The sequence below is a fragment of the Colwellia sp. MB02u-6 genome (assembly GCF_014077095.1).
Classification (GTDB): domain Bacteria; phylum Pseudomonadota; class Gammaproteobacteria; order Enterobacterales; family Alteromonadaceae; genus Cognaticolwellia.
Window position 1 is genome coordinate 519,043 of sequence record NZ_JACGVG010000027.1, and the last position, 162,112, is coordinate 681,154.

Sequence of the window (162,112 nt, forward strand, 5' to 3'; positions counted from 1 at the left end):
TCATCATTATTCGCTTGATCAGATAGAAGACGCTTATGCGCTATTTGCCAATCAAAGTGATGGCGTGCTGAAAATTGCGATAACACCCAATTGAATGTTTTAAGGACGGCACACGACTGAAATGCTAGTAATATAAAGTCAATTAAAAAGGTTATATTATTAAGGTGATATATGTCAGTTAACCCTGATATAAGCTTATTTAAATACCCTTGTGGTCTAACATTTTAATAGTGTTATAAAACGGTTTTATCACACTCTTACAATCAAAATATAAGTGGCAAGTTAATAACAGATAGGTTTTTCAGTATAACGATTTTTGTTTTTTGACTTTTGGCTTGGTATTAGGTCTTAATAAATGAGGGTAATAGTATGGATAAACCTATGTATATTGTTGGCATCGATGGCAGTGAGTGGGCAAAAAGAGCGCTAGAACGAGCTATTTTATTAGCTGAGAAAACAGGTGCTAAGGTTAAGTTGGTACAAGTTATTAACCCGATCCTATCAGAGCCATTTGTTGTTGATGGCGGTATTGTACCGATGATAAAAAATGAAGACGAAAAAAAAATCGCCTTGAACATGCTGTCGTTTTTGCGTGATCAATATAAGCAATCAAATGTTCATTTGGACAGTGAAGTGCTAAGGGGAGACCCAGCTGAAATTTTACATGATAAAACCAAAACAGAACATGCCAATATGCTTTTTGTTGGCCGACGAGGACGTTCTCCTTTGTCTGAAATTATTGTTGGCAGTGTCTCTAATAAACTGGCTCACTCTATCGGCATACCTATCGTGCTAGTACCTTGAACAAGGTTTGGTGAAATTTTTCTTATCGTATCAATAAGGTGTTTTTATTGTGATTATTGCTACTAATTCAATCCTTTTGAGGTTAGCCAGGCTTGCGTTATTTATATGTTAACTCGGCTGATATTTATCATTTTATCCTTGGAGTGCATACCGCAGACTATGATCTTTATTTATTAATTGAGCATATTATGCAAAAACGTGATTATAACCGTTTATTGGTATTAACCAAGAAAGAAGCCAACAAAAATGCAACACGACAAGAATTACAGGAACTTGAAGCGCTAGAGTATAAGGTGATTGATCAACGCCATGGAAGTGAATTAGATGACACTTATGACGCTAAACTTTTTTTAAAGTAATTACCGCCACAACTATATGATTGCTCACTTTCACCTAAGCTCGTTAATAACATTATTAATGATGAAATGATGAAATGCTGAATATCATCTATTAGCAGCATAGGCAGTGACAGCATTTAATTCCCCGTTTATTGATAGTAATACACAAAGAGATAAAAAAACTCAGGGAGGGTGATTAATATGTTCCATCAAATAACAACCGTTTTGTTAATGCCGGTACTGATACCACAAGCTATTTTTATCAATAAAATGACAGTATCACTGCCAGAGCCAACAGGGGATCGTTTAGGTGTATGTGGTGTGGGTAATGAACTGAGATTACTTATCATTGGTGATTCAGCTGCGGTAGGTGTTGGTGTCGATGGACAAGAAGATGCTTTAGCCGGACAGCTATCATCATTACTTGGCCGTTCTTATAGTGTTAATTGGAAATTACTTGCAAAGACCGGGGCCACTGCTGAAGATGTACTGGTTATGTTACATAATCAACAAGAGCAAGTGTTTGATGTGGTACTTGTATCGATTGGTGTTAATGACGTAACGCATTTTACTCATTTAAGTCGATGGGAAAAGAGTATGAATGTGATGCTCAATATCCTAGTGTCAAAATTTTCAGTAAAAAAAATACTGCTATCAAATTTACCACCCATGCAAGAATTTACCACCTTTCCTTTACCTTTGCGTTGGTGGTGGGGTCAGCGTTCTAAGCAGTTAAATAACCGGCTCAGGGTTGTTGTTGAAAATTTTAGCGAATGTACTAACTTTGATATCGATGCACCTATTGAACCAAGGTACATTGCCAAGGACGGATTTCACCCATCAAAAGTAGCCTATCAAGCTTGGGCAAATCAGGCAGCTAAAACAATTACATCATCTTTAGATGACATCAAGGCGTAATAAATTAATTTGTTGATTATCTTATATAGGATCTGAATATTTGATGATGGTGTTAATCATATTTAAGGATATTGTTACACACGTTATTTTCTGCTTAAAACTTAGTTATCTTGTGATGCTTAATGGACTTATCTCAAACTGCTTAATGTTGAATTCGTCTACTTATTGTCATTGAAAATAAGGTCAGCGATCGCTATTTATACATAATTAACTTGGGCATAAGTAAATCAGGAGAATATATATTTCTTTAGAGTTAAATAATAAACTTTATATCAGGTTTCCCCTTATTACTAATTTTTATCCTTTGAATAATGATTAATGGTAGAGATAAATACATGAGCGTAAAACCTCTTAGGGAAAACCATGAAACACCTTAAATACGCGGAAGCAAGTAAATGTGAACGTTGTATTAGATACCAAAATTGCGTTGTCGCACAGTTATTAGGTAGTACGCCTTATATTAAAACTGTTAATTCATATTTACTGAGTGCTCATGAACACTTATATCATGCGGGTGATGAGCTGAGTGCACTTTATATAATTAAATCGGGGGCAATTAAAATTTATGTTACCCATAATGATGGTGATGAACAAATTCTAAACTTTTTAATTCCAGGCGATATCCTTGGGCTTGATGGTTTAGATACACAGCAATTTGGTTCGTCGGCTATTGCCTTACAAACCTCAGCTGTTTGTGCTATTCCATTACAACAGTTTAGAAACATACTTGCTGAGTTAGTACCGAGTTGGTTAATCAAGCTTGCCACCGATAATTTGAGCAAACAGGGGCGTAATATTTCTTTGTTAAATAAGAAAAAAGCTAAAGCACGGATAGCGGCATTTTTAATGGATATGGCTGATAACTACAAATCCCTTGGCTGTTCAGATAAAAACTTTGAATTAAGTATGTCTCGTGATGACATCGGTAATTATCTGGGGTTAGCATCAGAAACAGTCAGCAGAACATTGACTCAGTTACAACAAGAAGGCTCAGTAAAGATGGAACGGAGAAATGTAACGATTATAAATGCGTCGCATTTAAGTGAAATGGCTCAGCATCGTTAAGCACAATCAGATGATTATTGTAGAATCAGATGTTGGTCTCGGTTAAATAAATGCGTTGTCGTTGTGTTTATCGAAAGGGAAGCATAAAACGCTTTTTTATGCTCAACTGATATTTTTCAGGGTCTTCATAACTGTTGTTGTGATCTTATTATTTCGTGAAGTACGTCACTCGTTATTATTATCTCTGGGTGAATTGATCACCGATAATTTAACATAACGTTTAAATAGTTGAGCAATAAGTTAGCGTATGACGTTTATGGTCAATAAAGTTACTTTACATAGAGTAATATCAATACTCGCTGTTGAAATACTGGTCACGATTAGTGGAGAGAAATAGAGCTTGTATTAATTGGCTTAACAGGAGGATTTTTTTGACCCTGTAACAAAATCTGTGTAACTGCCTATTATTAAAACTCAGTATGGCAAGTGTTGTTTTAGCTTAATAATTAAGTGCAACTCATCAAGAGATTACATCAAAATGAATACAGTTTAAGACGTTATACTTCAGTTAACCTTTCTTGACCTGATTATTATCAGTTTAAAAAATTCCCTTCTTATTTATAGTCTACATAACACGCATTATTACTGCATTGGCGCATTTTCCCTATGCCGGAAATATAGCACTGAAAATGTTTAGCGTATTACAATGAATTCCTTTCGTATTTACGTTTAGCCCTAAAAAAGAGGATCAATAATTGTGTCCTCAACTATGAAGGAGATGTATATCATGCGTGATATTTTAATTTGCCTTGATGGATCCGCTATTTCTAAGCAGGCTATTCCTTATGCATTGGCGATAGCACATGCTTTTAAGGCAAATATCACCCTACTACATGTACTAGAATATTCAGACAATAATATTAAAACACCGGTTGACCCTTTTCTTTGGGCGCTACAAAAACAAGAAATAGAAATATATCTTGATGATATTATGTCAAATTTTCCAGCAAACACTAACATAGTTACTAGCCATATTGTTGAAGGTAAAGCGGCAGAAGAAATTAGTCATTGGATAAAAAAACACCCTGTTGATCTGGTCGTACTTTGCAGTCATGGTGCCAATGGTTATTCGCAGTGGCCATTAGCCAGTAATAGTCAAAAACTACTTTTTGGCAGCAAAGTATCAACATTATTGGTGCCAGCAAAAGAGCATCAATATCATCAAGAACAGCCCCTTCACTGTAAAAAAATATTGGTCCCCCTAGACGGCTCTGTTTGGGCAGAAAGTGTACTGCCTGTTGCACTAAGCATCGCCAAAGAGCAGCAGGCAGAAATACTATTAGCCCATGTTATACCTGAGTCTGGACTGACTCATATTATGCCATTTAACAATGATGAAATAGCATTAGAAAATAGTATTCAGCGACATAATGAAAAAGTTGCAGCCAATTACCTAGAGCAGGTGAGAAAACAATTATCATCGTTAACCACTTTAGATATCAGTTCGATACTGATCCCCAAACATGGCGTGTGTGACGAATTATTACAAGTGGTAGCCCAAGATGACATCGATATGGTGATTATGAACGCGCATGGTCGTTCTGCTAGAGCCGGGCGTTACCATGGTAATATTGCTATGGATTTTTTGGCAAATACTAAGGTGCCTGTTTTGTTGGTAAGAGGTATAACACCGCAAGATGATTTGCTCAGGCCAGGCAATACTTATCAATCTGAGTTAGAAGGACGTTATCCCCAGAGGGCTTATTAATGAAACCTCAGGATGAAATATCTAATGAAGTTTTGTTAGCGATAAAGGCACAGGAGTTGGCTAAAAGTCAAACTGTGTCGTATCGCCTGCCTGCTCAAATCCCTTTACTTAATGCACTGCCCAAAATACCTAAGTGGCTTGAGCAGGCAAAACTCTTGTTTAATACCCGTGATATTAATACTGCGAAAGTCGCTGAGTGGGTCTATGACAATGGCTATGTTGTTGACCGCGCAATTACTCAAATACAAATCGATATGCCAACAAGCTATTATCGGCTGTTACCGAGTCTACAAAATACCAGTAATCAGTCATTACCGCGTGCCTATTATCTGGCTAGTGGTTTATTAGCGGCCACAGGTATCCAACTGTCCTTAAATTTTTTGGTTAAGTTTGTTAAAGGCTATCAACAAGAAACGACGCTCAATATTTCTGAATTATGGGCCTTACCGACATTATTGCGTTTGGTTTGTATCCAATTAATCGTCGAAGCGGTAGATAATATAGTGCCTGAACTCACTGTGCCTTATTCGCGTGACGATATTAGCCAGCCTTTAATAGTTTCTCGTGATGAAATTGATTATTTAAGCCGAGCTATTCATTGTCTTTCAGTGATAGAAACAATCCCATGGCGTAAGTTCTTTGAGCAAGTGAGTGTGGTTGAGGAAAAGCTTCGCCATGAGCCGGCAGATATATATGAAAGCCTTGATTTTGACAGCCGTGATAGGTATTGCAAAGTTATTGAAAACTTAGCAAGGGCAACCGCCCATGATGAAGCTCATATTGCTGAGCGAGCGGTAGCATTAGCCTGTTGTGAAAGTGCCAATGGCGAACGTTACTCACATGTAGGTTATTGGCTGGTTGATGAAGGATTAATTACCTTAGAAAATGATTTAGGTTATCAGGTGTCTTGGTGGCAGCGTTTTCAGCGTTTTTGTGGCAAATTTTCCAGCGTATTATACTTATTAGCGCTAGCACTTTCTCTGATATTGGCTGAAGTTGTGGTTGTTGTTTATCTCTATCAAAACGAGGCTCAAGCCTTAACATATTTTGCGGTTTTGGCATTAACATTAATACCCACGTCGATGTTATCGATTGCTATTATTAATTGGTTGATTACCCTAATATGGCCAAGTCGAATTTTAAACAAGCTCGACTTTGATCAGCGTATAGACCCCCAATATAAAACGGCTGTTGTTATACCTAGCATGTTAAGTAGTCATAGTGATATTGACATATTACTCCAACAAATAGAGCTTCATTATTTGTCAAATAGCGATCCTGCACTGCGTTTTGTGTTGTTAACTGATTATCTTGACGCGCAAGTGCAGAATATTGCCAGTGATGCGGATTATCTTAATCGTGTTACTCAAGGTGTCAGAGCACTCAATAGTAAATACGGTGCTAGCAATACCGAGCCATTTCACTTATTACATCGAGAGCGACGTTATAATCGTAGTGAAAATTGCTGGATGGGCTGGGAGAGAAAACGCGGTAAATTAAGCGATTTCAATCATTTTCTTAGCGATAAAAACTGTGAAGCTATGTTTGTTCATGAGGGAGAGCCGCTAGGGCTGAATGATATTCGTTATGTGATCACCCTTGATAGTGATACACAGCTTTGTCGGGGTGCTGCGGCTAAGCTAATTGGTACCTTGGCGCATCCGCTGAACCGCGCAGTTTTTGATGATAAAACAAGCAAGATTCTTGCAGGTTATACCATTATTCAACCCCGTATTGAAATCGCTCCTACCATGCACCGCCACACTTGGTTTACTCGATTGGCCTCTGGCGATCGTGTTATTGATATATATACCCATGCCGTGTCTGATGTTTATCAAGATCTTTTTAGTACGGGCATTTTTGTTGGCAAAGGTATCTATGAGGTCGCTAGTTTTGAGCGCAGCCTCAAGCAATGTATTCCGGAAAACACCATACTAAGTCATGATCTATTCGAGGGGATCTTAGGCCGAGTAGCACTGGCTTCTGACATTGTACTTTATGAAAATTTCCCTACAGGTTATTTCAGCTTTAGTCGTCGTTTACATCGGTGGATACGCGGAGATTGGCAGCTCATGCCATGGCTAGCCAATAGTGTATTTCAGGCTGATGGCACAAAGGTTAAAAACCGTTTGGGTGTGATTGAACGATGGAAAATAATCGACAATTTACGGCGCAGTCTTTTTGCGCCAACATTGCTTCTATGGCTTATGGCGGGTTGGCTATGGTTGCCAGGTAACGCCCTAGTTTGGACCGCAATGGCGCTACTTGCCCCTGTTGGACATAATTTTTGTCATTTCATGCTAGGGGTTGCACGTGCGACTAATTATAAAAGTTTGATCCATTCTTTTACCCTGCCACGTGAGGTAGCGGGTCGCTGGTTCTTGTTACTCATATTTCTGCCTTATGAAGCGATTATCGCCATAGATGCTATTGCTCGAACACTTTATAGGATGACGATTAGCCGGGGTAAAATGTTGGAATGGGTAACCGCGTCTGATACTGACAATCAGCTCAATGGTGGTGATACTCGATTGTTTTATTGGCGTGAAATGAGCACAAGTATACTGCTGACCTTATCGCTAGCTGCAGCCGTTGTTAGTGTTAATTTAGCCGTATTACCTGTTGCTGCACCCTTGTTATTTTTTTGGCTTATCGCACCAGAAATAGCCAGGGTACTAGGGCGTACACTATCGAGTGACAAAGAAAATTTAAGCGATGATGAGGTAATATTTTTACGCCGTTTGGCTCGACGAACTTGGCTATTTTTTGAGACTTTTGTTGGACCGTCTGATCATTGGTTACCGCCTGACAATTATCAAGAAGACCCGCATGGCACTGTTTCACATCGCACCTCTCCAACCAATATTGGCATGATGCTTTTGTCTAATGTCTCTGCTTGGGATTTTGGTTACCTTGGCCCAACAGATTTGGCTGCTCGTTTACTGGCCAGCATGAATACACTAACTAAACTTGAGCATTATCGTGGTCATATTTTCAACTGGTATGACACTAAAACATTAGAAGTACTCTCACCTCGTTACATTTCAATGGTCGATAGTGGTAATTTGGCAGCGGCTTTAATGACCCTTGAAAAAAGCTGCCAAGAAGTGCAAAACGCTGCCATATTTACCTCTTCACGTTGGGATGGTTTGATGGATAATATCGCCTTGATTGAAGAGTCTTTGGCGTTACTTAATACAGACAAACACTATGACTTTACCCTATTAGTAACATTAATAGCTGATATCCGTCATAAGGCTAATAAAGCCAAAAAAAATTCAGCGCTTTGGTGGTTAACCATACACGAACTTTGTCAAGATGACTGCGTTAATTTCGACCATGTTTTGGTGACAACACTGGCTAAAAAATCTTTGGTTTCAAGGGTTTCACAACTGCGAGATGTCCGTGTTTGGTTAGGGCGTTTACATCAACATCTACGTGATATGTTACGTGATATTGACCGCTTGTTACCTTGGTTGTCTGTGTTATTGCAAACCCTGCCAAAAACCTTGCACCAAGATTCAGGTAGTTACTACCAAGCAATAAGTGCTTTTAATCAAGTCTTAAAGCCAACGCTAAGCTTGGCTGAAGTACCTTTTGCTTGTGAGTCAGCACAAGCGATTATTGCCACTTTACGTGATGGCGAGCCGAGTCTTTGGCAAGAGGAACCTGCGAATGATTTTACCTTATGGCTTAATAGGCTGGCGGTTGCAGTAAGTGAATCCAAAAACAATGCTCAAACCCTACAAGTAGAATTAAATACTATTGCTACATTGGCGAGTAAAGAAGTATCGGCGATGGATTTTTGTTTACTCTATGATAAAGACGCTGCACTTTTTCATATTGGTTGGAATGCCACTACTGGAATTATGGATAACCACCATTACGACTTACTTGCATCAGAAGCGCGTTTGGGGAGTATTGTCGCGATAGGAAAGGGAGATGTGTCGATAAAACATTGGTTTGCTTTGGGGCGTTCTGTCACCAAAGTTGCTGGCCGGAGTGTTTTACTTTCTTGGGGAGGCACAATGTTTGAGTATTTGATGCCGCGGATATTACTGCGAAGTCACGCTGGAACTTTACTGGCTCAAAGTGAACAAGTTTCGGTAGATGAACAAATTAAATTAGCTAAAAAGCGCAATACCCCTTGGGGAATTTCTGAGTCTGGGTATGCTGCGGTTGATTTTCAACATAACTATCAATATCGTGCCTTTGGCGTACCCAGCTTAGGCTATAAGCGTGGTTTAGAGGAAGATACGGTTATTTCACCTTATTCTACCGCACTGGCATTAGCTATTTATCCACTTCGCGCCGTGCAAAACCTTAAAAAATTAACCAAACTCGGTATGATGAGCCTTTATGGTATGTATGAAGCGATTGATTACACCTCAGGACGAGTAGCTAAAAACCGACGTTTTTCTATTGTTCGTTCTCATATGGCGCATCATCAAGGTATGATATTAACCGCGTTAGATAATGCGATATTTCATGATCAGGTTGCCCAGCGCTTTCAGTCGTGTCCAATGGTGCAAACGGTAGAATTGCTCTTACATGAAAAAATACCGACAACCCATGCGCTTGAGTTTCCTATTGATGAAATAACCGAAGCGGAAATCAATCATGCACCCATGCATCAATTGCCACACTTACCCACTTGGAAACCTAAGCTGCATGGCGTTATTCCGCAGCTGCACACCTTAAGTAATGGTCGTTTCACTACCTTGCTGACCGACTCGGGATCAGGAGGTATATTATGGCGCCATAACGCTTTAACACGTTGGTCAGCGGATTCAACGCTCGATAATCAGGGTTTATGGATCTACATCCGTGACCTTGATAGTGGAGAAATTTGGTCTGCAGGTAGGCAACCAGTAAATAAACGTGCTGATAAATATGAAGTGGTATTCCATGCTCATATGGCAGAATTTAATCGCCGCGATAGAGGCATTAGCTTACGAATGGAAATCGGGGTTGCGGCAAATGATGATGTAGAAGTCAGACGATTAAGCTTTATAAATGAAACGGCCGCGTCAAGAAGGCTTCAAGTCAGCACCTATGCTGAGGTGGTCTTAACCCCAAGCGACGCGGATCAAAGTCATCCCGCTTTTAGCAAATTATTTGTTCACAGTGAATTAGCCAGCAACATGAATGCATTGATTTTTGAACGTCGTGCGCGCTCACCACAAGAAAAATCTCCCGCTATGATGCACCGATTACTGACTGATAGCGACGCGGTAAAGTTGGTTGGCTATGAGACTGACCGTGCTAAATTTATTGGTAGAAATGGCTCGATACAAAGTCCACAAGCGGTCACTGAGGGTGTTTCGCAAACTCTTGGTTGGACACTTGATATGGTTATGTCCCTACAGGTTAATGTTGAATTATCGCCTTATCATAGTGAATCTTTTGCCTTTGTTACTATTGCAGCCAGTTCGCGACAGGCATTGTTTGATGTTTGCCAATGTTATGAAGTTTATTCTGCCATTGATTTACTTTTTCATGATGCCTTATTTAAAGTCAGTAATGAGATGAAAACCTTTGATTATGCCGTTGCTTATTTACCCGAATTACAGCAATTATTGGCACTAATTATTTATCCAGTTGACCTATTACGCGCCAAAAATAAAGTGATCACGCATAATTTATTGGGCCAGTCAGCACTTTGGCCATTTGGTATCTCGGGTGATTTCCCCATTTTGTTATTGCGACTTGTTGATGAAACGAATGTAGCGTTATTACGACTGTTATTTTTTGCTTATCGACGTTGGCATCACCAAGGGATCAAGATTGATTTTGTGATATTACAAGCAGGTTCTTCTGGTTATGATGACAAGTTTGGTGCGCAAATACAGCAACTTATACATGAGTTAGACATTGAAACTTTAGTGGCGCAAAGGGCGGGTATTCATGTGCTTCATTCAGATCAAATCTCAGATCCGCAAACACATTTACTTGAGGCGAGTGCTCATGTCATTTTAGGAGCCCACTCTTCATTAAAAGAGCAGCTAGCGCTCGCTTATCGTCATACTGAACTCTTGCCTCCTTTTCTGGGAATGGTGGCTGCTGATGAAGTACTTCAGATACCACAACTACAGCGCCGCAAAGATTTGGCTTTTTTTAACGGCCTTGGTGGCTTTACTGACAAAGAATACATTATTTATCTTGAGGTAAATAAATCAACACCAGCACCTTGGTGTAACGTGTTAGCCAATGCTAATTTTGGCAGTATTGTCAGCGAAGTTGGTGGTGGTTATACCTGGGCTGGCAACAGTGGTGAAAATCGACTCACAACTTGGACGAATGATCCCGTTATTGACCAACCCAGTGAGGCGGTTTATTTACGTGATGAACAAACAGCACAAGTGTGGACAGTTACCCCAAAACCGGTAGGAACAGGTAACCCTTGTGAAGTCACCCATAGCTTGGGTTATAGTCGTTGGCGTAGCCATTGGCATCAATTAGAGCAAGAACTAAGCGTATTTGTCGCCCATGAAGACCCGATTAAAGTCACCCGTCTGCGCTTAAATAATACTAGCCGTGTCGCTCGACGCTTAACAGTTACTTATTATGCTGAACTCGTTAATGGGGTTAGTCGAGCCCATAGTGGTTCGCATATATTTACTGAATATTCAGCTGATGAGGGCGTGATTTTAGCTAAAAATCGTTGGAGTAGTGATTTCTCGACTAATGTAAGTTTTTTATTCGCTGATTATCCAGTGCATGCTTTCACCACAGACAGAGCTGAATTTATAGGTCGTGAAGGGCACTTCTCTAAGCCTGCCGCATTAGCTCGTTGGGGAATGAGTGGCAAAGTAGGAGCAACAGTTGACCCCTGCGCCGCTTTGCAAGTACATATTGATTTAGCTCCTGATGAAGAAGTCGATATTCACTTTATCTTTGGTCAAGGTAAAAATGATAATCATGTGCAACAACTCATCAAAAAATGGCGCTCTGCTGGTGTGATTAACCAAGATTGGACCTTAATGAAGGCACATTGGCAAAAGGTCTGTAATGCCATCAAGGTAGAAACACCGTCATTGTCTTTTAACTTAATGATGAATCAATGGCTTATCTATCAAACTTTAGCGTGTCGAATATTTGCGCGTTCAGGCTTTTATCAATCAAGCGGTGCTTATGGATTTCGCGATCAACTTCAGGACGTGATGGCGCTAGTAAGCATAGAGCCCACTTTGGCTCGAGCGTATATTCTTGAGTGCGCAGCACACCAATTTGACCGTGGTGATGTACTACATTGGTGGCATCCACCTTATAGTAGAGGTGTACGAACACATTGTTCTGATGATTTAATGTGGCTACCTTTTGTCACCTCATATTATGTTGAAACCAGTGGTGATAGTTCGATATTGCATGAGAAAGTCCCGTTTTTACTTGGAGAGCCTTTAACCACACAGGAAGCAGACCGATACAGTAAGTATGAAAGTTCAAGCGAAAGCTATTCGCTTTTTGAACATTGTCAACGGGCAATCGAACGTGGCACGGATTCATCTGGAGAGCATGGTTTGTTGCTAATCGGTACGGGTGATTGGAATGATGGCATGGACCGAGTGGGTGTTCGAGGTCGGGGTGAGAGCGTTTGGTTATGCTGGTTTGCTATTGCTGTGATTGATGCATTTACGGTTATATGCGATCAACAACAGCGAAATGATCTGTCTTTACAATGGCGTAAGAGAGCTAAAGATCTTTGCCGCGCTGTGGAAAATAATGGCTGGGATGGCGCCTGGTATCGACGAGCTTTCGATGATATGCAACTCCCTTGGGGCTCAAGTGAGTGTCAAGAATGTCGTATCGACTCTATTGCACAATCGTGGGCAACCCTCTGTGGTAAAGCTGATAAAACCCGGGCTAAGCAGGCATTGACCTCGGCTCAAAATGAATTAATTGATCAAGAGCATAAATTAGCTCGACTGCTATGGCCCCCGTTTGACGCAACCATGCGAGACCCTGGTTATATCAAGGCTTATCCTCCGGGCACTCGAGAAAATGGTGGACAATACTCGCATGCGGCTACTTGGTTAGGCTGGGCGTTGGCAAAAGACGGAGACGGAGACGGGGCAATGCAAATATTTAATATGCTCAACCCTATTGAGCGTTCTAGCACTGAACAAGCAATGACCACTTATCAAATAGAACCTTACGTAATGGCAGGAGATATAGCAACGGTTGTGCCTCATATTGGTCGCGGGGGGTGGTCTTGGTATACGGGCTCAGCGGCGTGGGCTTATCGCTTAGGAACTGAAGCCATTTTAGGGATACGTTATCGTGATAAATACCTGGTGATTGACCCTTGTATTCCTAAGTCATGGGGCAGTTATAGTGCTACGTTAACTCGAGAAAACGGCACTATTGAGCTCGCAGTGAAAGACCCTGAGGGAGTTGGCTGTGGTATCATTCAAATCAGCGTTAATGGCAAGGTAATAACCGGGCAGCAAGTCGCATTGCCGAATGATCATGAACGATTAACGGTTGAAGTACTATTGGGGAAAGAGACGAATTAAAGCAACTCATTAATTTTAAATAGACTAAGGCTGGAAGCGCATCCCTTATGGTTACTAGGTTGAAGTTACTTAGCGGGTAAACGCATAAGATACCGTCTCTTTTCTTGATGGATATTAGTCTGATTTTATTGAGATTATTTCTTACTAAACAGATAGATAAGAAAGATTGTTACTAAACTGATTAGCAAGGCTCTTAGACCACTTATTAACCAAGACACTCCGGAGACATAGCCTAGAAATATACCAAGAAAAAAAATTAACATCATCGCGACAATGCTGGCCATTAACAGAGGTGGGAAAATTAACGAAAATCCAGCGTCGGCCAACCATAACGGAGCAATAATTAATAATGATATGACCAAAGGTGCCAAACCGTTAACTAGCGCAAAAAAAATAGGTACCCAGCGTGCTGCTTGTCCATGAGCCGTATTTTCCATGTTAACTAACATAATGTTTTCAAGTTCCACTAACGTGCGTTTAAGCTATGCATGCTCACTGATATATGCGCTACTCAAACCACTAATTGCAAGCGCAATAGCAGCTCCTACACAAGCATTAATAGTGACGGTCAAACTGGTGGTAGAACCAAGACTAAAACCGACAATGATGCCAAGCATTGTTAGTGCACCATCGAAGCCGTTAACTACAAAGTACCGGCGTATAATGTCTTGCGAGTTAGTGATCTTCAACAATAACGCAACCTGTTTTAAAGTGCTAATCAAAATGCTATTCCAGATTCATCGGTTACTTTTGTTGAGTGTCGTTTTGTACTTCGACAAAATCGATACTGTGAACTGAGCCGCTTACTGAGGTAATAGCTGCACAAATTGCATCAAAATCAATATTTTTTGCCTCTATTACCACTTCAGTTGTGGCTGTTTCTTCATCCATTTCGATTACAGTTAACGTCACATGATAGTCTTCACCTACTAAAGCTAAAACTTGACAAAATTCTAGCGCATTGGGTTGGTGGGGTTTTAGAATATCGAGTATTAAACGTTTAACGCGAACCGTTAAACTAACTCCTAATGTTGACTATAATTATTCGTTATTTAATTTTTGGATGTCATCATTTATAACTATAGACTTATACATGACACTGTCAAATTATCAAACGCGCGGGTAATGCTAAGATCATAAGAATATAAAAACACTAAAATGCACGCGGTTTGTTATTAGTCAGCCTACCTGATTTGTCATTTGCTGTAGCTTTACTTTGATATTTTCTTAGTTTGATACTTTGCTATTTAGTTACGTTTATTGAAGTGATGAAAATAAATTCGAGTGTTAAAACACACAACGCACAGTTGTACCGTTACCTTTGGATGAGACAATATCTAATGTCGCTTTAATATTAGATGCCCGATATCGCATTATTTGTATACCTATACCTTGATTAAGCTTTGGATCATTGATATCAAAACCTAGTCCATCATCAGTGAACTCCAAACAGGTGTTTTCTCCTTGCGCTTGCAGTTGCAGTGCTACCTTTCGGGCTTTAGCATGTTTTAAGGTATTATTAATGGCTTCTTGGGCGATGCGGTAGACTTGAGTCGCTACGACAGAATCTACCATGGTTAGCTTTGAAGATAATTTTATTTTATTTTTAATACCTGATGAATTAAACAACTTCATTAGGGTGGTTAAGGCGTCTTGCAAGCCATGTGGAGGTAATAAAATAGGGGCTAAGATATGACTAAAATCTCTTGTATCACCAATAGCTTGACTCAATTGTTCTATTATAAGGTCCATTGCTTGATTTTTTTTTATGTCACTTTCAGGCAAAGAGCGCTTTAAATTACTCGCCAGTAAGTTGATCCCAGTTAAACGCTGGCCTAAATTATCATGAATTTCATGGCCAATTTTTTCCTGCTCATAGGTACTGATGTTAATTAAGGCTTTTTTTAATGCTTGAGGTTCGGTTAAGTCATTAATAATACCGATATAAAGTGCACTACCCTTGACCTTAGTTAAGGAGAGTGCGATGGGAAAATCAAGCTCATTTTTCCTTAACCCTATCAATTCTTTTTTCTCTAAAATCAAGGTAGACAGAGCCGATGATTCAAGGGTAAGTGCTTGGCTAGTTAACTGTTTAATATTGATTGAGGGAATTAATGCTTGAATGTTTTTGCCAATAATTTCTTTATTATTATAATTAAATACTGTTTGGGCTGAGTCATTAAATTCGGTAATCTTGCCTGATAAGTCTAAGACAATTATAGCTTCAAAAGCATAATTCATTATGGCGCTTAGCCGTGCTTCTCGTTCGTATAACGTATGCGTGCGCTCTTGCACACATTGTTCTAATATTTGTTTTTGATGATGGCGATCAGTAATGTCGACAAAAGTGATCACAACACCGTTAATATGATCATCTAAGGTGCGATAAGGCGTTATTCGACGTAAATACCAGCGTCGCTTTTGACCTTTATGATGACTCCTTATATCGGTTTCAATCGGGGTTAATGTTTCCAGCACCTGTTTTGCGTCAGTCATTAAAGCTTTATTGGATACATTGGCAGAAAAATTATTAATAGGACGACCGATATCACTTTCACGTAAGTTGAGCAATTCACCAATAGGAGGATTGAATAACATCACTTGCATGTCGCGATTAAGAAAGACAGTGGCAATATCTGTGCTGGAAAGCAAGTTACTGATATCATTATAACTGCGCTCTAATTCTTCAACTTTATATTTTAATTCGGAATTGATGGTGTTGAGCTCTTCATTCATTGATTGCATTTCTTCTTTAGAGGTCTCCAATTCCTCGTTGGCAGATTGCAACTCTTCATTCATCGACATGGTTTCTTCATTACTTACTTTTAGATCTTCATTGGAGTTTTCCAGTTCCTGAACCGTACTGTATAAATCTTCGCGAGTAGCGTTTAGTTCATACTCAAGTTGAGTGACTATATGCGAGTTTCCTGCGCTGTCACTGTTTGCTATTAAATATTGACTAGGGGGATTTTTTCTCAGAGTATATTCTACTGGAATATTTTGTGGTGAGCTATCTTGTAAAGGATGTTTGTCTTCAAAAGTGATCAGTAGCAACTCAGTTGAATGGTTTGGCTCATATACGGGGCGAACGGTAAGTGTACAAGTTACATAATGATTATTACGTTTTACTCTGGCTTGGTGATCTGCAATAGCCTGATTTTCTTTTTGCACATAATTAATCGCTGAACGCATTCGCGCTCTGAGTCCTTCACGTAATAAGACTAATAGATCATTAGAAGGGGAGCCTTTTGGAAACTCAAGAAAATTAACCGTAGGGCCTTGATAGTGGAGTATTTCAAATGAATGATTAATCAATACGGCTGCTGGCGCATAAGCGGCAAGTAAATCACGATTAACCAACTCACTATAACGAGAAGGTGAGTCAGCTCTAAAGTTATTGCTTATAGTACTTTGATCTATTGTGATATTTGGTGTTGGAATACAGCTCACTGGTATAGCGAATGGACTTGTAATTAACGGTTTAATCTTTTTAAAAATACGCCATTTTTTCGATATAGTGGCAAATTGATCTTTATTTTTACCCAGAGACTCAGACGGACCTAGCATTAAATAACTTGTCGTTTTCAGCGCGACATAAAATAAATCGAGCACGTTAGCTTGCAGTTCTGGCTCTAAATAAATAAACAGATTACGACAGCTGATTAGATCTAGTCGAGAAAATGGTGCGTCGTTTATCAAATTTTGATTAGAAAAAATAATTTTTTCGCGAATGACTTTTTTAATTTGATAATCCCCTTTATTAGTAACGTTGAAAAAACGTGCTAAGCGCTCTGCAGAGATAATTTCAGTGCTATTTTTAGCGTAGATCCCGCCGCGAGCAATATTTATTGACTTTTCATCAATATCGCTGGCGAAAACTTGCAGGTTAATTTTTTTCTTCGCTTTGTCAAAAGCCTCAAACATTAAAAAGGTGATGGTATAAACTTCTTGCCCAGTGGCGCAGGCAGGGATCCAAATACGAACAGGATTATCTACACTACTTCTCGCCACAAGCTCAGGAAAAACATCGGTTTCTAACGCTGAAAATGCCTCTTCATCACGAAAGAATGCGGTAACCCCAATCAATAAATCTTTGTTTAATGAGCTGGTTTCGGTTGGATTATTTTTCATAAACTGGTGATAATCTTGTATTGTTTCGGTATGACACACACACATGCGTCGTTGAATGCGCCTCAATAACATATTTTTCCGATAACCACTAAAATCATAACCTGTCCGGCTGTGCAGTAATGACAGTATAGGATATATGCCATTAAACACCTGTTGATCAGTTTGTTCAGCTTTACTTTGCACATAGGGGTGATTGGAAAATTCTGTTAACAAGATTGGCATGTTTTCAGGTCGGGCAATCACATCAACTAATCCGGTATTAATGGCGTTTATAGGCATTTGATTATAGGTAGTGCTAGCCGGGTCTTGAACTATGATCATACCACCTGCAAGTTTTATATCACGAAAACTTAATGTGCCATGACTTACCGTGCCAGACAAAATGATGGCAACACAATATTGACCTTGATCTAGCGCTAAGGAGCGAAAAAAATATTCAATTGCAACCCACTGGGTGCGACTTTTAACCTTTGGTGAAAGGTGCAGTTGCCCGCCACTGATAAAAAGCAGTTTACCGGGAGGCAGTATGTAGACATGATCTCCTTGCACTTGCATATTTTCTATCGCTTCACAAACCGGCATAGTTGTTGTTTTGGAGAGTAACTCTGGCATCAAGCTGTTATGTGTTGGGTCTAAATGAGGTAATAAAACAAAGGCTATATTACTGTCATTTGGCATATGAGCAAAGAAGGTACTAAAGGATTCAAGTCCGCCAGCAGAAGCGCCAATACCGACAATCAGCTTAGGTTTAGTTGTATTTATTACAGACATGTAGCACCTAGTTTCGGTGGAAAAGTGAGTGTAATCAAAAGTACTTTCTTTCATTTTAAGCGTTGTGCTAATGATAAAATATTTTTATATATAAGCTTTTATTCAGCTGAAGTTACTTCTAAACTCCAGATTATCGCTGAGCGCGTTAGTTCTAAACCAGAGCTTAAGTGGAACTTATCTTTGATATGACGCCGATGGCTTTCAATAGTTTTTACACTAACGTTGAGTAATTGGGCAATTTTTTTTGTTGTGATGCCTTGACCAATAGCTTCAAAAACCTGTAGTTCTCTGTCGGTCAGTATCTGTATGTTGATAGCATTTTTAGAGGTTATTGTTCGAGATGGGTTTTTACGTATTTTTTCAAGAATTTCTGCTTTAACAAAAATTTTATTTTTCATTACTTGTCTTATGCCAATGAGTAGTTTTTGAGCTGAGTCTTGTTTATTGATATAACCTAGCGCACCACAATTTATTGCTCTTTCTGCATACAATTCATCATTGTGCATTGATAAGACGATAATACCCATTTGTGGTCGCCAAGCATGAAGTTGTTTGATCAAATCCAGACCATTGCCGTCGGGCAATGATAAATCAACAACAGCAATGTCAGCTGTTAGGGTAGAGCGCATGTTAAGTGCGTCATAGACATTGGCGGCCTCACCAGAAATGTGCATGTCTGCTTCACCGTTAATCAACTGACGTAGTCCTTGGCGAACGAGTTCATGATCGTCAACAATAAAAATTTTTTGTACTTTTAGTCCAGACACTTGACCCGCTCCTTAACAATATTGTAATTATTGTTTTTGCCAATATCATCAAGTTGTTTTCGCCGTTTATATTAAGTTTTAGCGTCAACATTTTGTAGTTTCAATGGCTTGATTCTCATTAAAAGTAAGCAGTAGCTATAAATATCGCTAATGTACATACATTATAACTTTAAAACACTAAAACAACTTTAAACAGAATAATACGAAATTGAACTGATAAATATCAGCGTGTAAATTAATAACTGGGATTAGCATTATGCTGGTGAATTAACCCAAGCAGTAATGACCATATTACGAAAAAATAGTTACGAAAAAATAGTTACGAAAAATAAATTTATAATTTTGTAATCTTAAGGAACCCAGATGTCAGACATTAATGTGAAAGGTATTAAAGTAAAAGAGGATAATAAGCAGCAATCAGTTAATGTAAATCAGCAACCTAGAGCGTTAGTCACGATTCCTGATAATTTGCCAGTGTTGCCATTACGAAATCTAGTTTTATTCCCTTACAACGTCAACTCTATTTCTGTTGGTCAAGCGCGCTCGTTGAAATTGCTTGAGGATGTGGCCGCAGGTAATAACTTACTGGCAACTCTTGCATATAAAGATCAATACGTTGAAGAGCCAGCGCCTTTAGATCTTTATCAAGTGGGTTGTATTGCACAGATATTGCGAATTTCAAAGGGTGAAAATAATCACTCCACGGTATTGTTACAAGGGCTTGATAAATTTTCGGTTGACGCTTGGCTGAGCGAAAAACCCTATTTACAGGCAAAAATTCATCTTGTTGCTGATATTGAACCAGAAGCAGGAGATATTGAAGCACAAGCAATACGCAATAACTTGTTAAAGTCGTTTAGCGAATTAATTAATATACTTTCATATTTACCTAAATCATTAGTGAGTGCATTAAGCCAAACAGAAGATTGTCGTCAACTGGTCTATTTAGTTAGTTCGAGTATGCGAATGAACATGGCTGACGCTCAAGATATACTTAGCATGAAAGATGTTGTGGCAAAAATGCTTAAACTAACTGATCTTATCCAACACGAAATGGAGGTACTTGAGTTAGGTAAGAAAATACAAAGTTCAGCCCATGGTGAAATGGACAAGGCACAACGTGATTATGTTTTGCGCCATCAAATTAAGGCTATGCAACGCGAATTGGGTGAAGAAGATAGCCAACAAATCAAAATAGAGCAATACCTTAAGAAAATCGAAATCAGTGGCATGTCAACCGAAGCAGAAGAGCAAGCAAGGCAGGAAATTTCTCGTTTAGAGCATATCCCACAATCATCTTCAGAGTCGGGCGTGATATTAACTTATCTTGATTGGTTACTCGCGTTACCTTGGAAAAAAACCACAGAAGACATGCTTGATATTAAACAGGCTGAAAAAATTCTTAATGAAGACCATTATGGCTTGGAAAAAATAAAGCAGCGGATTTTAGAATACTTGGCGGTAAGGCAGCTGCGGCAGAAAAGATTATTAACTAAACCATTAGATAAGAGTGCATCGTCACCCCATATTCACCGAGAACGAGAAGGCGTTATTCTTTGTTTTGTTGGGCCTCCAGGTATTGGAAAAACGTCATTAGGACATTCAATAGCACATGCCTTGGGACGTAAGTTGGTCAGTATCAGTTTAGGAGGCATACGTGATGAGGCTGAAATTCGGGGCCATCGTCGTACCTATATTGGTGCGATGCCGGGTCGGTTTATTAAAGCGTTGCGCGACGTGGGGACTAATAATCCGGTTATATTGTTAGATGAAGTTGATAAAATTATTGGCGATCAGCGCGGTGATCCTGCGTCGGCGCTACTTGAAATTTTAGATCCAGAACAAAATAGCGAATTTCGTGATCATTATCTCGAAGTCGCTTTTGATTTTAGTCAGTTAATGTTTATTGCCACGGCTAATCAACTCGACAACATTCCTGGGCCGTTACGAGATAGATTAGAGGTCATAACCTTGTCGGGCTATACCGATGATGAAAAATTTCATATCGCGAAGCGTTATTTATTACCTCGACAATTACGAGAAAATAGTTTGCGGCTTAACGAGTTAACTATAAGTGACGCGGCGATGCTGACACTTATTCGTCAATACACCCGAGAAGCGGGTGTACGTAGTTTGGATCGACGTTTAGGTGCTATTTGTCGAAAATTAGTGATAAAAATTGCCACAAAAAGTGGTCAATCGCTCACTGTTGATAACACCATGTTGGAAGAATTAATGGGTAAACCGCCATTCTCTTATGATCTCGCCGAACGTACTGAACGTCCAGGCGTAGCAACGGGTTTGGCGGTAACCGCTGTTGGGGGCGATATATTATTTATTGAAGCCAGCGCTATGCCAGGTAAAAAAGGTTTGACCATTACCGGACAATTAGGCGATGTAATGCGAGAGTCAGTTGAAGCAGCGTTAAGTTACGTAAGATCCCAAGCCAAGCAATTAGGCATTGCTGAAGATTTTTTTGAGCATACTGATATTCATGTTCATGTACCCGCTGGAGCAACACCAAAGGATGGGCCGTCTGCTGGCGTGGCTATCATTACCGCGTTAGTGTCGTTATTAACGGATAGGCCTATTTTTCATCATATTGGCATGACGGGCGAAATTACCTTACGGGGTTTAGTGTTACCTGTTGGGGGGATAAAAGATAAAATTTTAGCCGCACACCGAGCCGGTTTAACCACAGTTATTTTACCCAGTAAAAATGAGAAAGACTTGACTGATTTACCCGAATCAATTCAGAAAGAAATGCGTTTTGTGTTGGCTGAACATGTCGACACTGTATTAGATGAAGCATTAACAAAGCCAATTTAATAGCGTGTTTAACGGTTGATGGACTAAAATTTGACCTACAAAAAATCGCCCAACGCCAGATGAACACCCGTAGAGTTTATGTAGGTCGTATGTAGGATGGACTTTAGTCCGTCAAGTTAAATGAAATTTAACTGTCATTGGCATAACTGCCAAGCGATAAAAATAATACCGTTGCAGATGTTGGTTAACACATCAGGTTAATTGCCTGTTTAACGGTTGACGGACTAAAGTCCGACCTACAAAAAATCACCCAACATTAGATAATCGCAATCACTTGCCTAACAAATTAAGGTAGATAAATAGCGCTTAGATAAAAATACCAATTTAACTTTTTAATAAATAATTGAATTATAAAATTAATTATTACAATTCGCCCTAGGTGTCGAATATCTGCGTTACTTTCAGGTGTTATACGACAAACGTTAGTATTATTGATTTTCGTCTTATTATCATTATTTTGGCGGCTAATTTATAATTTATAATTTTTTACGTATTTATTTTTGCTGTTACTGGTGTTTTTTCGATATCAGTATTAAGATTTTTGATATCATTTCTTGTGTTATAAAAAACTTCGCAGGCGGCTTCTTGTCCTCTGATCACCCGTTTCCCCCTCAGTGGACCATGGGTTTCGGTAACTAAGGTGTATTGGCTTTCTTGATGATGTTCGTTATAACAAAAGATTAATACCCAGTCTAAAGTTAAGTTAAGCTTATGGGCGCGCTGAGTATTAGAATACATGGCAGTAAAATGCCAATTTCCCTTATTAATATGCATTACAGGTAACCAAGGTTGATTGCTTGGATTAAAACGCTTTGGTGTAATAAGAGGCAGTTCTCTCGCTTTTGCTTTTTTACGGTATTGTGCATCAAGATTGAAAATCAGCTCAATACTGGGCTTAGCCTCAATGGGCTGCTGGTGAGTTGTTATGGGTAATTGACGAGTACCAAAACATTGAGCAAACCAGGCTTCAATAGCTTTTTTTCGTTTTACGCCTATCCCTTTAACATTATCTAATTGACCTTCAAATATCGCATTTTCAAAAGCTTCTAAGGTATCAACATGTAAGGTGTTGTGAATACGTTGAGCCATCTCCCGACCAAGGGTTGGAATAACTTGAAATAAATCGATGGGATTAGTATTTCCTCTGAGGTTATCTAATCTTGTCATATGTCCCATGGTAATATAATCATTAATTGAACGGGCGATACCCACGCCAATATTGGGTAACTGAGTTAACCCCTTTGTCCCACTGTTTTTAAAAATTTGCCTGAGGTCTTGTGGTAATGCCTCAATGGTGATCGCCGCTTTTAAATAAGCTTGACAGCGAAATGGGTTGGCATGTTGCTCTTTAAGTAAAAATGAGATTTTTCGCAGGTTTTTGGCTACCTCATGATTAAAAGATAACATGCTGTATTCCTTATCATAAAACTTAGCTTCCATAGATTTAGCACTGAGTAGCTAAAGTTTATCTGGACTGATCCCTAGTCCAGATAAATACATTTGCTGAGTGATCCCAATGCTATTAAGTTATTGCTCAGTTGTGCGGGTTAAAATAGCCCAAGACCTATTGCTCAGATGGAGCCGGGTACTTATGTTTAGTTTGAAACAATAAATAAGCCCCTTAATACGGCCCTTGAATTATTTTTTCTGTGCACAACGAGATCACAAACATAATAGAATGGGTATTAATCTACTTTGACTTCTATTCTTTTGTGCTTTTCGGCAACGAGTGTAGGCACAATAACTTCTAATACGCCGTTATGACAATGCGCTTCAATTTTTTTGGCATCTTGGGCATCAGGTAAATTGAAACTACGATAAAAGCTTCCGTATGAACGTTCGAGTCGGTAGTAATTTTCTCGTTTATCTTCCGTTTTACTTTCTCTTTTACCTTCAATCACTAAATTACCGTTGTCCATGGAGACATTAATGTTTTTAGGATCAACACCAGGGATATCGGCTCTGATTATATAGCGATTGTCTTGTCGTTCTATATCCGCAGAAGGTTGCCAAACATCAGTCAGTAAATCTGAACTCCGGCTATTCATCGGAAACCCCGGACCAAAAAATCGATCAATTTCGTTAGATAATTGCGAAAACAAGGGCAGTTGTGGTCTTGTTGTTAATGGTTGATGTTTAAATAATGTCATGATTTTTATCTCCGTACAGTGTTATAACGCCACAGCGTAGATAGTTGCTGGCGTTATAAGTTAATAAAAATTTCAATATAGCTTTTACAAGCTCATGCATTAAATAGTCGTTGTCATAATCAATAGGTACATTGAGTAAAACAGACAATACCGCTGCTATTCACCACAATATTATCACCAAGTTATATTGGTAATCCTGATAAATGTCATTTATACGAAGTTTTTTGGCGTGTTATTTTGAGTGTTAGATAGAGAGAAAAATGAGGCGTTGATTTTTATCTTTTTCTTGGCAATTTTACTAATCAAGCGATTAAGTTTACTAGGTATTGCTCTACTTTTTGATGGATAACACTGATCTTTTCATCATTAATGACCATTAACTGATCTATCTCAGCTGCTTGTTAGAAAAATTAGAGGTAAAGCAACCTGTGCATTATTACTTAGATGTTAGGTTTATAAAATATTAAACAGTTGTTCTTTTTTGAAGCTGTGTCGAGGAGTTGTTATGAAATATTTACTTTTTTGTTGCTTTACTTTAATCGCTATTAGTTTGAGCAGTTGTGACTTAGGTCCTGATTCACCCAGAGGCTTTAGTTTGCCAAAAGGTGATGTTGCTAAGGGAGCGATGGTATTAACAAAATACCAATGTTTAGCTTGTCATCATATCAATGGTGTGGAACAAGCTGAAGGTATAAACAACCCTGATTTAAATGTACGTTTAGGAGGTAAATTAACCAAAGTAACAACGTATGCGGAACTTGTGACCAGTGTTATTAATCCTTCACATAAACTTTCTAAAGGTTATGCCCTTACTGCTATTGCTATTGAAGGAAAGTCTAAAATGAGCAATTTCAATGATGTGATGACCGTAACAGAGTTGGTTGATTTAGTAACATTTTTACAACCTCATTATGAGTTGGTGCCTTATAGAAGAACGGACTATCAGTTTTATCACTATTAAAAATACAGGTGTTTAAAAAAGGTAAATAATATGCATAAACTTTTATATTTAGTCGGCGTTGACGGCAGCGAGTGGAGTAACAGAGCTGTTGAACGAGCGATTCATCTGGCACAAAAAACTGGTGCGAGTGTTAAATTAGTGTATGTGATTACTTGGCAAGAATTTCAGCCAATGATGATTGAGGGGGTTGCGCCACCTCCGCTTGATAAAAAACAAATAGAGCATGATGTGAATGAAAAAATTTTACAACCTTTGGTTGAAAAATTTAAAGCAGAAAAGGTTGATTTGAGCAATGAATATATCTGGGGTGAGCCTGTTGACGCATTACTTCAACAGGTAAATGATTATCACGTTAATATGCTCTTTGTTGGTCGGCGAGGTCGATCGCGCTTTGCTGATATATTACTGGGTAGTGTGGCGAATAAACTTGCACATTGTATTGGTGTGCCTATTGTTTTGGTTCCATAGTTCCATAGTTCCATAGTTCCATAGTTCCATAAGTCCTAATCTCTTGAGCTTTAATAAAGATAAATTTTTAGCTAATAACAACATGCAAAAAGATTAAGCTTTTAATCGTGTGTTTTTATTGTTGATAACTCAAGGTAATAAACTAATATCAAAATAGACTATCATCTTTTACTTCTCGGTATTAGGGTTTAAGTGCGCAAAATATTATCTCGACAGACGGGGTGAAATTAACCAGTCACTGCAGGTATATGTCCTGTGAGAAAAAATAATTTTAATTATAGTTACAGTTAAAATTTATTCAGCACGTAAGGCAAGTACAGGTTCAAGTTTAGCGGCTTTACTTGCCGGTTGCCAACCCGCTAAAGCGCCAATAATGATCGAAATGGCTAATGCTATTATTAACACTACTGGCTCAAAGACTACAGGCATGGTTGGCATAACTAATTGTGCAATAAACAATAAAGTCATTGAGGCGATATAACCTAAAATACCACTGGTTAATGCAATAATAATGGCTTCACCCAGAAAAAAATAACGTATGTGAGTGGATGAAAAACCTAGTGCTCGAAGCAAGCCTATTTCTTGACTACGTTCGGTAACCGTAATAGTTAAAATAGTAATAATACCAACGGCGCCAACAAGCAACTAAATTATACCTAACCCTGCTGCCGCGTATTTAACGAAGCGTAAAATGTCATCTAAGCTTTTTAGCATGTCGTCTTGGCTGACTAGGGTGAAATCTTCACTATGATGACGGGCAATTAACAATTGACTGACTTGTTGGCTAAATGTAGCTGTGGCTATATTTTCATGATAGAAAATGTCTATTTCCATCACACTATTACGATTAAATAAGCGTAAGGCCTTTGCCGTTGGAATGTAAACCATATCATCTAAATCTACACCGATAAATTCTCCTTTTTTTTTGAGCACACCTATGACTCTATAGCTGTGGCTGCCGACATGAATTTTTTCGCCAATAGCATTATTGTTAGAAAATAACTCTTGTTTTAAGGTCGCGCCTAAGACAGCAAAAGCACGTGGTGTTAATATATCATCAGGGGGTAAAAACTTGCCTTGGGCTAGCGTTAACTGCCAAGCGTTTAAAGCGGAAGCCGTAATACCGGCAACATCAGTATAGCGTCCCCGTTGATACCATTTAATTTGAGCTGTCCCCATGACTACCGGAACAACATATTTTGCGGCGGGCAAACGTTCTAGACTGATGGCATCATCAAGTGAAAGTGGCCTTACGGTATTGAGTAATCCACCGACACCAAAGGTTTCGGTTTTACCAGGGGTAACCGCAATAATATGACTACCAAACTGGGTGAATTCTTGTAAAATATATTGCCGTAAACTCTCGCCTATGGCATTGAGTAAGATCACCGCAGAAATACCGACACTAAAACCAAATATGGTTAATAATGTTCGCCTTTTTTGTGCATTTACTGCGCGATAAAGCCAAGATAAATAATCTGTTAGTCTCATTTATCTTAACCCCTCAAAGCCAATATAGGATCAACGGCTGCCGCTTTATTAGCGGGTAACCAACTAAACAATAATGCCACGATAAAAGACATAAATATTGCAGCGATTGTAGACCACCAAGGTATGGCTAGTGGTATTTTTGGGAAGTTAGTCTGGATAATAAAGACGAGACTATAAGAGAGTATCAAGCCTGCGAGCGAACCAAAGCTTGTGATAACTAAAGAAGATATAATAAAAATTTGACGTACCTCACGGGCACTGGCACCCAGTGATTTTAACAGCCCAATTTCTTCTCGTCGTTGTGAAACGCTAATATAACTGACATTCATGATTAATATACCGGCAACAATTAAACTGATTGCGGCAATAGCACCAATACTGGCGGTAACAGCAACAATAATTTTATTGAAAGCACTTAACATGGCATCTTGACTGATAATCGTAATATCGGCTTCGCCATCGTGCCGCTGAGCAATAATTTTATTAATGTTAACTCGGGTATTTATTTCAAAATCAGTTTGTTTTAATTGTAGTAAAATACGAAATAAGGCGGGTGAATCAAACAACACTTGTGCTGAGCGTACAGGAATAATAGCCATGTCTTGCAGGTCTAACCCTAATGACTCACCACGTGCTTTCAATAAACCAATAACACGGTATTTATATTCACCAATACGCAGCCATTGTCCCATTGGAGAGCTTTTTTTAAACAGTTCTTTCGCTAATTTTGCACCTAAAATACAAACGGGAGTCGCGCGAGTTTCGCTATTTTCAGGCAACATTCTACCTTGTTTAACCGTTAAATTACGCACCGTAAACATGTCTCTATTGGTGCCGAGAATAATAATGTCACGCGACAATGATTGATTCGACACGCTGGCAGTACCGGCAATAATAGGGGCAACATGGCTTATTGAAGGGATTTTTTTCAGTGCTTGGGCATCTTCGATGGTTAAATCACGAGGACTGGTGCCATAAAGTGGCGGGGCAGAGCCGGTGGTTTCTTTTTTGCCGGGCAAAACAATTAACATTTTTGACCCTAAGGCGGAAAACTCTTGTTCGATGTATAAGCGTGCACCTTCTCCTATACTAGTTAGTAATAACACTGATGATACCCCCATGCCAATGGCAAGTAATACCATTGTACTACGCAAACGATGACGAGCTAAAGCTTGGTAGCTGAACAGCCAGTGATCCGCTAAGTTCATGAGCTTGACCCAAGTTGCTGATATGGCTTAGTTGTGTTTATTGGTAATCCCGTATCAGAAACAATAACGCCATCTACCATATTAAGTTGTCGTTGTGCGCGATTACCTAAAGCAATATCGTGAGTCACGACTAACAAGGTGATGCCATTACGGTTATAACGCTCTAAAATATCGGTAACTTCTTGGCCTGAACTTTGATCTAAATTGCCAGTAGGTTCATCGGCAAGCAAGATAGTGGGTTCGGTAATTAATGCCCTAGCAATGCCAACCCGCTGTAATTGTCCGCCAGATAATTGCTTAGGTAATTGCCTAAGATGATTACCTAGGCCGAGCTCAGATAATAACTTACTGGCTCTTTCTTGACGTGATTTGGCTTTTACACCAGCTAACATCAGGGGTAATTCAACATTCTCTAATGCGGTTAATCTTGGGATTAAATGAAACGATTGAAAAACAAAACCGATATACTTTCGTCTCAGCAAGGCCCGCTGCTCTTCGGTTAGCAACTCAGTGTTTTCACCTTGTAGTTGATACTGACCACTATCGGGTCTATCGAGTAAACCGATCATATTGAGTAAGGTTGATTTGCCTGAGCCGGAAGGGCCCATCAATGATAAGTACTCGCCTTGTTTAATGTTAAGTTTAATATTTTGCAATGCGTGTAGTGGTTGTTCACCCACTTGATAGGTTTTATTCATATGACTGATGTTGATAATAGCGTTATCAGTCATGGGTTTTATGCTCTGCTGATTTATCTTGCTTGAGGTTTTTTTTTAATTCTTGTGTAGATATGGCAGGTAATCCTGCACGAATATTCGCTATATTTGCGGCATTAACGATCACTTTTTCTGATTTTGTTAAACCTTCAGTTACTTCACTAAACTGCCAGTTCGTAAGACCTAAGCTGATTTTTCTTTTCTCTATTTTGCCATTATTATTGAGAATATAAATGCTGTTGTTGTCAATAATAGCGTCGGTTGGCACGCGCAAATTTTTGCTTGCACTCGCTAAAATTATATCCACATCAACACTATAACCGGCTAACAGAGCAGGTAGGCTTTGAGTGGTATCAAAAGAAATCTCTATATCTACGGTACGGGCTTGTTTGGCGTAGTCTTGAACATAAGCCGCTATGCGTTTTACTTTACCCATAAACATTTGTCCGCGAAATGCATCTAGGGTAATTCGAACGGGCATACCTAAAGATATTTTTCCTGCGTCAACTTCATCAATGGGCGCAGTAACATAGTGGCAATCAGTGGTGAGTAAATCAATGGCAGGTGGTGTTGGTACACCCGGTGGTGACGGCGTACTAAATTCGCCCACTTCTCCTGATATTTCACCAACAGTGCCATCAAATGGGGCGACCAAATAAGTTTTTTCAATAATTGCTTGTGCTTGCGCTAACATAGCTTTTGTTTGTTGCCAGCTAGCCTTAGCTGAAGTGCAAGCCGCCTTGCTAGCGTGAGCTTTGGCTTGGGCAAGATCAAATAGTCCTTGAGATGCTAAATTTTTAGTGACTAAATTGCTCAGACGCAAAGCTTCACGTTGATCTGATTGATGGATGATACACAAACTTTGCTGGCTAAAGTCAGCGGCTGTGACACCAGCTTTGGCCGAGTCTACTTGTGCTTTTAGATCTTTATTCCACAAGTTAAGCAAAATGTCGCCGCGTGTAACTTGCTGTCCTTCCTTGACATTAATTGCCGCTATTTGTCCTCCAACAGCAAGGGCTAACTTTGAGCGTTGGCAAGCCGTTATAGCACCTGCCCGGGTATTAACAACAGTTGTTTCAGTTAAACCAATATCAACATCGGTTATTTCAACGGTGAGGATGTCAGACTTATTTAGCTGCCAAATAAGTAGGCCAGCAGCAATAAGTAACATAACTAAGCTTATTTTTTTTATCATAATGTCCTCTAAGATATTATGCCGCTAAATAAGTAAAAAGTAGATTTTCTATCTACAAATTTAATCCAATCAACTGTATCTTGATAGCGCTTGGCTGTCGGAATTAAATAATGATCAATATTAACCAGTACACAACTAGTATGATTCAAAAAACATACTGCCTGCTGTGTTTTAGATCAAGTTTATAGGCGTATAAAATAAGTTGCTTTACGAACAATATACGGCCAATTAGTTGCTGTTTAGTGGTTTTTATTAGCTGTTTAATAGACAGTTTACTGTTTCAATATTATGGTTTAGAAGCTAATGTTATTACGGAGAGTTAACCCCTTGTTATAAGAGATTAACGTTAATATTATAATAATGAGTAAAGATAATAGCCTGTGTTTTTCTATTGTCCTTTGGTTGTTTTGTCTGTTGATTTAAGAAGACCGCTGATCAACTCCATGGGTAAAGGGAAAATAATAGTAGAATTTTTCTCGCCAGCAATTTCTGTTAAGGTTTGTAAATAACGTAGCATGATCGCATCAGGCTCTTTGGCCAGTTGATTGGCAGCTTGGGTCAGGTGAGTTGACGCTTCTAATTCCCCTCTAGCATGAATAACTTTGGCTCGACGAGTTCTTTCTGCTTCCGCTTGTCTGGCAATAGCGCGGATCATAGTTTCATTTAAATCAACGTGTTTAATTTCAACATTAGATACTTTTATACCCCAACTGTCGGTTCTGACATCTAAAATGGTTTGTATATCAGCATTTAACATGTCTCGATTTGCGAGCATTTCGTCTAATTCATGTTGGCCTAACACCGAACGTAAGGTGGTTTGTGCAAGTTGAGACGTTGCCTGTAAATAGTCTTCGACATTGATAATCGCTTTTTGTGGGTCAATAACTCGAAAATAAATAACCGCATTAACTTTTACTGAGACATTATCGCGGCTGATAACGTCTTGGCTGGGTACATCCATCACCACGATACGTAAATCGACTTTTACCATTTGTTGGATAAAGGGAATAACAAGAATAAAACCAGGCCCTTTCACTTTATAAAATCGTCCAAGTAAAAAAATCACCCCACGCTCATATTCTCGTAAAATTCTAAAAGCACTGAAAAAAAAGGCAATAAGTAAAAATATAATTGAGCCGGTGAATAATTCTGAATTATTAAATAGTGAAGTCATTATCTTGCTCCTTAGTTGTTGTGTTTATTGTGGGCGCTAAAACAAGGGTTAGGCCATTAATTGCTTGCACTTTTACTTGTTGACTTTTTTTTAAGGCCAGCGGACTACTAGCCGCCCAACGCTCGCCATTAAACAGCACATAACCCTTTTCAGTGAAGTCATTTTCCACCGTAACCCAAGCATTAATTATTTCTTCTTGGCCACTGACGATTTTATTTTTTCGTGCTCGGTAGATAAAACCCAAGGCAAAGACAATAAAGAGTGCAGAGACAAAAGCAAAACTGGCAATTAATGGCAGTGAAATTTTAAATTGCTCAAGCTTAGTGTCGAATAAAAATATCGAGCCTAAAACAAATGCGCCAATACCGCCGAGGCCAAAAATACCAAAGCTTGGTATCAGTGATTCCATCACCATGAGTGTTACGCCTAACAATAGCAGGGCAACACCCGCAAAATTCAGGGGTAATAACTGCAGGGCATATAAAGCGATAAGTAATGATATACCGCCGACAATGCCGGCTATGCCTACACCAGGACTATAGAATTCTAATAACAAACCATAAATACCCAGTAGCATTAAAATATAGGCAATATTAGGGTCGGTAATGGTGGCAATAAATTGGCTACGCCAGTCTGGTTTTTTGCTTAGTATTTCAGCGCCTTGTAAGGATAACTTAATGTTTTGCTGTTTTATCGCTACCCGCTGACCCTCTAGTTTATTTAATAACACTTGTGGCGACTGAGCGATTAAGGTGATGACATTTTCTTTTAGTGCTTCTTTCGCTGTTAATGTTGCCGCTTCTGTAACGGCTTTTTCAGCCCATAGTTCATTACGAGAACGTAATTGTGCGAGTGAACGAATATAGGCAATGGCATCATTTAATACCTTGTTCTCCATCGCAGAAGGTACGTTTTTTTGTGTTTTATCTTCTGCTGGTGGCGTCATTGGCCCCGTAATATTAACTGGTGTCGCAGCGCCCAGAGTGGTGGCGGGAGCCATGGCAGCAATATGACAAGCATAAAGTATGTAAGTACCTGCACTCGCTGCGCGTGCTCCTTGTGGATAAACTAAACAGGCGATTGGAATAGTAGAATTTAAAATACTCTTATTAATGTCACGTAGGCTAGCACTTAAGCCACCTGGAGTATCGAGTGTGATAATAATTAAAGGAATGTTATTGGCCATATTAGCGCTGTTTATTTCTCGCACTAAATAGTCACTGACGGCAGGCCCGATAGCACCTTTGATGGTCAATAGCGGCACAACTAAAGTGTTTGCGTTAATACTTATCTCTTGCTGAAGGCTATTGGCTACTGGCTTTAAATACGGTGTTTCTGCTGTTCCTAAGGCATGCATTGAGAGCAAAGCACAATATAAAACCAAGAATATTCTGCACAATTTACACATAACAGATTCCATTAATCACTGAATTATGAGTTTAGTTGTACTTGGTCAATATCTCTAACTTGTGTTGGGAAATGCTGATAAAGATCAGTAGCTCTTAGTTGTTAACGAAAAATACACCTTTATTCAAAGTGTTTTAATGCTTGAGCAATAATAAATGTTGCTTCATATCTTAATGTAGACTTTAGATAATAGCTTTATAATGAAATATTAGATTAAAGTTAGTATGCTAGTTGGTACAACTACAACTCCCTGATCTAAAATGAATATGACCTCTACTTTATATTATATTTATGACCCGATGTGCAGCTGGTGTTGGGGTTATGCACCTACTTGGCATCGACTGCAACAAGAACTTACGCCACATATTGATATTAGCTATGGGCTTGGTGGTTTAGCACAAGATTGCGATGAAATTATGCCAGACGAAATGCAAAATTTTTTACAGCAAACTTGGCGAAATATTTCTGAGCAACTTGGTACAGCATTTAATTTTGATTTTTGGCGCGATTGTCAGCCAAGGCGCTCTACCTTTCCGGCTTGTCGCGCTGCACTCATTGCAAGAGCTAGCAATAAAGAACAAAGCATGCTGACAGCTATTCAGCATGCTTATTATTTACAGGCCAAAAATCCATCTGATATCGATACCTTACATAAGTTAGCGATTGAAATTGGCTTGGGTGGCAATGATTTTTTGCAACAAATGAACAGTCAACAGCTTGATAAGGCTCTGAAAAAAGAAATTATCCAGATGAGTACGATGCCGATTAACGGTTTTCCTGCGTTAGTTTTAGTTAACAACCAAACGCTTATCAATATTCCCATTGATTATAAAGATTGGCGCAATAGTTATGCGTTAATAATGGCGAAACTTTAGTTTCAAAAATTTTAAAATTAACGGTTCAACTTTATATCACTAGAACCTCCCTAAAAGGATTAAGTCTTTCCTTATTATTTGCTCATTGTTTCCTTCTTGTAAAAAATAATACAATAATTTTCAGGGAGGAAAGAAGGAGGACGGCAGGAGAGATAAAAATGCTGACTTTTTAGCAGGTATTTAATGCTAGCCTTTATCGACTGACCAAATTTTAAATCAACTTGATGTAAATACAGTAAATAGCCGTTAATATACTGTTTTTTTGTAGTATGATGTGGTCATAAAAAAAGACTATTCTTTGCTTTTTAAAAGTAAAAATAACAGCAAAATAAGGCTTCCTATGACATACGCAGCAATTACCGGTTGGGGCAAATGCTTACCGCCTGCTATTCTTACCAATGATGATTTAGCAACGTTTTTAGAAACAGATGACCAATGGATAACTTCTCGCACAGGTATGAAAGAGCGAAGAATTTCTCATGTTACCGTCAGTGAGTTAGCCCATGTTGCCTGTGCGAGAGCATTAGCTGCTGCAGGTAAAACTGCCAAAGATGTTGAATTGATTGTTTTTGGCAGCACCACCTTTGATCAGATTTGTCCTAACGCAGCCTCGAACGTCCAGCGTTTACTAGGAGCTGAGAATGCCGCTTGTATCGACGTTAGTACCGCTTGTACTGGTGGCATGTATAGCTTAAGTGTTGCAACGTCTATGATAAAAAGTGGTGTGGTTAAATCAGCGCTGGTTATTGGAGCTGAGACCATCTCGCCCATTATGGACTGGAGTAATCGTGATGTTGCTGTCTTATTTGGTGACGGTGCAGCAGCGCTTTACTTGGAAGAAAGTGCAGAAGAAACTGGTGTTATAACGCAAGCTTTAGGTTGTTATGGCGAATCTCGAGATATTCTTGCTGTTGAAGGTTGGGGCATGAAATATGCTAATAAAGGACGTTTGCTTGGGCAGTCTAATTGGGCGTTTTTAGGTCCCGATATTTTTAAAAAAGCGGTTTCAGGTATGGCGCAGGCCTGTGAAAAAGCACTAGCACAAGCGCAACTTAGTGCTGACCAAATGGCCAGTGTTGTTCCTCATCAAGCAAATTTACGTATTATTGATACCCTAGTAAAACGTCTTAAAATGGACAAAGAAAAGGTATTTATCAACATTCATAAATATGGCAACATGTCAGCGGCAACCACCTTAGTGGCCTTTGTAGAAGCGATAGAAGAAGGCTTTATTGCAAAGCAATCTTATGTGTTACTTCCAGCTTTTGGTGGTGGTTTAACATGGAGCGCTCATGTGGTGAAATGGGGTGATAGAACACACGCATTATCAACAACCGATGTTGACTTACCTGAATGTAAGCAGTCTGGCTTGGAACTAGTTCAAGACATCATTGCTGGCAAATCTTTGTAAAAAATTAATTTTGTTTACAAGCCAACATTACTTTGAGTTGGCTTGTAGCTATAAATAAGGATACCTATGCGCTTTTTATCTCGTCGGTTAATTTTGCCTAATGATTTAAATTATGCCAATTCACTCTTTGGAGGCAGGGCATTAGCTTGGATTGATGAAGAAGCTGCTATATATGCTATTTGCCAACTAGAAACAAACTGTTTGGTTACTAAGCATATTGGCGCAATAAACTTTGAATCGTCGGCACAACAAGGTGACATTGTTGAGTTTGGTTTATCAACTAAAGCGGTTGGAAGGTCGTCGATTACCATTACATGTATTATGCGTAATAAGGTGACGAAAAAAACAATATGCTTGGCGGATGATATCGTTTTTGTTCAGGTCGATCCTGAATCCAAACAGCCGATCCCACATGGTAAAACCTTGGCTTCTTTAACTGAAGATTTGGAAAGTTAATATGTTTGGTTAATCTAAAAAGCCCTTAGTAACTGCTTTATAAATCATTAGAATGTATCACATCTACTGTCAACTCTACCTCGCTATTGAAGCGCTAAAACCTACCCTTATTTAGTGGTTTTGGTGTGGTAATACTAAATTAAGCACCAAACACAATAAGTGAAGTACATTGCAATATAGTGATGCAGGCGGTGTATTTATTTATTAGGTATTTATCTGATCAGATAGTTAGTTGTAGTTGTGTTTATTCAGTTTCATCAGTGAGAAATTGCTGATAGCTATCAACAGCAAAATATCGAATAGACTTTTTTAGCGTGACTTTTTTCGCAATAAGTTGATCATTTCGATATAATTTTACGACCTGCTTTTCACCATTTACATCACTTTGATAACCATGAAGTGGATTTTTTTGTAAGTTTTCAAATTCGGTTCTCATGATTAATTTCATATTAACACTTGATCCTTTTGGTCATGACCATAATCACCACCATCATAATTACCAATAGCAAAAACTTGTAGTTTAGAGTTTGTAGCTTAGAGTTTATTAATCTCTTTTTGTACGCTATAGCCTTCATCGGTGACAATTTTTTCTAGCACTTGCATACGTTCTTCAAGTGCTTGTACTTGTTTTGTCATCGCTACAGCTTGTTCATTACTTTGGCTGTTGTGGTCTAAGGTTTTGGCTTTAAATTCTAAATGTTTTTTGTACATGTCGAATATTACCCCAAAGCCAACTGAAATAAATACAATTAACACAACCATCGCTGTACCTGACATATGTTAAGTCTCCTCTACTTTGTAATTGAAATAAATAATATTTCAATTAAGCATAGCGTATAACGATGAGAAAAATGCTTAATCAATCAGTAAAAAGTCCACTGAGCTCTTGTTTAGCTAAATAATTATCCATGGTGGAACGCAAGAGTTTATAAAGTAATATTGAACCGTCAATCTCTTCTTTACGGTTGGTTAAACTCTCAATATTAAGCCCTAAAGGTACTTTGTAGGGTAATACCGCATCAAGTATCTGAACTAGTGTATTGCTGCAAATTCTAATTGATTCGTATAACGGCCGGTCAGCATTTAAAATGCGTAAACTTGTTGCTTCAGGAACACTGACACCTAACCATTCAATAAACGCTAAGGTTTTTTTACTACCACAAGGAGAGAAAGTTAAAATAATACGTTGTGGCTTTATACCTTGTTGCTGACATTCAATGGCATAGCGCGTCAACATATCAATGGTTGCTTGGGCATTGTAAATGGCTTGCGAGATAAAGAAATTGCAACCTTGCTGGTGTTTTTCAATTAATTTTACATGTTCGTTGCCTTTATTTGCATGGCGCTCAGCAATAGTAATACCACCAATAAAAAAGTTATTTTCATTGTTTACTAAGGTTTTATAGGCTTCCCCTAAAGGCAGACTAATATTATTTTGCTGTGAAGGGCTTCCAACCAGCACAATGTCGCGAATACCATATTCATGCCAGGCTTCATTAGCCCACTGATTAAAAGCATCCCCGTTTGATTGCACGACACTCTTGTAAGTAATCACCGGCCGGTTTGACTTTTGCTGTAAAAGTGAAGAGTAAAGTCGAGGATCATGCGTCGACTTAAAAGGAAAAGGCCGTGGTTTTGAGGTCCGTGAATCCTCATTTTGAATGTCATAAACAATTAAACCGTCAAAGTCGATGTCGCTTACACGCTCAAGTAGTTTATCGGCAATGGTTGATACTTGCTTAATGGGTGTATCACTTTTAGGCGGGGTTGTGCCGATAAAGTAGACACCACGATTAACGTCGTTATATCGTGCTCTTAACTCTGAACCGTTCTTCACTATCGTTACTTCTTATTTAAGGTAAGTTAATGGTCTTTAATAACAATTATCTTACCTTGTTGCATGATAAAAATCTGCGTTAGTCTAATAATAGTTTTATCAACATTATAGCTAATGTTGATAAGGCGTGGGTTTAGTACGTTCGATTCATTTTTTATATCGATGCGGCGATATCTATTTGATGAAGAATTTCATCTTTATCTTTTAATCTTTTGATATTGTTAAATAAGGTATCTGCTTGTGGGTATTGTAACTTTAAATAACGCAACCATTGTTTTAAACGACTTGAAAAATAAAAGCTCTTATTACCTTTTAAATCGAATTCACTATTACTTATTAACAACAAGCTTAGTTCAGACCAAGGCATAGGTTTTTCATCAAACTTAATCACATTGGCTAAGTTGGGTAGGGCTAATGCGCCACGCCCTAGCATTAGGTTGGGTGTTTGGCTCTGAGTTATGCAGTTAGCAGCATCACTTTTACTCCAAATTTCACCGTTAGCAAATATCTCAAGAGCGTATTTTTGTCTTATTTGACCAATAAAGTGCCAATAAGCAGGAGGTCGGTAGCCATCTTGCTTGGTGCGAGCATGAATGGTTAATTGGTCAACTCGAGCTGACTCGATGGCACTAACAATTTCATCTAGCTTGGAAGCATCGTTAAAGCCTAACCTAATTTTCGCTGATAAAGTTGCATCAAGGCCAATCGCGGCTCTCATTTTAGCCATTATTTGGTAGATTTTTTCTGGCTCGTTCAGCAAAACAGCACCGCCTTTACTTTTGTTAACAGTTTTAGCTGGGCAACCAAAATTAACATCAATACCGTGTGAGCCCATGTCTAATGCCCTGACCGCATTTTCAGCCATCCAATTGGGCTCTTGGCCGAGTAACTGAATTCTCAAAGGTGTACCACTTTGAGTTCTGCAGCCATTCTCTAGTTCAGGACACATTCTTCTAAAAACATGCTCAGGCATTAAGGCGTCAACTATACGAATAAATTCTGTTATACAAAAGTCATAATTATTTAGGGATGTTAGTGTCTTACGCATTAACTCATCGGCAACACCTTCCATAGGTGCTAGGATTATTTTTTTTACTTTGTTTTCTATTAGGGTATGCATACGTTATTAGCTGTAATATTTGAGGCGGTAGACGTTATTCAATGGTGTTTTATTAAATACCTTATGCTAAGAGCAAGCTGTGCTCTCAACAGGCAACCCACTTTAGCTGCCATTAATGTTGATTTACCCAAGGGTAATCATCTGGCAATAATAACATTAAGCGCACCATAACAACTAAAAATAAATAGCAGGCTACTTATTTATCTTCTATTTTTTTGAGTGTTGAAAATCACTCAAATCTAATGTGTTTTTGTGATAAAAAATCAAGTGAGCTTAGTCTATGCTTACGTAATTTTTTTTGACAAAAAGAGAATGATAATCAATCATGTTAACTACATTTTGCTACCAAAAGTGATTAATGCAGCAGTTAAATAGGTGAGTCTTTTACTTGTGGTTTCATTTAGATAAAGCTAATCTTAACGGTGTTGTAGATACAAAATTTCTTTAAATTAATATAAAAAAATTACAGCGCTTGAAATTTATTCACATCCAGTATGGTCTTTGTTAATAGCTATACCTAAGAGATGTAGTATCTAAATAAAAAATTAAAAGGAAAGTATAATGAAATTAATTAAAAAATCATCAATTGCGGCTTTATTAAGCTTATTTGTATTAACTGTTGCGGCAACCATGCCAGCGCAAGCAGAAACCAACCCATTTGCTGTGCAAAATGTCATGACTATAGTATCTGCTGACGGGCACGAGAATGGTAAGTGCGGCGAAGGCAAATGTGGTGAAGGTAAAGCCAAAGCTAAAACCGAAGGTAAGTGTGGCGAAGGCAAAGCTAAAACCGAAGGCAAGTGTGGTGAAGGCAAAGCTAAAACTGAAGGCAAGTGTGGCGAAAGTAAAATGAAGGCCAAAGCCAAAGGTAAATGTGGCGAAGGCAAATGTGGTGAAGGTAAGGCTACAAAAGCTAAAGAAGGTAAGTGTGGCGAATAAGCTCACTGCTTAGTAAATAAGTCTAACGCTTAGTCAATAAGCTTGATAGCATATTAGAAACCACTTCATTGAAGTGGTTTTTTAGTTTTAATGATTTAAGACCAATTAAAATGTTTAAGTATAAGGAAAGTCAATGAACAATAATATTGTGATTACCGGTGCGAATAGAGGCATAGGTTTAGCCATGTGTATGCACTTTAAGGCACAAGGAGATCGTGTCTTTGCGCTGTGTCGAAAAACTTCAGTTGAGTTAACCGCGCTTGATGTCAATATCATAGAAGATATCGATGTAACAAGTGATTTGGGTATAGCAAACATGGTCTCTGGATTAAAGCATCTCGACATTGATGTATTGGTGTGTAACGCGGGTATTTTAAGGGATGAAAGTTTAGCCAATCTCGATCTAAACACGATACGAGAGCAGTTCGAAGTCAATGCTCTAGCACCGCTAAGAGTGGTTGCTAGTTTGCAAAAGCAGCTTAACCAAGGGGCAAAAGTAGCACTTATTACCTCAAGAATGGGCTCTATTGCCGATAATGACTCAGGTGGTCGTTATGGTTACAGAATGTCCAAGGCGGCTTTAAATGCGGCTGCCATGTCGTTGAGTCATGACCTTGCCAGTAATAAAGTAGCTGTTGGTATATATCATCCTGGTTATGTCCAAACAGAGATGGTTAATTATGGTGGTGATATTAGCGCGAGTGATGCGGCTAAAAAGCTAGTTGCATTAATTAATCAATTAACCTTGGCACAAAGTGGTATTTTTAAACACTCCAATGGTAGTGTTTTGCCTTGGTAATTAAGCACAATATAAGCTCAACTGTTGGTAAACTGGTTAGTATTAAGCATATGAAAATTTGGCAAGCTGTTCTGGCTATTCCTACGGGAAAAGTCGCCTGCTATGGCCAAGTTGCTGATTTATCCGGTTTACCTGGCAGCGCTCGGTTAGTAGGAAAAGTGTTAGCTGCTTTGCCAATTAATGGCCAGTATGGGCAAACCGTGCCTTGGTATCGGGTGATTAATGCTCAAGGTAGAATTTCATTTGCAGCCGGTAGTGAGAATTTTGCTCGACAACGTGACTTACTACAAGCTGAGCAAGTGTTGGCTATAGGGGCGCGTATCAAATTAAAAGACTTTCAATAGCAACCTGATTTAGCAGAATTGTTGTTTGTTTTAGCGCATTAGCTATTGTCTACAATTAAAAGCAACTGAGTTAACTAATGAATCTAAGCTGCCTTATCGTGGTGAGTAATAAATGGCTACGAACGAACTGCAAGTGGCTTAAGAATAAATATCACCTTTAACGGCTATTTTTAAGAATCTAACCCCTGATGAGTGTCGTTTTCAGTGCCTGAGAGTTATCCCCCAGCCTCAGTAATTTAATGATGAAAAGGACCACTAGTTCTCTTGTTTTCGCTAGTGGATTTTTTCTTTGCGTTGGTATTATTAGCATTGCCTTTGTCGAGCCTGCTTTAACCTTTACTATATTTGGTTAAATTTTTCTGGGTAACTAAGTCAGTATGGCTAACGCCAAATTCTGCTTGGGCTAATTGCCACAATTTGTCATAAACAAAGTCGGCTTGCCAATATTTTTCAATATTGGGGATTTGCATTATTTTCTGCATAATCTCTTGCTGAATATCACCCAGTGCTAAGGCCTGAGAATAAGGCAGTAAGGGTGAAAAGGTCACCATAGTATACAGCGGAGTCCAAAGTGTAGGATGGCGTTGATGAAATTCTGCTTCTATTTTTTTCTGTAATAAAAACCTTGCCTGACCTGATAATTCACTCATTTCAACAAAATTTCGTTTCGCTAACTCACTAATAGCATCAGCATTTATTTTTCTAGCCACTTGATAAGCTGGAAAAATTTTTGACCAGTCTTGCTGATATTCAGTAATTAACTCGTCTAATACTCGACAATCTTCAAAACCACAATTCATGCCTTGACCATAAAAAGGCACCATGGCATGAGCTGCATCACCAATTAACGCGACAGTATTATTGATAACCCAAGGGTCAACATTAAGCAGAAATAATGAACTGGCGGTTTTATTGAGAAAGTTATCTATTGGATTTTCCATTAAAGGTAGTACATCAGCAAAATTTTTTGTAAAAAACGCAGCCACCTCAGCGCGGTTTGTTAACGAAGAAAATGAAACCTCACCTTCAGAGTCTAGAAATAAGGTGCAAGTGAAAGAGCCGTCAGGGTTGGGTAAGGCAATCAGCATAAAGGTTTTACGGGGCCAAATATGTAAGGCGTTTTTGGCTATTTTAAATGAACCATCATCATTGGCTGGAATGTTTAATTCCATATAGCTTTGTGGCATATAAGACTGGCTATAACTGAAATGTGGCGTGTCTTGTGCTAGGCGACGCACTTTTGAGAAAGCGCCATCGGCACCAAATAAAATATCTGCTGATATTTTTTCAAGGTTATGATCATGGCTAAAGCTAGCACTTGCATCGCTAAAATCAAGATCAACTAAGCGTTGTTCAAATCTAACGTTTATTAAGGGCTCTTGCTCAGCTAAATTAAGTAGCTGCTCATTAATACCCGAACGAGAAACTGACCAAATAGCTTGGTCTTCTTGACCATATGCTTGTTCGGTAATCGTACCATCAATGGCATGCATTACACGCTTATGCATAGCAATGGCATGCTGTTTAATCTCTGCTTCAATACCAACAGCTGCTAATGCCAGCCACCCCCGATCAGACAAAGCAATGTTAATCGACTTACCCTGATAAATATTATGGTTACGCGAGTCAGGTCGCGATTCAAATAAATTAACGGCATAACCATGTCGAGCTAAAAGTATGGCAAGTAAAGTACCAACTGGGCCTGCACCGGCAATGGTTATTTTCTCTTTGACTGACATTAGATGAATTCCTTGAATATTCTGACCAAATGATAAATATCTTGAAAACTATTGTATAACGACAGGGGCGCAACACAAATAACAATAGGTGTGCGTCCATCAGTGCTATCACTCAACCGCGAAAGTGGTTAACTTGGGTATTTTCAATGTGTCTTTATTGTACAAAAAAGCCGGCCATAGCACCTGAACTGCTGTTGAGGTATTTACCCTTGTATCAGCAGGCAACATCGACTTGCCATTTATTCAATGATAACTCAATATTGTTGGCAGCATGAGTTATCATTGAATTTAACTTTCAGCACAATAAACAATTTAATATCAGCAACTTTTTTTATAAAAAAACTAGATTATTTCTTCTGGCGTTAGGTTGAGTTTTTGCAGGTTAATTAAGCTTTAATTGTTGTTAAAAAAATCTTATCCCCGAGGCTCATAAATCAAGAAGTAAACAAAGGTGTTATTAAACGCATATTCGTTAAGCGAAAGGGTGGTTAAAGACTCGATATGTCTGAGCTTTGTACAGCCAGTTGTCGCTTTAATTACCAACAATAATAAGATGATAATTAAACATAAATGGCTAGAGATTAAGGTCGCCTGTCGTCGAATCTAGGCAGATTAGCGAAAACAGCAAGACATTGATAATTAGCCTAGGTACATTAAGTTACATACCCGTTCCGTTTGTTATAACAATCAAGTCATTAATATTCTAAAGTGATTTGTTATAAAAATGGGATGATATTCGGCCAATCTATGGAGTTGAAAATGAAGCGTAAAACACTAGCAATCTTAATTGCGTCAGCACTCACAATCTCGTCTTTTGCGACGACTAACGTTTTAGCCTTTGAACAAGATATGGCTAACGATATTGCAAAAGATTATCAACAGCACTTAGCACCGTTATGGGATCATTTTCATCGTAATCCTGAATTATCATTAATGGAAACTAAAACAGCAAAACGTTTAGCGCAAGAATTGAGTGCTGTTGGTTATGAGGTTACTCAAGGTGTTGGTGGCACAGGTATTGTCGCGATAATGAAAAATGGCGAAGGCCCCATGGTCATGGTACGAGCCGATATGGACGGCTTGCCGGTAGTTGAGCAATCAGGCTTAGCTAATGCCTCAACCGTTAAAATGCAGAATTGGCATGACGAAACTGTTGGTGTTATGCACGCTTGTGGTCATGATGTTCATATGACAAGCCTAGTGGGAACTGGCCGCTATATGGCTGAAAATAAAGATAAATGGTCTGGCACTTTAATGCTTATAGGGCAACCTGCAGAAGAAAAGGGTCCAGGAGCGTCTGCGATGATGGCAGATAATTTATGGCAGCGTTTTGGTCAACCTGATTATGCTTTTGCTTTTCATGTTACCGCTAATTCAGAAGCGGGTAAGATAATTATAGATGAAGGCTCACCTTATGCTGGTGCGGATACGGTTGATATTACGGTACATGGTATTGGTGCTCATGGTGCTTCACCACATCAAGGTAAAGATCCTGTCGTGATTGGTGCTCAAATTGTCAATAACTTACAAACGATTATTAGTCGTGAGTTAGCGCCACGTTATGCGGGTGTTATCACAGTTGGTTCATTTCATGCTGGTACTAAGCATAATATTATTTCAGATAAAGCTAAGTTGCAGTTAACAGTACGCAGTTTAACACCAGAGGTACGTGAGCAGTTACTATCAGCAATTAAGCGCATTGCTATTGGTACAGCACGTACTGCAGGTGTGCCAGAAGATAAATTACCAGAAGTAGTGGTCAGTGAATTCGCTTATCCACCAACCTTTAATGATAAAAAATTGGCTAAGCGTTTGAAAAATTTATTAAATGAAAAAATGGGTGCTGACGCGCTATTAGAACCAGCAGAAACAGGGATGGGCGCAGAAGATTTTGGCTTTTTTACCACACAGCCTTATATTCCTAGTGTTTATTTTAAAGTCGGCGGCACGCCAAAAGCTGATTTTGCGCGCGCACAAGCTGGTGGCGCAGCTGTACCAAGTCATCATAGCCCGCAATTTAAAATAACCCCTGAGCCCGCAATTAAATCAGGTGTTGAAGCTACGGTACATGCGCTACTTGATGTTATGGCGAAATAACAAGCCTAGCCTTTAACTTGTCTTTATTGTGATACTGAAAAGTAAATGGTTCAGTATCACAATAAATTTAATCGTTAGCGCGGATTATATTGATATCGCTTTAGTGATAATCAAATAGCAACAACCTTTGTGCTGAGTCATGTTTGCTAACATTATGTAATACAAAGTTGACTAATTATCTGTTCATTTTTAAGGGACAAAATGAACAATACCGTGTGATAAAATTTATAAGTAGCATAACGACTGACTAAATTTGACACCTGGTATTTATCCATTTTTCTCATGAAAAAAGAGGTTAATTAAATAGCTATAAGTTGATGCTAAAAACAGCTAAAGCTGTGAATTTTGACATCTGAAATTAAACGTTTACAGAGTTTACTTGTGCCTTTCAATATCGAACAGTAGATTAATGCAGACCCTATCGGCGACTACACTATTAAAGATGTGATTAGTGTATTTAATTTCAAGAGCAAGGGGGGGGTATAGTTGAGTTATTGCTGTCTTAATTTTTATATCATTAACTTCTAATAATATAATTTTTATTTTACTCTTGTTAGTTGATGGGAGCTAATATTTTATATTGGTTCCCATCATGCTATCGCTTGAAAAGTGCTAGCCAGAATGCTCACTTGTTGTCGTTTTTATTGGTTGAACTGTTTGACTCATTGACCTTAACTTGGTTAATGCCGTGTCGTAATCTGGGTGTTGAGAAATATTGCCGACTAATTCTTTGTAAGCGATTTTTCCATCGACATCAATAATGAAAATAGCGCGTGTTAATAAGCCCATATCTTTAATAAGTAAACCATAATTATGACCGAAATTTCGCCAGACAGCATCAGATAACACTTTGATGTTTTTTACTTTTTCAGCTTTACAAAAACGTTTTTGAGCAAAAGGTAAATCATTGCTAATTGTTAACAGAACCACGTTTTCGGGTAAATTTGCTACTTCGTCATTAAAACGCTTAGTTTGAATAGAACAAACACCGGTATCTAAACTCGGTACAACTGAAATTAACACAGGTTTATGCTTAAATTCAGCTAAGGTAATGGGTGAAAAGGACTGAGTTACTACCTTAAAGTCAGGTGCTTGATCTCCTACTTTTACTTGATTGCCAAGTAAGGTAACGTACTTATTACCTGCCATGACTAAATTAGTCGTTTCTGTTAGTTCAGGTACAGAAATATCAGCGCTGGCTGAAGAGAAAAATACTGAGCTAAGTAAGGCAATTGCCGTTAATTTAAAAATATTCATAATTTCGATATTTACTTAAGGTAAACTAGAATTCAAGCTTACCTTTTTGTAAGAAAAAAGTGTATAAAGAATGCGAATTAATCGTGTTTTATTTTAAAAAAACCACTACTAAATATCATAGCATGAGTATGTACTAATCTTTTATTACTGAATATATCTTGCTGAAAATGTCACTTGAGTTATCTTTTGCTATCCCAACCTAGGGTTTTTCTGTTATGCCAACTTCTTTACTTATTTGTGATGACTCTACTATGGCGCGAAAACAAGTTGCGCGCTCACTTCCTGATGGTTGGGATGTTGATGTAACACTTGTCAGTAAAGGTGTTGAAGCCATAGCGGCAATTAAGGCAGGTAAAGGTGATATCTTATTACTTGATTTGAATATGCCAGAAATGGACGGCTATCAAGTACTAGAAACCATATTGAAACAAGACCTGCCAACCCTTACTATTGTTATATCAGGTGATATTCAACCTGATGCATATCAAAGAGTAAAGGGTTTAGGTGCATTAGGTTTTATTACAAAACCGATTGATAAAAGTAAACTTACTGAAGTATTGAGTGCTTATGGGGTTTTCAGTAAAGCAGAACTCATCATTGCTGAAAATGAAACAGCTAAACTGATAAATCAATCAACCGGACCGGTAAAAAGCGCATCAGTGAGAAAGCCTGCTGTGGCAGCAACACAGCAATCCATTACTAAAGTTGATAGTGAAATGCTTGATTGTTATCAAGAAATCACTAATGTAGCTATGGGGCAGGCAGGTAATTTACTCGCTCGTTTACTGGATGTTGTTGTTGTTTTACCCATTCCTAACGTTAATTTAATTGAAGTCAGTGAGTTAACCATGGCGCTTTCGGACGTTGAGAACAAAGATGAAACCTCAGGTATCTGTCAAGGTTTTATTGGTGCTGGCATCTCAGGCGAAGCACTTTTAATTCTTAATGACTCAAGCTTTAAAGACATTGCTTCTTTGATGAAATATGAACATAAATTAGATAAAAATATTGAGTTAGAGTTGTTAATGGACATGACTAACTTACTTATTGGTGCGTGTTTAAGTGGTATTGCAGAACAACTTGATATGTCCTTTAGTCAGGGCCATCCGGTCGTGTTAGGTCAACATAGGAAAATTTCTGAATTAATTGCGACAAATACTAATAAATGGAAGAAAACGCTCGCGATTGAAATTAGTTATAGTATCGAAAACTACCCTATTAAATTCGACCTACTGTTGCTCTTTACTGAACAATCGTTAGCCGTACTTAATCATAAAATAGCTTACTTGTTGGATTAATCATGTCATTACAAACTGAACAGTTGAACGAATTACATTGGATGATGGAAGTACTTCATACCATTGACGTTGGCCTGGTGGTACTTAATCGTGATTACACCATTCAAATTTGGAATGGTTTTATGGAAAACCACAGTGGCTTATTGCCGCGTGAAGTCAAAGGTAAGTTACTCTTTGATCTTTTTGACGAAATACCTCAAGACTGGTTTCGTCGTAAAGCGGAATCAGTTTTTTTATTAAAAAACAAAGCGTTTACCATTTGGGAGCAACGCCCTTATGTGTTCAAATTTAACAATTATCGCCCTATTACCGGTACTGCTGAGTTTATGTACCAAAATACAACTTTTATTCCTTTAAAGTCGACTAGGGGTGACGTTTCTCATTTATGTTTATTAGTTTACGACGTAACGGATAATGCCACCCAGAAAAAAGAATTGAAAAAAGCCAATGCGGATTTAGCTATCTTGAGCCAAACCGACGGCTTAACACAATTGTTTAATCGCAATCATTGGCAGCAATGTATAGCCGCGGAGTTTAAGCGCTATATGCGCAACCAACATACTAGTTGCTTAGTTATGTTAGACATAGATCACTTTAAGGATGTTAACGATAACTATGGTCATTTAGTGGGTGATGATGTGATTCGCCATTTAGCTAAATTGATCCGTGAACAAGCACGAGAAACTGATATTTCAGCGCGCTATGGCGGTGAAGAGTTTATTGTTTTATTGGCGGATACTCATGCAGAAGGTGGGCTAATATTTGCTGAGCGGCTGCGTAAAACAGTAGAAGAGTCAGTGGTTATTTATAATGACATTGAGATTCGATATACTATTAGCTTGGGGGTTGCGCAAGTTCAACCAAACTATAGTTCAGAAACACAGTGGCTTGAGCATGCCGATAATGCTTTATATCAATCTAAAGATAATGGCCGTAATAAAGCGATGATTTATCAAGAATAATGCTATAGCTAGTATTATGATGATAAAAAAAGCCCATTAGGGCTTTTTTTATCTTGGTGAAAGTACTAATGCTTTAGTTATTAAAAGCGTATTATAGTCGCTTAAAAATACCATAAGTTATATTAGGTTTTCTTTAGTGCAATTAATCTATGTAGCCCCTGCGCAATAATGATCGCTAATAGCACACCACCGGCGTTAGCCGCCATATCTAACCACTCACCATAGCGATTAACGTGTGGCTGAATCAATTCAATTAAGCCACTCCAGGTAATGAATAACAAGGCAAAGGCTAACCAATACTTAGGCCGACGTAGTGCAGCAGGTAACATTAAAGCGCAATAGGCAATAAAGTGGTGGGTTTTATCACTGCCAGGTACGCTGGGTAAATGCTGAGCAGGGTAGAGCGAAGCAACCGTTATTAGTACTAAGATCACGATGGTTATACCCAGCCAAAACTGCTTAATAAAGTTTGTTATTGTGATAATAGCCACTATTTTTGATAGACCAAATTGCCATTTACCCAAGTTTCATCCACCGATATTTGCCAGATATTTTGCTCAGGCATGGTAAATAAATTATTGTCGAGTAAAACAAAATCAGCTTTCTTGCCTTTGGTTAAGCTGCCAATGATGTTTTCTTGATGGCCAGCATAGGCAGCATCTAAGGTAAAACTTCTAAAAGCTTCTAGCGGTGTCATTTTCTGATCAGCAAACCAACCACCTTCAGGACTATTGGTATGATCTTGACGAGTAATTGAGGCATGTAGACCAAAAAATGGATTGGGTGATTCAACTGGAAAATCAGAACCAGCCGCAATCATTACCTCAGCATCGAGTAACTTTCTCCAGGCATAGGCGCCTAACATTCTGCTTGACCCAAGTCGGTTTTGTGCCATATTTTTATCACTGGTCGCGTGGGTTGCTTGCATGGCAGCAATAAGATCTAGCGCTGCAAAACGTGGTATATCTTCAAGTCGTAATACTTGTGCGTGTTCAACACGGTGACGTAATGCTTTGGTATTAGTTGTTTTGATCTGTTTTTCGTAGGTATCAAGTACCAGTTTATTCGCATTGTCACCAATGGCATGACTATTGACTTGATAGCCTTGGCGCATTGAAGTATTAACTAAATTTTCAAATTCTTTTGGGGTATTTAGCAGTAAGCCTTTATGACCTGGGTGGTCAGAATAATCTTCAATTAATGCCGCACCGCGACTGCCTAAGGCACCATCGGTTTGAATTTTAACGCTATTAAAGGTTAACATATCGTCTTTACTGCGATATTGACCGTTAGCTAAAGTTTGTTGCCACTTAGCCGACGGTAAATACAACATAGCATTAACGCGAATACTCATCGCTTGTTCTTGGCTGAGTTCTTTAAAAGCATTAAGGTTATCCGTGTCAATACCAGCGTCATGCACGCTAGTAAGGCCATAACTGGCAAGCGAGTCCATCGCCTTGACCAATACTTGTTTTTGCTGCTTGATGGTTAAAGGCGCAATACTGTCATTAATGAGTGCCATGGCATTATCGATAAAAACCCCTGTAGGTAGGCCATTCTTATCTTTAATAATCTCACCGCCTTCTGGTGATACTGTATCTTTTGTGATGCCCGCCAGCGCCATCGCTTTGGAATTTGCCCAGCCGGCATGACCATCAACACGTTCAAGCCAGACCGGTTGCTCGATAAAGTGCTTGTCTAAACTCTCTGCATTAGGGAAGGCATTGCTTGGCCATTGGGTTTGGTTCCAGCCACGACCTTGTATCCATGTCAGCCCTGCGTTGGCTTTGGCGTATGCTAAGGTCTTATTAACAGCGTCTTGCTCTGAAGCAGAGTTGACTAAATCTGCGCGTAATAGGCTTAAACCGTAGTTTAAAATGTGCCCATGTGAATCAATCAAACCTGGGATTAAGGTTTTTCCTTTACCATCAATCACGGTGAAATTTTTTGTGCTTGGTAGCGTGTCTGTTGCTGAATATATTTTATCGATTTTGTCATCAGTAAATGCAATAGCAGCGAAGCTTTCTAGCTCGCTGCCCGTTATGGTATAGCCTTGAATATTGGTAATTAACGTAGTTTTTGCCAACACTAGGGCTGGGCTCAATGTTGCGATGAGTATTGCCGATTTTATTGAGGTGGATAGTCTAATCATTGTATTCCCTTAATGTACCTTTTTATTATCACTAAATACTAACATGAAAAATAATGAAAACTTTAGCTGTTTTATCTATGGAGACCGAGCTTTTTAGGAGAAAAATGCCTAAAGGCTCTGAAAGGATAATAAGATAAAATCATAACCTTAGTTTAGGTTTTAAGTCGCTAGCACTATTGACGATTAACTTTTTTTGCTTGTGGTAGGGCTTATTAACACCTTTTTTTTGTTATAAAAGTCTGCGTCATAAGCACGGCTGTTAAGGTTTTATGATTTGGCTCTATATTGCAGACGGCGTATAACCGCTAGTAATAAAAGTAATAAAGGAATAACAAAGTCGATAACACGCGTGTAGCGCGCATAAGGTGTTAGTCCAGTTACTAAAGCTATTTGGCTGCTCAGTACGGCTTGTTCAAATTGTGGGATTTTTTTAAGAATATGACCTTGATGGTCAATAACAGCGGTAATGCCATTGTTGGTTGCCCGCAAGAAAGGTCGGCCAAACTCCAGCGCACGCATTCTAACAATTTCTAAGTGTTGGTGTGGGCCATGTGAATCACCAAACCAAGCATCATTACTCACGGTTAAGAGTAAATCAGTTTGGTTAGAAAAATTAGCGCTAAGTTGCTCTGCAAAAGCGACTTCAAAGCAGATCAGTGGCAGTAAGTAATAACCATTAGCAACCAGGTTTTTTTGCACATATTCACCACGACTAAAAGACGACATCGGCAAATTAAAAATCGCCGCTAGTGGTCTTAACCAATCAGCAAAGGGCACAAATTCACCTATGGGCAGTAAGTGATGCTTGGCATAACGATTCTGATTGTTATATTGATAACTTCCTTGACTGTCACTCTGTAATTTTTTACCCAGTACGATTAAATTATTGTAATAGTTTCTGCTATTGATGTTGTAATCAATAATACCGGAAATAATAGCGCTATTATTCAATAAGGCTGATTTTTGTGCTATCTGTAAGAAATCTTGCGCTTGGTCATTTGGCTCTATTGCGGTGATGGCTGATTCTGGCCAAATAACAATATCAGCAGGATAATTTTTCCGGGTTAGATCTAAGTAGGTTAACATGGTTGGCCAAGTTAACTCTGGCGACCATTTTACTGCTTGTTCGATATTGCCTTGTACCATCACAGTGTTAACAGACTGACCCGTTGCTGACACCCAAACTTTATTCTGTAAGGCTAAGCTTGCAACACTAATGGCGATAAGTAAGGCAAGATGTCGCCAAGGTTTACGCTGTTTAACAATATAAACTATGGCAATGCCGAGGGTAATCACTAGGGCGCTGATACCTTTCTCACCAATGATAGGGGCAAACACAGCCAAAGGACTGTCAATCTGACTATAACCTAAAGTTAACCAAGGGAAGCCAGTGAGTAATACGCCACGTAAGAACTCGGCAAGTAGCCAAAAGGGTAATAAAAGCCAAAGATTAAGTTTTTGTTGATAGGAAAAGCGGGCAGCTAAATAGCAGGCAAGGGCGAGAAATAGCGCTAAATATACACACAGCGCCACCATTAATAATATCGACACAATTAGCGGTAAACCACCAAACTGGTCGATACTGACATGTACCCAACTGATGCCAGCAGAAAACCAACCAAAGGCAAAAATAAAACCTTGTTTGGCTGCCGATCTAGCAGATTTGCCTTGTAGCGAATATAGCCAAGTGGGTAATAGTATCGCCATTAGCCAATAATAAGAAAATGGTGCATAGCACAAGACTAATGCAAGCCCCAGCAAAAAACTGAGGCTATTGTCTTTATTAATGATTTTGTTGTGAATTCGTCTAAAGAATTTATTTAGCATAAAGTGTTAATCAGCTACTTTACCTGCAACTACATGCTCTTTTGGTACGGTAATTTGCAAGGTTTGAATACGACGGTTGTCGGCAGCCGTGACTTTAAATATAACTTTATTGATAGTGGTTTTTTCACCTTTTTTCGGCATATGACCAAAGTGTTGTGTGACAATACCCCCTATGGTATCGGCATCACGTTCATTAAATTGAAAATTAAAGTAATTATTAAAGTCGTTAAGATCGGTAAGTGACTTTACTTGATAAACTTGGCCAGCAAGATATTTAATATCTTCTTCCATGGCATCATCGGTTTCGTCTTCAATTTCACCGACGATCAACTCTAGAATATCTTCAATAGTCACCACACCTGAAACACCACCGTATTCATCAACGACAATCGCCATATGATAACGCTGTTGGCGAAACTCTTTTAATAGTGGATCAACTTTTTTACTCTCAGGAACAATAATGGCTGGACGAATAATTTGTGCAATCGTGAATGCTTCATCGAATTGGCTAAAGCCGTAAGCGAGTAAATCCTTCGCTAATAAGATGCCTTCAACGTCGTCAATATCATCATTAATCACGGGAAATCTTGAATGTCCAGAATCCACTATAATGGCGAGTGATTTCTCTAGCGGATCATTAATATCTAAAGTGATCATTTGTGAGCGAGGGATCATAATATCACGTACTCGCATATCAGATACTTCGAGTACGCCTTCGATCATTTGCTTGATTTCAGGGTTGATGAATTCATGGTTTTCAGCATCATTTAATGCATTGACTAGTTGCTCTTTGCTTCTCGGTTCTCCAGTAAATATTTGCATAATTTTAGTCAAAATTGACTTATTTGAAGAACCGTTACTAGAGTGGGGTTGGTCGTCGCTCATAGAGCCTTTTTAATTCCTTGTTAGTTGAATTTAGTACTATTTAACTGTCCGACTAGTCTGTAACCGATCGTAGTTAATTTCAAGTACTAAATTGTTGCTTATTCTCTTCAGTAACTATTTTATTGAGAGAGATCAAATAATGCTTTGATATTTATACTAAGCGAATTCATCAATGAGCCCGCTACTGTATTTCATAAGGTGCAGCAATGCCCAAACCGGTAATTATTTTTGTTTCAAGTGCTTCCATTTCTTCTGCTTCATCATCGTCAATATGATCAAAGCCTAATAAATGTAAGCAGCCATGTACAACCATATGCGCCCAATGGGCATTGATAGATTTGTTTTGTTCTGCGGCTTCTTGCTCAACAACATCAACGCAAATAATAAGATCACCTAATAAATCCAGTTCAATGCCATCAGGTACTTCAAATGGAAATGATAAAACATTGGTGGCTTTGTCTTTGCCTCGATATTGATGATTAAGCTGACGGCCTTCATCACTATTGACCAATCTAATGGTAAGTTCAAATGATTTTTCATATGGCGCTAGCGCGGCCTCAGTCCAACATTGAAAGTCACTGAGTTTAGGTACCGCCTTATCACCACAAGCCAATTGTAAATCGACGATAATATTCGCCGTGTTATTCGCCATGTTTGCTTTCGCTTTTAGCGGCTAAGGCTTCTGATTTTTGCTGTTGTTCGCGCGCTTGTTGTTTTTCTGCTTTTAAGCGTTGCTCTTTTTGTTCAAACGCTTCATAAGCTTCAACTATATGACCGACAACAGGGTGGCGTACCACATCTTTTGCTTGAAAGAAGTTAAAACTAACTCCAGGTATATCCACTAATACTTCAATAGCATGACGTAAGCCAGATTTTTGTCCGCGTGGTAAATCTACTTGAGTTATGTCACCTGTGATCACGGCGCGTGAGTTAAAGCCGATACGGGTTAAGAACATTTTCATTTGTTCTACGGTAGTATTTTGACTTTCATCAAGAATAATAAAGGCATCATTTAATGTTCTACCGCGCATGTAGGCCAATGGAGCCACTTCGATAACATTACGCTCAATCAGCTTTTCAACTTTCTCAAAACCAAGCATTTCAAATAGCGCATCGTATAACGGACGTAGATATGGGTCGACTTTTTGCGATAAATCACCGGGTAAAAACCCGAGCTTTTCACCCGCTTCTACGGCTGGGCGAGTCAGTAATATGCGTCTGACTTCTTGACGCTCTAAAGCATCAACAGCACAGGCCACCGCTAGGTACGTTTTACCTGTACCGGCAACACCAACACCAAAGCTGATATCATTGGTAATAACATTTTGGACATAACTTTGCTGGCTTTCGTTACGTGGCTTGACCATGCCACGTTTGGTTTTTATGGTCACCATATCGTCGTATTTAGCATCAAGCTTGCTTGGTGTGGCTTCTAACACTCCGGCTTCTACAATGGCTAAGTGCAGAATTTTAGCGGTAATTGCCTTTGATTTACCTTTAACGGTTTCAGTTTCAAGGTAAAGATTGATCAAAACTTGCTTCACAGCTTCTGCATTGACACTTTTACCGGTAACTTTAAACTCATGGCTTCTGTAGCTGATCTCAACGCCCATTCGACGTTCTATTGTCTTAAGGTTGTCGTCTATAGCGCCACACAAATTGGCCAGACGATTATTATCGGCTGGAGATAGTTCAAAAGTTATACTGGTGTTTTTACTCAATTGCTGCTCCCAAGTTTTTGAAGTAAGATGTTAAAAGGGCAAATAATGATTTGCCCTTAATATTTACTTTTATGAATAATAATGGCTTAAGGCGTAAAGGTGGCTACCCCTAACTCATTCACTAGATTTTTTTCTGCTTGGTGATGGTTGTTAGCCAAAATGTCAGCGGGCGAATGGGCGATACGTAAACCCATCTCACTTTCTTGGCGAATCAATTCACCACGTAACGAGTTGGCATAAACATCCGTAATTTTGACATCAACAAATTGGCCAATAACGGTATGTGGAGCAACAAAGTTCACGATACGATTGTTTTCTGTTCGGCCACGCAATTCCATTGGATTTTTCTTTGACGGACCTTCAACTAGAATACGTTGCTCGGTATCAAGCATATGACGTGCAATTTGAAGTGCTTGTTGACTAATACGGTCTTGCAATATTTGCAAACGTTGCTTTTTAGTTTCATCACTAATGTCATCAACCATATCGGCCGCAGGCGTACCTGGGCGAGCACTGTAAATAAAGCTGAAACTTAAATCAAAATCTACTGCTTTAATTAAGTTCATAGTAGCTTCAAAATCAGCATCAGTTTCACCTGGAAAACCAATAATAAAGTCAGATGACATGCAAATATCAGGTCGAACTTTTTTCAATTTACGGATTTGAGACTTGTACTCTAAAGCGGTATGGCCACGCTTCATTTGCGTTAATATGCGGTCTGAACCACTTTGCACGGGTAAATGTAAATGACTAACAAGCTCAGGCACATCAGCGTAAACATCAATAATGTCATCAGTAAATTCGATTGGATGTGATGTGGTATAGCGAATACGGTCAATACCGTCAATGGTAGCGACTAGACGTAACAGTTCAGAAAAACGACAAATACTACCATCATGCGAATCGCCGCGATAACCGTTAACATTCTGGCCAAGTAAATTGACTTCGCGTACACCTTGTTCGGCAAGTTGAGCAATTTCATATAAGACATCATCAAGCGGACGACTGACTTCTTCACCACGGGTATAAGGTACTACACAGAAGGTACAATATTTACTACAACCTTCCATAATAGAAACAAAGGCAGTAGCGCCATCAGCTTTTGGCTCAGGTAAACGGTCAAATTTTTCAATCTCTGGAAAGCTCACATCAACAACATGACCTTTGTTACCGGTAACTTTTTGGATCATTTCAGGTAAACGGTGCAAGGTTTGTGGACCAAAGACCATATCAACATATGGGGCACGTTGACGAATAGCATCGCCTTCTTGTGAAGCAACACAACCACCAACACCTATGATTAAATCAGGATTTTTTACTTTGAGATTTTTCCAGCGACCTAACTGATGAAACACTTTTTCTTGTGCTTTTTCACGGATAGAGCAGGTGTTAAGTAATATAACATCAGCATCTTCTGCTGCTTCGGCTAATTCAAAGCCATGGGTAGAGTCTAAAAGTTCAGCCATTTTCTGCGAGTCATACTCGTTCATTTGACAGCCCCAAGTTTTGATATATAGCTTTTTACTCATTGATTCGCGCCTAATCTTTTCTATGAATTGATTCTAGTTTTTGCTAGAGAATTTAAGGAGGCACATTTTACTCTTTCTTTGCCTATGATGCTAGCTTAGAAATATCTTGGTTAAAAATAGTTTTAATTTTTTAGTTTAGCGATGTTAATCATCTAAATTTTAAAGCGCTTAGTTTGACCTTTAAGCACGTGTTTGTGCGTTTTTTGCTAGTGTTTACTTGAGTTTTACCCGTTTCACTCATCTGAGGGTCTACTTTATCTGCGGGTAAAACGACCAAATAAATAATCGAGTCGTGAGTTACGAATACAAGCTTAAATAATTAGAAAATGAGTGATATAGGTATTGTTGCATCATCGGGCACATAAACATCGAATTAATATATCAGGTTGGGTAGAATAACCTAACGTTCATAAAGTTGTAAAAATCATGATGAATCAGTTTGATTGTGTTGTTGTTGGTGGTGGCATGGTAGGTGCGGCAAGTGCTTTATCACTGGCTGAGTTAGGATTAAGTGTGGCCATTATTGAAAAAAGTGTGCCAGAAAATTTTTCTTTTGAACAAGCCTTTGACTTGAGGGTTTCAGCGATTTCCTTAGCCTCAGAGCAATTGTTAAAGCAATTAAGTGCTTGGCAGCAATTGGAAAAATGGCGAGTGTGCCCCTATAAACGCCTTGGCGTATGGGAGATTGAGCGCAGCTACACCGAGTTTAATGCCAAAGATATTGAGCAAACGCATTTAGGCCACATTGTTGAAAATAGGTTAATACAACTTTCTTTATGGCAACAAATGCAGCAACACAGCAATATTACTTTGTTGTGTCCTGAAACCTTAATTAAACTTGAGCAAAGCCCAACAGACGTTGAGCTAACTTTATCGTCAGGCACGATAAAGGCTAAAGTAGTTATTGGTGCCGATGGTCCGAGTTCTTATGTCCGTAAACTGGTGAATATTGGCACCACAGGTTGGGACTATGCCCAATCTGCTCTGTTAATCAATGTCGAGACAGAAAAGCCACAACAAGATATAACTTGGCAACAGTTTTTTCAAACAGGCCCCATTGCCATGCTCCCTATGTCAGGGAACTGTGCCTCATTGGTTTGGTATCATAATAAAGATGAAATAAAGCGCTTATCAGCATTATCCCATGACACTCTAGCGCAAGAGATAATGCAGCACTTTCCAAAGTGTTTAGGAAAAGTAGCTATCATTAATAAAGCGTCATTTCCCCTGACACGGCGACATGCGAATCAATATCAGAAAGGCCGAGTGCTGTTAATAGGCGACGCGGCACACACGATTAATCCTATGGCAGGACAAGGGGTTAATTTAGGCTTTAAAGATGTTAAAGCCTTACAGCATGTTATTGCAAAAGCTATCGGTAACGGCGAGTTATGGCATCAACCAGAAGTTTTATCGCGTTATCAACAAAAAAGAAGAACGGACAATTTATTAATGATGACTACGATGGATGCATTGTATTTGTCATTTGGCCATGTATCCCCTTTAGTCAAGCTTGCCCGAAATGCTGGCTTAATGATGGTAAATAAAGTGCCAAACTTGAAAAATAAAGCCTTAGCTTATGCTTGTGGTTTATAGCGTTAATTTAATATCTTGTATCCGTTTCTTTAGTTACCTGCTCTACTTTATTCACAGGGAAAACGGCCAAAGACAAGGCATTTCTTTTAATAATGCCTTGTTCAGGACAATAGGCGCCTGCAAGGTTTAATAAACGAATTCATGCAGCGATAGTGATTAAATAAATAACACAGTAGTGCATTTTTTAATGAGGAGAAATGAGCAGTATATTAGCAAGCGTATATATTTTGAAAGTGAGCCAAAAGTGAAAAATCAGCTTAGATGTAAAGTTAAAGCGTATTTTTTATGCGGAACAATAACAGGTGTATAGGTAGTGTTATAGGCGTGATTTTAATTGTGACTACTGTAGAGAAGAGGATATAAAAATTGACAGGTAGAATTGGTGCGGAAGGAGAGACTCGAACTCTCACATCTTGCGATACTGGAACCTAAATCCAGCGCGTCTACCAATTCCGCCACTCCCGCATATTCAGGTAGTAATCTCAATAAATTGAAATTATAAAACAGTTAACATAAAAGAAAGTGGCTGGGGTATGAGGATTTGAACCTCAGAATGACGGGATCAAAACCCGCTGCCTTACCGCTTGGCTATACCCCAACTGGATACTTTTAGATTTAAGTGAGAAACATTGACGAACTTTCAAATAACGTAAAAGAAAGTGGCTGGGGTATGAGGATTTGAACCTCAGAATGACGGGATCAAAACCCGCTGCCTTACCGCTTGGCTATACCCCAACAATGTTACTTACTTCCTAATAACTATCATGATGATACTTATTAGTAGAATGGTACGGGTCAAGAGACTTGAACTCTCACATCTTTCGATACTGGAACCTAAATCCAGCGCGTCTACCAATTCCGCCAAACCCGCATTTCTTCTGTTTCTTACTAAGAGTGGAAAGTGGTGGCTACACCGGGATTTGAACCTGGGACCCCATCATTATGAGTGATGTGCTCTAACCAGCTGAGCTATGTAGCCTTTCCATCTCGCCTCTAAGCAAGTGGCGCGTATTATGCAAATCTGATCGCCTTACGTCAACCGTTTTTTATCAAAAAATAAGACTTTTTTCTTGTTTGGCTAATCGCTGTGCAATTTGTCGGATATCTGCACAGAAATAGCCCAAAAAGATAAAGCTAATCGTAAGCTAGTTTAATAATTTTACTTATCATGGCTATTTAATAACTTCCTCGCTAGCTTTCACCACGAGATTTTTTTAATGCTCACTAAACTTTTGCTAAACGTTTTATGTTTTATTGTCTTATTGAGTGACTAAGTTGGCTTTAAAACCAAATTTTTTTATTTTGTTGGTTAATTTCAGTAAGTCGAAAAAGAGTCATACCTGTTTTATTAAGTTTATGATCTTGTTGCGCGCAGTGAATAATCCTCACGGCAGATGTTTATTGTTCCAGATTAAAGGTTAAAGCTAAGTACCGACATGTATATAGGCAAGATACCGACTGATAATTATCTCGCCGTTCTTAGCCGTTCTCGGCTATCCATGGCTCTAGGCCATTAGTACATTTATGTAAGTTGCAGTTTCTATCTATATAGGCCATTGCGCTTTAATCTGATTTCCTAGCTTAGCTCTGCAACCACTCCTTGAGGTGAAACGGCTATCTAATACCAAATTGATTAATGACCTATTCATTTTTAATGGTTAAAATGAAAAACTACTGTGTTATATAATTCATCCATTTTTCTGTATGAACAAGTAGTCCACTTAATTAATTTAATGGGTATAACTGAATTATATTTTAATGTTTGAGGATGATGACAATGACAAGCGCTATTATTTAATAGCACTGAGCTAGCGTTAACTTTAAACAAATTAAATGCTAGGTTATGGGAGAAAATAAAAGAGAGCCTAAGCTCTCTTTTATTGGGTCGATTAAACTTTAATTAAAAATTAAAAATTAAACATTAAACATTAAACATTAAACCTGAAATGCACCACGTCACCATCTTTAACACGATACTCTTTACCTTCTAAGCGCCACTTACCAGCCTCTTTCGCACCAGACTCACCGTTAAACTCGATAAAATCATTATAGGCAACTACTTCCGCACGGATAAAGCCTTTTTCAAAATCAGTGTGAATAACACCAGCCGCTTGTGGTGCGGTAGCATCTTGCTTCACTGTCCAAGCTCTTACTTCTTTTACACCAGCGGTAAAATAGGTTTGCAAGTGAAGTAAAGAATAACCCGCATTGATAACACGATTTAGGCCAGGCTCTTCTAAGCCCATTTCAGCCATAAATTCAACACGGTCTTCATCATCCATTTCAGATAGTTCGCTTTCAATTTCAGCACAAACCGCTACCACAATGGCACCTTCGGAATCAGCAATTTTCTGCACTTGGTCAAGATAAGGGTTATTTTCAAAACCATCATCATTAACATTGGCGATATACATCGTTGGCTTGATGGTTAAAAAGTTTAAATAAGCAACGGCGGCTTTTTCTTCTTTAGTTAAGACTAAAGAACGGATCATTTCACCATCTTCTACATGCTTTAGTATTTTTTCCAAGACTGGCATTTCAAATTTAGCATCTTGATCGCCACCTTTAGCTTTTTTAGCTAAACGAAAGATAGCGCGTTCTGCGGTGTCCATATCAGATAAGGCTAATTCAGTATTGATCACTTCAATATCATCAATTGGACTAACTTTATTAGCAACATGAATAATGTTGTCATTGTCAAAACAACGAACAACATGGCCAATGGCATCAGTTTCACGAATATTAGCTAAAAACTTGTTACCTAAACCTTCACCTTTTGAAGCGCCAGCCACTAAGCCTGCAATATCAACAAATTCCATGGTGGTTGCTAATACACGCTCTGGCTTTACTATCTTTGTTAATGCGTCTAAGCGTGGGTCGGGTACAGGTACAACACCCGTATTAGGCTCGATTGTACAAAAGGGGAAGTTTGCTGCCTCAATACCTGCTTTAGTTAACGCATTGAAAAGCGTTGATTTACCTACGTTGGGCAAGCCAACAATACCACATTTAAATCCCATGATGTTTACCTATTATGTTGACGCAATAACCTTTATTGCGCTTTAAAAGAATGTAGACGATTTTGTGCTTTTTTAATGTCGTCTGTTTGCCAAATTTCAAAACAGCGCGCAGCTTCGTCTATCGCTTGGTCAATTAAGTTTTGTTCATTGGCAGGCGCTTTGCCAAGCACATGCCCAGTAACGCGATCACGATGACCTGGATGATCAATACCAATGCGTAATCGATAAAATTCTTTATTATTAGCCAAGCATGAAATGATATCACGTAAGCCGTTGTGGCCACCGTGGCCGCCACCTTGTTTGATTTTACAAACGCCAGGTAACATATCTAGCTCATCGTGAGCAACAAGAATGCTTTCAACAGGTATACGAAAAAAATTGGCTAAAGGTGCTACGGCTTTACCACTACAATTCATAAAAGTAGTAGGAATGAGAAGATGAACTAATTGCCCAGCAATTAAGCCCTTACCGTATAGGCCAGCGTATTTTTTTTCTGGCTTCAGTGAAATGTTGCTACGTGCAGCAAGCTCTTGAACGAACCAATCACCAGCATTATGACGGGTTTTACTGTATTCGGAACCTGGATTTCCTAAGCCGACTACTAATTGAATCGCCATCTAATTATCTACTCTTGTTATTAAACTTAAGGTCAATAAATTCAAGTGCATTTAAAACTAAAAAGCTTAAAGGGCATGTTATAAAAACATCTCCCTTTAAGCTTGTTCATCATAAGTAAAGTTAACTATTACTTAGCTGCATCTTCAGCTGCTTCGCTGTCGGCATTGGGAACTTTAGGAGCGTTCACAGTAACAACGGCTTGATCATGGCTTTCGCCTTTAGCTAATTCGTCAGATGTAACGCCTGTAGGGAAAGTAACATTTGATAAATGTATTGTTTCACCAACAGCTAAATTAGCAACATCAATTTCAATAAACTCAGGAATGTCAGCAGGTAAACATGTAATTGCTATTTCATTCATTAGATGAGCAATCGTGCCACCTAATTTTTCTGCTGCATCTTCATTAAGGAAATGAATTGGAGCATTAACTTGCACAGCATGCGTTGCATCGATACGTAAAAAATCTAAATGCATTACAAGTTGTTTAAACGGGTGACGTTGCATGTCTTTTAAAAGACACTCAACAGGCTTGCCGTCAACGTTGATAGTTAAAACGTGAGAGTAAAATGCTTCTTCTTGTTGGGCACGAAAAACATTTTTGTGCGCTAACGTTAAAGAAACAGGCTCTTGGCCTTCACCGTATAAAATCGCTGGAACTTTGCTCGCGTGACGTAGGCGGCGGCTCGCACCTTTCCCTAAATCTGTACGTACTTCAGCATCCAATGTAAATAAATCAGTCATGGGTTATATCCATTATTTAATAATTAAAGGTCGTTGCTTTTTGCGACCAAAAGCAACCTGTTCCTTTTTTGACGGTTAATTAGCGATTAACTAGTGAAGTACTATCCAAGCGTAATTAGCTAAAAAAGGCGCAGCATGATAACACTCCAATGAATCGAAATCCATTACTTATCTTATTTTTAAAGGTAAGGCTGTTATTAGTAAAGGCTTTCGATTTATAACAATAAAAAAAGCACCTAAGGGTGCTTTTTTTGAATGATATTTTTTGATTAACGCTTAAGCATCAAACATCGCAGAAATAGATTCTTCGTTACATACTCGACGAATAGCTTCCGACAACATGCCACTTAAGGTAAGTTGACGAACTTTACCTAGCGCTTTAATTTCATCTGACAGTGGAATTGAGTCGGTAACAACAACTTCATCAATCACTGAATTTTTTATATTCTCAGCGGCATTACCAGAAAATACTGGATGAGTTGCATAAGCAAATACGCGTTTAGCACCGTGTTCTTTTAATGCTTCAGCCGCTTTTGCCAATGTACCACCAGTATCAATCATATCATCAACAATAAAACAGTCACGACCTTTAACATCACCAATGATGTGCATTACTTGCGCAATGTTTGCTTTAGGACGACGTTTATCGATAATAGCAAGATCTGCATCATCTAATAATTTAGCTACGGCACGTGCACGAACAACACCGCCAATATCAGGTGAAACTATCACTGGATTTTCAATGTTACGCGCTAGCATATCTTCTAATAAGATAGGCGTACCGAAAACGTTATCCACAGGTACATCAAAAAAGCCTTGAATTTGTTCTGCGTGTAAATCAACCGTTAAAACACGGTCAACACCTACACTTGATAAGAAGTCAGCAACAACTTTTGCGGTAATGGGGACACGAGCACTACGAACGCGACGGTCTTGACGAGCATAACCAAAGTAAGGCATAACAGCGGTAATACGTCCAGCTGATGCACGACGTAGCGCATCAATCATCACGATTAGTTCCATTAAGTTATCGTTGGTAGGGGCACATGTTGATTGAATAATAAAAACATCCGCACCACGTACGTTTTCGGTAATTTCAACACTAATTTCACCATCACTAAAACTGCCAATCTTGGCTTCGCCTAAGGTGATGTATAAGCGATTAGCGATTTGTTTGGCCAGTTCAGGGGTGGCATTACCCGCAAAGATCTTCATGTCAGGCACGGCGAGTTCCTTAGAAACTTTTGACATTTAAATTACGATACTGAATAAAACGGTGAGTTAAATATCAGCAAATTATTGTATTTTTGCCAGTTTTAATGGCATTTATATTAATTTTATCCGAACTTAATTGTCGTTTACTGCCGCAATTGCAGCATGTAAGGGCGATTGATTGAGTCCTTCGGCTACGAATGATTCTATACCGTTTGGCAGTAAGGATTGCACGTAGCACGCGTCTTGTTTGGAGCTAAAACGTGAAAAAACACACGCACCAGTGCCAGTCATTTGGGACGGTGCGTATTCTATCAACCAAGCCAGTAGTTTGGCAACCTCGGGGTAGTTTTTTATTACCCAAGTTTGGCAATCATTATGATAATTCTCTATATCATCGTCGCTGTAACGTATAGTGGGCGTATCTCGAGTTAAATCTTTTGCGGTAAAAACACTGGCAGTAGAAATGCTGCAATCGGGTTTAGAAACTAAATACCAATAAGTTTTTGGTGCGGCGGGGGTCAGTTGTTCGCCAATGCCTTGGGCAAATGCGGCAAAACCATGAATGAAAATGGGTACGTCAGCACCCAAGGTTATGCCAAGTTCCGCAAGTTGTTTAATCGTCAGCTTTGTTTGCCAAAGTGCATTGAGTGCCAGTAGCACAGTTGCGGCATTTGATGAACCGCCGCCCAAGCCACCGCCCATAGGTAATAATTTTTCTAACTTAATATCCACCCCTTGCTGACACCCGCTATAGTTTTGCAATAGTCGTGCAGCTTTGATGATTAAATTGTTGTTATTGTTTACGCCGGGAATCGGCGTCAGTAGCGTTATGGCTTTATCTGCTGTGATCCGTAAGGCGATAGTGTCGTGGTAATCTAAAAACTGAAAAACAGTTTCTAGTTGGTGATAACCGTTATCCATTCTACCGACAATATGTAAAAACAAATTGAGCTTGGCTGGTGACTTAAATACAATAAATGGCTGCTTATTCACGATAACCTCGTTAAACTTTCCATGAATGAATGACAATTTTTATCCGTAAATCGCCTTGAATAATTGTTAGCTGTTTAGCTAATTGAAATGGGCCAATGTGATGATATTTACTGTACTTTATCAGCCAGTTTTTATTGTTATAATGACTGATTAAAGACTGTGGAAGTTGAGTTTTGATATGGTAATCTACCTTATCTGTAGGTAAAAAAGCTAACCCTTTCAGCCAATGGCTCATGGCACGCGTCGGTAAATCTAAATCGGTAAGTGTATAGATTAAATGGTCTAAATCTGCCGTATTATAAAGATTACCGTCAACTTCTAAAACAAAGTTATCTTGCTGTCGAGTAAGTGCTAAGACCTTAATGCCAAATAAGGTCGATAAATTTAACGACTCGGTTTGATCAACGGCATTTTTTTGCCAGTGCAATGACGCACTTTGGCGATTTTGACTATCGATAAAAGCTATTTTCCCCACTATGGTCCAGCTATTCAGCTGTGATACTTGTTGGTTGCGTGTGGCAATATCTAGATTTTTTTGATTATTCTCTACAGGTATGTCGTTGATGCTAGAACAAGCACTTAATAGACTGACAAAAAATAGCGTAATGAGTCGTATATTATACATAGCATTCCTAAGCTGAATAAATTAAATAAGCTTTGCTTCATCAAGAGAAACAACAAATAACAAAAACATATAACGGCATGCTTTCAATTTAAGGCGATTTTACGTAAAATTATCGCGATTTTTTATCTCAGATCATAGGTTTTTTTCAATATCTAACTGATAATTGCGCCGAATAGTCATTACAAGCGTATAATCAGCCGTAAGATAATAGTCATCCGCCGCAGACACTGCCGGCCATTAACATTTTTTGGACTCAATATATTCATATGTCGATAGTTGCATTAGGTATCAATCATAAAACCGCTCCAGTGGCCATTAGGGAAAAAATATCATTTAACCCTGATAACTTGAGTTCGGCCTTGCAGGAACTGATTCATTCAGTAGATTGTAAAGAAGCCGCGATTTTATCTACTTGTAATCGAACCGAGCTTTATATCGTTCAAGAAGGTGACATTACCTTGACGCAAGAGCGTTTAGTGCGTTGGTTAGTACAACACCACAATGTTCCTGCGTCTACCATAACGCCAAGTTTATATTGGCATCAAGATCAACAAGCCGTTAATCATATGATGCGTGTTGCTTGTGGTTTAGATTCTTTGGTACTGGGTGAGCCACAAATATTAGGGCAAATGAAACAAGCCTATAAACAAGCTAAAGCGGCCGGTTCTATGGCGTTAGTGATGGACCGGCTTTTTCAACGTACTTTTGGTGTCGCTAAGCAAGTGCGAACCGACACCGAAATAGGGGCAAGTGCGGTTTCTGTTGCTTTTGCTGCGGTTAACCTAGCAAAACATATTTTTGCCAGTTTAGATAAAACCCGTGTTCTGCTAGTGGGGGCTGGGGAAACTATTGAATTAGTGGCTAAACACTTATATGAAAATAATGTTGGCCATATTACGGTGGCAAATCGTACCTTAAGTCGCGCTGAAAACATGGCAAAGAAATTTGGTGCCGATGTTATAACGCTCGCACAAATTCCAGAAATGATGTCTAGTGCTGATATTGTCATCAGTTCTACCGGTAGTACTTTACCCATTATAGGTAAAGGTATGGTGGAAAAGGCTTTACTGAAAAGAAAGCATCGACCAATGTTTATGGTCGATTTAGCTGTTCCTCGTGATATTGAAGAGCAGGTTTCAGATCTTGAAGACGTATTTCTCTACACTGTTGATGACTTACAAAATATTATTGCAAAAAATTTAAATAATCGCCGTAAAGAAGCGGTATTAGCCGAAGGTATTGTTACTGAACAGTCATCTGTTTTTATGTCATGGCTACGTGGTTTAAATACCCAAGATACGGTGATTTCATATCGTAAACAGTGTTTAGAAAATCGTGACCAACTGCTTGAAAGAGCCATGCAACAACTAGCGACAAATAAAAAACCTGAAGCGGTAATTGCTGAGCTTGCCACTAAGCTAACCAATAAGTTTATGCATGCACCCACCAGTGCCATTCAATCGGCCGCACAAGGTGGAGAGTTAGACCGGCTTATTTACTTACGCGATATTTTTGATATTGACCATCAAGATTAGCCACTGAGTTTACAGAGTCTTTAATTTAAGCTGGCAATAATTTACCTTTCGCTACCTTCACAGCCGTTGAAACTCTTAGCTAAGCTCTTTATACTGCTCGCTTGCATACCTATTTAGTATAAATTACCTGCATAGTCGAATATAATGCGCGGGTAATTCATCAATTATTGACTATATAAGATCATTTAATGAATAAATCTGTTTACCAAAAACTTGAGATACTTGTCGAACGCTTTGAAGAAGTACAAGCGTTATTGTCTGATCCTGAAACTATTGCTAATCAAGAAAAGTTTCAGGCATTATCAAAAGAATTTTCACAATTAGAAGTTGTAACCTCAGCCTTTCATCGCTTTCAAGATGCCGAGAATGATTTTGCCGCGGCAGAAGAAATGCTTAAAGATGAAGACCCTGATATGCGTGAAATGGCGCAAGAAGAGTTTAAGTCGGCGAAGAAATTGGTAGAAAGAATGACTGAGGAATTGCAAGTTTTATTATTGCCTCGTGATCCAAAAGACGATAATAACTGTTTTGTTGAAATTCGCGCTGGAGCTGGCGGTGATGAAGCTGCTATTTTTGCCGGTGACTTATTTCGTATGTATAGCCGTTATGCTGAAAAGCAAGGTTGGAAAATCGAATTGATGAACTCCAACGAAAGTGAGCAAGGCGGTTATAAAGAAATTATTGTTAAAGTTAACGGTGTTGGTGTTTACGGTCAGATGAAATATGAGTCTGGCGGTCACAGAGTGCAACGTGTGCCTGAAACTGAATCACAAGGGCGTGTGCATACTTCTGCTTGTACTGTGGTTGTGATGCCAGAAATTCCAGAGTCACAAGCTATTGAAATCAATAAAGCTGACTTAAAAGTAGATACTTTCCGTGCCTCGGGTGCGGGTGGACAACACGTTAACAAAACCGACTCAGCAATTCGTATTACCCATATTCCAAGTGGCGTGGCAGTTGAATGTCAAGATCAGCGCTCACAGCACAAAAACCGTGCCCAAGCGATGTCAGTATTACAAGCTCGTTTACAACAAATAGAAGATGAAAAACGCCGAAGTGAAGAAGAGTCTTCTCGTCGTAACTTAGTGGCTAGTGGTGATCGTTCTGAGCGAATTCGTACCTATAACTTCCCACAGGGGCGCATGAGTGATCATCGTATCAACCTGACACTTTATCGTTTAAACGAAATCATGGAAGGTAATTTACACTTAGTACTAGAGCCCATTATGCAAGAAAGTCAGGCTGATTTATTAGCAGAGCTTGCTGAGCAACATTAGTGAGTGCATCAGTTGTAGCACAAAGGTTGTCGGTTGAAAACTTATCATCGATGACCTTGGCTAAATTAACCGCTTTTGGTCAACAACTTTTGTTGCCTCACTCAGATAGCAGCAAATTAGATACTGAGATACTGATTTGCTTTGTTATAGAAAAGCCAAGAAGTTTTTTATTAACTTGGCCAGAACATAAGTTATCTACCAGCCAAGCAAAGCAATTGGCTGAATTGATGTTGCGCAGAGTTCAGGGCGAACCTATCGCCTATATTGTTAAATTACGTGAGTTTTGGTCATTACCACTGCAAGTTTCACCTGCGACTTTAATTCCGCGCCCAGATACTGAAGTGCTAGTTGAATTGGTGTTAACTCATCATCAAGCAGCAGGACTAAGTTGTTTGGATTTAGGCACAGGTACAGGTGCTATTGCCCTAGCTTTAGCCTCAGAGCGACCTCAATGGCAAATAGAAGCAGTAGATTATAGCGATGAGGCCGTTGCGCTCGCCAAGGTTAACGCCGACAACTTAGCGCTAACACAAGTTAACATTTATCAAAGTGATTGGTTTAATCAGATCGCTGATGATAAGCGCTTTGACATTATCGTCAGCAATCCTCCGTATATCGATGAACATGATTATCACCTTAATGAAGGGGATGTCAGGTATGAGCCTAAAACCGCATTAGTTGCTGCGGATAATGGCTTAGCTGATATTAAAGTTATTGCTCACCATGCAGTTAACTTTTTAAAACCGGGTGGCTTTCTGTATATTGAACATGGCTTTGAACAAAGCAAAATGGTGCAAAAAATTCTAGCAGATTTAGCTTATAGCGAAATCCAAACAATTAAAGATTACAATCACAATGACCGAGTTACTTGGGCTTGTTACTCTGCATAAAGCACAACACTAAAAAAGAAACTTAACGGAGTTACCATGCTTAAAAATTTACATATGACCATTGCGATGATCAGTGTTTTACTTTTTACTTTTCGTTTTGCCTTAACCTTAGCTAATTCAAATAAATTAACCTTGAAATGGTTGAGAATTGCCCCACATATTATCGATACCTTATTACTGGGTCTTGGGGTCGCGTTATGGATTCAGTTAGCGATAAATCCAGTAGAACAACTCTGGTTTGCCGAAAAACTGGTTGCCGTGTTGGCTTATATTTTTACCGGTTACTACACCCTGAAATTGGCGCGAAATCGTGCCATGCAAATTATTGGTTTTTTGGGCGCAATAGGTTGGATAATGCTGATTGTTCGTATCGCCATAAGCAAGGAATCCGTATTTTTAGCTGGCTTATAAGCGGCTAAAATCATTACCAAATCCATTAAGTTAGTGGCTATTCAGAGCTTGTTAGCTGTTTGATGAAAAGTTTGATTTTTCATATGATTATTCAATATGTAGGGAATTACAGGCAGTTATCAAAGCACTGGAAAAATCCGAAAGGTTTATTTTTAAAGGCTTACAGTCTGCGTTATTGATTTTAAAAATTGAAGGACCATTTTCTGCAACCAATGCTCTAAGCCTTTTAAATCTCGCTAAGTGGGAAGAAACTTATTGGCATTGGTATAAGTATTAAACACTAATAGAGTATGCATGAACGATTTATTGTTATCAGAAATTAAATCTGAAGAAAATGAACTATTACAAACTTTTTTATTAATAGAAGAGTTTATTTTTGGTAAAAAAACGGCTATTCAAAGTGAACTGGATGACCTAGTGGGTTATTGCCAAAGTGAAACTGATGAAATCAAAGATCCCATTGAACGTGCTGAGATATTGATTAATGCTTTGTTTATTGATCAACTTTTTATTGATAAACAGCAGCAAAATTGGCCAGTAATGTCATATCAGGTGTCATCAGCGTTAACGCATAAACTGGTTTCACCTATCTTAAAATCGGTACTTATTGCTTATGTAGCTAATGCTTGTGATTGTCAGACTGACATTGTTTTTGTCCCAGAAAAAGCCATGTTAAGAATTATTTGTGATGACAGTTATGCCATTATTCTTGATCCTGTTACCGGTGAGTCGCTAAATTGGCACGAGCTTGATACTCGCATGAGTGAAATTTCAGGTGACCCATTTGAAATCACCCTAGACATAATGAAACAAGAAAGCCTAGTGCTTGAACATATCACCAGTCTAAAAGCGGCTTTTATACGAGAACAGGCTTACGATAACGCACTCAAATGTGTGGATATGTTATTGGCACTGAATCCAAATGATCCCTTTGAACGTCGCGACCGTGGCTTTTTATTACATCAACTTGATTGTTTTAAAGTCGCCTATGATGATTACCAATACTTTGTTGAGCAATGCCCCAAAGATCCTGCGGCGCAGCTATTAAAGCTTCAGTTAGATAAAATTTCAATTGCAGATACCATATTGCATTAACAAAACTTACCGGTTAAAAAGTCGGCTTAAGCGTCATTTATAAGAATAATAACAATAACAATACCGTAACTTGAAAAATCATAAGGATAAGTAATGCAAGATTCAGTCGTGGCTAGCATGCCATTGATCACCAACGACGCTACAGTACTTGGAATTCTAGCGCTAATTTTAGGCTTTGTTTTTTATACCTCAAGCAGCAGTAACACCGCTTGTCGCTCATTTTATAAGTATGTGCCTGCACTGTTAATGTGCTATTTGTTACCATCGCTTTTAAATACTTTTGGTATTGTTAGTGCTGAAGTCAGTCAAGTTGATGAAGTGGCAAAATATTATTTATTACCCGCTTGTTTAGTCTTATTGACGCTTAGTATCGACATTAAAGCTATTGCTGGCTTGGGTAGTAAAGCCATTATTATGTTTTTAACTGGTACCGTTGGCGTAATCATAGGTGGGCCAATAGCATTATTAATTGTTTCAGCTGTATGGCCTGAGTTAATTGGGGTTTCAGGCCCAGACGCGGTATGGCGAGGCATGGCAGCGCTGGCGGGAAGTTGGATTGGCGGCGGCGCTAATATGCTTGCCATGAAAGAAATTTACGGTGCTGATGGCAAAATATTCACCATTATGGTGACGGTAGATATTGTTGTTGCCAATATTTGGATGGCCATTTTACTTTATATGGCGGCAAACCATAAGCGCATTGATGCAAAAAATGGTGCAGATACTTCAAGCATTGATCGATTGATTGAAAAAGTTGAAGCTGAAACCAAAGAAAATTCAAAACAACCTGAACTAAAAGATTACATGCTCATTTTAGCTGTTGGCTTTGGTGCTGCCGGTTTAGCACATTTAGCGGCTGATTACTTAGTGCCCTTTTTTCAAAACAGCTATCCTGAGTTAAAGAAATTTAGCTTGCACAGTAAATTATTTTGGATCATCGTATTAGTCACTACTATCGGTTTAGCACTTTCCTTTACTAAAGTGAGAAAACTAGAGGCGGTAGGAGCTTCAAAGGTTGGTAGTAGTTTTCTTTATATTTTAGTCGCCACTATTGGTTTGCATATGGATATTACGCAAATTGTTGAAGCGCCTAAATATATGGTGATTGGTTTAATTTGGATGGCCGTGCACGTAGGCTTATTATTTGCGGTACGTAAGTATATTAAAGCGCCAGTATTTTATTTAGCGGTTGGTAGTAAAGCTAATATTGGTGGCGCAGCATCGGCACCCGTTATTGCCTCGGCATTTCATCCGTCATTAGCACCTGTTGGGGTTTTGTTAGCTGTTTTTGGTTACGCATTAGGCACTTACATGGCATGGTTATGTGGCCAGTTGTTAAGAATTATTGGCAGCTAGAATCGCCGCAAATCTATAGATAAATATTGGAAATATTATGACAAAGCAATTAATTTCACTGGGCGATATTGATATCGCCAACGATAAACCTTTCGTATTATTTGGTGGTATGAATGTGCTGGAGTCGAGAGACTTAGCCATGACCATTGCCGAGCATTATGTTGAAGTAACCCAAAAACTCAACATTCCTTTTGTATTTAAGGCCTCATTTGATAAAGCTAACCGTTCGTCGGTTAGCGCATATCGTGGCCCGGGTTTGGACGAAGGCTTAAAGATTTTTCAAGAAATCAAGTCGACATTTAATGTCCCGATTATTACTGATGTACATGAACCTTATCAAGCTGAACCTGTTGCTGAAGTGGCTGATATTATTCAGTTACCTGCTTTTCTTGCTCGTCAAACTGATTTGGTGGTTGCTATGGCAAAAACCGGTGCGATTATTAATGTGAAAAAGCCACAATTTTTGGCTGCCCATGAAATGCGCCATATCATCAATAAGTTTGCCGAAGCCGGTAACGAAGACATTATTCTTTGCGAGCGTGGTAGTTGCTTTGGTTACAATAACTTAATTGTTGATATGTTAGCCATGGATGAGATGAAAAACTATGCGCCCGTTATGTTTGACGCCACGCATGCCTTGCAACGCCCAGGTGGCAGAGAAGATTCAGCTGATGGCCGACGTGCACAAGCGGCGCAATTAGCCCGTAGTGGTATGGCTATTGGTATCGCAGGCTTATTTATCGAGTCACACCCTGATCCATTAAACGCTAAGTGCGATGGCCCTTGCGCGTTACCCTTAGATAAACTTGAACCTTATTTAGCACAAATGAAAGCGTTAGACGAGTTAGTTAAAGGCTTTGAACCGCTCATTACAGGGTAGTTACTTCAAGTTAGCTTGTACGGTGGGTCATACTAGGTTAATTAGGTATTGTTGAGCTTACTAAGTTAGTAGCAATTGCTAGTGGCTACTTTTAGTCACAAAAACACATCGTTTACTAAAATACTGACTACAAATAAAAAGGGCGCTATTAAGCGCCCTTTTTCTATATGAGTAGTGCCATGATTAACGGTTATTCAAGTGATGGAAGTCAATGTCTTCAATATTTTTACCCGCTTGAGGGTCATTAAATACCGCTTCATCAAATTGATCTTCAGACTTACCGACAATAACCGTTACCATACTATCACCCGTCACGTTAACCGCGGTACGTGTCATATCTAGTAAGCGGTCTACACCAATAATTAGCGCAATGCCTTCAACAGGTAAACCGACCTGCTCTAGCACCATAGCTAACATGATTAAGCCAACACCGGGAACACCCGCCGTGCCAATTGATGCTAATGTCGCTGTTAATATCACCATTAAGTAATCAGTAAGTGTTAAGTCTTGGCTAAATACTTGTGCAATAAATACCGTAGCAACACCTTGCATAATTGCCGTGCCGTCCATATTAATGGTGGCACCTAATGGCACAGTAAATGAAGCAATGGAGTTCTTAACACCCATTTTCTTTGTTGTGGTCTCTAAGGTAATAGGTAAAGTCGCATTACTGCTTGAGGTTGAAAATGCAAAAATAGCGGTATCACGCATTTTCTTTAAAAAGACTAATGGGTTTAATCCAGTAAATAACTTAAGTAAAACAGGATAAGTGACAAAGGCATGCAGTAATAATGCAAAAAGCACAACAAAGAAATACTCTAACAAATTGCCAAAGGTACTTAACGACACGTCAGTAAATAAGCCGGCTAATAAACAAAATACACCATAGGGCGCAATGTTCATCAAGATAGTAACAAGGCGCATAACCACAACACTCATATCTTCAAAAAGTGCAGCAACACGCTCGCCCGGTTTGCCAGAAAGTGCAATGGCGATACCAAATAATAAAGCAAAAATAATAACTTGCAGCATGTTGCCCTGAGCAAATGAGGCAAATGGATTACTTGGGAACATTTGAATAAGGGTTTGAGCAAGTGAAGGGGCTTCTCGACTGGTAAAGGTTGTACCCGCCGTCATATTTACGCCTTCACCAGGGCTAACAAGTAAAGCTAAACCCATAGCAAAGCTAATAGCAATAGCCGTTGTGAGTAAGTACAAACTTATAGATTTACCACCGATACGACCTAGCTTAGTGGTATCTTTTAGTGAGCAGGTACCGCAAATTAACGACACGAACACTAAAGGTACGACCAACATCTGTAAACTAGAAATAAATACTTGGCCAATAACTTCAAAAACACCATCAACTAAAAAGCCACGGACTGAAAAATCAAAGAGGTATAGAGGAATAACAAAATCAGAGCCATCAGGCATCAACCATTGTAAAATTGTGCCAGTGAGGATACCCGCAATCATACCGGTAACAATTCGAGCAGTTAAACTTGCTTGCTTTTTTTCAGCCATATTTTTCTTATTTTATTGAGCGATGCCTTATTATGTTGTTGCAACGAGCAGAAATCAAATAATTAAAGCATAGGGCTGTTGATTTTAGGAAATTATTTTTATTACTGGTTTTTTTGCTTTTTAATTAAGCTAAGTAGGTAAAAAGTAATGATTGGCGTTAATATGCAATGCTATGAGATTAACCACAAAAAAAGCTTTTTATGCTGCATATGTTAAGTTGTTTAAATTTTCTTATTGTATTCACTTTTCTTGCAAAATAACCTAGCTGCCAAACTATTGGTGACTTGTCTCAATGAAAAATAGCATTCTGTCTAATTTAATTGGCGTAAATTTAATAAATAATCTCCTTAAAACCACACGTTCTAGATAAATTATATTTTTTATGTAAATCACTGACTTTTTTGTAATAATTAAGTTACTATTAAGTTAATTTATGGTGAGAATTATAGGGATATTCTTTTTATGGCGCTATTTCAACGCTTTACTTTAGTTTTACTGTTTGCAACTTTAGTCGGTTGTGGCGGCAGTGGCGGTGGATTTGACGAAACCTCAGATGGCAGCGATGGTAGTACACCAGACGCTATAACTATTACTTTAGCTATTTCTGATACCACGGTTACTGGTGCAGAGCCAGTCACTGTTACTGCAACAGTTATGCAAGGTACAACAGCAGTTGTAAGTAGAGCCGTTACGTTTAATACAGAATTAGGCGTATTTTCTCCCGTCTCGGGTACTGCATTAACGAACGATAACGGTGTCGCAATAATCACACTCACCGCGGGCAGTATTCGTGGCGCAGCTGAAATATCGGCGACTATCTCATCAGGTGAAAGCTCGATAAGCCCTTTAGGGTTTAGCACCCAAGGTGATGATATTGGTGTTGTTGGTGATATAAATATCAGTGTCACCTTAGTTGATACTGACGGTAACCCTACTAATACAGTAACATCTTCAAAACCGGGTAAAGCGATCGCTACAATTACGGGTACCAGTACTCCGGTAATTGTTAGTTTTGTCTCTACAGTCGGTGAAATTCCTATTGGCTCGGCACTTACTAATAGCAGTAATCAAGCATCTGTGGATATATTTTCTGGTGAAAATTTAGGTGCTGGCTCTATTACTGCTTCAATTATCAGCGGCGAGACCGGACAAGTGTTATTTGTTGTCGGTTCTTCAACTGTTATTATGGGTAGTGGTACGCCATTTATTGAAAACCAAGCAGAAGTTAGTCTAGCGCAAATTTCTGCTGGTGGTACGAGTGTGGTCTCAGTATCGATTATCGATGATCAAGGTAACTTGTTTACTGAACCTGTTGAGGTTAATTTTTCTTCAAGTTGCGCTGTTCAGTCTACAGCTACGCTGAGTAGCCCAATCACTACTTCAAACGGTGTAGCTACGAGTACTTATTTAGCGCAAGGCTGTGTTGGTAACGACCCTATTAATGTCACAGCAAATGCTGGAGGTATTAATTTATCAGCCAATGCAACAATAATTGTTCTAGCCGCGGATATTGGCAGTATTGAGTTCGTTTCAGCTACTCCAGAAAATATAGGTATTATTGGCGCGGGTATTGTTGGTGGTTCAGAAAGTTCAACGTTAGTGTTTAAAGTAAAAGACACTGATGGCAATCCTTATAATAACCGCGAAGTTAACTTTGCGTTAAATACTAATCGTGGTGGTATTAATTTAAGCCAAAATAATGCGACATCTAACGCGCAAGGTATTGTCCAAACGGTAGTGAATTCAGGTACTGTTGGGGTGACTGTTCGTGTAACTGCTTCTACTGAAGCGCTAGATGGTTCAATTGTATTTACGCAGTCGAGCCAGTTAGTGGTATCAACTGGTATACCTGATCAAGATAGTTTCAGTTTATCAAGAGGTGTTGCCAACCCTGAAGCGTGGAGTGTTGATAATGTTGAAGTACCTGTGACCGTATTGATGGCCGATGCTTTTAACAACCCAGTACCTGATGATACCGCGATATATTTTACTACTGAAGGTGGTGCTATTGAACCATCATGTTTAACGCTTAACGGTAGATGTAGTGTTAGTTGGCGTAGCCAAAACCCGAGACCTGCCGGAAAAGCGTTAACTAACAGTTTTTGTTCAGTTGCCGATGATGCGGACCGTACTATTTTTTGTGCAAGAACGCCGCTAGAAAACGGCAAAAACTATTTAGGCCAAGAATATGGAGGACGTGCAACGATTTTAGCAACAGCCATAGGAGAGGAGTCTTTTCCTGATAAAAATGGTAATGGTCGTTTTGATGAAAGCGAATACACTTTGTTCCAAGGTAAGGATGTTGGTGACAGGCTTTATGACTTAAAAGAAGCTTTTGTCGATCATAATGAAGATGGTGTATACAACCCTGCAGAGTCTATCGGTGAAACAGGCGGTGAATTAGAAGAGTTCACTGACTTTAATTCCAACGGTACTTTTGATATTGAAGATGGTGTATATAATGGTATTTTGTGTGGTTTAAATGATATAACAAACCCCGGTACAGAAGCTGCAAATCAATATTGTGCAGATCCTGATGATGAGCCAGACCCAACTAAAAAGTCTGAAAAAGTATCAACTAATGTTCGGGGTTCAACTATTATCGTAATGTCAGGAAGTTCGCCCTATATGACAGTGACAGCAACAAATGATACGGTTACTGAAGATATTCCAGACCCGGATAATGCTGGCGAGACTATTCCAAACCCTAAGTTTGATGCAACTGATACAACACTTTATATCGCGGGTGAAAGTACAGGAACAGTCAGTATTGTAATCGCGGACTTACATAATCAACCTATGCCTGCCGGTACGACAGTTACGTTCGATGCCACAGTAGGCTCTGCTGTAAGTACGAGTAGTTACACTTGGCTTGGAGATGCTAGCAATGGTGGTAGCCAATATAGTGTTGCTGTCAAAGGCGAAGCTGAACCAACGAGTGGGCCGTTAGAAATAAATGTCACAACTCCTGGTGGTGTTACAACGGTGTTTAGCGGTATTAATATTGTTATTCAATAGAGATTAATCATCACCACTTATTAAAATTTAAAAACCGCTTAAACAGCGGTTTTTACTTTCCTGATAAATCATATCAAGTAGATAATTTATATCTAATCCAACGGCAAAGCTATTTATTCATCTCTTCAATCAAGAAAGCTGAAATCTCAGCACCTGCAGCCAGGGTTTTATCACGGCTGACGGCACCTAAACCTGTGCTGTCGGTGAAGGGGGCAATTTCCATCATGTCAGCACCGGTAATTGGATACTGGGCAGCGATAGCGCGCAATATTTGCATTGACTCGTTGGGTGACAAACCATCTGGCTCTGGTGTGCCTGTTGCTGCTGCATAGGTTTCATCGAGTGCGTCAATGTCATAGCTCACATAAATTTCATCGATATTATCATCTTTCAATTGTTGCATTATTTTTGCAATAATCGCTTCGACGCCTTGCTCTTTAAGTTCATGTGCCCAATGTTGCTTAACGCCAAAAGTGCTTTCCCAATGTGCTTTAGGCTTGCCACTTGAGCGAATGCCGATTTGAATTAAATCACGACGTTCAGTTAAGTCGTCTAAGATGTGTGTGCACCACGAGCCAAAGCATAAGTCGATACCTAAACGTTCAACCAATAAATCGGTATGGGCGTCAAAGTGAATAATAGCCGCACGCACGCCTTGTTTTTTCTTCGCTTGTAAATAGGCTTTTGCTAATGGGTAACTAACAGAATGATCACCGCCAATACCAAATATGCCTTTGTTAGGAAATTCGGCATAAAAGTCATGTAATACATCTTCTGTGATTGATAACGGGCTAACAGGAAACTCGCTATTCTGATCTTGATAAAGCGCTTTTCGACAATTGGCAATGGTTGCCTCATTAAGATATTTATCATGTAACAAATGCGGAATAACGCGCACGTCGCCTAAATCAAAGGCATTTAAATCAGGGTATTGTTCTAACAATGTTGAGCGCACAAACAAGGGCCCCCAGTTAGCACCACGTAAAATTCCGCCACCACAGTCTGAAGCAATGCCAAGAATAACCGCATTAGTCGACTGTGGCAGTTTTTCAATACTTTGTTGCCATAGTGACTCTATATCGTTTGATTGGCCAAATAAGGCTTTATGTAAACGCTCTTTACGCTCTTTGGCTGTGTTAACGGTAAAAACGCCGTTTCCTGGTGGACATAAGCACTGGTTGATTTTATTTTTAAATGTTGACCATGAAGTTGTCATGTATATTCTCTTCCTATTAAAAGGTATTGAAATTCATTTAAATGAACGCAAACTACCTGGAGTGATTGTAAAAATTGTTAATTCTGGCCATAAAGTGCAGTTATTTCGGTTTCAGCCCTTAAATTTTGCTAAAAAGTCGATTATGATGGCGCCGAAAAGTTCGCGTCATTATAGCTAAAAGTTGTAAAAAGGCATATATATAAAAATTTTTGCTTGTCAGCTTGCTAATTTACAGATATATCTAATAGTAATTTCAGTCTCAAATTTAATTTTACGTTTCAGTTTTATTTATGAAGGCAATTTTTTCTTAATGTTTTGCTCGCGCAATATTAAGTCATTCAATGCAAAGAACTGTGGCGCAACTGACATCGTCAGCTTAGTAGGAATATAAAATAATATGGCAAAATCTCTGGTAATTGTGGAATCGCCAGCCAAAGCGAAAACAATTAACAAGTACCTTGGTAAAGATTTTATTGTTAAATCTAGTGTGGGTCACGTGCGTGATCTACCTCATAGTAGCACCGGTAAAAAAGTGGCGGCAAAATCTCCTGCTGAAGTAAGAAAAATGGCGCCTGCGGCAAAAGCTAAATATAAAGCTAAACGGGATAAACTCGCATTAGTTAATCGTATGGGCATTGATCCTGATAACGATTGGGCAGCAAATTATCAAATACTGGAAGGCAAAGAAAAAGTTGTTGCTGAATTAATCAAGCTTGCCAGCACCGCTGATACCATCTATCTCGCAACCGATTTGGATCGCGAGGGAGAAGCGATTGCTTGGCATTTAAAAGAAATTATTGGTGGCGACGATGATAAATATAAACGCGTAGTTTTCAATGAAATAACGGAAAATGCTATTCAACAAGCATTTTCTACGCCTGGCGAATTAAGTATGCCAGGGGTTAATGCTCAACAAGCAAGGCGCTTCCTCGATCGAGTGGTTGGTTTTATGGTTAGCCCTCTCTTGTGGAAAAAAGTTGCTCGTGGCCTATCTGCTGGCCGTGTTCAGTCTGTTGCGGTAAAATTAGTGGTTGAAAAAGAACGTGAAATTAAAGCCTTTGATCCGAAAGAATTCTGGGAAATTAGCGCTGATACGAAAACCGCATCGGGGTTAGATTTCCCCTTAGACGTTACCCATGAAAATGGTAAAGCATTTAAACCCACTAACGAAACAGATACCAATAAAGCGTTAACAATATTAAAAAGCTCTGCATTTACGGTTAATAAAAGAGATGATAAACCATCTAAAAGTACGCCGTCAGCTCCTTTTATTACCTCAACTTTACAACAAGCGGCAAGTACTAAATTAGGTTTTGGTGTTAAACGTACTATGGGCTTAGCTCAACGTTTATACGAAGCAGGTCATATAACCTATATGCGTACCGACTCAACCAACTTAAGTAAAGACGCGGTTGAAATGTGTCGTGGTTATATTAGCGACAACTTTGGTGAGAACTACTTACCAGAAAAAGCAAAAGTGTATAGCAGTAAATCCGGAGCCCAAGAGGCTCATGAAGCGATTCGTCCGTCAAATGTAAAAATTGAATCTGCTTTTATGGAAGGTATTGAAGCCGATGCTAAAAAACTGTATGACCTTATTTGGCGTCAGTTTGTTGCTTGTCAAATGACAGCCGCACGCTACACCGTAAGTACTATTACTGTTGGTGCTTCTGGTTTTGATTTAAAAGCGAAAGGGCGTGTTATGCAATTTGATGGTTGGACCCGTGTTCATCCGCAATTATCAAAAGGTGATGATAAACATTTACCAGACTTATCTGTTGGTGAAATATTATTACTTGAGCAACTCAATCCTACACAGCACTTTACTAAGCCGCCAGCACGTTTTGGTGAAGCATCATTAGTTAAAGAGCTAGAAAAACGTTCAATTGGTCGTCCTTCTACCTACGCGTCAATTATTTCAACCATTCAAGATCGTGGTTATGTGCGTTTAGAATCAAAACGTTTTTATGCTGAAAAAATGGGAGAAATTGTTACAGATAGCTTGTCTGAAAGTTTTAAAAACTTAATGAGCTATGACTTTACCGCCAACATGGAGCAAGAGCTTGATGAAGTGGCTGAAGGTAAAGCGAATTGGAAAGACGTGCTTAATGGTTTTTATAAAAACTTTACTAAGCAACTAGGTCAAGCTGATATGCCCACTGAAGAAGGTGGTATGCGCAATAATGAACCGGTATTAACTGACATTGACTGCCCAACATGTGGTCGTAAGATGGGCATTCGTACTGCGCAAACGGGTGTGTTCTTAGGTTGTTCTGGCTATGCTTTACCACCGAAAGAACGTTGTACTAAAACCATGAACCTTACGCCGGGTGAAGAAGCGGTTAGCGTATTGGCTGAAGATCAAGAAACTGAAGCATTACGCGCTATGCATCGTTGTAAAAAATGTGGTACGGCTATGGACAGTTACCTGATTGATGAAACACGCAAATTGCATGTTTGTGGTAATAACCCAGTTTGTGATGGTATCGACGTTGAAATTGGTGAATTCAAACTAAAAGGCTACGATGGTCCTATTCTAGAATGTGACCGTTGTGAAGCTGAAATGGAGCTTAAGTCTGGTCGTTTTGGTAAGTATTTTGATTGTACTAATAGCGAGTGTAAAAACACCCGTAAGTTATTGGCGAGTGGCGAAGCTGCGCCACCCAAAGAAGACCCAGTTCAATTACCTGAATTAGAATGTGAAAAGTCTGAAGCACACTTTGTGTTACGTGATGGCGCTGCCGGCATCTTTTTAGCGGCTAATACCTTCCCAAAATCACGGGAAACACGAGCACCTAAAGTCGTTGAACTAGCGCGTTTTCGTGATAGAATTTCCGAAAAATTCTATTACCTTGCTGATGCTCCAACGCAAGATCCAGAAGGCAACTTAGCGGTTGTTCGTTATAGTCGAAAAACTAAGTCACAATATGTTATGACTGAAGTTGAAGGCAAGGCAACGGGGTGGAATGCTAAGTATGTTGATGATAAGTGGGTTGAGGAACTCGCTAAGAAAAAAGTCGTAAAAGCTAAAGCTAAAGCAAAACCTAAAGCCAAAGCCAAGCCTAAGGCGAAAAAAACAGCTTAAATAGATAACTGCTCTACTTCAAAATGCTGAAACTGTATCTTGAAGTAGAATGTGGCAGTAATCTTACAAAAAAGCGCTCTAAGAGCGCTTTTTTTACATTCACAATAAACGATCAGTTTGAGCCTGTCACAGTTTTTTATTCCAGACAAAGCTAAGTTCTAAAATTGCCTACCGGCAATTACTTTAATGACTTGCGTCCCTATAAAAAAATAGCTTCACGGCATTTGTACATTCATGTACGTTGATGTGAAAAAATAGCAATGTCAAAAACAATGTCGAGTTTCAACAGCTTTTCATTATTATCAGTGATAAAATCTGTTTTATTTTATCAAAGATTTATTATGGCGATTAATTGGTTCCCGGGGCATATGCATAAAGCCCAAAGAGAAATTAAAGAAATTTTACCGCAAATTGATGTGGTGATTGAAGTTTGTGATGCGCGTTTACCTTTTAGTAGCGAAAACCCCATGATCACTGAAATTCGTGGTGATAAACCATTAATTAAAATTTTAAATAAATCAGACTTAGCTGACCCAAAAGTCACCGAGTTATGGCTGAACTATTTAGAGTCTCAGCATAATGTAAAAGCGATTGCATTAACCACAGAGTCGCCATCGGTTGCTAAGACTATTCCAACCTTAATTCGAAAATTAGCTGCTAATAAAGATGAAGCCGGTAAGCAAATCAATGCTGTTATCATGGGAATTCCCAATGTGGGTAAATCTACCTTGATTAACACCCTTGTGGGTAAAGCTAAGGCTAAAGTTGGTAATGAACCCGCGGTAACCAAAGGTCAACAAAGAATACGGTTAGATGAAGGTTTATATTTATATGACACCCCGGGTATGCTTTGGCCAAAAATAGTCAATGAAAATAGTGGTTATCGTTTAGCGATTACCAGCGCAGTTAAAGATACCGCCTTTGACCATGAAGAAATTGCTTGTTTTGCCGCTGAATATTTATTAGCTGCTTACCCTGAACGTTTAAAAGAGCGTTATGCCATTGAAGAGCTGCCAGCACAGGAAGTTGAGTTAATTGAAGCAATTGGTAAACGTCGTGGTTGTGTTAAAAGCGGCGGACACATTGACTTTCACAAAGCGTCTGAAATATTAATTAATGAAATTCGCGATAAAACCTTAGGCGGCATATCCTTTGAAACACCAGAAATGGTGATGGCAGAGGTGGTGCATTTTGATAAGGTTGAAGCAGACAAAGTTGCTGCCAGAGAAGCCAAAAAACTGGCTAGAGGCAGAGGGCGCCGTAATAAGCGTTAGTATTAACTAAGCTTATAACTAAACTTAGTATTAAAAATCTAGTGATACGTTTAATCAGTAAGTTTAGTTATAAGATTAAGATAAGGTAGCAATATGAGTGAGCAATTTAAATTACATCCACAATTAGCCAATGACTGCTTTGTTATGGCTGATTTTCCACTTTCTCGTTTATTACTGTGTAATGACAGTGCTTACCCTTGGTTCATTTTAGTGCCAAAAGTCGATGGTATTCAAGATATATATCAACTGGATTGGCAGCAACAGCAACAGCTATTAAATGAATCAAGCATGCTAAGTGAAGTGCTTATGCAGGAATTTCAAGGTGACAAAATGAATGTGGCAGCCTTAGGCAATGTAGTATCACAGTTGCATTTACACCACATAGTGCGTTATGAAAAAGATGCCTGTTGGCCAAAGCCTATTTGGGGGCAACAAGCGCTAACACCCTATACAGATAGCGAACTAGAAGTTATCAAAAGTCGTATAATACCTAAGTTATCAGCCATATTGCTATCTGACAACTAAGTTTTAAGATAACGAAGCTCTAGTACAAAGTGTCTTAATACTCAATGTATTAAGACACTTTGTATATAGCTGCTACATTTCAATATACAAACCAATACTTGAAGTGCAACGGCTATAATTGTCTAAGCTAAAATCAGCCTAATGAAGCTACTTATGCAAAGCTTTTAGCAACAGGCGATTGCTTCATCATGGCAAGCGACTGACTTAGATCTGCAATTAAATCATCAACATTTTCAAGACCAACCGATATTCTAATTAAACTGTCACTGATACCGGCGGCTAAACGCTCTTCTTGAGTATAAGGTGAATGTGTCATTGATGCAGGATGTTGAATAAGAGACTCTGCATCCCCTAAACTGACGGCAATGGAAAATAACTGCATACGGTTAATAAAATCACTACCACCGGCTAAATCACTATCAATTTCAAAAGCAATAACACCGCCAGCTGCTTTCATTTGCGAGCCAATAAATTTATGTCCTGGGTGGCTTTTTAGGCCCGGATAATAAACATGAGTGACTTGCTCATTACCTTCTAAAAATTTCGCTATTTTTTCTGCGTTACTGCAATGGCGCTCCATACGAATAGGTAAGGTTTTAAGACCTCGCATGATCAACCATGCATCATGTGGACTCATTGTTGCGCCTATATCTTTGAGTACTGTCATTTTTATCATCATGATCATTTCACTAGTACCACAAATAATACCAGCAACCACATCACCATGACCGTTTAAATATTTTGTCGCGCTATGCACCACTATATCTATGCCATACTTTCCCGGTTGCTGTAATACCGGCGTTAAAAAGGTGTTATCAACGATAGAAATAATGTTGTGTTTTTGCGCTATTTCACCAATCATAGCTAAGTCGTATACGGCTAAGTTTGGATTTACCGGTGTTTCTAAAAAGATGACTTTTGTATTGGGCTTTATTGCTGCTTCAATCTCTGCAGGGTTTGCCATATCAACAAAGCTAACTTCAATGCCCCATCGGGTAAGTTGATGATTCATTAAAGCAAATGAACAACCATAAACCGCTTTTGATGAAATTAGATGGTCGCCACAAGATAAATTGCTCAGTAAAGCGCCAGACACCGCGCCCATGCCAGTAGCCGTGGCAGCGGCGTCTTCCATACCTTCCATCGCGGCTACTCGCATTTCTAATTGCCGAGTTGTTGGGTTGCCTAAGCGACTATATATGTAGCCTTCAGCTTCGCCCGCGAACCTATCAGCACCTTGTTGTGCACTGTCAAAGATAAAAGTAGAGGTTTGGTAAAGCGGCGTGGCTAATGAACCAAATTGTTCATCATTAATACGGCCTGAATGAATTGCTTGAGTTTCAATATGTTTACTTTGAGACATGGGATACCTTTTTCTATTGGATAATTATTATTGTTGTTAACTCTAAGTCAGTCACTTATCAACAGTCATATAGCAATTATACTGCCATCTTTTTATTTTATTATTTATCAATGGCTTATGTTTTTTTTATTAGATCCAACAAGTAAGTTGTAATATTATTATTACAACTTACTTGTTGCTAATAAAGATAGTGAGTTAAAATATAGAAGAAAGCTTTGTTAGCTATGGCTTTGCTTGAGGTTTGTTTTTTTGTAATAAAATAATTACAGTGTAATATATTTATTACGACACTAAAAATGTAAGATATTGATGTGGAGTTTGCGTGCGAATAGAAATAAAATCTGAAGACCGAATGGGTATTAGCCAAGAAATATTGGCAACTTTTACTAGTTTGGCGCTAGACATTCAAGCAATGGAAGTGAGCTCACAATTTATATTTGTGCATTTGGCCAAAAGCGCCATTAGTTTTAATAAAGTAAAACAAGCATTAATGAGCGTTGCCGGTGTTGATCACTGTCGGGCTGTAGATTTATTACCCTCAGAAAGTCGAGAACGGCATTTAAGGGCATTAGTGAATCGTTTACCTGATGCTATTATCGATATTGATGAAAACGCTTGTGTGATGGCGTTAAATCAAGCGAGTGAAAAGCTATTGGTGAATCATCAACGCCACAAAGGTGTTTCGCCATTACTCGGCGAGCAACTCAAAGGAGCTCAAGTTAACCACCTACTTGATATAGAAATAATTTTGCCTTTATTAGATGAAATTAGCTCACAAAATGTTGATATTGCCGGACAAAGTTACCTAGCAGAAATTAGTCCGATCAGTGAACAAGAAAACAGCTCTGGTGCCGTTATATCCTTAAAATCAATCACCAGTTTAGGTCGACAAATTTCGATACTGCAAACGAGAGATGCTCAGGGACTTGACAATATTATTGGTCAATCTGCTAGCATCCAATTACTTAAAGAACAAACAGCTCGCTTTGCTGAATTGGAATTGCCGGTATTAATTAATGGTGAAACAGGCACGGGTAAAGAGCTTGTTGCCAGAGCTTTACATAATGCGAGCAAACGTCAACAAGCGCCATTTTTAGCGGTAAATTGTGCTACGTTACCTGAACATTTACTTGAAAGTGAGCTGTTTGGCTACGCAAACGGTGCTTTTACGGGCGCGCAAAAGGGTGGTAAACCGGGTTTGCTTGAGTTGGCGGAAGGCGGAACTTTATTCCTAGATGAAATTGCTGAAATGTCACCTTATTTACAAGCTAAATTATTAAGGTTTTTACAAGATTTTAAATTTCGTCGCCTCGGTGGTACCAAAGAACTACAGGCTAATGTTAGAGTACTGAGTGCGACTCATCAAGATTTATTAGCCATGATAAGTCAGCACAAGTTTAGGGAGGATTTGTTTTATCGCTTAAATGTGCTGAATTTGAATTCGCCACCATTACGTGAGCGTGTGGAAGATATTGCCTTAATAGCGCGCCATTTTGTGGTGCTAGCAGCAACACAAATGAACTTGCAGCAACCAAAAATTGATGAAAGTGCCATACTATTACTCTCATCTTATCGCTGGCCCGGCAATATTCGAGAATTACAAAATGTGCTGTTTAGGGCGGTAGCACTGAATGAATATGGTGATATAACAGCACAAAATATCAGCGTCGCGTTAGCGCAATTTAAACAAACTGAAGTCACTGATGTGGTTGAATTTAAAGTGGAAGACGAGCTGGAGAATTGGGCCAGTGCGCAAGCAAAATTTGAACAGCAGCTTATTAGCGCTTTATATCCTTATTATCCGACAACGCGTAAATTGGCAGAGCGATTAAAGGTATCACATAACAAAATAGCCATGAAATTAAGGCAGTTTGGTATTAATAATAACTAACTTACTAATAAATAATGCCAAATACAGAATCACTAATACCTATGGGTGACCGTTGTGAAGGTGATCTAATCTTCTAGTATTTTATAGAGAATTTTTTTAATGTTTTCAGGCTCAAAGGGTTTGTCACACATTGCTGTAACGCCTTCAGTGAGTATATTCGCTAACTGGGTTTGACTACTTTCACTCGTTACCATGAGTATGGGGATATGTGATTGCTGGCTCTCACTGCGAATATATCGGGTTAGCTCTTGACCATTGACCTCTGGCATATTGTAGTCAGTAACGACGAGGTCAAACATATTTTCTTTTAACAAGGCAATAGCTTCATTGCCATCAACTGCTTCGGTTATTTTCAGTAAACCCAAGTTGTTTAATACGCGTTTAATATGATTTCTGGCCAAGCGACTATCATCAACAAGCAAAACGCGAACTTGATGAACATCAAAGTAGTCAAGTTCTAGCTCATCGGTAGATAATAAATCAATGGTCGTGTTTATTGCTGTCGCTAAGTGATCAGAAGTAAAAGGCTTTGGTAGTAAAGCAATAACACCCGACTGCTTAAACTCTTCTAATTTTTTAAGGCGATTCTCACTGGTAACTAGCATAAAAGGTGTGTCAGCAATAGCAGGGTTCTTTCTTATTTTATGCAGCAATTCTATTGCATTACCGTCATCAAAATACATCGCGCTAGTAATTAAATCACGTGGGTGTTTTTCGGCACTGGCATAAGCTTCAGTAATGTTTTTAGCTTCTGATACTTGGGTAATACCCAGCTGTTTTAACTCTTTAATTATAATTTTTCTTTGTAAATCAGAAGGCTCAACAACCAGTAAAGATAATTCATTTGGATTCATAATATTACTCGATAATGTTTAATTGATTATTTAGCCACCAATAAATTTCACCTTAAAGCCACTTTTTTCCAGCACTAATTTTATCTCTTCGCGCTTATCACCTTGAATTTCTATCACTTCACCCACGACGCTCCCACCAGTGCCACAGATTTTCTTGAGTTTTTTGGCAAGTTCTTTTAAGGCTTTATCATCTATGCCTAAGCCGGTAATGGTGATAACACCTTTTCCCTTTCTGCCTTTAGTTTCTCGACGTACTTTTGCAAAACCGTCTGACGGTGTAACTGTCGTACTTTTAGTTGGTGATATTCTTCCCTCAGTTGTTGAATAAACCAAGGTTTGATGGTGGCTATTTTGCTTAGGTGGTGTATCGTCGATACTTTTACCAAAGGCACTAGCTAAGTCACTTAGGCTAGAAAATTTTTTTGTCATAGTTGTACCAATCTCATTAATTTTTGATCATTTCTACTGGTTAAAACAAGCCACTACTACCTTGTTTATTTAATCATTCTCGCTTCATGAATACCGCTTATTAGATAATGCAGTAGCATATTGTCCTAAGCCACTTACTTTTAAATAAATACTTTGTATTTTGCGGTGTTACCTGCATACAAAGTAAACCAGATAATGAATGAAACGGGTCCTACTGCTAAAATTTGGATAAAATAAAACCACTGCTCGAGTGGTTTTATTATACAGAGAAAAAAGTGAGCTTAAAGCTTACTTTCTAATTCAGGTAAAGCGTTAAATAAATCAGCCACTAAACCGTAATCAGCCACTTGAAATATTGGCGCTTCGGCATCTTTATTAATCGCCACAATGACTTTAGAGTCTTTCATACCGGCTAAATGTTGAATAGCACCTGAAATACCTACCGCGATATATAAGTCAGGGGCAACAATCTTACCTGTTTGACCCACTTGCATATCGTTTGGTACAAAGCCTGCATCAACCGCGGCACGAGAGGCGCCAATGGCTGCGCCTAACTTATCTGCTATACCATCAAGTAATTTGAAGTTTTCACCGTTTTGCATACCACGACCACCAGAGATGATCACACTTGCTGCACCGAGTTCAGGTCTTTCTGAAACCGAAAGTTGTTCACTTACGTAGCTAGAAATTCCGGCATCAGTGACCTTGTCCACAGCAATAATTTCAGCATTACCATCGGTTGCAACGGCGTCAAAACCGGTAGAGCGAACAGTAATTACTTTTTTGCTATCTAAACTTTGCACTGTGGCAATAGCATTACCGGCATATATAGGACGGACAAAGGTGTCACTACTTTCTACAGCAATAATATCTGAAATTTGCGTAACATCTAATAACGCAGCAACACGTGGCATAAAGTTTTTGCCGGTTGTCAGTGCTGTCGCCATGATGTGGTTATAATCTGCGGCAAGTTCAGTCACCAATAACGAAACATTCTCAGCCAGTTGGTGTTCATAAGCAGCGTTATCAGCTACTAACACTTTTGAAACACCATTAACTTTGCTCGCTGCTTCAGCAACAGCTTGACAGTTGTGACCGGCAACTAAAAGATGAATATCTCCACCAATAGCTTGCGCTGCAGCAACAGTTTTTAGTGTGTCGGCTTTTAATTCGCTATTATCGTGCTCGGCAAATACTAAAATGCTCATGAGATCACCTTCGCTTCATTTTTTAATTTTTCTACTAATTCATCAATGCTTTCAACAATAATACCGGCTTTGCGTTCAGCTGGCGGTGTCACTTTAATTAAATTAGTACGTGGGGTTAAATCAATACCAAAATCAGCGGCCGCTTTTACAACTAGTGGCTTGCGTTTGGCCTTCATTATATTTGGTAATGAGGCATAACGAGGTTCATTTAAGCGTAAATCAGTGGTGACAATAGCAGGGAGAGTTAAGGCTAGAGTTTGTAAACCGCTATCAACTTCACGAGTAACATTAACTTTATCGCCATCAATGCTTACAGCTGAGGCGAATGTACCTTGTGCCATGCCGGTAAGTGCCGCTAACATTTGGCCTGTTTGGTTGTTGTCGCTGTCAATTGACTGCTTACCAAGAATAACCAGTTGTGGTTGCTCCTCTTCCACTATTTTTTGTAATAGTTTAGCAATGTTGATTGAATCTAAGCTTTCATCTGTCTCAATTTGAATAGCACGGTCAGCACCTAACGCTAGGGCTGTACGTAACTGTTCTTGGCAAGATTTATTACCAATAGATACAGCGATAACTTCAGTCGCTATGCCCGCTTCTTTTAAACGAACGGCTTCTTCAACAGCAATTTCACAAAAAGGGTTAATTGCCATTTTTACATTAGCAAGATCGACATTTGAATTGTCTGCTTTAACACGTACTTTTACGTTATAGTCAATAACGCGTTTGATGGGTACTAATACTTTCATCGTTGCCTCTGATTATGTTGGTTGTGGGTAATCTTGGTTAAACTAAAATCAATTCAACTTAACGCTATAATTATGGATTGAAAGACTACTTGTAGATGACGTTTACGTCAACGTCTTCTGTCGATATGGTCAGTCAAATCGTGCTTAAATAAATATTATCGTTAATTAATGCAATACAAGATAGTATTTAACACGAATATATCTATAATGTTTGATGTTATCAAACAGGTGTTTGAAAATCAAACGAGTGTTTGAATATTTCATGTAATAATTAAGTGATGGGAGATGTTATGGAACGCGAATCAATGGAGTTTGATGTTGTAATTGTTGGAGCGGGTCCTGCAGGCCTGTCGACTGCTTGTCAACTAATGAAACTGGCACAAGAAAAAGAACAAGAACTTATGGTCTGCGTGGTTGAAAAGGGCTCTGAAGTGGGCGCTCATATTCTTTCCGGTGCTGTTTTTGAACCACGAGCGTTGAATGAATTATTTCCTGATTGGAAAGAAAAGGGTGCACCTGTAAATACCGCGGTGACTGGCGATGATATTTATTTATTTAATGGTGAAAACAGCGCGATAAAATTACCTAGCTTTAGTGTCCCTAAAACTATGCATAATGATGGTAACTACATTGTTAGTATGGGCAATGTTTGTCGTTGGTTAGCTGAACAGGCTGAAGAGTTGGGTGTGGAAATTTTCCCAGGCTTCCCCGCTCATAGCATTATTTACAATGATGATGGCAGTGTTGGTGGTGTTACTACCGGTGATATGGGATTAGATGCAGAAGGTAAGCCTAAAGATTCGTTTATGCCGGGTATGGAGCTAAAAGCAAAATACACGGTTTTTGCAGAAGGCTGTCGTGGCCATTTAGGCAAAGAACTTATCGCTAAATTTGGCTTAGATGCTGATAAATCGCCACAACATTACGGTTTAGGTTTTAAAGAAATTTGGGATATTGCCCCTGAAAAGCACCAAGAAGGTTTAGTAGTGCATTCTGCTGGTTGGCCGCTTGAGAAAGACACGACCGGTGGTGGTTATTTATATCATGCGGAAAACAACCAAGTCTTTGTTGGCTTAATTGTTGATTTAAGTTATAGCAATCCGCATTTAAGCCCTTTCGATGAGTTTCAACGTTACAAGCATCATCCTAAAATTGCCCAATATCTCGAAGGTGGCAAGCGTGTATCATATGGCGCAAGAGCAATGGCTAAAGGTGGCTTTAATTCACTACCTAAAATGACCATGCCAGGTGCTGTATTAGTAGGTTGTGACGCGGGTACCATTAACTTTGCTAAAATTAAAGGTAACCATACCGCGATGAAATCTGGCATGTTGGCGGCTGAGTCCATTTTTGATGCCTTATTAACCGGCGATGAAGGTGGCAAAGACCTCACCAGTTTTACAGAGAAATATCAAAATTCTTGGTTATATGACGAACTATATAAGACACGTAATTTTGGCCCTGCTATGCACAAGTTTGGTACATTTTTAGGTGGTGCTTATAATACAGTCGACCAAAACTTTTTTGGTGGTAAGTTACCGTTTAACTTTAAAGATGACAGCTTGGATCATGAGCAACTAAAACTAGCCGCAGATGTGCCAGTGATTCATTATCCCAAACCTGATAATAAATTAAGTTTTGATAAACTGTCATCAGTATTCTTATCAAACACTAATCATGCAGAAGAGCAGCCATGCCACTTAAAGTTAGCGGATAGCAGCATCCCTATCGGTGTTAACTTAGTCAAGTATGGTGAGCCAGCGAGACTTTATTGTCCTGCAGGGGTATATGAAGTTGAAAGTACCACAGACGGCGACAAATTTGTGATTAACTCGCAAAACTGTGTGCACTGTAAAACTTGTGATATCAAAGATCCGAGCCAAAATATTACTTGGGTAACACCAGAAGGCACAGGCGGCCCTAATTATCCTAATATGTAGTAATAAAAAAAGGCTTATTAGCCACTCGTTCAGATTGAGGTGATCGCACATATCGCTATTTTTGAACAAAAAAACCTGCAATTGCAGGTTTTTTTATGTTTGGAGAATGGGTTTTTACAATTATGAAGCTTATTTTAGCGCTTTTTTTAATGGCGTAGCGAGGAGCGGCTGTGAGTGCTGTTGCTTAACGAGTTACTATCAAGTTGAATTCTGCTAAGGCAGGTATCTCTAATTGCAGCTTGTTTTCTATCTGATCAAGTTTTAGTAAGCTTGCACAAATAATTGCCGCTTTATTTTCTAAGGTATTGGCTTGGTTACTTATATCGATTTTTATATCATTACCCATTGATTCAATACGTTGGTCAAAAGTTTCAATACGTTGTTCGGTACTTTGTTTTTCTTTATGAGTTATGGCTTCACCTACAGCGACTAAAATGTGACCAACAGAGTTGGTTACAATAGTTTCGATTTCTTTTTTAAATTCACCAGCAAAAATATCATCAAAATCATCAAAATCTTGTGGCGCAATATAGTAGCTTTCATCACTATGGTTAAAGCGAGTGCGTAATCGCGATTTCATCTCATCAAACTTTTCTTGGAACTGTTGATGTGTCGCACTGTTTTCACCAGTTAAGCTGCTGATCACTTTATTGACCGCTTTTAGTCCGAGCTCAACACCTTCTATGGCGATTGAAACTATCGCAGGCACTTGTGTTCTAACACCCTTGGTATACTCGCTCAATTGACTTTTTTGTGTCTTGTTAAGCGCAATTTCACGGCCATAGACAAAAAGCTGATGTTGGTCATTTATTTGTACATAAGTTTGACTCTGATCGACAATACGCAGGTGAGCAGGGTCGATAATAACACCATAATTAAAATTAATATCACATTGTTGGGCGTTCGCTGTGCTTATACACAAACAAGTAACTAGTAAGCTGCGGGCTATAAGTGCCATAGCAAAACTCCATATTAGATCAGATTTTTAGCGGGTATTATTACACTTAAACAAGTGGTTCTATATGAACTTTTTGGTCTTTGTAAATGAAACGACTGGGGCCATATTCACGGCGAGTTTTATCGTGATATTCACCAATGATGACTTGAACACCATGATACACTTTTTGGCTTGCTTCAACAGAGCCACTGGTCATATATTGTTGCAGCTGCTCTTTATAGGACTCTTTTTCAGCGCTAAACTCAGCCATTTTTTTCGAATGATAGTGGTAAGTGGAGATAACTTTTGCAATTATTTCTGGTTTTATTTTATTGTTGGGACGTTTTTTTAGTTGAATCACTGTATCTTTTAGCCCTAAAAGGGTATCAGACTCAGCTTTTACAGCTTGATCAACCTCTAAAATTTTAGCTAAGCAATCATGCATTTTATCGGCAAAAGTTATAATGGTCATACTGCCGGAGGTTGCACCTATTGTACCTGCATGTACCGACTCGCCGGCACTAATATAGCCAGCAATAAGTTTACCGTTGGCTTTTTCTTCGCGACCAACCCAGACCGTTTTATTGACCTTTACTATGCTATGAATTATTTGATTTTCAATTCGTAATGAGTCACAGGTGATATCTGTGTATTGGCAATATTTGGCAAAAACCTTACCACGGGCTTTAATATGAGCACTTAAGTTGATTTTAGAAATATCGACTGATTCAACTTCTTGTTTTTTACCAATAATACCTTTGCCAATAGTTATATCACCACCAGCATCTAGCGTAGCGGATTCAACAAACCCCCCAATTGAAATGTCACCTGTAGCAACCACTTTCATACCCTCACCAATGTCACCATCTATAATGACACTACCTGTAAATTTAACATGGCCAGTACCGACATCAACATTTTTAAGATGGTAAACACCGTCAACCTCCATACCTTTTTCAATAATACGAGGTAGGCCAACCAAGGTAGAAACTAAAAGATTGCTGTTTTTAGGGCTTAAAGCGGTTCCTTCTCCAACCACCATTTCAATATCTGTACCAGGTTTAGAGTCTAATATATCGCCGGTGACGGTATAGCCTGGAATACCATTAGTCAGTGGGATTTTTTTAGCGAGAGGATCACCTATTTTGACACAGATAATATCGCCTAGATCGCGCATGTCTACACTACCATCATCACGTTCTCTTGGTTTTAATATTCTATCTTGTGCGCTCTCTACTAAAAATTTTATATAGGAATTTTTACCCTCTGTTGGTAATTTTCCGTGCGCTATTTCACATTTTACCATCGAACCGGCTGGCGCTTCTGCTGCCTGTTTGGCAAGTTTTATTAATTGTTCTTTACTAAAACCTTTATAAACCTTAGCTGCTTGAGCTGCATCAAGTATTGCTTTTGCGCTCATGTGTTTGCCACCAAGCGCGGTTGTAATTTCTGCTGAAGCTGACATCTTGTCGTCGGCAACTTCTATTAAAAACGTAGCATCGCGTCGCTCAAGTATTTGGTATTGTATTTCACGGCCAGTATGATTTTCTTGTAAAGGTTTTAAAACACTTTCTAGTTCAGCGATGGCATTTTTAATATTACCCTCAATAACGTATAACTGACTGTATTGAGAGTTATCAATTAGCTCATGTATATCAGCTACAGTTAGAGGTGTCTTCGTTTTTATAGGAGACAACACTAAGCTGATGTGATTGATATCGTTACTTACTAAACTTACCTTACTCACAAGCTTATAACTCCATTATTTAATAAAATTCATTATTCCCTAAATATAATTCTCTTGATGAACTTTAATAAAATTTTCGGTGTTTATTTTTGAATAATCTAATTTATATTCTTTATTGTCTAATGCCTCGATAAACACTAAAGTTTTTACTTGGCCAAACACCTCAGGTTTACTCACATCAATAAGTTCTTGATGTGCTCTTTTTGCATCAATGCGTTTTTCTGGTATAACACCTTTATATAAACCAATACCTGTATGGCTTATTATTATCACTGGATGATCACCGTTAACCAAAAGTAGATCAATTTTTTTGTTTTTATGAATAATAGTGTTACGGCCACTGACTCTAAAGTTTTTATCGTTCAAAGTACTCCCCTATGATAATGAGTGACTTGGTACTTTAACTTGTTGTCAAAGCAAATTTTTCAGCTAATGTTGAAATTTATTATTTTTATATTAATATCAGCTTTTAATAAGATTAAAATTTAATGGCTCTAAATATATAAAGATTTGAATCACTAAGCAATATAAAACCGCTCGCTTATACCTCAATTTGACTTATGATTAACTTATACTGTCGTAGTATAGTTTATGTTAACTACTTATTAACATCCTTCGAATTAAGTCTAAACTGCGAGCAGCAACCACCTGCTGAAAATGTTGTCTAGCGACGGGGATACAATAGTACTTCGCCTGTAACGTTTGTTTGTTACCCCAAGCTATCCAGACCGAGCCGACAGGTTTGTCTTCTGTAGCGCCATCTGGCCCTGCTATACCAGACACAGCGATGACATAATCAGCATTCGACTTAGCTAAAGCCCCTTTGGCCATGGCTAACACTGTTGCCTTACTAACCGCGCCGTGGCTAACTAAAGTTGCCGCCGGCACATCAAGCATTTTACTTTTCATCTTATTGGAGTAGGTAACAAAGCCGGCTTCAAAAACTGCTGAAGCACCAGCTATAGCCGTTATTTGACTGGCAATTAGACCACCAGTACAAGATTCTGCAAGGGTAATTTTTTGCTGTGACTTAATGAGTAAGGGGACAAGGTAATCAGCGATTGTTACATGGTTACTTTTACCTATTGTGAGTATATGACTACCTAACAAGTTACTCAGCTTATGCTGCCATTGCGCTAATAATTCTTTACCTTTTGGGCATTGAACACTTAATTTCACTTCCAGCAATGGCATCGCTGCGCGAAAACCAATCGCTATCTCATTAGGCCAGTCGGGGAACTTGTCATTAATCAGCGCCTGTAATGTTGACTCACCCATACCAAAAGTTTGTAAACGGATGAGATTTTTTTTGTTTGTTATTGGAAATAATTGCTGCAAGCTAGGAATAATTTCATCTTTTAGCATGTGGCTTAATTCACTTGGCACCCCAGGGGTACAAATAATCAGACACTGGCCTAATTGAATACGAATACCGACAGCGCTGCCAGTTGCATTATTAACAATTTCACTGCCCAAGGGTAAGTAGGCTTGTTTTAAATTAGGTTGATTGAGTTGAGTGTTTCTGCGCTTGGCCCATGTTTTTAAGTGTGAATGTGCCTGTAGATTAAGGTGTAAGTCAACACAGCAAGCTTGTGCTAGTGCTTGTGATGTAAGATCATCAATCGTTGGACCAAGGCCACCATTAATGAGCAATACATCTGCTGTTTGACTAAGTTGAATTATTTCTGCAGATAAAAGTGCTAGCTCATCAGCAATGGTTACTTTTTTATTGATAGTTAAGCCAATGTCATTGAGCTGTTGTGCCAACATCACTGAGTTTGTATCAATAACATCGCCATTCATCAATTCGTTACCGGTTAAAAGTATATTTACCTGAGTAGTCATATAGCGCCAAAATTCAATTGTAATATGGGTTTCATGTTAGCGAAAAAGTGACTTGATTGCGCTGTAAATTTAGCTGATTTTTTTCACCAGATTACTGTATTGGCATTATATATAATAAATATAATGCAAAATGAGCTATTAATAACGAAAAACAAAAGTACAGGGGTTATTAAGTGTGCTTTTTTACCTTGTTGTTATTTCTCTGTCACTATCACGCTGGCTAACATAGAGGCTAAAGCATCTATTCTATGGTAATCTTGACGAGAGTAATGCTTAAGTGAAAGTAGTTAAGCCGCACTAAAATAAAGCAGACATACACTAGTGTTGAAATACTGGCGGAATTGTTGAAACACGAGCAAACTTTTAGTCCAATACCTAAGCCTGCCATTTTAAGTGGTTTGGCTATATCGCCATAAATTAATAAGAATTTTAATAACATGACTAAGAAAATACAGTCGTACCATCGCACCCTTTTGTTTGGTAAATGGTATCGCAGCGAACGAGATGACGAAGGCTACATGTTTACCGAATTTGCAGAAATTTCAGCTGATGGTCACTATGAATTTACTTTTATGCAGCATGACGACCATGGCACGGTCTCAGAACAATCGGTAGAATCAGGTGATTGGGGCTTAGTAGGCGATATTCACTTTACCATTAGTAAGAGTGAATTCGTCAATGATGAACATTACGCGGCGGACTTAGAGCATGATGATAATTATCATGCCTATCGCGTACTGACCTTAAATAGCCAAATTTTTGAATATCAACACATCTTAAGTAATGAAGTGTTTATCCTACGCCGAGTTATTGATAATATTGCCTTAAGTTAAACTAATACAAGGGCAAAAGTATCGTCTTCTTGTTATCAGTTTCCATTTATCATTTTTTTGAGAGTTCGGATGAAGCAATTTAAAGCAGCCAGTTTAATGACGGCAATCAAAACACCATTTAATGTCAAAGGCGAAATAGATTTTAATATTTATGATCAATTGGTCGCTAAACAAATTAAAGCTGGTGTTGATGGCATTGTTGTTGGCGGTACTACGGGTGAAGGACACTTGCTTACTTGGGAAGAACATCTAATCCTTATTGCTCATAGTGTTCACAAACATGGTAAAGATTTACTTATTATCGGTAATACCGGTAGTAACAACACTCGAGAAGCTATTAAAGCGACACAATATGGTTTTGCTGCTGGTATGGATGCAACACTGCAAATTAATCCCTATTATGGGCGCAGCTCATCTGAAGGTGTCATAGCTCATTTTGAAAAATTGCTTAATATTGGCCCTGCTTTTATTTACAACGTGCCGAGCCGCACGGGTCAGGATTTAACGCCCGCGTTAATTGAGCCATTATCAAAACATAAAAACTTTATCGGTGTTAAAGAATGTACCGGTAATGAGCGCATTGCCTATTACGAAGAGCGAGGCATTGCGTGCTGGTCAGGTAATGATGATGAAAGTGCCGCTGGGCGCCATCAGTATGGCTCTCATGGTGTTATTTCGGTAACTTCCAATATTGTTCCTAACTTAATGAGACAATTAATCGATGCGCCAAACGACAGTTTACAGCAAAGTATGCAACCGTTAATGCAATGGCTTTTTTGTGAACCGAACCCCATTGCTATTAATACCGCACTCATGATGACAGGTGCTGTAGCGCCTATTTTCAGAATGCCTTATAAAGCATTAACTAAAGTTCAGCGTGAACAAGGTCTAGCCCTACTTACCAAGATTGCTAAGGATGAACTTGTTGGCGATAAACTGATGTTAATGGCAGATGATGACTTTCAATATTGCTGTTAAAAAATCTAACACCTAAAGCGTTAATTTTTTAACCTAACAAGGTCTTTAAAATGAAAAAAACAGTGAGCTTATGCTCGCTGTTTCTGTTTCTAAGGCTATAACTAATTTAAAAGTAAATTAACAGTAAGCTAGATTTACTTGAACTCGCTGCTAATCGATCAATTTTGCTAATTGTGGGTGAAGTGCTATCGGCAGAGAAAAGTACTGTTCAGTATGGTTTATTGGACAGGAAAATTTGAGCTGTACGGCGCAAAGTTGTAAATCTACTGGGTCATCAGCGTCCTTGAGTTGATTTAGCTCTGCTGCTTTACCATGCAGTCGGTCGCCAACAACCGGCAAGCCTATACTAGCGGCGTGAATGCGTATTTGATGCTTGCGGCCAGACTCAATATTAACTTGCAGTAAAGATAAATTACTTGCTTGGTAATGTTCAAGGCAAAGAAAATGACTGCGGGCGCTTTTATCATCAATAGCCAAGTCAATAGTGTCAGGTTGCGGACGCTGCTGGTGATCGCCATGAACAATAATATGATAGGTTTTTTCTACTTGGTTTTGCTCAAACATCATGCTTAATGCCTGTGCGGCACTTTTACTGTGAGCAATTAAAATTAAGCCAGTGGCGGCACGGTCAAGACGATGTACGGGGAAAACTGGCCGTTCAGGAAGCAAGTTTTTTTGTGCCCAGCGCATTACGGTGCAATGGTCACTCCACTTCGAGCCTTGAGACAACATGCCGTAAGGTTTATACCAAACACTGTAATCACTTAAGTCGGCGATTAATATTGCCGGTGTTGGTGTTTGAGATAAAACATTTACGTCATAATAAAAATGCAGTTTATCGTCAAGATGTAATTTTTTTTTCAGGCGACGACAGCGTTGTGTCGTTTTACCGCGGCTATGCCATAATGCGCCTTTATCAATCGCTTTTTTTATTTCACCGACGCTTAAGTCACATTGAATTTGCAGCGCTTCAACGATATTTATCGCACGATCAATATTGATATGGCATTCAAATTTTTTCACAATAAATCTACTCAATTAATAATTAATGCTTAGTTTAACAAATTTTTTCCAATAATTGGCATGGCTAAAAGCAACTTATTATTGCTGCAGGGTGATATTGACTATAAATATGTTGAATTAAGTGTAATTGCCCTTGGTTTTTAACTTCAGAGAAAGATAAAATACCCGCAACAGTAAAACTAATATGAGCACAAGCTATGCAACGTAACGAAAAATTATTTCCACTTGATAATGTCGGTAATGCACTATGGGAGATGTTAAATAGCGGTGATGATTTAACTATTGAACGCGAGTTTGAATTTTCCACCATTTTTTCAAGCCAAGACCAAGCCTTAAAATTTGGTCAGTTACTGTTAGAAAACAATCAGAAATTATCTTTTTGTCCTTATGAAGGTGATGACAAACTTCCTTGGGAAATTACTGCTTATCCTTTTATGTCAGCGAGTTATGAAAACATAGCGGCTTATCAAGAGCTACTAATGACCAGCGCGACACCCTTTTCTGGCCAGTATGACGGCTGGTATTGTGTTGATGCTAGCAAAACCTAAAGGTTGAGAATTTTTTATGGATGAACAACAGTTTGATCGTCTAAAAAGTGTCAGCGCTAAATCATTTAATGATCAAAAAGCCTTGATAAAAAAAGTGCTAGCGGGACGAGATATAGCATGTAAGCAATGCGGAACATTTATCAGAGTTACTTTGCCTGAAGACAAAAAAAATACAGGTTTATTTTGTGCTAAAGGTTGCACGAATATCGCTTTAGATTTTGTCATATAACGAGTTAAGTGATTTTTATTAGCTCGAACGTTTGACCTGACCTAGCTCGTTATATTTTATTTGCTATAAAAATGTTGCGATATCTTCAAGCGATTTTTTTCTTGTTGCGTGATCTGGAATGGTCGCGTCCTCACTTGGATAACCAACAATAAGCAGCATATAAGGCCGGCTATTATCATCACGACCACAAATCTTACTTAAAAATGACATGGGTTTTGGGGTATGGGTTAAGGTTACTAGGCCGCTTGAGTGTAAAGCATGTATTAAAAAACCGGTGGCGATACCGACCGATTCGTGCACATAATAGTTGGTGTTTTTATCTTCTGTAGCAACACCACCTTTCTTCTCACTGAAAACCGCAATCAACCAAGGCGCATGTTCTAGGTAAGGCTTTTTAGCATCTGTGCCTAAAGGCTTTAACGCCTCTAACCACTCTCCACTTGCTCTGCCCTGATAGAAGTTACTTTCATGAATCTCAGCTTGCTGGCGTATTTGTTTTTTAACGTCAATATTGTTGATTGCAACAAAATGCCATGGCTGATGATTAGCACCACTTGGTGCTGTCCCGGCTGCTTTTATACAGTTTTCAATAATCTTTCTTGCCACCAAGCGATCACTAAAACTGCGAACACTGTGGCGGCGTTTAATATTTTCATAAAACTCAGTCGAGCGCTGTAACATTTCGTCAGAGGTGTATTCGATATAATCGCTTAAAGGCGATGAGTTATGGGCCTTCATAAACTAACTGCTTTTATCAATATTTTTTATAGCTTATCGATAAAACTCATTAAAAGGCAAGCTTATGTCAGCATAATCTATTTTAAATGAGCGATGAGTCGCTGGATATATGAGGGGGGAGAGTGATTTAAAAATCGTTGTGTTTTTGATGAGATAACTTAATCAAATAGCTATCGAGCCCAGTATAGCGACGCGTAATTTCAGCGTTATACACGCCAATGCAAAGGAATAGGGTCATAATTAAGCTGATGGTGGGTAAACTCACCGTTTGAATATAGGCAGACAGCAGTGTGGTAATAACAGCACCCACAACGCAATAGCTTAAGGTTATGCGCAACCATATGTATGTTGCCATTAGTGCTTTCTCTAGATAGAGCGGCTTTATAGAGGTAACTTTTTTCAATAGCTGATCTTCTTATATACAAAGTTAATTGTTCACCAATTAGTATAATTAACTAAATAGGAATATATAAGTTAATTTATATTCAAAAATAATATATGAAAGAAGTGAAGTTTATAAACTCATAGCGTTTTTTCAGTGCGAGGTTTAAATACTTTATTTCAATAGTTTATGAGGTTTTATTTTTTAATGTTCGCAAGCGTTGTGAAATCAATAAAAAGCCACTTGTATTAGACAGCATAATTATCAACGCAGAGATTTAAATAGGCTAAAATCATTCATTAACTCCTTAGGGATAAATAAGGTTTTAAAATGAAAAACTTTAAGAATATTTTAGTAATTGCTGAAGATATTGGTCTAAATCAAACACTACTGTACAAAGCGCTGACGCTTGCGCAACGTGCCAAGGCAAGTTTAACTATTATTGCCAATAATCAAGATAAGGAAATAGAACAGCATCTTGAGCTGATTTACCAACAAAAAATAGTACACTTAGCCATGCTAAATGGATATCAAGCATCAAGGCTTAACATTGATATCAATATAAAATATTGTGCAGCTCCGTTTTCTCACCAAGATATACTCGCTGAAATTACTGAACATGCTTATGATTTACTGATTAAAGATATTCATTCAGCACATTTTCAGTGGGGTTTATCTTGGTCTGATAATTATTATTTATTGCGCGAAGGTGAGACAAATCTCTTGCTCGTTGGTGAAACACATTGGCCAGACAGAGGCAAGATTCTAGCGGCGCTAGAAACAGAAGAGTTAACTGAAAAACACCAACAACTAAACCATTTTATGATAGATGAAAGTCAGTACTTGGCTACATTATTAAATAGTGAAGTGCATTTGCTCAACTGTTATCAAGAACAGCCAAGCATTTCATTAGCTGACCCACTATTTGCCGGAGGGTTTGAAGAGCCATTTCAACAGCATTGGCGTCACTTACAAGACTCAGCATTGCGCTATAGTTTAAAGCCTGAGCATATACACGTTGAACCGGGATTACCCGAGTACGTTATTCCACATGAAGCTAAAAAACATCATGCCAATATTGTTACCCTTGGGGCTGGTGAGCATCATGGTTTAATCGATTTACTTAAAGGTCACTCTTGCGAGTATGTTGTTGATGGCTTAGCTTGTGATGCCCTGATTTTAAAAGCTAATAGGTCTAATGCACAATAGTACCTATTAGGAGACATAAAAAAGTTAGGAGGCATAAAAAAAAAGCGCCATTAAGGCGCTTTTTTTATGCTGATATTGGCGACTTAAGCAATAAACCTACGCGCGTTGCGGAACATACGTACCCAAGGCGAATCTTCTTGCCATTCATCTGGGTGCCATGAATTAGCTACAGTGCGAAAAACGCGTTCAGGGTGCGGCATCATAATCGTTACGCGACCATCAGTGGTGGTTAGTGCCGTAATACCGTCTGGCGAACCGTTAGGGTTTGCCGGATAAGTTTCAGTGATCTGACCATAGTTATCGACATAACGCATAGCAACTGTGCCAGATTCGTTTGCGTTATCAATCGCGTCATCAGAACTAAACTCTGCTCGACCTTCACCGTGTGATACGGCGATAGGCATACGAGAGCCAGCCATACCATCAAAGAAGATAGATGGCGTTGGTTGTATTTCAACTAAACTAAAGCGCGCTTCAAAACGCTCTGATTGGTTTTGTACAAAGCGAGGCCATGCGGCTGCACCTGGAATGATTTCTTTCAGGTTTGACAACATTTGACAGCCGTTACACACACCTAATGAGAAAGTATTTTCACGTTCAAAGAATGTTTTGAACATGGCTTTGGCATCTTTGTTGAACAATATTGATTTTGCCCAACCTTCACCAGCGCCTAATACATCACCGTAAGAGAAACCACCACAAGCCACTAAACCATTAAAGTCAGCTAAATCAGTCCGGCCAGATAAAATGTCTGACATATGCACATCAATAGCAATAAAGCCTGCACGATCAAAGGCCGCTGCCATTTCTACATGAGAGTTAACGCCTTGTTCACGTAAAATAGCAATACGTGGATTGGTCCCCTGTTGTGCATCTTTTGCAATTAAATGTGCAACAATATCTTCATTGATATCAAAGCTTAAGTCAGCGCTTAGGCCTGGGTCTTCGGTATCAAATTTAACAAAGTGTTCTTGCTGTGCACATTCTGGGTTATCACGTAGTGACTGCATTTTATAGGTGGTTTGTGCCCATGTAGTACGGTAATAAGTACGAGAGTTTTCTAACACCACTTCGCCATCACGGCTAAAGCGGAGTGTATCTTCGTTATTGATACGACCAATATCAGTACAACAATCGGCAATACCGTACTCAGCAAAAACAGCCTGAATAGCATCAGCATCACTGGCGAGAATTTGAATTACTGCGCCAAGCTCTTCATTAAATAATACATCAACATCGTTGCCTGATATCGATGCTAACTGCGATAAGTCGATATCAACACCGGTATGGCCAGCAAAAGCCATTTCAACCACGGTGGTGAACAAGCCGCCATCAGAAATATCATGGTAAGCGATCAGTTTCTCATCACGTACTAGGGTTTGCATGGCATTGAAGAAAGCTTTTAAGGTTTCAGGGCTATCAACATCAGGCGTTTCATTGCCTAAGTGTTTATAAACCTGAGCCAAACATGAGCCCCCTAAGCGCTGTTTACCTTTTGATAAATCAATGGCAATAAGTTGCGTCTCGCCTAAATCTATACGTAACTGCGGTGTTACCGTTTTACGAATATCTTCAACAACACCAAAAGCGGTGATAATTAATGACATTGGCGAGGTAACAGATTTTTTCTCACCATTTTCATCCCATTGGGTTTTCATCGACATCGAGTCTTTACCCACGGGTATAGTTAAGCCAAGCGCAGGACAAAGCTCTTCACCAATGGCTTTAACCGCTTCATATAAACCAGCATCTTCACCCGGATGGCCTGCTGGCGACATCCAGTTAGCTGAAAGCTTAATACGATTTAAATCGCCGATATCAGTACCGGCAATATTAGTTAACGACTCAGCAACCGCTAAGCGCGCTGAAGCGCCAAAGTTTAATAACGCCACTGGGGTTCGCTCACCTAATGACATAGCTTCACCGTGGTAAGAGTCAAGTGCAGAAGCGGTAACGCCACAATCAGCCACAGGTACTTGCCATGGGCCAACCATTTGGTCGCGATTAACCATGCCAGTTACTGAGCGATCGCCGATGGTAATGAGGAAAGTTTTTTCCGCAACCGTGGGGAGTGATAAAATACGTTCTGCCGCATCAACTAAAGTGATGTCAGCAACAGAGAAATTATCGCCAGCGGCCTTTGCTGTTTCCACGTCCTTGAATATTTTAGGGGTTTTTCCTAATAACACTTCAAGCGGTAAATCAATCGGTGTATCGAGTTTATCATTACCGGCAAAGTGGGCATCAGTCACGGTTAAATGTAGCTCTTCGGTCGCACGACCAACCACAGAAAACGGTGCACGTTCACGATGGCATATTTGTTCAAAAGTCGCTAAATTTTTGTCTGATACGGCAATAACATAACGTTCTTGAGACTCGTTACACCAGATTTCATGTGGCGCCATGCTGCGTTCATCATTAGGGACGTTACGCAGTTCAAAAACACCACCACGACCGCCATCAGCGACTAACTCAGGGAAAGCATTAGATAAACCACCCGCACCCACATCATGAATAAAAGCAATAGGGTTTTCCTCTCCTAGCTGCCAACACTTATCAATAACTTCTTGGCAACGACGTTCCATTTCAGGATTCTCACGTTGTACAGAAGCAAAATCTAAACTTTCAGCTGATTGGCCTGATGCCATTGAAGAAGCGGCACCGCCACCTAAACCAATGTTCATTGCAGGGCCGCCAAGGGCAATTAAGTTAGCACCGACAACAATTTCACGTTTTTGTACGTGTTCATCACGAATATTGCCTAAGCCACCGGCCAGCATGATAGGTTTGTGGTAACCACGCACTTCACTGCCATTGAATGAATTAACTTGTTCTTCATAGGTACGAAAGTAGCCTAAAATAGCTGGGCGACCAAATTCGTTGTTAAATGCCGCGCCACCTAAGGGGCCTTCAGTCATTATATCTAAGGCTGAAACGATACGATTTGGCTTGCCAAAGTCGGTTTCCCAAGGTTGTTCAAAACCAGGTATACGTAAGTTTGACACTGAAAAGCCCACTAAACCCGCTTTGGGTTTTGAGCCAATACCGGTTGCGCCTTCGTCTCGAATTTCACCCCCTGAGCCAGTGGCTGCACCTGGATAAGGAGAAATAGCGGTAGGGTGGTTATGCGTCTCAACCTTCATTAATATTTGAATGTCTTCATGGTGATAACCATAAATATTAGTTTCTGGATGTGGAAAGAAACGGCCGCCTTTATTGCCCACCATAACCGCGGCGTTATCTTTGTAGGCACTTAAGACAAAATCAGGATTGAGTTCATGGGTGTTGCGGATCATCTTAAATAATGATTTAGGCTGTTTTACACCGTCAATAGTCCAATCGGCGTTAAATATTTTATGACGACAATGTTCTGAATTCGCTTGGGCAAACATATACAGTTCTATATCGTGCGGATTACGGCCAAGTTTAGTAAAGTTTTCAAATAAATAATTAACTTCGTCATCGGCTAAGGCAAGGCCGAGTTCACTATTGGCTCGAACTAAAGCGTTTTTACCGCCGTGTTCAATATCAATACTGGTAAGTTCACCAGGCTCTGCACTAGCAAAAAGTGCGCTAGCATCATTGAGATCAGTGAAAATAGCTTCCATCATGCGATCATGAATTAAATTATTTAATGTCGATTGTTGCACTGCCGTCAATGGCGCTGCTTTTTCTGTACTGACATAATAAGCTAAACCACGTTCAAGGCGAATAACCTTAGATAAACCACAGTTGTTGGCAATGTCGGTAGATTTTGATGACCAAGGAGAAATAGTGCCAGGTCGTGGGGTTACTAAGATAAATTGCCCGACAGGCTCATGTTCTTCTATTGTCGGGCCATACTTAAGCAGTTGCTGTAAAACCTGAGACTCTTCAACGTTTAGTGCTGCTGAAATATGAGCAAAGTGGCTAAATTCAGCATAGATATCCGTGACGGGCAGTTTCAGCTCAGCACACTGATTTAATAGCTTGTTTACTCTAAAATCAGAAAGTGCTGGCGCACCGCGAAAGGTTTTCATCAACATCGACATAGACTATTTCACCGGGTTATATTAATTAAGGAAATTAAGCATAAAAAACGCGCGTATTATAGATGAAACAGGGCGATTAGAGAAATGATTTGTCTCATTTCAAACTAACTTTATGAAGGTAAAACTGCTTAAGCAGTAAAAAAATAGCTTTTTAAATAACTCAATTCACGTGACAATGGCTACTATGATAAAAAAACAAATAAAATTATTTGCTCGAAAAGTTAATACACATAAGCTGTTAACCTTGTTGTTACTGCCGTGTCTCTTTATTTTGTCTGCTTGTGAAACACAAAAAACCTCGGCAAATTTGCAGCGTATTATCGATCGCGGTTATGTAACTGTAGGCACACTTTATGGTAACACTAGTTACTATCTTGATGCCGAGGGGCCTGCAGGTTTTGAATACGAACTTGCGCAAGAATATGCTGAATATTTAGGTGTCGAATTAAAAATGATGCCGAGTTACAACTTAAAAGAGTTATTTCAGCAACTCGATAATGGCAGCGTTGATTTGCTGGCTGCTGGGCTAGCGGTCACAGATGAACGCCTTAAAAATTATCATTTTTCGCCAAGTTATGATGATGTCAGCCAAAAGTTAGTTTTCAAGCAGGGTAATATTCGCCCACGTACATTGGCTGATTTAACCGGCACGTTAGAAGTGCTAGAGGAATCTAGTCACGTGGAAAGTTTAGAGCAATTAAAATTATCTAATCCTGAACTATCATGGACGACCACTAGCGAGTTAGATAGCGAAGAACTTTTGTTACGTGTACTTATGGATGAAATTGACTATACCATTGCAGACAGTAATGCCTTGGCCATTAGTCGCCGATATTATCCAGAGATCAGCATAGGATTTACTATCCATGAGGCAGAGTCTTTAGCTTGGATGATCAATAAAAACAGCGATGATTCCATTTTTGCTAGTTTAATTGAGTTTTTTGGTCAAGTGCATCATAACGGTGTTTTGTTAGCGTTGAATGATAAACATTATGGCCACATTGAAGAGTTCAATTATGTCGATACCCGCATGTATATCAAGGCGATTGAAAAAAAGTTGCCTAAATACAAACCGCTATTTGAAAAATATGGTCAAGAAGTTGATTGGCGCTTATTGGCAGCTATAAGTTACCAAGAGTCACATTGGGACCCTCATGCCCGTTCTTATACCGGGGTGCGTGGCATGATGATGTTGACCTTGCCGACAGCAAAACAAATGGGTATAAAAAGTCGCTTAGATGCAGAGCAAAGTATTCGTGGTGGTGCTAAATATATTAAACAACTTATTGAACGTATGCCTGCGCGAGTGCAAGAGCCTGATCGACTTTGGTTTGCGTTAGCGTCTTATAATGTTGGCTTAGGGCACTTAAACGATGCGCGTAAAATCACGAAACAACAAGGTGGAGATCATGACCGCTGGGTCGACGTAAAAGAACGTTTACCGCTCCTAAAGCAAAAAAAGTTTTATAAAAAAACCCGTTATGGTTATGCTCGCGGTGATGAACCTGTTCATTACGTAGAGAATATTCGTCGTTACTATGATACGTTAACTTGGATAGACAATCAGACTAAGCAACTGCCGGCGAAAAGTGAGTTAACGGTGAATGCTGCTCAAGAATAATGGTTAAGGCGTACTAGAATATTATCTGTTATGTCATTAAGTTGTCACAAAGGTGGGTAATACTAAGTGTAATACCCAAGGGATTAAATAAAGGATTAAAAATTCAACCAGGATAAATAGTTAAATTCAGATGTTTTTTTTCCAGACTAAACACAAGTACCTAAAGCTAGCTCACAAAACAGCTATACGGCATTAGCAAAGCCTTGTAGCTTGAGGTAAGTCAGTAGAACAAGGCAAAAAAAGTGTTGAGCAATAGCTGATTTGACGATTGCGCACAGTGAAGAAACTTATTATTTAGACAATTTGAAGGTGATCCATTTGCTAATCTGTTTGGTATAGTACTACTATTAGAAGTCTATATATTATTAGTTATACTTATGCCAAAGAGGTAAATATGAGAATTAAAAAAAGCTTATTAAGCAACCAAAGAAAAAGAACATTAAATCGTAATAAAATAAGATTAGTTAATCGTCGTCATACCCAATTTGCCTTGGATCTGTGCAGCAACGACCGCCCTTGGTTAAATAGCGAAAGTGAGTAGGATTTGAATTGATTTGCTCGCCTCGCCTTTTAATCGTGCTTTCTCCAGTTCCAGTAGGCTTTCCAGTCATTTCGCTCCCAGATTTATTGCATCAACTGCCATTGTAGTCGTCATAAAGTCATGCCATCGCTTTAAATAATCAAATATGTATTGTAAATACAATCGGCTTTTTCACTTATTAATCCAAGCGCACATTTTAGTTGTACAAGAAATAGTACCTAAGTTGGTGTAATAAAACATTTAAGCTAAACTTAGCTTAAGAAAATCAATGTTTAATGAGGTCTCTTTACTTATGCTTGAACATGGCACTTTTTCAGTTGTACTCGAGGGGAATCTGTTAAGCATTACTTTATTAGGTACGTTTAATGACATTGCAACACTTTCTGCTTGTCAGCAAATAGAAGCTAAAGTTGAGAGCTTAAATGGCCAAGCCTTTGCGATATTGGTTAATTGTATTGGCTATGAAGGTAGTACGCCTGATGCGCATAAAATATCCAACCAGTATTTACTATGGTTAAATAAAATAAATTGTATTGCCCTAGCCAGTATTTATAGTCAGAATATTTATGCTGATATTGTAAAAAATGAGCAAGCGGCATTATTTGAACTCAAAAACCGTCAAGAGTTTAATGACCTGCAAGAAGCAAAGCTTTGGCTTTTAAGCCAGTTATAGTGTGCAAGATTTCTAGCACAACATTCCCAGTGCAGTATCTTTGTACCGATTGAGCTGTTTTTCCTCGTTATAATCATTTGGCCATTTTAATTAGTGTTATTCAAATGGTGCTTATTTTAGGGTTATTACCACTTTTTTTGCCGCTTTTTTTTCAGCTTTTTTTGCTGCTCGCCGACGTTTAAAAAAAGTCGACAGCATAGTACTGCATTCATCGGCTAAAAGACCGGCTTTTACGGCCACTTGATGATTATGTTTTTCATGGTTTACTAATGAAAAAGCACTGCCTGCAGCCCCAGTTTTTAAATCGTTACTGGCAAATGTTAATCGCTTGATACGGCTGTGTACCAATAAACCAGCACACATTGGACAAGGCTCAAGGGTAACGTATAGGGTGCAATCTAGCAGACGATAATTTTGTAAATTTTTACCCGCATCACGAATGGCTATCATTTCTGCATGTGCTGAAGGGTCATTATTCATAATCGATTGATTAAAACCTTCACCAACAATTTTCCCGGCACAAACAACCACAGCGCCAACCGGAATTTCATCATGACTGTCGGCAATTCTTGCTAGTTCAATAGCGCGGCGCATAAACTTACGATCGTCATTAGAAAAAGCGTCATCAGAAAAAATGTCGTCAGAAAATCCGTCATCATTTGCTTTACTAACGACTTTAACCTTGTGTTTATCTGCTAAGGTATTTTTTATCATAAGCTATAGAAACATTTCTAATAAATCATTAAGGTAGCGGTGGCCAAGTGTGCTGACTGACCAATGTGTGCCATTAAATTCCATTAGGTTTTTATCTTGGGCTTTTAATAATATCGGTAAAACACTGTTAATGCTTAAGCCAGTATACGCTTGATATTCATCAAGTGAGAAACCTGAAAACAAACGTAAACGATTCATCATGTATTCAAAGGGCAATTCTTCATTGCTTACGGTATGCAGTTTATCCAGTGCTTTTCTACTGATATCTAAATAACCTTTTGGATGTTTTACTTTTACCGTACGGTGAATAGTTTGTTTTTCAACATCAGTAATTTTTCCGTGTGCGCCACAACCAATGCCAAGATAGTCGCCAAACTTCCAGTAATTAAGGTTATGCTGACATTGAAATTCAGGCTTACTGTAAGCTGAAATTTCATATTGCTGATAACCGGCCTGGTTTAATAACGCAATGCCTTGGTCTTGGATATTCCAAAGTACTTCATCTTGCGGTAATTTCGGTGGCCGAGAATGAAAGGCAGTATTAGGTTCAATAGTTAATTGATACCAAGAAATATGGCTTGGATTTAAGCTAATGGCGGTTTTTAAATCATCAAGTGCATGGGCTACCGTTTGTTCTGGTAAGCCGTGCATTAAGTCAAGATTAAAACTTTTCACCCCACACTCGTGAGCTAATTTTGCCGCTACTTTAGCTTGCTCGCTATCATGAATACGCCCTAGCTTAATTAATTTATCTGAAGCAAAACTTTGTACACCCACCGATAATCTTGAAACACCACCATTAAAAAAGCCGATGAACTTATCCGCTTCAACCGTACCTGGATTGGCTTCTAAGGTTATTTCGATATCGGCTTCATGCTCAAAGCGTTGGAGAACTTGTGTTAGCAGTTGCTCAATAGCGGGTGCAGAAAACAAACTCGGTGTTCCGCCGCCAATAAAAATGGAATGTAAGGGCCTATTGTTGAGCTTGAAACGGGTAATATCACTGTCTAAATCGAGCAACAGCTGCGAAATGTAATCTTGCTCAGGTATAGCATGCTTTAGTGCGTGCGAATTAAAATCGCAATAGGGACATTTCTCTACACACCAAGGTATGTGGATATAAAGCGAAAGTGGCGGTGCAATTAACATCTAAGCGAGTTCTTCTAAGAGCAGTGGCACCAGTTTCTGTAGTGCTTGGCCACGATGGCTGAGTTGGTTTTTTAGCTCTCTTGGTAATTGTGCCGATGTCATTTGATGTTCAGCTTGCCAAAATACTGGATCATAGCCAAATCCTTGCAGACCTATTTTTTCTCTGCTAATGCTACCTTGCCATACACCATGACAAATAAGTGGTGTTGGATCGTTTTCATGGCGCATATAAACCAGCACACAATGAAAGCGAGCACTGCGTTGTTCATCAGCAATGTTTTCTAGGGCACTTAGCAGCTTATTGGTATTGTCATCATCATTGGCATTTTCGCCAGCATAACGTGCTGAATAAACACCAGGTGCGCCGTTTAACGCGTCAACTTCTAGACCTGAATCATCAGCAATAGCTGGTAAACCGGTGATTTTTGCCGCGTGACGAGCTTTAATAATCGCGTTTTCGACAAAGGTTGTGCCTGTTTCGGCAGCATCACTTACATTGAATTCGCTTTGTGGCTTAATTTCAATATTTTGCGTTGCTAGCAAACTGGTAAGTTCGTTAACTTTACCTTTGTTACCTGTGGCTAATACAATAGTGGTCATGGAAAATACCTTTTATATTCCGAGCTAAAGCCTAGCTAATGTCTGATTAGTGGCCTAGCTTAAACAAGCCGTTTACAACCTAGGATACTGATAAGTAAACGACTAGATAAATTAATTAAAACAATGGCGCGCATAATACCTTAATCTGTATCAAAGAGGGAACATCAAAGACACAATTACCCAAAACTGAACACAAGATGGCGATAATGTAATAAGATTGCTATCAAGGCCAAAATGCTAGTTTATGTTAAAAGCAGGCAATAAAAAACGGCAAATTAATTGCCGCTTATTTGGGTTAAGTCTCATTAGTCGCTTAGCTAGTCAAAAATAAGACTAGTCAACATAAAATTTTTGAGAAAACTTTAAGTTATGTTGCTTGCCTTTATCTGTAATATTAATATCAAAATAGATGGTTTCTTTATTGGTATAACTCACTTGTGCAAGATAATAAACCGCATCACCTTCTTTTACTTCGGTAAATTCTAATGATTTAATTTGCCCAACATCGTTCCGGGCTTTACCGTTAATAAATACTGTTTTTGACGGATTACCAGCTTGGGTATTATCCAGCACTGAGATATTGACTAAACCTTTATAGCGGCTACGTTCAATACCGTATGCTTTAGCAATTTCAGGAGTTAAAAATGCCGAACCTAATGCAATGTAATGTACATTAAGACCATCCATTTTTTTCATGTTTTCAGCGCTACTGGTGGTAATAACAGACAGTGCTAATAAAGTAATTAATACAAGTTTGTTGATGATATTCTTCATGTTGATGACCTTATTATTTAAGTCGTTGATGTTAAGTATATATGACAATCTCAATTTAGATAACCGCTTATAACATTGCCCAATATGGTATCCAACCTCTAAAGAGAATATTAAGTACGTTCAATAATAAAAAGGCGATTAGCACAGATAAATCAAGTCCACCAATGCTGGGGATAATGCGCTTAATCGGTGCTAAAACCGGTGCAGTCAGTTGATGAAAAATCATTTGTGTTGGGTTGTAACCTTGAACTACCCAGCTCATTAACGCCATAACCAACATAATGATAAACAGTAAGATTCCGGTTTGTTTAATAAGATATATTAAGCCCAAATACAAAGCAGAAACGATATCAATAGGGCCACTATTAATTAATGGAATAATGATAAAAGTTAAAGTAGCGAATACATAAGCTAAAACAATGGTGGCTAAATCAACACCAGCAATACTGGGGATGACACGGCGCAATGGGATAACTAATGGGTTACTCACTTTGACAATAAATTGACTAAAAGGGTTATAAAAATCAGCGCGCACTAATTGTAACCACACTCGCAATACTAAAATCATGAGTACAGTGTCAAAGGCAAATTTAAGCAAGTAATTAATTGCTTCCATCGAAAACTCCAAAATTATGAGAAGGGATTTAATCATCATGTAATAGTAATTCAAGTTACTATTGGAGACCTAAAAGATTAAGAATCAGTATGTTACTAATTTTTTATACAGTTAAAATCTCAAACATGATGATAATAATACTATTAACCATTTTTCGCCATTTCTTTAGCACGATCTACAGCACAATTCATGGCATTTGATACCAGTGCCTCTAATCCACCTTCAATCAAAGAACTCAGAGCTGCTTGGGTTGTGCCACCTTTAGAGGTTACGTTTTCACGTAATTTACTGATCGGTAACTGATTTTCTATCACCATCTTAGCTGCGCCTAAGGCGGTTTGCTGAACAAGATCTCTACTATCTTGTTCGCTAAAGCCATAAGCTATGGCCTGTTTTTGCATCGCTTCCATAAATAAGAAGAAGTAGGCAGGGGCAGAGCCTGACACGGCAATGATATGATCAATCTGTTGTTCTGATTCTAACCATTTAACAATACCGACTGATTCCATAAGCGATGTGGTGAATGCTCTTTCTTCACCATTAGTGTGATCGTTGGCATATATTCCAGACACGCCAAAACCTAGTTGTGAGGGAGTATTTGGCATAGTTCTGATCACAGAGCATGGTTTATTAAGCGCCTGCTCTATTTGCTTTATGGTGCATCCTGCCGCAACAGAGATAAAACATTTACCGGTAATATCCATATGCTCACTTAAGTGTTGGCATACATCGCTAATAAGGTAAGGCTTAACGCCAAGCACAATAACATCAGCAAATGTTGTTGCTTCAATATTATCTGGTGTTTGCTTAATGCCATGTGTTGCTTGCAATGCTAAGCGTTTTTCGGGCGATGGATTCGACACCATGATATTTTCAGGGTTGAAACCGCCATTGATAAGGCCAGAAATAATAGCGCCGTTCATGTTGCCTGCGCCGATAAAAGCTATTTTTTTCATAATTTTCCTTCAAGAATTACTGATTTGATATTTAGTCGTCGCTCAAATACGGTAGTAAACCGCCACTATTATTAGCGGCAGATAATTTTTATATTAACATTATTATATTATTTTTTTTGCACTGATTTACCTAGCTTCTAGCGCCAAATATAGCTGAGCCAATACGTACTAACGTAGAGCCTGCATTAATCGCAAGTTGTAGGTCAGCAGACATGCCCATTGATAACGTGTCCATGGTGGGATATTGCTGTTTAAGTTTGATGAACAGGTTCTGCATCTTAACAAAACTTGCCTGATCAGCATTTTTTTCTGGAATGGCCATCAAACCACGCAAGCATAAATTGTCACAAGTTTCGATAACAGCCAGCAGCTCAGGAAGCGCTTCGGGTAAAACGCCAGCTTTACTTAATTCGCCACTAATATTCACTTGTAAACAAATGTTGAGCGGAGTATCTTGACCAGACCTATGCTCGTTAAGACGTTTAGCCACTTTAATTCTGTCTATGCTATGTACCCACGAAAAATGGCTAGCGATTAATTTGGTTTTATTGGTTTGAATTGGGCCAATAAAATGCCAAGTTATATCTGACTTATTTTGTAAAGCGATAATTTTTTCCACCGCTTCTTGTACATAGTTCTCGCCAAAATCTCGTTGTCCTGCGTGGTAAGCTTGTTCCAGCATTTCAATAGGTTTAGTTTTACTTACCGCCAGCAAAGTGACTTCATCAGGGTTGCGGTGAGCAAGTTGACAAGCAGAAGCAATTTGCAGTTTAACCGCAGCAATATTATCTTTAATAGCAATCATATTGTTTATTTCAGTTCTCAATGACTTATTAAGTTGTTAGTTCAATTATAAATTAGACTAAGAGGTTTGTATGGATATTACCGAATTATTAGCATTTAGTGTCGAAAATAATGCTTCAGATTTACATTTATCAGCGGGAAGTCCCCCGTCTATTCGCGTCGATGGTGATGTGCGTAAGTTAAATATACCAGCATTTGACAAAAAAGATGTTAACGCTTTGGTCTATGATATTATGAATGATAGGCAACGCAAAGAGTATGAAGAAAATTTAGAGGTCGATTTTTCTTTTGAAGTGCCTAATCTAGCACGCTTTAGGGTCAATGCCTTTAATCAAAATCTTGGCCCTGCTGCAGTATTTCGTACTATCCCGAGCAAAATACTCTCATTAGATGACTTAGGTTGCCCTGATATTTTCCGAGATATAGCCGATCTCCCTCGTGGTTTAGTCTTGGTTACTGGGCCTACAGGCTCAGGTAAATCAACAACGCTGGCCGCGATGGTTGATTATATAAATAAAAATAAGCACAATCATATATTAACTATTGAAGATCCGATTGAATTTGTGCATCAAAGCCAGTCATGCTTGATTAACCAACGCGAAGTTCATCGCGACACCTTAAGTTTTAGCGCCGCATTACGCTCGGCATTACGTGAAGACCCTGACGTTATTTTGGTGGGTGAAATGCGTGATTTAGAAACCATACGTTTAGCGATGACCGCAGCTGAAACCGGCCATTTAGTTTTTGGTACCTTACATACAACTTCAGCACCAAAAACAATTGACCGTATTATTGATGTATTTCCGGGCGAAGAAAAAGCTATGGTGCGTTCAATGCTTTCTGAGTCATTGCGTGCGGTAATCTCGCAAACCTTGGTTAAAAAAGTGGGTGGCGGCCGTGTTGCTTCACACGAAATTATGATGGGTGTGCCGGCAATTCGTAATCTTATTCGTGAAGATAAAATTGCACAAATGTATTCAGCTATTCAAACGGGTATGTCTCATGGCATGCAAACGATGGATCAATGTTTAAAAAACTTGGTCAACCGCGGCATGATAACTAGGCAAGATGCTATGGACACAGCGTATGATAAAAACCAATTTAATGGTTACTAGTCTTGCTGGTGTGAAATAAAGCGAAAGGTAATTAAATGAATTTTCATGATTTATTACAGAAAATGGTGCACCACCAAGCATCAGATATGTTTGTTACGGCTAAATTGCCCGTTAGTGCAAAAATTAATGGTGAACTTATCGCTATTGATGAGCAAGTTTTGTCGGCGACTGAGGCTCTAGGCTTAGTGCATAGCGCTATGTCAGAAAAACAAAAAATTGAGTTTGAAGAAAGCAAAGAATGTAACTTTGCTATTTCAATTGAAGGCATTGGCCGGTTTCGTGTATCGGCATTTTGGCAGCGAGATATGGCGGGTATGGTTGTTCGCCGTATTGTTACCGAAATACCCGAAGTGGATGATCTGGGTTTACCCTCAGTACTAAAAGATGTAGTGATGTCAAAGCGCGGTTTATTGTTATTTGTTGGTGGTACGGGTACCGGCAAGTCAACGTCAATGGCAGCGTTAATTGGCTATCGTAACAAAAACTCTCGTGGCCATATCCTGACGATAGAAGACCCAGTTGAGTTTGTTCATGAACACGGTAAATGTATGGTAACGCAACGTGAAGTAGGTTTAGACACTGAGAGCTTTGGTGCCGCCTTAAAGAGTTCTCTGCGCCAAGCCCCTGATGTTATTCTCATTGGCGAAATTCGTAACCAAGAAACTATGGAACATGCGTTGAGCTTTGCAGAAACTGGCCACTTATGTATTGCGACCTTGCATGCTAACAATGCAAACCAGGCTATTGATCGTATTATGCATTTAGTACCCGCAGATCAACATGGCAAACTACTGTTTGATCTGGCGTTAAATTTACGCGGTATTGTTGCGCAACAATTAATTTCAACGCGTGATGGTAATAGCCGAGTGGCAGCGATTGAAGTATTACTTAACTCGCCGTATATCGCTGAGTTAATTAAAAAAGGTGATATAGGTAGTATTAAAGAAGTCATGGAAAAGTCTACCGATCAAGGTATGCAAACATTTGACCAAGCATTATTTCATTTGTATCAACAAGGACTTATTAATTACGCGGATGCTTTGCATCATGCTGATTCGCCTAATGATTTACGCTTAATGATTAAATTGCGTAGCAATGAGCAAGGGGGAACAGGTTCATTGTCGGGTGTAACAATTGATGGTTTAGCGCCAAAAGAGCAATGATAATTATCTGAAAATCACTCTTTCTAAATATAAAGGCATGCCTATATCGGCATGCTTTTATATTTAGAAGGAGTGGTGATTTTTTTAAACGCCATAATATAATAAAGTAAAATAGAGTTGAGCTGCAAAATAAAAGGATCGGCCAATGTTATTTACAATACGTGTGTTAATGCTTGTTTTAGCCTTCACTACGGCCAATTTTTCCATAGCTGGAGCTGATGAATTTATGGCAGGGCCAGTCATTAAAAACTATGGCAAGCATGCCAAGGTTCAACAGGATTTTAATTTTGATAAAAATAGTGTCTTTAAAGTCGCTTTTGACATCAGTGAGCAAGGAAAAATAGGCGAGGTTAATCAAAAGTTCGAGACTCTGGCGCGTTTTATTAACATGCATGTGGCAAATGGTATACCGGCAAGGAATATTCATTTAGCTTTGGTAGTACATGGTAAAGCGGGTTTTGATTTACTAAAAAGACCGTTGTACCAAAAAAAGTTTCAGCAAAAAAATGCCAATAGCGCACTGTTGCAAGACTTGATGAAAAATCAAGTAAGGGTTTATTTATGTGGTTAATCGGCCGCTTATTATGATATTAACAATGGCATGTTAGTGACAGGTGTTGAAGTGGCCTTGTCTGCAATAACCGCTCATGCAGTATTACAGAGCAAAGGTTATAACGTTAATTCATTCTAAGGCTTTCAATAAGGCTTTATAAAGCCTTTATAAAGCCTTTATAAAGTAAAGAAGCTCGACAAACCCCATATCCATAAAGGGACAGAAACGATAGATATTAAGGTGGTAATTACCACTATTCCGGCTATAGTCTCTTGATGTTTTGCATGTTGCTTGGCAATTAAATAAGCATTTACACCCGTTGGACTTGCACTTAAAATCACTAACGTCATGGTGGTGAGCGACGAAAACTGAAATATAAAATGACTAGTTAAGAGAATTAAAGTCGGTAACAGTACTAGTTTTATTAAACTGGCAGTAACAATAAATTTAACTTCATTGCGAATTTTATAAAAGGCTAGCGAAGCGCCAAGTAAAAAAAGTGCTAAGGTAATGGCCGGTTTACCTAACAATAACAGACTGTTGTTAACGATTATGGGTAATTTTATCGTCATTAAATTAATGACAAAACCACCGGTAATAGCAATGAGTAATGGGTTGTAAAAAGTCTGCTTGAGAAATATCCACCAATTAAACTGCTTAATATTAACCGCCAACACACTGGTGATGCCAATTAGTAGCGCACTGTGTAAACTGACCACTAAAAATATTGTTGGCAATACTTGCTCACCGAGCACCATTAAGGCGATAGGCATGCCAACAATAACATTATTTGAATAACCAGCGCCGAAAGCGTAAACCGCGGATGCAGGAAGATCACCTTTTAAATGCTGGTGAAAATAGTAATTTATCGTCCAAGCTAGGCCATAAACTAACAATAACGGTAAATAAAAGGCACTATAAATATTCAAATTTATTGTGCTCATATCCGCATTGGCCAATTGTTGAAATAAAAATGCCGGAATAGCGATATTAAAGGTAAATTTACTTAAGGTATCGACTTGGCTTTTATTAAACCAGTTACTTTTAGCCAGTATAAAACCGAGCAAGCCAACAATAATTAATGGACTAATAAGTATGAAAATAGCCATTAAACGCTGATGACACTGACGAGAAAGTAAAACTCGCTAAACAAGTACTTGCTAATACTCATAAGGGCAGGTTGTTATCACGGTTAATCGGCTTCATATTGATTTTCAAAATAACTTTCTATAATTAATTTTGCTGATGCGGCGTCGATATTATCTTTTTTAAGATTACGGTAACCGCCTTCTGCAAACAGTGCTTCTTTGGCGGTGGCGGTGGTTAGGCGTTCATCTTGAAATTCAACTTTGACGCCAAATCGTCCAGATACTCGGTTACCGAACTTTTTCGCGTCATGGGTTAAGGGTTGCTCGCTACCATCCATATTGAGTGGTAAACCCACTACAATAAAGTCAGGTTGCCATTCGTGCATAAATTTGGTCATTTTATCCCAATCAGGAATACCATCACGCGCTTTTACTGAACCTAAAGGTGAAGCTGAACCGGTCATTTCTTGACCGACAGCAACCCCAATGTACTTTTTGCCAAAATCAAAGCCAAGTATTGTTCGTTCGCCAATTGCGGTTTTACTCGCCATTATGCATGACCTACTTGGCTGGATAAATGAGCCATATCAATACCTAATTTTTCAGTGGCTTTTTTCCACCTTTGTTCAATAGGCGTATTAAATATAATATCGCCATCGGCAGGGGTGAGTAGCCAAGAGTTAGCTTTAATTTCTTCCTCTAATTGGCCTGGTCCCCAGCCAGCATAGCCTAGGGTTACCATATATTTTTCAGGTGCTTGTGCCGTACCAAGGGCTAATAAAATATCTTTTGAGGTTGTGATCATTACCTCATCAGTTAAGGCTAAAGAACTCTTCCAGCCCACTTGTGTGCTGTGTAAAACAAAGCCACGGTCTTGTGAAACGGGGCCACCAGTTAAGACTTGTTGGTCTAACTCTGGTGCTGCAATTTTATCTTGATCTATTTGGGTTAATAATTCGTTCAAGGTGACATTAATAGGAAGGTTTATGATCAAACCCATTGCCCCTTCAGCATTATGCTCACAGATATAAGTCACTGTTTTATTAAAATAAGAGTCGTCTAAACTGGGCATAGCAATTAAAAGTTGATTTTCAAAACTATCCATAAATATACCTTAATAATCAGAGAGAAATACACTAAAGGTCGCTTTGCCTTTAGCAATCTTATTGCGATTGGCATTAACTAGCGTTTTCTGATGTTTTGCTCAATAGCATCCATTAGTTTACCGCTAATATTTATTGGGTATGCTGCTTCAATTTCGCGAATACAGGTTGGACTTGTTACATTGATTTCAGTGACTTTGTTGCCAATAACGTCTAAACCAACAAAAAATAAGCCACGTTTTTTCAATTCTGGTGCAATAGTTTCAGCAATAAATTTGTCGCTAGCACTTAATGGACGCGCTTCACCACGACCACCAGCGGCTAAATTACCGCGGGTTTCTCCTTGTGCAGGAATGCGGGCTAAACAGTAAGGCATTGGTTCACCATTAACGATTAATATGCGTTTATCACCGTCAACGATTTCTGGTAGGTACTCTTGTACCATAGCATATTGTGTTGAATTTGCTGTTAATGTTTCAAGAATTACCCCAACATTGGGATCATTCTCACCAATACGAAATATAGATGAACCACCCATACCGTCTAATGGCTTGATGATAATATCTTTATTTTCTTTATGAAATTCTCTAATTTTTTGATTATTACGTGTGACTAATGTCTTCGGTGTTAACTCTGGAAACCAAGCGGTAAATAATTTTTCGTTACAATCACGTAAACTTTGTGGCTTATTAACAATCAAAGTGCCCGCAACTTCTGCGCGCTCTAACATGTAGGTGGCATAAATAAACTCAGTGTCAAACGGTGGATCTTTTCGCATTAATACCGCATCTAAGTCAGCTACATTAATGTCTTCTCGTTCATCTAGTTCATACCAATGCTCAGTGTCGTCAAATACTTTCACTTTTGCTGCTGTTGCTCGACAAACACCTTGCTCTAAATAGAGATCTTGCATTTCCATATAATAAATTTCATAACCACGCGCCTGCGCTTCAAGCATCATCGCCATTGAAGAATCTTTTTTTACCTTGACCTGGGCAATAGGGTCCATAACAACGCCAATTTTTATGCTCATGTGTTTTCCTAAAGGTTATATGTTGATAAATGCCATGACATTATTTAAATGCTGCAAGCCATTAAATTCTGTTAGTTGCTCTATGGTGCACGAAACGTAACACTTAGTTAATTTAAATCACCGTAACGACATTGTAATGCTGTTATTGCGGTTAGGGCTGCGGTTTCTGTTCTTAGTACTCGTGGCCCGAGTAAAACATCGTGAAATCCTGCTGTATTGGCACGAGCAATTTCATCATCACTTAAACCACCTTCTGGACCAATCAACAGGCGAACCCGTTGGTTTTCTATTGGCAAACTCATAATAGAGTGCTGGGCTTTAGGGTGTAAATTTAGCTTTAATGCGGAACTTTCTTGTTGTAACCAGTCATCCAAATAAATGGGTAGGGCAACAATAGGGACAGTGCAACGGCCACTTTGCTCACAAGCGCTGATTACTATTTTTTGCCATTGTTGGTGTTTTTTCTCTAAACGCTCGCCGCTAAGTTTTACATTGCAACGCTCACTAAAAATAGGCGTAATGGTATTAATACCTAACTCTACTGATTTTTGCAGAGTAAAGTCCATGCGTTCACCGCGTGAAATACCTTGTGCTAAATGAATATTGAGTGGCGACTCGTTTTCAACAATATTTTTAGTAATAATATCTACATTAGCAGACTTTTTAGTTACATTACAAAGTCTTGCTTGATACTCAAAATAACCTTCTTGCTCTGCTATACCATTGAATAGCGTAATGTCATCACCGTCTTTAAGTCGTAATACGCGCACAATATGGCCAAAAGCGTCAGCATTTAATACTTGTGTTTGGCCTATTTCAAATGTTTGTGCTTGGTAAATACGAGGGTTACGCATATAAGGTTATCCATGTTTATTGTCGCAGCTATAGATTAGTGATATTACAGTAGCCGTTCAGGTTAAAGTTAATAGCGATTAAAGGTCAAGGCTTTGTTGCTAGAAAGTATGAGTAATAATTTTTCTAATATAGCCCGTTAATAAGGGCAACTCATCGTAAATTCAATTGTTTATATTTAAAAATCACATCATTGTTGTTAGCATCGGTTCAAAATAAAACAGAAAAACTCGCAGGTTATTAAAACACTTGAAATTGAGATACGGCTCATCTTGATTGAATATTTATTAAGATAACTCACTTGCCAGACAATTTATTATTTGCACCTAACTTATGATACGACCCGTATTATTTTTATCTATCTGCTTGAGTATATCACTGTAATCATTGAGGTTGGTAAAGTACCTGCTAAATAAGTGGCACCAGATGATGATATTTCGCCAATAATGACGAGCAATAGCATATTAGGAGTATTTTCATACGTTATGGCTGATAAGCTCATTGCAAATAAAAGCATGAAAATAAAAAAACCGCTCAAAGAGCGGTTTTTTTAAACATAATTTTTTAGTTAAAGTATGTATTAAATACCGGCTGACAAGCGCAGTGCTTGAGCTTTATCTGTTTTTTCCCAGCTAAATGCGGTGAAGGTATCATCGCCAACGGTCATTTCAAAGGGTTCGCGACCAAAGTGCCCATAAGCAGCCGTTTGCTTATACATTGGGTGTAGCAAGTCTAACATTTTAGTTATACCGTAAGGGCGCAAGTCAAAGTGTTCACGTACTATTTCAACTAAACGCTCTTCAGAGACTTTACCGGTGCCAAAAGTATCAATTGAGATTGAGGTCGGCTCAGCAACACCAATAGCGTAAGATATTTGGATTTCACAACGATCAGCCAAACCCGCGGCCACAATATTTTTGGCAACATAGCGACCAGCATAAGCTGCACTACGATCGACTTTTGATGGATCTTTGCCCGAAAAAGCACCACCGCCATGACGAGCCATACCACCATAAGTATCAACAATAATTTTACGGCCGGTTAAACCACAATCGCCGACAGGGCCACCAATAACAAAGCGACCTGTTGGGTTGATATGATATTTAGTGTCTTTGGTTAATAACTCGGCAGGTAAAACATGCCTAATAATGTTTTCCATTACCGCACTGTGCAAGTCATCTTGTTTAATATCTGGGTTATGCTGAGTTGACAGCACAACTGTATCAATAGCGACAGGCTTGTTATCTTTATAAATAAAGGTTACTTGGCTTTTTGCATCAGGACGCAACCAAGGTAAAATTCCTGATTTACGTGCTTCAGCCTGACGCTCAACTAAACGGTGTGAATAATATAATGGCGCAGGCATTAGGGTTTCGGTTTCATTGGTTGCATAACCAAACATTAAACCTTGATCACCGGCACCTTGGTCTTCTGGATTTTCTCGGTCAACACCTTGGGCAATTTCTGGTGATTGTTGGCCTATTAAGTTCATAATGCCGCATGTTGCGCCATCAAAGCCAACATCTGAAGATGTGTAGCCAATATCAGAAATAACATCGCGGGTAATTTGCTCTAAATCTACCCATGCAGAGGTAGTAACCTCACCTGAAATAATGGCGACACCCGTTTTTACCATAGTTTCACAAGCAACACGTGCATGTTTGTCTTTGGCAATAATAGCATCTAAAACCGCATCAGAAATTTGATCGGCAATTTTATCTGGATGTCCTTCTGACACTGACTCAGAAGTAAAAAGGTGTGTAGACATAAACCCTCTGTAAAAATTAATTGAAAAACAATAATCGTTTTTAATAACGATATTCTAACTGTTTAGTTAAGTTTTTTCTATGTTTATTTACGCCTAGATGGCTAAACGTCTTTGAGATGCAAAAGTTTCAATATAAATTCTGTAGCCATTTCTTGACAAAAATTAAACTTTAGCGAGATGTAATCTGAAGTTAAGCTATTAAGGATAAATATTTAAGCGCAGTGTGCGTTGTAAAATGTGACTAAAAAGCGCTTGCTGTTTTAGGCAACACTTCGAACTGTGAAAAGTAGTCTCACCTATATTATTCAGAGGATTAATGAGCTGATGTAAGACTAATTGCCGTTTTAATTGTTCAGTTACCGGCTGCGCTGTCTCCATTACAACTATGCTGTCACCACATATTTCGTTAATCAAGTTTTTGACTAACGGGTAATGTGTGCAACCTAATACGATAGTATCTACCCCTTTTACGAGTAAAGGTTGTAAATAGCTCAACAGCATTAATTTGCACTCAGGCGAGTTTTTCTTGTCTTGTTCAATAAGTTCTACCAAGCCGGGACAAGGCTGAATAGTAACATCACTGTTATGACTATATTGCGCCACTAAGGCTAAAAAACGCTTATTTTCAGCTGTAGCTTTAGTGACTAATATGGCTATTTTTTTGTTTTTACTAATACTTGTTGCTGGTTTTATCGCGGGTTCAACACCAATAACAGGAATTGAAATGTTTTTCCGTAGCTGATCTATAGCATTAACCGTGGCGGTATTACAGGCAACAACGATAGCTTTGGCGTTGCGGGCAATAAACCACTGGGCAATGTCATTAACCCGTTGTTGAATAAATTCAGTAGACTTTTCACCATAGGGAGCATAAAGGGTATCAGCGACATAGAGCAAATTTTCATGAGGTAATTGTTGTTCAATGCACTGCGTGATAGATAAACCACCAACACCGGAGTCAAATATACCAATAGGCTCGGCATTAGCCGTTTGGCGTTTACTTTTTAGGATTGAAGTGGCTGCTTTTATATCAGCTTGGTTTTGCAAGGGCATTAATTAAGCACAGCTTAAGTTTGGTGTAGTTAGTTGGGCTAAGTATATTATCAACAAGCAAATGAGATCTATACATATTTTGAGATAGGTATTAGTTGCCAAGCTACCACCGTTGAGATGAGTCCTGAAGACATGAAATTGAGGAACGTTTAAAGATGATTTTTTAGCTGTTAGCTGTCAGTAAGTTAAAAAGTTTCAAGCTCAGTTTTACTGTGCTTTCCTCCTTATGAATTATTCTGTTATTTTTTACAGGGAGGAAATCATGAGAAGGGAAGGAAGGCTAATTAGGACCGTGCTCTAATACAAATTGAGTTTTACTATAAGATTTAGCTAAATAAAACTATTAAAAGTTTAAGGATTAACTATGGGTAGGCGGGGTGATTTTTAATGCAATTAATTTTGCTTTTCTAGCAATGCACGAAAATATTGTTGTATTTTAGGATGAGTTATAGAATAGAAGAAGGTGACTTCCAAGGTGCCGCAGTTTACATTTGTCCTGAACACCGGGTGTTCAGGGCGGACGTATCATGCTAACCGTAGGCTTCCCGATACGAGCCGGGCTTGCACAATAGTTAATAATCAACATCCTTAGGTAAAACTTATCGGCTCAGGGACATAGTTCACAAACAAACACCCCAGAAGTCAAAAACATTATAGCGAATAACGTCAGTCAAATTAAGTCTTTTATTACTTATAAGACCTGTTAGCTTAATGCTTGAACAAATTGAAGTTTCTTTAAACGAAAAAAGTTTGTTTAAAAATATGTTGAACGGTGAATAAATCTATTAGGCAGATTTAGTGCGGTTTACCGCTTGTTCGATGGTGGTTTGTAATAATTCAATTTTGCTTTGCATTCTTTCGCGTTCTTGCTCTTGCTCATTTCGCACTTGGATTAAATCATGGGCAAGATTTAATGACATCATCACCAGCGACTGCTCAACAGTTTTTGTTGGGAATTTTTTCTTGGCGTCTTGTTCTAAGCGTTTGTTTATTTCACTCGCGGCCAGCAACAACGCAGACTCATGTCCAGCTGGACAAGCAACTTTTAGTCGTTTGTTGGCAACATTTATGGTGACTGTGTGTTGGCTCATTACGTGCTTATTCTCAATGCATAATATTAGTTTATTGAGCTCTAAGCTCAAAAAATTGCGCTACTCGCTTGTAATACCAAGAAAAAAAATGATAACTAAACTTAGTGCGCCATAAGATGAAACTATAACGGTGAGCGTTACACTATGCAAGTGATCTCTATGGTTTTTTCTGGAATCAAGGCTATGCCAATGTTAAGATAGCTAGCAATATCCCCCTGATTGAATTTATATTTTTATGTCTGATAACACCGCTTTAGATTTTTCCGCCGCACAAGCGATATTAACCAGTGAAGGTATTGAGGCACATGCTGCTGAAATTCACGGTGTGCTAACAGGTTTGATTTCTGCAGGCTTTGAATTTGAAAGTAATGATTATATCGCTATGGTTAATGACATGCTTAATAATGCTGAAGGTTTACCGTTAGCGATTAAAAGCTTAGTTAAAGACATTTATAGTGATATTTGGCAAAAAATCCTTGATGACTCATATGGCTTCCAATTAATGCTCCCCGATGATGACGACTCAATTATTGAACGCGGACACGCACTAAGTAAGTGGGTGCAAGGCTTCAACTTAGGCTTTGGTTTACAACAAATAAAAAATGCCTCTTTGTCTGAAGATGTTAAAGAAGTATTGGTCGACTTTGGCGAAATTGCTAACTTGTCAGACGAAATGGAAGAAAATGAAGCGACCGAGCAAGCGTATTTTGAAATTGCTGAATATGTTAGAATCTCTGCGCTACTGTGTTTTACTGAATTAGGCGCGCCACCCGCGCAACAAGACACAAGTACGACCTTACATTAGCACTTCGTGGTTAAATTGCGTTAGTAATAAAATACTTAACGCTGACTTTTAACGCTGACTTTTAACACTTAAATATTAATAACTTAAAAATCAGCTTAAAAAACTCGAGGTTGAAAACCTAACTGTCAAAATTTAATTATAAAAAATAAGCTGGTATCCATGATCAAAAACACCTTATTGCCCGTTGCTGAATTTTGTCAGCGTAGAAATGATTTTATTGCGCAAATGCCGGTAAATAGCATTGCATTAATTTCTGCTGGTCAGGAAGTTACCCGCAGTAATGACACCGAATATCCATTTTGCCAAAATAAGCACTTTTATTATCTTACGGGCTTTAATGAACCCGATGCCATTTTAGCCTTAATTAAAGGTGATGACGCAACGTCAGCACAAAGTGTTTTATTTTCTCGTGAAAAAGATCATCAGCAAGAAATTTGGCATGGACGACGTGTTGGTCAAGTGCAAGCTGTTGACGTTTACCAGTTTAATAAGTGTTTTAGCTTAGCAGAAATTGATGAGCAATTATTGCTGTTAATGGCAGGTAAAAGCGCCGTATTAATTTGCCAGCATGAACAAAAGGCATTCCAGCAACAAGTACTTTCATGGTTAGCCGAGATTAAAAAGGCAGTGCGCACAGGTGTTAAAGCACCAACAACCTTAATTGATTGCAGTAACTTGCTAGATGAAATGCGCTTACATAAATCAAATGCTGAACTTAATATTATGCGCCAAGTTAATGTCATCAGTGGCGGCGCTCATCAAAGAGCAATGCAACAAACTAAAGCCGGTAAGTTTGAATATCAAATAGAAGCAGAGTTATTGCACGAATTTGCTACTAATGGTGCGCGTTACCCGGCTTATAGCTCAATTGTTGCTGGCGGTGATAACGCCAATATTTTACATTACACTGACAATGATGATGTGCTAAATGACGGCGACTTATTACTTATTGATGCCGGCGGTGAGTTAGCGGGTTATGCCGCTGACATTACACGCACATTTCCGGTTAATGGTAAGTTTACTGCGGCACAACAAGTGATTTATCAATTAGTGCTTGATAGCCAAAACCTTGCCATTGCCGCGATAAAGCCAGAACAAAACCTTGCTGAATTAAACCGCATAGTGTGTGATTTTCTGACCAGAGGTTTGCATGATTTAGGCATTCTCAAAGGTAATTTAAACATATTATTAGTTCAACGAGCCTGCAAAAAATACTTTATTCATGGCCTTGGACACTGGTTAGGTCTTGATGTTCATGATGTGGGTGATTACCATGCGAGCCAACAGCGAGAACAATTACGCCCTTTTGTCACCGGTATGGTGATGACGATCGAACCAGGTATTTATATTCCAAAAAATGATCAAACCGTGGATGAAAAGTGGCGTGGTATTGGCGTACGTATTGAAGACAATGTGCTAGTAACCGCAACAGGTTATGAAAATCTAACGGTCAATGCACCAAAAACCATTGCTGAAATTGAAGCCTTAATGGCTTAGTTGTTAAGTAGTCAATCAAGGCTGAGACAACCACACGTTTAGGCATTTGGATGGCATCGAGCTTATCCAAGTGAGTTAACGACCCACGCAGAAAGTTGAAATAGTGATAGTTTAAATTAACTCTGTATTGTCTGAGCGGTTAGCTAGTTTTGATGTGGGTATTTTAGCGTTATCACGTGGCCTTGATGTTTATTGAACCCATACTGGCGTATGGCCGTATTTACACTTGTACTTAAAGCAACTGTTTACTGGTAACAAGGGGTAGTTATATTTTACCAATAATAAAATTTTGTGCTATGTGTAAAATGAATAAACGGGTACAGAGCAAATCGTGCTTTAACCCGCTAAGTTAGCGTTATAAATCTTGACTTGTCAGCGATTTAAGCCTTAAAGCTGGCTTGCTGATCCAAGTTCAGAGGCAGGAAAATAATGAGCTACCTACAAGTTTGTGGGCTTATGAATGTGAATAACATAAATGTGAAAAACAATGCAAAAATTTGATCTATTAATTGTAGGTGGTGGTACGGTGGGTTTAACACTGGCACTTGCTATTCGCCAACAAAGTCAGTTAAGTGTCGCTATTGTTGATAACACGCCTATTGAAGCGTTAAGCGACAAACCTGAGGTGCGCGTTAGTGCTATTAATGCAGCCAGCCAGCAAATATTTAGCCACCTTAATGTTTGGCAAGATATTATCGCGCAACGTGCTCAGCCTTATTACGATATGCACATTTGGGACAAGGCCGGTTATGGTCAGCTAAACTTTGCTTTAAAAGATGTTAGCCGCTCAGCCGTGGCTAATGGCCCAGAGCAACTAGGTTTTATTATTGAAAATAAAGCCATTCGTAACGCCTTATGGCAGAAAGTGGCGCAAGACAGTGGAATTGAGTTTTTTACTGACAGCAAACTCCAACAATTAAATCCTAGCGATAACGAAGTTTTTGCTACCTTCGAGCATAACAGCCATACCAACAGCCAACCTATGCCTATAGTGGCGAAATTGGTGGTTGGTGCTGATGGGGCAAACTCTTTTGTGCGTCAACAAATGAACGTGCCGTTAACCTTTCGAGATTACGATCACCACGCGATTGTCGCAACAGTTAAATGTCAACAAGGCCATCAAAGCACTGCTTGGCAAGTATTTTTAGATACCGGCCCATTAGCACTATTACCTTTATATCAAGCTGATTTATGCTCCATTGTTTGGTCAACCAGCCCTGAAGAAGCGATTCGATTAAGTGCCTTGTCAGCCGAAGACTTTGGCAAAGAACTTACCGCCGCTAGCGATGGTAAGTTAGGGAGAATATCGCTAGTAGGTGAGCGATTTACCTACCCGTTAACCATGCGTTTTGCTCAAGAGTTTGTTAAAGGCAGAATGGTCTTGGTTGGTGACGCGGCACATACTATTCACCCGTTAGCTGGGCAGGGTGCTAACTTAGGCCTGCTTGATGCAGCCGCTTTGTCACAAACCATTAGCGAACAACTTTGTAAAGCACAAGCTAAGGGCACGCTTGATGATAACGCATGGTATAGCAACAAATCGTTACAACAATTTGCCCGCTGGCGCAAAAGTGAAGCAGTAGAAATGATTGCCTCGATGGAGGCTATAAAACAAGCCTTTACGCCTCAGCAAAGCGCGATTAAATTACTTCGTGGCTTGGGTATGTCGTTACTCAATAATATTAAACCGGCAAAAGCGTTAATGATTAATCAAGCCTTGGGTTTCAAAGATGATTTACCCAAATTAGCTACAGCACTTTCACAGCAAGTGCCGCAAACATTATCAGGACCAGTTTCACCACAAATTTCAGAACAAGTTTCAAAAAAAAATCTACAACAATCATCGCAATCACCACCACAGGTGCCACAACAAAAAAATAGCTCATAGCGTCACACTTACCGCGTTATTTTGTTGACTACTTAGTCAACAAAAGCGCTATTTTACTCAGTCAGCCAATAACAAATAGGCGGTTTGAGTAAATTAGTATTTTTATTCTTTTCACCAATATAAAATTTAAGTTTGCTACAAGCTAACTTTTCATACGCTCAAGGAATTATATTTTCAAAAAAGGGTTTTTTGAGAATATAATTTTAAATAGTTTGTTTAGTCGGTTTTAAATTTCAAATATGCTTTATTATCTGTTGAATCAACAGTTACTCAGGGCTATAATCCTCAATACTTTTTGTAAATCTTCCGTCTTTATCCTAGGTTTAGTTGTGATGCTTGTTTTAAGCACTAACAAACTTAGATAAAACAACTAACGTGAGTGAAACGTACGATGACAAATAAAACAGTATTACATGCTAAGCACTTAGAAGCTGGCGCTAAAATGGTTGATTTTTATGGTTGGGAAATGCCGATCAACTATGGTTCTCAAATTGAAGAACATCATGCGGTGCGCAAAGACGCTGGTATGTTCGATGTTTCACACATGACTATTGTTGATGTTCAAGGCCTTGATGCACAAGCATTTTTACGTCGTTTAGTGATTAACGATGTAGCTAAATTAGATGTTGCCGGTAAAGCACTTTATACAGGAATGTGTAACCTTGAAGGTGGCGTTATTGATGACTTAATCGTTTATTTTTTCAGTAAAACAGATTACCGCTTAGTCGTTAACTCAGCGACTCGCGTAAAAGACTTAGCTTGGATCAACGAGCAAGCATCAGCATTTGACGTAGCAATAACTGAACGTCCAGAATTTGCCATGATCGCCGTGCAAGGCCCAGAAGCTAAAGCTAAAGTAGCCACTCTATTAGATGCTGAGCAAACGGCTGTTGTTGAAGGCATGAAGCCATTTTTCTCGGTACAAGCCGGCGACTTATTTATTGCCACAACAGGCTACACCGGTGAAAACGGTTATGAGATTGCCTTACCTGCTGACCAAGCTGCCGGCTTATGGCAACAATTGCTTGATGTTGGTGTTAAGCCTTGCGGTTTAGGTGCTCGCGATACTTTACGTTTAGAAGCCGGTATGAACCTTTATGGTTTAGACATGGACGAAAGCGTTTCGCCATTAGCTGCTAATATGGCCTGGACTATTAGCTGGGAACCTGAAGATCGTAACTTTAACGGTCGTGAAGTATTAGCCGCGCAACGTGCCGCAGGCGACCAACCTAAACTCGTTGGTTTAGTACTTGAAGAAAAAGGCGTATTACGTAGTGGTCTTAAAGTGATCACTGAAGCAGGCGAAGGCGTTATTACCTCAGGTACTTTTTCTCCAACTTTAGGTTACAGTATCGCAATGGCCCGTATACCACGTAGTGTAGCGATAGGTAGTACAGTAGAAGTTGAAATGCGTAAAAAGCTAGTTAAGGTTAAAGTCATTAAGCCAAGCTTTGTGCGTAATGGCAAAAAAGTTCTTTAACTACTTAAGGCTAGGTCAACGCTCATTAGTGAGCCGTAAAACCTAGTTAAAAAATGCTAAAAATTTAAGCTATAGTATGGGATGATTAGCGCAGGCAAGCTTCATACTATAGTCGTTAGTACCAATTAGTTAATCTGCTTGGTATATCCAATTTAAAAATAAAGATTAGGACAAAATCAATGAGCAACATTCCTTCAGAATTAAAATATGTAACATCACACGAATGGGTACGCAACGATGGCAACGGTGTTGTTACAGTTGGTATTACTGAACACGCACAAGACCTTTTAGGTGACATGGTATTTGTTGAGTTACCTGAAGTGGGCGACACAGTAAGTGTGGGCGACGATGTTGCTGTAGCAGAATCGGTAAAAGCTGCATCAGACATTTACGCACCGATGAGCGGTGAAGTAATTGAAGCGAATGAAAACCTTGAAGACTCACCTGAGTTAGTTAACTCAGATGCCTTCGGTGGCGGTTGGTTATTTAAATTAAAAATTTCAGATGAAAGTGAGTTCAACAACTTACTTGATGCTGAAGGTTATGCAAACTCAATCGACGAAGATTAATTTTTAGGCACATTATGCTGTGACACACCTTGTTTCTGTTATTTTTTGTGATCATTTAGTCGACTAAACTCGTACAATTCATAACACCAATCGTGTTGCTTATATTGAAGTAACTATTGAGCTCAAGTACTGAGCTCAATCACTTAACCTAAGTAGCAAGTTTAAGTACTAGGTTTAAGTTTGCACCTATTTATTTGTGCCTAAAAGCCGATTGTTATCAAAAACGATATTTAAGCCCTCAACTCGATCCAATAGTTCAGGGCTTTCTTTTTATTAAATATTATTAACTTTATAGTGAAGCTGTTTTATGACTACTCAATATAATGACTCTTTATCTTTGACTGAATTAGAGCAAAGACAAAATTTTATTCGACGTCACATTGGTCCAAGTGATGAGCAAACACAAGCCATGTTGAAAGATATCGGTGCAGAATCTGTCGATGCACTTATCGATGAAATCGTACCTAATGATATTCGTTTAGCTGATTTACCTGCTATCGAAGAAAGCAAAACTGAAGTACAAGCTTTAGCAGACTTGAAAGCGGTCGCAAGTTTGAACAAGGTAAACGAGACATATATTGGTTTAGGTTACTACGGCACACTAACGCCTAACGTTATTTTACGTAACGTGTTAGAAAATCCAGGCTGGTACACGTCATATACGCCATATCAACCAGAAATTGCACAAGGTCGTTTAGAGTCATTATTAAACTTCCAGCAAATGTGTATAGACCTAACTGGTTTAGAACTAGCGTCGGCGTCATTACTTGATGAAGGCACTGCCGCAGCTGAAGCCATGGCATTAGCTAAGCGTGTATCAAAAAACAAGAAATCAAACTTATTCTTTATTTCAAGTGAAGTTTATCCGCAAACTATTGACTTAGTTAAACAACGTGCCGAAATGTTTGGTTTCGAGATTGTTGTAGCTCCCGCTGCCGAAGTTGTTGAACACGACGTATTTGGTGCCTTATTACAATACCCAAGTGCGACTGGTGAAATCACTGACATGAGTGATTTAATTGCTAATGTTCATGAGAAAAAAGGCATTGTTGCTGTTGCCGCTGACATCATGAGCTTAGTGCTATTAAAAGCACCGGGTGAATTAGGTGCTGATGCTGTTATTGGTTCAACTCAACGTTTTGGTGTGCCTATGGGCTACGGTGGACCACACGCCGCTTTTTTCACTACCTCTGAAAAATACAAACGTTCATTACCGGGTCGCATTATCGGCGTATCTAGAGATACGCGTGATAACCCCGCACTCCGCATGGCGATGCAAACGCGTGAGCAACATATTCGCCGCGAAAAAGCCAATTCTAACATTTGTACAGCGCAAGCTTTATTAGCCAATATGGCGGCATTTTATGCGGTTTATCATGGTCCTAAAGGCTTAAAAGTTATTGCTGAACGCATACACCGCTTTGCTGATATTTTATGTTTAGGCACAGCAACGAACGGCTTGCCAGCACTTCATCAACATTACTTTGACACCTTAACGTTTAACGTCAGCAATAAAGACGAAATTGTTACCCGTGCATTAGCTAATGGCGCTAACTTTCGCACCGATGTTGACGGTCAAATTAGTATTTCATTAGATGAAACAACTACTCGCGAAAACGTGCAAACCTTGTTTGATATTTTATTAGGTGCAGACCATGGTTTAGACGTAGCAGTACTTGATCAGCAAATTATCGCTGCAGGGCATTCGTCAATTCCAGCGTCATTACAACGTGAGTCTGCGATTCTAACGCACCCAGTATTTAACTCGTATCACAGTGAAACTGAGATGCTACGTTACATCAAAAAGTTAGAAAACAAAGATTTAGCGCTTAATCATTCCATGATTTCATTGGGCTCTTGTACCATGAAATTAAATGCGACAGCGCAAATGATCCCAGTATCATGGCCTGAATTTGCCAACATGCACCCATTTGCGCCAGTTGACCAAGCGCAAGGTTATAAGCACATGATTGACGAACTAGCCAAATGGTTAGTTGAGTTAACGGGTTACGACAAAATGTCAATGCAACCTAACTCCGGCGCACAAGGTGAATATGCTGGCTTAATTGCCATTCACAAGTACCACGAAAGCCGTGGTGATGCGCATCGTAACATTTGTTTAATTCCATCTTCAGCACACGGTACTAACCCTGCGTCAGCGCAAATGGTAGGTATGAAAGTAGTAGTGGTTGCTTGCGATAAAGCCGGTAACGTTGATATGGCCGACTTAAAAGCGAAAGCAAGTGAGTTAGCTGACAGCCTGTCTTGTATCATGATCACTTACCCGTCGACACACGGTGTATATGAAACCACAATTGCAGAAATTTGTAACATAGTGCATGATCACGGCGGTCAAGTTTATCTTGATGGTGCAAACATGAATGCCCAAGTGGGTTTAACATCACCGGGTTTCATCGGTGCGGATGTTTCACACTTAAACTTACATAAAACCTTCTCTATTCCACACGGTGGTGGCGGACCAGGTATGGGTCCTATCGGCGTTAAAGCCCACTTAGCTCCATTTTTACCTGATCATGCATTAATTAATGTTGATGAAGAAACTAAAGGTAACGGCGCGGTATCAGCAGCACCTTATGGTAGTGCCGGTATTTTATGTATCTCATACCTTTACTGTGCCTTACTGGGTAAAAAAGGCGTTACCGATGCGACTAAATATGCGATTACTAATGCTAACTACGTAGCAACAAAACTTAGCCCACATTTCCCGCTGTTATATGCAGGTAAAAATGGCCGTGTTGCCCACGAATGTATCATTGATTTACGCCCACTTAAGGCAGAGTCAGGTGTTACTGAAGTCGATATCGCTAAGCGCTTAATAGATTATGGTTTTCATGCGCCAACCATGTCGTTCCCAGTAGCGGGTACGTTTATGATTGAGCCCACTGAATCTGAGTCAAAAGTGGAACTTGATCGCTTCATTGAAGCTATGGTGTCGATTCGCGGTGAAGTACGCAAAGTAACTTCTGGTGAGTGGACAAGTGAAAACAACCCATTACACCATGCACCACACACACTAGCGGATATTACAGCACCTTGGGATCGTGCGTACACGATTCAAGAAGCGGTATTCCCAGTGCCTGCGGCCGCAGCGAATAAATTCTGGCCAACGGTTAACCGTATAGATGATGTTTATGGCGACAGAAATTTAATTTGTAGTTGTCCTCCAGTTTCGAGTTATCAAGATTAGTAACTGATGTTGTCGTGTTCTAATTAAGTCTGTGACTTAATTTTGGCAGTTTGTGAGTGCAATTAAGTTTGTGACTCGATTTTGTTTGAAAAGGTGAGCTTAATGCTCACCTTTTTTGTGTCCGACAGTTTTTATGTATGAATTTTGAAAACTAAATATTGATCTGATGACCACGACTATTCAGGTTGTAAACCGCTAAGCTAGTTGGAAACTCTAACTAAAAAATATTGAAAGGCGAATCAGAAATGGTTCGCCTTTTTATTTGTTAACTCTAGACCAATATATTTAGTATTACCTTTTTTCCGCAAAGTATTTCAAGTTTAGACAAAGCCATTTAAAGGTTACAACTGAATAATAAGTGCGTTCATCTATATGCAGGCACGATACTATGATCCAGTCATAGGTCGTTTCTACTCGAATGATCCTATTGGCTTTACTCGAGTAGTTGATACGTTCAGTCGTTATTCATATTTAGGAAATAACGGCCTTATGCATTTCTTTTTCGTATTGATGAAACGGGTATGGCTTTTGTTTTAATCTCAGTTCACTTAAAACCAGGCTTAGGACCCGGTAACAGAGCTAGAAGAAAGCATGAATTAGCATCAATTTATTAATGGGTTGATGAACATGAGGAATATAGGCGAATTTATTACATTTAATTCTAGCTGCCTGAGTACAAATACTAACGTAAACAGACCTGAGCCATTCGGCCACGTACTTTACAGAGCAAACTTGACTAATGAAATTGATTTGGAATATGGGTTTACCGTAACTAACTTGATAACCGCTATGAAAGTACCTTGGTATGAAGATTTTACTCATGAGTATCCTGGCGAACCATATAAAAATAACCCATTTAGAGCGTGTTTTTCAGATCACCACCCTGTGAGTTTTATGCTCAAATCAACAACAGATGACGATTAATAAGTCTAGTCAGATAAAATAAACTTTGGATTTGATACAAGGTGAAGCTAAAAGTACAAATTAGATTTACGTAGCAAAAGTAATGTTGACTAATTCATGGTCTTAAGTGATTATATATTAAACAATGACAGGGAGTCAGTTACATGTATGATAAATACTTTACATCTGAAGATGACGCTACAAATGCAAACCTCTTATTATCAAAAAAGTTACCAACATATCGGCAAGCGTACAGTGACCGTACTGCTTGGATAATGTCAGTAATGTCTGAGTTAGCGTATATAAAATTTAATTCGCTATTTCCTGAAAGTGGCTCAACAGATTTTATAAAAGAACATTTCATTAAAAAAGTTAACTCTCTTGTTGGTGAAAAAAAATCAACGATAGTTTCGACATTAATTAATAAAATAAGTTATGACCCTACAGTAGAAAAAGCAAAATTAGAAAGTAACCTAGACGAATTTCAATTCAAACTTTTAAAAACATTTGATGATAAAGGAACTCAAGCCATTCTTGTTGATGCTGGCGCATATATCATTTTGAGCTTTAGGGGAACGGAAGCTGACAGCCTAAGTGATATTAAAGCTGATGCTAAAGCCAATTTAATAAAGTGCTCAGTATCTGTAGGTCAAATTCATGCAGGGTTTAGAGATTCATTTAACTATATTCGTCGTGATGTTGAAGAAGAAATCAATAAAGACGAATACTCAAAGAAACCATTATTTATTACTGGTCATAGCTTGGGTGGCGCTCTGGCAACAGTCGCAACAAAATTTTTAACACACAGTGGAGGTATTGCTGCTTGTTACACATTTGGCTCTCCTCGTGTAGGTAATGATGATTGGGTTAATAATATCAAGACACCCATTCACCGTATAGTTAATGCTGCCGACTCTGTCACAATGCTACCTCCTGGTGATGTCTCCATTTCAGCAATTAGTTTTATCTTTAGGTTTATTCCTAGTGTTGGGGAGTCTGTTTCCAAATGGTTATCAGAAAAATTTGGTAGATACATGCATGCTGGTAATATGCGCTATTTAACCAACTGTAAACCAGAGGACTTTAGTGACGTTAGAGTTTTATATTCCGTGAGTTTTACTTATAGAATAAAAGCATTAATTGTTAAATCACTATCTTTTGGGAAATTACTTTCAGACCATTCGATTAGTAACTACAGTAAAAAATTGATGATAATTGCTATTAGGCGCAACAAATGAAAGTACCAAGTTTATTTAAAGTGATGAATATTTACACATCATAAAAAATTGGACAAAAACCTAAATAACAAATCAAATCCGACCTGTTTCTAGGATGTAACTAGGGTTAATAATTATTTGCTTGGGATATAGAACAGGTAATTAACATGGATCAGTTTATAAGGATGCTTTCACACTACATTTAATTAGTAATAATCTACTCTCTAAGAAAATATTTTAAGTTATTTATGGGGTTAATAAATACTGATGGATTTTATAAATCTTATTGAATTGTTAAGAACAATAAGTATTTATAGTCGTGGTATTTGAAGTGGACTATGAAATGAAAGTGCACATTTAGACAGAGAATTGATAAAAAATATTGAGTCAATTTGAATGTGAATACTTAAAAATCAAGTGAAAATTGAAACCATAGTTAATATATTTATGGTAAATATATTAACTTAACAAAAATTAAAGGATTAAAAATGTCTCATCGAAATATTTTATTTTTATCTGTATTTATATTGCTTACTGGATGTGCTCAAGTACCCCAGTCATCTGTAACGTTATCTAATTCAATTTCTGATGATGTGGTGAGTATGCAGAAAGCCCATAAGAGTTTCATTAATTACTATTTTGATAACTTAGAAACGCAAGCTAATGAATTAATTAATAATAAATATCGACCTAGTTTGATACGTCAAATTATTGAATTGGATGTTCAAAAGTTTAAGACTCCAGATAAACAGCATCAATCGCTGTTTAATGCTATTCAGAAAGCATTTATTGATAATAAAAATTTAAGTCAAAATGAACTTAATACATCTCAATCTAATGCAATGCTTGGCATGCAGATATTCTACTCTAAGATTGATAAAAAGGTTGAGTTGGAGCGTAAACAGCTTATAGGGCCATTAAAAAAACAAAGGCGTCAACTACTGGGTAAAGTAGATAGTAATTACATTAACATAGTGAAAAAGAATGCTAGCATCACCGCCCTTTTAAATAGCGTTACAGATATTCATGAAACTCAGCAAAGTTTATTTGAAATGGTGGGTATCGAAGATAACATAAGAGTTGAGCTAGGAACTAAACTTACAACTTTTGCCGATGATATTGAAGAACTGCAAAGTAAAGTCGATAACGGCAGTTCGAAAGTAGAAGACGTTGAAGCAGCACTCACAAAATTTAAAAATTTAATCAATCAATAAATAATATAAAAGGAATTTACTATGACCGATTTTGACCCTAATTCATTTGCAGATATGATGGATGATTATATAGAAATTGCTGATGCAAATATCAAGCAAGAATATCAAAGAGAGCTTAATGCTTTGAAAGGTCTTTCAGAAAATAAAATTAATGAATTCGGAGGGGAAACCTCTCAAATGGATGATATTATTAAAGAAATAGAAAAAGCTAAAGAATCAAACCTTTCACAAGCAGAACTGATTAATAATATAACCATTTTAGGCAAAAGCACTTACAGCTTAGCTAAAAAAGTATCGGCATTGATACCATAATATGACAATGATTAAATATTGATCAGCGAAAAGCGTATGAAGTATTAACTATTGCTCACGACTATTAAACCAGAATATTTGAATCAATATAGAGCTAGAACTCACAGTTGGGATGATGTTACAGCTAGCGACGAAGTTACTATATGGAAATAGTTTGATTTGATGAAAATGGGGTTTTGTGTCTATGGTGAATGTACCTTAAGCAGTAAACATATAGAGCATTTCAAGACAAGGGATTCGACCCTAGCTCTTTATTTGAATGGTCTAACTTGTTTGGTTTGTGTGACGATAGAGGTCGTTGTGGACATTATAAAGATAGTCAAAAAGCCAAGCCATACGATATTTAAAATATTATCAAACCTGATTTAGACGACATAAATAAATTTCTACTCTTTCTAACCAACGGCAGGGTATCGGTGAGAAACGATCTGAGTCTACGTATGGAATTAAAGGCTAGAGAAACTAACAGAGTATTGAATTTAAACGGTGATACGACACTAGTCAAGAGGTGAAAAACATCCTTTAAGCAAATAAAACCTAATATAGACAATCTGTATCAATTGATTGAAGAACTTGATTATGAAGATTGGATTGTTTTATTAGAAGCTGAAATTCATGACTTAATAAATGATAAAGTGGAGTTTGAAACAGCCATGACGAATACCTGGTGTTTCAGTCAAGCATATGAATGAGTAAAGTAACTCTTATTGATTGAATATGATGATATTAAACTTTTAATTATCTACCATTAATTATTCAATTTTTTTATTTTTATAAATACACGCATAACAATTTTTGAAAACACTAAATTTAATGAATCCTCGTGTGGCTACATATACGCTATATCGTTAGCTGTACCTTTAAAATTGAGAATGGAGTCCCATAAAAGTGAAAAAAAAACGAATTGACAAAAACTATGCAAACTGAATTTGATAGTGAAGATATATTGTCAAACATATATAAAAACATAAAAGTGAAGATATTTTAGAGAAAAAATTCGCTACTTTAGTTGCAGCTTAAAGGACAAAAAATTAATTATTAAGCATAAAACTGCTAATAGAGCTTTAATTTCATTAATGATTTTAATTACCATTTTTACCGCAATTGCTGGCTACGAAATTGGTGTCGATTCAGCTTCAACTAATCCAATTTATTGGGGAGCCATTGCCATAATCCCTATGATTTTCTTTTATAACTTTGTAAAGGTTAACTATCAAGCACACTTAGTTTATGTACTATTAAGTATTACTCAATTTCCCCAGTCCCTAGATAACTTTGGCGCTGAGCTTGTTACGGATATTATTGGAGTAGCAATATCTATATTCTTAATCGTATTTGTTTGGTACTTAAAAAATAAGCTTTTCCCATACATGGGATTTTTTGGTGTAAAAAAGGATGCCAATGAGCAGTACACATTTGCAAGGTAAGGCTAACAAGTTGTTAAAGCAGAACAAATAACAGTTGGCTTTTGCTCCTGCGTCGCTTATTTTAGTCAACATATTATCAGCCCTTAAATGGGCGTTATGTGATTAAAATTGCTCATCAATCAACATTCAGTTTTAATAATTACTTCTTACTTCTTATTTCTACGTAATTTAAGTAACCATGAAGATTTATTCTTTTCAGCATCATAAAATACGGCCATGGTGAAAAAAAACATTAGTAGCAATATTGTGTGCGCAGCTAGGCTTATACCAAAGTAAATTATACTTCCAATGTAGATGGAAATAGCAAAACTCCACAATCCAGCTAAAATTGTCATAATATAAAATCTACTGATAGGGTCTGGTATATGTCTAATGGGATTTCTTTTAGAATCAAAGATATATTTATAGTAATCGTATATTCTAAGTGCAAATGCTTTCATAACATACTCTCTTATTTAAATTTCTTCATTTAATTATACGATTGAATTTAGCACTTGGATCTTAATTATATGACTAATATAGAGCTATAAATCACATAACAAGTTACTCAAACGGACGCTACACAGTTGGCTAGCACTCGTTCTTTTAATATTTTAGCCAACTATTTCGCGCCGCTTAGCAAGGCGCTAGCTGCTTAAGATAATTATGAATGAACTTGATATAGCCTTTAAATTAAACGACCAAATCATTACATTTTGGCAATTTTATGTTGCTGGAACTACAGGTATAGTTGGTTGGGTGTTTTCTAGGGAAAAAGCTTGGCCGAAACAAAAAAGGATTGCCGTCGGTGTCACTGCAATTATTTTTATAATATTCAGTTTCGTAGCGTTATATAAAACAATTAGTAATCTAACAAAAATTGTTGCACTGCTAAGTGATAAGGCATTTGAGCTAGCGTCAACAGGTATTAATGAAACTGTTTTTAAATTTGCACTTGAGCGTTTAGACCAAGGTGGTTTATTGTTAAATCTAGGTCCACACATATTAGTTGATTGTATTGTTCTCTATTTTATTTTCATATTATCTAAAACAGATCCATCAGCTAACAAGTAGCACCAACGGACTTGATAATCTGTCGTTGTGCTAAGCTTTAGGTAATAAGGAGATTACATGAGTATTCGAGAAGAATTAAAGGAAGAGTATTTATTTCTGCAACAAACATATGAAGACTTTGATAACCGGGCACTATTAATCAAAGGTTGGTGCATCACTATTTCATTAGGTGCTTTAGCACTAGGTTTTGATTCCTCAAAAGGTGGCTTTTCAACATCATTATTTCTCTTTGTCGCTGGTTCTGCATTATTATTTTGGCTAATTGAGGCAAAATGGAAGACATTCCAATATGCTAATGCCTATCGAATTCGTATTATCGAGGCTTATTTTCGAGGAGATGAAAACTATCAAAATATTGTGCCATTTCAAATTTATAATTCTTGGTTCAAAGCTTATTCTGAGGATCCACCAATACATAAATATGAAGCTACAAAAATTAGTAAAACTCCTTTGTCTCAAACGTTTAGTAATGCAATGCTACCCTTAGTTTTTACACCATATTTATTTATTTTTTTCGGTGGAGTTATAGGTGCAATTATTACTTAACAAGTAAATAAAGAGGGGGGAGATCACAAATTACAGTTGGTTTTTCTGTTCCGCTTCATATTTTAGTCAACTACAATTTACCTCTTAACAGGGCTACATGGACTCCCTTAGTCAAGCAATAGCATCTCTAACAACAAGAAGATCTGACAGCCCTACATTTGGTGTTTATTAGCTAGGCATAGCGTTTTCTGTCGTATTTGAGTATTTATTCATTTAAGCCTTTGCCATAAATCATTGAGTCATTCACGCGTAAGAAAGGGTAAATTATTTTTAGCATCCTCTAAAATACTACTGATGTTTTTTTGTGCAGGGTAACGACCTTTGGGCATGATGATGCCCAATTCAGACAATAAGCCTCGCAAACAGTTAATACCTGCGGTTCTGTCTTTGATTGCGCCTTGGTGAATACGATGTAAACACAGTACCGCTTGTTGCTCTTCGCTTTTGATACTGACAAAGCGTGTCTTGGTCTTGTTGCAGCCTCAAAAATGGCTTCAGCATCATTTGCTTCATTCTTTTAACTTTGTCGGTAGGGAATAACAAATTTTTAGGCCTGATACGCACGTCATGACCGAGCTTGATAAATTCTCTTGCCCAGTAATGTGCAACCGAGCAGGCTTACATAGCAATAATACAGGGTGTTAATTTAGCTATTTTGGCTAACAGTTTATTTCGTTTGATAGTTTTACGCAATTTGCACTTGTCATGTTCGTCAGTTCCGTGAATACTAAAAACTGACTTGGCTAAATCGATGCCAACGACTTTAATTAAGGACACATGGACTGACCTTTATTGAATTTTTTTAACAGCTTTCAATATGGCACATAGATGCTGATTAGTGGAGGAGTCTATATCATTCGTTATGTGCCAAATAGAGGTGGAACATGAAAGTACATTCAAGGCTGCTCAATGTAGCTGATTTTGAACAAATGAGAAAAATTTTACTTCGAGATGGGCCAAACGAGTGGAACTACATTACGAATGAAAGCATTGATCTACAGTTTCAGCTAATACGCGATGGAAAGGCGCTTGCGGTTTTAGCTGAAGATAATGAAATTACTGGGTTCGCGATTTTAATTTTTAAAGAGGCATGTCCTTCAACACTTAGTCAATACTCCGATTTATCAACAATAGCATACATTAATGATGTGGTAGTTAACATGAATTATAGTGGTAAAGGGATTGGAAGTACGTTATTACAAAAGGCAATTGAGTTGGCTCACAAAGGACAATGTGAAAAAGTATATATTGAACGCCACGAAGAAAACTTAGCATCCGCAGGTATGATGCGAAAAGCATCCTTTCAAATTGTTGAGACCTTTTATGACCCTCAGAAACGTACTTCTGGTTCAAGAAATACATCGTTGCTAGTCAGAAGTACATAACAATAATTTCAAGCGGGACTGCTAACTGTTGGCTTTTTCTTCACTCCGTTCACTTATTTTAGCCAACTCTATTTTGCCTCTTAAATAGGCGTTATGTCCAAATATGTTATACGCAGCATGTATTACTGATCAGGTATTACGAGAAGAGAATTATGGATGCAACTATTATTTTCCTCTTAGTGAGGCGTTAAGTGTTTGGTTCGTTTTGCTTTGAAGCCGATATGGCATCCCCTTGTCAATAAATTGAAGGATTCACTTGATGGACAATGATTCTGCACAGGATTTTTCTAATGGTCTAACGCAAAGAAACTCAGCCATAATCGCTGGGTTAGGTCTGCTGGTAATGGTTTTCGCAGCACCCATAGCAAATTTCTATTTCATGTCGCAAAGCGTTGTCAAAGGTGATATCGCTGCAACAGTCAATAGCTTGCAATCCAATGGAACTCCATTTGTAATTGGCACATTCTTGTTATTTGTTACTTATGTGATGGATATTATTGTCGCATGGGCTTTATTTTGGTATTTGCGTAAAGATCAAAGAGCGCTTTCACAATTGGTTGCGTGGTCTCGGCTTGTTTACACTGCGCTTGCTTTCGTTGGCCTATCTTCGAGTATTCTAGCCTACGACTTGGCTGTGAATCTGTCGGTATCAAATTTATTCAGCGAATCAGATATCCAAACTATGGTTTTTGCCCACCTGTCAGCGGCGAAATCGATGGAGTCGATGGCGCTGATGTTGTTTGGGGTTCACCTAGGTATACTCAGTATATTGTTATGGCGTTCTACCGTCACTCCGAGCTGGCTTAGTATTCCAGTGGGGCTAGCTGGCACGTCTTATATTGCTATGTATTTAGGCAAATACTTTGCTCCAGATGTTGATTTAGGCTGGTTAATTCTCTTTGCGCTAGGAGAACTCGTATTGATGGTTTGGTTACTTGCATTCGGTTGGCGTAAAAAAAGTTAGCCACACGCCGGTGTAAATATTCATTTAATAAGAAAAATTATAGGAATAAAAAATGGCGGGTAAAAAAACCTAGTATAAGAATATAAAGTTTTATTACCACCGAGAAAAAATCAAAGGGACAGTGTCGTTGATTATATAAATTAGCCTTCTATACCTAAATTTCTTTACTCTTTCATAGTGAGATTAAGGTGGCTAGTTTACCCCAATTGAATTTACCTGATATATCTCTAAATATTGTTTAGCGAGGGACTAATCGCCAACAATTTATGGAGTAAATTGAACAGTAAACCGGTAGACGTTCATCTCCTATATATTAAGAAAAACCCTACATCAGTAGATCTGTTTTCATTCCTTTTATTTTTTGTTTGCTAAAACAAGTTTGTGATCAAAGAATCACACAATTACAGCGTATAAAATTAGCGTGAAGATTCGAAGCTAACTAATAAGGCGAATGAGTTTGGAACTCATAATTTTCACCTTGATGCCTTTATACTCAGTTTGATAAAAGACATTTAAATCTCTTATGGCATAGCAAAACGCATACAGCCTCTGTTTTACATGTTGTAGAAAAGGTATTCTCCACATGAAAAATATCAAATTAAGCTATTTTATCATTCTGCTGTCCCTAACATTACTTTGGTTACTTGCAGACCCAATATTGTTTTCATCATATAAGTTTTTTCCGCTGAGAAAGTCTATGCTCAGTTACACCGGTATTGTGGCCATTGCTGTGATGAGTATTGGTATGATATTGGCCATTCGCCCTGTTATTATTGAACCTATGCTTGGTGGGCTTGATAAAACCTATCGTTTACATAAATGGCTGGGCGTAACAGCGCTTATTTTTTCAGTTTTACATTATCTATGGGCAATGGTACCCAAATGGTTAGTTGGCTGGGGGTTAATGGATAAGCCTGCTCGTCATAGATCAAATGAAGAAACGAACAGCCTATTGCTTTTTTTTAAAGAACAACATGGTCTTGCTGAATCTATCGGTGAATGGGCCTTTTATGCCCTGATATTATTTATGATTTTAGCCTTAGTTAAATGGTTTCCGTATCGATACTTTTTCAAAACGCATCGGTTTATCGCTATTATTTATCTATTTTTAGTTTTTCACTCGATCATACTCATGCAAGTTGATTATTGGGATGAGCCTATATCTTGGTTGACGGTATTATTAATGATTGGTGGCACTGTTGCTGCCTTTCTCTCCTTGTCACGAAAAATTGGCGTTTCTCGACGTTCTGTGGGCAACATCAACAATATAAACTATCACAGTGACAATCAAGTATTGGGTCTGAGTATTGATTTAGAAAATAGTTGGAGTGGACATCAGGCCGGACAATTTGCCTTTGTTACCTTTGATAAAGCAGAAGGGCCTCATCCTTTTACTATATCATCAGCATGGAAGAACGACGCTAGGATTGAATTTCTTATCAAAGGCCTAGGCGACTATACAAAAACGCTACCGAGTATTTTAAAAGTAGGAGACAAGGTTGAAATTGAAGGGCCTTATGGTCAATTTGATTTTAGTACCGGTAAACCTAGGCAAATTTGGGTTGCAGGAGGGATAGGTATTACACCATTTATCGCGCGTATTGAGGTTTTAGCAGCAAAAAAAACTGATAAAAAAATTAGTGAAGGTATAGATTTGTTTTATTGCACCCACGAACCTGACGAATATTTCATTAATGCGCTGAAACATTCTTCAGAGCTGGCAGGGGTAAAACTTCATGTTTTAGTCGCTAATAAAGACGGACTATTAAACACAGATCAAATATGCAAACTAGTACCCGATTGGCAAGATTCAACTATTTGGTTTTGCGGACCCAAAGAGTTTGGCAAAAAATTACGCGCAGGCTTCTTAAATAAAGGCTTTACAAACGATGACTTTCATCAAGAGTTATTTGATATGAGAGAGTGACAATTTTACTATCTGTTATTTACTAAACACCAATTAACGACCCTGTAACAAAATCTGTGTAACTACTTATCATTAATACCCATATAAGGTTTAGGATAGGCAGTGAATTGTATTGCTCTTCTGTTCCATAGTCCTTAAATAATTCAAGTAAACTATAAGCCTTTAGCTATTGAACCTGATTTTTACTCATGACTAATCACCTCAATTAATGCTTATATTAAATAGAGATTAATTTAAGTAAATCGTAGCTGTTGGTCATGGGTAATCAGGAAGAGCTTTGATCTCATTAGATTTTAGGCATAAAAAAAGAGGATCACAGCGTTTAATCTGTAATCCTCTTCAAGTTACCTCTTTCGCCTAACCTCTAACTAAGCTGGCGTTTAACCTTATTACATTTGATTTTAAGAGCATTCTTTGAGGTCATTATCAGTGTCATTATGAAGACCGTTATAAGAATGAGCAGAAGCACCACATTGACCTGCACCTGCGCCTAGCGTTAGTGTGGTCACATCAATATTCTCACCGTAACAAGCATTAGCACCCAGCGTTGCCGTCGTTCCCTTAATCTCTTTAGTCACAAACGCGCCAGCGGCCAATGTCATCGTTACTGTTCTCAGATTTCCAACGACAAATGAACCAGCACCCAGTACCGCTGATGCATTCACAATGATATCGCTACACGTGTATGCACCGGCACCCAGTGTCGCCGACGAGGCCGCTGTTGTGATACCTTTAATATACGCGTTCACGCCGAGTGTTACTGAGGATCTACGTGATTCTACAGCACCCTCTACAAAGGCGTCAGCACCTAGCGCCACTGTGGTTCCAGCGCTAACATCTTCAGTCACAAATGAGTTAGCACCCAGCGCGACAGTTGTTCCTGCATAAACTTCTCCATTCACGCCTCCATCTGCACCCACAGCGATAGTTGTTGTCGCACTCACGTCACCAGTCACTAGTGCTCCAGCGCCCAGGGCTAGAGTTGATCCAGCAACTATAATGCCTTCCACCTTTGCATCAGCGCCCAGTGCTATAGTCGTTTTCGATGTTACGTTTCCTATAATTTCAGCGTTGGCACCCAGCGCCACTGTTGAGGACGAATTTAGATTTCCTTTTAATTTGCCGTTTGCACCTAATATGGCTGAAGCTGAATCAAGTTCGTCTATAATGACTAGATAACCACTAGCAATATAAACGTCGTTAGAATTATCGGTTGCTTGGTCAAAACAGTTGTAGGTATTGTTTATGCTGTTCAGTCCGCAATGAGGTACAGAAACACCGTCAAAGTTAATGCTGACTGCATTTGCAGCTAGTGAGAAGGTACTTGCAATTAGCGTTACTATTAGTTGTTTTTTAAAATGCATTATTTGGTATCCTATAAATATAAAGCTGTTATTGTTATTGTTAAATAACCTGAATACCTTTATTCAGTAGGTAAGAGAATGCAGTATTTAGACCATGATATTAATATTTTTATTTATCAGCCACTTAGTTTAGTAATTAATAACAAACTCAATTATATAAACAATAAATACACCCTTTGTTATAAAGTTGTAAAAAATACTGGCAGTGATAGAGGATTTTATTAGCCAACTCGAGTTAATAGTCCATACTTGACCTTGCCCCGTCGCAGGGCTCCTCGCAATGACCGAGTCCCGTATGTTTCAATAAACTCTTTGTTATAAAGTTGTAAAAAATACTGACAGTTATGGCTAATTTCATTAGCCAACCCGAGTTAATAGTCCATACTTGACCTTGCCGCGTCGCAGGGCTCCTCACAGTGACCTAGTCCCGTATGTTTCAACATTTTTATCACTTATGTAAGTGACACTCGGGTCAAAGCCGTTGATAAATTTATAATTAACGCGGTGTTGCATATTCTCATACATCGTGACCACCTAATACTCTCTAAGCCGATCACCTAATACCATCCATCGAGAGCACTCAATACCATCGATGCCGATCACTTTTCGATCAAAATGGCATTGAGTAATTAGCTTGAATGGTAATGTTTGATTTTTTTACTTTTTGGAATATCAATGGGGTAATAGTCATTGATGATGACTATTACAATACTAAACTAGCTGTAAGGCTAATTTAGTTTAGATGAATTAGTGAATAATATGGCAAGACTTCGCGTTTAGAAAGTCATTAACTCCGACCTTATTAATAGCGATACCTCAGATACTGAAACGGGGGAGGGTTACTACTATTTTTTAGTTGGGTGTAAAAGCTATAGTTCAAGACCAACGAGGCCAATAACAACTAGCCAAAAAGCGAAAAAAAGCTTGAGCTTGGTCGCTGACAAATGAGTGACTAGTGTTTTAGCTAAAATACCGCCAATGATCGCGCCAGGGCCGGCAAACAAGACCACTTGCCAATACACCTGAAAATTAACCAGGGTATAATGCCAAATACCTGTCCAGACAGTGATTGCTGAAACAATAACCGCAGCAGAGACCGCCAAGCTAATATCAAAGCGGCGAAGAATTAAATAGACCGCCAGTAATTCACCCACGCCCACCGACAACCACGCTGTGATGGCGCCACCACTTAGGCCAATAACTGACAAGGCTAACCAGTCAAACCATTGAATTTGGCTACGTTCGCGTTTGGGCTTAATAGCGTAAACCGTTAAAATAATGGCGCAGCCTAATATTAACGAAAACCAGCTGAAGCTATGATGTAAGGATGAGGGAGATGCAATGCCAAAACCTTGAACGGCTCCAATACCGATTATGGCGGCAATACTGGTGATCACAATAATGCGTTTAAAACCTTGCCATAGACGCAGATCCGTTTTCTCAGTTTGATAGTGATTCCACCATGTTATTGCGCCCGCGGTCATTCCAAAACACTGGATAGCAAAGCTAGTGGCAACTGATTGAGTATCAGTGAAGCCTAATTCTTTGAACATGGGAATAAAAACGACACCACCGCCGGCTCCGGTTGCGTTGGCAAAAATAGCGCCTATTATTCCTAATAAGCTGAATAAGGCATAATCAATTAATTCAGCTATCTTAGCTGGGGCGAGATAAAGCCAAAGCAACCAGGTGCCTGAAAATAAACACATAAATTTTGCATTTGATAAACGGATAGGATTATTCATCTAGATGACAGTTGATGAATTAAAGTCATTAAATATCACCAGCGATAAAAGTGATCGTTGGTGTGGATAAACCGAGATTAAATACATGATTTTTGCCTAATATATGACTGTTCAGCCAAGTTTTTGAGGTCGCAGTCAGTGCTGAAATATCGCCCGACAAAATAGTGTTAGTTAAATAAAGATATTCGATGGAAATATTGAGCTTGTTGACGATTAAGCTAGTGTTAATTTTAGCGACTGTACTCAAGATGCGTCGTGCCAACCAGCAAGTCGCTTGGTAATAAACACTAATGGCTTTAAGTATACTTAGGTTAAACAAAAACCAAGCAGCGTATAGATTTATGTCAGTAAACAACACTAATAGTATGCCAAACAGCAACATAAAAGTAGCTTTAAAATAGGCTGGAAGTGAATGGTCGTAGGTGACAAGTTCACCAGAACAGTCAGCGTAATGAGCTTTGTCTGAGATAAACTTAGTCGGACAAGAAATGGGTGCAGTCATAATGCTCGCTGAAAACTGAAAACTGAAAACTGAAAACTGAAAACGCTAGTTTAGCGACTCCCTGTTGCTGATGGTAGTTATTTTCAATAAATGAGTCACTAAAGTTCTTTTACCCAATACTCTTGCTTATCAATGGGGTCAGAGTCATTGATATTTTAGTGCATGATGTTTTTGTAAATTTTAGACATAAAAAAACCGCAATTAAGCGGTTTTCTATCATAGCCTGTTGCCAAGCTATGGCCAAATCTAAAAGTTACTAGGTATAACTAATGGACTAAAAACGGTCTTTATTTTGGTGGGCGGGGGTCACCTTCGTTTGTGCTTTAACTTATTGATTATAATTGGATAGTTGTGTTTGTGTTCTAATTCTTGGTACTAACTGAGGTACTAAAAATAAAAGTCATGAGTCCTTTAAATAGGGGAAAAATAATAATTTCATTATTTTTTATTCAATCAATTAACTATGCTAGGTTTTACTTAAATACCTTATATAAAGGTAAAGCATGCTGAACAATGTTTATAAGGGAGCAGGGAAGTAAAGGAATTGATAAAAGTATAAACCCAAAGCCAAAAACTGACAAAAGAGATCAAGATGTATTATTTAGTCGAAGTGTCGTACCTGATAGTCTCGCCGTAGGCGTTAGTGATGCGACCACCGTCAGCCAAGCTGATGCTAATATAGTCATCGATAGTATCATCAACAGCGAGGGCAGCCTGCTTAGTAAGGATCATTTTGTTGTGGTTTCTACGTTTGATGAATTGCTTAGCACAATAAAAGATGCTGAAAAGGACCAAGATGCCGACAATGGTATAGGTGGTGTTCATTATAAAGGTAAACCTATTTGGTGATAGATAAGCTTTCTAAGCTTTAAAGATTAACTACTTTAATAAAAACCCAATCAAACTGTGAGCAGAGGCTTTAAAGGGTTAATTAAAAACCTGAGCTATCACGGCTCGCCCATCTGTTGATCATAGGGAGTAATCGAAGTCTCAGGATTTGAATACAAGTATATTAACGGTTGTAATAATAATCAACCATCTCATAACATTAGACATGGGTGAGTATTAATGCCAAATATGACTGTATTAAGCCCACTCATTCCATCCGTTTTTTTTCATCTCTGGACGCTAACTGATGCCACAAAGCCGACCTAATTTAACATTGAATTCATCACAACCAATAGTCCGCTTGGCCACCATTGCGGTCGTTCATCATCAAATTATTAATGCTAACTTTGTGCGCAAAGTTGACATAATGAGTTGAAAAAATTAATGTCTTTTTAGAGCGATAAACAGACGTTCAAATAATCCGTATGTTTTTAGATTTGTTGGTGTTATCGATTGATATGCTAATGGATGGCGATCCGACATTGGCACTTTGAAGTCTTTAACGCTTGATGAAAATAAGCCAAGTTTTGCATCCACTTGGGTTATTTTAGCTGGTGTATTTAGCTTTCTTTATGACAATTAATATTTTTATAGTTACGGTCTACGTTAGGTACACCCTAAATGGACTTGCTCAAAGTCTCAATTTTACAGTCCATTATTTAGGCCAAAAGTACCCACTTAAAATGGACTTTGGCAAAATCGGCAATTCAAAATGACTGGTTCATTATACGTTGTTTTTGAATAGATATTTTGACTGTCTCTATGGGTATACCCTATGTGGACTATAAAGCCTAAATAAAGATTTAACGGACAGCTAGCCGAACTAATCAACGAACGGCCCTAATTAGCAGATTGCGAACAGTGAAAGAATGTATCGTATGACTCCTTTGAGCGAATTATAGACGGTGGGCTAATTAGTTTTTCAACCACTAATGCCTATATCTTTGCACTATAAAGTCCCAGCATGCCGACAATAAAAAACACAACTATACTGTATATAAATGGCGCTGTTTGGCTTAGATGTTGTTATTGAATAAAAGCACTGTATGAACTACTGTATAGATGATTCATTAACAAGGCTAACTACCATGAATAAAGCAGATATTAGAGCGTTAGAAGCGCAACTCACCGAATTGCCTCATTCCCAGAAAAAATATTTTCTCAGTTTGTTATCACAGCTTATTGAATCTCAGGCGGCATCCTTTATTGATAGATCGTCAGACATCACATGTTGCCGCCATTGTACTAGCCCACAAATTAAAAAGTGGGGTAAATCAGCAGGTCTTCAACGTTATAAATGCAAAAATACCGAGTGTGGTAAGACGTTTAATGCGCTTACAGGCACTGCTTTATCTGGCCTTCGCCAAAAAGATAAATGGTTCGATTATCTCCAGTGTATGTTCGATAGCTTGCCTCTGAGAAAAGCAGCACAGAGAGTGAATATAGATTTAACCACTGCATTTAGATGGCGACATCGCTTTCTAACAGCCCCAACCAAGATACAAACTAAGAATGTTTCGGGGATAGTTGAGGCAGATGAAACCTTCTTTCTGGAGTCCTTTAAGGGTAAACGTACCATTGAGCACAGAAAACCCCTCAATTTTGGCAAACAGACTGGCGGGAAAAATTTTGGAGAATTGTTAGTATATTAACGGTTAGAGAAAAAGGTGGTTTATTCTACTTATACTTTTTAGTCGTTGGTGTTGTTAGTTGTTGGTGTTTTCGTATCTTCTGTCACGCCTACTTTATTAGTGGTTTCCATCTTATCGCCAATAGTAACTTTTGTACTGCGAGCTTCTATTGCCCAGTTCGCTTTAATAGTATCAAGAATCTTGTTATAGAGGACCAGCGCCTCTTCCTTGGTCAGGTCGTAGTTCTGGGAAAATTCGCATGTGCGAAAGAACAATTCTCGCGACAACAAAACTGTAGGCGTCCTCCCAGCCATTTCTACTTCCGCCGAATTATCACTTTCGTCGCCGGAATCTGCGCCATCACCCAAGTCCACTAATGACAAAGAAATATCGCCAGCCTCAGACTGGTTAAACGCCGCATCCGGTGGGGGCATCGCGCACGTAATATAATTGCTTTTATCGTCTCTAATAAACGTATGAGTAATTGATGAGGTCCCAGTAATTCGAGTGTTCGGAGTAATGTCCACTACTCTCGCTTCTGGTTCATAAAGGCTGGCGCATCCCGAAAGCGTTAGTGCGCCAATCACAACTGAGCTACCCAATATATATTTCGACATAACCTCACCCCACTCCTCAAAATACCTAGCATACATCACAATTTGTGACCTTCTCACAACACGCATCGTACACCAACGCCAGTTCAGCAATATTGTATCACTTGCATTTTTTCGCACACTTGTGATTAGGATCGATACCTGCTTGACTCGCCCAAGAGAGATGGCATTACAAAGCTGGCTCACACTCTTTGGCTATTTTTTCGCCGCGTCACTAACCAATACAGTAGTTGTCCACGCAACTTCACATGCCCTGTAAATAATTTCAGAATGGGGTTCAAATGCCGCACACCCTAGTAAACAGACTCGCGGTGTTGCGTAAACGGCGAGTCGAATTGTAATCATACTGATTACCTTGTCTTCATGCCCGCAACGCTACCGCCTGCAGTCGAGTGTGGCCTCGGCGTCCGCGTATTACTCAGCGCCAAGAAAGTCTGGATCTACCGGTACCGGCTCGCTCCGACCACTACTGAACGTGCCGCAAACAAGCAAGGCAAGCTGCGCCGAATCCGACTTGGTGACTGGCCACTCATGAAGCAAGGAGCAGCCGTCCATGAATTCATCAGGCACCACGACAACCGCAAGTCTGGGATTTAGTTTTTACCGCCGGCCATATACGCCTTATGGAAATTACTATTCCAAGAAAAACGTTGTCCGACGAGACCGCTCAACGATAGTGTGCCGCATGTATAAGGCTCGAATCCTGGCATAGCAGTAGGCGCCATATAATACATCGAGTAGCCGTCATCTACGAGGTATGAGTAATCATCGCCTTTTTTGTCTATTAGCTTGCGGTTGCCCGGGTTCCAAGTTGCAGTTATCGGGTCAGAAAGAAAAGGACTTGGTATTACTTGACCGGCAAATGAAAACGACATGTTCGCATCCATTTGATGCGATTTTTCTTGCTTATAGCTTGCTTGTGCAGCTGCTTCCATGCCCTTTCCCACGCCCTCGATTTCACCTTTCACTTGCGCAGAAAGTCCAAATTCACTATTTTGTGCGGAACTACTAAATTCACTATTTTGTGCGGAACCACTAGAGAGTTCCATTTGCACTCTGCCCGTAGGAATGGCCAATGAAATTTTTACCGTGGGGGGAAAACCACGGTGTTGCCAATTCTGATGAGGTACATTAACCATAGAACACCGAGGAACATAATACATATGTCGTACCCCTTCGATGTATTTTGTGGTTGCTTCAGACCCGACTTTCCACCCATGGTCAAACACCCAATAAAATAACGGAACAGCCGAGTTATTAACAAATAAATAGGTATCCGTACCCCCTGCATTTGCAGCAGAACCACTAGCCAGTAGCAGGGCCGTGGAAATGGCAGTCGAGATTCGGCGAAGCGATTTTGATTTTAGTTGACCCATATTAATCTTTTTTATTGATTTTAGTTGACTCATATTAATCTTCTTTAATTGTGTTGATCGAGCGGTGAACCTAGGTGAACCTAACATAGACATACCACAAAAAGCAAACGCGTAGCCAGACGGCTACAACATTGCATATGTTCCATTTTGGAACATATAGCACCAACAAGCCATTGCCCGATCGGCAAGTTTGAGCGAACAGGAGCCGTTCAAGCAATCTGTATACCTTTAAACTTTTTGATGTTGTCGGTTGGTATCCTAATGGCAAGTTTTCCGACAAAGCAGACATTAGCACTCAGAATTTTATAAGTGTATTTTGCGACCAAATCCAAACTTATTATGCCACCCATAATAACTTGTTGAACTTATTATGCCACCCATATTAACTTGTTCATATTTCAAACAATAAACTACACTTAATTTATTCTTTTATAAGTGTGGTGATAGTTATGCCTAAGCCTCGTTCACAACAAATTAGTTTAACTGATACGCCGTATTATCATATTTGTAGTCGAACCGTCCGCAAAGCCTTTTTATGTGGTGTTGATAAAGAAACTGGTGTCAGCTATGAGCATAGACGTCGTTGGATCGAAAAACGTATTTTTCAATTATCTCCGGTGTTTGCCATTGATATTTGTGCACATGCTGTAATGAATAATCACTTACATTTAGTACTTCATGTTGATAGTGAACAAGTTAAAAACTGGACTACGTTAGATGTACTTTCTCGTTGGCATAAGTTGTTTAAAGGCACCTTGTTGACCAGAAAATATCAGCGAGAACAACTATTAACTAAATTCGAATTGGAAATGGTTGAAGAAACAGCACAGGTCTATAAGGAACGCTTAATCGATATCAGTTGGTTTATGCGCGCTTTAAACGAGCCTATTGCTCGACAAGCGAATAAAGAAGACCAATGTACCGGCCACTTTTGGGAAGGGCGCTTCAAATCTCAAGCCCTGCTTGATGAAGGCGCTTTACTGTCCTGTATGGTTTATGTTGATTTAAACCCTGTTCGTGCAGGTATTGCTCCAACACCTGAAAAATCAAGTTTTACCAGCATCCAGCTACGTATCAAAGCGGCGATAAAGGGCGAGCAGCCTACAACGTTATTAGCCTTTACTGGCAATGAACATCAAGATAAAGTCTCAGGTATCAGCTTTAGCTTGAAGGATTATTTAACCCTCGTAGATGAAACAGGTCGCGTAATAAGAGAAGATAAACGTGGTGCTATCGATGCTAAAACCGCACAGATACTGTTAAGGTTGCACATCAACAATGAGAGTTGGTTAAAGCTCACCACAAACTTTGAAGGTATATTCACTGGTGCTGTTGGCACCGCAGAGCATTTGTGTGAATTTACTGCGCATGTTGGCTTAAAACGAGTACATGGCATCGTCAACGCCCAGGCTTGTTTGAATAGCGCTTAGTAAAACTATACCTTTTCATAAAAATCATCTACTTGCTTATAATTCATGATTTCCTGCAATAACAGTGGGATTGATAAGATAATGGCTCAGTTACTAAATTATTGAGCTTTTGACAGTATTAAAAGATCAGTAAATTAATGCTATTTTTTGTTATTGTTTTACAGAGTTATCGTGGGTGGCATAGTAAGCCCTCGCATAGTAAGCCCTTACTGATGGTAGGTGTTTTCAATAAATGAGTCACTAAAGTTCTTTTACCCAATACTCTTGCTTATCAATGGGGTCAGAGTCATTGATATTTTAGTGCATGATTTTTTTGTAAATTTTAGACATAAAAAAACCGCAATTAAGCGGTTTTCTATCATAGCCTGTTGCCAAGCTATGGCCAAATCTAAAAGTTACTAGGTATAACTAATGGACTAAAAACGGTCTTTATTTTGGTGGAGCGGGGGGGAATCGAACCCCCGTCCGAAAAGCCTACATCCTTGGTACTACATGCTTAGTCGATCATTTATTTAACCAATTGGACGCCAACCGACAGGCTTCGTCATGGTGAGCTTAATACTATTTCGCGGTTCAGCCTTAAGCGTGCTTCCCTCGCTATCCTATTTGGGGTGACCATCGATCCTCTAAACAATAGGAGAATTTTTGAGGCGATGGCTAGCCTAAGCGGCTAGTGCGAACGTTTCGTCGTTTGCAATTATAGTTTTGCGGCTTTTTACCAGGCAAACCGCCCCTGGGCATGCACCTCGGGTTTCATGAATCTCGTCGAATCCTAGATCCGCCCCAAAGGTTACTCTTTACTTCTTTTCTACTCTTTACTGCCATAGACTACTTAAGTCTATGAAACGCATTATACAACGCTTAGCTTAAATAGACAACGTGATATTTTTTAATCAATTATCTATCTAAGTTTCTATTTTTCATTAAACGGCCTTTATCTACTGCCCATTCTCGATCTTTAATGTCAGCACGTTTATCGTGGTCTTTTTTACCTTTGCCCAAATAAAACTCTAATTTAACCCAACAAGCTTTCCAATACATTGCGGTGGCAATTAAGGAATAACCATCACGCTCTACAGCGGCAATAATTTTTTCTAGCTCTCGACGGTTTAATAGTAATTTTCGGTCACGGTTAGGATCACAAACCACGTGACTAGAAGCGGCGTTAAGCGGCATTATTTCAGCGCCAAGTAAATAGGCCTCACCATTTTTTATGTGTACGTAACAGTCAGATATATTTACCTTACCGCTGCGTATACTTTTAATTTCCCAGCCCTGTAAGCTCATTCCGCCTTCAAACTTATCAGTTAGGGTATAGTTATGACGTGCTTTTTTATTTAGAGCAATAGTATTGCTGCTTGATTTCTTTTTCTTTGCCATTATATTTCCATTTTGTTTGCTACCAAAAATAGCAATCATCAACATTATACGGAGTATTGCCGTTATTTAAATGGCTTATTTATCATTTCTCACTTTAATGCGTTTTTAAAAGACATTTGCTATGATAGCGCCCTTGAGAATTGGAGGGTGAATGCCAAACATAAGTCGTAGTGCATTAGTGATGCACAGTGTAGAAGACATGTATTATTTAATTAATGATGTGATTGCCTACCCAAAGTTTTTACCTAATTGTAGTGATAGTAAAATAGTTGCTCAAGACGAACATAGTATGACCGCCGCGATATTAGTTTCTAAAGGTGGTCTGAAAAAGTGGTTTACCACGCAGAATGTACTCATTAGTAACCAAGAAGTTAAAATGAGTCTAGTTGATGGGCCTTTTAAGTATCTTGTGGGTGGTTGGCAATTAAAAGCCTTATCTGATGATGCCTGTAAAATCGAATTGTCCTTAGATTATGAATTTTCTAATAAAATGTTTGATTTGGCTTTTGGTCGAGTATTTAATAATTTAGCCAATAATATGGTGCAAGCGTTTACTCAGCGAGCAAAAGAAGTATACGGTTAGTAATATCAGCTGTGTATTAATAGAGTTACATTAACACGAGCGAATAGGTTATGAGTGAAGAAATTAATATGCAAGCCCCACTCGAGATTGAGGTGGTTTATGGCACACCGGCACGACAGGAGATTATTAGCTGTACTGTTGAGCCTAACACCACGTTAGAGCAAGCGATTTTAGCTTCGGGCATAGTTGAAGAGTTTCCTGAAATAGATTTAGCCGTTAATAAGGTGGGTATTTGGAATCGCTTAGCTAAGTTAACCGATACGGTGAAAGACTTAGATCGTATTGAAATTTACCGTCCGCTGCTTGCTGATCCAAAAGAAGTGCGTAAACGCAGAGCAGAAAAAGCCAAAGAAGAAGGTCGGGCTAATAAAATTACTGGCGGTCGGGTTTAGCCACGCTGAGGTAATACCGGCGAGAGTTAATTTACTATCTTGGTATATGACTTAGCCTGACTTAGCTAGGTAATTTATTAAAAATTGAGCAATAAAAAAGCATGTCCTAAAATAGACATGCTTTATGTTCAGGATGAACCTTATATCAAGTTCACATGGAAGTTCCTAGCCCTTAATGGCTGCACTGCATTAGCACATCCTTGAAGGTCAATGTGAAAGAGTGATGATGTTCAAAAACAACTAACCGCTAGTTAGCCCTAATTAATCATAGGCACGTTATAGCTTTCGGGTAATTTAAAATCACCTTCAGCATCAACAACCTTGTTGTTATCAAAGGTAATGGTAAATTGTCTTTTTGCGTTTAATTCGTCGCTTCGACCTGATTTGAAACTATAAACATAATGCCAAATATCTTTATTAAACGCGCCTTCAACAACAGGGCTACCTAATACAAACTTAACTTGTTCTTTTGTCATACCAATTTGAAGTTTGTCGATATCTTTTTGCTCTAAATAGTTTCCTTGTGGAATATCTATACGATAAACCCAGCTAGAACAGGCAGAAACAGACAAGGCGATTACAATAGCTAATACTCGAAAAAACATGTTAATTATAATTATCCTTTATAGTTTGAATGGGGATAATAGCGAAGCGGGCTAACAGATACAAAATAATTCTTAGTTTATTTTACCCGCTTGTTGATCTTTGCTTTATCCGGCCAGTAATTCTTGCGCGTTAGCTAGGCTATTTTCGGTAATTTTATCACCAGCCAGTAAGCGAGCAATTTCTTGGACGCGGCCATTGCTAGAAAGTTCAGTTACTGTGGTTTCTGTATGTTCACCATCGGTTAACTTAGCGACAAATAATTGTTGATGACCTTTACTGGCCACTTGCGGTAAGTGAGTTACACAAATAACCTGGGTATTTTTTGCTAGTTGTTTCAACTTGCTACCTACCATAGCAGCGGTTGGACCACTGATACCCACATCAACTTCATCAAATATTAAGGTAGGGGTAATAATTTTATCCGCCAGAATAACTTGCATCGCTAAGCTGATACGAGACAGTTCACCACCGGAGGCAACTTTATTCATCGCTTCTAACGCTTGTCCTGGGTTTAAACTTGCTAGGTAACTAACGCTGTCATTACCGTTAATAGATAAGTTTTCGCTTTTATCTTGGCAAATATCGATGAAAAACTTGCCATACGGCATGTTAAGTTCTGCCATGCTTTTGGTGATCATTTTACTTAATTTAGTGGCTGCTTTTTTTCTTGAATCAGACAAAATCAGTGCAGCCTGTTGATATTTTTGTTTTGCCGCCTCTATATCATCTTTAATTTGGTTTAAACGTGTTTCATCAGAGCTAAATAGCTGTAGCTCTTGTAACAGCTGTTGATGAAAGTTTGCTAATGAGCTTGCCGGTACTTGATGTTTTTTTGCTAGCAGCACAGCGGTTGAATAACGCTCTTCTATTAAAGTATAAGCTTGTGGGTCAAGTTCTAAACTTTCATAATAATGTTTAATTTCTTGGCTAGCGTCTTCAACTTGAATTAAGGCTTCGTTAAGCTGCTCTGCTATGGCTTTTAATGTTGGGTCATAGTTACCTAAAGCGGTAATTTGCTCGGTACTATGTCGTAGGCCATCAACAACGTTAAATTGTTCATCTTCAGATAATTGTTGAACAGCAATTAAGGTTTCATTGAGGATGTGTTGACCATTACTTTGGCGGTTATAGTCAATTTCCAAGCTTTCAAATTCATCAGGTTGTAATGAAAATTCATCTAATTCGTTTACTTGGTACTGTAACAATTGCTGTTTGGCTTCACGTTGTAGTTTGCTTTCTTGCAACAGTTTGGCTTCTTGGCTAAGTTCACGCCATTGATGGTAATAATATTTAACTTCATCTAATAAGTGCTGGTGGCTGGCATAAGCGTCAAGAATATTGCGTTGTTCAGCGGGTTTAACGAGAAGTTGATGGTTATGCTGACTGTGGATGTTGATCAGTAGTTGTCCAATTTCTTTGAGTTGCGTTAAAGGTACTTGGCTACCATTAATATAGGCTTTTGAGCGGCCTTCAGCAGAAATAACCCGACGCAGAATACATTCGTTATCGAGCAGCATATCATTGTTTTTTAACCATTTTTTTGCTCGTTTGTTATTGCGGGTATCAAAGGTGGCAGCTAATTCGGCTTTCGCGCAATTAGGTCTAACGACGTTGGTTACCGCCCTATCACCTAAGCAAAGCCCTAAGGCGTCAATAGCAATAGACTTACCTGCACCGGTTTCGCCGGTAATGGTAGTCATGCCTTGCTGCCAATCAATGTCGAGTGAACGCACAATGGCAAAATTTTGAATGTTGAGCTGCAATAACATAGTCGCCTCACTGTCTTTATCGCAACGTTATATTGGATAAAGAGTTAATACCTATTGGTATAGTAACCAAAAAAACCAGATACTGTTAATTTATACAGTATCTGGTTTTTATTCAAGCTATGTTTGCAACTTTATTTATATTTCGACATTCTACCCATCGCAGGTTTAAGCAATATCAGTAGAGTTTATGACCCCAACCTAATTTATTTCTTAGTACATTAAAGTAGTTATGATCAAGTGGGTGTACTAGGCGTAAAGTAAATTCACTTTTTTTAATGATCACTTCATCACCGGGCATAACAGCTAAGATTACATGGCCATCGCAGCTAACCTGCAAGTTTTCATAGTTTTCATTGGCCAGTTTTAGTTTGATTTCGCTGTTACCGTCGACCACAATAGGTCGACTAGTTAACGTATGAGGAAACATAGGCACCAAGGAAAGGGCATTTAAATTGGGGGTTAATATTGGACCACCCGCTGACATAGAATACGCGGTTGAGCCGGTCGGCGTCGAAACAATTAAACCATCAGAGCGCTGGCTAAACATAAAGCTGCCATCGATATAAACTTCAAATTCGATCATGCTGGCAACTTTACCCGCATGCAGTACCGCTTCGTTCACCGCACTGTTTGAGCTTTTAAGTTTGCCGTGGCGATAAACTTCAGCCTCGATAATAAAGCGTTGTTCAGCGCGAGATTCACCTTGTAAAATGGCTTCAAGCGGCGCGATTAAATCATCAGGTGATAAATCGGTAAGAAAACCTAAATTGCCACGGTTAACTCCAATAACACCCACATTGTAACAAGCTAAAACTCTCGCTGCCCCTAACATATAGCCGTCACCACCAATAACAATAGCCAGATCAGCCTGCTCGCCAATACTGGTAAGTGACGCCATGACAATATTTTCAATATTAATAGTTTGGGCCACAGAGCTTTCTACCAGCACTCGATAGCCTTGCTGCGATAAATATTGATGTAAAGCTGCTATGGTTGAGCTGGCACCTTCATGGTTAGGTTTACCAATTAAGCCAATAGTGCGGTATAAATTACTCATACGGTGCTTATAAATATGTAATGTAATTGAGAACTATCAGCAGTTTCGCGCTATTTTGCTCGCTTGTAAAGTTGACTTTTTTTTAAATGATTTACTTTTGTGCTTGAATCATAAAAACAAACCCCCATAATTAGCATTATTATATTTACCTATTTTGAAATTTAAGAACTACTTTGGAGTTTTTCATGGCCAACGAGTCAACAGAGAATAAAAGTGCTGAAGATATTTTAGCAGACAAATTAGCCGCTGAAATTATTGAGGATGCAGAAGAGCAAGTTGAAGTTGAACTTGACACCGCAGTCGAAAATATCAGTGCTGAGCAAGAAAAAATAAACGAGCTTGAACTCGCATTAGCTACGGCTAAATCAACGGTTGCCGATCAAAAAGACTCAGTCATTCGTGCGAAAGCAGAAGTTGACAATGTTCGTCGCCGTGCGTCACAAGACGTTGAAAAAGCACGTAAGTTTGCTTTAGAAAAATTTGCTGCTGAAATGTTAACAACAGTAGACAACCTAGAGCGAGCATTACAAAATATTGATAAAGATGACGAGACTAATACGGCTATTATCGAAGGTATTGAGTTAACTTATCAAGGTTTGTTAGCCTCGTTAGAGAAATTTTCGATTCAAGCGATTGATCCACAAGATCAACCATTTAACCCTGAATTGCATCAAGCGATGTCAATGCAAGAAGTTGAAGGTGTTGCGCCTAATACCGTTATTGCCGTTATGCAAAAAGGTTATGAGTTAAACGGTCGTTTAATTCGCCCAGCTATGGTGATGGTGTCAAAAGCTAAACCTAGTGTTGATACCACCGCGTAATTTTCATTATTCGGTCATTTTGCACGACAAGAAAAGCCAAACAAATGTTTGGCTTTTTTATATGCACGATTTTATTTTTTAGGTACAAAAAAAGTGCCCAAAGTCACCTTATTACCCGCCCAAACCAAAATACTCACCTGTCCAAATTCACATTATTACCTATCCAAATTCACATTATTACCTGGCGAAATTCACACTATCACTTGTAGGGTGGACTTCAGTCCATCAAGTTAAATGAAATTTAACCATCTTCAAAGAAACGCCGAAAAAAATGATACCCGTTGCAGGTGTTTGTTTACCCATCAGATTAATCGCCAGCTTAACGGTTGTCAGACTAAAGTCCGACCTACAAAAAATCAAAAAAAATCCGAAGAATCACAAAAATCTCCCAACCCAAGATTCTCATTCGCAGAGTTTATATAGCTTCAACGTAGGCTCTTTGTAGGGTGGACTTCAGTCCATCAAGTTAAATGAAATTTAACCATCTTCAGCATAAATACCGAAAAAAATAATATCCGCGATAATTGTTTATTAACCCATCAGATTAATCGCCAGCTTAACGGTTGTCAGACTAAAGTCCGACCTACAAAAAATCAAA

General features: G+C 38.8%; 140 protein-coding genes, 5 tRNA genes, 2 other RNA genes and 2 pseudogenes (1 of these 149 cut by a window edge). 67 read left to right on the forward strand and 82 right to left on the reverse strand.

The genetic code is table 11. The features are described from left to right. The 4 genes from H4J46_RS04690 to H4J46_RS04705 form a co-directional block, all read left to right on the forward strand. Window positions 1–94, forward strand: the end of a protein-coding gene (locus tag H4J46_RS04690; RefSeq protein WP_182232518.1) for an NAD(P)-dependent alcohol dehydrogenase. 977 nt of this gene lie to the left of the window's left edge; the window shows 94 of its 1,071 coding nt (coding positions 978–1,071); the start codon falls outside the window, past its left edge; it ends in the stop codon at window positions 92–94. A 275-nt stretch (window positions 95–369) separates the two neighbouring features. Then, entirely contained in the window at window positions 370–804 is a 435-nt protein-coding gene (locus tag H4J46_RS04695; protein ID WP_182232358.1) for a universal stress protein, read from the forward strand. A 92-nt stretch (window positions 805–896) separates the two neighbouring features. Further along, window positions 897–1,163 (forward strand): hypothetical protein, encoded by a 267-nt coding sequence (locus H4J46_RS04700; RefSeq protein WP_182232359.1) that lies wholly within the window; start codon window positions 897–899, stop codon window positions 1,161–1,163. A gap of 180 nt (window positions 1,164–1,343) precedes the next feature. Continuing rightward, window positions 1,344–2,060, forward strand: a complete 717-nt coding sequence (locus H4J46_RS04705) for an SGNH/GDSL hydrolase family protein (protein WP_182232360.1) — start codon at window positions 1,344–1,346, stop codon at window positions 2,058–2,060. 253 nt (window positions 2,061–2,313) lie between these two features. Here H4J46_RS04705 and H4J46_RS17650 read toward each other — a convergent pair whose 3' ends face one another. Then, window positions 2,314–2,397 (reverse strand): hypothetical protein, encoded by an 84-nt coding sequence (locus H4J46_RS17650; RefSeq protein ID WP_404851680.1) that lies wholly within the window; start codon window positions 2,395–2,397, stop codon window positions 2,314–2,316. Window positions 2,398–2,423: 26 nt separating this feature from the next. On the opposite strand from H4J46_RS17650, the gene H4J46_RS04715 reads away from it, so the two are divergent. The 3 genes from H4J46_RS04715 to H4J46_RS04725 all read left to right on the forward strand — a co-directional run bounded on the left by H4J46_RS04715 (window position 2,424) and on the right by H4J46_RS04725 (window position 13,349). Continuing rightward, window positions 2,424–3,125 (forward strand): Crp/Fnr family transcriptional regulator, encoded by a 702-nt coding sequence (locus tag H4J46_RS04715; RefSeq protein WP_182232361.1) that lies wholly within the window; start codon window positions 2,424–2,426, stop codon window positions 3,123–3,125. Between the two features lie 727 nt (window positions 3,126–3,852). Beyond that, complete coding sequence (locus H4J46_RS04720) at window positions 3,853–4,833, forward strand: universal stress protein (RefSeq protein ID WP_182232362.1); 981 nt, start codon at window positions 3,853–3,855, stop codon at window positions 4,831–4,833. After that, window positions 4,833–13,349 (forward strand): GH36-type glycosyl hydrolase domain-containing protein, encoded by an 8,517-nt coding sequence (locus tag H4J46_RS04725; RefSeq protein ID WP_182232363.1) that lies wholly within the window; start codon window positions 4,833–4,835, stop codon window positions 13,347–13,349. Before H4J46_RS04720 ends, H4J46_RS04725 begins: the two co-directional genes overlap by 1 nt. Window positions 13,350–13,483: 134 nt before the next feature. Here H4J46_RS04725 and H4J46_RS17095 read toward each other — a convergent pair whose 3' ends face one another. From H4J46_RS17095 to H4J46_RS17500, 5 genes are all read right to left on the reverse strand, one after another. Beyond that, on the reverse strand, window positions 13,484–13,798 hold the full coding sequence (locus H4J46_RS17095) for a hypothetical protein (protein ID WP_259365678.1): 315 nt from the start codon (window positions 13,796–13,798) through the stop codon (window positions 13,484–13,486). A gap of 33 nt (window positions 13,799–13,831) precedes the next feature. Then, a complete protein-coding gene (locus tag H4J46_RS17100) occupies window positions 13,832–14,041 on the reverse strand; it encodes a hypothetical protein (RefSeq protein WP_259365679.1) in 210 nt (69 codons plus the stop codon). A 52-nt stretch (window positions 14,042–14,093) separates the two neighbouring features. Beyond that, complete coding sequence (locus H4J46_RS04735; protein ID WP_182232519.1) at window positions 14,094–14,342, reverse strand: DUF211 domain-containing protein; 249 nt, start codon at window positions 14,340–14,342, stop codon at window positions 14,094–14,096. A 294-nt stretch (window positions 14,343–14,636) separates the two neighbouring features. Beyond that, entirely contained in the window at window positions 14,637–18,251 is a 3,615-nt protein-coding gene (locus H4J46_RS04740) for a CheR family methyltransferase (RefSeq protein WP_182232364.1), read from the reverse strand. Window positions 18,252–18,349: 98 nt separating this feature from the next. Then, on the reverse strand, window positions 18,350–19,018 hold the full coding sequence (locus H4J46_RS17500) for a response regulator transcription factor (RefSeq protein ID WP_182232365.1): 669 nt from the start codon (window positions 19,016–19,018) through the stop codon (window positions 18,350–18,352). A gap of 363 nt (window positions 19,019–19,381) precedes the next feature. Between H4J46_RS17500 and lon the strand changes: the two genes are divergently transcribed. Then, entirely contained in the window at window positions 19,382–21,847 is a 2,466-nt protein-coding gene (lon, locus tag H4J46_RS04750) for an endopeptidase La (RefSeq protein ID WP_182232366.1), read from the forward strand. A 486-nt stretch (window positions 21,848–22,333) separates the two neighbouring features. Here the strand turns inward: lon and H4J46_RS04755 are convergent, their stop codons facing one another. Together H4J46_RS04755 and H4J46_RS04760 are read right to left on the reverse strand one after the other, a co-directional pair. Next, the gene (locus H4J46_RS04755; RefSeq protein ID WP_182232367.1) at window positions 22,334–23,254 is read right to left on the reverse strand and encodes a DNA-binding protein; all 921 of its coding nucleotides are present in this window, start codon (window positions 23,252–23,254) and stop codon (window positions 22,334–22,336) included. Between the two features lie 278 nt (window positions 23,255–23,532). Next, complete coding sequence (locus H4J46_RS04760) at window positions 23,533–23,997, reverse strand: Hsp20/alpha crystallin family protein (RefSeq protein WP_182232368.1); 465 nt, start codon at window positions 23,995–23,997, stop codon at window positions 23,533–23,535. Between the two features lie 505 nt (window positions 23,998–24,502). On the opposite strand from H4J46_RS04760, the gene H4J46_RS04765 reads away from it, so the two are divergent. Both H4J46_RS04765 and H4J46_RS04770 read left to right on the forward strand, forming a co-directional pair. Next, entirely contained in the window at window positions 24,503–24,958 is a 456-nt protein-coding gene (locus H4J46_RS04765; RefSeq protein WP_182232369.1) for a c-type cytochrome, read from the forward strand. 30 nt (window positions 24,959–24,988) lie between these two features. After that, on the forward strand, window positions 24,989–25,426 hold the full coding sequence (locus H4J46_RS04770; RefSeq protein WP_182232370.1) for a universal stress protein: 438 nt from the start codon (window positions 24,989–24,991) through the stop codon (window positions 25,424–25,426). Between the two features lie 294 nt (window positions 25,427–25,720). Here H4J46_RS04770 and H4J46_RS04775 read toward each other — a convergent pair whose 3' ends face one another. From H4J46_RS04775 to H4J46_RS04805, 7 genes are all read right to left on the reverse strand, one after another. Beyond that, window positions 25,721–26,071, reverse strand: a complete 351-nt coding sequence (locus H4J46_RS04775) for an FtsX-like permease family protein (protein ID WP_182232371.1) — start codon at window positions 26,069–26,071, stop codon at window positions 25,721–25,723. Beyond that, on the reverse strand, window positions 26,072–26,917 hold the full coding sequence (locus tag H4J46_RS04780) for an ABC transporter permease (protein WP_182232372.1): 846 nt from the start codon (window positions 26,915–26,917) through the stop codon (window positions 26,072–26,074). Between the two features lie 5 nt (window positions 26,918–26,922). Beyond that, the gene (locus H4J46_RS04785) at window positions 26,923–28,125 is read right to left on the reverse strand and encodes an ABC transporter permease (protein ID WP_182232373.1); all 1,203 of its coding nucleotides are present in this window, start codon (window positions 28,123–28,125) and stop codon (window positions 26,923–26,925) included. Continuing rightward, the gene (locus tag H4J46_RS04790) at window positions 28,122–28,856 is read right to left on the reverse strand and encodes an ABC transporter ATP-binding protein (protein WP_220462926.1); all 735 of its coding nucleotides are present in this window, start codon (window positions 28,854–28,856) and stop codon (window positions 28,122–28,124) included. The genes H4J46_RS04785 and H4J46_RS04790 overlap by 4 nt, the downstream gene beginning before the upstream one ends. Then, on the reverse strand, window positions 28,849–30,036 hold the full coding sequence (locus H4J46_RS04795) for an efflux RND transporter periplasmic adaptor subunit (protein ID WP_182232374.1): 1,188 nt from the start codon (window positions 30,034–30,036) through the stop codon (window positions 28,849–28,851). The genes H4J46_RS04790 and H4J46_RS04795 overlap by 8 nt, the downstream gene beginning before the upstream one ends. A gap of 388 nt (window positions 30,037–30,424) precedes the next feature. Beyond that, entirely contained in the window at window positions 30,425–31,210 is a 786-nt protein-coding gene (locus H4J46_RS04800; RefSeq protein WP_182232375.1) for a slipin family protein, read from the reverse strand. Then, window positions 31,194–32,618, reverse strand: a complete 1,425-nt coding sequence (locus H4J46_RS04805) for a nodulation protein NfeD (RefSeq protein ID WP_259365681.1) — start codon at window positions 32,616–32,618, stop codon at window positions 31,194–31,196. The genes H4J46_RS04800 and H4J46_RS04805 overlap by 17 nt, the downstream gene beginning before the upstream one ends. Window positions 32,619–32,877: 259 nt before the next feature. On the opposite strand from H4J46_RS04805, the gene H4J46_RS04810 reads away from it, so the two are divergent. From H4J46_RS04810 to H4J46_RS04820, 3 genes are all read left to right on the forward strand, one after another. Continuing rightward, on the forward strand, window positions 32,878–33,492 hold the full coding sequence (locus tag H4J46_RS04810; protein ID WP_182232376.1) for a DsbA family protein: 615 nt from the start codon (window positions 32,878–32,880) through the stop codon (window positions 33,490–33,492). A 340-nt stretch (window positions 33,493–33,832) separates the two neighbouring features. Then, complete coding sequence (locus H4J46_RS04815) at window positions 33,833–34,903, forward strand: beta-ketoacyl-ACP synthase 3 (RefSeq protein ID WP_182232377.1); 1,071 nt, start codon at window positions 33,833–33,835, stop codon at window positions 34,901–34,903. Window positions 34,904–34,969: 66 nt separating this feature from the next. Next, the gene (locus H4J46_RS04820) at window positions 34,970–35,359 is read left to right on the forward strand and encodes an acyl-CoA thioesterase (RefSeq protein WP_182232378.1); all 390 of its coding nucleotides are present in this window, start codon (window positions 34,970–34,972) and stop codon (window positions 35,357–35,359) included. A 244-nt stretch (window positions 35,360–35,603) separates the two neighbouring features. Here H4J46_RS04820 and H4J46_RS04825 read toward each other — a convergent pair whose 3' ends face one another. The 4 genes from H4J46_RS04825 to H4J46_RS04840 form a co-directional block, all read right to left on the reverse strand. Continuing rightward, the gene (locus tag H4J46_RS04825) at window positions 35,604–35,807 is read right to left on the reverse strand and encodes a hypothetical protein (protein WP_182232379.1); all 204 of its coding nucleotides are present in this window, start codon (window positions 35,805–35,807) and stop codon (window positions 35,604–35,606) included. 86 nt (window positions 35,808–35,893) lie between these two features. After that, a complete protein-coding gene (locus H4J46_RS04830) occupies window positions 35,894–36,136 on the reverse strand; it encodes a hypothetical protein (protein ID WP_182232380.1) in 243 nt (80 codons plus the stop codon). Between the two features lie 82 nt (window positions 36,137–36,218). Continuing rightward, on the reverse strand, window positions 36,219–37,196 hold the full coding sequence (locus H4J46_RS04835) for a methylenetetrahydrofolate reductase (protein WP_182232381.1): 978 nt from the start codon (window positions 37,194–37,196) through the stop codon (window positions 36,219–36,221). A 154-nt stretch (window positions 37,197–37,350) separates the two neighbouring features. Continuing rightward, window positions 37,351–38,316 (reverse strand): tRNA-dihydrouridine synthase, encoded by a 966-nt coding sequence (locus H4J46_RS04840; RefSeq protein WP_182232382.1) that lies wholly within the window; start codon window positions 38,314–38,316, stop codon window positions 37,351–37,353. 561 nt (window positions 38,317–38,877) lie between these two features. On the opposite strand from H4J46_RS04840, the gene H4J46_RS04845 reads away from it, so the two are divergent. From H4J46_RS04845 to H4J46_RS04855, 3 genes are all read left to right on the forward strand, one after another. Beyond that, a complete protein-coding gene (locus H4J46_RS04845) occupies window positions 38,878–39,255 on the forward strand; it encodes a hypothetical protein (RefSeq protein ID WP_182232383.1) in 378 nt (125 codons plus the stop codon). A 133-nt stretch (window positions 39,256–39,388) separates the two neighbouring features. Beyond that, window positions 39,389–40,054, forward strand: coding sequence for an SDR family oxidoreductase (locus tag H4J46_RS04850; RefSeq protein ID WP_182232384.1), 666 nt, complete (start codon window positions 39,389–39,391; stop codon window positions 40,052–40,054). Window positions 40,055–40,104: 50 nt separating this feature from the next. Beyond that, the gene (locus H4J46_RS04855) at window positions 40,105–40,398 is read left to right on the forward strand and encodes an MGMT family protein (RefSeq protein WP_182232385.1); all 294 of its coding nucleotides are present in this window, start codon (window positions 40,105–40,107) and stop codon (window positions 40,396–40,398) included. Window positions 40,399–40,727: 329 nt separating this feature from the next. On the opposite strand, the gene H4J46_RS04860 is transcribed toward H4J46_RS04855, so the two are convergent. Beyond that, a complete protein-coding gene (locus tag H4J46_RS04860; protein WP_182232386.1) occupies window positions 40,728–42,137 on the reverse strand; it encodes an NAD(P)/FAD-dependent oxidoreductase in 1,410 nt (469 codons plus the stop codon). A gap of 759 nt (window positions 42,138–42,896) precedes the next feature. Here H4J46_RS04860 and H4J46_RS04865 point away from each other — a divergent pair. Further along, window positions 42,897–44,234, forward strand: a complete 1,338-nt coding sequence (locus H4J46_RS04865; RefSeq protein WP_182232387.1) for an amidohydrolase — start codon at window positions 42,897–42,899, stop codon at window positions 44,232–44,234. A 612-nt stretch (window positions 44,235–44,846) separates the two neighbouring features. Here the strand turns inward: H4J46_RS04865 and tpx are convergent. After that, window positions 44,847–45,491 (reverse strand): thiol peroxidase, encoded by a 645-nt coding sequence (tpx, locus tag H4J46_RS04870; RefSeq protein ID WP_182232388.1) that lies wholly within the window; start codon window positions 45,489–45,491, stop codon window positions 44,847–44,849. Between the two features lie 215 nt (window positions 45,492–45,706). On the opposite strand from tpx, the gene H4J46_RS04875 reads away from it, so the two are divergent. Both H4J46_RS04875 and H4J46_RS04880 read left to right on the forward strand, forming a co-directional pair. Then, window positions 45,707–46,789, forward strand: a complete 1,083-nt coding sequence (locus H4J46_RS04875) for a response regulator (RefSeq protein ID WP_182232389.1) — start codon at window positions 45,707–45,709, stop codon at window positions 46,787–46,789. 2 nt (window positions 46,790–46,791) lie between these two features. Continuing rightward, window positions 46,792–47,751 carry a diguanylate cyclase gene (locus H4J46_RS04880; protein ID WP_182232390.1) on the forward strand — a complete coding sequence of 320 codons (960 nt, stop codon included), beginning with the start codon at window positions 46,792–46,794 and terminating at the stop codon, window positions 47,749–47,751. A 122-nt stretch (window positions 47,752–47,873) separates the two neighbouring features. On the opposite strand, the gene H4J46_RS04885 is transcribed toward H4J46_RS04880, so the two are convergent. From H4J46_RS04885 to miaB, 7 genes are all read right to left on the reverse strand, one after another. Next, window positions 47,874–48,185 (reverse strand): VanZ family protein, encoded by a 312-nt coding sequence (locus H4J46_RS04885; RefSeq protein ID WP_310650206.1) that lies wholly within the window; start codon window positions 48,183–48,185, stop codon window positions 47,874–47,876. Between the two features lie 56 nt (window positions 48,186–48,241). Continuing rightward, complete coding sequence (locus H4J46_RS04890) at window positions 48,242–49,903, reverse strand: amidohydrolase (protein ID WP_182232391.1); 1,662 nt, start codon at window positions 49,901–49,903, stop codon at window positions 48,242–48,244. Between the two features lie 267 nt (window positions 49,904–50,170). Beyond that, a complete protein-coding gene (gene lnt, locus H4J46_RS04895; RefSeq protein ID WP_182232392.1) occupies window positions 50,171–51,730 on the reverse strand; it encodes an apolipoprotein N-acyltransferase in 1,560 nt (519 codons plus the stop codon). A gap of 6 nt (window positions 51,731–51,736) precedes the next feature. Next, a complete protein-coding gene (locus H4J46_RS04900; RefSeq protein ID WP_182232393.1) occupies window positions 51,737–52,615 on the reverse strand; it encodes an HlyC/CorC family transporter in 879 nt (292 codons plus the stop codon). Between the two features lie 181 nt (window positions 52,616–52,796). Next, complete coding sequence (ybeY, locus tag H4J46_RS04905; protein WP_182232394.1) at window positions 52,797–53,267, reverse strand: rRNA maturation RNase YbeY; 471 nt, start codon at window positions 53,265–53,267, stop codon at window positions 52,797–52,799. Then, on the reverse strand, window positions 53,257–54,336 hold the full coding sequence (locus tag H4J46_RS04910; protein WP_182232395.1) for a PhoH family protein: 1,080 nt from the start codon (window positions 54,334–54,336) through the stop codon (window positions 53,257–53,259). The genes ybeY and H4J46_RS04910 overlap by 11 nt, the downstream gene beginning before the upstream one ends. Before the next feature lie 86 nt (window positions 54,337–54,422). After that, window positions 54,423–55,865, reverse strand: a complete 1,443-nt coding sequence (gene miaB, locus H4J46_RS04915) for a tRNA (N6-isopentenyl adenosine(37)-C2)-methylthiotransferase MiaB (RefSeq protein ID WP_182232396.1) — start codon at window positions 55,863–55,865, stop codon at window positions 54,423–54,425. 429 nt (window positions 55,866–56,294) lie between these two features. Here miaB and H4J46_RS04920 point away from each other — a divergent pair, with 429 nt between their 5' ends. Continuing rightward, window positions 56,295–57,461 carry an FAD-dependent oxidoreductase gene (locus tag H4J46_RS04920; protein WP_182232523.1) on the forward strand — a complete coding sequence of 389 codons (1,167 nt, stop codon included), beginning with the start codon at window positions 56,295–56,297 and terminating at the stop codon, window positions 57,459–57,461. A gap of 380 nt (window positions 57,462–57,841) precedes the next feature. On the opposite strand, the gene H4J46_RS04925 is transcribed toward H4J46_RS04920, so the two are convergent. The 11 genes from H4J46_RS04925 to lolB form a co-directional block, all read right to left on the reverse strand. Then, window positions 57,842–57,926, reverse strand: a tRNA-Leu gene (locus H4J46_RS04925). 58 nt (window positions 57,927–57,984) lie between these two features. Beyond that, window positions 57,985–58,059, reverse strand: a tRNA-Gln gene (locus H4J46_RS04930). A gap of 62 nt (window positions 58,060–58,121) precedes the next feature. After that, window positions 58,122–58,196: transfer RNA gene (locus tag H4J46_RS04935), tRNA-Gln, on the reverse strand. 51 nt (window positions 58,197–58,247) lie between these two features. Beyond that, window positions 58,248–58,332, reverse strand: a tRNA-Leu gene (locus tag H4J46_RS04940). Window positions 58,333–58,363: 31 nt separating this feature from the next. Beyond that, a tRNA-Met gene (locus tag H4J46_RS04945) sits at window positions 58,364–58,440 on the reverse strand. A gap of 949 nt (window positions 58,441–59,389) precedes the next feature. Further along, a complete protein-coding gene (ychF, locus tag H4J46_RS04950; RefSeq protein ID WP_182232397.1) occupies window positions 59,390–60,481 on the reverse strand; it encodes a redox-regulated ATPase YchF in 1,092 nt (363 codons plus the stop codon). Between the two features lie 32 nt (window positions 60,482–60,513). Further along, window positions 60,514–61,098 (reverse strand): aminoacyl-tRNA hydrolase, encoded by a 585-nt coding sequence (pth, locus tag H4J46_RS04955; RefSeq protein ID WP_182232398.1) that lies wholly within the window; start codon window positions 61,096–61,098, stop codon window positions 60,514–60,516. Between the two features lie 128 nt (window positions 61,099–61,226). After that, window positions 61,227–61,841 carry a 50S ribosomal protein L25/general stress protein Ctc gene (locus H4J46_RS04960; RefSeq protein WP_182232399.1) on the reverse strand — a complete coding sequence of 205 codons (615 nt, stop codon included), beginning with the start codon at window positions 61,839–61,841 and terminating at the stop codon, window positions 61,227–61,229. 276 nt (window positions 61,842–62,117) lie between these two features. Then, complete coding sequence (locus H4J46_RS04965) at window positions 62,118–63,065, reverse strand: ribose-phosphate pyrophosphokinase (RefSeq protein ID WP_182138118.1); 948 nt, start codon at window positions 63,063–63,065, stop codon at window positions 62,118–62,120. A 123-nt stretch (window positions 63,066–63,188) separates the two neighbouring features. Then, window positions 63,189–64,049 (reverse strand): 4-(cytidine 5'-diphospho)-2-C-methyl-D-erythritol kinase, encoded by an 861-nt coding sequence (ispE, locus tag H4J46_RS04970; RefSeq protein ID WP_310650207.1) that lies wholly within the window; start codon window positions 64,047–64,049, stop codon window positions 63,189–63,191. 10 nt (window positions 64,050–64,059) lie between these two features. Then, window positions 64,060–64,674: a lipoprotein insertase outer membrane protein LolB gene (gene lolB, locus H4J46_RS04975; protein WP_182232400.1), complete on the reverse strand. Its 615-nt coding sequence runs from the start codon at window positions 64,672–64,674 to the stop codon at window positions 64,060–64,062. Between the two features lie 266 nt (window positions 64,675–64,940). Here lolB and hemA point away from each other — a divergent pair, with 266 nt between their 5' ends. From hemA to kdsA, 7 genes are all read left to right on the forward strand, one after another. Further along, window positions 64,941–66,209 carry a glutamyl-tRNA reductase gene (gene hemA / locus H4J46_RS04980; RefSeq protein WP_182232401.1) on the forward strand — a complete coding sequence of 423 codons (1,269 nt, stop codon included), beginning with the start codon at window positions 64,941–64,943 and terminating at the stop codon, window positions 66,207–66,209. Window positions 66,210–66,397: 188 nt separating this feature from the next. Then, window positions 66,398–67,486, forward strand: a complete 1,089-nt coding sequence (prfA, locus tag H4J46_RS04985; RefSeq protein WP_182232402.1) for a peptide chain release factor 1 — start codon at window positions 66,398–66,400, stop codon at window positions 67,484–67,486. A 50-nt stretch (window positions 67,487–67,536) separates the two neighbouring features. Next, window positions 67,537–68,376, forward strand: a complete 840-nt coding sequence (prmC, locus tag H4J46_RS04990) for a peptide chain release factor N(5)-glutamine methyltransferase (protein WP_182232525.1) — start codon at window positions 67,537–67,539, stop codon at window positions 68,374–68,376. Between the two features lie 36 nt (window positions 68,377–68,412). Next, window positions 68,413–68,787, forward strand: a complete 375-nt coding sequence (locus H4J46_RS04995; protein ID WP_182232403.1) for a SirB2 family protein — start codon at window positions 68,413–68,415, stop codon at window positions 68,785–68,787. Window positions 68,788–69,081: 294 nt separating this feature from the next. Further along, the gene (locus H4J46_RS05000; RefSeq protein ID WP_182232404.1) at window positions 69,082–69,882 is read left to right on the forward strand and encodes a tetratricopeptide repeat protein; all 801 of its coding nucleotides are present in this window, start codon (window positions 69,082–69,084) and stop codon (window positions 69,880–69,882) included. Between the two features lie 93 nt (window positions 69,883–69,975). After that, window positions 69,976–71,238, forward strand: coding sequence for a DUF819 domain-containing protein (locus H4J46_RS05005; protein ID WP_182232405.1), 1,263 nt, complete (start codon window positions 69,976–69,978; stop codon window positions 71,236–71,238). Between the two features lie 37 nt (window positions 71,239–71,275). Then, window positions 71,276–72,118, forward strand: a complete 843-nt coding sequence (gene kdsA, locus H4J46_RS05010) for a 3-deoxy-8-phosphooctulonate synthase (RefSeq protein ID WP_182232406.1) — start codon at window positions 71,276–71,278, stop codon at window positions 72,116–72,118. A 183-nt stretch (window positions 72,119–72,301) separates the two neighbouring features. On the opposite strand, the gene H4J46_RS05015 is transcribed toward kdsA, so the two are convergent. Next, entirely contained in the window at window positions 72,302–73,642 is a 1,341-nt protein-coding gene (locus H4J46_RS05015) for a dicarboxylate/amino acid:cation symporter (RefSeq protein WP_182232407.1), read from the reverse strand. Window positions 73,643–74,104: 462 nt separating this feature from the next. Between H4J46_RS05015 and H4J46_RS05020 the strand changes: the two genes are divergently transcribed. Beyond that, window positions 74,105–76,660, forward strand: coding sequence for a hypothetical protein (locus H4J46_RS05020; RefSeq protein WP_182232408.1), 2,556 nt, complete (start codon window positions 74,105–74,107; stop codon window positions 76,658–76,660). A gap of 109 nt (window positions 76,661–76,769) precedes the next feature. Here H4J46_RS05020 and H4J46_RS05025 read toward each other — a convergent pair whose 3' ends face one another. Next, on the reverse strand, window positions 76,770–77,876 hold the full coding sequence (locus H4J46_RS05025; RefSeq protein ID WP_182232409.1) for an arginase family protein: 1,107 nt from the start codon (window positions 77,874–77,876) through the stop codon (window positions 76,770–76,772). Between the two features lie 397 nt (window positions 77,877–78,273). Between H4J46_RS05025 and topA the strand changes: the two genes are divergently transcribed. The 3 genes from topA to H4J46_RS05040 all read left to right on the forward strand — a co-directional run bounded on the left by topA (window position 78,274) and on the right by H4J46_RS05040 (window position 82,760). Further along, entirely contained in the window at window positions 78,274–80,961 is a 2,688-nt protein-coding gene (topA, locus tag H4J46_RS05030; protein WP_182232410.1) for a type I DNA topoisomerase, read from the forward strand. Window positions 80,962–81,302: 341 nt separating this feature from the next. Further along, entirely contained in the window at window positions 81,303–82,235 is a 933-nt protein-coding gene (ylqF, locus tag H4J46_RS05035) for a ribosome biogenesis GTPase YlqF (protein WP_182232411.1), read from the forward strand. A gap of 93 nt (window positions 82,236–82,328) precedes the next feature. Next, the gene (locus tag H4J46_RS05040) at window positions 82,329–82,760 is read left to right on the forward strand and encodes an HIT domain-containing protein (RefSeq protein ID WP_182232412.1); all 432 of its coding nucleotides are present in this window, start codon (window positions 82,329–82,331) and stop codon (window positions 82,758–82,760) included. A gap of 151 nt (window positions 82,761–82,911) precedes the next feature. On the opposite strand, the gene megL is transcribed toward H4J46_RS05040, so the two are convergent. Beyond that, window positions 82,912–84,123 carry a methionine gamma-lyase gene (megL, locus tag H4J46_RS05045; RefSeq protein ID WP_182232413.1) on the reverse strand — a complete coding sequence of 404 codons (1,212 nt, stop codon included), beginning with the start codon at window positions 84,121–84,123 and terminating at the stop codon, window positions 82,912–82,914. Between the two features lie 322 nt (window positions 84,124–84,445). Between megL and H4J46_RS05050 the strand changes: the two genes are divergently transcribed. Then, the gene (locus tag H4J46_RS05050; protein WP_182232414.1) at window positions 84,446–86,014 is read left to right on the forward strand and encodes a sigma 54-interacting transcriptional regulator; all 1,569 of its coding nucleotides are present in this window, start codon (window positions 84,446–84,448) and stop codon (window positions 86,012–86,014) included. Window positions 86,015–86,079: 65 nt separating this feature from the next. On the opposite strand, the gene H4J46_RS05055 is transcribed toward H4J46_RS05050, so the two are convergent. The 4 genes from H4J46_RS05055 to H4J46_RS05070 form a co-directional block, all read right to left on the reverse strand. Further along, window positions 86,080–86,868 carry a response regulator gene (locus tag H4J46_RS05055; protein WP_182232415.1) on the reverse strand — a complete coding sequence of 263 codons (789 nt, stop codon included), beginning with the start codon at window positions 86,866–86,868 and terminating at the stop codon, window positions 86,080–86,082. A 30-nt stretch (window positions 86,869–86,898) separates the two neighbouring features. Next, a complete protein-coding gene (locus H4J46_RS05060) occupies window positions 86,899–87,297 on the reverse strand; it encodes a stress response translation initiation inhibitor YciH (RefSeq protein ID WP_182232416.1) in 399 nt (132 codons plus the stop codon). A gap of 281 nt (window positions 87,298–87,578) precedes the next feature. Next, window positions 87,579–88,505: an electron transfer flavoprotein subunit alpha/FixB family protein gene (locus H4J46_RS05065; RefSeq protein ID WP_182232417.1), complete on the reverse strand. Its 927-nt coding sequence runs from the start codon at window positions 88,503–88,505 to the stop codon at window positions 87,579–87,581. Next, a complete protein-coding gene (locus H4J46_RS05070; protein ID WP_182232418.1) occupies window positions 88,502–89,254 on the reverse strand; it encodes an electron transfer flavoprotein subunit beta/FixA family protein in 753 nt (250 codons plus the stop codon). Before H4J46_RS05070 ends, H4J46_RS05065 begins: the two co-directional genes overlap by 4 nt. Before the next feature lie 290 nt (window positions 89,255–89,544). Here H4J46_RS05070 and H4J46_RS05075 point away from each other — a divergent pair, with 290 nt between their 5' ends. After that, window positions 89,545–91,194, forward strand: a complete 1,650-nt coding sequence (locus H4J46_RS05075; protein ID WP_182232419.1) for an electron transfer flavoprotein-ubiquinone oxidoreductase — start codon at window positions 89,545–89,547, stop codon at window positions 91,192–91,194. A 184-nt stretch (window positions 91,195–91,378) separates the two neighbouring features. On the opposite strand, the gene H4J46_RS05080 is transcribed toward H4J46_RS05075, so the two are convergent. The 4 genes from H4J46_RS05080 to H4J46_RS05095 form a co-directional block, all read right to left on the reverse strand. Continuing rightward, complete coding sequence (locus tag H4J46_RS05080) at window positions 91,379–92,152, reverse strand: DUF2884 family protein (protein ID WP_182232420.1); 774 nt, start codon at window positions 92,150–92,152, stop codon at window positions 91,379–91,381. 46 nt (window positions 92,153–92,198) lie between these two features. After that, a complete protein-coding gene (locus H4J46_RS05085) occupies window positions 92,199–93,878 on the reverse strand; it encodes a DUF342 domain-containing protein (protein ID WP_182232421.1) in 1,680 nt (559 codons plus the stop codon). 39 nt (window positions 93,879–93,917) lie between these two features. Continuing rightward, complete coding sequence (locus tag H4J46_RS05090; RefSeq protein ID WP_182232422.1) at window positions 93,918–94,244, reverse strand: hypothetical protein; 327 nt, start codon at window positions 94,242–94,244, stop codon at window positions 93,918–93,920. A 228-nt stretch (window positions 94,245–94,472) separates the two neighbouring features. Then, on the reverse strand, window positions 94,473–95,723 hold the full coding sequence (locus tag H4J46_RS05095; RefSeq protein WP_182232423.1) for a CinA family nicotinamide mononucleotide deamidase-related protein: 1,251 nt from the start codon (window positions 95,721–95,723) through the stop codon (window positions 94,473–94,475). Window positions 95,724–96,160: 437 nt separating this feature from the next. Here H4J46_RS05095 and H4J46_RS05100 point away from each other — a divergent pair, with 437 nt between their 5' ends. Continuing rightward, complete coding sequence (locus H4J46_RS05100) at window positions 96,161–96,556, forward strand: hypothetical protein (protein WP_182232424.1); 396 nt, start codon at window positions 96,161–96,163, stop codon at window positions 96,554–96,556. Window positions 96,557–96,625: 69 nt separating this feature from the next. Continuing rightward, a complete protein-coding gene (gene dapA / locus H4J46_RS05105) occupies window positions 96,626–97,534 on the forward strand; it encodes a 4-hydroxy-tetrahydrodipicolinate synthase (RefSeq protein WP_404851674.1) in 909 nt (302 codons plus the stop codon). Between the two features lie 150 nt (window positions 97,535–97,684). On the opposite strand, the gene H4J46_RS05110 is transcribed toward dapA, so the two are convergent. Beyond that, the gene (locus H4J46_RS05110) at window positions 97,685–98,557 is read right to left on the reverse strand and encodes an RluA family pseudouridine synthase (protein WP_182232426.1); all 873 of its coding nucleotides are present in this window, start codon (window positions 98,555–98,557) and stop codon (window positions 97,685–97,687) included. A gap of 197 nt (window positions 98,558–98,754) precedes the next feature. Between H4J46_RS05110 and H4J46_RS05115 the strand changes: the two genes are divergently transcribed. After that, a complete protein-coding gene (locus H4J46_RS05115; RefSeq protein WP_182232427.1) occupies window positions 98,755–99,105 on the forward strand; it encodes a ribonuclease E inhibitor RraB in 351 nt (116 codons plus the stop codon). A 16-nt stretch (window positions 99,106–99,121) separates the two neighbouring features. Further along, complete coding sequence (locus H4J46_RS05120; protein WP_182232428.1) at window positions 99,122–99,334, forward strand: hypothetical protein; 213 nt, start codon at window positions 99,122–99,124, stop codon at window positions 99,332–99,334. A 63-nt stretch (window positions 99,335–99,397) separates the two neighbouring features. On the opposite strand, the gene H4J46_RS05125 is transcribed toward H4J46_RS05120, so the two are convergent. Continuing rightward, complete coding sequence (locus H4J46_RS05125) at window positions 99,398–100,072, reverse strand: nitroreductase family protein (protein WP_182232429.1); 675 nt, start codon at window positions 100,070–100,072, stop codon at window positions 99,398–99,400. A gap of 127 nt (window positions 100,073–100,199) precedes the next feature. Beyond that, entirely contained in the window at window positions 100,200–100,427 is a 228-nt protein-coding gene (locus H4J46_RS05130; RefSeq protein WP_182232430.1) for a hypothetical protein, read from the reverse strand. A 357-nt stretch (window positions 100,428–100,784) separates the two neighbouring features. On the opposite strand from H4J46_RS05130, the gene H4J46_RS05135 reads away from it, so the two are divergent. Then, complete coding sequence (locus H4J46_RS05135) at window positions 100,785–101,663, forward strand: universal stress protein (RefSeq protein WP_182232431.1); 879 nt, start codon at window positions 100,785–100,787, stop codon at window positions 101,661–101,663. 83 nt (window positions 101,664–101,746) lie between these two features. On the opposite strand, the gene purL is transcribed toward H4J46_RS05135, so the two are convergent. Then, window positions 101,747–105,682 (reverse strand): phosphoribosylformylglycinamidine synthase, encoded by a 3,936-nt coding sequence (gene purL / locus H4J46_RS05140; protein WP_182232526.1) that lies wholly within the window; start codon window positions 105,680–105,682, stop codon window positions 101,747–101,749. 196 nt (window positions 105,683–105,878) lie between these two features. On the opposite strand from purL, the gene mltF reads away from it, so the two are divergent. From mltF to H4J46_RS05155, 3 genes are all read left to right on the forward strand, one after another. Further along, window positions 105,879–107,315 carry a membrane-bound lytic murein transglycosylase MltF gene (gene mltF / locus H4J46_RS05145; RefSeq protein ID WP_182232432.1) on the forward strand — a complete coding sequence of 479 codons (1,437 nt, stop codon included), beginning with the start codon at window positions 105,879–105,881 and terminating at the stop codon, window positions 107,313–107,315. Window positions 107,316–107,709: 394 nt separating this feature from the next. After that, the gene (locus H4J46_RS05150; protein WP_182232433.1) at window positions 107,710–107,856 is read left to right on the forward strand and encodes a hypothetical protein; all 147 of its coding nucleotides are present in this window, start codon (window positions 107,710–107,712) and stop codon (window positions 107,854–107,856) included. Window positions 107,857–108,124: 268 nt separating this feature from the next. After that, on the forward strand, window positions 108,125–108,529 hold the full coding sequence (locus tag H4J46_RS05155) for a hypothetical protein (protein WP_182232434.1): 405 nt from the start codon (window positions 108,125–108,127) through the stop codon (window positions 108,527–108,529). A gap of 111 nt (window positions 108,530–108,640) precedes the next feature. Here the strand turns inward: H4J46_RS05155 and tadA are convergent, their stop codons facing one another. The 7 genes from tadA to H4J46_RS05190 all read right to left on the reverse strand — a co-directional run bounded on the left by tadA (window position 108,641) and on the right by H4J46_RS05190 (window position 114,143). Continuing rightward, on the reverse strand, window positions 108,641–109,243 hold the full coding sequence (tadA, locus tag H4J46_RS05160; RefSeq protein WP_182232435.1) for a tRNA adenosine(34) deaminase TadA: 603 nt from the start codon (window positions 109,241–109,243) through the stop codon (window positions 108,641–108,643). A 3-nt stretch (window positions 109,244–109,246) separates the two neighbouring features. Then, entirely contained in the window at window positions 109,247–110,392 is a 1,146-nt protein-coding gene (gene hemW, locus H4J46_RS05165) for a radical SAM family heme chaperone HemW (RefSeq protein WP_182232436.1), read from the reverse strand. Continuing rightward, entirely contained in the window at window positions 110,393–110,992 is a 600-nt protein-coding gene (locus H4J46_RS05170) for an XTP/dITP diphosphatase (RefSeq protein ID WP_182232437.1), read from the reverse strand. It lies immediately after the preceding gene. Between the two features lie 333 nt (window positions 110,993–111,325). Continuing rightward, complete coding sequence (locus H4J46_RS05175) at window positions 111,326–111,766, reverse strand: DUF4426 domain-containing protein (RefSeq protein WP_182232438.1); 441 nt, start codon at window positions 111,764–111,766, stop codon at window positions 111,326–111,328. Between the two features lie 67 nt (window positions 111,767–111,833). Continuing rightward, complete coding sequence (locus H4J46_RS05180; protein WP_182232439.1) at window positions 111,834–112,382, reverse strand: YggT family protein; 549 nt, start codon at window positions 112,380–112,382, stop codon at window positions 111,834–111,836. A 143-nt stretch (window positions 112,383–112,525) separates the two neighbouring features. Then, on the reverse strand, window positions 112,526–113,338 hold the full coding sequence (gene proC / locus H4J46_RS05185; protein WP_182232440.1) for a pyrroline-5-carboxylate reductase: 813 nt from the start codon (window positions 113,336–113,338) through the stop codon (window positions 112,526–112,528). Window positions 113,339–113,468: 130 nt separating this feature from the next. Further along, window positions 113,469–114,143, reverse strand: a complete 675-nt coding sequence (locus tag H4J46_RS05190) for a YggS family pyridoxal phosphate-dependent enzyme (RefSeq protein WP_182232441.1) — start codon at window positions 114,141–114,143, stop codon at window positions 113,469–113,471. A gap of 70 nt (window positions 114,144–114,213) precedes the next feature. On the opposite strand from H4J46_RS05190, the gene H4J46_RS05195 reads away from it, so the two are divergent. From H4J46_RS05195 to H4J46_RS05205, 3 genes are all read left to right on the forward strand, one after another. Next, on the forward strand, window positions 114,214–115,257 hold the full coding sequence (locus tag H4J46_RS05195; protein ID WP_182232442.1) for a type IV pilus twitching motility protein PilT: 1,044 nt from the start codon (window positions 114,214–114,216) through the stop codon (window positions 115,255–115,257). A gap of 35 nt (window positions 115,258–115,292) precedes the next feature. Then, entirely contained in the window at window positions 115,293–116,420 is a 1,128-nt protein-coding gene (locus H4J46_RS05200) for a PilT/PilU family type 4a pilus ATPase (RefSeq protein WP_182232443.1), read from the forward strand. A gap of 145 nt (window positions 116,421–116,565) precedes the next feature. After that, window positions 116,566–116,991, forward strand: a complete 426-nt coding sequence (locus tag H4J46_RS05205; protein WP_182232444.1) for a DsrE family protein — start codon at window positions 116,566–116,568, stop codon at window positions 116,989–116,991. Between the two features lie 158 nt (window positions 116,992–117,149). Here H4J46_RS05205 and H4J46_RS05210 read toward each other — a convergent pair whose 3' ends face one another. The 9 genes from H4J46_RS05210 to H4J46_RS05250 form a co-directional block, all read right to left on the reverse strand. Beyond that, window positions 117,150–118,082, reverse strand: coding sequence for an AEC family transporter (locus H4J46_RS05210; protein WP_182232445.1), 933 nt, complete (start codon window positions 118,080–118,082; stop codon window positions 117,150–117,152). Between the two features lie 83 nt (window positions 118,083–118,165). Then, entirely contained in the window at window positions 118,166–118,612 is a 447-nt protein-coding gene (gene ruvX, locus H4J46_RS05215; RefSeq protein WP_182232446.1) for a Holliday junction resolvase RuvX, read from the reverse strand. Then, on the reverse strand, window positions 118,612–119,166 hold the full coding sequence (locus tag H4J46_RS05220; RefSeq protein ID WP_182232447.1) for a YqgE/AlgH family protein: 555 nt from the start codon (window positions 119,164–119,166) through the stop codon (window positions 118,612–118,614). Before H4J46_RS05220 ends, ruvX begins: the two co-directional genes overlap by 1 nt. A 77-nt stretch (window positions 119,167–119,243) precedes the next feature. Further along, on the reverse strand, window positions 119,244–120,197 hold the full coding sequence (gene gshB / locus H4J46_RS05225) for a glutathione synthase (protein WP_182232448.1): 954 nt from the start codon (window positions 120,195–120,197) through the stop codon (window positions 119,244–119,246). A gap of 107 nt (window positions 120,198–120,304) precedes the next feature. Beyond that, window positions 120,305–121,051: a 16S rRNA (uracil(1498)-N(3))-methyltransferase gene (gene rsmE, locus H4J46_RS05230; RefSeq protein WP_182232449.1), complete on the reverse strand. Its 747-nt coding sequence runs from the start codon at window positions 121,049–121,051 to the stop codon at window positions 120,305–120,307. 578 nt (window positions 121,052–121,629) lie between these two features. Then, on the reverse strand, window positions 121,630–122,817 hold the full coding sequence (gene metK / locus H4J46_RS05235) for a methionine adenosyltransferase (protein WP_182232450.1): 1,188 nt from the start codon (window positions 122,815–122,817) through the stop codon (window positions 121,630–121,632). Window positions 122,818–123,015: 198 nt separating this feature from the next. Further along, window positions 123,016–123,870 (reverse strand): glutamate racemase, encoded by an 855-nt coding sequence (murI, locus tag H4J46_RS05240; protein WP_220462931.1) that lies wholly within the window; start codon window positions 123,868–123,870, stop codon window positions 123,016–123,018. 463 nt (window positions 123,871–124,333) lie between these two features. Beyond that, window positions 124,334–124,515, reverse strand: a non-coding RNA gene (ssrS, locus tag H4J46_RS05245) — 6S RNA. A gap of 140 nt (window positions 124,516–124,655) precedes the next feature. Further along, window positions 124,656–124,961 carry a cell division protein ZapA gene (locus H4J46_RS05250; protein WP_182232451.1) on the reverse strand — a complete coding sequence of 102 codons (306 nt, stop codon included), beginning with the start codon at window positions 124,959–124,961 and terminating at the stop codon, window positions 124,656–124,658. Window positions 124,962–125,196: 235 nt separating this feature from the next. Here H4J46_RS05250 and H4J46_RS05255 point away from each other — a divergent pair, with 235 nt between their 5' ends. The 14 genes from H4J46_RS05255 (at window position 125,197) to H4J46_RS05320 (ending at window position 141,080) form a co-directional block, all read left to right on the forward strand. Then, window positions 125,197–125,766, forward strand: a complete 570-nt coding sequence (locus H4J46_RS05255) for a UPF0149 family protein (RefSeq protein WP_182232452.1) — start codon at window positions 125,197–125,199, stop codon at window positions 125,764–125,766. A 159-nt stretch (window positions 125,767–125,925) separates the two neighbouring features. Continuing rightward, the gene (pepP, locus tag H4J46_RS05260; protein ID WP_182232453.1) at window positions 125,926–127,263 is read left to right on the forward strand and encodes a Xaa-Pro aminopeptidase; all 1,338 of its coding nucleotides are present in this window, start codon (window positions 125,926–125,928) and stop codon (window positions 127,261–127,263) included. Window positions 127,264–127,750: 487 nt separating this feature from the next. Continuing rightward, on the forward strand, window positions 127,751–129,151 hold the full coding sequence (locus H4J46_RS05265; RefSeq protein WP_182232454.1) for a UbiH/UbiF/VisC/COQ6 family ubiquinone biosynthesis hydroxylase: 1,401 nt from the start codon (window positions 127,751–127,753) through the stop codon (window positions 129,149–129,151). A 391-nt stretch (window positions 129,152–129,542) separates the two neighbouring features. Continuing rightward, window positions 129,543–130,631, forward strand: a complete 1,089-nt coding sequence (gene gcvT / locus H4J46_RS05270) for a glycine cleavage system aminomethyltransferase GcvT (RefSeq protein WP_182232455.1) — start codon at window positions 129,543–129,545, stop codon at window positions 130,629–130,631. A 179-nt stretch (window positions 130,632–130,810) separates the two neighbouring features. After that, window positions 130,811–131,200 carry a glycine cleavage system protein GcvH gene (gene gcvH / locus H4J46_RS05275; protein WP_182232456.1) on the forward strand — a complete coding sequence of 130 codons (390 nt, stop codon included), beginning with the start codon at window positions 130,811–130,813 and terminating at the stop codon, window positions 131,198–131,200. Window positions 131,201–131,507: 307 nt separating this feature from the next. Further along, window positions 131,508–134,408, forward strand: a complete 2,901-nt coding sequence (gene gcvP, locus H4J46_RS05280; protein ID WP_182232457.1) for an aminomethyl-transferring glycine dehydrogenase — start codon at window positions 131,508–131,510, stop codon at window positions 134,406–134,408. Between the two features lie 372 nt (window positions 134,409–134,780). Next, the gene (locus H4J46_RS05285; RefSeq protein ID WP_182232458.1) at window positions 134,781–134,945 is read left to right on the forward strand and encodes an RHS repeat-associated core domain-containing protein; all 165 of its coding nucleotides are present in this window, start codon (window positions 134,781–134,783) and stop codon (window positions 134,943–134,945) included. 195 nt (window positions 134,946–135,140) lie between these two features. Further along, window positions 135,141–135,332: a hypothetical protein gene (locus H4J46_RS05290; RefSeq protein ID WP_182232459.1), complete on the forward strand. Its 192-nt coding sequence runs from the start codon at window positions 135,141–135,143 to the stop codon at window positions 135,330–135,332. 143 nt (window positions 135,333–135,475) lie between these two features. Then, a complete protein-coding gene (locus H4J46_RS05295; RefSeq protein ID WP_182232460.1) occupies window positions 135,476–136,549 on the forward strand; it encodes a lipase family protein in 1,074 nt (357 codons plus the stop codon). A 467-nt stretch (window positions 136,550–137,016) separates the two neighbouring features. Then, window positions 137,017–137,742 carry a hypothetical protein gene (locus tag H4J46_RS05300; RefSeq protein WP_182232461.1) on the forward strand — a complete coding sequence of 242 codons (726 nt, stop codon included), beginning with the start codon at window positions 137,017–137,019 and terminating at the stop codon, window positions 137,740–137,742. Between the two features lie 21 nt (window positions 137,743–137,763). Then, a complete protein-coding gene (locus H4J46_RS05305) occupies window positions 137,764–138,054 on the forward strand; it encodes a hypothetical protein (protein WP_182232462.1) in 291 nt (96 codons plus the stop codon). 1,076 nt (window positions 138,055–139,130) lie between these two features. Further along, complete coding sequence (locus H4J46_RS05310; protein WP_182232463.1) at window positions 139,131–139,481, forward strand: hypothetical protein; 351 nt, start codon at window positions 139,131–139,133, stop codon at window positions 139,479–139,481. A gap of 645 nt (window positions 139,482–140,126) precedes the next feature. After that, window positions 140,127–140,534: a hypothetical protein gene (locus tag H4J46_RS05315; protein WP_182232464.1), complete on the forward strand. Its 408-nt coding sequence runs from the start codon at window positions 140,127–140,129 to the stop codon at window positions 140,532–140,534. Window positions 140,535–140,591: 57 nt separating this feature from the next. Then, window positions 140,592–141,080 (forward strand): hypothetical protein, encoded by a 489-nt coding sequence (locus H4J46_RS05320; RefSeq protein WP_182232465.1) that lies wholly within the window; start codon window positions 140,592–140,594, stop codon window positions 141,078–141,080. 242 nt (window positions 141,081–141,322) lie between these two features. On the opposite strand, the pseudogene H4J46_RS05325 reads toward H4J46_RS05320, so the two are convergent. Further along, a pseudogene (locus H4J46_RS05325) lies at window positions 141,323–141,857 on the reverse strand (IS110 family transposase); the annotation flags it as partial. Window positions 141,858–141,964: 107 nt separating this feature from the next. Here H4J46_RS05325 and H4J46_RS05330 point away from each other — a divergent pair. The 3 genes from H4J46_RS05330 to H4J46_RS05340 all read left to right on the forward strand — a co-directional run bounded on the left by H4J46_RS05330 (window position 141,965) and on the right by H4J46_RS05340 (window position 145,356). Continuing rightward, entirely contained in the window at window positions 141,965–142,465 is a 501-nt protein-coding gene (locus tag H4J46_RS05330) for a GNAT family N-acetyltransferase (RefSeq protein ID WP_182232466.1), read from the forward strand. A 259-nt stretch (window positions 142,466–142,724) separates the two neighbouring features. Next, entirely contained in the window at window positions 142,725–143,429 is a 705-nt protein-coding gene (locus H4J46_RS05335; RefSeq protein WP_182232467.1) for a DUF4386 domain-containing protein, read from the forward strand. Between the two features lie 583 nt (window positions 143,430–144,012). Beyond that, window positions 144,013–145,356 carry a ferric reductase-like transmembrane domain-containing protein gene (locus H4J46_RS05340; RefSeq protein ID WP_182232468.1) on the forward strand — a complete coding sequence of 448 codons (1,344 nt, stop codon included), beginning with the start codon at window positions 144,013–144,015 and terminating at the stop codon, window positions 145,354–145,356. 79 nt (window positions 145,357–145,435) lie between these two features. On the opposite strand, the pseudogene H4J46_RS17655 reads toward H4J46_RS05340, so the two are convergent. From H4J46_RS17655 to H4J46_RS05355, 4 genes and pseudogenes are all read right to left on the reverse strand, one after another. Further along, a pseudogene (locus H4J46_RS17655) lies at window positions 145,436–145,546 on the reverse strand (IS1595 family transposase); the annotation flags it as partial. Window positions 145,547–145,757: 211 nt separating this feature from the next. Continuing rightward, entirely contained in the window at window positions 145,758–146,366 is a 609-nt protein-coding gene (locus tag H4J46_RS05345) for a hypothetical protein (RefSeq protein WP_182232469.1), read from the reverse strand. A 1,223-nt stretch (window positions 146,367–147,589) separates the two neighbouring features. Continuing rightward, window positions 147,590–148,465, reverse strand: a complete 876-nt coding sequence (locus H4J46_RS05350) for a sulfite exporter TauE/SafE family protein (RefSeq protein WP_182232470.1) — start codon at window positions 148,463–148,465, stop codon at window positions 147,590–147,592. A 28-nt stretch (window positions 148,466–148,493) separates the two neighbouring features. Further along, entirely contained in the window at window positions 148,494–148,967 is a 474-nt protein-coding gene (locus H4J46_RS05355; RefSeq protein WP_182232471.1) for a hypothetical protein, read from the reverse strand. Between the two features lie 513 nt (window positions 148,968–149,480). On the opposite strand from H4J46_RS05355, the gene H4J46_RS05360 reads away from it, so the two are divergent. Both H4J46_RS05360 and H4J46_RS05365 read left to right on the forward strand, forming a co-directional pair. Beyond that, the gene (locus H4J46_RS05360) at window positions 149,481–149,816 is read left to right on the forward strand and encodes a hypothetical protein (protein ID WP_182232472.1); all 336 of its coding nucleotides are present in this window, start codon (window positions 149,481–149,483) and stop codon (window positions 149,814–149,816) included. A 1,127-nt stretch (window positions 149,817–150,943) separates the two neighbouring features. Beyond that, window positions 150,944–151,507 carry an IS1 family transposase gene (locus tag H4J46_RS05365; RefSeq protein WP_182232473.1) on the forward strand — a complete coding sequence of 188 codons (564 nt, stop codon included), beginning with the start codon at window positions 150,944–150,946 and terminating at the stop codon, window positions 151,505–151,507. A gap of 38 nt (window positions 151,508–151,545) precedes the next feature. Here the strand turns inward: H4J46_RS05365 and H4J46_RS05370 are convergent, their stop codons facing one another. Then, on the reverse strand, window positions 151,546–152,103 hold the full coding sequence (locus H4J46_RS05370; protein ID WP_182232474.1) for a hypothetical protein: 558 nt from the start codon (window positions 152,101–152,103) through the stop codon (window positions 151,546–151,548). Between the two features lie 590 nt (window positions 152,104–152,693). Further along, window positions 152,694–153,509, reverse strand: coding sequence for a hypothetical protein (locus H4J46_RS05375; protein WP_182232475.1), 816 nt, complete (start codon window positions 153,507–153,509; stop codon window positions 152,694–152,696). A gap of 416 nt (window positions 153,510–153,925) precedes the next feature. On the opposite strand from H4J46_RS05375, the gene H4J46_RS05380 reads away from it, so the two are divergent. Further along, window positions 153,926–154,906, forward strand: a complete 981-nt coding sequence (locus tag H4J46_RS05380) for a transposase (protein WP_182232476.1) — start codon at window positions 153,926–153,928, stop codon at window positions 154,904–154,906. Between the two features lie 435 nt (window positions 154,907–155,341). Here the strand turns inward: H4J46_RS05380 and ssrA are convergent. After that, window positions 155,342–155,691, reverse strand: a transfer-messenger RNA (tmRNA) gene (gene ssrA / locus H4J46_RS05385). 112 nt (window positions 155,692–155,803) lie between these two features. Beyond that, the gene (smpB, locus tag H4J46_RS05390) at window positions 155,804–156,286 is read right to left on the reverse strand and encodes an SsrA-binding protein SmpB (protein WP_182136491.1); all 483 of its coding nucleotides are present in this window, start codon (window positions 156,284–156,286) and stop codon (window positions 155,804–155,806) included. 151 nt (window positions 156,287–156,437) lie between these two features. Here smpB and H4J46_RS05395 point away from each other — a divergent pair, with 151 nt between their 5' ends. Continuing rightward, window positions 156,438–156,869, forward strand: a complete 432-nt coding sequence (locus H4J46_RS05395; RefSeq protein WP_182232477.1) for an SRPBCC family protein — start codon at window positions 156,438–156,440, stop codon at window positions 156,867–156,869. A 50-nt stretch (window positions 156,870–156,919) separates the two neighbouring features. Beyond that, complete coding sequence (locus tag H4J46_RS05400; protein WP_182232478.1) at window positions 156,920–157,261, forward strand: RnfH family protein; 342 nt, start codon at window positions 156,920–156,922, stop codon at window positions 157,259–157,261. 257 nt (window positions 157,262–157,518) lie between these two features. On the opposite strand, the gene H4J46_RS05405 is transcribed toward H4J46_RS05400, so the two are convergent. From H4J46_RS05405 to nadK, 3 genes are all read right to left on the reverse strand, one after another. After that, complete coding sequence (locus tag H4J46_RS05405) at window positions 157,519–157,866, reverse strand: outer membrane protein assembly factor BamE (protein ID WP_182232479.1); 348 nt, start codon at window positions 157,864–157,866, stop codon at window positions 157,519–157,521. A gap of 105 nt (window positions 157,867–157,971) precedes the next feature. Then, window positions 157,972–159,636, reverse strand: a complete 1,665-nt coding sequence (gene recN, locus H4J46_RS05410) for a DNA repair protein RecN (RefSeq protein ID WP_182232480.1) — start codon at window positions 159,634–159,636, stop codon at window positions 157,972–157,974. A gap of 175 nt (window positions 159,637–159,811) precedes the next feature. Continuing rightward, window positions 159,812–160,693 carry an NAD(+) kinase gene (gene nadK, locus H4J46_RS05415; protein ID WP_182232481.1) on the reverse strand — a complete coding sequence of 294 codons (882 nt, stop codon included), beginning with the start codon at window positions 160,691–160,693 and terminating at the stop codon, window positions 159,812–159,814. Between the two features lie 185 nt (window positions 160,694–160,878). On the opposite strand from nadK, the gene grpE reads away from it, so the two are divergent. Continuing rightward, window positions 160,879–161,514 (forward strand): nucleotide exchange factor GrpE, encoded by a 636-nt coding sequence (gene grpE / locus H4J46_RS05420; protein WP_182232482.1) that lies wholly within the window; start codon window positions 160,879–160,881, stop codon window positions 161,512–161,514. The last annotated feature ends 598 nt before the right edge of the window (window positions 161,515–162,112 follow it).

Excerpts from the sequence above, each read along its gene's own strand:
- H4J46_RS05135 (WP_182232431.1), top strand. The coding sequence starts at position 100,785 with ATGAAAAACTTTAAGAATATTTTAGTAATTGCTGAAGATATTGGTCTA.
- H4J46_RS05195 (WP_182232442.1), top strand. The coding sequence starts at position 114,214 with ATGGATATTACCGAATTATTAGCATTTAGTGTCGAAAATAATGCTTCA.
- gcvP (WP_182232457.1), top strand. The coding sequence starts at position 131,508 with ATGACTACTCAATATAATGACTCTTTATCTTTGACTGAATTAGAGCAA.
- H4J46_RS05210 (WP_182232445.1), bottom strand. The coding sequence starts at position 118,082 with ATGGCTATTTTCATACTTATTAGTCCATTAATTATTGTTGGCTTGCTC.
- nadK (WP_182232481.1), bottom strand. The coding sequence starts at position 160,693 with ATGAGTAATTTATACCGCACTATTGGCTTAATTGGTAAACCTAACCAT.
- H4J46_RS05205 (WP_182232444.1), top strand. The coding sequence starts at position 116,566 with ATGTTATTTACAATACGTGTGTTAATGCTTGTTTTAGCCTTCACTACG.
- H4J46_RS04840 (WP_182232382.1), bottom strand. The coding sequence starts at position 38,316 with ATGCATACCCTAATAGAAAACAAAGTAAAAAAAATAATCCTAGCACCT.
- H4J46_RS05360 (WP_182232472.1), top strand. The coding sequence starts at position 149,481 with ATGTTTATAAGGGAGCAGGGAAGTAAAGGAATTGATAAAAGTATAAAC.
- H4J46_RS05220 (WP_182232447.1), bottom strand. The coding sequence starts at position 119,166 with ATGGATAGTTTTGAAAATCAACTTTTAATTGCTATGCCCAGTTTAGAC.
- H4J46_RS05295 (WP_182232460.1), top strand. The coding sequence starts at position 135,476 with ATGTATGATAAATACTTTACATCTGAAGATGACGCTACAAATGCAAAC.
- lolB (WP_182232400.1), bottom strand. The coding sequence starts at position 64,674 with ATGTATAATATACGACTCATTACGCTATTTTTTGTCAGTCTATTAAGT.
- H4J46_RS05355 (WP_182232471.1), bottom strand. The coding sequence starts at position 148,967 with ATGACTGCACCCATTTCTTGTCCGACTAAGTTTATCTCAGACAAAGCT.
- H4J46_RS04810 (WP_182232376.1), top strand. The coding sequence starts at position 32,878 with ATGAATATGACCTCTACTTTATATTATATTTATGACCCGATGTGCAGC.
- H4J46_RS05065 (WP_182232417.1), bottom strand. The coding sequence starts at position 88,505 with ATGAGCATTTTAGTATTTGCCGAGCACGATAATAGCGAATTAAAAGCC.
- H4J46_RS17095 (WP_259365678.1), bottom strand. The coding sequence starts at position 13,798 with ATGTTAGTTAACATGGAAAATACGGCTCATGGACAAGCAGCACGCTGG.
- H4J46_RS05300 (WP_182232461.1), top strand. The coding sequence starts at position 137,017 with ATGTCTCATCGAAATATTTTATTTTTATCTGTATTTATATTGCTTACT.
- H4J46_RS05255 (WP_182232452.1), top strand. The coding sequence starts at position 125,197 with ATGTCTGATAACACCGCTTTAGATTTTTCCGCCGCACAAGCGATATTA.
- H4J46_RS04880 (WP_182232390.1), top strand. The coding sequence starts at position 46,792 with ATGTCATTACAAACTGAACAGTTGAACGAATTACATTGGATGATGGAA.
- H4J46_RS05000 (WP_182232404.1), top strand. The coding sequence starts at position 69,082 with ATGAACGATTTATTGTTATCAGAAATTAAATCTGAAGAAAATGAACTA.
- miaB (WP_182232396.1), bottom strand. The coding sequence starts at position 55,865 with ATGAGTAAAAAGCTATATATCAAAACTTGGGGCTGTCAAATGAACGAG.
- H4J46_RS05190 (WP_182232441.1), bottom strand. The coding sequence starts at position 114,143 with ATGATTGCTATTAAAGATAATATTGCTGCGGTTAAACTGCAAATTGCT.
- ruvX (WP_182232446.1), bottom strand. The coding sequence starts at position 118,612 with ATGGCGAGTAAAACCGCAATTGGCGAACGAACAATACTTGGCTTTGAT.
- H4J46_RS05285 (WP_182232458.1), top strand. The coding sequence starts at position 134,781 with ATGCAGGCACGATACTATGATCCAGTCATAGGTCGTTTCTACTCGAAT.
- tpx (WP_182232388.1), bottom strand. The coding sequence starts at position 45,491 with ATGAATATTTTTAAATTAACGGCAATTGCCTTACTTAGCTCAGTATTT.
- H4J46_RS05370 (WP_182232474.1), bottom strand. The coding sequence starts at position 152,103 with ATGTCGAAATATATATTGGGTAGCTCAGTTGTGATTGGCGCACTAACG.
- dapA (WP_404851674.1), top strand. The coding sequence starts at position 96,626 with ATGAAGCAATTTAAAGCAGCCAGTTTAATGACGGCAATCAAAACACCA.
- H4J46_RS04760 (WP_182232368.1), bottom strand. The coding sequence starts at position 23,997 with ATGACATTATTTAAACATCAACCATTAACAACAAGACCACAACTGCCC.
- H4J46_RS05305 (WP_182232462.1), top strand. The coding sequence starts at position 137,764 with ATGACCGATTTTGACCCTAATTCATTTGCAGATATGATGGATGATTAT.
- H4J46_RS04705 (WP_182232360.1), top strand. The coding sequence starts at position 1,344 with ATGTTCCATCAAATAACAACCGTTTTGTTAATGCCGGTACTGATACCA.
- H4J46_RS05200 (WP_182232443.1), top strand. The coding sequence starts at position 115,293 with ATGAATTTTCATGATTTATTACAGAAAATGGTGCACCACCAAGCATCA.
- lon (WP_182232366.1), top strand. The coding sequence starts at position 19,382 with ATGTCAGACATTAATGTGAAAGGTATTAAAGTAAAAGAGGATAATAAG.
- H4J46_RS04755 (WP_182232367.1), bottom strand. The coding sequence starts at position 23,254 with ATGTTATCTTTTAATCATGAGGTAGCCAAAAACCTGCGAAAAATCTCA.
- H4J46_RS05130 (WP_182232430.1), bottom strand. The coding sequence starts at position 100,427 with ATGGCAACATACATATGGTTGCGCATAACCTTAAGCTATTGCGTTGTG.
- purL (WP_182232526.1), bottom strand. The coding sequence starts at position 105,682 with ATGAAAACCTTTCGCGGTGCGCCAGCACTTTCTGATTTTAGAGTAAAC.
- H4J46_RS04815 (WP_182232377.1), top strand. The coding sequence starts at position 33,833 with ATGACATACGCAGCAATTACCGGTTGGGGCAAATGCTTACCGCCTGCT.
- H4J46_RS04820 (WP_182232378.1), top strand. The coding sequence starts at position 34,970 with ATGCGCTTTTTATCTCGTCGGTTAATTTTGCCTAATGATTTAAATTAT.
- murI (WP_220462931.1), bottom strand. The coding sequence starts at position 123,870 with ATGCCCTTGCAAAACCAAGCTGATATAAAAGCAGCCACTTCAATCCTA.
- H4J46_RS05180 (WP_182232439.1), bottom strand. The coding sequence starts at position 112,382 with ATGGAAGCAATTAATTACTTGCTTAAATTTGCCTTTGACACTGTACTC.
- H4J46_RS05095 (WP_182232423.1), bottom strand. The coding sequence starts at position 95,723 with ATGACTACTCAGGTAAATATACTTTTAACCGGTAACGAATTGATGAAT.
- H4J46_RS04860 (WP_182232386.1), bottom strand. The coding sequence starts at position 42,137 with ATGTCAGTCAAAGAGAAAATAACCATTGCCGGTGCAGGCCCAGTTGGT.
- ybeY (WP_182232394.1), bottom strand. The coding sequence starts at position 53,267 with ATGGCGAATAACACGGCGAATATTATCGTCGATTTACAATTGGCTTGT.
- H4J46_RS04720 (WP_182232362.1), top strand. The coding sequence starts at position 3,853 with ATGCGTGATATTTTAATTTGCCTTGATGGATCCGCTATTTCTAAGCAG.
- H4J46_RS04960 (WP_182232399.1), bottom strand. The coding sequence starts at position 61,841 with ATGACTGATTTATTTACATTGGATGCTGAAGTACGTACAGATTTAGGG.
- ychF (WP_182232397.1), bottom strand. The coding sequence starts at position 60,481 with ATGGGATTTAAATGTGGTATTGTTGGCTTGCCCAACGTAGGTAAATCA.
- hemA (WP_182232401.1), top strand. The coding sequence starts at position 64,941 with ATGTCGATAGTTGCATTAGGTATCAATCATAAAACCGCTCCAGTGGCC.
- H4J46_RS04920 (WP_182232523.1), top strand. The coding sequence starts at position 56,295 with ATGAATCAGTTTGATTGTGTTGTTGTTGGTGGTGGCATGGTAGGTGCG.
- mltF (WP_182232432.1), top strand. The coding sequence starts at position 105,879 with ATGATAAAAAAACAAATAAAATTATTTGCTCGAAAAGTTAATACACAT.
- H4J46_RS05005 (WP_182232405.1), top strand. The coding sequence starts at position 69,976 with ATGCAAGATTCAGTCGTGGCTAGCATGCCATTGATCACCAACGACGCT.
- prmC (WP_182232525.1), top strand. The coding sequence starts at position 67,537 with ATGACCTTGGCTAAATTAACCGCTTTTGGTCAACAACTTTTGTTGCCT.
- gcvH (WP_182232456.1), top strand. The coding sequence starts at position 130,811 with ATGAGCAACATTCCTTCAGAATTAAAATATGTAACATCACACGAATGG.
- H4J46_RS04900 (WP_182232393.1), bottom strand. The coding sequence starts at position 52,615 with ATGAGCGACGACCAACCCCACTCTAGTAACGGTTCTTCAAATAAGTCA.
- H4J46_RS04785 (WP_182232373.1), bottom strand. The coding sequence starts at position 28,125 with ATGAACTTAGCGGATCACTGGCTGTTCAGCTACCAAGCTTTAGCTCGT.
- H4J46_RS04780 (WP_182232372.1), bottom strand. The coding sequence starts at position 26,917 with ATGAGACTAACAGATTATTTATCTTGGCTTTATCGCGCAGTAAATGCA.
- H4J46_RS04890 (WP_182232391.1), bottom strand. The coding sequence starts at position 49,903 with ATGATTAGACTATCCACCTCAATAAAATCGGCAATACTCATCGCAACA.
- H4J46_RS05175 (WP_182232438.1), bottom strand. The coding sequence starts at position 111,766 with ATGAAGAATATCATCAACAAACTTGTATTAATTACTTTATTAGCACTG.
- kdsA (WP_182232406.1), top strand. The coding sequence starts at position 71,276 with ATGACAAAGCAATTAATTTCACTGGGCGATATTGATATCGCCAACGAT.
- H4J46_RS05020 (WP_182232408.1), top strand. The coding sequence starts at position 74,105 with ATGGCGCTATTTCAACGCTTTACTTTAGTTTTACTGTTTGCAACTTTA.
- recN (WP_182232480.1), bottom strand. The coding sequence starts at position 159,636 with ATGTTATTGCAGCTCAACATTCAAAATTTTGCCATTGTGCGTTCACTC.
- H4J46_RS05315 (WP_182232464.1), top strand. The coding sequence starts at position 140,127 with ATGAATGAACTTGATATAGCCTTTAAATTAAACGACCAAATCATTACA.
- H4J46_RS05340 (WP_182232468.1), top strand. The coding sequence starts at position 144,013 with ATGAAAAATATCAAATTAAGCTATTTTATCATTCTGCTGTCCCTAACA.
- H4J46_RS05100 (WP_182232424.1), top strand. The coding sequence starts at position 96,161 with ATGACTAAGAAAATACAGTCGTACCATCGCACCCTTTTGTTTGGTAAA.
- H4J46_RS04770 (WP_182232370.1), top strand. The coding sequence starts at position 24,989 with ATGCATAAACTTTTATATTTAGTCGGCGTTGACGGCAGCGAGTGGAGT.
- H4J46_RS05395 (WP_182232477.1), top strand. The coding sequence starts at position 156,438 with ATGCCAAACATAAGTCGTAGTGCATTAGTGATGCACAGTGTAGAAGAC.
- lnt (WP_182232392.1), bottom strand. The coding sequence starts at position 51,730 with ATGCTAAATAAATTCTTTAGACGAATTCACAACAAAATCATTAATAAA.
- H4J46_RS04800 (WP_182232375.1), bottom strand. The coding sequence starts at position 31,210 with ATGACTTCACTATTTAATAATTCAGAATTATTCACCGGCTCAATTATA.
- megL (WP_182232413.1), bottom strand. The coding sequence starts at position 84,123 with ATGTCTCAAAGTAAACATATTGAAACTCAAGCAATTCATTCAGGCCGT.
- H4J46_RS04995 (WP_182232403.1), top strand. The coding sequence starts at position 68,413 with ATGCTTAAAAATTTACATATGACCATTGCGATGATCAGTGTTTTACTT.
- H4J46_RS04805 (WP_259365681.1), bottom strand. The coding sequence starts at position 32,618 with ATGTGTAAATTGTGCAGAATATTCTTGGTTTTATATTGTGCTTTGCTC.
- H4J46_RS05335 (WP_182232467.1), top strand. The coding sequence starts at position 142,725 with ATGGACAATGATTCTGCACAGGATTTTTCTAATGGTCTAACGCAAAGA.
- H4J46_RS04830 (WP_182232380.1), bottom strand. The coding sequence starts at position 36,136 with ATGTCAGGTACAGCGATGGTTGTGTTAATTGTATTTATTTCAGTTGGC.
- H4J46_RS05075 (WP_182232419.1), top strand. The coding sequence starts at position 89,545 with ATGGAACGCGAATCAATGGAGTTTGATGTTGTAATTGTTGGAGCGGGT.
- gshB (WP_182232448.1), bottom strand. The coding sequence starts at position 120,197 with ATGAGCATAAAAATTGGCGTTGTTATGGACCCTATTGCCCAGGTCAAG.
- H4J46_RS05320 (WP_182232465.1), top strand. The coding sequence starts at position 140,592 with ATGAGTATTCGAGAAGAATTAAAGGAAGAGTATTTATTTCTGCAACAA.
- H4J46_RS05060 (WP_182232416.1), bottom strand. The coding sequence starts at position 87,297 with ATGACAAAAAAATTTTCTAGCCTAAGTGACTTAGCTAGTGCCTTTGGT.
- H4J46_RS05125 (WP_182232429.1), bottom strand. The coding sequence starts at position 100,072 with ATGAAGGCCCATAACTCATCGCCTTTAAGCGATTATATCGAATACACC.
- H4J46_RS04795 (WP_182232374.1), bottom strand. The coding sequence starts at position 30,036 with ATGATAAAAAAAATAAGCTTAGTTATGTTACTTATTGCTGCTGGCCTA.
- H4J46_RS05250 (WP_182232451.1), bottom strand. The coding sequence starts at position 124,961 with ATGAGCCAACACACAGTCACCATAAATGTTGCCAACAAACGACTAAAA.
- topA (WP_182232410.1), top strand. The coding sequence starts at position 78,274 with ATGGCAAAATCTCTGGTAATTGTGGAATCGCCAGCCAAAGCGAAAACA.
- H4J46_RS05265 (WP_182232454.1), top strand. The coding sequence starts at position 127,751 with ATGCAAAAATTTGATCTATTAATTGTAGGTGGTGGTACGGTGGGTTTA.
- gcvT (WP_182232455.1), top strand. The coding sequence starts at position 129,543 with ATGACAAATAAAACAGTATTACATGCTAAGCACTTAGAAGCTGGCGCT.
- H4J46_RS05150 (WP_182232433.1), top strand. The coding sequence starts at position 107,710 with ATGAGAATTAAAAAAAGCTTATTAAGCAACCAAAGAAAAAGAACATTA.
- hemW (WP_182232436.1), bottom strand. The coding sequence starts at position 110,392 with ATGTTAATTGCACCGCCACTTTCGCTTTATATCCACATACCTTGGTGT.
- H4J46_RS04855 (WP_182232385.1), top strand. The coding sequence starts at position 40,105 with ATGAAAATTTGGCAAGCTGTTCTGGCTATTCCTACGGGAAAAGTCGCC.
- H4J46_RS05365 (WP_182232473.1), top strand. The coding sequence starts at position 150,944 with ATGAATAAAGCAGATATTAGAGCGTTAGAAGCGCAACTCACCGAATTG.
- proC (WP_182232440.1), bottom strand. The coding sequence starts at position 113,338 with ATGAAAAAAATAGCTTTTATCGGCGCAGGCAACATGAACGGCGCTATT.
- H4J46_RS05330 (WP_182232466.1), top strand. The coding sequence starts at position 141,965 with ATGAAAGTACATTCAAGGCTGCTCAATGTAGCTGATTTTGAACAAATG.
- H4J46_RS04850 (WP_182232384.1), top strand. The coding sequence starts at position 39,389 with ATGAACAATAATATTGTGATTACCGGTGCGAATAGAGGCATAGGTTTA.
- H4J46_RS04875 (WP_182232389.1), top strand. The coding sequence starts at position 45,707 with ATGCCAACTTCTTTACTTATTTGTGATGACTCTACTATGGCGCGAAAA.
- smpB (WP_182136491.1), bottom strand. The coding sequence starts at position 156,286 with ATGGCAAAGAAAAAGAAATCAAGCAGCAATACTATTGCTCTAAATAAA.
- H4J46_RS17650 (WP_404851680.1), bottom strand. The coding sequence starts at position 2,397 with ATGTATTTATCTCTACCATTAATCATTATTCAAAGGATAAAAATTAGT.
- pepP (WP_182232453.1), top strand. The coding sequence starts at position 125,926 with ATGATCAAAAACACCTTATTGCCCGTTGCTGAATTTTGTCAGCGTAGA.
- tadA (WP_182232435.1), bottom strand. The coding sequence starts at position 109,243 with ATGATAAAAAATACCTTAGCAGATAAACACAAGGTTAAAGTCGTTAGT.
- H4J46_RS04865 (WP_182232387.1), top strand. The coding sequence starts at position 42,897 with ATGAAGCGTAAAACACTAGCAATCTTAATTGCGTCAGCACTCACAATC.
- H4J46_RS04845 (WP_182232383.1), top strand. The coding sequence starts at position 38,878 with ATGAAATTAATTAAAAAATCATCAATTGCGGCTTTATTAAGCTTATTT.
- H4J46_RS04790 (WP_220462926.1), bottom strand. The coding sequence starts at position 28,856 with ATGACTGATAACGCTATTATCAACATCAGTCATATGAATAAAACCTAT.
- H4J46_RS05170 (WP_182232437.1), bottom strand. The coding sequence starts at position 110,992 with ATGACCACTATTGTATTAGCCACAGGTAACAAAGGTAAAGTTAACGAA.
- H4J46_RS04825 (WP_182232379.1), bottom strand. The coding sequence starts at position 35,807 with ATGAAATTAATCATGAGAACCGAATTTGAAAACTTACAAAAAAATCCA.
- H4J46_RS05405 (WP_182232479.1), bottom strand. The coding sequence starts at position 157,866 with ATGTTTTTTCGAGTATTAGCTATTGTAATCGCCTTGTCTGTTTCTGCC.
- pth (WP_182232398.1), bottom strand. The coding sequence starts at position 61,098 with ATGGCGATTCAATTAGTAGTCGGCTTAGGAAATCCAGGTTCCGAATAC.
- H4J46_RS05350 (WP_182232470.1), bottom strand. The coding sequence starts at position 148,465 with ATGAATAATCCTATCCGTTTATCAAATGCAAAATTTATGTGTTTATTT.
- H4J46_RS05400 (WP_182232478.1), top strand. The coding sequence starts at position 156,920 with ATGAGTGAAGAAATTAATATGCAAGCCCCACTCGAGATTGAGGTGGTT.
- H4J46_RS05375 (WP_182232475.1), bottom strand. The coding sequence starts at position 153,509 with ATGAGTCAACTAAAATCAATAAAAAAGATTAATATGGGTCAACTAAAA.
- H4J46_RS04725 (WP_182232363.1), top strand. The coding sequence starts at position 4,833 with ATGAAACCTCAGGATGAAATATCTAATGAAGTTTTGTTAGCGATAAAG.
- H4J46_RS05155 (WP_182232434.1), top strand. The coding sequence starts at position 108,125 with ATGTTTAATGAGGTCTCTTTACTTATGCTTGAACATGGCACTTTTTCA.
- H4J46_RS05115 (WP_182232427.1), top strand. The coding sequence starts at position 98,755 with ATGCAACGTAACGAAAAATTATTTCCACTTGATAATGTCGGTAATGCA.
- H4J46_RS04765 (WP_182232369.1), top strand. The coding sequence starts at position 24,503 with ATGAAATATTTACTTTTTTGTTGCTTTACTTTAATCGCTATTAGTTTG.
- H4J46_RS05040 (WP_182232412.1), top strand. The coding sequence starts at position 82,329 with ATGAGTGAGCAATTTAAATTACATCCACAATTAGCCAATGACTGCTTT.
- H4J46_RS05120 (WP_182232428.1), top strand. The coding sequence starts at position 99,122 with ATGGATGAACAACAGTTTGATCGTCTAAAAAGTGTCAGCGCTAAATCA.
- H4J46_RS05380 (WP_182232476.1), top strand. The coding sequence starts at position 153,926 with ATGCCTAAGCCTCGTTCACAACAAATTAGTTTAACTGATACGCCGTAT.
- H4J46_RS05310 (WP_182232463.1), top strand. The coding sequence starts at position 139,131 with ATGATTTTAATTACCATTTTTACCGCAATTGCTGGCTACGAAATTGGT.
- ylqF (WP_182232411.1), top strand. The coding sequence starts at position 81,303 with ATGGCGATTAATTGGTTCCCGGGGCATATGCATAAAGCCCAAAGAGAA.
- rsmE (WP_182232449.1), bottom strand. The coding sequence starts at position 121,051 with ATGCGTAACCCTCGTATTTACCAAGCACAAACATTTGAAATAGGCCAA.
- prfA (WP_182232402.1), top strand. The coding sequence starts at position 66,398 with ATGAATAAATCTGTTTACCAAAAACTTGAGATACTTGTCGAACGCTTT.
- H4J46_RS05070 (WP_182232418.1), bottom strand. The coding sequence starts at position 89,254 with ATGAAAGTATTAGTACCCATCAAACGCGTTATTGACTATAACGTAAAA.
- metK (WP_182232450.1), bottom strand. The coding sequence starts at position 122,817 with ATGTCTACACACCTTTTTACTTCTGAGTCAGTGTCAGAAGGACATCCA.
- grpE (WP_182232482.1), top strand. The coding sequence starts at position 160,879 with ATGGCCAACGAGTCAACAGAGAATAAAAGTGCTGAAGATATTTTAGCA.
- H4J46_RS04715 (WP_182232361.1), top strand. The coding sequence starts at position 2,424 with ATGAAACACCTTAAATACGCGGAAGCAAGTAAATGTGAACGTTGTATT.
- H4J46_RS05055 (WP_182232415.1), bottom strand. The coding sequence starts at position 86,868 with ATGAATCCAAATGAATTATCTTTACTGGTTGTTGAGCCTTCTGATTTA.
- H4J46_RS05025 (WP_182232409.1), bottom strand. The coding sequence starts at position 77,876 with ATGACAACTTCATGGTCAACATTTAAAAATAAAATCAACCAGTGCTTA.
- H4J46_RS04740 (WP_182232364.1), bottom strand. The coding sequence starts at position 18,251 with ATGTCTGTAATAAATACAACTAAACCTAAGCTGATTGTCGGTATTGGC.
- H4J46_RS05015 (WP_182232407.1), bottom strand. The coding sequence starts at position 73,642 with ATGGCTGAAAAAAAGCAAGCAAGTTTAACTGCTCGAATTGTTACCGGT.
- H4J46_RS04695 (WP_182232358.1), top strand. The coding sequence starts at position 370 with ATGGATAAACCTATGTATATTGTTGGCATCGATGGCAGTGAGTGGGCA.
- H4J46_RS05080 (WP_182232420.1), bottom strand. The coding sequence starts at position 92,152 with ATGGCACTTATAGCCCGCAGCTTACTAGTTACTTGTTTGTGTATAAGC.